The organism is Paenibacillus rubinfantis (genome assembly GCF_001486505.1).
In the GTDB taxonomy this organism is placed as follows: domain Bacteria; phylum Bacillota; class Bacilli; order Paenibacillales; family Paenibacillaceae; genus Fontibacillus; species Fontibacillus rubinfantis.
In genome coordinates, this window is the sequence record NZ_LN909066.1 from 1,342,040 (window position 1) to 1,572,725 (window position 230,686).

Sequence of the window (230,686 nt, forward strand, 5' to 3'; positions counted from 1 at the left end):
CGCTCAGTGCCCGGCCAACCGCTTCCGCTTCATAAGCATATCCTTTAAAGGTTCGGTCATCGGTGACCGTCTCCGGTTCCTCCCCATCGACGTACAATGTAGCCGTGGTCGCGTTCAGGAACCCGGGAACGTAAATCTTGCCGTTTGTCCCATGGATATAGGCGTCGTTGCCGATCGCCAGCCGAACGGCCCCATTCAGCGAGGCAACAGCACCATTATTGTAGGTTAACAGCACGGAAAAATGTTCGTCAACCCCAGTCTCTCCAAGATGGGCTGTGCTTTGAACGTGCTGCGGATGCGGACCCAACACCATCGATGCGAACGAAATCGGATAAATCCCGGCATCCAGCAGCGCCCCGCCGCCGAGCTCGGGGTTCAACAGCCGCCCGGCCGGATCCCAGCCGACGCGGAAACCGAAGTCGGCTTTCACCAGCCGCACCTCGCCAATCCGTCCCGCCGCCAACCATTCCCGTACGCGGCGAATGACCGGCAGGAACCGCGTCCACATCGCTTCCATCAGAAACAGCTTGCGTTCGCGCGCGTAAGCGACCAATTCCTCCAACTCGGTGCTGTTGACCGTAAACGGCTTTTCACATAGAACCGCTTTTCCCGCCCGCAGCGCGGTCAGGACGTTCTCCTTATGGTAAGGATGCGGCGTCGCCACATAAACGGCGTCCACCTCCGGGTCGGCGACCAGCTCCTCATAGCTTCCATACGCCTTCGAAATTCCAAACTTCTCGGCGAACGCCTTAGCCTTCTCCAGGTTCCTCGAGCCGATCGCATAAGCTTCCCCGTTCTTTGCGTAAGCCAGGTCCCCCGCAAACGATTCAGCAATGCCGCCGGCCGCCAGTATTCCCCACTTGATTGTCGCCTCTCCCATCGATCCTTCCTCCTTCGTCGCGATGATTACATAGATTAATTATACCTATTTACGGGGAATGAGGAAACGGAGCGGATGGGAGCGGGCAGGAATGCTGCACTCCGTACAACCTTTTCGATCCAAACGGCTGCATCAATGGCCCGCGTTCCGCGCTCTGTTCCTGCCTCCCGATATGTTATAATCAGGAAGCGCGGGACGAAGCCTTGCATTGGCCCGCAAATTCGCGAGTTGAGAGGTTGGGCAGCATGCTGACGTTTGAGCAGAAATTGGAAGTTTTTCAGTCCTTTCCCGAGCTGGAGCAACGCAACGTATCGCTGGGTCGGGTTAATTTTCACTATGAAGGCAGCGCTTATGATAAAAAAACGGTCGTCTACCACCTGCACCCGAACGGGAACGGTTATGTTTACGCCGGGCTGCTGGACGGTTACGAGACCGATGATAAAGGGTTTGTCAACATCCGGGACCTGACGGAGCCGGAGCTGCGCCGTCTGGTAAGAGAATCGATCAACGTTATGTCCATCCGTCAGGACGGAGAGACCGGTTCGCGTCCGGTAACCGCGGAGACGCCTGCCCGCAGCGCATCGCCAGGAGGCGTGTGGACCAATGCCAAAGGCGAGCAGCTGACGCTTAAATACGAAGATGACCTTTGGTATATCTACTCCGGCCTGAGCTTGGAGATGGCCTTCGAAACCCGTGAGGAAGCCGGCGAATATTTGGCGGAGGAAGGTTTTTCCCCGGTAAAAGGGTAACCAAAGCGCCCCACTTTAACAGTTTTAACAAATTAAATAGCCCAAAACCTAAACGACCATGCCCTTCTGGGGGATGGTTTTTTTAATTATGCCAAAAAAAGTTTGAATTTGTTCAATAAATTGTTTGATTTTTGACACAAAATGTTCAATAATTAAGTTAGACACAAATTGTTCACAATTTGATTGGCCAGTGAAATGTAAAGGAGCGAATCCTCATGTGGCAACCGGAGAAATTGAAAGGTAACGCGTTTCTGTGGATTATCGGACTAGGCACGTTTTATGCGGTGTTCTACACGGTATTTACTCTTCTCTCGATTCACGGTCAATAAGTCCGCTTTTGTAACCGCTGCCATGGGCGGTAGGACTTCGAACTCGTCCGATCCCGCGCCATGACGATAACGATAGCTCTGCCCTATACCATCCCCCCATGCCGCCTAGTCGTCGGGATTCTTCCCGCGCGAAGCGGTGTTTTTGTTTTTGCTGGGGTGGGAAAGCAAGGTATAATACGTTACGTGGCCTCTGTCAGCCATCACCAACCGAACCAAAGGAGTTTTACCCTTGAAAAATTTGCTCGTCACCGGTTACCGCGCCCATGAGCTCGGCATCTACAACCAGAAGCACCAAGGCATCCCTTATATCCGCCAAGCCATCGCCAATCGCCTGATTCCCTTACTGGAAGAAGGGCTGGAATGGGTGATCACTCCCGGCCAATATGGCGTTGACCTATGGGCATGCGAAGCCGTGTTCGACTTGAAGCAGCGCTACCCGCAGCTGAAATGCTCGATTATCACCGCCTATAGCCATCAAGAGGAGAAATGGAGCGACGAGAAAAAAGACTACTATACACAAATCCTTCGCCAAGTCGACCATTATGCAGCAGCCAGCAAGGAATCCTACATCGGCCCCTGGCAGTTCACCGGACGGGACGAGCTGTTGTTCCGCAAGACCGACGGCATCCTGCTCGTCTATGACGAGGATGCGGGCGAGGCAAGCCCAAAATTTTTCAAAGAACGGGCCCTAAAAAAGCAAGCCAAAGACGGCTACGTCTACATCAACATCGGCTCCGAAGAAATTCAAGCGATCGCAAACGACGAACAGGAGCGGGCTTATCTGGACAGCGACATCCGTCCGGAGGAATCGGATCCGGCCTGACCCTCCATCGGTACATGTCCACATCATACATCTCCACGTACTCGCATCATCTTAACGCCACATCCTACTTGTCTACTTTCCTACTTCTCTGCAACGCGACTTCTACACGGCTCCCCTTCCCTGCAACGCGACTTCCGCACAGCTCCCCTTCCCTGCAACGCGACTTCCGCACAGCTGCGCTTCCCCACACCCTACAACGCAATCCCCCCCCTTCCTACCCTACAACCTCTCTTTACACTTTTACACTTTTACACTTTTACGACCTCCACCGTTCCTTCCCCCGTACTTCGACACCTAATGCTCCCTTTGTCACCTTCCACCCGCCTTCGGACTACACTAGTAGCATGAAAATCGCTTTCAGCACAGCAAGAGGCTTGCATAGCAAAGGAGGTATTCCCATGAGCGAACAGCAGCTCCCTACCGTTGCTTATTTCAGCATGGAGTACGGTCTTCATTCCGATTTTAAAATGTACGCCGGAGGACTTGGCATCCTGGCCGGTGATTTCATCAAAGGAGCCAAAGATATCGGCGCTCCGCTTGTCGGCATCGGCATCAAGTGGAAGCAAGGTTATACGGACCAGCGGATCGGCGAGGATGGACGGCCTTACGATACGTTTAGCGATCACCACTACGATTTTCTCGAGGATACCGGCGTAACCGTTACAGTAACGATCAAAAACACCGAAATCCCCTGCAAGGTTTGGAAAACTGAGCAATTTGGCAACAATCCACTCTATTTGCTAGATACCGACCTTCCGGAGAGTGGCAACGGCTGGATTACCGCGCGCTTATATGGCGGCGGCTTTGGCGAGGAGCGCATTGCCCAGGAAATTGTGCTTGGCATCGGGGGCGTGAAGGCACTTCGCGCGTTAGGGATTCCCGTCGAGGTCTATCATTTCAATGAAGGGCACGCCGCCTTGGCTGCCACGGAACTAATCCGCGAAAAGATGCAAACCGGCCTCACCTTCGAATCGGCCTGGCGGGATACCCGTGAGTCGGTCGTCTTCACGACCCATACGCCGGTCAAGGAAGGCAACGAAGCCCATGGGCTGGATCTCCTGGAGGCGATGTCCGCTTATAACGGGTTAAGCCGTGACCAGATGGAGCGGATCGGCGGCAACCCGTTTAACATGACCGTCGCCGGGCTGCGGCTCGCGCGCCGCGCTAACGCCGTGGCCGCGCTGCATGCGGAAACCGCAAACCACATGTGGAAGGACGTGGCCGGACGCGCGGAGATCATCGGGATCACCAACGCGATCCACCTGCCGACCTGGGCCGATCCGCGGATGCTCCGCGCGTATGAGGAGGACGGCGATGTATGGGCCGTGCATATGGAGTTAAAGCGCGAGCTAATCGGTTTGATCCGCGAGCGCTCGGGAGCTGAGTTGGACCCGGGTCGGCTGCTGATCGGGTTCTCACGCCGGGCCGCGCCGTATAAGCGGAGCGACCTGATCTTTTCCCGGCCGGACCTGATTGGCCCGTATCTCGAATCCGGCCGAATTCAGCTCGTATTCTCGGGTAAAGCCCATCCGAACGACGAAACCGGCAAACAGATCGTCAGCAACTTGGTGGCGATGATGCGACGGTACCCCCGCAGCGTCGTGTTCTTGGAGAACTACGACATGACGATCGGCGCCAAGCTGACCCGCGGCGCGGACGTCTGGCTAAACAACCCGCGCCGGCCGCTGGAAGCAAGCGGCACCTCGGGGATGAAAGCCGCCGTCAACGGCGTGCTGAATTGCTCGGTGCTCGACGGCTGGTGGCCGGAGGCCTGCCTGGACGGCGAGAACGGCTGGCAGATCGGCAGCGGCTTCGAGTCGGCCGACCCGGGCGAACTGGACCGCCACGACGGTGAAGCGCTCTACGACACGCTGCTGCACCGCGTCGTGCCGACCTACTACGAGGATCGCCCCCGCTGGGTACAGATGATGCGGCGCAGCATCGAAACCACCCGCGAGGCGTTTTCGACCAAGCGCATGCTGGAGGAGTATTACCGGAAGTTGTATATGCGGTGAATGTGAATGTGGCGATTGGATTGCAGCGGCTGCCGTGAAAGTGAATGTGGCGGCGATTGCTGTAAATAGGATGAGTATGAGCGTTGCGAAAGTGTAGTTACGGTAAATTTGTGAGTGCGTCGAGAACTGTAGGTGCGGTGAATGTTAGTGTAGCGATTGGATTGCTGCGGATGCCGTGAAAATAATGTGGCGGTGATTGCTGTAGATACGATGAATATGAGCGTTGCGAAAGTGTAGTTGCGGTAAATTTGTGAGTGCGTCGAGAGCTTGTAGGTGCGGTGAATGTTAGTGTGGCGGGGGCAGTGGATGTGGCGGATGAAGCAGCAACGCGGTGCGATGGGCTCTTCCTTGCACCGTTCCTTTTTAAGGGTGGATGCGGACCCCCTCCTCTCTCCGCGCCGAATGTATTCGAAAATTCGAATACATTTATGCGATTTTGGGCGGTTTTGTCGCAATGTATATGAAATTTCATATAGATCGGCACACTTTCGAGAGTTTTGGCCCAAATCTATATGAAAAACCGAATACATTCCGGATTTTTCGTCGCTCGCGCCAATTTATATATGAAATTTCGAATACAATTTCGTTAAACGTGATACGGCGATTGCTGTAGACGCGGCGAATGAATGTGAGCGTTGCAAAAGTGTGATGCGGTGAATAGGAGTGTGGCGGAACTATTGTGGCGGAGGTTGTAGATACGTTAAATGTTATTTTGGTGGAAGCTGTGAATATGGTGGATGAAGCAAACAGCGCGGTGCGAGGGGTTCTTCCTTGCACCGTTCCTTTTTCAGGATGGATGCGGTCCTCCCTCCTCTCTCCGCACCAAATGTATGCGAAAAACCGAATACATTTATGCGTTTTCGGCGGTTTTATCGCAATGTATATGAAATTTCATATATATCGGCACACTTTTGGGAGTTTTGGCTCAAATCTATATGAAAAACCGAATACATTCCGGATTTTTCGTCGCTCGCGCCAATTTATATATGAAATTTCGAATACAATTCCGATATTACATAAAGAAACCACGATTACTACCATACATAAAAGGAGAAACCATCTTGATGAACCGAAGTAGAATCACTCGCACTAGCACAGGCACCAAAACTAGTATGAGCACCAGCACCAGCGCCAGCACCAGCGCCAGCACCAGCGCCAGCACCAGCATGAGCACCAGCAGTATGAGCACCAGCGCCAGCATGAACACCAGCATGAGCACCAGCAGTATGAGCACCAGCACCACCAGTAACATCAGCACTACCACTAGCACTACTACCCGAACGCCCCTGCGCAGCCTGGCAAAACGCCTGCTGCCTCTGGGGCTCGCCCTAGTCTGCCTGCTCTCCGGCGGCAGCAGCTGGGCCGGCGCCCCCGCGACGGCCTAGATGACGGCGGGGGCTTGGAACTGTCTTTAAAACACACCTAGAGGTGTATAAGGGACAGGCCGCAAGCACCGCGGCGCCGGCCAAAAACGTCGTCCTGCTGGATGCCTCCAGCGGACATGCCTTCGTGCCCAGCCGGGCATTAAATGGACTGGATGGCATCCAGATCCAGTGGGACGCGGCCCGGCAGCAGCTAACGATCGCGCAGGGCGAAGCCACGTCCGCGATCCTCAAGATCGGCTCCGCCAACGCCGTGGTCAACGGCGAGGCGGTCACCCTCAACGAGGCGCCGTTCTCCGAAGCCGGCGCGACCTACGTGCCGCTGCAGTTCGTCAGCGCCACGTTCCAGTTGCCGGCGGAATGGGACAAGACCGCCGGCTCCATTACCCTGGGTCAAGGCGATGCTCCCTTGACCCTGCCGTACGCGAACCGCGGCGCAACCAGCAGCGCCGGCGCCTCAAAAGCGATCGTCAGCGCGCGCAAGACGTTTAAGGTTGGCGGACGCTCCTTCTCCGTGCAGATGGTCACCATCTCGCTGATGGATCCCAAGGTCCACCTGAAGGTAGCGCTCGCCGGGGACAAGGTTGGCAAAGTCGAGGAGCTAAGCAGCCTCGCCAAGCGCCATAAAGCCATCGTCGCCGTCAACGGCACGTTTTTCAACGCTTATACGAATGACGCGTATAAAGCCCCGTATGGCTACATCGTCAACGGCGGCGAGCTGAAGCTGAAAGACTCCGGCGACAAGCGCACCATCTTCACCTATGACGCCAATCTGCTGGCACGATTGATCCCCGGTGCGGACTTCAACGAAGTCTTTGCTGCAGGCACGATGGAGGGAGCGCTCCAAGCCGGGCCGCGCCTCGTGGTTAATGGCAAAGTCGCCGTTGACGTCAAGGCGGAGGGCTTCAAGGATCCAAAAATCCTCACCGGAGGTGGTGCCCGCAGCGCCTTAGGCCTTACGCGTGATCATAAGCTGATCCTGCTGACCTCCGGCGGCGCAACGATTCCCCAACTGGCGGAAATCATGAAGCAAGCCGGTGCCTACCAAGCGATGAACCTCGACGGCGGCGCTTCCAGCGGCCTTTATTACAACGGCAAGTACCTGACCCAGCCAGGCCGCAAAATCAGCAACGCGCTGATCGTTACCTACCAATAACAAAGCAAAACGGCACTTCCAAGGAGCTCCCCATCCCCCAACAGGGAGGGACCCAGCTCCAAAGGAAGTGCCGTTTTTTCCATAAAACCTCTTATCTCAACCCTTTACGCCGATTCGAAATGTCCAGCCAAACGGCAAAGACAAGAATCGAGCCCTTCACCACGTATTGCCAGAACGACTCCAGCCCCATCAGCGACATCCCGTTATCAAGCGAAGTCATCACCAACGCGCCGATCAAAGCGCCAAGCACCGTTCCTGCACCGCCCATCAGCGACGTCCCGCCGATGACGCAGGCCGCGATGGCGTCCATTTCCGCCATGTTCCCGGCGGTGATCGTCGCCGAGGCCAGGCGCGACGTCAGGACGATCGAAGCGATCGAAGCGAGCAAGCCGCTTAGCAGGAAGACGATCATCGTCTTGCGGCGGATGTTGATGCCGGACAGGCGGGCCGCTTCCCGGGTGCCGCCGATCGCGTAAATATGCCGGCCAAAGGGCGTCTTCGTGGGCAAGAAGAAGAAAAAGGCGGCCAACGCGATCACGAAAATGATCGGGAACGGAATGCCCTTGTAGGCATTCATAACGAACACAAAAGCGACGACCAGCAGGGACAGCGCAGCCATCTTGATTACGTCCACGGCAAACGGCGCCACTTCGAAGCCGTATTTCTGCCGGGAACGGCGCTTGCGCAGCGTACTCCACACAATCAGGCCGATGGCCACTACGCCGAGGATGATGCCGAACCCTTGGGCAAAGTATGCGTTACCCAGCAGCGCCAGCACCTTATCGGAGACCGGAATCGTCATCGATTCGGTCACACCCATCAGCGTGCCGCGGAAGACGAGCATGCCCCCCAGCGTCACGATAAAGGCGGGGATCATTTTATAAGCCACCAGCCAGCCCTGCAGCAAGCCCAGTACCGCACCGGCTACCAGTGTACCGATAATGACGACGATTGCCGGCAGCTCCAGCCAGTTACTGAAAATCGCGGCCAGTCCCCCGGTCAAACCCACGATCGAACCCACCGACAGGTCGATGTGCCCCGCAACGATAACCAGCACCATTCCGATCGCCAGGATCGAAGTCACGGACATTTGGGTAAAGAGGTTGGACAGGTTCCGCGCCGTCAAAAAGGTCGGGTCCAGCAGGCCAAACAGCACCCAGATCAACACCAGCGCCCCCACCATCGTATAAGCCCGTACATCCATTTTGCCGAACAAGCTGCCCCACAGCGTGGACTTCACGGCCGAGCCGTCCGTTTGTTTTCCGATTTCCTTTTGAAGCTCCATGTTTATTTCCCTCCCGTAGCGGCTTGCATGATATTTTCTTGGGTCGCATCGCGCCAGTCGAACTCCCGGACGAACCGGCCTTCGCTCATCACCAAAATCCGGTCGCTCATGCCGAGCACCTCCGGAAGCTCCGAGGAGATCATGATGATAGCCACGCCCTGGTCAACCAGCTGATTCATGAGATGATAAATCTCGTATTTCGCCCCGACGTCAATGCCGCGGGTTGGTTCGTCCATAATGAGGATTTTCGGGTCGGACATCAGCCATTTGCCAACGACCACCTTCTGCTGGTTCCCGCCGGACAACGTGCCTACCGGGGTTTCCAAAGAAGCGGTTTTTGTCTTCAAATCCTGGACATATTTCAAGCCCCAGCGAATTTCCTCGTTGTCGTTGATCACGCCCAGCTTCGAAACTTTGGCCAGGGTAGCCATCGTCGTATTCGTCTTGACGTCCATTCCCATGACCAACCCTTGGCGCTTGCGATCCTCGCTGACAAGGGCAAACCCGGCACGGATGGCGTCGGAAACCGAACGGATGCGCACCGGTTTGCCTTCGACCAGCACCTCGCCTGTCGCTTTCCCGCCGTATGCGCCAAACAGACTGCTGACCAGCTCGGTTCGCCCGGCGCCCATCAACCCGGCGATGCCGAGGATTTCGCCTTTGCGCAGCTGGAAGTTAACGTCTTTGATGACCTTCTGGTTTCGCTTTTCCGGATGCCATACGTTATAGTTCCGAACCTCCAGCACGGTATCCGATGGGCGATGTTCTACCCGCGGGTACCGTTCGGTCAGCTCGCGGCCCACCATCAGCGACACGACCTGATCGTCATCCGTCTCCTTGCGGTCCAGCGTCGCCACCGTATGCCCGTCACGAAGCACCGTAATCGAATCGGCCAGAGCAAACACCTCCGGCATTTTGTGCGAGATATAAACGCAGGACACGCCCTCGCTGCGCAGTTGATTCAGGATGCCCATGAGGATTGCCACTTCACTTTCCGTCAAAGCGGCCGTTGGTTCATCCAGGATCAGAATCTGCGTATGCTTGGACAACGCCTTGGCGATCTCCACCAGTTGCTGCTGGCCGATACCAAGGCTGCCGATTTTCGTGTCCGGGGATATATGCAGGCCAACTCGCTTCAGCCACTGGGCCGCGTTGTGGTACAGCTCATCCCATTGGATCACGCCGCGTTTCGTTGGTTCCGCCCCGAGGAAAATGTTCTCCCCCACCGTCATCTCCTTCACCAGCGCCAGCTCCTGATGAATGATGGCGATGCCGGCCTTTTCCGCATCGGTAATGTTATGGAACTGCTTCTTCTCGCCGCCGATGACGATGTCTCCGCTGTAGGTGCCGGCCGGGTACAAGCCGCTCAGCACTTTCATCAACGTCGATTTACCCGCCCCGTTCTCGCCGCAGAGCGCGTGGATTTCCCCTTTGCGCACCTTGAAGTTCACGCGGTCGAGGGCCTTTACGCCCGGAAACTCTTTGCTGATATTCACCATTTCCAATACATGCATAGGCTTAGCTCTCCTTCTTTAGCCTAAGGATCGGCGAAAAGCGCGAAACCAAGGAGACGCCGAACGCTCCCTGGTTTTCGCCGCTTCTGTCCGTTTCATTGTCCAGTTCTTCTCTATCCGTTCAAAAGCTTCACCGCTTGCTATTTATTGCTTAGGCCATTGATCCTTCGGCACGTTTTTGTACACGTCCTCCAGCTTGTGGAACCCGTCTTCAATCACGACGTTCAGGCTGTCCTTATCAACCGGAATCGGATCCAGCAGCACGGAAGGCACATCGATTTTGCCGTTGTTGACGGTTTTATCCGCGTTCACTTCCTCGCCTTTGGCGGCGGCAACAGCCATTTCCGCAGCGGTAGTGGCGATCGATTTGATCGGTTTGTAGACGGTCATCAGCTGAGTGCCTTCGGCGATCCGTTGAACGGCCGCCAAGTCAGCGTCCTGCCCGGATACCGGGATTTTGCCGGCCATGCCTTGAGCCGTTAACGCCTGAACGACCCCGCCGGCCGTGCCGTCGTTTGCGGCAACTACGCCCTGCACATCGTTGTTGTTGGCAGTCAGCGCATTTTCCATGTTCTTCAATGCTTCTTCCGGCTTCCAGTCCTTGGAGAACTGGTCATACACGATCTTGATGTCGCCTTTTTCCTCAAGCGGCTTCAACACGCTCATCGCGCCTTCTTTGAACATGTGCGCATTGTTGTCGGTGTCTGCGCCGCCGATGTATACGATATTGCCCTTCGGCGCAGCGTCGATGACGGCGCGGGCTTGGAACTCGCCGACCCGGACGTTATCGAAGGAAATGTAGTAGTCGACGTCCGAGTTTTTGATCAACCGGTCATAGGCGATTACCTTGATGCCTTCTTTATGCGCTTTTTCCACGATCGGCGCGGTCGCTTCGGCGTTGTGCGCGATGACCACCAAGACGTCCACGCCTTGCGAAATCAGCTGCTCCGCTTGGCTCAGCTGGGTCGCGTCGTCCCCGTTGGCCGCCAGCACCTTCACTTCGCCGCCGAGCTCTTCCACTTTAGCGGTGAAAAGATCCCGGTCCTTTTGCCACCGTTCCTCCTTCAGCGTGTCCATCGACATCCCGATGACGATTTTGCCGTCGTCCTTGCCTCCCGCCGCGCTGCTTGCATTGTTTTTCGTACTGCCGCTATTAGCGCTGCCGTCCGAGACAACCCCGCAACCTGCCAGGGAGGATGCCAACAAAATGGCCGCCAAGCTTAACCGTAAAAAATGACTGTGTTTTTTCACTACGCCTACGCCCCTTCTTTAAATAATCGTTTAATGATTGCGCTTACAAAATAATCTTAGCACCGCGCTCCCTCCGGCGGCCCTGCCATTGCCAGCACTTCTTTGCGCTCTCCCTGCACTCCCTTGCCTCCTGATGTAAAGGCTTTCAAAACTGCTGCTTTCACTGGATTTTTTTGTGCAAAAAAAACAAAAAAGTCCTTGTCTGGGACAAGGACTGGACTTTACAACAAGAAACGACGAACCTATTCGTTTTGCTGGCGAAATTCGCTGGGGGTGATGCCAACAGATTTCTTAAACACCCGGCTGAAGTAATTCGGGTCTTTGTAACCAACCTCATAACAGATTTCCTTCAGGCTTAAGGAGCGATCGGCGATTAAGCGCTTCGCTTCCTCGATCCGCAGCCGGGTTAAATAATCGCTGAAATTCTCCCCCGTCTGCAGCTTAAACAATTTGCTGAAATAATACGGACTTAGATTCACGTATTCCGCGGTTTGCTCCATCGAGATCTCTTCCTTGAAATGCTGACTGACGAACAGAATGGCCCGCTGCAACACGTGCGAGCGGTTCCGCTCCTTCCGCTCGCGCAGTCCATCGATCCAGCCGCCAAGCCGGCGCAACGCGCCCTCGCGCAGCGACGCCGAATCCTCGCAGGCGCTTAGATCCTCGATCAACTCCGGACCATCCCCCGCTTCTACACCGCGGCTCAAATACAGGAGAAGCCCGATCACGTCGCCGCGCAGGCGCGGGAAATGCCGAGGTTCGGCCGCCTCCAAGCGTTCGAACAGCAGAGCGAGGCGTTCGGTGGCTTCCGGCTTATCATGCCGCAGCAGCGCATCAAGCAGCTTCTTCTCCTCGTCCAGCGGAATCGCCGGACGGCCCGAGCTTTCGGTGATATCGTCATAATGCCGGACGCAGACGATATCCTGCTCCTCTGCGCAGACGCGCACCGCCTCCCGGTACGAGCGGCTTAGCCCGTCCCAACCCTCGCGGACTCCGCCGATGCCGACGGACAGCGGCAGCCCGAACCGCTCCTCTACCTGACTGCGCAACCGCTCGCCCCATTCCAGCGCGATGACCCGCTGCGTATAACCCGGCCGTCCCGGCGGAAACGGGATAAATAACGCCATTTGATGGCCGACTACAGGGCTGACGATGCAGAATAATCCCGGCTTCACCCACTGCTTAACGGCGTCGTAGATCTCCTTCTTGGCCACCTGGAAGCTGGCCCACTCCTTTGGCGTGTGTTTCGCGAACGACAGCACCATCGCATACCCTTTACGCCACTGGAGGTTTAGCAATTCCGCCAACTGATCGGCTTCGACCTCCTGCGCATATTCCAGCATCAGCATGAGCGAGAGCTCGTTCTCCGCCAGCGGCAACAGTTGGGATAACTTCTCCTGCAGCGCCAGCTGTTCATCCCGGGCTCGCTTGGCCTCTTCAGTTTCAGCGATCAGACTCTTCAGCAGGTCCAGCACTTCTTCCCGCCGCGCCGGCTTCAGCAAGTAATCCCTCACGCCAAGTGCCAGCCCTTCCTTCGCATAAGCGAAATAATCGTGGGCGGTGATCATCACGACCTTGGCCCCCGGCTGACGGGCCATAATCTCCCGCACCGCTTCCAGGCCCTGAATCCCCGGCATTTTGATATCCATAAAAATAAAATCAGGCCGCCCCTCCTCCGCCAACTGAATCGCCCGCCGCCCGTTCTCCGCTTGAAGAAAACGGAACGTATCCGGCATCGCATGCCCGATCATCATCTCCAGACCTTCCCGCTCTAAAGCTTCATCATCCGCAATCAGCAACGTATACACTTTGGTCCCCCCGTTCCCTTTCTATTCCAAGCCCGTGCGTAGCGGCAGCGTAAACCGGACGGCCGTTCCGGCGCCCTCTTCGCTATCAATGGCGATCTGCTCCTGCCCATCGAAAAATAAATGCAGCCGCTTAAACACATTATGCGTGCCCAAGCCCGTCGATTGCCCCTTGCCGCCGAACCGCGGCGCTTCCCCGCGCACCGATTGCAGCAGCTTATTCACCGTCTCGCGGCTCATGCCAACACCGTTATCGCGGATTTCGATTTCAACCAGTTCCTCCTCGCCAAGGCGAATCGCCAGCTCCAGTACGGCCCCTTCCTCCATTTGCTCAATCCCGTGCACAAAAGCATTCTCCAAAATCGGCTGCAGGGTCAAGCAAGGGATTCTCCCCTCCAGCGCGCGCTCGTCAATGTTCATCCGGAAGGCAATCCGATCGCGGAAGCGCGCCTTCTGGATGTTCATGTATTCGGTGACATGGGCCACCTCCTCGCGCAGCGGTACCGCTTGGTCGAGCTTCTGCAGATTGTAACGCAGCAGCCGCGATACGGAAACGGCCAGATCGCTTGTCTTCGAGGCCCCTTCCAGGTAAGCCAGCTTAGAAATCGAATTTAACGTGTTAAAAAGAAAATGCGGGTTGATCTGGCTTTGCAGCGTCTTCAACTCCAGCTCCTTGACCAGCCGATCCTTCTCCAAGTTGTTGATGTTCTCGGCCATCAGCTGCTGGATGTTGTCAATCATCCCGTTAAACGCCCGGCACAAAATGCTGATCTCGTCGTTGCTGTCGCTCTCCGGCGCTTTCGTGTCCATTCGCCCTTTAGAGATCTGCTTGGCAGTCGCAACCAACCGGCGGATCGGATTTGTGATGCTGCGTGACAGCCAAATCGCCAGCAGAATGCTGAAAGCCGCTGCCGTCACCACCAGCAGGATCCCCAGCTTGTTCAGATTTCCGGTCGTATCCATCATCTCTTCGTAAATCGGCTTATATTGCTCCAGCTCCAAGTCGACCAGCTCCTGCGCCTCCTCGCGGATAAAGCGCTGGGTCTGCTCCGCTTCGATGTAAGCTCCGGCCATCGTATCGGAATCCTCGTAACTGATCCGCTCGATCATCGCCTCGGACTGCTCCAGGAACGTGTCGATCAGGTTGCGGTAATTCGCGAGGGCCAGGTCGCTTCCGCCAATTGTCCGGAGCCCGTCGAGATCCGATCTCAAGGACTTGACGGCGTTCAAATGCTTAACGACTTCAGGCAGGCTTTCCTTATCCAACTGCATAATGAATCGGTTCATCGACCGCATGTTCTCTCCCACTTCGTAGGAGATTTCTTTATACAGCAGAATGCGCTTCATCATCAGGTGATAGCTCTCCTGAACACTCTTTCCGCTCTGGAACAGGAAAAAGGACACCGAACTCATCACCAGCACCAACAACGGAATAAACAGAAACAATTTGCGGCGGATGCTCATAAACTCTCGCCCTCCTCCACATTGTGCGCATTCAGCACTTTCACTTCCGTGAAGTAGGCCTTCTTCAGCGGTTGTCCCCCGAAGTGCTCATAGAGCAGCCGAACCGCCGTTTCTCCCATCAAAAAAGGCTGCTGCGCAACCGTCGCCTCAATCTCACCCTTGCGGATCGCCTCCAGCGTTTCCTTCTGATTGTCGAAGCCGATGATCGTCAGGTCGTCGCGGTTCTTGGCGGCCTGCAGCACGCCAAGGGCATCGGTCGCACTGGTGCCGACCATAATGTTGATCTCCGGATGCTTACGGAGCATATTGGCCGCCTGTTGGATCGCCTCCATATGGGAGATGTTCGAGCTGCGGACGTCCACGATCTCCAGCCCCTCGTGCTCGGCGACGATTTTCTTGAGCCCGTCCAGCCGCTGCAGTTGGTTGGCGGCCTGGTCACTGCCGATGATCACGCCGATCTTCCCGGTGCCGCCGGTCGTCTCCACGACAAGACGCCCTAGGCGCTCGCCGGCGGCCAGGTTGTCGGTGCCGACATACGCCAGCCGTTTGCTGTTTGGAGCGTCGGTGTCGATCGTCACGACGGGGATGCCGCGCCGAACCGCCTTGTCGATCACCGGCGTGAATCGCTCCTCGTTCAGCCCCTGCACGATAATCGCGTCGACGCGGGCGGCGATTGCTTTTTCCAGCAGGTTCAGCTGCTCATCCATGTTGTTGCGCACCGGCCCTGTAAACTCGATGTTGATGCCGTATTTCTCTGCCGCCTCCGCCGCGCCCTTCTCCACCATTTCCCAGTAAGGATGGTACCTCTCCTGCTCGATCAATACGATATGATAACGCGACTCCCCGCTTGCGGGCTGCCCCTGCAGCTCCTTCACGATGCTGCCGATCTTCCCGGAATAACGGGCAAAGCCGATAAATAAATAGACCAAAATCACGATGCAGATCATCAGGCCGGCCAGCCACTTTTTGTCCTTGATCATCCTGTTCACCTCATCGATTATCCTATCTTAGGGTGTAAACGGTTGCAATGAGAATTTTGAGAATCCTTGGTTCCTTTAGAACCTCGATGATTTTGGGGACCTCCTAGGTTACTCTTCAGGCCGCCTTTGCACGATGATCCCTTTCATTCAGGAGCCTCCACGGGGAGTCTGGGATGGAATAGGTGAGCCAAGGGGATAATGGTGCAAAGCCCCCGAACGACAAGGGTTCACCCCCGGCCGGCCGCCCCGCGCCCCCTCTCCCTCTCAAGCAGAACAATGCCCAAACGCCAAAAGCCCAACCCGGACTAACCGGCTTAGGCTTCGCAAATCTTACAATAATTGCATTCCAAACCAAGCAACGCACACTTTCGCCGCTTTACTCCTCGTCCGTCGCGAACCGCAGGCCGAATTGGCGTCGCGCATCCTCCATCAGCTCGGCAACGGCCAGCGAACGGGCAAACGTATTGATCTGGCTCTCCCGCTGTCCGCTCTGGATCAGCTCGATGAACTCCATCGCCTCGTAATACATCGACTCCTGCGGCTGAGAGCGCGTCAGTTCCTCGGTTGTTCCGTCGCGGTACAGGATTTTGGCTTCATAAGGCTGGTTGATCCGGTCGATCACGATCGTCCCGTTCTCCCCCTGGATTTCCGTAGGAAGATAGGAATCGGTAATTTTTGAATACATGATCACGCCGTCCATATCCGGATACCGCACGATCATGCTGCCCTCCCCATCTACGCCTGAGGATAGCATTACGGCAGAGGCCTGTACGGATTCCGGTTTACCGAAGAGCGTCACCATCGGGTAGATGCAGTAAATGCCCAGGTCCATCAAGGCGCCGTTGGAAAACGCAGGGTTAAAAGCGTTCAGCACCTTGCCTTGCTTAAACGCGTCAAACCGCGAAGAATACTGGCAATAGCTTGAAAAATAACGCCGCACCCGGCCGATTTTGTACAAATTGTCATGGACTGCCCGGAAGTTCGGCATCAGCGTTGATTTAAGCGCCTCCATCAACAGCACGTCATTGCGGCGCGCGGCCTCGATCATCCGCCTTACCTCGGCCGAGTTGGAGGCCATCGGCTTCTCACATAACACATGCTTGCCGTGATCCATCATCAGGATCGCCTGCTCTGCATGAAGCGAATTCGGGCTGGCGATGTATACGGCATCGAAGTCGGAGCTGGACGCCAGGGCCGTCAAATCGGTATAAACCTTGGGATTGCCGAACTTGGCAGCAAACTCCCTGCCCTTCTCCTCTGTCCGGGAGTAAACCGCCGTTAAGGTAAATTGCTCCGTTTCCAAAGCCGCCTGAATAAAACGCTCCGTAATCCAGTTCGTTCCAATCGTGGCGAAACGTATCAAAGTGATTTCCTCCCTTTGTTCATGGTCGCTTTACCCGTATTCTCTCATTCCCTGTCACCCTTGTCCACTTTCGAGCGCTAAAACAATCGCCTCCGCCAGGAACAACTTACTTGCGTTAGGCGCGAGAACTCATCTACAATAGATGTAATGAAATGAAACGTCATGTGAATCAAAATATTTTACCTGGAACCTAAGGTTTCGAGGCTTGAGAGAGGTGAGACTGTGATCTACGACAGCAAGTTTTTTTCCAAAAATGAAATCAAGTACATGGTCAGCGGCGACTCTATCTCCAAAGGCGTCATTTATGATGAGCAACGTCATAAATACGTCGTACTGGAGAATAATTACGTTTCGCTCTTGCAGCAAAAGCTGAAAGGCGCGGTTCACAATACCGCCCGGTTTGGCAACACGTTGATGAAGGGGCTCACGAACCTCAAGAGGGACGTGGAAAAGGATAAACCCCATATCGTGCTCATCGAATACGGCGGCAACGACTGCGATTTCAACTGGAACGAGATTGCTGAACGTCCTGACGCAGAACACAGCCCGAAAACCGACTTTAATATGTTCGAAAAGATGCTGACCGAAGCGATTCAATTCGTCAAAAGCCAACAGATCATCCCGGTTCTGATGAGCTTACCGCCGCTGAACGCCGACAAATATTTTCAATGGGTCAGCCGGAACGACCCGGAAGCGGAGAAGAACATCCTGAAATGGCTGGGAAGCGTTACGAAGATTTATTGGTGGCAGGAACGGTATAATTCGACCATCCTGAAGGTGTCGGAGATGACCAAGACCAAATTTATCGACGTGCGCGGGGCGTTTTTGGAGCATCCCGATTACACAAAATTCCTTTGCTCGGACGGGATTCACCCGAATGAAGACGGCCACCGGATCATCTGCGACAAGGTGCTGGAGTTCATTCGCAATAACTACCGCTTCTTGCTGCGTGACGGCAATGGCGGATTGGCGTTGGAGTAGACGATACGCGATGAAAAGAAAGAGACCTGAGGAATTCAGGTCTCTTTTGTGCTGCGCTGCAAATCACTCCATACTTTCTTGTTACTGTATCGTTTATCGGTGCTGATGTCCGGGCCAAACCACTCCGGGGGTACAAAGGATCGCGCTTCCTCCTCCGAGTCGAACTCGACTTCCAGCACGATAAAATCGATCTGATCATAGACATCGATCTCGACCGTTCGCTTGTCCCATACGGCAGTCACCCGTCGCTTGGTCAGAGGGATCGCCTGATGAATTCCGGTGATCTGCGCGTACAGCCCCTCCGAAATGGACACCTCCACCTCTTCTCGGGACAGGCCAAATCCTCTTTTGAAGGTATGCGTATATTGAATCTCTCCGGTACGCAAATCCTCGATCCTGCGAACCCGGAGCTCCTGATCCTCATGCAAGGCTAAATACGTTTGGTCGATCGCATGCTCCGACCGAACCTCTAGCACTCCCTCCCGAATCAGTTGCTCCGGATATGTCGGCAACAGAAACTTGCGTTCAATCTCCAGCGGCAACGAAAAAACCTCCTTCTGTTCTTTTCAGTAAAAATTCAGCATTCATTCATGGTGAATTCAGCGGTTTCTCATGCCCCATTCAGTTGTCATTCAAGCTGGATTCAGTCCCCCCAGTTACACTGGTCATATCCATTATACGAATACATACCTAGGGGGACAATCACGTGAAGCTCATCCGAGACATGAAGATTGCTTTGAAAATTCGCTTATTGGCTTATTGCCTGTTTGCTTTTCTGCTTATCATCGGCGTCGTGGGACTTCGGGAAATATCCAACGTCAACGCCAAGTTAGAAGAACTGAACAATGAGCGGCTTGTGCCGATCGTAAAGCTGGAGGACCTGAAGTCGAGCATGGCTGCGACAAGCACCTCGGCCACCAGCTATATGAATGCCTCTGATGACGAGGAACGCGCTTCGATGAAGGAGGAGATCACCGCAACCCTAACCCGGATCGAGGAAAGCTTGTCCGAATACAACGATGCTACCGACCAAGCAGCCGTGGGCAACGTATTGACCAAATACGCGGCTTATACCGAGGCGTTGGACAACTTTTTGACGGCATACCAGAACGGCATGACCGGTCCAAACGAACCGCAAACAGCAGGGGATCGCGGAGCGGCCGAGCCAGCCGCATCGGATAAGGCCGGAGATGCCCAGCCGCAAGGGGGACCGCCGGAGGAAGTAAGCGCCCTAGACGAAGCCAAAACGGAGTTGATCGACGCGATGGACGGCTGGATCAATGAACACATCAGCGAGGCGCGACAAACCTATGAGGACAGTAAAACGGTCTACCGTTCCACCTGGATCACGATGTTCATCCTGCTCGCCATTTCCGCCGCCATCACCATGGTTCTAGCGCTGTATATTGTTCGGGCCGTGGTACACCCCATTGAAAAAGTGACCTCCAAGCTGAAGGAGATTGCCGAAAGCAACGGCGATTTAACCGGGCGGATCGGCTATCGCAGCAAGGACGAGCTTGGCGTGCTTAGCCAAAGCTTTGACGCATTTATCGCCAAGCTGCAAACGATCATCGGGGAAATCATCTCCTCGACCGGCACGATGTCGTCCGCCAGTCAAATACTTAGCCGGGCTACGGGAGAAACAACCTCCTCGCTGGAAACCATCTCCGCCACGGTGCAACAGATCGCCTCTGGCACCTCGGAGAATGCCGCCGTCGCAGAGGAAACCTCCGCCAGCCTGACCGATATGGCCCGCTTCTCCGAATCGACGGCCATCTCCAGCAAACAAACGGCCGAGAAGAGTAAAGCCGTTGGCGAAGCCGCGGCCAGCGGGGCGGTTAAAATCACGGAGATCAAGGGAGCCATTACCGATATCGAATCGTCGACCCGGCTCGTGTCATCGACGATCCGCCAGCTGAGCGATTCGTCAGAGCGCATCGCCAACATGACCGAGCTTATCGCCGGTATCTCCGCCCAAACCAATCTGTTGGCGCTGAATGCGGCGATTGAAGCCGCTCGGGCCGGGGAAGCCGGCAGGGGCTTCTCCGTAGTGGCGGATGAAATCCGCAAGCTGGCCGATGAGAGCCGGATCGCCGCTCAAGAGATCGCCGATGTCGTCGCCGACAACCAGTTGAAATCCGCGGAAGCCGTCGCATCCGCCGATGAAGTGGCCGGCAAGGTGCGGGAAGGCGTGGAGAAGGCTGCGGAAGCGGGACGCAGCATCGAGCATATTCTTGGCAGTGTGCAAGAAATCATCGGCCAGATCGCCCGCATCGACGAGGATAACGACCGGCAGGCGCAAAGCACCCTGGAGATGGAGAAGGCGATCAGCAGCATTGCAATCGCGACCGAAGAAATCGCCGGGGGCACGGAGCAGATCAGTGCCGGCATCCAGCAGCAGCTTGCCACGATGAACGAAATCGACGGTACGGCCGATCAGTTGGCCGCCTCGGCGAAGAAGCTGCAGGACATGACCTCCGGCTTCACGGTGTAAGGTAGTACAGGCCGGGCACCACAAAGAAAGCCGTCTCGAGGAGTTTAAGCTCCCTGGGACGGCTTCTTTAGGTCATAATAGGAAATCTATTCGAAATTTCATATATAAAGTGGCGGGCTAGCGAAGGAAAAAGGGAATCTATTCGGTTTTTCATATAGATTTAGGATGTTTCACTCGGAAATGAGCAAATCTATATGAAATTTCATATAGATTCCCTTAGATCCACCCAAATCGTTAAAATGTATTCGATTTTTCATATACATTGGGCGCGAGAGGAGGGGTTGGGCGGCTAGTCCGCCCTGATCCAGCGTTTTGATTCTCCCGCTGATAAATAACGTGCCCGTCATGCCCGTCATGCCGTCGTGCCCGCCATGAACCTTCGCTCCCTCCTGCCCGTCGACCGATCTGCCGCTTGTCTGGATGCCTGCCTTTTTTGGTCGGCCTTACAGCCCAAGCATAAACTGAACGATCTTGTCTTGCATTCCCGGCAGCCCTTCATGGCCGAAATCCGGGAAGATCTCCAGCTTCTTCGGCGAGGAAATCGCATTGTACGCAGCAAATTGGGTCGACGGCGGACAGATCTCGTCCATCAATCCGATCCCCATCAGCACTTCCGCCTGAATGCGGCTGGCCAGATGGTGCACGTCGATGTAACCCAGCTTGGCGAACAGCTCTTCCTCCCGTTCATGCTGTGGATCAAAGCGGCGGAAGTACAGCCGCAGCTCCTCATAAGCGTTCCGGGCCAAGTCCATCTCCCAAACCCGACGATAGTCGGACAGGAACGGATAGACCGGGGCCGCCCGGCGCACGCGCGGCTCCAATGCCGCACAGGCCAAAGTGATCCCGCCGCCTTGCGACCAGCCGGTCACGCCAACGCGGTTCTCGTCCACCTCCGGTAGATCCATAACGATCCCCGTCAATTGCACGGCGTCCAGGAAAATATGGCGGAACAGCAGGTTTTGCGGATCCCCGTCTACCCCGCGGATGATGTGGCCTTGCAGCGTATTTCCGATCGTTCCGCCGACGTCCTCCGATTTACCGCCTTGTCCGCGGCAATCCATCGCAAATACGTGGAAGCCCAGCGAAGCGTACCCCAGCTTCTCAGTCCAGTCGCCGGCGTTCGCGGAATACCCGTGAAACAGGACCACGGCTGGAGCCGGTCCATCGGATTTCGCCGGGCGCACGTATTGCGCATGGATGCGCGCTCCCTTAACTCCCGTAAAATAAAGATGATAACATTCCACGCCCGGTAGCTGGTAATCGGCTTTTTCCATCCGCACCTGCGGGTCAACGGCGCGCATTTCACGCAGCGCGACCTCCCAGTAAGCGTCGAAATCCGGCAGCTTCGGGTTAATTCCTTTGTACTTGCGTAATTCGTCCAAGGGTTTGTCGATAACCGGCATTGATCTCTTCCTCTCTCCACAATAGGATCTAAATATACCGTCCGGTTGAATCACCGGGCCATCGCTCACAGTATAGCTTGACAACGCTTTCTATACAAGAGCAAGGCTCACTCGATGCGACTTTTTGTCTTGTCTTTTCGAAGCGCCTTAATCGCTTGCGATTCGGCCAGATTTAAGCTTTGCCACTCGCCCTTCGGTTGTCCTTTCGCTAAGTGATCCCAGCGTTCATGCAGACGGCGATTCAGCTCCGTGCGCGGCTGAGGATCCAACTCGGAACCCGTTTGGCGGCTGAACTTCAACAGCCCGGGCACGGCATCGGGAGACAGGCTGGCCAGGTACTCCACGTCGATCTGTCCGGTTTCCCGGTATCTTTCGATATTTTTGGACGCGATCACCCGATCCATGTTGGCGTAATTCAACGCGACGTAAGCGGCTAAGCTCACAACGATAAAGCATTTCGCCAGCGGCAAAGCCGCGAAACGGATACGCAAACCTGCACAGACCAGGAGCACGGCCAAATACAGCATAAACGCATGGGACAAAAAGCGAATGTACGTGTATCCATAGGCTTCTTCGTACAGCAGCAGTCGCGTAAACGCCGATACCAGCATCACGGCGGAGCAAGCGACCAGAATATAGAGTAAAGTGTCGTTTAACCTCCGCATTCCTTTCCCGGCCTTGCTTCCAAACGTCAGCATCACAGCCAAGATAGCGAAATTAATCGCCGACACCGCGATCAGCTCGAAGAATCCGCTGCGGGCATATTCCGCATAAGACTGATCCGCCGGCAATGCGCCTTGCCAGGCGCCAAACAAATAAGAGAACTGCAAGGACGCGAAGAGCACATACACGATATTGATCAAAATCAGGACGGTCGCGGCCACCAGCGGATCAAGCCTCGGCATCTCCACCGGGGCCTCCACCTTGTTTTCGGCGGGAACCGCCCCGCCCGTCGCCGAATCCGGCCGCGGACTTACGAAGCCCCATAAGTAACCAAACAGAAGCAAACCCAGCACCAGCACATAAATCACGCGGATAAAGCCGTCCCCAAAAGAGAAGCTGGCGTTCAGCCAATCGGGGATTCGCGATAACAGGCGATCAAAGCTGCTGTCCGCCGAGGTCAGCAGCCCTACGACGATGACCAGCAACGGAAATGCGATCAAGACGCCGAGAAGGACTTTTCCGATCGCTTGTTTCCGCCGGTCTGCGATCTTTCGGTTGGTGTAGGATCGGGCCAAATGGAATACCGTTGCCAAATGACGCAGGTTCTGCGGGAACATATGATCCAGGATATCCCCGATCAACCGCAGGTCGCTCCATGAACGTTCCCTCGGGTTTAATATGTAAGTGGTTTGCGCAAAGACGAGACAAGGGAGCACCAATACATTTAATACCTTAAAAAGAGGATTGGCATACACCGCGAAGGTAAGCGACAGCAGCAGAACCACCGCCAGCGAGAACCAGCCGAATCCCGAGATTGGCCGGCGTATTCGTTCGGGGGCCCCCCATCCGATATACAAATAAAACAAGCAGACAAACAGGGGGATGGAAATACCCAAATCATGTTCAAAAAACAGAACCTGGTGGATGGCAGCCAATCCGAAAGCCGCCGCCAGCCCCCATAGCGTTCGGATTGGGGGGATCCCGTTTCCATCGATACTCCGTTTCATTGATCCTCGATTCCTCCGTTCCTCAATCGTTTGGAGACATTTGTTTCCTTACAGCCCATTTTAAATGATAAAATAGGAAGATAAAGAGAAGAAATCGTGAGTAAAACTTCGTATTTTAGGGAGGTCGGCGAGATGAAGTTGCATCATCAGTATTTGCAACTGCATTCCCGGTTTGGCGCAAGGAACATGGATGAACATACCGGCGTTACGCTGGATGAGTTGGCGTCCGTATTGGGCTGTACCCATCGGAACGCCTTGACGGTGATTCGCCGCATGGAGCAGCTCGAATGGATCGAATGGCGGTCACAGCGGGGGCGCGGCGCACGGTCGGTTTTGCGGTTCAGAATCCCGGCGGAGGAAATTGCCGCCCAGTCGATGACCCAGGCCATTCGCCGCAAGGACGTGCGCTTGGCTATCGAGGATCTTCGCAGGCATGCCGGAGCTTCTTCGCTGCAAGGTCGGCTCCAAGGCTGGCTGCTATCCTATTTCGGGCATCATGCGGAAGTGCGGAGTGACCGGCAGATCGACTCGCTGCGTTTACCGATCCGCCAGCCCATGCAAACCATCGATCCGCTGAAGATGAATCTATTGGCCGAGTCGTTTATCGCCAGCCATGTATTCGACGGACTGATCCGCCGGGCAGGCGATACCGGAACGGTCGTCCCCGGCCTGGCTCACGCCTGGGAGAGCAATGAAGACCGGACGGTATGGACCTTCTTCCTCCGCAAAGGGGTGTTATTCCACAACGGCAGTCTGATGACCGCCGATGACGTAGCCTACACATTCGAACGACTTGCGGGCCGTTCGCGTCGGTCGCTGTATAGCTCGATTTTTCAGAGAATCAGCGATGTGGCCGTCTTAAATCTCCATACCCTCCGCATGACGCTTAAGGAACCGTGCGAGCTGTTCTTACCCAGCCTCTGTACCACCCGGGCCTCCATCGTTCCCCGCTACCTGGACCAACGGGGTGAGAGCGAATTTGGACAGCGTCCCATCGGGACTGGACCGTTTAAGGTAACGGTGTTTCAGGACAGCCTTTGCGTCCTGGAGTCCTTTCCTCATTATCACCAGGGCCAAGCCCATCTGGATCGGATCGAAATCGTCCATGTCCCTTGGGAACTGAACGAAAATCAGACGGAGGTGATCGAAGGCTTGTCCCCTTTCCACGTCATTCCCGGGCAACCCGTGTCCCCCGAAGGAACCTGGATTGAAATGCATTCGCACGTATCCGTGCGGAAATTCATCACTTGTAATACCCGAAAATCCGGCCCTTTGCAGGATCCGCAGGTCCGCGCCCAAATCATGGGAATCCTTAGCCAAGTTGTTGCCGTTGAATCAACATCGGCAGATGACCGTCTTCGTTCCCCTCGGCTTCCCCTATGCATTGCAACGATCACGCCTTATCAACCGGATGCCGACCGTGTCGCCCGGCAGCTGGAGGCCGCCGGATATGCCTGCCGGGTTCAATCCTCCTCCGTGGAGGAATTTAAAGGTGATATCCGTCTGCAAGCGGATCTGATCGTGTTCTCCCTGCTGCGTGACCAGGATGAGCAGCTGCGCCGCTACGATCTGTATCAGACCATCGCGGAGCATGTCGAGCTGCGCCGGCAATCCGACATTCAGCGGCAGCTTCGTGCGGTTGCCCGAGAACAGGACTCACGGAGGCGAGACGCCTTGCTCAGCAGAGCGGAAACGGAGATGATCACAGCGAACGAGCTGGCCATTTTATCGGAAAAACCGCTGCAAACCGCCTTCCTCCCCTCCGTTCGCGGCGTCAGCTTCAACAGTCAGGGATGGGTTGACCTGCGCAACCTCTGGTTCCCACCCAAACTATGAGCGGTTTGCGCGCCCATGGTACACTATTTCTATAGATACAGATCCTAAAAAGAACGGATAGGAGCCATACAGATGAACAACAACTACAAAATCGTCTTCTTTGATATCGACGGCACGCTGGTCAACGAGGATAAGCAGGTCCCACAGGACACGATCCAAGCCATCGCCGAATTAAAAGCGAACGGCATCGAGCCGGTCATCGCGACCGGGCGGGCACCGTATTTTTTTGAACCCATCGCCAAGCTGCTGCATATTGAATCCTTTGTCAGCCTCAACGGCGCTTACGTCGTCTACCGAGGGGAGCCGCTATTCAAGCAGACCTTGCCCCTGGAAAGCCTTCAGAAGTTGGTCGAGCTCGCCGGACGCCATCGGCATCCGCTGGTGTTTCAGGGGAATGAACGTTACTGCGCCAATGCCGACGCCCATCCGTTTATCAGAGAATCCATCGATTCCTTGAAGGTGGAGCATCCGGGATTTGATCCCGAATTTTGGAGCAAGTCGCCGGTGTATCAAGCTTTTCTGCATTGCGAGGAGCAGGATGAAGCGCTCTATGAAGGGCAATTCGAGGACTTGCGTCTGATCCGTTGGCACCCGAAAGCGATGGATGTGACGATCCGCGGCGGCTCCAAGGCGGTAGGTATCGCAGCCATGCTGGAACGCCTGGGCATCCCTCTGTCCGACGCCGTTGCCTTCGGGGATGGATTAAATGATAAAGAAATGCTGCAAGAGGTAGGCTTAGGCATCGCCATGGGGAACTCCCATCCAGACCTGCTGCCCTATGCTGATTATGTCACCGCCAGCGTGGATGAGGGCGGCATCCGCCAAGGACTGCGTCATGCGGGACTGATCTCCTGAAGCCCCTCGCAAAAAAAATTGGATAAAAAGTGAAACATCCGTCATGCTCCCTGCGTCAAAGGGTTAAACCAAACCGTATCCGGGAGGAGGGAATTGACACCTTAAGCCTCGCCGGGCGCCGCGGAACAGCGGAGAACGCCGGCGGATATGATGCGTTTAACTCACGATTGTTCCAGGAGGGACTTGCGAATGAAAACGAAAAAACGTTTATCCAAATTTCCAAAGCTGACGCTGCTGATGGTCATCGTGTTCACCCTGATGTTTGGCGGCACAGCCTCCGCCTTCAACGACATTAAGGGCGACAGAGAGCAGAAAGCGATCGAACGGCTGGAGAAGCTGGGAATTATCAAAGGCGACTATCACGGTCGCTACTACCCGGCCCAGAAGCTGACGGGCGCTGCTGCCGTCACCCTGATCGTCAAATCGCTGGACCTGAACTTCAATACGATCCGGTTCATCCAAATGCCTAAAGCCAGCGACTATTACACCAAGGTGAGCGATAAAGCCTGGTATGCCGAAGCCTTCATCATCGCGAATTACTACGGGCTCGACATTCCGAAGGACATCAACCCGGCCGCCAAGGTGACGAAGGAGCAGTTCAGCCACTGGCTCTACAAAGCGCTGAGCACAAAAGGCGACTACGCATTCACCATGCAATATTTGTCCATCAACGACGAGAAGCAAATCAGCAAAGACTATATGAGCAGCATTCAAGCTCTAATTAAAGCCAAAATCGTTACCTTGGATAAAAAGGGCAACTTTGGCCCCAAGCAGCCGGTCTCCCGCAGTGAAGCGGCAGGCATGCTCGACCGGACGCTGCAATTTATCAAAGACAACCAGCCGATCGTCGTGGATCCGGTCCCCGGCAACCTGTACGATTTCGGGCTGAGCACGGACAAAATCTCCAGCGACGTGACCAAAGTAACGATCACGGCGATGGCGCCGCACCCGGGCTACGGGCTGGAAGTGTCAAGCATCACGTTTAAGGACGACAAGGCCCTGATCGACTATCGCATTGTGGAGCCAAAGCCGGGGCAATTTTACCCGCAGGTTATTTCCGAGGTCAAGGCCGTCACGTACATTCCGACAGGATACCAGCCGGTGCTTGGCGCCCAATCGAAATAACCGCTTGATCCGAAAAAAAGAATGGACCCGTTGTCCGGCAAGCCGCCGGATGATCGAGGTCCATTCTTTTTATATAATTTTATCCTTGGGTCTCCGGAGCGCCAAACGTCCGAATCCAGCGGTAGCGATTCACCTTCACGACCGCCACGAAGCATTTCAGGATCTGGTCGGATTTGAGGCAGATAAACGTCAGCAGCGGCGATAAGCCGAACACTGCGGCACACAGGAAGGAGGAAGGAAGTACGATCAACCACATAAAAATGAAGTCGTTATATAACACGAATCTCGTATCTCCCCCGCTTCGTACGATCCCCGTTAATGCCGGCATTTGGTAAGCCGTGCCTACCGCCGTTATGGAGAGGACCGTCATAAACTGCAGCGCGAGCGCCTTGGATTCCGGGGATATGGCGTAGAAGCCCAACACCACGTCCTTAATCAAAAAGAGAACCGCCCCCGTCCCCAATCCGATGATTAAATAAAGCACCTGCAGCGTTTGGGCGTACGGTTTGATTTTCTCCGGATGCCCGGCACCGATCGTCTTTCCGATGATGACGGCCGTCGCGCTAGCCGACGCGTACGTCACAACGGACACGATTTGGAAGACCGTCGTTGCGATGCTGTTGGCGGCAATCGCCGCTCCTCCCATATGCCCCAAAATCCCGGATTGCACCGCCATGGCCATCCCCCAAAGGGCATTGGACATCAGGATCGGCGAACCCACGCTGAGGTATTGCTTAAACGTACCCCGATCAAATCGGAAGAAGTCCCGCAGCGTGAACCCGATTTTTCGGTCCACTCGCTTCAGGTACCCCACCACGATCACCAGCTCGATGATCCGGGCCGTTAACGTCGCCGCAGCCGAGCCGCGTACGCCCCAGGCCGGGAACCCCAAATGCCCGTAAATCAGCAAATAGTTCAGGCAAACGTTGATGAGCAACGTCGATACCGAAAGGATAAATCCCACTTTGACCGTTTCCACACTGCGCAGGGAAGCCAGCAGCAGATGGGTCGCCGCAAAAAAGAGATAGGAAAAGCCGATGATCCGCAAATATTCCGCCCCTTCGGCGATGACGTTCTCTTCGTTCGTAAACAAAGACAAGCACCCGTGAGGGAACAGGAACACCGCAAACCACAGCAGCAACGCAAGCGCCAGCGCAAGGCGCATCCCGATGCTGGCCACCTTCTTGATTGTGGTGATGTCTCGCGCCCCCCATGCCCGTGACGACAGAATCACCACGCCTTCCCCTACGCCCATGACGAGCATTTGCAGCAGGAACTGGAGTTGATTGGCCAGAGCAACGCCGGATAAGGCCGATTCGCTGTAACCGCCGAGCATGATGTTATCCGATAAATTGACGCCAAAGGAAATGATGTTTTGCAGCGCAATGACCCAGGTTAGTCTGAAAAAACTACGATAGAATGCCTTATCCTGCACCATAAATTTCATTTAGGTTACCAACCCAGCGTTTTAAAGCGGATTTCCCTTTCCCAGAGCTCCTGCAGCCTCCGCAGCGATTCGCCCGGCAGCGCCGCGTCACTTGCGGCCACATTCTCACCAAGCTGGGCGCTGTTTCGGACGCCGGGGATCACCGTCGTCACCTCTGGGTAAGCCAAAATAAAGCGCAGTGCCGCCATCGTCATCGTCGTTTGCTCATCTTCCAGGAAGCGGATTTGCTCCAGTAGCTCCGCACGGGTCCGAATCACCTCCGGAGACCAGCGGCTGCGAATGCCCGAGAACGAGCTGGTGCCATCGTATTTACCCGACAACCAGCCGGAATCCAGCGGCACCTTGATAATCAACGCGACATCCTTCTCCTTGGCCGCCTGGAACGCTTGCGCCGTTTCCTGATAAAAGATGTTGAACATCACTTCCATCACGCCAAGCTCGGTATGCTCCAGCGCTTCCAGCATTTCGCGGCTGGAATCGACAGACACGCCGTACGCCAGGATTTTGCCTTCCGCCTTCAAATCCTCCAGCACCTGATAGTGACCGTATTTGCCGTCCAGATGATCAAACGGCGGATTATGGATCAAGACGGAGTCCAAATAATCCGTTTGCAGCCGCATCAGGCTGCGTTCGATCGAATTGCGGATCTGAGAAGCGGAGTAATCGGTCCCCTCCGGGGAATGACCGAATTTCGTATTGATGACCGCTTTGTCGCGTTTTCTGTCCAACGCTTTGCCGAGCAAGACCTCGCTTTTGCCTTGGCCGTAATTGGGAGCGGTATCAAAAAAGTTGACGCCAAGGTCCAGCGCCTCATGCACCAGACGGATGGCCTCCTCGTCCTCCATCGCCGCCCAATCCTGCTTGTTGCCGAGCTGCCAAGCGCCAAAGCCGATTTCTGACACCTGCTTGCCTGTCGTACCGTACCTTCTGTACTTCATCCTCTCACGCTCCTGCGATGTTTGGATTTAATTAAAGGGATCTCATGCCCAATTCTAGACGGATCATGCGCACCGCGCAAGGAGAAATCCGACCTGCGCCTTGGGACTTGAAATAGCCCGCTTGAATATGATGTGAATATATATAACATCAAAGAGGTTTTTCATGGGAAACCCCGCAAAAAACCTCTTTACGAAACGAAAAACTTGATTTATGATGCCAGAAGCATGACACCTAATCTTACATTGAACTAAAACCTTCGGGATAAACGCGCGGGACTCTTGCGCCAAGCAGACAGACGACTTCATAGTTAATCGTTCCCATCCAACCGGCCACCTCGTCGATGGATATCGAAGCTTCTGCACCCGATCCGCCGAAGAGGATGACCTCCTCTCCCGCGGCGACCCCTTCCACCTCCGTGACATCCAGCATCGTCTGGTCCATGCAGATCCGGCCGATGATCGGAGCCCGCTGCTCGCGCACCAGCGCAAGGCCGCGGTTGGATAACGTCCGCGACAGACCGTCGGCGTAACCGATCGGGAGGGTGGCGATGATCCGCTCCTCCGGCGCTTGGTAAGTTCGCCCATAGCCGACGGTCTGGCCCGGCTGGATCCGCCGGAGAGAGGCGATTTTCGTCTTGAGCTGCATCGCCTGACGTAAGGGATACTCCGGCAATCGCAGTTGCGGGGAAGGCGCAGGGGATAAGCCGTAGAGCGCAATCCCGATCCGGATCATGTCCAGGTGCATTTGCGGGAACCGCATCGCCGCCGCACTGTTGCAGCAGTGCTTGATTGGCACGTACAGGCCATGGGACTCCAGGGAATCGAGGCAGTCTTTAAACCGGGCAAATTGCTCCATCGTATATGCCGGGTCGAGACCATCCGCATCGGCAAAATGCGTAAACACTCCCTCCAGGATGACGAAGGGTGCAGCGGCTGCCGCGAGTTCAGCCAGCGCGATCACCGCCTCGGCAGTAGGCAAGCCGATCCGGGACATCCCGGTATCCACCTTTAAATGGATGCGCGCCTCGCGCCCTTGTCTTTTGGCGCAAGCGATGACCTCCCGCAGGACCTCCTCGGTATAAACCGTCAAGGTGATGCCCTGCCGAACCGCCGCTTCGACGCCAAACGGTGGCGTGTAGCCGAGCACGAGAATAGGCTGTGATAGGCCGGCCGCACGCAGCTGCAGCGCCTCGTCGACGAGGGCGACGCCGAGGTATTCGGCTCCGCCACGGATCGCCGCTTGCGCCGCCGGCACGGCTCCATGCCCGTAGCCGTTCGCTTTGACCACGGCCATCACCCGGCAGCTCTCGGCGGCTTGCCTGCGAAAGAGCCCTGTATTGTGGGCGATGGCGTCCAGCGACACCTCCGCCCAGGTTTCCCGGTAGCCGGTGGGGTTCAAGACCCTCGATTGCATCGTTGTCATCGTGGAAGACCTCTTTTCTATACTTCATGGAATTTAGTATAAATCAGCCGCCCCTGCCGGGGTTTGTCTCCCTTCCCCAAAAATAAGGCACGGTCCTTGTGCGGCTTCACAAAAGACCAATCGGAGGTGACGCTCGCCTATGAGCCAAGAACAAGACGATATTTTCGAGCCCTACTCCGACAATCTGGAATTGCTCGCGGAGAAGATCAGCGACGTGCTGGGGCGTCCAGTCACGATCGAAGACGCCAACCACCGACTGGTTGCCTACAGCTCGCACGTGCCGGAGACCGACGCGGCGCGGCTGGCGACCATCGTTGGCCGCCGGGTCCCTGATCAAATCATCGGCAGCCTCTGGCGGGACGGGATCATCCCTCGCCTTCTAGAGAGCGAAGCGCCGATTCGCATCGCGCCGATTCAAGAGGTAGGACTCAGCGGCCGCGTAGCAACCGCCATCCGCTCGGGCTCCCGGGTTGTCGGATATATATGGGTACTGGAGACAGAGAACCCTTTTTCCGACCGGGAAATGGCGTTGTTCGCCAAGGCGGCCCAAGCTGCCCGCACCAAAATGGCCCAATGGCAACTGCAGCGCCATAAGGAGGACGAGGCGCATCGCGATTTTTTCTGGCAGCTGTTGACCGGACATCTGACCAACGAGACCCTCATCCGGGATAAAGCCCACCGGATCGGGATCGCCCTCCCTCCGCAGTTCCATGTGGTCGTCCTGCAGTTTGCCGCCGAAGTGAAGGAGTCGTGGCAGCGGCAGGCGTTGGAGAAATGCGTTCCTCTCTCCGCCTACAGCCGGATCGTGCTGCGCGCCATCAATAAGAATCAGCTGATATTGCTATTTGCACCGCTGGCACCGGATACGATGGATGGAGTCGCCAGCCAATTGGGGCTTCTTCAACGGAATTTGCGCTCCTTCTTTTCAGAGCAGTTCCTCGGAGTGGCCAGCGGAGGGACGTTTAGCGAATACGGACGGCTGGAGGACAGCTATCGCGAAGCGCTGCTCCTGCTTCAGGTGAAGCAGCGGTTTCCCGAGGAGACCGGGGACCTGGTAATGTACGGCGACCTCGGATATTACCGATATTTGCCCCGAATTTGGGAGGAGCTCCAAAAGCATGGCCGAGCAGGCGGTCAACTCGCCCGGCTGCAGGTCTACGACCAGGAGCATCACAGCGAACTGGTGCATACGCTGGAGGTGTTTTTGGCGCATGACAGCAATGCGAAAATCGCCGCCGACGCCCTGCATATCCACGCTAACACGCTGAATTACCGGCTGAAGCGAATCGCCGAAATCGGCCGGATCGACTTGGCCAGCATGGAGCAGAAGGTGACCTTATACCTGGAACTTAAAGCCGAGCGCTTCGGCGGCAGCCGCGATTTGTGAAATTACACAATTCGGGCTGTTTTTTTTCTCGTATCTCCACATATAAAAAGCGCCGTTCCTGTCCTATACTGATGTCAGATCGTTTGACGGAGGAGGTAACAAGATGATTGTAGGAGTCCCAAGAGAAATCAAAAACAATGAAAACCGGGTGGCCCTGACCCCTTCGGGCACCTACTCGCTGGTTAATGCAGGGCACCAAGTGTGGATCGAGACCCAAGCGGGAGCCGGCAGCGGCTTTGAGGATATGGAATATGCCTCCGCCGGAGCTAAAGTCGTCAGCAGCGCCGCAGACGCATGGTCGGCGGATCTAGTGATGAAGGTGAAGGAGCCGCAGCCTTCGGAATATGGCTATTTCCGCCAAGGTCTGATCCTCTTTACGTATTTGCATCTCGCGCCGGAACCGGAGCTGACGCAAGCGTTAAGAGACCAAGGCGTGACCGCCATCGCTTACGAGACGGTCGAAGTAAACAAAACGCTGCCGCTGTTGACGCCGATGAGCGAAGTAGCCGGGCGGATGTCGGTGCAAATCGGAGCGCAGTTCCTGGAGAAGCCGCACGGCGGTAAAGGTATCCTGCTCGGCGGCGTGCCCGGCGTCAAGCGCGGCAAGGTGACGATCATCGGCGGAGGCGTCGTTGGCACAAATGCCGCTCGGGTAGCCATCGGCCTAGGTGCTGACGTGACGATTATCGACCTGAACGCCGATCGCCTGCGGCAGCTGGAGGACATCTTCGGCGCCAGCGTGCAGACGCTGATGTCGAATCCGCAGCACATCGCCGAGGCGGTCGCGGAATCCGACCTGGTGATCGGCGCTGTGCTGATTCCCGGCGCCAAAGCGCCGAAGCTCGTCACCCAAAACATGGTGAAGGCGATGCGCCCCGGCTCGGTCGTAGTGGACGTAGCCATCGACCAGGGCGGCATCTTTGAAACGGTGGATCGGATCACGACCCACTCCGATCCGACGTACGTGAAGCATGGCGTCGTCCATTACGCCGTTGCGAACATGCCGGGCGCGGTGCCGCGCACCTCCACGCTGGCGCTGGCCAATGCCACGCTGCCCTACGCGCTGGAGATCGCCTCGAAGGGCCTTTACACGGCGCTCAGCGAACGGGCAGCCCTTCGCAAGGGGGTTAACGTCGCCGGCGGTGCGATCACATACGCCTCCGTCGCCCGAGACCTGCACTTCGAGTACGTGCCTGTCGAGCAGGTACTGGAGCTAGCCGGGAGCCCCGCCAACTAGGCGACATTCACAGCAATTTGACTTGATCCAAGAGATCCGTCCCTTCGGGGCGGTTCTTTTTTAGGTTGGCTGCGGGAAATGTTGCATTGAATACAACATTTTCGCCCCCAAAAGCGCAGCTCAACCGAAAATGTTGTATAGAATACAACATTTTCGCCTACCTGTGGCCTAACCACACCAAAATGTTGTACTTCTTGCAACATTTCATGGCTAAAGGCCACAACTCCAGCAGAAATGTTGTAGGAAATGCAACACTTCTACCGCTGAGCCGCCGCCGCGGCCGGGACACCGCTCCCTCGCTCAGCGAGCGACAGCGCGATGATCCGGTCGAGCAGCTCGGCGTAGCTCATCCCGGCGGCAGCGGCGCTGCGCGGCAACAGGCTGTTTGCCGTCATCCCCGGCAGCGTATTTACCTCCAGGACGTAAGGGACCCCGTCCCTTAGGATCATATCAACCCGGGCGTACACGCGGCATTGCAGCAGCCGGTAACAGGCCAGCGCCGCTTCCCGCACCCGCGCCTCGACGTCCGAAGGCAGCGTGATCGGCTGCTCCTCCGCCCCGCCATCGCTATATTTGGCTTCGTAGTCGAACCACTCCGCCCCATTGGCCGCCCGAATGCCCAGCACCGGGAGCAGCTCCCCGTCCAGGATCGGGCAGGTGATCTCCTGGCCGGACACCATGGACTCGACGACCACGGTCGTGTCCCAGCGGAACGCCTCCTCCAGCGCTCCGCGCAACAATTCCGGCCGGTCGACACGCTGGACGCCGATGCTGGAGCCTCCCGCGTTGGGCTTGACGAACAGCGGATACGCGAGCCCCGCAAGCCGGGATTCCCACGTGCCGTCCGCGAACATCGCCCGGTCCAGATAAGCCCCGTCCGGCGTAACGATCCCTTCGGCCTGCAGCACCCGTTTCGTCAGATGTTTATCCATACACAAGCTGCTGGACAACACGCCGCTGCCCGAATACGGGATCCCCATCGTCTCCAGCACGCCTTGCACCGTACCATCCTCGCCAAACGCACCGTGCAGCGCGAGCAAGGCGAAGTCGATGCCCCGTACCCGGTCGATCAGCTCCTCCCGCTTCGTTACCTCGATCGGCACCACTTCATACTTGTTTGAGTCCAGCCGCCCCACGATTTCTTTCCCCGTCATCAGCGACACCTCGCGCTCCGAGGAGACCCCGCCCATAATTACGCCTACTTTCATCCGATTCCTCTCCTTCACCCGTTGTTCAAGTCCAAGTCGCTCTCCAGCTCTCCAGCGCTCCGCACCTAACTCTTATTCACTCTTCTTCCTTACTTCACAGCTTCTAACAGCTTTGCCGCCAGTTCGCCGATCCGGCGAATCCCCTGTTCGATGTCTTCCTCCGACACCCTCGAGAAACCGATTCGCATCGTGTTCCGTCCCCCGCCGTCCACGTAGAACATATCTCCGGGCGTAAAGAGCACGCCCTGATCCGCGCAAAGCTCAAGCAGCTTCCACGTATCAAAGCCCTCCGGAAACTCCAGAAACAGGTGCAACCCGCCGCTGCCCGATAATCGGGAATACGGCACGTACCGCTCGCAACAGGCTTTCGTCCATTCGTACTTCCGCCGATATTCCGTACGGGCCCGTTTCAGGTACTTCTCCAGGTTGCCGTTCAGCAAGTATTGATACAACAGCGATTGGTCCAATGTTGACGTATGGATGCTGCGCGCCCGTTTGACACTCTCCAGCACGTCGATTAGCTCCCGGTCCGCCAGCACCCAGCCGACGCGAATGCCCGGGAACAATACCTTCGAGAAGCTGCCCAGGTACACGACCCCGTTCCCCTGCCCCGCCATTGCGATCAACGGGGCGACATGGGAGCCGGAGTACCTCAGCTCTTCATTAAACCCATCCTCGATGACCGGCACCCGATAGCGGCCAAGCAGCTCCAGCAAAGCCAGCCGTTTCTCGGCGGACGTCACAATTCCGGTTGGATTATGATAGGAGGGTACCAGGAACGCGCCGTCAAACGGCTGCGTCTTCAGCTCCCTCTCCAGCGCGGCCAGATCAAGGCCGTCCGGTTCCATCGGAATGCCGGTGATCTCGAACCCGTGCCGGCGTAAATTTTTGATCGCGGTTTGGTGCGTTGGATTTTCGCATAATATACGCCCGCCCGCACCGCCGTCCCGCCCCATCGACGACAGCACGATATCCAGTCCTTCCGTAAATCCGCTGGTGATCAGCAGATCCTTGCCTTCCAAATCCACGCCTTTGCGTTCCATATATTTCAGCAAAAAATCAATCAGCGGTTTATATCCTTTAGCGTATCCATAGTTCAACAAGACGCGGCCTTCCACCGCCATCCGATCCAAAAACGCGCGTTTCACGTTCTCCAGATCAAACAGCTGCTCGTCAGGGGCGATGCTCGTAAACAAAATGGCGTCTTTCGCCGCCCGCAGGCCGGGCCTGCCGCGTTTCATATGGTCGAGCTCCACGGATAGCCGGGCTTGCCGGTTCATCCGCTCGCGCCAATCCATTCGCCAGATGGGGACCGCATGCTCTCCCGGTGCAGTGACCTCAGCTACGAAGTTACCCTTCCCCGTTACGGCGTAGACGAGCCCCTCTTCATTTAAGGCCTCATAGGCAGCGATGATGCTGCCCCGGCTGACGCCGAGAAGCTCGGACAGCTCCCGTGTCGAGGGAAGCCGTTGTCCGGCCTGCAAAGCCCCTTGCATCATCAGCCATCTGATATAATTTTTCACCTGTACGTACACCGGCGTCTCCGCCACAAGCTTAAAGTCATGAAACACCCTGTATCGCCCCCACCCTCATGATGGCATATTCCAAGCCAAAAACAAAAGAACCACCCTCTCGCCATTTTCGCAAGAAGGTGGTTCCCATCCTCTCGGGCCCCTGCCCGCTTACACCATCACTTTACAAATGTCATTCGTAAATTCAACCGGATCGCTGACCGACAGCCCTTCAATCAAGAGCGCCTGATTGTACAACAGGTTCGTGTACAAAGCCAATTTCTCTTTGTCACTGTCGTAAGCTTTCTTCAACGACTGGAACACGTCATGGTTCACGTTGAGCTCCAGCACCTTGTCCGCTTTAACCGACTGCCCGTCCGCGCCAGGCATCGCATTCAGCACTTTTTCCATCTCGATCGTCAGCTCGCCTTCGGTCGACAAGCACACCGGATGGGATTTCAGGCGTTTGGACGCTTTGACTTCCTTCACCTTGCCCGCCAACAGATCCTTCATCGCGGCGAACAGGTCTTTGTTCTCGTCCGTATCGGCCTTGTCTTCGGACGCCTCGGCTTCGATGCCCAAATCACCGCTCGACACCGATTTGAATTCTTTATCCTTGTATTTCATGATCATCTTAATCGCAAATTCATCGATGTCGTCGGTGAAATACAGAATCTCGTACCCTTTATCAAGCACCAGCTCGGTTTGCGGCAGCTTCTCCAGCCGTTCCACCGATTCGCCGGCAGCGTAGTATATATACTTCTGATCTTCCGGCATACGGGAGACGTATTCGTCCAGCGTGACGAGCTTCTTCTCCTTGGACGAGGTGAACAGCAGCAGATCCTGCAGCACGTCCTTGTTCATGCCGTAGTCGTTGTACACGCCAAACTTCAGCTGACGGCCAAACGAGGCATAAAACTTCTCGTATTTCTCGCGGTCGTCCTTAAGCAGCGTTTGCAGTTGGCTCTTGATCTTGCTTTGGATGTTCTTCGCGATCGCCTTCAACTGGCGGTCATGCTGCAGCATTTCCCGAGAAATGTTCAGCGACAGATCCTCGGAATCGACCATCCCTTTCACGAAGCTGAAATAGTCCGGCAACAGGTCGGCGCATTTGTTCATGATCAGCACGCCGTTCGAGTACAGCTCCAGCCCTTTTTCGTATTCTTTGGTGTAATAGTCAAATGGCGTCGTCTCCGGAATGTACAAAATCGCATTATACACGACCGCGCCGTCCGCCTTGATATGGATATGCGACACCGGCTTGTCGAACCCGTAGCGTTTTTCCATGTAAAAGTTCTCGTAATCCTCGTCCGTCAGCTCGGATTTGTTCTTGCGCCAGATCGGCACCATGCTGTTGACGGTTTGCTCTTCCGTATACGACTCGTATTCGCCTTCGCTGCCTTCCTTTGGCCGGCTGCTCGTGACGTCCATTTTGATCGGGTAACGGATGAAATCGGAGTATTTCTTAATGATCGACTTCAGCCGGTATTCCTCGAGGTATTCGTCGTATTGGTCGTCTTCGGTGTTCTCTTTGATATGCAAAATAATGTCCGTGCCGATCTCCGCCTTCTCGCACGGCTCAACCGTATACCCGTCAGCCCCCTTGGACTCCCACTTGTAGGCTTCATCCGAGCCCAGCGCCCGGCTGATCACGGTAACCACATCCGCGACCATAAACGCGGAATAGAACCCGACCCCAAACTGACCGATGATGTTGTGGCCGTCCTTCAGCTCGTTTTCATTCTTGAACGCAAACGAGCCGCTGTTCGCGATAATGCCCAGATTATTCTCCAACTCGTCCTTCGTCATCCCGATACCGGTATCGGAAATCGTTAAAGTACGGGCTTCTTTGTCCATCTTGATCTTGATGAAGTAATCGTCCTTATTAAACACCAGCTGATCGTCGGTTAATGCCCGGTAATAAATTTTATCGATGGCATCGCTGGCGTTCGAGATCAACTCACGCAGAAAAATTTCCCGCTGCGTATAAATCGAGTTGATCATCATTTCCAGCAATCTTTTGGATTCGGCTTTAAACTGCTTTTTCGCCATGAAACTGATCTCCTTTCCTTTCGCCCCATGGGGGAACTTGGCTAACCATATATTAGCACTCTATAGGACAGAGTGCTAATTCCTAGTTTTTAGTTTATCGATCCGCCATTCGAGTGTCAATACGTTCTAGGGGGCGAGCGGCGTATAGCCCGTTTGCTCCACTAAATACTGGCCCTGCGGGGAACGAATCCACTCGATCAGCTTCTCCACGTTCGGATTGTCGCTGCCCGCCGTTACCGCGTAAAACTCCGCCGCAAACGGATATTCACCGTTGGCAATCGTCGCTCGTTCCGGCTTCACGCCGTCGATGTCCAACAGGCGAATGTTCCCGTTTTTCACCATTTCGGTGGCATAAAACAGGAACGAATAACCCAGCGCGTTTTTGTAATTGCGGTAATCCGCGGTCCGCGAAATGATGCCGCCCATCCCGGAGGCCACATTCTCCTCGGGCGGTTTGGCCAGCTCCCGTCCGTCCATCACCCGTTCCAGCATCGTTTGGCTGCCGCTGTCCTCCGGCCGCTGGAACGCGCGGATTCGCGCATCGTTCCCCCCAAAGTCGCTCCAACGAGTGAGTTCCCCCGAGTAGATCCCGCGGATCTGCTCGGTTGTTAACCCGGTCACCGGATTCGACGCATTTACGAAAAAGACAAACGCCTCACGGCCGATCGGGGTGAACTTTAATTCCTTGCCTTGCTTGCGGGCGGCGGCCTTTTGCCCCTCCGACGGCGCGGCGGCGAAGATGAGATCCGCCCGGCCTTCGATCAGATTCTTATAGGCCACCGGCGTCGTATTCACCATAACTTCGCTCTCGTAAAGATCATAATCCTGGCGCGGATATACCGCCTGCGCAAACGCGGCATACAACGGATAAAGAGCCGTTGCCCCATCAAGCCGCGGCAAATCCTTCGTTATCGTCAATTTGGACGGTTCTGGCAGCACGGCCAACTTCCCCGTATCCGCGAACGGCCGGTACGGCTCCATATTCACCTCCTGGTCGCTGACGACCGGAATGCGGTTATGGTACGCCTCGCGTAGCTCGTACACCGCTGTCGTCAAGCCTCCCAAGACCACGATGCTCAGCAGCGAGATGAACAACTTGCGTCGGTGCCGCTCCGGCAAGAACATAAAGAAGGCCAGGAACACGACCAACACAGCCGCTGCGACCAGCACAAGAGGCGCATAAAACAAAGCTCCCCCGGAAAAAGAAACGATCAAACCGGCGAATAGTCCGAGAAATAATATCACGCCGGACAACAGGACGCAGAGCACAATTTTTACCGCAATCTCTCCGCCGGATTTGCTCATTATTCATCCCTCTCCTTTGCTTCTTCATTTCGGGCATAAATCGGCAAGCTAATCGTAAATCTCGTCCCGCCGCCGGGTTCGCTTTGCACGTTAATGGTGCCGCCAAACGAAAGGATCGCCTGGTAAGAGAAGGTCATGCCCAGCCCCGTTCCCGTCGATTTAGTGGAAAAATAAATCGAACCCAGCCGCTTGGCCTGCTCCTCCGTCATGCCGACGCCGTTATCCTGAATCGTTAACGTGACCTTACGCGCTTCTACCTGCAGGCGCAAGGTGACCTTGCCCCGGGAATGCGGCACTTCGGCGCATGCTTCAACCGCGTTTTTGATAAAATTCACCAGCACTTGCTTCATTTTATCGGGATTGGCCAAAATCCATACCGGTTCCGGCGGATGTCCGATTTCGAGCAGCACGTTATGCATATTGGCATACGGGCTCATCACATCCTTCGTGATCCGCAGCAGCTCCTCTAGGTCGGTAGGCTCCTGTTTATCGCCGATCGGCTTGGAAATAGCCAAATACTCGGATAGGATGTATTCCGTGCGGGCGATTTCGCTCATACAAATTTCAATATAACGTTCAATCCGTCCCCGATCCGCCGCACCATCGCGAATCAGCGTAAGGAATCCTTTTACCGCAGTCAACGGATTCCGCACCTCATGAACCAACGAAGCCGCCACGTGGCTGATGGCCCGAACTCGCTCATTTTGCCCATAGCTGATGAATAGTTCCTTATCGGTGGCCGCTTTTCGAAATAAGGTAATCAGCAGCCAGCAGCCAACCAAATTCTGCATCGGGATGACAAACAAATGAAAGCTCAAATGACGAATGACGGATTCCGGATTCTCCAAGTAAACGAACAGAAGCGGCGTTACGGAAAAGAACACGCCCGCGATCAATAAAATCAGCGATTTTTGCTCGCACTTCCGATACAGACGGTATAACAGATAAGATCCCGGGAACGTCACCAGCATGATCAGCATCGCGGCCAACGTGCCGTCGCCTCCAATATATAAACGGTACAAGAGAAACTCCGCCAATAATGCGAATCCCGTCTGTATCCCCCCGAAGATCAAGCCGAAAAACATAATGGTGTACCGTATATCGTAAAAGTACCCGCTAACTACGCTGGCCCCAAAAGTCATCGATAAAAACAAACAAATCATACTGGAAAACGCAATGAACTTCTGGGTGTAGTTCCGGGATTGATCACGATAATACACACTAAACATGACGAACGGCATATGGGCAAAGAACAGCTGAAGAATAATATCTTTTAGAATTGTCATGCGTGCTCACCCTTCATCGGCTGATTGGGTTTCACCCTATTATGTATACCTTTTTATTCCATGCCTCTCCCCGTAAACCCTTTTTCTCCAGCAACAAAACATGGGTGGATCCAGGGTCCCTTGGCATGCCCGTCTCTTCAGGCGCATAAGCTGTAGAAGCAGGACTAGCCTGCCACTCCATCTTCCTGAAGGATGATTTTTGTGTCGATGAAGCATTCCCCCGTCCGGGCTTATTTTCTGCGCCGTTTATGGCAAAAGAACTCTCATATCTTCGCCGGCTCCCTAATCCAGGGCTTCGCTATGGGCGTATTCCTGTTCCCCCATTCGATTCCCTCCGGCGGCGGCGCAGGCATCGCCGTGCTGCTGAATTACTGGTTTGGGTTGCCGATGAGCCTTGGTTTATGGCTAACCAACATCTCTTTTCTCCTGTTTGCCGTCCATTACTTGGGACGAATCAGCGCGATCGGGACCATCATGGTCATCACGATAACCGCCGTATCCGTTAATTATTTCGAAGTGTACTTCCATTCCCCCTTTACCAACGTTTGGGTCAACCTGCTTGCCGGGTCCCTGTTTCTAGGCCTCGGTATTTCCATTCTGTTCCGGGAACGGGTCACCAACGGAGGGATTGGCTTCGTCGCGCTAGCCATTGCTAAACGAAAGCGGATCAACCCCGGCTCGTCGCTATTCTGGATGAACGGCGGAATTTTCCTGCTAACGGCGCTCGTCATCGATTGGAAAATCATCATCCAGGCCCTTCTCTGCCAATGGCTGTCCACCCGAATCGTCAAATGGCTGCATACTCCTTCTGTTATCGGGAAACGCCCTTTATATTTTTTGGCTTGGCGAAAAAAATAACGAAAAACGCCCGGCCCAACCGTTTGGTTGAGCCGGGCGACAAAGGAGGGCGCCCTACAGCCCCTCTTGCCCCCCTTTGCATGATTATCCCCTTCGGTCAGGGGACTCGACTGCTTAACCTGATCCAATGGGATAATCATGCAAAGCAGCCGGAACAAAAAAACAGCCTCCCGGCTGTTTTTTTTAACAAAGCTAATTATGAGTAACAACAGCGCCGGAGCCGCCGTACATTTCAATCGGCTCGGCAAACTCCAACTTCAAAACGGTAACGTGCTCGTGGCAATCTTCCGGTGTCATATCAATCCAGGTCGTACCCGGGATGTTAAACCAGGGCACTCCGCCGTGAATGTCATACTTCAATTCTTTTCCCGAATGGAGGATGGTTATTTTTTGAATCGGATTACATAACCCCTTAAGGCAGACGCATTCCTTGGGATCATCGTAGACGAACAAGTACAACGTTTTCCGATCTTTGCTGAGCGTGCTTCCGCCTAACCAATAACGGGTCATGAGCCCTTCGACAGTTCCATACACCGCTTCTTCGTGCTTACGAATCCAATTGCCCAACCCCAGCAGGATATCAGCTTGTCTCGGATCAATCGTCCCGTCCTCCCGGGGACCGATATTAAGCAGCATGTTGCCGCCCATGGAAATACAATCGCAGAACATTCGGATGATTTGTTTTAACGATTTATATTTTTGATCCTTCGGTTGGTAGCCCCAAGACGTATTGATCGTTGTGCAAAACTCCCAAGGCCCTTCGGGTCTCGTGATTGGCAGCCCTTGCTCCGGCGTTTTGTAATCCCCGTGGCCGGCTAGACGCGAATTGATGATGATCTCCGGATGAAAGGACCGCAGATACGCCTTAAACTCCGGCAATCCCCATTGCTCGGCACTGCGTTCCCAATCCCCGTCGAACCAAAGCAAATCAACGGTACCATACCTCGTTAGAATTTCGCTCAGTTGATGGCGGTTAAATTGCAGGAAGCGCTGCCATCTCTCCTCGTCTTGTACGCCGTCCGACGGTTCCGAGAAGCGGTTAACCCGGCTTAAGTCGTCCGGCACGATCCCGCCAGGAAACACGCTAGGATAGTCCGGATGCGACCAGTCGATCAGCGAATAGTACAAGCCAAGCCGAATTCCCTGCTTCGAGATCGCTTCGGCATATGCCTTAACGATGTCGCGTTGGGCCGGCGTTCGCTTCACCACGCTCAAATCGCTGTACTTTGTATCAAAAAGAGCTACACCGTCATGGTGTTTTGTCGTCAACACCGCATACTTGGCCCCTGACCTCTCGATCAATTCAGCCCAGTGGTCAGCATTCAACCGGGAAGCCGTAAACCCGTCCAACTGTTTCATGTAGTCTTCATACGAAATCACACCGTTATGAAAAGACCAAGATTCAGAAACGCCGTCAACCGCGTAAATCCCGTAATGGATAAAAATCCCCAGCTTGGCGTCTTCAAACCATGACAGCATCGCCATCCCCCTCCTTTTACTTGTTCCTCCTAACGATAGGCGATCGCAGCTTGAGGGGTAAATATGTTGTTTTTATGACGGATATGTCGTTTTGGAAATGGCTCACTGATTTAACGCTGTAAAAAATGCCTTCAACCCGCTTTTAACCTCGACGTCCAAATAATGCCAGCGGATGCCCTGTACGGCTCCCTCGATCGCATAAAGCATGTTCAGGCAGGCCGTAGGGTCCAGCAGCTTAATTCTCTGGAACGCTTCTTTGCTGCCCATCGCAAACAGTTGTTCTGGCGTATTCACCCCAGCTTGCCGCAATTTGCGAGCAATGACCGTGCTGATATTCGGGAGGTCCTGAAGTTGAAGTTGCCGTTCCAAGGCGCTCATTCCCATCCCTACCCTTCCCGCAGTTGCCCTTGCCAAGCCGGCAGCCGCGCCATCTGGCTTCGGGCGGCGGACTCGGCTGCCTGTCCGTCCAGGCCTTGGGTACGAACGATAAACGCCGTCATGGATTTCAGCTTCTCCTCCAGCGACTGCATGGTCCCGTCCGGCCGTGCACAATGCACGCAGTAATCTTTACTCGTGTCGCCTAAAGCGAACTCAGACGGCTCCCGCATCGGCATGCCGCAGGCAATACATTTTTTCATAACTTGAACACTCCTTTTAAGTTGGTGTGGATTTCCCCCTTACCCCTAAGGCGCAAGCAAACTTAGATAATGCTCCAGCAATTCCTCCCCGTAACGCTCCAACACGGAGCCCTCCGGTGCAAACAGATCATCGTTTGCCAAATAATAATGGAGTAAACCGATCCACGTGTTGAACAGTAAATGAAGCGGTTGAGGTCGGATCATCCCCTCCTTCATCTCCCGTTCGGCGGCCGCGCAAAGGTGATGGGAGACCACCGATTGGATTGCCACTAACATTTGCCGCGATTCATTTGGCAGCATCCGGCTTTCCCGAACAAGCCTAGAATAGAAAGACTCCCCTTCCCGCAGCCCCGCCAAATGGGCTTGCAGGACCTCGCGCAAGCTGCTGCCCTGGGAGGCCAGCTCATGCAGTCGGCCGGCCGTTGTTGTGCCAAAGGTTTCGATCACCGCATTCAAAAGCGCCTCCTGCGTAGCGAAGTGGGCAAAAATCGTACCATGTGATACCCCCGCCTCTCGGGCGACATCCGCGGTTCGGGTGGCTAACAGACCTTCCCGAGCATACAGCGACAACGCCGTATCGATTAACCGCTGACGGGTCCGTTCCTTTTGCTGCTGGCGCTGCGATTTAACCTTCTCTCCGCTGCCCTTGATTTTCAAGGCTATTCCCCTCTCCGTTCGCATTTTATTGAGTTTAAACTCATTGAGTATGTACTCAATATAAACCAAAGGAATGGAATTGTCAAGTTTTGGATTTTAATTCCCATAACGAAAAAGAGTGTTCCCCCAAAGGAACACCCCATTTATCTTCTGCAATTTAGATATCAAACACGCTGCGCACCGTAAACTGCTCTTGCAGCTCCGCTAATGCCGTCGGTCGGCTCAGGGCGGATTTGGCGATGGTGACCGTTTTCCTCGCCCCGCCGGACAAATCGAAATAGTTGTCGCTAAAGATGGCGTCCAGCCCCGTAAAATCCAGTTCCACAAACCGAGCATACGCTTCCGAGGTCAGCGTGATCGTAAAGCGGTCTTCCGCCTCTGTGATCACAGCTTGGATGTTGGGATTGGCGAATCCGAAATGCTTCGCTTTGACGAACAGGACCGTGCCGCCGCTGACGATCTCCCCGTCTTCCACCCACGCATATTCGAGATAGGTCTTCCGCAGCTTTGCCTTGGTGCCCAGCTCTTCGGCAAAATCCAGCTGCTCCAATTCCACGCTGGTAAACGGAGCAACTTCCCCCGCCTGTTCTCCCTGACGAAGCACTTCGGAGCGAGCGTTCCGCAGCGACCAGACCAGCTTGCCCTTCACGGTCCGCTTGCTCTCGTTGGATACGTGCAAGGCGACCTGTGTGCCTTCCTCGCAGGCCGAGGCCAATACGGGCGCAAAAAAACGTTTGGCCTCATATTGCAGCGCCTTCCATCTGCCGTAATAATCGATGCTCGACCAGGAGGCTACCGGCCAGATGTCGTTGAGCTGCCAGTACAAGGCCCCCATGCAGCGACCGCGGTTGCGACGCCAATGCTCCACTCCGCATCGCATCCCCTCGGCTTGAATCAACTGAGAGGCATACAGCAGGGACGAGAAGTCCTTGGGATAACGGTACGTTTCCCCGATGTAGTAGAGGATTTTTTCGTTCCCTGTCCCGTTTTTCTGGTGAGATTCCATCACATACGAGAAAATGTTCCGGTCCTCCGGCAGCGTAAACGTCTCCACCGTCTTCAGCGACGGGAACGACTGCAATCCAAACTCCGACATATAACGCGGGTAGAGGGTGCGGTAGGCGGTGAAAGGCTTTTTACCGTGCCACACATCCCAGTAATGCATATCCCCGTAATTCTCGTCATTTGGCTTGTCGAAGCTCCCCTTCGAGGACGGCGAAGCCCGCCAGTAGAACGTATTCGGATCGATTTCCTTCGCGATCTCCGGCAATAGCACCTCATACATCTTGATGTAGTCTGCTTGCAGCTGCAGCGAGGTTTGCTCCGCCCAATTCCACTCATCCCAAGCCAGCTCCTGCTCGTTGTTCCCGCACCACAGCCCCAACGAAGCGTGATGGCGCAGCCGCTTCATGTTGTCGATCGTTTCCTGCGTGATGTTCGTTTTGAAATCCTCGGTCAACTCATAGACGCCACACGCGTACATGTGGTCTTGCCACACCACGATCCCGTATTCATCACATAAATCATAAAAATAATCCTCCGGATAATGCCCCCCGCCCCAAACACGAATCGTATTAAAGTTGGCTTCGGCACAGCTGCGGATCAGATGTTCCGTGCGCTCTCGGCTGCGTCGCGGAAAGAGGTTGTCCTCGGGGATATAATCCGCCCCCATGGAAAAGAACGGAATCCCGTTCACAACAAGCTGGAACGATTCGCCCCACTCGTCTTCTTCCTGTAGCACTGTCAGGGTGCGCAGGCCGATGCGCAGGTCATGCCGGTCCAGCTCCCGGCCTTGCTCGCTAAGCACAATCTCTACTTCGTATAGCGGCTGCTCGCCGAGCCCATTGGGCCACCACAGCTCTGGCCTCGGAATCTCCACCGGAATATGCAGCTCCTGAAGAGCGCCAACTGACCCAGTGGTTGTAGGCTCGATTTGCTCAGAAACTTGGGTTACCAGTCCTTCGCCCGATGGACGAGTCACACGGACCGCGATCTCCCGGTTCCCTTCCGCCCAGCTGTCTGTCCGCACGCGGACGTCCAAGTTAACCTTGTCAGGCTCGTGAGTTTGCGTGATGTACACATCCTCGATCCGGGAACGATCATACCCACGGATCGTCATGTCCCTCCAGATCCCAAGGTCCGGCAGCTGCGGCCCCCAGTCCCAGCCAAACATCGAATGCGCCTTACGCAGATGCGATATCCCCGGCACGGCGTCGGCACAGCCGATCAGCGGCCGTTCTGCCTGCTTGCGAAGCACATATTCCACCGGCGAACGCAAAATCACATGAATGTGATTCTCCCCGAGTTTCAGCAGCGATTTGATATCTACTTCGTACGTCCGGTGCATATTGTCTGCGTTCAGAATAAGCGTCCCATTCAAGTACACCTCAGCCAGGGTATCCAGCCCCTCGCAAAGCAGCACCACTTGGTCATGGGCCAGTGTGGACTCGTCCACCTGGAAAATCCGTTCATATTCATAATCGTATTTGGACAGCTCCAGTACTTCGTACTCCTGATCGCGATAATAAGGGTCCGGCATCTGTCCCGCATTCAGCAAATCGTAATATACCGAACCCGGCACGGTTCCCGGGAGCCATTCGGTCTGGTCCAACCGTTTCATCCGCCAAGCTCCACCCAAGTCGACAAGCCGCATCGTTTTGCCTCCTCATGTACTTTTTTATCCTAACTATGGTTTGATTGTACTAAAGAGGCGGGATAGTTTCTTGTATTGTCTTCACCTAAATCATGTGCTATTTTAACATCATCTTGTTGGGGAGAGGGGTCATCTATGCTGAAATATACCGAGGAAAACTACATTGATCCGGAGGTCCCGGTCAACCCGTTTCGGGTGGAGTCCTTGTCCCAGGTTTCGCCGGAGCATACGCATGACTTCTACGAGTTTTTCGTGATTGAGGCCGGGAGCTGCCGACACGTTGTGAATGGAGAAGCCCAATTGCTCCAGACGGGTTGCCTGGTCTTCATCAGGCCGGAGGATATCCATCGATACGAGCGGAACGGGGAGGAGGACTGCCGGTTTTACAATGTCCCCTTCCGGCATAGATTGATGGACGAAGCGCTGGCTTTTTTGGGGGAGGAGGAGATCGCCGAGCAGCTGCTGCAATCGCATCTGCCCCTGGTGGTCCTGCTGTCTCCAACCGAAGTGGGTGAATTCGTCGCCTTATTCGAACGTATCAAATTGTTGTCCTCCATCGACAAACCCAAGGCCCGTCTCGTCCTCAAAAGCGGGCTGATCGACCTGCTCACCCGTTACTTTTTCAACCCAAATCCGGTCAAGCAGGAGGAGATTCCGTTATGGCTGGAGCATGCCCTCGGCAAAATGCAGCTGAAGGAAAATCTCCACCGCGGGCTTCCCGCCCTGTACGAATTGTCCGGAAGAAGCGTCGGCCACGTGAACCGGGCTTTCCGCCGATATCTGCAGCAGACGCCAACGGAATATTTAAACCAGCTGAAGCTGAGCGCAGCCCGCAACCTGCTGCTGACGACAGAGCTGCGTGTGGTGGAAATCGCCCTGGAGTGCGGGTTCGAGAACGTCAGCCATTTTTACCATCAATTCAAAAAATGGTACCACCAGGCGCCGCTGGATTTGCGGCGAAACCGCCAGGCTAATCCCGTGGCGGCAGCGGGTCCTGAGGCAACGCAACGGCCGGAATAATTCCAGCTATGCATCGCTACTTCTTATCCACCTGCACCAATGTGACTGGTTTAATGGAGAACGTTCCTGCCAGCTTTTCCTCGGGGATCACGTTCAGCTTGATAAGCCCGGCGATTTTCTGAGCGTCCGCTTTGGAAACCAGCCGCCACACGCCAGGATCGGGGAGCGCTTCGTAAAGCTTGCGATCATCGTATTCCTTCCGCTCCTGGTGGATGGTTCTCACCCGAAAGTCCCCCACATCCAGCTCTGAAATGCCCTGTTCCTGAAAATGTTCCAAAATATCTCCACGCAAAGCGGCAAGCTCCTGTTCCGTTTCTTTCTGCAGCTGTTTGAGTTCATGATAACGACGCACTTTCTGCTCCATTTGTCCACACTCCTTCGGTGAGATCGTACCTTCCCTCATATATATGAAAACCGCCGCCGGCCTCATGCGCGCCGACGGCGGAAAGATCCAATCTTATTTGGTAAAGTCTTTGAAGATGCGGTAAACCACGGCAGCTGCCTCAGCCCGAGTCGTTGGCGATTCGGCCTCGAAGCGGTTCCCCGCTTTGCCGTTCATGACTCCAAGGCTCGTGACTTTGGCCACCGCCTCAGCGGCCCAAGCCGGAATGCGAGCTTGGTCGGCAAAGCTGTGATTGGCTCCGCCTCCACCTGCGGATTGGCCCAGGACCTCCAGCGCCTTCGCCAAGACCACTGCGATTTCACCGCGCGTAATCGGTTGGTCCGGCGCAAAGGTACCGTTGGCATAACCGCTGATCAGCCCTTTGGATGTCGCAATCTTCACGGCCTCTTCGTACCAGCTTCCTGCAGGAACGTCAAGGAAAGAAGTCTGGCTTGCTGCTTTTGGATCAGCCTTCAGTTCCAGCGCCCGTACTAGCATGGATACGAACTCGGCGCGGGTCACCTGCGTTTCGGGATGGAAGCTGCCGTCGACAGAGCCGGCAAGAATGTCCTTCGACGCCAGAATTTCAATGGCATCCACCGCCCACGCGAACTTCACTGGGGTGACATCGGTAAAGGTGACGTTCTTGGCCAGGTAGATATAACGGCTAAAGCCGTATAAGTTGGCAATTACCTTCCCGTCCTTCAATCTTCCGAAGAATTGGCTTAATTCGCCTTTGTCTCCCAGTTTGAAGAAGCTGATTTTTTCCCCGTTCATGGTCCCGGGGTTCAATGCTGTGAGCGGGATCGCTGCTTCGGCTGGCTTGCTGAGCGTGATAGGGTCCAGCGGTTTCCCGTCCTTCGTCAAAATGTTGATGTCATAATAGATCCCAAACGCTTGAATCCCCGCCGCCAGCTTCAATCCCTCCAGCAGCTTCTTCGTATCTTCCTCCGATGCCGGCGTGACTTGGACGTAAGCGGCATCCGGAGACGTGATCGCACCTTCTGGAATCGTCAACGTAAACCCATTTGGCAGCTTCACCACTGTCGGTTCGCCGGCCTTGATGGCTACGGCATCCTTAGGGATAACCGGTGAAGCTGGTGGAGTTGGCGTCGTTGTTGGCATAGAAGTGGAACCGCCGCTGCTTGATCCGCCGCCGCCTCCGCCGCTGCCGCCACCATTGCCTCCTCCGCCGCCATTGCTAGGCGGGTCTGCCGGGGTGACCGTGACGTAAACGGACTTCGATAAGCCTTGGGCCGTCACATCGATCGTGGTTGATCCGGCTTTCACGGCCGTAACCAACCCCGTACTAGATACGGTAGCAACCTGCGGATCCTTCGATTCGTAAACCGCATCCGTCACGGTTGCTTCGTTGCCTTCCTCATCCTTATACGTAACCGCCAACTGAGCGCTGGTTCCGGCTTTCAGGGACAAGGAAGCTGGCGTGACGGTCAACAAAGGTTCCCCTGGTTCCGGTTCTTCGCCGCCTTCAGCGGTAACAGTCACGGTTACGGTTTTGGAGAGTTCTCCATACTCAACCTCAACCGTCGTCGTACCTTCTGCGACCCCGGTTACAAGGCCTTGGTCAACCGTCGCGATGGCGGAGTCTGCCACGGTATACCCCGCTTCACTTGTGACGTCGCTCTCCTCACCGTTTGTCGCTTTATACGTTACGCTGAGCGCTTGGCTATCGCCTGCTTGAAGATCCAAGCTGTCCGGATTTACCCGCAGTTCTGGTTCTTCTTCACCGCCCTCAGCTGTTACGGTCACGGTTACGGTTTTGGAGAGTTCTCCATACTTAACCTCAACCGTAGTCGTACCTTCTGCGACCCCGGTTATGAGGCCTTGGTCAACTGTCGCGATGGCGGAGTCTGCCACAGTATAACCCGCTTCGCTTGTGACGTCGCTTTCCTCTCCGTTCTCCGCTTTATACGTAACAGTGAGCGCTTGGCTATCGCCTGCTTGAAGCGTCAGCGTCTCCGGGCTCACCCGAAGCTCCGCCTGCTCTTCGTGGCCTTCAGCGGTCACCATGACGGCAACGGTTTTCTTCAAGCCTCCCTGCTCGACCTCAATCGTCGTCGTTCCGACCACAAGGCCCTTCACGGTCCCGGCATTCACTTCAACGATCGCCGGATCGGTTACACGATAAATTGCTGCTGTGGTTACATCGGTTTTTGTTCCATCCGCCTCTATATACGTAACGGAAAGGGCTTGGCTTTCACCTACTTGAAGCGTCAAGCTTTCCGGTTCCACGAGAAGCTCCGGTTTGTACTCTACAACATGAGCCGGATCCCAATACCCATTGCCGGCTAAGTCATAGACGTAAACCTCGTAATAGTTTTCTCCTTCAGGAACAACCGGGACGTCGATTATGAAATTACCTTCGTTGTCGATCGTCCCTATGCTCGTTTCGACTTCGCCTTCTGCATTTTCATACAATGCCTCGACACCAATCACGAGATCCATATCCAGACCGGCGAACTTCACGAGATAATTGATCAACAAATCCTCTGTGACCTCGCCGGAGATAACTCCCGTCTGACCGGAGCTCTTCACTTTCAATGCCGGATCGTTAAGCTTGGATATCGGTGCTGAGGTGTCAACAAAGAACACGTAGGCTGAATCTTCGGATGGAACGGAATCGAACATGGACGTGCCGGTATAAGGGACCAGCAGGTATCCGCCATCCGGTAGCGCCATTTCCTGTAGATCATCATAGATCGTTCCGTCCCATCCGCGCACAGTATAACTGCCCGGATCAACGCCTGTATCTTCTTCAAGGATCACGCCCAGCCAATTTCCGTTTAGATCATGGACTTCCAACGAGAAATACTCGGCATATTCGTTCACCGTAAACGCGATATCCGTGGTATCAAACAGATCATCGTCGTTCGGCGAAATTGGGTTGTTCGAAAGCTCAACGTCCGTCACCACATCCACCTGTGGCGTATCGCCAACATAGACTGACAGCGGCAGGTTAATTACATGCCCGGTCGCCGTTTCAGTCAGGGTCACTTCGCCTTCGTACCGCGCATTGGCTGCTTCTTCCGGCACGACTACTTCGACATCGAAGCTCGTTTCCCCGCCAGCTGCGACCGCAGCCTCATCCGCAGACAAATTCAGGTCGATCGGTGTATCTCCATACCACTGCGAGCGAATGGTGTAGTTGGAGGACGCACCTGCGATGTCCTTCACGATCACCTGTTGTTCCGCGGAAAAGCCGTTACCTACATATCCAAACGACAGGCTGCCCGTATAATGGGTTTCCGGGACCTCCCCATCCACATATGGCGTCGAGTCCTCCACCATCGCTACCGCGTTGGCCTCTAGTACCTGATCCAATGCAATCCGTCCAGCTCCCTGATCCATATGCGTATAGCGGTCACCGTTTCGATCGCTCAGTTTCACCGTATTATTCATCAATAAGGACTTAATTTCATAAGGCGTGAGGCTTGGATATTTCTGCACCACCAATGCCGCTGCACCTGCAACGTGTGGCGCGGCCATGCTGGTACCGTTTTGGGCCGCATACCAGCCCTCGTACTCCGGCACGCTGGAGCGAATGCTCATCCCCGGTGCGGAAATGTCCGGTTTGATGTCATACCCCGGTTTGGCCGGACCCCGCGAGCTGAAGCCCGCCATAATATCTTCTTCCAATGTCGAGCTAAATTCAGCGGACAACTCCTGCTCCTGGAGCGCTTCCCAAATTCGATTCCCATAAGCTCCAGAGAGCGCGTAAATCGGGATGTTCACCTCCGCATCCCCCAACGTCCCGCTTTCCAATGCTTCTGGCGCATTGTTGAACACAATGGCCGCTGTCGCCCCTGAAGCTTGAGCGTTCTGGGCTTTCTCCGCGAAGGAAATTTCGCCGCGTTTGATAAAAGCAATTTTGCCGGTCAAATCCTTCCCTGCATAATCCCCCAGCTTCCCTAGTCCCACATCCACCAATGGGTAAGACTCGGTCAAATTCTCAATCCCGGCGGACTTATCAAACGTCTCCATAAAAAAGCCTTCGTCGCCCATCGCCGCAATCTGCATGATCGGCGTGATAAGCGGCGGCTTGGAGGCACCGACGGTGATCGCCAGCTCCGAGCTGCCCGGATCGGTGACGGTTGCTCCTCCAGGTCCGGAGTTGCCGCTGGACACGACAGCCACAACCCCCGCCTTCATCGCATTGTTGACCGCAATCGAATCGGCAGAACGCTGGTTATTGGTGTTCGAGCCCAGCGAGAGGTTAATGACGTCCATACCGTCCGCCACAGCTCGCTCGATCCCGGCGATCACATCCTCCGTCGAACCGCTGCCGTAAGGCCCTAATACCTTATAAGCGTAAACTTCTGCTTCAGGTGCAACCCCTTTGACGCCGGCGAGTTCGTCTTTGCCTATGCCGCGTCCGGCTACAATACCCGATACATGGCTGCCATGCGAGGTGTAGTAAGCTCGACCGTCTTCATCCACCTCAGGCAGCGACGGATCCTCGGCTAGTGCATCCAAATAATCCTGCTTCGTCGTTTCATAAGGCTCAGAATCCTCGTTGACGAAATCATAACCCCAGTATCCCTCAGGAATCGCTCCCGCCAAATCAGGGTGGTCCTTCGCCGCGCCGGTATCGATGACCCCGACTTTGATCCCTTGGCCTTCGGTTCCCTCTTCCCAGAACTCGCCGCTGCCGATAAACGATACGCTGTCCAGCGGTGCGGCAGGAGCCTCTTCCTCCTCCGTGGCATAGACGGTTTCATTTGGATAAACCGCCTTGACGCCCGGAAGCTCTAACAGGCTTTCCACCTCGTTTGCCGGAATCGTTAGCGAATACCCGTTAAAAATATTTTCGTACTCGCGTTTAATGTTCGCCTTCAGTTTCCCCACGGCTTGCGCCTTAAACGTTTGCTGCTGCAGATCAATCGCTTTTCTATGGGAGCTCAGCGATTGGCTTGTACGCATTTTGCTCTGCGAAACCTCAAACACCTTTAAAGGCGCTTCCTGCAGCTCGACGATCACCGTTGTAGGTTCACTGCCGTCCGTAAGCGGTACGAAGTTCTGTGGTTGAACCGCTGACGCTTCAGCATCCCCGCGCTCCAGCTTCAAACCGCTGTCTTTGGGCAACGCTTGCCCGGAAACCTCCCGCTTCTCTCTCCCTTTCAGTTGAACCTTCGAGGCTTGCTCACGCAGCACCTCCTGCGTCAAAGCGTTCTGATTCAGCAGGGGAACGCCATCCCTCTTTCCGTCGGCTCCCGTCAAAGCGCCGCCTTCCGCTCCCGCCATCGGCAGTAGCAGCGTAAACGCCAAGATGAAGCTTAAAAATCCTGCGACGACTCTCTTGCTCAAACTCTCATCTCCCTCACCGTTCATAGTTTTCAAGGAGCCTATACAAGTTGCTAACTTTATATCTATTGGGTGAGGTTTCGATATATTCCCATTTTCATGGTGAGAAAGCATTAAAAGGATAAAAAAATACGCCCACCCAATTCAGGTAAGCGCATCCATATGTAGTAGATTCGGTTATTCCGCCATTGCCGCGAACAGCTGCTTCTTCAGCTCCCGATTTTTTTCGATGAATAGATCATTATGCGAAGAGACCATGCCGTAGGCCTCCGCCTCCGGGTTAATATATTGCTTGGCTCGGTTGACAGCATTGGCCGCATCTTGAAAAGCCCCCGCGATCAGATGAAGCTTGCCTTCATAAGACAAGATATCCCCCGCAGCGAAAATCCCCTCCACCGAGGTCTCGCTCATGGCCGTACCCTTGATGCCGTACTCGTTGGCCATTTCGATCCGGACTTCGCTGTTTTCCAGCAGCGCTTTATCCCGTTCATACCCGTGACTGACCACAACCTCATCCACTTCCAGCTCGACGATCGAGCCATCCTCATGGTTTTGAATCCATACGCTGCGGATCGAATCCCCGCTTTTGGCGCCGGTCAACTTCACGATCGATGTGTTCAACAGGCAGGCCACATTGCTCTTCATCAGCTTGGTCACCTCAGCCTCGTGGCCTTTCAGCGTTTCTTTCCGATACGTTAAATAGACCTTCTTCGCAATCGGAGCCAGCTCGTTTGCCCAATCGATCGCAGTATTCCCACCGCCGGAAATCAGCACGGTTTTGCCCTTGTACCGCCCCAGCGATTTCACCGTATAGTGAAGATTGGTCACCTCGAACCGTTCCGCCCCCTCGATATCCAGCTTCGTGGGCTTCAGGATCCCGCCTCCGATGGCAAGAATGATCGTTTTGGAATAGTGCTCAGCTCCCGATGAGGTATGCAGTGTAAAAATGCGATCCTCGCCCCGGGATATCGAAGTCACCTTTTCCCCTAGGACAACTTCGGGTCGGAACGTCAGTCCCTGCTCGATCATTTGCTGGATTAGCTGCTCCCCGGTGACCGGCGTCTGGCCGCCGATGTCCCAAATCATTTTCTCCGGATACACATTCACTTTGCCGCCAAGAAAAGGCTGAAACTCGATCAGCTTCGTCTTCATCTCGCGCAAGCCGCTGTAGAAGGCGGAGTACAACCCAGCTGGGCCTCCTCCAATGATCGTGACATCATATACGGTTTGTTCCATCGTTGTTACCTCTCCTTTTTGATCGCATGAAGAAAGTAAATATTTACTAGGATGGAACTATCGTATCATATCTAATTGAGAATGAAAATCATTATTATTTAAAATCGTACCTTTTTACCTAAAAAGCGAATCCTTCCCCGACTGCGACTGGCTGCCGCGGATGAAGTATTCGTAACGACCGAAATTCCGCATCGCTTTGTCATCCCGTTGCCAAACCCATTCCATCAGCTCGGATTGGCAGCGATGGGCGCGAAAAGCGGCCAACTTGGCCTTCAGATGGTCTTGCACCTCTACCCGAACGATGTCGCCTGGAGTGTAGCCGTACTTGTCCGGCTGAAGCATCATGTCGCCAAAGGAGACAAAATACAGCGAACCTTGCCCATACCGGCGGAAAGCTGCTGTTGTCACTTTACCAATCGCACAATGGTCCGGGTGCCCGCCTAATGTCTCGTGGAAGGTGATGACCACCTCGGGCTGGAGTTCTTGCATCAATGCTTCGATTCGACCGATCAGCTGCTCCTCGTTGATGAACTCGACTGTTTTGTCGCGGATATCGAGAAACTTCAGTTCGTGTACGCCCAAATGAGCACACGCCTGACGCAGCTCGATTTCCCGGGCCGCCGCAAGCGTCTCCCGGTTTAAGTATGGCGGATTGCCCATGCGCCGCCCCATTTCGCCGCGGGTTGCGCTCACCACCGTAATTTCCACGCCTTCCGCCGCATATTTGGCCAACGAGCCGCCGCAGATAAACGACTCATCGTCCGGATGAGCAAATACCGCCAGCATTTTACGTCCCTTTGTGCTTGTCGAATGGTTGGTATTCATTCCGGAAACGGCCCCCTTCCTAAATGCAGCGCAACGTCCATCCGTCCCCGGTCGTCAAAGCCCTCCAGGAGGAGACGTCCTTGCTCATCCAGCTCGAGATGTGTCAACCCTTCGATTCGCAGCCACCCATGGCCGTCAAACCGCAGAGCAACGCGATAAGGTCCTTCACCGGCGATAAACGCATCGGTCAGGTTCACCTTGAAATTGCGAACAAACAAATAGGAAGTAGCTTCGCTATGCAGATACACGTCGGATCCAACAAAAGCGTTCAGCATTTCTTCCGCACGCTTCTTCTCAATCAGATTCATGTTGGTTTGCAGTCCTTTTCGTTGGAATTTGGAGCTATCGAAATCACAGTAACTATTATACGCTCAGAGTCTTGTTGCACAAGTGACTTTTCCCCGCTTGACAGGATGCCTTAAATTGATTATAAATAAATTGTAGACAATTTAATTTTATAAAATACAAAACTTTCTAAAGGATGTGTGTTGGGATGAGAATAGAAATGACGGACCTCACGAAAGCAAAGCTGCAACAAAGCCTGGGAGGTCGGCCGGGGTACTTCAAGCTGGTCGGCGAATCCGAAGGGTGCAGCGCAGCCGGCGTCTATTCGCTGCATTTGATCAGCGAGCCGCTCCCCACTGACATCACCTTTGAATCGGGCGGCCTCACCTTTTTAGTGGATCGCCAACAAGAAATTCTGTTTGATGACGTCATGCGATTGCTTGCTCATGATCAGTTCCCCACTTACCGTTTGAGCAGCGATTCGATGTTATACAGCAACAACGTCGTACTGAAGGAGAAACGCGTCGCCGCTCTTAGCGAAGCCCTTCGCTAACGCCAGGTATTCCTATTCCTTTCCGCTTTCGGCTGCCGGGATTCATGACCCGGCGGCCTTTTTGGCTGTTCTCCCCCCACGCATCACCGTACTCTTGAAACCGTCGTCCTTCTATGTCACAATGATGGGGGCATCCGCGCCCTTTGCGCAACCGTAGGGGCTCGTCCTATACATAACGGCCCGGGTGAACCCATCATCTATTCCTATACCCTTAAGGAGGATCCGACGAATGAAGACGATTAAGCTTGGAACAAGCACGCTGGAAGTCCCCGTCATCGCTGTCGGCTGCATGCGTATCAATTCGCTGGACAAAGCCGAAGCGGAACGTTTCGTGCAAACCGCGCTGGAAGAAGGGGCTAATTTCTTCGACCACGCGGATATATATGGAGGCGGCTCCTGCGAGGAGATCTTCGCCGATGCGATCCACATGAACCCGGAGATTCGGGAGAAAATCATCCTGCAATCAAAATGCGGCATCCGCCAAGGCTCCTTCGATTTCTCGAAAGAGCATATTTTGTCGTCCGTGGACGGCATTCTGAAACGGCTGAAAACCGAGTATCTTGATGTGTTGTTGCTGCATCGTCCAGATGCTCTGGTCGAACCCGAAGAGGTTGCTGAAGCGTTTGACCAACTGCATACGGCAGGGAAAGTGCGCCACTTCGGCGTCTCCAACCAGAACCCGATGCAAATTCAACTGTTGCAAAAATACGTTAAACAACCGATCGTTGCCAATCAGCTGCAACTCAGCATCACGAACACAACGATGATTTCGGCCGGCATTAACGTGAATATGGAAAATGAAGCCGCCGTTAACCGCGACGGTAGCGTGTTAGACTTCTGCCGGTTAAACGACATCACGATCCAACCGTGGTCGCCGTTCCAATACGGGTTCTTCGAAGGTGTTTTCCTCGGCAACGAGAAGTTCCCTGAGCTGAACCAAAAAATCGACGAAATCGCTGCGAAATACGGCGTCACGAACACAACCATCGCCATCGCGTGGCTGCTGCGCCACCCGGCGCAAATGCAGCCGGTGATCGGGACGATGAACATCGACCGTTTGAAGGATTGTATCAAAGCTGGCGAGATTCGCTTGACCCGCGAGGAATGGTACGAAATTTACCGCGCGGCGGGGAACATTTTGCCGTAAAGCGAGTTGTCCTTTAACGAAACAACCTAAGCCCTGTTTCTTACGGACTTAGGTTGTTTTTTTGCCAAATTACCTTGAAAGGAGGCGTTGGTATTTCTACCAATAGTACGCCGATTCAGCTCAGCCGTTTCCTGGTGTTGACCATGGCCGTAACCGCCGGGATCGCCGTAGCGAACCTTTATTACATCCAGCCGCTGCTGGCGGAAATCGCCGCGGCGTTTCACGTCACACAAGCCCAGGTCGGGATTGCCGCCACCTTGACCCAAGTCGGCTATGCCCTGGGGATGCTGATGATCCTGCCTCTGGCCGACATTCGCGAGAAAAAATCGCTTATCCTGATCATGCTCGGCTGCTCTGCCGGCGCCTTGCTGTTTCTGGCGTTCGCTTGGAACAGCATCATGCTGAGCATCGCCTCCTTCGCCGTGGGCTTCACTTCGGTTGTGCCTCAGCTGATCGTGCCCCTCGCCGCGCAGTTGGCCGATCCAAAGGAGCGCGGTCGAATCATCGGCACCGTCATGAGCGGACTGTTGATCGGGATCCTTGTCTCCCGAACGTTCAGCGGACTCGTTGGCGAATATTTCGGTTGGCCGGCCGTTTATTTTATCGCCTCTGGACTGATGATCCTTCTGGCCTTGTTCTTAGCGTTCCGCCTGCCTAAATCCCCGTCCACGACAACGGCCGGGTATGGGGAGCTGTTCCGCTCGATGGCTTCGCTCATCAAGGAGTTGCCGCTGCTTCGCGAAGCGTCGCTGAACGGCGGCATGATGTTCGCCGCCTTCAGCGTATTCTGGACGACGCTGTCGTTCCTGCTGGCCGAACCACGCTACGGCCTTGGGCCTGACGCGGCCGGTCTGTTCGGCTTGATCGGCGTCGTCGGGGCCCTGGCCGCTCCGGTTGCCGGGCGGATGGCCGACCAGCGCAGCCCGCGCTTCACCATCGGCATCGGCATGGTCGCGGTGATCCTCGCCTACGTCTGCCTGCTTGGCTTCGGCTACGTCCTGGCGGGCCTGGTTGTCGGCGTGATCCTGCTTGATCTCGGCGTCCAATCGACACAGATCTCCAACCAGGCCCGCATTCACGCCATCAGTGACGAGGCCCGCAACCGGATCAATACGATCTACATGGTTTCGTATTTTGTCGGCGGGGCGCTTGGCTCCGGGATCGGCTCGTTCAGCTACGCGCATTTCGGCTGGACCGGCGTGTGCGTTGCCGGCTTACTGACGCAGCTCGTCGCCGTGTACGCCCAAGTGCACGGACGGCGGCGCGAGCAGCGGTTGTCGCTGGCCGAACGGAACGGAACGTAAAGACCTTATTCCGCTTTTCTCTCGCTCCATCCGGCGAACTGGAGGGAATAAGGTCCCTCCAGTTCGCCGCCAACGATGCTTGCTTCGTAAATTACCGATACCCAGTGCTCCGCTTGTTCCGGTCGGATCGTCTCCGCCGTACCGCGTTATCCAGATCCATTTGGGCGACCTGTCCGGGACAAAAGGGATCTTCGAGAACTACAACGGCCGTCCAACCTTTACGGTCAAAGACCTGCCGCTGTTCTGGGTGAACAAGGAAGGTACGCGGTTCGTCGACGAAGGGGTCGTATACGACAACGTGCTGTGGGGAAATGCCGCTTACTCCGTTGGCGGGGAATATTTTGCCGTCCTTGACCAAGCTACCGTGGATAAGCTGACCAAAGAGGGCAGCGATCTGTGCGGTACTCCGGACGTATCGCCGGGGAGCATGCCGCTGCCCATAAATAACCCGGGCCTAAAAAGAAACAACCCGTTCCTCCGCAGCAGACTGCGGGGAAACGGGTTGTTTGCTTTGGCTTATCGCACACGGATCGCGTTCATCATAAATTCGAAGTAGTTCATGCCTTCCTGCATCAAGTCGTAGCTTTCGCTGTCGGCGATCCAATAGCGGACCAGACCCAGATTGCCGTCCGACCAGTAATGGCCGATTTTTTCCGGATTCAGATCTTGGCGGAAAGCCCCCTGTGTTTGCCCCAGCCGGATATAACACTCAATAAAGCTGTTATGCAGGTCGGAGACGTCCCCGCTGGAGAACTTTACCGTATGGATGATTTTGAAGATTTCCCGCGACATCGCCGGCCCGCATTCCATAACCGTACGAAAATACAGTCGGGTATACTCCCGCAGCTGCGGCTCCGCCGGTTGCTTCTCGTCAATCTCCAGGCCGTGGAACAAGCGGACGTTGATGTCCTTCAGGATCTCGATCGCGATGTCGCTTTTGGAGCTAAAGTGGGTGTAAAACGAGCCTTTGGCCACCTCGCTTTTCTGGCAAATCTGCGAGACCGTGACCTCGTCATATCCATAAGTTGTAATCAGTTCAATGGAATTGCGTAAAATTTTCTCCTTGGTTTGCAGCGATTGCTGTTCCCTTTTTTTTAATGCCATGGTTTGCCCCTCATTACCCGGTTATCTCCTAACCGCAGCTCATCGTTTGATTCTGGTATCAGTGTAACGGATGTTTTGTGGGAGAGGCAAGTTCAGTTCGCTGCGGCGGCGGTTTTCAAGTTAGAATTTGAACTGCCCCACCATGTGATTCAAATCGTCAGCAATCTCCTTCATTTCGGCGGCCGAAGCGGACACCTGCTCCATACTGGCCAATTGCTCCTCGGTAGAGGCCGAAATCTCCTCGGTCGACGCGGTGGATTCCTGTGCGATCGAAGAAATGCTTTCGATGGTGCCGATCACTTCGTCCTTGTCGCGGTTGACTTGGGTGATGCCGTCGATCAGCTCCTGCATCCCTTCGATCATATAATGAATCGTCTGGTCGATCTGCCGGAACGCTTGGCCGGTCTCCCGTGACATCTCGCTCGTCTGGGTAATGACCTGGGTACCCTGTTGCATGTACTCCCGGGTCTTCGCTACCGCGGCGGCCACTTCCCTTGCCATCTCCTCGATCCCCTGCACCGAACCCGTCGTTTGTTCAGCCAGCTTACGGATTTGCTCGGCCACTACCGCGAACCCACGGCCTTGTTCGCCGGCTCTTGCGCTTTCGATCATCGCGTTCAGCGCCAGCAGATGAGTCTGCTCGGCAACTGCTTTGATCACCGTCGTCACCTGAGTGATCGATTCCGACTTAGCGCTGAGGTCGTTTACCTGCTCCTCGATGTTGATGGTTACTTCCGCGTTTTCGCGAATCGCCTTCTGCAGCTGTTTCATACTGGTCATCGTCGTTTGGTTAACTTCCTGCGTCTGTTCAATGCTGAACTTCATCTGATCTGCCCGCGCGGTGAGCAACACGATTTCCTCCGCCAAGCTGTTAAGCCGGTCCAGTCCTTCCTGCGCATTCACCGCAAGGTCCCCCGAGCCCGACGCCAGCGCATCCGTCGCTGTGGAAATTTCCTTCGCCGCCTGTGAAGTCTCCCCGATCATAACCGAAAGCTGCTGCGAACCGGACGTGACCTGGCCGGCGCGGAGCTGGATGTTCTCCATCATCCCCCCCAACTTGCGGCGCATATGGGCTAGGTCTTCCGCCATTTTGCCGATTTCATCCTGGCTGTGGTGGTTAAAGGCTTCCGAGAAATCCCCCGCCCCATAACTCTTGATGCGCTTGGACATCATTGTAATCGGGCGGATCATCTTGCGTCCCATGAGCAATCCCAGACCAACCGCGAACAGCAGGATGACAAGTGAAATGATAATGGTCTCGATCAGCGCTTCGCGGATCTGCTCATACATGCTTTCCAGCGAAATCCCCACATTTAACGCGCCGGAGAGCTCGTTACTGTATGAAAAGTCCGTAGAGATGTTATACACCTTCTCTCCGCCGGCGGTCTCCAAAATATGACCCGTCGTTTCCTGATTGGCCACCACAGCGGTTAAATCCGTGTCCGTTGATGTTGCCGAAGCCGAAGCAATTGCGTCGGTTGCCCCTGCTTCGTCCCCTTGAATCTGGCTATTGTCCGATACGATCAAATTTCCTTGGACATCAGAAAGGGAGATATAAATGATGTTGCCTTGCCCTTCCTCCTTGATCGTCTGGAACATTTGCTGCAGCTGCCCCCTATCCAGTAGCTCGTTGCTGATGATTTCCCGTTTGATATTGGTCACCAAGGTTGTCCCATCGCTTTTCATCTGGCTGGTCATCGATCTTTGCACCTCGTAGTAAGACACCAACGTGAAAGAGATGGCGCATACCATCATAAGCAGAACGATCATTCCCACCAGTTTGCCGATCAGCGAACGAAACCTCAATCTCTTGAACCCTCGAAATGGATTACCTTGCCAAGACATTATTATTCCACCTTTTAATTGAATTTTCATAGTTTAGAGCTTGTCAATATGCTTGTAGAAATGTAATTAATACAAACCAAGAGCCATCTTTCTAATTTTAACAAAATTCGACATGATCACAGTGACTATTTTAATAGTTCACATGTCATGGTAATGAGGCCTCGGTCACATATGTAATATTGTACAAACCCCGAATCCCGGTACTTTCCGATCACCGTCACAATTTATTCACCATCCTGCACCTTTTTCAAAGGGAAAACATGCCGATCGCATGAATTGCCCCGATTTCGCAAACAATAACCAGCGAATACCAAAGGAAAGGAGCAGATGACATGTCCCAAATCAACCAACAGGAGCTGCAAAGCCTGCGGCACCTGATCGGCGCTCATGAAACGGCACATCAAAAAATGCTCACCTACGCGCAGCAGTCCGTCGATCCGCAGGTCAAGGCCTACTTTCAAAAGTCGGCCCAGGACGCGCAGAATACCAAACAACAGCTCATGTCATTTCTGAATTAGGGAGGTACACCACACAATGATGCAGGATAAAGAAATGGTGAACGACGCGTTGTCCATGGTTAAAAGCAGCCTGAACACTTACAGCAGCGTCATTTCGGAATGCGCCAATCTCCAGCTGAGATCCACCGTGCAGCAAATCCGCGATAACTGCGAGAAATCCCAGTACGAGCTGTTCCAGCTGGCCCAATCCAAAGGCTTCTACCAACCTGCGATGATGGCGGACAACCAGGAAGTGCAGCAAGTGAAATCACAGCTGGGCGGCTGAGTGATTCACTTGCCAGAAGTGAACGGCGGCAAAAAGAGCTTCTCTCCACCCGGAATTTGGGTGTAAGGAAGCTCTTTTTTACGTTGAAGAAGGGCGCCAAGCCCGCCAAACCGCAAATGTGTTCGAAAAATCGAATACATTTCAGCGATTTCGGCGATTTTAGCGGATTATATATGAAATTTCATATATATTCGCGCCTTTGGGGAGCCAAAACCCGATATGTATATGAAAAACCGAATAGAATCCGGCCTTTTGGGTTTCGGTGGCATAATATATGCGAAAAATCGAATAGAATGGTTCCTCCGGTTACGTGGTTACGTGGTTCCTCTGGTTACCCTAACCCTACTGCTTGCTCTTGCTCCGCTCCCCTGTAGCGGGCTAGTTCTCGGTTCAATTCACCAACCGCCTCATCCAGACGTTCGCGGAGCTGCTCTTCAAGCGCATATCCCCCGTTCTCCAAACGGCTGACCCATTGATCCACGGCGAACACCCCGCTGAGAATATGGGTACCGCCCAGCGCGGCAACCACCGGCTTCAGGGCATAATCCACCGCCAGCAAATGGGCGATCGTCCCGCCGATGAAGAGCGGCAGTATCACCTTGCCCTGCAGCCCTTTTTGCGGGATCAAGTCCAGGATCGTTTTGAGCGCGCCGGAGTAGGCCGCTTTGTATACCGGGCTCGCGATGACGACGGCGTCGGCTGCTGCGATCGCAGCGAGCGCCTCCTGGATGGCGGGACTGCCGAAATCAGCTCGCAGCAACTCCTCCGCCGGGAGTTCTGCCGCCGAAATCCAAGCGAGTTCGTGCCCCGCTTGCTGCAGTTGTTCTTCCACCCGCTGGGTTAATCCGAATAACCGTGATTTGGAGCTGGGGCTTCCAATGATCAATGCGATTTTTGCCATGGTCTCTTCCTCCTCCTCTATGTCAAACTCTTATACTTTAGCCACCGCTTGGCGCTCCAACGTATACCGGTTCTCCTGAACCGGCAGGCCCAGGTTGCCGCGCAGCGTATCGCTTTCGTATTCGGTCCGGAACAAGCCGCGCTCCTGCAAAATCGGAACAACGAGCTCCACAAACTCCTCCAATCCGTTCGGAACGGCGGTGGCAATCATGAACCCGTCGGCAGCGCCTCCCTCGAACCAGGCCTGAATCCGGTCCGCCACTTGCACCGGCGTGCCGATGAAGCTGCCGCGAGGCGTTGCGGCCTGCAGCGCCACTTGTCGCAGCGTCAGCCCTTTATCCTTGGCGTCTTTTTTGATTTTGTCCGTGCCGCTTTGGAAGCTGTTTCTGCCTAGGTCCCCAAGTTCCGGGAATGGCTCGTCAAGCGGGTATTGGGAGAAGTCGTGGTGCTCGAAGAAGCGTCCCAAATAATCCAAGGCATTCTCGATCGTCACCAGGCTGGCAACCTCTTGGTACTTGCGTTCCGCTTCCTCCGGGGTACGGCCAACGATCGGACTGATCCCCGGAAAGATCAGAACTTCCTCCGGATTTCGCCCAAACGAAGTGGCACGGGACTTCACGTCTTGATAAAAAGCCTGCGCATCCTCTATCGTCTCATGCCCCGTAAACACGGAATCCGCATGCTTTGCCGCGTAATTTTTGCCGACCTCGGACGAGCCTGCTTGGAAGATCACCGGCTGTCCCTGCTTAGAACGGGCGATATTCAGGGGCCCTTTCACCGAGAAGAACTCCCCGACGTGATTCAGCGTGTGCATTTTGTCCGGATCAAAAAATACCCCCGTCTCCTTATCCCGCACGAAGGCGTCGTCCTCCCAAGAATCCCACAGGCCGCGGGTTACCTCCAGAAATTCGGTGGCAATCCGGTAACGTTTGTCATGGTCCGGATGCTCCTTCTTCCCATAGTTTAGCGCGGAGCCTTCCAGGGGGGATGTCACGATGTTCCAGCCTGCACGCCCGCCGCTGATCATGTCTAAGGAGGCGAACTGCCGGGCAACGGTAAACGGCTCGCTGTACGATGTGGACAACGTCCCAACCAGACCGACATGCTTGCTGACCGCTGCCAAGGCGCTGAGGAGTGTTATGGGCTCAAAGCGATTCAGGAAATGGGGGATCGATTTCTCCGTGATATATAAGCCGTCCGCAATAAACACCAGATCGAATTTACCGGCCTCCGCCTTTTGCACCCAGCGTTTGTATACGTCGATATTGATGCTGGCGTCAGGCTGCACATCCGGATGGCGCCACAAGGAGGTTCCTCCTCCGACCCCGTGCAGTAACGCACCCAATTTGAGTTGTTTTGGCTTCGCCATAATTTCGTTCCTCCTTATCGATTAGGTATCCATTCCTTATTCTCATCCATCCCTTGCTCAGGCGATCTCGGCCGCTTGTTTGATTCGATCGATTTGCTCCAAGTGACGTTGCACGTGGCGGGTAAAGGACTCCACGATATCTGTGAGGGTGACAGTCTCCCCCTTGGCATTCACCCCGGTTTTCTCCAGGTCGGCTGCATCCAGACGGCTTAACAGCAAACTGTTATACAGCAGCAAAGCGTGGAAGACCTGCAATACGTCGGCTACGTTGCCCAAGTTCGCATATTGTCCACTGACCCAGGCATCTTGGTTAAAAGCCGGCAGCCGGACCGTCGTCCCCGCCAGAATATCCCGGATCCGAAAGGAAGTGACGATGCTGTGATCCACCAAGTGGGACAGCACCTCCAGCACGCTCCAGCTCTCCGGCTTCGACTTCCATGTCGTCTGCTCTTCGCTGAGGCCATCAATGGCCGTAACGAGCTGACCATGCGTATTTAAAAAAGCTTCAAAATTCACTTTAGTCATGCGATCCAATCCTCTCCTATCCCTTAGTCCGACTGTCATTTGAATCCCCAATTGGCTCGTCTGAACGACAATGCTCATCGAAGTGCGCCGCCTTCCTTCCGGACGTGCTCCCGCTCAAACCTTCCAATGCCCGCTCGGCCAGCTTCGTAAAGAAGCCGATGCTTACCGGAATGGCCCGCTCGTCAAGATCGAAGGCCGGATGATGCCATTCCTTCGGTCCCCCCGTCCCCATAAAGACGAAGAGGCCGGGAATTTCCCGTTGATACCAGGAAAAATCCTCTCCTGCGGGCGAAGGAACCGGCGTTACGGCCCGGTACCCCGCCGCCTCCGCTGCGGCTTCCCCGAGCTCTGCCAGCGCCGGATCGTTCAGCACGGGCGGCGGACCTTCAATCCAACGGACGGAAGCCGTTGTGCCAAATGCAGCCGCCACGCCTTGAACGACCTCATCGAAGCGCCGCAGCACCCGCTGCCGCACCTCCTCGTCGAAGGTCCGGATCGTGCCCTCCAGCAGCGCCGTTTCGGGAACGACGTTCCAGGCCGTGCCGCTGTGCAGCTTCGTAACGCTGATGACGGCGCTCTCCAGGGAGCCCACGTTCCGGCTCACGATCGATTGCAGCGCCGTCACGAGATGTGCCGCGGTAACGATCGGGTCGTTGCCGGCTTCCGGCACGGCCGCATGGGTTCCCCGCCCGGCGATCTCGACGACAAAGCCGTCGGCGGCGGCCATCAGCGGCCCGCTTTTGATCCCGATCGTCCCGACGGGAAGATCGGGCTTATTGTGCATGCCGAAGATGGCATGCACCCCATCAAGCGCCCCGCTCGCGATGACTTGCCGCGCGCCTTTGGCCTTCTCTTCGGCTGGCTGGAAGATCAGCCGAACCGTGCCCTTGAGCTGCGCCTCCCGGGCTTTCAACGCATACGCCGTACCGATCAAGGCGGCGGTATGGAAATCATGCCCGCACGCGTGCATCTTGCCGGGATTCGCCGAGGCGAACGGGAGTCCCGTCTCCTCCTGAATCGGCAAGGCGTCGATATCCGCCCGAAGCGCGATAACCGGCCCTTCCCGGACTCCGCCAACCTCGGCGATCAGCCCCGTCGCCAGCGGAACGTCCAGGATCCGGATGCCCGCTTCCTCCAGCCAGCCGCGGATTCGGCGGGTCGTCTCGAACTCCTCGTTCGACAGCTCCGGATACCGGTGCAGCTCCCGGCGAATCTCCACGACCCGCTCTGCCGTAAGCCCGGACGATGGCCATTGCATCGTATGGGTATCGTTATTGGACATGTTCCGCCTCCGCCGTCACTTCAACCAAAGCGTCGCAAAGCAGTTCAAAAGAGCGCACTCGCTTCTCAAATGGGCTGATATTGCTGGTGACGATCACTTCCTCGATGCCGGTGTCTCGCTGCAGCGCCAGCAACTGCTCGCGGACGGCTTCCTTGGTGCCTTTAATAATCCAGGGCTCCTGCTCCTCAATCGTATATGGCTCTCCCGCCTGCCGGCCGAACTCCTCCGCTTGCTCCCGCGTCCCAAGCGTCACCGTTTTACCGCTGTCCAGCCGCACCTTCACGACCTTCTGCTTGCCGGCAAGCTCGGCAGCTTCCGCCTCCGAATCGGCGACCACCACAGACAACGCCAGGATGACTTGGGGCTCCAAGCCCTGCGACGAATCGAAGCTCTCCCGGTAGGTCTGTATCGCCTTAAGTGCAATCGCCGGATCCCCGTTAATGAACAGGGAGTACACGTACGGTAAACCTAGCTCGGCGGCGATTTTGGCACTGTCCACACTCGCGCCAAGCACATAGAGCTCGGGGGCTTGCGCCGGACGCGGGGCCGCGCGCAGACCGGCCAGCGGATGGTTTGCCTCCAGGCGGTCCTGCACGTACTTGCGCAGCTCCACGATTTTGTCCGTCAGGGAAGCCGATTCGCGTGAGCCTTGTTGCAAAGCCTGCGTGCTCTTCGGCAATCCTCCGGGAGCCCGGCCGACGCCAAGGTCCACCCGCCCCGGCTCCAGGGAAGCCAGCACGTTAAAGTTCTCCGCCACCTTATAAGGGCTGTAATGCTGGAGCATCACACCGCCGGAGCCGATGCGGATCGTGCTCGTTCGGGCCAGGAGGTAGGAGATCAGCACCTCCGGCGAGGAACCGGCCACCTGCTCCGAATCATGATGCTCCGATACCCAAAACCGTCGGAACCCCAGCTCCTCCGATCTTTGAGCCAGCAAAACGGTATGCGCAAACGCCTGCTCCGCCGTTTCTCCCGGGTATATCGGGCTTTGATCCAACACGCTAATCGTGAGTCCCATCTCTTTCGCCTCCTCAATCCGAAATGCTAAATACTGTAGCTGAGCTCGGGGGTAATCCGTTTCAGAAACTGCTTCGTCCGTTCTTCGCGCGGGTGGTACAGCAGCTCTGCCGGGCTCCCTTCTTCCACGATGACGCCGCCGTCCATAAACACGACGTGATTGGCTACGTCGCGGGCAAAGCCGATCTCATGGGTTACGACGATCATCGTGATCCCTTCCTTGGCGATCTTGCGAATGACCTCCAGCACTTCGCCAACCAGCTCCGGGTCCAGCGCCGACGTAGGTTCGTCGAACAGAATCACCTCCGGCTCCAAGGCCAGCGCCCGGGCGATGCCTACCCGTTGCTGCTGCCCGCCCGACAGCTGGCTCGGATAAGCGTCCAGCTTGCCGGCCAAACCTACCTTCTCCAGCAGCGCAATGCTGCGGGCTTTGGCTTCCTCTTTGGGGATTTTTTTGACGATAACCAGACCTTCCATCACGTTCTCCAGGGCCGTCTTATGCTTAAACAAGTTATATTGCTGGAACACCATCGCCGACTTTTGCCGGAGGGCATGGATGTCTTTCTTCGTCGCCCGGCTGCACTCCAGGCGGAAGTCGCCGATGACCATCTCGCCGCCGCTAGGCTTCTCCAAATAGTTGATGCATCGCAGCAACGTCGTTTTGCCGGAACCGCTGGGCCCCAGAATAACCACGACATCGCCTTGGTTTACCGTGAGATCGATCGATTTTAACACCTGCTGGCGCCCAAAGGACTTGGAAATATGACGAAGCTGCATCATGCCACTCCCCCCCGATTGTAGAGTTGTATTCGTTTCTCGAGCCGGGCCGTTAACCGTTCAATCAGGACCGTCAGCCCCCAGAAAATGACCGCCGCCGCCAAATAGGCCTCAAAAAACTTCCAGTTGGTCGAAGCGACGATTTGCGCTTTGGCGTTAATATCCACGACGGAGACGGTAAAAGCCAACGTCGAACCGTGCAGCATCCCGATTACCGAGTTGGATAAATTGGGAAGGCTGACCGCCAGCGCCTGGGGGAACACGATCCGCCGCAGCGCTTGGAACGTTGTCATCCCAACGGAATAAGCAGCCTCCAACTGCCCCCGGTTCACCGCCAGCAAACCCGAACGGACCACCTCGGACATATAAGCCCCGGCCGTGATGGAAAATGAAATGAAGGCAAAAGCAATCATCGGGATGGAGGTGGATTTGAACCCCCAGCCAAACCAACCGGATAAGCCGTCAAGGATTACCGGCAAACCGAAGTAAATCAGGAGTAGGTGCGTAAGCATCGGCGTGCCGCGAATAAAGGTGACGTAAGCGATGGAGATCGGACCTAGCACAGGAACCCGATACAACCTGAATAGTGCGGTGAGCACGCCAATAACAAAGCCAACCGAGACGGACACGGCGGTGATGAATAACGTGGTGGGAATTGCAGACAGCAGTTGAAGGAACGCCGTCCAGATAAATGAGGGGTCGATTTTCATAGCTTCGCGCCTCCTTTTTCCGCGCCGATCCCGGCGAACATGCCTCGGAGCGACGGCTTCCGCTCGATGCGAAATCTCCTTCTCTGCTCCCCATCCGGCTGCTCATGCCTCAGCAAACGCTGTTCGGCAGCGCGCAGCAGCTTCTCTAACGTGAAGCTTACGATCAGATAAATGAACGCCAAAGCCAGATAAGCTTCGATAAAATGCTGGGTGAGCGCGCCTAACGTCTGGGCTTTTCCGGTTAATTCCATCACGCCCAGGGTAAACGCCAGCGAAGTATCCTTCAGCAAAGCGATCACCATATTCGAAAATACCGGCACCGCAACCGCCAGCGCCTGCGGCAATACGATTCTTGCAAACGCCTGATGCCCCTTCATCCCCACGGCGTAAGCCGCTTCGACCTGCCCCCGATCCACGGCCGTCACCGATGCGCGGATGGTCTCCGACATAAAAGCTCCCGTATGCAGACCGTAGGTCAAAATGACGAAGAACAATACGGGCGCGCGGGAGAGATCCAGGTGGCCCAGCTTCAACAGCTCCGGCAAGCCATAATAGAACAGGAACAATTGGATTAAAATCGGCGTCCCTCTGAAAAACGAGACGTATACCTTGGAAAACTGCTCCAATACCGGAATCCGGTACAGCCGAGGCAATGCGATCAAAAAACCAACCACGATCCCCGTCAACAACGACCCGCCCACGATCAGCAGCGTAACGCCCAGCGTCGACCACAGCTTCGAAAAGGCGCCGATCACGAAGGAAAAATCAAACGGTGCCCCCACGGAATCTCCCTCCTTTCCCGTCTTGTGGATTAGTTTTCCGATGTAAAGTCGTCCCCAAGCCATTCCTTGCTTAACTTGCCTAATGTCCCGTCCGCTTTCAATTCCTTAATCACCTCATCGATCGCGTCCGACAGCTTCTGTCCCTCCGGATCGTCCTTGCGGAAGACGAAGAGAATATCGGCTTGCGAGAGCTCCTCCCCGGTCGCCTTTAGCTTCCCTTGAGGATCGATCAGCGAAAGCGAGAAATCCGCTGCCAATGTGGCATCCACGCGCCCGGAGGTGATTTGGCTAACCGTATCATTGGCTGCGCCGTTCTGGTACACGATCTCGATGGCGTTGTTATTTTCCTTATTGTAGTTCTCCAAAATTTGCGCCTGTGCGCTGGTTGCCGAGGTCAGCACCTTTTTCCCCTTCAAATCGTCCAGCGACTGAATCGTATCGTTGTCTTTCGCGACGATGATTTTGTTTCTCCAATGCGCGTAAGGTTCTTTATTAAACAGGTACTTCTCAGACCGCTCCGGGTTCTTCTCCATCTCGTGGGCAACAAAATCAATCTTCTTCGTCTCCAAGCTCAGCAGCAGGTTGGAAAATTCCTGGGTCTGGAACTCGAATTCATATTCCGTCAGACGGTTATCAATTTCGCGGACAAGCTCAACGTCAAACCCGGTCAGCTTCCCGTTCTCGTCAATAAAGCATACCTTCGGGAATCCGGTGCCCGTACCTACGATAATTTTCTTGACCTCCCCCGAAGCTGCGCTCGCCGCAGCATCCTTCGATTCCGTCCCGCTGGACGCCCCCGCCCCGCACCCTGCCAGGACTCCCGTTAATACCAGCACGGCCGCCGCACTTAACCATCTCTTCATATCTCTAACCCCTTCCCCATTTCCGATTTCTTTGTTTTACAATCCCTATAAGTTTAGTCAGGATTATGTTGACACTACTTTACTGTGATTTTTATTACACGTCTAATCGAGTTTTTCTATGGGTACATGCAATTCGTTGATAGGAGGAAGGGAGCCTAATTCCAATAAGGCGCCCATAAAGACGTTGTTCTCGCCGCTGAGGGAAATGAGGTGGGTTTGCAAGGAGACGCCCGCCGTCTCAAGGATGTCGACCGGTACGAGGCTTCCCTCCTGCACTTCGTGTCTAGCAGACAAACCGGGGAGAAAGCAAATACCGGCCCGGTTTAACACGAGCTTCTTGGCGGTCTCGGCATTGTCGACCTGAAATACGATGTTCGGCGGCTGCTCCAGGTTTTCGAAGGCGCGGTGAATTCGCATCCAGTCGAGGGAGCCGCACTCGAAGAACACCAGGGGTTCCCGCCGGATGTCGCGGATGGATGCACTTCCTGCCGTGGCAAGTGGATGATCCTTATATACGTAAAGCCGGATGGGGTCATCGTAGAAGGGATAGGATTGAAAGGCCGGGCTCATCTGCTTGCGCGCAAAAGCCAGGTTGATTTCCTTGGCCGCCAGCTTCGCCGCAAGGACGTCGGTTGGACCGGTGGTTACCTTGAAATTGATCAACGGGAATCGTTGATGCAGAAGCATAAGCAAGTGAGGCATCAAATAGTTAGACACAGAGACGGTACTGCCGATCCGGAGCTCCTCAGGGGTTCCCGGCCGGGTATGGAGATGATGTTTTCCCTTCTGATAGGTCTGAAGGATTTGCTGGGCATACGGAAGGAATTGCTTGCCTTTCTCCGTTAATTGAATGTGTTTCCCCAAGCGATCGAACAACCGGCAATCCAGCTCCCGTTCCAACGATTGGATCCGCGCGGTCACCGTCGGCTGCGAAAGGAAGAGGACCTCCGCGGCTTTGTTGAAGCTGCCGTAGTGATTGATGTATACAAATGCCTCGATATGATCGATGTTCACATGGGTCCCTCCCCTAACGTATTTATATCTCACTATACCAATCTATATAGATGGTTTTATAAAATTATCCTTTATCTTAGGGAGCCCGCCACTTTTTGTCAATCCTCCGATATAGAATTTTTTAATGGATGTGTTAATAATTTTATATTCCGATGCGTTTAGTTGGTATTTAGTCTATACTAGGTTCACTTTACCTGATTTGATGAATGAACTACCTCGATAAGGAGTGTTGGAGAGATGAGCCGTTTAGAGCAGGAAGTATGGATCCGGGATGCCCGGGACGAAGAACGCGAACAAATTGCCAAGGTCATGCTGGAGGCTTATCAGCAATATGCGTTTGATATGCCGCGGGAACGGTGGGAGGAATATCGCGAGAACATCCGGAGCTCCGTGTACGGCAACGGCCCCTATGCCCGCCTCGTCGCCGAGCTTGGCGGGGATCTCGTCGGCAGCGTGCAGCTGTTCCTGTCCTCGGAGGCGGCTTATGGGAGATCCGACCTCGGCATCGATTCACCGATTATCCGGCTGCTCGCTGTATCGCCTTATGCCCGCCGACGCGGAATTGCCAAGCTGCTCATTCGTGAGGCCGCCCGCAGGTCTCTTCAACTTGGGGCCCGCACGCTGTACTTACATACCTCGGACATGATGGCCGCCGCGGTGAAGCTGTACGAAGACCTGGGGTTCGAACGGGCTTACGAAGCCGATACGTCCAACGGGGAGACCCTCGTGAAGTCCTATAAAATCCAATTAACGGACGCACTGCCTCTTCTGCAACCAACATAAAAGGACGTGAGACAGGGTCCGTTCTCCGGATATCCCTTCCCCTTTTCTGGCATCTGGCCTGTTCCCTAAGCTATAATGGAGAAGGAATCATTCATTTCGAGATCTACAGATAAAGGACGGAGCACCCCCTATGATAAATCACCCTTTTGTGAACCCCTTGGAGCAAATGAAGGCCTTGCAGAAGACGTTAACCCGATTCATGATGATGTACAAATTTGCCCTCCACGAGGTGGAGACCAAAATCGAAATCTTACAGGAGGAGTTTCAGCTTCTCCACGATTACAATCCGATCGAGCACACGAAGTCGCGTGTCAAGTCACCGGAAAGCATCATGAAGAAGCTGTATCGCAAAGGCGGTGCCAGCTCCCTTGAGGATATTAAGCGAAACATCCAGGATATCGCCGGGATTCGCATCACCTGTTCGTTTATCTCGGACATTTACCGGATCAGTGAAATGCTGCAAGCCCAGAAGGATCTGAAGATCCTCACGATCAAAGATTACATCAAGAACCCCAAGCCCAACGGATACAAAAGCCTGCACATGCTAGTCGAAGTGCCCGTGTTTATGTCGGACGGCGAGGAAATGGTTTGCGTCGAAATTCAAATCCGCACGATTGCCATGGATTTTTGGGCTAGTCTGGAGCATAAGATTTTCTATAAATATAACGAATCCGTGCCGGACCGGCTGTTGGAGGATCTTAAGAACGCCGCAGACACCGCCTACGAGCTGGATTTGAAAATGGAGCAGCTGCAGCAGGAAATGGAGGAAATCAAGCACGCGCATCAAGCCGAAGCCTCCGAAGAATTCCAGTTGCTGATCGATAACCAGAAGTTCAACATCCCGCAAAATCTGTTGAAGCTGTTGTCGGGTGGGGAATAGAGTCCCCTTTTTCGTCTCCAAAAAAAGAGCTTCCTTAAACCGAAATGTCGGCTTAGGGAAGCTCTTTGTGCTTCTTGTTTGTATCTACTTCGCTCCATCTGATTCCTTCTTATCGGCTTTGCTCTTATAAGGTTTCGGAGCGCTTTTTGCTCTGCGTTCGCCAGCTTGCCAGCGATTCCAACCTTTCTTGTCCGTTCCTCTACCCGTGCCGCCTTTCCCTTTGGCCATGTCGATGTCATCACTCCACTATCGTTGGTATGCTTCTATCCTTTGACTTTTACCTTCGGTTTAACCCTTTCCATTTCCTTGGCCTTGTTTCTAGGTGCCCGCACAGGCTTCGCCTCTTTGGGGGTTGGTGCAGTCTGCTGCATCGGGTAAGGATGGTCCTTGATCACAGGGATCCGTTTTCCGATCAGTTTCTCAATATCCGCCAAGTAAGGTTTCTCGTCAAAATCGCATAACGAAATGGCGACGCCGCTTTGTCCGGCCCGGCCGGTCCGCCCGATCCGGTGCACGTACGTTTCGGGTATATTCGGCAGCTCATAGTTGATCACGTGGGACAACTCGTCGATATCGATACCCCGCGCCGCAATATCAGTTGCGACGAGAACGCGCAAGGTACGGTTCTTGAAATGCTGCAAAGCCGTCTGCCGGGCGCCTTGCGATTTGTCGCCATGGATGGCTTTTGCGCTGATCTGCGCTTTCGTTAGATGGCGCACTAACCGATCCGCCCCATGCTTGGTTCGAGTAAATACGATAACGGATTCGATCGATTTGTCCTTCAAGAGGTGGAGCAGCAGGTCCTTCTTGTTGCTCTTGTCCACGAAATAAAGGGATTGCCCGATGGCATCCACCGTTGAGGATACCGGCGTAATCGCTACCTTTACCGGATTTCTCAAAATCGAGTCCGCCATCTGCGCGATCGCGCCGGGCATGGTGGCGGAGAAGAGCAGGGTCTGCCGCTGGGACGGCGTCTTGGCGATGATCTTCTTGACGTCGTGGATAAAGCCCATGTCCAGCATGCGGTCCGCTTCATCCAGGATCAGGAGCTCCACGTTCTTCAGATCGATCAGCTTCTGCTGCATCAAATCATTTAATCGGCCGGGGGTGGCCACCAGAATGTCTACGCCTTTTTGCAGCGCGACCTCCTGCGGTTTCTGCGAAACGCCCCCGAAAATGACCGCGCATTTCAGAGGCAGATGCTTGCCATAGGCGCAAAAATTCTCGTAAATCTGCAGCGCCAGCTCCCGCGTTGGCGTGATGACTAGCGCGCGGATGTTCCGCCGTCCCGCCCGCGGGTTCTTATGCAGCAATTGCAACGTAGGGATGGCAAATGCGGCCGTCTTCCCCGTGCCGGTCTGCGCACAGCCGAGCAGGTCTTTGCCGCTCAAAATGGGCGGGATCGCTTGTTGTTGAATTGGTGTAGGCGAAGTATAGTTCTCTTGCTCCAATGCTTTTAAGATCGGAGGGATCAAGTTCAGTTCGTTAAATTGCATAATAACTCCTTGTTGGACTCCTTGCAGGAATCGCTCATTTTAGCGGTGTGTAACGCGTTCCACCAATCCTACTAATATAACACTTCACCGGGAACCCGGCAAATGGGGAGGTAGACAAGCCAAATGTGTAAATGTATATGAAAAACCGAATAGAATTCTTCATTTCCGGCGATTTCGAAGGAATGTATATGAAATTTCATATAGATTTGTGCATCTGGAAGGCGTTCCCTAGAATCTATATGAAAAACCGAATAGAACTCGGATTTTTTGTCTTCTGCACCACTTTATATATGAAAAACCGAATACAATTCGACCGTTACGTTACAGTTCCCCGTTACTGCCCCGAAACGTAGTCTCCCACCTGACACAACCAAACCATGTGGTCTTGCCCCGGTCCCCAGTAATCCTTGGCTACGGCATAAGGCTTGCCGAACTTGCGTAACCACTTCTGCTGTGCCGTTTTGTAGCCGCTGTCGAGACAAAACTGCCGGATGCCCCGCTCCCGTAACGCCTCAGCCATCGCCTGGATCAAAGCCGCGCCGATGCCTTGCCCTTGATAGGCGGGCAGCACGTACAAGCTTGCCAGTTCGCCAACGTCGTCCAAAACATGCCGGGTACATTCCCTGATTTCTTTCCCGCAAGGACCATAGGAAATTGTACCAACCACCTTCCGAGCCGTCTTCGCAACCAGCATAAAGACCCCCGTCCCTTCGCCCGCTTGAGACTTAGGCTGGAGCGTCCCCAAGCCTGATGCAATCCCCAGCGCTGCGTCCACCAATCGTACCTTCCCTGCGATCTCCTCGCGGATTTCTACCATTAAATGCCCGAGTCCTTCGCCGGCAAACGCCTCCGGGATCGTCCGCTCGAACACCCGGTAAGCCTCCTCCCGAACCTCGGGAGTTAACGGAGCAATGACGATGTCTTCGATCATGGCAGACCCTCCTTCTCTTTTTTACGAATCCGACTGCAAAAACCGCGATATCCACTTCATATTCTAAAGATTTTACCGAAATAAAAGCAAAGGGGTGATCCCTTCGAGAAAACGCAAACATACGTGACAACAAGCTGGAATACGCGGGTTTTCCCTGTGGATGGTTGTGGTATAATCACGATGATTTGCGAAAACGGAGTCCATCCGACAGTTATGCATGCAAGAACAAACAGAAACGGGTGATCAGATGTTCGAACTCAAATGGCTATGGCAGAATTTGGAGGGCAACCGGGCCAGGTATATTACAGCGCTGGTTCTTTCCGTCGTGGGCTCTTCGCTCATGATTATCAATCCGTACATAGGCCAACGCATTGTCGACACGTTTATCACGGGTGAGAATGCGGCACAAAACTTATCGCAGGAACGGGGGCTGCTCATCATGCTCTGTATGGGTATGATCGGGTTTTCCCTGCTGCGCACGGGGCTTGCTTATCTGACAACGATGCAGTACGAGCAGGCCTCGCAAAATATGTTGTACAAAGTCCGCATCTATCTGTACAACAAAATTCAAGGTCAGGATATGGAATACTACGACCATAACCGGACCGGGGACTTAATGACCAAGATGACCGGGGACTTGGACATGGTTCGCCATTCCATGGCGTGGATCATCAAGACGATCATCGAATCGGTGACGATCTTCCTCGCGGCGGTCATTTATTTTTTCACCATCGATGCCGTATTGACGTTGTGGCTGCTGGTGCTGGCGCCACCGATCTTCATCGTGGCGTTTATCTTCGCAAAAAAGGTCCGCCCGATGTACATCGACCTGCGCGAACGGTTGTCCCAGCTGAACACGACAACCCAGGAGAATATCTCAGGGAACCGCGTCGTCAAAGCCTTTGCCCGCGAGGAATTCGAAATCGAGAAGTTTACGGATAAGAACATCCACTTCTCTCAAGCGAACAAAAAAGCCGCGCTCGTGTGGCTTGATTACTTCCCGTATCTGGAGACGTTTGCCCAAGCGTTTAACGTGATCTTGATGCTGGCTGGCGGTTATTTTGTCATGCAGGGGCGGATTACTTTCGGGGAATTCTCCGCTTTCTCCGCGCTGATCTGGGCCGTATCTAACCCGATGCGCAACATTGGTATTATCATTAATGATATTCAACGTTTCTTCGCCAGCTTAAGCAAAATCGTGGAAATCTACTACGCGAAACCAAACATTGTGAATGAGCATAAAGCCATCGAAAAACGTCGTTACGAAGGACGAATCGATTTCGACCACGTTACCTTCAAATATGACGGCGGCGAAGTGCTTCATGATATCAGCTTCTCGGTGAAACCGGGAGAAACCGTCGCCATCATGGGCTCCACCGGATCCGGCAAAACATCGCTCGTCAACCTGATCCCGCGTTTTTACGACGTATCCGGCGGACGAGTGCTGGTTGACGGCGTGGATGTCCGCAAGCTGGAGCTCGATGAGCTCCGCAGTAACATCGGTATCGCAACCCAGGACGTGCTGCTCTTCTCCGACACGATCGACGGGAATATCGCTTACGGCGATCCCGAGCTGCCGGAGGAACAAACGGTCGAATATGCCCAGTTGGCTGCGGCGCATGATTTTATTACGAAAATGCCTGAAGGGTATGACACCATCGTTGGGGAACGCGGCGTTGGCTTGTCCGGCGGGCAGAAGCAGCGGATCGCGCTGGCTCGGGCTCTGGCGGTGCGCCGGCCGATCTTGATTCTCGACGATACTACGTCCGCGGTTGACCTTGAAACCGAGGAGCATATCCAGAAGAGCCTGCGTGAGCTGGACTTCCCGTGCACGAAGCTGATCATCGCTCAGCGCGTGTCCACAACGGCCGAAGCCGATCGCATTCTGATTCTGGACGGCGGCCGTCTGATCGAGGAAGGCACCCATGCCGAATTGCTTGCGAAACGCGGCTATTATTACGAGGTCTTTATGCTTCAGAACGAAGGTATCGGAAGGACGGTGAGCGCCCATGGCCAGGAATAAATTCGATGTCGACGAGAACCTGGAATCGCCCTTTGACATTAAGCATTTCAGGCGGGCGATGATCTACATCAAGAAGCAGAAGAAGCCGATGATCTTCGCGTTCGTATTGAGCGCTTTGTCTGCGGCGATTGCGTTATCGGCACCGCTCATTATTCAACACGTCGTCGACGTGACGATCCCGGAGAAAGCTTTTGGCGCATTGATCGGATGGTCCGTGCTCATGCTGCTCACGATCGTAGTCAGCGTCGAGCTGGCAACGATCCGCTCCCGGATTATGACCCGAGTCGGCCAGGACATCATCTTTGATATCCGCACGGATTTGTTCAAGCATCTGCAGGAGCTGCCGTTTAAATATTACGACGACCGACCGCAAGGGAAAATCCTGATCCGCGTGGTCAACTACGTCAACGCCGTATCCGACGTTTTGTCCAACGGGATCATCAACTTTATTCTGGAGATCGTCAACCTGATCTTTATCGCGGCCTTTATGTTTGCCGTGGATGTCCGGTTGTCGCTGGTTACCTTGGCCGGTTTGCCGGTGTTCCTCGGCGTGATGCTGCTGATCAAAACTCGGCAGCGTCGGGCATGGCAAGCCGTTTCGAACAAAAGCTCCAACATGAACGCCTATTTGCAGGAGAGCATTAGCGGGATCGGTGTGACGCAGATTTTCTCCCGTGAGAAACATAACGAAGGTATCTTTACCCGCCTGGCGGGCAACTACCGCAAGGAGTGGATGCGGGCGCTGCGCTACAACGCCTTGATCCCGTTCACCGTCGACAATTTGGCGACGATCGTGACGACGCTCATCTATCTGGTCGGCTTGCTTGCGATGGGGCCGGCAGGCGTCACCTTCGGGGTTATCCTGGCGATGAGCAGCTACGCGGCCCGCTTCTGGCAGCCGATTCTGAACTTGTCGCAGTTGTATAACAACTTCATTAACGCCGTCGCCTATCTGGAGCGGATCTTCGAGACGCTGGATGAACCGGTGACGGTCAGCGATGTGCCGGGAGCGAAGCAACTGCCGTCGGTGAAAGGCAACGTCAAGTTTGATGACGTCACGTTTGCCTACGATCCAGGTCTCAACATCCTGGAGCACCTGAACTTCGATGTCAAAGCTGGGGAAAGCATCGCCCTTGTCGGGCCAACAGGCGCCGGCAAGACCACGGTCGTCAACCTGATCTCACGCTTCTACAATGTGAGCGATGGCGCGATTCTGATCGATGGGCACGACATCTCGCAGGTGACCTTGAAGTCGCTGCGCAGCCAGATGGGGATTATGCTGCAGGACAGCTTTATTTTCTCGGGCACGATTATGGATAATATTCGCTACGGCAAGCTGGACGCGACCGAAGAGGAGATCATCGCCGCCGCCAAAACGGTCTGCGCCGACGAGTTCATCCGCGAGTTCGAGCAAGGGTACCAAACTGAGGTAAATGAACGCGGCTCGAAGCTGTCCCAAGGTCAGCGGCAGTTGATCTCGTTCGCCCGCACCCTGCTGGCCGATCCGCGTATTCTGATTCTGGACGAAGCGACCTCTTCGATCGACGCCAAGACGGAGCGTCTGCTCCAGCAAGGCTTAAACGAGCTGCTGAAAGGCCGCACCTCGTTTATCATTGCGCACCGGCTGTCGACGGTGAAGAACTGCGACCGCATTATGTATGTCTCCGATAAGGGGATTGCCGAATCTGGCTCTCATGACGAACTGATGGCCAAGCGCGGTCTGTACTACCGCTTGTATACTGCGCAGAAGATGGAAGCCGTGTAGATCACACAAATAAAGGCAATTCCGCAAAGCCATTTTAACCTGGCTGGCGGAGTTGCCTTTTTGTTAATTCAGGGCGCAGGAATCACTTGCAGCGACCTCTTGTTCGAACAAGCCGATCCGACTTTCGATATAGGTTTCAACCTCTTCGATTGGGATATTTAGAGCCACGGCCAGTTCACCGTGTAAATGCTCGGAAGCGGAGCTCAATAAGCGTTCATCCGATTGCCGGAGTTTTTTGCCTAGGCCGTGCTGTTCTTTTTTACGCTGCAGCATCGCTTTGATTACCTTGATCCACTCCATGGAATCGCAAGTGCTGATCGCTTGCTTGCAGCTGGCTTCCCGTGCCTTATCATTGCTGATCCAGGCTGTATGGATGCTCGGTATCCGGGAAATCAGACGCTCGGACTCTTCCCGCGAAAGGATGCTGCGCATGATCACCTTAATGTTGTCGACCGGCGTATAGATCGTTGTGCCTTTCAGATAAACCGGGTTCAGCAGATAATACTTGCGATCCCCCTCCACTCCCGGTGGTGTGCAGATGTCCTTCACTTGGCAGACCCCATTGTTTCCGTAGATCACATACTCATTTACTGCAAACATGTGCCTTCCTCCTTTGATATCTAATCAGAACCCTCCAACCTGTTACGTAAAAATAAAAACACCGCCCACTCGATCTGAGTGAAACGGTGTTTGTAAACTCCGCCGCTTGGTTATTTATCACCCTAGGGATGTACCTATAATTCCATTATAGACGAAAACACGGAGTTCATGTCATTTGTTTTGAAAATGTTAATCTACTTCAATGAATTCAGTTTGTTTGTGAAATGTTTCACTTACCGAAGCAAGAGCCTATGGTATCCTCTCGAAGGGGGGCGAAAGAGAAACAACTCCCCTATACAGACAAAAGTGGAGGGTTTATCATGCACAAGAAAGTTACAGCAGTACTCATTCTCGTCTTATCCCTGATGCTCGTTATTGCGGGATGCGGCAAGAGCGGGAATGAACCTCAGAACCAGGTCCAAGGTCAGAACCAGACACAGGCAGGCGGGCAGTCAGACAAGTCGTCCGAGAACGAAGCGGTAGCCGGTGCATCCGAAAAAAGCTATACGCCATACGATCAATTGCAGGACAGCTATGATATCATCATTATCGGCGCAGGTGGTGCCGGCATGACCGCAGCACTCGAAGCGAAGGCCCATGGCATGAATCCGGTGATTTTCGAGAAAATGCCGGCGGCCGGCGGCAACACGACCAAGTCGTCCTCGGGCATGAACGCCTCGGAGACAAAATTCCAAAAAGAACAAGGCATTGAAGACAGCAATGACAAGTTCTATGAAGAGACGTTAAAAGGCGGCCACAATACAAATGACACTGAACTGCTGCGGTTCTTCGTTGACCATTCCGCCGGGGCGATCGATTGGCTGGATTCCATCGGCATCCGATTGAATAACCTCACGATTACGGGCGGTATGAGCGAAAAACGCACACACCGGCCAGAAGACGGCTCCGCTGTGGGACAATACCTGGTGGACGGTTTGGTTCGAAACGTTGAAGAGCAAGGCATTCCGTTGTTCATCAACGCCAATGTCAAGGAGATTACTCAGCAGGACGGCAAAGTTAACGGCGTGAAGGTCATCCTGAACGAAACCGATGAAAAGACCATTACCGGCAAAGCCGTGATCGTGGCAACAGGTGGTTACGGAGCTAATCCGGACATGATCACTCAGTTTAGACCGGACCTAAAAGGATACGTCACGACCAACCAAGTGGGCAGCACTGGCGATGGCATTACGATGATTGAGAAATTGGGCGGCGTTACGGTGGATATGGATCAGATCCAAGTTCATCCCACCGTTCAGCAAGAGAAATCTTATCTGATCGGCGAAGCCGTACGCGGCGAAGGGGCGATCCTCGTTTCCAGCGAAGGCCAACGTTTCTATAATGAAATGGATACGCGCGATAAGGTGACCGCGGCGATCAATGCGCTGCCTGAGAAGTCCGCTTATCTTGTTTTTGATTCCGGTGTGAAATCCCGGGTGAAAGCGATCCAACAGTATGAAAAGATGGGCTTTGTGATCCAAGGTGACACGATTGAAGCTTTAGCCGAGGCGATGGGCGTACCGGCAGATGCTTTGACGAGGACGTTGGACACCTGGAACGGAGCTGTTCAGAATAAAAATGACGCCGAATTCGGCAGAACCACCGGGATGGATCACGATTTGTCCGGCGCGCCGTATTACGCCATCAAAATTGCCCCCGGCATCCACTACACCATGGGCGGCGTGAAAATCAACACCAACACGGAGGTGTTGAACCAAGAAGGCAACCCGATCCCAGGTTTGTTTGCCGCTGGCGAAGTTACCGGCGGGTTGCATGGGGATAATCGGATCGGCGGCAACTCCGTAGCCGATATCATCATTTTCGGACGTCAGGCCGGCGTAAAGGCGACCGAGTTTGTGAAGGCGCAATAAGCTCTGTGAACGATCAAATAGAAGGACCCGTCAAGGCTTGGACTCCAAGGAGTTTGGGCTTTGGCGGGTTTTCTTTTTGAGGTAAATGATCTTTGGGAATACTAATACAACCACCCACCCACAAAACACGAAAACCAAGGAGGTGTGCTTGATGAGTGCAAATGATGACTACACAAAGCAGCAGTTGGAACGCGCCAAAGCCAAGGACTCCACCGATGAAGGCCGAAAGGGCGCCTTCATGACGAAGGACGCCTGGAACCAGGACGGCAACCCCGCCGCAGCGGAGGACGATTTCGGTCCGGAGATGAAACCGGAGGACCCGCCGACGTTGAATGGGAAGCCGGTGTAGGTGTTATTAGTAGCTAGATGAAATCTGTATGATTTTTCGAATACATTTTACTGGCAGTGGCAGTTTAAGCGCATTGTATTCGATTTTTCATATACATTTCGCGATTTCAGCCGCACCAGGACCAATTGTATATGATTTTTCGAATACATTTGCCGAAATCGAGCGGTTTGGGCGCAATTGTATTCGGTTTTTCATATACATTTCGCGACTTCGGCCGTGTCAGGACCAATTGTATATGATTTTTCGAATACATTTGCCGAAATCGAGCGGTTTGGGCGCAATTGTATTCGGTTTTTCATATACATTCCGCGATTTCAGCCGCACCAGGACCAATTGTATATGATTTTTCGAATACATTTGCCGAAATCGAGCGGGTTGGGCGCAATTGTATTCGGTTTTTCATATACATTTCGCGACTTCGGCCGTGTCAGGACCAATTGTATATGATTTTTCGAATACATTTGCCGAAATCGAGCGGTCTGGGTGCAATTGTATTCGGTTTTTCATATACATTTCGCGATTCCGGCCGTGTCAGGACCAATTGTATATGATTTTTCGAATACATTTGCTGAAATCGGGCGGATTGGGTGCAATTGTATTCGGTTTTTCATATACATTTTGCGATTTCGGCCGTGTCAGGACCAATTGTATATGATTTTTCGAATACATTTGCCGAAATCGGGCGGATTGGGTGCAATTGTATTCGGTTTTTCATATAGAATGCATCGGACCCGAGGCCAAAGGGGCAAAAAGGGAGAGCGGCAAAGGGCCTCTGTACCTGTCGGTGCACCTCTACACCTCCGCACCTTCGCACCTCCGTACCTCTACACCTTCGCACCTCCGTACCTCTACACCTCCGCACCTCCGCACCTCCACACCATCTACACCTCTACACCTCTGCACCTCTACACCTCTGCACCTCTGGTCATCCCCACTCCCCTCAACACCGCACATACTTCCGCTTAAAGCCCAGCTGACCGCGATCCAGGGCTTTTTGAATGGTTTCCGAAGCGTTCAGGATGGCGCTTTTCTTGTTGTCCCGTTTCATCTCGATCGGGCCAATCGCTTGGGCGGTCTCCATCGCTTGAACGTGGAGCGGCTGATAGGAAATCCCAACGGTGTATACAAAGTTATTCATCGCGGACTTCGTTCGCGCGGGGGCATCGTGGATTGTGTTCTTCACCGTTTCCAGCATGCCAGCGAGCTTGCTTTCGTCGAATTCGCTGTCTGGTCGGCTCCCCAATAGCCAGCAATAACAACTCCAGCCCGCCGACATCCTCAGCTCGTCCCCGCTGGCGATCCACTTGTCGGCAACCTCCTGCGCGATATCCGCCTCCGCCAAGGTGACGGCCACCACATAATCCGACAGCATATAGAAATAGGCGCCTTCCATCCAACGCTCAAAATCCGCAGACGTCATCGCCTTCGGATCGGCAATGATCCCCGCAAAATACATCGCATCATAATTCCCCGTCGCATACATCTCTTCGGCCAAAGGCTGATTGATGCGAATTTGTCGGAACAGCGGCTTCATTTCTCCTGTCGCTACACCAAACAGCGGCTCCCGCGCGCCATTGGACATGTACATTTTCTTCAGTCGCTCCTTGCCGAGCGCCTCCAGCTCCTGCATCACCGTTTCTAGATTCATCTTAGGGCCAGCTCCCTTCATCCCGTATGGATTCTTGGGTCTAGCTTACTACGTATAGAGGGCGAGATTCAAATCCAACGGGACCGAGCCCCCACGTACGTCGGCTTCCTCGCCAAACTACTTGCTACGCGCCAAGCGGAACCCTTGATCCGGACCAAAGCCGTTCGCCTCAAACTTCCCGCGAAAGGATACCTCGCTGCTGCGGATATCGCCAATCCAACCGCCGCCTTTGACCACCCGAAAAGAACCGCTCTCCAGAACCCGGTTCACCTCGTCCCCATACCAATCCCAGCACCATTCCCTTACATTGCCGGACATATCGTAAAGCCCCAGCTCATTGGGCTCCTTGCCTCCAACGGGCCGCGGTTGACCGTGATTGCTCTCGATGATCGGCCAATTCCAGTCTCCGGTCAGGTATTGATCCCCGACATTACGCCAATACCAAGCCACCTCATCCGCACGGGAGCTCCCGCTGTATTTGTAACTTTTGCTCTGCTGACCGCCACCGGCCGCATACTCCCACTCCGCCTCCGTCGGCAGCCGGTACCCGTTTGCTTCCGCATGGATCGTTACGACCCACTTAACTTGATCGTTCTCACTTTGATTGTTCGGGTCCACCGCACTCTTGTCTATATTGTAAAAAGGTTTCAATCCCTCTTTTATGCTCCGCTCATTGCAATACTCGATAACGTCGTACCAACTCACCATTTCCACCGGCAAATCGTCGCCTTGAAACTGAGATGGGTTGCTGCCCATCACTTCCTGCCATTCTCTCTGGGTAACCTCATATTTTCCGATATAAAAATCATCCAACGTGATCCCCGTACCGTAATAATTGGACAGGGTGTTCATCACACTTCCGCCTTGAACCAACACAAAGTCCTCGTCCCGCCATTCCGACGATGCCCCTGCCCCCGCCTGCGAGCAGGCCGTGACCAACCCCATCATAGCTATCAACAAGAATATGATTTGCTTTCTCATGGGTAGCTCCCCTTTGATTACAAGATCGAGAAGGCCGCCGGCACGTAACACCGAACGGCCTTTTCACCAAGCTCAGACGATTAATCGTTTACCACACCGTTACGTTAGAGCTTCCGCTGCTCTGATAGCCTTCCGTCGCCAAAACCTGGTAGGACCAGCTGCTCCCCAAATTCATGCCTTTACTCTTCCAGGCGTTTACGTGATTGCTGAAGGTGATGGCAACGTTGCTGCCGGTTGGTCGTTTCGATTGCCGAACGCTCCAGAACTGTTGGAACGTTTGCGTCCCATCGATCGACGGCGCATTGTAGCGCATCGTCGTATAAATATCGTAGGTGCCTCCGTCACTGGTTACCGTGCCTTTATAGGTTCCAGTCGGCCGGTACGTCCCCCAGCTGTCGACGACATAATACTCGATCAGCGAGTTTCTTGTCCATCCGTAAAGCGTCAAATACCCGTTCCCCGAAGGGGCCCAGACGCCGGCGTTGTAGTTGACCGTCCGATTGGGCGAGCCTACGCTCCAGCCTTTGCCAACTACGAAGTTCCCGGTATTATACCAGTTGACGCTATAATTGCCCCCGGAGCCATTGACCGCATTCACGGTTCCGCCGCCGTCCGTCCAATTTTGCCAATAATCCGTCGCTGCACTAGAGGTTGCCCCAAACAAACCGAAACTCATCGAAGCTGCCAGGAGTAATGTCATCATTTTCTTTTTCAACTTCATTACCAATTCCTCCTCAGAACTTTTATTTTTGGAAAACAAACCGTCCCTGCTCCCTGCTTCTTACCGAGATACCGTTTCGCTTCTTGGGGCATCACCTACCTCGTATCATAATCTAGCAACACTTGGCTATCACCTCCTTTACTAGAAAATTATAGTAGGTAAGCGCATACATTTCACTTTACAAATTAAAGGATTTATCTTGTTTTTTACATAAAATGATAGAAATAAAAACGACTCCCATATAGGAGTCGCTGAGTTCATCATCCATTTATCTTACGAGCCACTTATATTCCTGTCTGCAATCGATAATGTGATCCACATACACGGTCTCATCTTGAATCTGATATAACACGAGATACCACTTTTCTACGAACATTTTATGGTACTTATTTGGAGGGATATACTCGGCATCCAGAAAAGGATAACGTTCCGGCATCCTCGTTAATGAACGCATCGCCTGGATCAAAGTTCCTTTCGTCTCGCGGGCTGCCTCCGGGCTCTTCTCCGCCAGAAACCGCAGATGACTCTCCAGCATTTGACGGGCTCGATCGGATACGATCACCTTATACTCATTTGTTCTTCCCATGCTGGGCCTCATCCATCACACGATCCAAATATTCGTCCAGTTCGTCCAAGGTAACCCCCGTACGCCCTGCCATACGATCTTCCTGCACAGCCAACAGTTCTTCTCGTAGTTTCAGCATTTTTTCGCGACGGGTGAACGCTTCGATGTCCATCACGACGAGATCCCCTTCACCGTTTTTGGTTAAGTATACAGGTTCACCAGAACTTTTACACAAATCCGCAATTTCATTATAATTCTGCCGGATGCTGGCCGACGGTTTGATTAACATCTTCGCCCCTCCGATATAGCAATATTATGCACTTATTATACCTATTTTGTGCTATGTAATCAAATGAACTTAATAAAAACGACTCCCATATAGGAGTCGCTTGTTGTTTGATATTTAGCTTTCGCTTATCCTCCCGTATTCGCCTTAACGAGTACCTCCGCGTATTTCGCCTCATCTTTCTCGCGGGAGAGAAGGGTGCCTACAAACGCGGCGAGGAAGCCGAGCGGGATGGAGATAACCCCTGGATTTGTCATTGGAAAAAGAGCCGTTCCGGTCAGGATCGCCTTGCCCGGTTCCGGATCCCAGACGTTTGGACTCAACGCCACGAGAAGGACCGTGCTGATCAAGCCGACCAGCATGCCGGAGATCGCCCCTGTTCGGTTGAATCTTCGCCAGAACACGGTGAACAGGATGATCGGCAGGTTGGCGCTTGCCGCGACGGCAAAAGCCAGTGAAACGAGGAAAGCGACGTTCATTTTCTGCGCGAATAAAGCCAGCACGATCGAAATGATGGATACGCCAATCGAGGCCCAGCGAGCCATACGCAGTTGCTCTCCTTCGGTCGCGTTGCCGCGGCGGACGATCTGTCCGTAGAAGTCGTGCGCGAACGCCGACGCCGCCGACAGGACGAGGCCGGTCACGACGGCCAAGATCGTCGCAAAAGCCACCGCCGAGATAAACGCGAACAGGAAGTCGCCGCCAAGCGCTTTAGCCAGCAGCGGAGCGGCCATATTCCCGGCCTTATCGACGGCCGTAATCTCCTCGGTGCCCACAAACGCAGCGGCCCCGAAGCCAAGGAAGATCGTCATGACGTAAAAGATGCCGATGATCCAGGTGGCATAAACGACGGAGCTGCGGGCCGTGCGAGCGTCCTTTACCGTAAAGAACCGGGTCAATATATGCGGCAGCCCGGCAGTTCCCAGCACCAGCGCTAGATTCAGCGAGATCGTCTCCAGCGGCACGTTGTATTTGTTACTGGGATTTAAGTACTTTTCCATCAAGGGGGTTGCCGTCTTCATCTGTTCAAACATGCCGGTCAGGCTGAAATCAAACTTTGCAAAGACCATCAGCGAGATGACGAAGGTGCCGCCCATCAGCAAAATCGCTTTGGTGATCTGCACCCAGCTGGTCGCATGCATCCCGCCAAACACGACGTAGATGGTCATAAGCACGCCAACGATCAGCACCGAAGTGACGTAATCGAGCCCCAGCAGCAGCTTGATCAGCGCTCCCGCCCCAACGAGCTGGGCGATCATGTAGAAGATCGAGATCGCAATCGTATTCAGCGCCGCAAAGCCGCGTACTTCCTTATTCGCAAAGCGGGCGGCAATCATATCGGCTACGGTATACTTGCCCAGATTGCGAAGCGGTTCGGCGACCAGGTACAGCACGACGAGATACGCGACGAGGAACCCGATGCTGTAAAAGAACCCGTCGAACCCCACCAATGCGATCGACCCGGCAATGCCGAGAAACGACGCGGCCGACATATAGTCGCCAGCGATGGCCGTCCCGTTCTGCCAGCCCTTCAGCCCGCCTCCCGCCGTGTAGAATTCGCTGGTGTTGTTCGTTTTTTTCGCGGCAAAATAGGTAATAACCAACGTCAGCAGCACAATCGCGCAAAATAAGGTAAATGCCATGATCGCTACGCCCCCATCTCCTGCCGGATTTCATCCACTAACCGGTCAAACCTTCTCGCCACGCGCGAGTAAAGGATGCACAGCGCCCACGTCATCACAAACTGTGCGAATGCGAACAGCCACGCCCAGGAAATCGGGCCGATTGCCGGCTGGTTCAGCACCTCCGAATACGAGGTCATGATCGGGAGCGCAAAGTAAAACAGCAGAAAAAAGACGGTCGACGGAATGATAAACCTTTTCTTGCGGGAGATCAGCGTCTTGAACTTGGCGGAATGCCATACCTCGGTATAGCTCTTCCCTTTTGCCCCTTTTGCACCTTTTGCGGCTTTTGCCACTTTCGCACCCATCCTCAACCCTCCAAATCATGAACTTTGAAGATCACCCAATATATGTAAGCGATTCAAATTCATTTTATGCAGGGTTTGGTATGTGAAATGTTCAATTTTTAACCTTTTGATAGGTTCATATAGTGTTCATAGAGCTGTTCAAACGTATCGTATCGATTCACGGGTTTTCCCACCTTATGGTATTCCTCCAGATACTCCTCCATCACCTGCAGGAATCGCTCTTTCACCCTATCCAGATGATCCGCATCAAAATAGGCCATAAGATCAAACGCGGGAGTTCCGAGCATCTGGTTCATTTCATGGAGGAAGCCCTGCGCCCCCATCGCCGCATGAAAAGCGTAGGATTTGTCCTTCATTTCCGTGCTTGAAATCATCTTGTTGCGGTAGTTGCACCACAATTCCTCATAGGTTCCCGACAGGTTATCCCAGGTAGGGACAGGCCGTTCGCCGCATTCCCGATCCAACCTTTCATAGAGGTGTTGCATGCTTTTTAGCAATTGACAGGTTGTGCTTCGGATGTCATCCACGGTTTTGGCGTTGATCACGGCCATGTAGTTGTTTTCATAGTTGTCGGGTAGATGGCGGTAGGCGCGGGTTTCCTCCAGGTATCGCTTCATCCCGCGTTTGATATACGTATGGTTTAGCTGGGTCAGGGCATTAATCAAGTGATCAACCACTTTGCACGAGGCGTAACGAACCGCTCCGAGGTCATCCGCAAGCCAAGTCTGGGCGTATTCCTGTTTGGCTTGATCGAGGTACTTCTTCGCCCGGCGGATCCAGACGCTTCCGAACGGCTGAGCCAAGGCATCTAAAGCCCGCTGCCTATAGGATTGGAACTTCTCCAGATCTTCAGGCTTCGCGTAATAGACGATCTGCAAATCTACCAAGCACGAGACCATCGGACTTTCCAAATGGGCTTGGTCCTCAATTCGGGTGTTCCAAGGCGTGCAATAGAGGTCATATCCGACATCCTCCAGAATAAAACAATGCGAAATGCCCCAACCGCGATCCGTGTTATTGATGATGATGAGATCCAGATCGCTTTTCTCATGAAAATCGCCCGTGCGAAACGAACCCGTCACCCCGATGATGGCAATATCCTCTGGAAAGTCCCGCTTGGCGCGTTCAATCACCATACGGATAAGCTTCTCATTCTTATCGAACAGCTGTTGCCGCTTCAGATCCTCCATAACTCTACCTCCTCGACCGTTCGGCCCTTGTCCTGCAAGCCATTGTCTGATTTCATTATAGAGGTGTGCCACGCGAAGTTATATTCTGAATTTCACTATAGAAAAGAAATACCGAACTTGTCATAAAAATAAAAAAGACACCTGATTCCGCTCAGGTGTCTTCTTGCCGTTCAGAGTTTGGATCCTGCTTCTAATTATACCGTCTCTTCTTTCACTTTACCGCCTTGTAGCGATTTCCTTCTTAAAGGGATCAGGATCAGCGCCCCCCCCCCGATGATGCCCATCCCCAAGATGGCCGCGGTCCAGTAGAGTCCGCCAAAACCAGTCTGAGCGGCCATTTTCGTTACTTCCGCTACACTGTCACCGAGCACCTGCTTCAGCGTGGGGTCCTGGATGGCTCCAAGCTTCCCGGAGAGCTCGCTCTCCGATACGCCAGAGGTGCCGGAGGACATCCGCTGCCCGATCTGGGCCAGCTCCGCTTGCGCGTCGGCCGATAAGGTGACGCCGGCTAGGTTTTGCTGCAAAATGCCCGGGAACTTCTCGGCAAACAACGTGCCCAGATTATTAAACGCACGGGCGATAAATCCCGCATAGATCGCCGGAGCGAGCGTCATCCCGATTTGGCGCAGCAGCGACAAGGAGGCCAGGGCCGAACCTTTATCCTTCTTCAAGCCTTCCGTAGCCAAAATGTTGAGCGGGGCCCCCAGAATAACCCCAATGCCGACGCCTGCAACGGCGCTGGCTATGATAAATTGCCATCTCGTTTCAAGCCAGAGCGGGAAGAGCATAAACCCGATCGCGGCGATCAAGCCGGACATGATCACGGTAAATACCGGCCCCCGCTTGGAGACAAGCATCCCGCCTAACCCTGCACCTAATCCGGCAGCCAGCGCCAACGGCGTCATCCAATACCCCGAGTTTTCCGCCGAGATGCCCAGCACCTGCTCCGTAAAGGACGGAATATAAATCATCGCGGCCAGCAGCCCCCCCGACAAGGTGCCGATCAGCAGAACCATCAGGTACCGCGGCTGCTTGATCAGACGAATCGGCAAGATCGGATCGCCGGATTGGTTCCGTTCCATTTTCCCTTCAAGGAACAGCAAGAGGCTTAACAACCCAACCCCGCCAAGCAGATATCCCCATGCATTCGGGCGCGTCAGACTTTTAACAAAATCCACGTCGATGTTGGTGAGCCCCAGCATTAAGGACAAGATCCCCAGCGACAGGATGATCGTGCCGATGAGATCCAGCCGTCCGGGTGACGGATCCGACGATTCCTCCAGCTTCCGCAGCCCCAGGATAAACAACACGATGGCGATCGGGACGTTGATTAAGAACAGTACATGCCATTTCCCTGTCAAATCCAGCAGCAAGCTCCCGATATTCGGGCCAAGGACAGCGGCAATCCCGTTCATCGCGCCCAGCAAGCCTAGATATTTGGCTTGTTTGTCCGGCTCAACCGTGCTTAGGATATGCGAGCTGCCGATAATGAAAATCCCGCCGCCGCCTAAAGCTTGCACGACGCGGGCAAATAAATAAAAGCCAAACGACGGGCTCAGCGCCACCAATAAAGAGCCGATCCCAAATAGGGCGATCTCCACGATAAACAGCTTTTTGCGGCCGTAACGGTTCCGACAATTTCCCCACGATCGGCAAGCTGATTGCAAGGCCCAACGTGTAAATCGTGATCCCCCATGCCCCCCAGTTGGCCGATACGTCAAAAGAACGGTTGATCGTCGTAAGCGCTGCGCTGATAATCCCGTTATCGAGCTGCGCCATAAAGACGCCTACCGAAAACAGTAAAATCGCCCAAAACTGTGATGATCGTTTTGCCATAACAATTCCTCCAGGTTAAGTTTCATCTTACGAATCACGAGCTAGAAATTCTTGATCGCATTCTCCGCAATCCGTCGCAGCAGGCTTGAGACTTGGCCCAGCTCTTCCTCAGTAAACCCCTCAAGCAGCTTGCTCTCCGTTTGATGTATATGCTCAAAGATTTGATCTACCAGCAATTCCGCTTTTTCCGTCAGCAAAATGAACCGTGCTCGGGAATCCTCCGGATCGGCAGAGCGCACGACAAATTGTTTCTGTTCAAGCCGTTTGATCAATCCGCTTACCGTCGGGTTCGTTAAATTCAGCGCCACCTCAATATCTCGCTGACGGATTTTCTGATCCGCCCGACGGGCCAAAAACAGGATCAAATTGGCTTGGCTATCCGTTAGCCCAATTTCCTTCAAGTGAAGATCTCCCGCTTTGCTTGCCAGATTCTCGATGATCTTCAAAGAGGAGATAAGGATCGGTTTTCTGCTCTCATGCGGCATCCCATCACCCCCATTTACAAAGCATGCTATCTAAATATATAGCATGCTTTGTAATAAAGTCAAATTAAAAAGGGACGCGATCCTCGCGTCCCTTGCTGAACTGAAACTAAAACTTAATAACCCCGGTGGTATGCAGCAAGACCAGTACAACGAGTACTGGAGCAATGTAACGAACCATAAACAACCATAACCGGAACCAGCCGGACTTAAGCCCGGCGGCATCCGCCGCATTTTTCCAAAAGTACCCTACAAAGACGGTGGTGATCAGGCCGCCTAGCGGCAGCAAAATATTCGAGGCGATAAAATCAAGCCAGTCGAAGAAATTCTTTCCCCCCATGTCCGTGAAGGCCGGTACGACACCAAAGGACAAAACCGAAGGCAAGCCGACTAATAGCACCAGGATACTGATGATCGTCACGGATTTCCCGCGGCCCCAGCCCCAACGATCCATCACATAGCTGACCGGGACTTCCAGCAGCGATACCGATGAAGTCAAGGCCGCAATCGCCAGCAGGATGAAGAACAACCCTCCGAAGAACGCGCCAAACGGCATGGCCGAAAATGCGGCAGGAAGCGCGATGAAGACCAAGGACGGTCCTGCGTTGGATTCCAATCCAAAGGAGGCGGTCGTCGGGAAGATGATCAATCCGGCAATAAACGCATAGATCAAGTCCCCTGCCCCGATCGCCAGGGTGGCCGTGCCCAGCGATTGACGCTTGTCCACATAAGCCCCGTAGGTCAGCAAAATCCCCATGCCAAGCGACAACGAGAAGAAGGCATGTCCCAGCGCAACCAAGGCCGCTTCCGGACTAAGCTTCGAGAAATCGGGTTGCAGGAAGAAGGAGACGCCTGCTCCAGCACCCGGTAAGGTTAACGCTCGAATCATCAAAATGATCAGAAGTACGACCAGGCCCGGAATCAGCACCTTGTTGAACTTCTCGATGCCGCCGGATATCCCTTTCCCCACCACGATGCCGGTAATCAGCACGGACGCCGCCTGCCATACGAGCGGCATGAGGCCTTGGGTGAAGGTGCCGAATTGCCCGGCATAGTCGGAATTCACATACAGATTTCCGCTGAAAGATTGAACCGCATAATGAAGCGTCCATCCGGCCACGATGACGTAGAAGCTCAAGATGAGAAACGGAGCGATAACTTGCAGCAGCCCGAGGCGGCCAAACACTTTGGGACCGCCGGCTTTAACAAAGGACGTCGACGCGCTGCCGCGGCCCGCCCGCCCGATGGTCAGTTCGGCCAGCAGCAAAGGCAAGCCGATCAAGATCAAGCAGATAATAAAGAGAAGGAAAAAGGCAGCCCCTCCGTGTTCCCCCGTAATATAAGGGAATTTCCACATATTCCCGAGACCTACGGAGCTGCCGATGGCGGCCAAGATAAAACCGACAGAAGAGAAGCGCTCATTCCGGCCTTGGCTTAAGTTAGTTTGTGTTGTTTTCATGGTGACCCCCAGTTTTTTTATATCCTTTTATTATAAATAAAATAACCGCGGTGAGGGATATGAAATTTTTCCTTTACTTCATCACTTTTTCGCGGTATTGTCCCGGCGTGATCTGCTCAAACCTTTTGAATAACCGAATAAAATAGGAAGGTTGTAACCCCACCTGCTCCGCGATCTCATTTACCTTCATATCCGAGTGGCTGAGCAACTCCTTCGCTTTATCGATACGGAGCTCCGTTACATAATCGATGAAATTCATGCCGGTCACCTGTTTGAACAGTCGGCTAAGCGTGTACGGCGTCGTGTTCAATTGATGAGCGCACGCTTCCAGCGAAATCCCCTCGGGAAAATGATCCTTCAGCATCGCCGTCACCTGCTCTACGAGCGGCTTCGCCCGAGCGGCCTGATCCTCACTTAGCTTCTGCACATACGGGAGGATGATCTTCTGTTGAAGGTAGCGTACGATCTGCTCGGGCTCCCGAATTTGACTTAATTGCTCAAAGGGATTCTCCCCTTCGTACAATTGGTGAGGCGGGTAGCCGGTCTCCAATAACGTATGCATTACACTTCCCAGCACCTGCATCACGCCTTCCTTCAGCAGCTTCTCTTTGCCGGAATGCACGACCAGCTCGGAAACGAACGCCTCGATCAACTGCATCGCCTGCTCGTTTTGTCCCATCCGCAACGCTTGGAGCAGCTCCTTCTCCAATGCAAACGGATAATGAACCGCTTGTCTCGTATAGGGCAGGATCTCCTCCAAATCCAGCACTTGACATTGTTCCTTTAGATCCCGATAAAGGATCGCTTTCTGAAGAAACGGTAGCATCTCCGGAATCTCCCGGATTTCGGTAGTTAATCGGCCAATACTTATGGTCGTTTGCATCTTAAGCAGCGAGCTAATCGTGTGAACCAAGTCCTTCGCCAAACTAAACAGCTCTTCCTTAACTTGAGATTTCTTTCTTTCGGAGGGAAAAGAGAGCAGGATCCCCACCGTTAAGTCTTGAAAATTGATGATTTCTGCCTGATGGCTCCGGCTTCGCACCATTTCCTGCGCGATGTTGGCCGCGGCGAAGGAGACCAGGTATTCATCGTTCTCCATAAATCGATTGCCCGCTTTGGCTACGCCCGTGACTTGCGCCAGCATGAGCACAAACCCTTGCGATTCACATGGCCAGCCGAAGGTTTCCAGCCTTGCACGGATCTCCGGCTCCTTCATGGAATAGATATGCCCTTGCACCAGCTGCATCATAAAAGCGGCCCGAAGCGAGGGATACGCCTGCTTCAGCTTGGTCTCCAAGGCTTTGCGTTCCTCGCTCAAATGGTTCCACTGGTTGGCGATATAATCCAGCTCATCCCCCACCTCCGTACCGGGGTATGGCTTCTGATTTTTGACCAGTCGAACCAATCGCCGGATCGGACGATAGAGCCGATGCGAAGCCATCCACGAGAGCAGGCAAGCCACGATCAGCCCGATTGCCCCCATCCCCAATATAATTCGGGAGATAATCACGATCGGAGCGGTGAGTTGCGACAACTGCATCGTGGTGACGTATCTCCACGGTTCGCCTAAGCGGGAATATTCCCCATAGGAGATTAAATAAGATTTATCCTTCCATTCAAACGAATAGGAACCGGTCTCCTCCGTTCGCTGCATGACGCTCTCTTGCACGGCTTGCTCCAACGCCGCATTATTCCGGTTCAGGGACGACGGAGAGACGAGCAGGGAGCCGTCCTTTCCCATCAAAAAGGAAGCGCCTTCATGATCAACCGACATACCTTCCACCATTTGCACCAGCTTCGATTGATCCAAATAAAAGATCAGCGCTCCGTAAGGCTTCCCGATACTTGGCAGCTTGTGGACGAGAGCCACGTAAGGCCCCGCCCCTTTCCCGTTGACCTTCTTTAACTCGAATTGCCAAAACTCCGCTCGGCCTTGCTCGAGCAAAGCGTGGAATTGCTTCTGTTCCCGTGCATCGGTAACCGGAACAACGCCATCAATATCCGATACGATTAACGGCTGCTGCCGGTCTAGATACAAATAAACTTGATCAATTAACGGATACGCTCCTTTCATGACCCCCAGGAAACGATAGAGATGATGCGTCACATTATATTCGTCGATCAGGTCAATATCCCCAAGCCTCGCATCCAGCCGGCTGTCCAAGGACCATTGTGTGGCCGCCAGCTCCAGTTGGGCTAAATTCTCGTTCATGCGGTCGATCGTCTTAATTAATAGAGCGTCATGATGGCGCGTGATTTCATTTTCCATATACGCCCGGCCTGCGATGTAGAACGTGATCCCGATAATTACGGTTGGCAGGCTGGTGATACATAACACCATAAATAAGCTTTTGCGAAAAAAATGGCTTTTCCTCATCAGGCCCCGCCCTCTCCGTAGTTTCCATTGGGTATCTCCTATCTTACTATAGATGGAAACGAGGAAAATCCCCCGAAAACCATATTTTTGCTCTCGGGGGCTGGGTCATTATTCACCTTTTGCATGCTTGTTCTGATACGATTGATTCATCTCTTCGGTAATTTTGAGCAGATCCGGATCGACCTTCAGCTTCTCAACGTATTCGTCCCAAGCGCTGATCGGTTCTTTCCCCATAATGACCTTCGTTTTCATATCTTGAATTTTCTTGCGCAGCTCTGTCCCCACTAAAGTGCTCGTTTCCGAATAAAGCCCAATCGCCGGATCCCCAATGCTGATTTTCGCTTTCTCGTCGATGATCTTTTTGTTCCGTTCCAGGACATCAAGGGGCATGCCCGTGCGGTAAGCCCGGAGGTAAGGATCATATTTCAGGAAAATCTGGCCCAGCGCCTGTTGAGCGACAATATCCTTTTGGGCTTGCGGCGTCGCCAATTTGATGCCGTTCTCTTCCGTGTAGTGTACATCCTTGAATCCAAAGCTGGCCAAGTCACTTCCTTCCGGACTCGCCCCATAATCCATCAACTTCAGCAGTTGCTTCATTTTGTCTTCGGATACGGTTTTGGGAATCGCAAACATTCCGAAAAATCCGCTGTCTTTATTGGAATACCCATTCAGCGAAACTAAAGGCAGGAAGTCGGCTTCGGGAATCGTTTTACGCAGCTCTTCCGTAGGCTCCCAAGCAGCCTCCACCGTATCCTGGAACCCGCCGCCGCGATTCGATTTCAGCAAGTCCTTGGACTGCGTATTTTTTAATACGGCAAAATCCTCCGGAATCAGCTTCTCCGCATAAGCCTCATTCAGCCAAACCAGACAATCCCGGACTTCAGGCAACAGATTCACGTTCACCAGTTGACCGTCGATCAGCTTCCACTCGCCGTTCACTTGGGTAAAGCTGTTCTGAAGCTGACCAAAGTTGGACATGCCGTTTTGATCCACAAATCCGATATACCCGATCGTATCCTTCTTCCCGTTACCGTCCGGATCCCGCTCCACGAAGGCTTTCAGCACTTCATAGAACTCGTCGGTGGTCTTCGGAATGTCCAGCTTCAGCTTATCCAGCCAATCCTTGCGTAGGTAGGTGAACCCTCCACCATCAGTAGGACGCGGACGAGGGATGCCGTAATTCTTGCCGTCCGCCTGCTTGGTGTTCTCCCAGGATTCCTTGGGGTATTGCATCAGGTTCGGATAGTCCTGAAGATACGGGGTCAGATCCCAGAAGGCACCTTGTGCCACCATCCCTCGCACTTGGGCGTTAAACGGGTCATCCAGCAGGATGAGGTCTGGAATATCGCCGGAAGCCAACGTGACGTTTACTTTATCGCCGTAATTATTCGGAGAGACCCAGGTGATATTCAGCTTGGTATTCGACCGCTTCTCAAATTCTTTGACGACTACATTATCCGGTCCCGGAGGCTCCGGTGTGTAATACATCGTCATAATGCTTACCTCGAGCGGCTTAGCTGCCCCCTCCGAACCTTCAGATCCTGACTTCGAGCCGGCCGAACAAGCGGATAGCAGTAAACTGACGAGCAGGGTGACAGCCAGCAATAAGGAACTCGTTTTTTTCATAACCCCATAGACCTCCCTTTTCAAATATAGAATGCAAATGGAATGGAACTCCCTTTATTCCTTGACCGACCCCACCATGGCCCCTTTAGCAAAATGCTTCTGCAAGAAAGGATACACGAGGAGAATCGGGACGGTCGCAATCACCACCGCCGCCATTTTCAGCGTCTCCGGCGGAATTCGCTGCTCGGACATCATTTCCGCCGCAACGGAACCCCCGGCAGCGGTTGAAGCATCGATAAGCATATTTTGCAGCAACACTTGGAGCGGCTGCTTGGAGAACTCGTTGATATAAAGAAGCGCTGTAAAAAAGGTATTCCAATAAGCTACGGCGTAAAACAAGCCAAATGCGGCCAGCGAAGGCAGCGACAAAGGGAGAATCACGCGATACCACACGCTGACGTCATTGCAGCCGTCGATTCTGGCCGCCTCCTCCAGACTGGTTGGGATACTGTCAAAAAAACCTTTCATCAGGAGCACATACCATCCATTCGTCAGCACCGGAAGTATCAGCGACCAAATGCTGTTGATCAGGTGCAGATCGCGGACCAGCAAATAAGGCGGGATGATGCCGGGATTAAACAACGTAGTGAGTAAGATCAGCAGCATGATGATTCTTCGCCCCATCAATCGCTTGCGGGAGATCGCATAGGCCAGGCAAGAGGTAATCAGCAGGCTTAGCGCCGTACCGACCACCGCGAGGAAGACGCTGTTGCCGATCGCGTTTAAGAAGGCGTTGGTGGACATTAAATATTTGTAGGAATCCAGGCTCCACTGTTTAGGGAACAGTTGAAGCTCGCTGGATAAATAAGTGGACGGTTCCGTAAACGAAACGATAAACACGTAGTATAACGGAAAAAACGTGATGAGGCTGATGATGCCGAGCAGGATAGCATTTACGGCCTGGAACACCCGATCGCGACTGCGATAACTCATCCGGTTAGTACACCCCTTCCTCACCAAACTTCTTGGCCAGCTTATTCGTCCCAATGACGAGGATCAACCCTACCATCGATTTGAATAACCCCACGGCCGTGCTGTAGCTAAATTGTCCCTGCTTCACGCCAAGACGGTATACATACGTATCAAAGACGTCCGCTACTTCCGAGACGGCCCCGTTCATCATAAGGAACACTTGCTCGAAGCCAACATCCATGATGTGACCCATGCGCAGAATCAGCAAAATAACAATAACCGAGCGGATCCCCGGCAGCGTAACGTTCCACATTTGGCGGAACCGCCCCGCCCCGTCGATTTTGGCGGCTTCGTAAAGCTGCGGATCGATGCCGGCCATTGCCGCCAGGAAGATAATCGTTCCCCACCCGGCGTCCTTCCAGATGGATTGGGCCGTCAGCATCGCCCAGAAATAATGCTTATTGGTGAGAAAATCGATTTTCTCGAAGCCTAGGCTCACCAACATCTGATTAACCGCTCCATCTCCCGTGGAGAACAAAATGAAGGTGATCCCCACAATAATGACCCAGGATAAGAAATGCGGCAGATAAACGATGGATTGAACGATTTTCCTATAAGCTTGCTGTCTCACTTCGTTTAGCATCAAGGATAACAGGATGGGCAGCGGGAAGAAGAAGATAAGCGACAAGGTGTTAATCGCCAGCGTATTCCGAAACAACATGAAGAAATCCGGATTGGAGAAGAAGCGTTGGAAATGCTCCAGACCGACCCAGGGACTGGCCATCACCCCCTGATAAGGAGAATAGTTTTGAAATGAGATGATGATTCCCCACATCGGAACGTATTTGAAGATTAGGAAGTACAGTAGTCCCGGTAGTGCCAATACATAAAGGAATTTATCCCGAATCAGGAGCTTCCCAATGTGTCGCAGCCGGGGATTGCGGGCCTTCGTTGCAGGCGTCGTCCGTTTTGTAATCGGTTCCAATGAGGAAGCCATGGATTCCCTCCCCTTTCCCATTGATGTTCGATGTAATCACTCTAAGGGGGCAGCCGATTTCCAGCAATCGCTTATTTTTGCAGCCGGGAAAAGGGACGGGATTCCAGCGTTGGCGGGGAATTTCCCGGAATTGATTTTTCTTGCAGGGAGATCAAAAAAGACGCTGAATCATCAGCGTCTACACCGCAGTTAACGAAAGTTCTCCGCGAGGCCTCTTAAGGTTTCATTAGGGGCCGTGCCCAGCTCTTCTCTGAAGATTTTGATCACTTTTTCATAGTGAGCCAAGAAGGAGGGCCTGTCCTGAAGCTCTTGATAAATTCGCAAGAGCATTTCATGCGCCTCTTCGTCAAGCGGATCGTAAGAAACGAGGGAAAGCAGCACTTCGGCAGCCAGCGGATATTGCTTCGTCTCCAGATATCCTTTGGCCAATCGCTTGGAGGCCCCGGCAAACAGCCGGGCCATCCGCTCCCGCTCCTCCTCGCACCAAGGATAATCCCGGTTGGCAAAGAGAGGGCCTTTATACAAGCCCAGCGCCTTCATTAAAGCGTCGGAATCTCCGCGAGCGGCTTTCAACTCGCTGGCCACCGCTTGTTCGAACTGGAAATAATCGCAGGTTTCCTCGCATTCCAGCCGGTAATATCCTTTCAAGGAAGTAATACGGACTTTGATCCCCCCCTCTTGCAAGGTTTTCTTCATCCGATGCATGGTCACATGCAATTTATGCTTCACGTTATCCGGAGAGAGGATGTCCGGCCAAAGGCGATCGCAAATCGTCCATTTGGAAATCGTTGTATTCCGGTGTACCAGCATATAGGCAAAGAGTTCCTCGGCCTTGGCGGTAGGAAACCGAATGGGACTTTGCTGATTCTTCGAGATTTCAAAACCCCCAAAGCATACAATCCCGGGTGTGGAGCCGACCTCCGGCCCAGGGGTTGACCGCCCCCTTCGTTTCAGGATCCTATCGATGGTTTGATGCAGCATTTCCGGCTCAACCGGCTTCAGTAAATAATCCACCGCACTGACCCGGAAAGCCTCCAACGCGTACTGGCGATAGGCAGTAACAAATATGACTTCGATATTATCATGTTGCTCCCGCAGGCGGGCTGCCATCTCCAACCCATTCGTTTCAGGCATTTCGATATCTAAAAAAACAAGATCCGGCACAAGCCCTTTCACATTCCTCAGCATATCCGAAGGGTCGGTGTAAGCGCCCACCACCTGCACATCGTTCCGGTTCTCGAGTAATTTCCCGAGCACGGTCAGGGCCGGTTTTTCGTCATCCAGTAACACCGCTTTTAACATCGTGCATCCCCCCCATTAAGAAACTGAATCACTTGTCTTTGCGGCCTTATAACGAAAATGTACATTTGTCCCTTCTCCCTCGACGCTTTCCAAGCGCAGGCCTTCCCCATAAAACAGCAGCAGCCGTCGATGGATGTTAATCAGTCCAACTCCTCGCTTCGCCCGATATCGATGAAGATCGAGCAGCTCCTTGATTTTCTCCTCACTCATCCCGATCCCGTCGTCTCGGATCTCTACGCTTATGATCTTCTCTTCCGGATTGGAGTCTGTTAAGGTGCCCTCCGCTCCGTTGCGGATGATCAGTTGGAGTTTGCCTCCCTGCCTTCTGGTCATCATGCCGTGCCGAATCGCATTCTCCACTAAGGGTTGAATCGTTAAGGGTAAGATCCGGCTCTCCAGGAGCGTCTCGTCAATGTCATACTCTACCTCCAGCCGCTCATCAAACCGGGCCTTTTCGATCTCCACGTAGGACTTCACCAGTTTCACTTCATCCCGAATGCTAACAAACTGGTCATGGTTGGAAAAGTCGAAGCTGCTTCTTAAATAATGACTCAAATGATTAATCAACTCCGCCGCTCGATGGCTGTCGGTATACCCTACGGAAAGAATGGCATTTAACGCATTAAACAAGAAATGGGGCTTGATCTGGGATCGCAGGAAAACCATCTCCGCATCCAGCGCATCCCGAACGGATCTTTTCAGCTCAAGCAGCGTCCTCACCCTTGCCTTCACCTCCAGCGTATTAAAAGGTTTCACAATAAAGTCGTTGGCTCCGGCTGCGAAGCCGGCCGCAATATCCTGGGGCGTGTTACGAACCGTTAACATGACGACGGGCATATCAAATAACGTATAGTGACTGCGAATCTCCCGGCAGATCTCATAACCTGATAACTGGGGCATCATCACATCCAGTAAAACCAGGTCGATATCGGGATTTTCCTTTAACAGGTGAAGGGCCTGACGGCCATGAGTCGCAGTAAGAAGATGGTAATCTCCCTTTGCAAACAGATTCTGCAGCACTTGCAGATTAGCCGGCTCATCATCCACGGCGAGCAGGGTGAACACACCCGTCTTAGCGTATTTTGAATCATCTGCCTCCACGCTCGTGTCGTCCTGGATAAATGCCCCCTGCCTGCGAGACAACCGCTCATGGACAGACTTCTCCGTCAATTCGTGAGAAACGGGTAAAGTAAATGCCATTCTTGTTCCCCAGCCCGGCATGGAATCTTCAATAAATATCCGGCCATTCATCATTTGTACGAGCTGGCTGGAGATGCTCAAGCCCAAACCAACCCCGCCGTAGCCTTGTGCTCTTTCTCCATCCGCTTGTGTAAAGGGCTCAAAAATTCGCTGCCAGTCATAAGGATCCATACCAATACCGGTATCCGCAATCACCACCTTGATCTCATCAGCCGATTGTTCGGCCCTGATTTCTACCCTTCCTCGTTCCGTATATTTGATTGCATTTTCGATTAAATTCATAAGTACCTGGGTCAGACGATTCTCATCCGCATAAATAGGGGGAAGCCCGTTCGGAATTCGGTTAACTACCTCTATCTCTTTACCTGAAGCAAGATACTCCAACACCTCCAGGACGATCGATACCGTTACCTTGAGGTCAACCGCGGTTAAATGCAAAGGCAAGTCATTTCGCTTAATCCTCTCCATATCCAGAATATCGCCCACAAGAGACGATAACCTTCTCGCCATCTCCTGAATCACCGTCAGATTCATCCGGTGCTTGTCACTGACATGAACCGGCGCTCCCTCCAGCATGGACTGGGAGATATTCAGAATCCCATTCAGCGGCGTCTGAAGCTCATGCGATGTTCTTACGAGAAACTCGTCTTTTAGCCGATCCGCCTCCAATAATCTTGCGGACATCAGCTCAATCGTCTTATAGGCATCGGAAAAACGGAAAGACAGCATCAGAGAAATCAAGATCGCAAACAGCATCATACTAATAATCCCCAAGTAGTTGTTGGGCAGCAGTCCCAACACATACAAGGTGTTGTCGATAAGACAAATCAATAGGGAGTAGAAGGCTAAAATCAAGATCATAATGCTCTGTCGGCTGAAATTCCCGTAGCTTTCCTCCTTGGAGGCCGACAGTTTCCCAATAACCACAAGATACACAAAGACCTGAAGCGTACTGAAGATGAAAGTAAGATGAGAATAGGTATAGAAAGGGAAGATTAGGCCGAACACGATGAAGGAACCGAACACCAGAAATACGGACCGGAAAAACCAGACCGAAAAAACGCCGGAGCAGATCGTTTTGATAAATAAAGTAATCACAATGATCGAGCCAAAGATCGCCGCAAGCTGAAGCTTATGTGACAGCTCGAAAGGAAGCATATAAAACAACTGGGTAAACAGTCGTTCGCTTAAACACATAAAGGAAAACCCCGCCACGATGCAATATACACCGAAATAGAGCAGGCTTTTATCATGTCTCCGCTTTAAAAACACCCCCAAGTGATACAAGCCAACCATCCATAGCGCCACAACAACCACAATGTCCACGCCTGTGATCGTTCTGTCCAGGTTGCCGATCGTCTTCATGCTCCCGAACTGGATCTGGTTTGTAATTCCCCCATTGATAAAGTCAAAATTGGCCGCTTGGAGGGTGATCTCCGCGGTATCTCCATGGATCGGAAAAAAGAAGGTATAAGGCGAGTTCTCCGGAACGTAGTTCTCCCTCGTCATCGCGGGCTGGCCGCTGCGCCCCAGCTCCACACCATCCACATAAACCGCACTAGCCATTTGCACATTCGAGATGCGTATGCCGTACATCAGCGAAGAAGGCTTAACCTTTATGATTAAACGATACGTTGCGGTACCAAAAACAGGATAGTGCTGCTTGTTCCACTGTCCGGGGACATCCATATAACCCGACAGTTCCCCTTCCTCTTCGGAGGGAAGAAGCTGATTCCAATAAAACTCCCACGATCCTTGCAACTTGATGGGTCTGTCTTTCGTGAAATCCCAACCGGTCAAATCCATAACCCCTTGCTGGGCCTTGGGGTTATGCGAGCGGGAGATATTAACTTGTCCTGTATAATAGAGAGCGAGAAAAGCAATAACTCCGATTCCCAGCAATATCATTAAGAGATTATGTTTCTTGATCAACGGCAGATCCTCTGCTTTCTTCATACAAATCGTGTGTTTAATGTAAGAATGACGACAAAATACGACAGTTTATTATAGCATGGTCCTTCTCTCCAAAGGTGCAAAAGGGAGAAATTATATTAAATTTTAATGAACGCAAAAAACCCGCTCCAGGAGCGGGTTTTCGGCGAGAGTCTATCTATCCTATTATTTCCAGTCTTCAATTCCGGTCTTATATTGTTCAAATGGATGCGGAGTCGAAGCTTCCATAATGTCGGAATAATGGATATGCGATTCCGGAACATCGGTCCACTTCGGTGCAACCTTGATCTCCCAAGGCTTGCGGTCTAGCAGTTCGTTAAAGATCCGCACGACCTCCAATCGGGTAATCGGCTGATTCGGTTGAAAGGCCTTTTCCGTGAAGTCGGCAAGAACGCCTTGCTTCTCGGCCGCCGTAATCGCCTTTTCAGCCCAATGGCCGGCTACGTCCGAGTAGGTGCTGCCTGTCTCGGCATCCCACTTATACAAATTCATAAGAATCTGTGCAAACTCTGCGCGCGTAATTTGGTTTTGCGGCTTAAACTTCTTATTGCCGGAACCAACCATCCATTTGTTGTTGGTTGCAATCGTGATCGCATTGGCGGCCCAGGATTTGGCGCTCACATCGGAATACGTCACCTTGTTTGTGCTCGCTGTTGGTTTATACAAGCGGGACAAAATCGCAGCAACCTCGGCTCTTGTAATTCCTTGGTCCGCTTTAAAGGTTCCATCCGGATATCCAACCATATAGGCCCCATGGTCGCCTGCATCTTTCAGTTCTGGCTGAGAGGAGAAGCTGAATTTAACAATCGTATCTCCTACATGAATCAATCCGTTCTTAATGTAGCTATCGTCCCCGAATTGTTCTTCCCGTTGGTCTTTCCGGCTGTCAAATACGACGTAACCATCCTTCTCACCCAGGAAGTAATAATCTGCGTTCGGGTAAACCATCCAGCCGTATTCGCCGTCATCCGTACTGGTTTGCGGGTTATGGTTTTGGTTTGGTGCAAAATCCGGCAATTCAGGCAGATTAACGACGGTTCCCGGTTTTCTGCCTTGGGAACGGTTCAGCTCTGTATCCGCCCAATACAATTGCATCTTAACTCCCGATACAGGTTGACCTGTCACGGTGTCCAGGATCGTTCCGTAGGGATCGACCAATTCGACCGACATGTTCGCTTTGCCTGCGCTGTCGACGACAATCTTCCCAGCAGGGCCGGCCAACTTCTCTCCGTTTGGTGCGGTTACGTTTAATGCCAGCTTATATTCGCCTGCTGGCAGCTTCGGTAAGTTAAAGCTCCCATCCGCGTTCATGGTGATATTCGGGAGATTTAGTTCTTTTCCTTCTGCCGATTTGATTTTGCCGGATACCTTCAAGTTGTCCCCAACGAGCTTTGTAATTTTGTCTTGCACGATTTTACCGCCGTGCGCTTGGTCGGAAACAATTGCATCCGTCTTTGTGGTTGGCTGTGCCACTGGCGGTGTCGATGGGGCCGATGGTGTAGAAGGTGTCGGTGTTGATGGTGTTGGTGGTGTTGGCACAACAAGTTCAGTTGGTGTCGCCGAAACCACGTTGGATAGGCCCGGATATTTACCCGATGCGATATTCAAACGGAAATCGTATTGTGTGCCATTTGTTAAGCCGGCAATGGTCGCGCTCGTAGAAGTCGCATCCAATGTTTCTACCGGGCTGACCACATCAAAAGTGACTCCGTCCGTAGACATCTCTACTACGATGTCCCCAATCGTTGCGCCTTTCAATGGCGGGAAGCTCAAGGTCACTTGACCGTCCCCAGGCGTAGCCGACAAAGTTGCTAATGGAGCGGGATCGGCCGCAAGCACATACACGGTAAAGGTCTTCTCGCTGGTCAGGCTGCCTTTCGTGATCGTTGCTGTCAAGTTCACATACGTGCCTTGTTGATCAAGAACCGGTCTCGTTACGGTTCCATCGGCTGCGATGATCGATGGCTGATCGGAGGACCACACTACATCGGAGTCATCCGTTGGATTCAGCGTAAGTGCCGTTCTCACCGCGCTTTTGGATTCACCGGGAACATAACCGATTTCGGTATTGCCCTCTGCTGTCTCAATTGCATCAATATCGTTCTTGTAAAGTTTCACGTTATCTACGATACTAGTCGCAATTTGCTCCACGATATCGTCAATCGACCCGCCGGAATCGATATGAAGTCCGCCGTTTCCAAGATCATCAATAAAGCTCTCGTCGATGGTCTTGTATGTTACGTCCGTTACGCCGACATATTGAACATCTCTGTCTTTGAACGTTTGCGTAACTTCAGGTTTCACCAAAATATCGCTAGGATCTTCATCGTTTACGTTCACGAGATAGCGAAGCGGAGCATGCGGCTCCCAAACAATCTCATTTACAGCTTGATCCAATTCTTTCTCCGAAGTCGAGAACAGCTTCATATTATCATAAGCAAAAATGGAGATAATCTGGCAGCTGTGGCCGACATGGCTGACTAGTGGACCAAACTCGTTCCCATAAACATTCGCAAGAGGGAAGTCGGTAATCAATTGGTCACCGTTATCCCACATATTTAATTGAGTGTCGGTGGCTACAATTTTGATGCTGTGCTGCTGGGCTGATCCCTTTGAATAAGTTTGAAGCAGGGAAACGCCTGGGGTATTATCCAAGTTGAAATTGCTATTCTCATGTAGCGTTGTTAAATCAACTTGATCAAGCTGATATACATTTACGGTGCCCGAAACGTACAGAATCGCGTACCCGCTTAGCAATTGATTGTCCGTATCGATACTGGTATTAAATAGAAAGCCTCCGCCTTCCATACTGTGATAATTCACCTTGGATTCATCCATGTCAAAGGTGATGACCTTCTTGCCGGATGGGCTTCCTTCCGTAAGCATGAAATCCTTATAGCCTGGCATGGTGTAACCATAAAAAGTCATTGCCTTCCCGTTGTTGGAAATTTGAACGTGGTTATAATCCTCCGTTTCCACTTCCGGCGGGAATCCCATATACCAGCTGTCATAGCCGGAATGAACGTACTGATACGTCGAATCCGTGACCGATGCGGGGTTTGTGCTCGCATCCATAATCGATACATATTTCGGATTGATTCCTTCGGCTTCCAGTTTGGTTTTGATCGCCAAATTTAACTTACTTTCAAAATCGCCGGAATCATAAGGACTTGTCCCGTTATTGTAATAAACCTCTGCAACCGATGATAAAGCGTTCGCCATCGGCATGCTCGTGACCGATAACATGAGCGCTACGGCCATAGAAATGATTTTTTTCTTCATATGCCTCTCCCGTCTTGTGATTTGTGACCCAATTTTGATAGATTCTTAACAGAATAACTCCCTTTCTCGAATAGCACCCTCCAATGAAGTAGATTAATTAAATTTCGATTATCAAAATATCACACATTTCTCTCAAAAAACTCTCAAACCATATGAAAAAAACACCTGATCTCAATCAGATGTTTTCTCCAACAACCCCATATCCAGACAAGTTCTCGTCGATAACGCCTTCTCCTCCGCCTCGAATCGAATATGAATCCGTTCCGGGGTCACCTTCTCAATAACTCCCAATCCAAAAGCCCGATGAAGAACGGCTCCCCCTTCGATTAGCTCGCTCTCACTGCGGATGGCGTTGGGATTCACCTCCGGCGGGGCGGGAATTCGGGGGGAGGGAATGGGCTCTTGAGGCGGATGTTGAATGCTCCTCACCGCCGTTACGAACCGCGACTCTGTCGCTTCGGCCCCATCCCGTTTCTTATAAGAGATCAGTTCCAAATGCCGCTTCGCCCGAGTCATCCCCACATAAAATAACCGAGTGGCCTCCTCCATCATTTCCGGATTGCCCTTATCGTCCTTGGACGGAAGGATCCCCTCCACAAGGTCGATCATATACACTCTTTCGAATTCCAGGCCCTTTGAGCTATGCATCGTAGAGAAGGTGACGACATTCTGACCTCGCTTTGATCTGGCCGTTCGCAGAGCAGCTTCCAGGTATTTTAACCGGCCGGCAAACTCCTCCATCGTCGATAATCCCGCCGCAATTTCCTCCAGCGTGTTCAGGATGCCGATCAGGTATTCCTTGCGGAACCCGAGGCGTTCACACATTTTCTCCAGCGCTTTCTCATAACCCAGTCGATCTCGAATGACCTGAATCGCAGGTTGGGGCGGCATCCCCTTCATTTCCTGAAACGTCTCCTTGCACATCGTCAGTTGCTTCACTTGATATTCCTGGACCGGTACCCGATTCAGCAGATTATCAAAAACCGATTCATCATTGTGAATTTCCAGCAGTGCCGCCATCTGCTGCTTACTAATGTATCCATTAAACTTCAGATGGATCTTCTCCAGAATATCGGGACGTTTATCCGTAAACGTCATGCGCATGAAATTGAGGATATCCTCAACCACCCAATGGGAGAAAAAGCGGTTATCCGCATCCTTCATATAAAAGGGGATGCCTGCTCGATCAAATGCATTCATTAAAGCGATGGAGGAGGAATTGTTCCGATAAAGGACCGCGACCTCGGCAAGGTTCTCGATCTGTTGAATCTCTTGCACCAGCCATTTGGCCTGATCGCCGTAATCGTCCAAGCTTCGAATCTCAATCGGCTTGCAGGGAGGATTCTGGGTAAACATATTTTTCGGGTAGCGATCTTGGTTTCGCTGAATAAACGTGTTGGCGATCTCCACGATCTCTTTGGAGGAACGGTAATTCTGCTGCATAAATAAGATCCTGGCATCCGGGTAGACCTGCTTGAAGTTCAGTAAATAGGCAGGGTCCGCCCCGCGCCAGCTATAAAGACTTTGATCATCGTCAGCAACGACGCATAAGTTATGATGCCGCTGCACCAGCTTCTCAATAATCGCATGCTGAACCCTGGACGTGTCCTGGCTCTCATCCGTTAGGACGTAATCATAACGCTCCTGATACCTGCGGAGCACTCCATCATTCTCCGCCAGAATCCGTTCGCAAACGACCAGCATGTCGTCATAATCCAACAGCAGCGACCGGGTTCCAGATTGCTTGAAGAGCTCATAATCCCGCAAAATCCGTTCAGCCTGGGGCACCTCCACCTTTACCGCGGACCACTGCTCGGAGGGGATCATTTTATTTTTGATATAGCTAATATAAGTCGTCAGCTCGTCTAGCTGGTCATCCGTAATATTCTCTCCGGCATTGGCTTTATAGAGATTCCGCAAGATGATTTTCTTATGCAATGGGGGTTGCTGTTCCGAACTGAGAGGTTCTTGCTCGGCGGAGTTGCCCTCTCCCTCAATAATTTGAAATGGAGTCTGAATCCTGCGAAAATGCTCCCTTACCACCTCAAAAGCTAAGCTGTGAATCGTAGAGAAGTCGACGGGGGTTAGCTGCGGATAGAGAGTTTTAAAACGTTCCTTCATATCCTGGGCTGAAGCACGGCTAAAGGTCACAGCCTTGATTCTTCTCGGGGGAATCCCCTTCTCCTCGATCAAATAGCCGATGCGCTTAATGATCGTTGTCGTCTTCCCCGATCCGGGCGAAGCTAACAAAAGCAAGGGTCCTTCGGTTTGAAGGACCGCTTCCTTCTGGGTTTCATTTAATTCCATGCTCATGATGACTGACCCTTTCGAACGTACATAGATAAATAGCTTTCAAGTTCCTTCGGTCATTATACCTTTCGATCAGGGATGGAACAACCGTTCTGCGCCTTCCTTTGCATGAATATGGAAATTGCTGTTCATATTAAGATCGTCTGTGAAAAATCCCGATACAGCAGAGGAGCAGGATAAATGTGAAAAAGTGGTTCCCGGCGTTCATCATCATCTTGGGGCTCGTATGCAGCATGTTGCAGCCCGGATCCGCCACAGCCATGGCGGGTGCAAAAAACGATACGGACGAGGTTTGCCTCAGTCCCAAAATGGTGCAGCTAAAGAGTGACATGCAGAAGCTTTGGATTAATCATACGATTTGGACGCGAAGTTATATTGTCAGCGCCATGTCGAATCGGGCAGACCAGCAGGACGTGTTGAATCGGCTCTTGCAGAACCAGCAAGACATCGGCAATGCGTTTAAGCCGTACTATGGAGAAGCCGCCGGTAACAAACTGGCCGAACTGTTGAAGCAGCATATTCTGATCGCGGGCCAAATTGTAGCGGCAGCCAAAGCAGGCAATCAGGCCGATGTGAAGAAATGGGATACCGAATGGCACCAGAACGCGGACCAAATTTCCAAATTCCTAAGCGAGCTCAATCCAAACTGGCCATTCCAAACGATCCAAGAGATGTTTTATACCCACTTGCAGTTGATTACTGAAATCGTCATCAACTGTCTCAAGGGCAACTGGCAAGCGGATATCGCCGCAACCGATAAGAACGAGACCCACATGATCCATTTAGCAGACCTGCTGACGGAAGGGATCGTCAAGCAGTTCCCGGAGAAGTTCTAAGACGAAGGACTTAACGAAAGACACCCGGAATTCTTCCGGGTGTCTTTCGGCGTTTAAGCTCTTTTCTTATGAGGCAAGAAGATGATAAACCCTAGCGATAGAACCGTGAAGACCACGGACCACATAAAGGTATGGTTATAGGCCGTATTCAGTGCCGCTTGGGTATGGATTTGATTCTGTAAGATGACGGCAAACACAGAAGCTCCAAATGCGCCGCCAATTTGCTGAAGGATTCGGGTTGCGCTGCTGGCATGAGGAATCAATTCCTTAGATAATCCCTCATAAGCGGTTGCCATGATGGGGAGCATCAGGCCCCCAAGTCCTCCGCCGCGGACAATCAGGGAAATCGCCAGTAGAATCTCGCTGGTATCGGCTGCCCCTAAGGCAAAAGGAAGGGTTCCGAGCAACGTCAGAATCGTACCGCCAAGAACCACCCATCGGGAGCCGATGGTATCCGTCAGCTTCCCGGCCAAGGAGCGGGTTAATAACATCCCGACGCCTTGCGGAATCAATAACAACCCTGAAGCAAGTACGCTCATTCCGCGAACCTGTTGATAATAGAGCGGTAATAATAACATCCCTGCATAAGAAGAGAGTCCTGAAATAAACAACAGACAGGAAGACGCGGAAAAAGATTTACTCTTAAAGATCCGCAGATCGATGAGGGGATGATCCGACTTCTTGAACCCATACCAGCAGAAGACGATCATAAACAGAAGTCCAATCGCCATCGGGACGAGAACGGGGCTTTTGAAGAAGCCCTGCTCCGAGCTTACTTTGGTGAGTCCATAAATCATCAGCACAAGACTTGGAGATAACAAGGTTAATCCTAAGAGGTCCAGCTTCTGCGGACGATTTGCAGCATCCTCCTTGGGCAGTCCCTTCACGGATAAGAACAATGCGATCAAGCACACCGGAAGATTCACATAAAAAATCCAACGCCAATCGAGATTATGGATAATTACCCCGCCTAATACGGGTCCGAGAATCGGGCCGATCAGAACCGGCAAACCTACAATCGCCATGATCCGACCTAAGTTCGCACCGCCTGCCGCGCGTACAATCACCGTCTGCATGATGGGCATCATCAAACCGCCGCCTAAGCCTTGAATCACTCGGAAAGCGATGAGGCTTCCCACATTCCAGGACAAGCCGCAACATGCAGAACCCACTAGAAATAAACTTAAAGCCAATATCCACATCTTTTTACCGCCATAACGATCGACCAACCAGCCGGAAATCGGAATCACCAGGCCAATGGCAAGCAAATAACTTGTCATCACCCACTGGATCGATGTAACCGGAGCATGCAGCACGTTGCCAAGGGTATCGATGGCCACGTTCATTATGGTAGTATCGAATAAAGGAGCAAGCATCCCAACCAGCAAAATCCAGGCCACTTTCATCACGGCGGGATCGATTTTCGATTGAGCTGCAAGTTCGCTTGATTGATCCATGTGTACCACTCCTTATCCATTTTAGAAACTTAACGTTTCTTATTTGAGTCTATGATAGAATAAATAAATAAGAAACGCAACGTATTTTATTGGAGGTTCGTTTATGAATAAGGTTCATGAAGGAGAAGGAACGACGAGAAGACGAGGTGCTGAATTAGAGGCAGCCATTGTTCAAGCCGCATGGGACGAGCTGATGGAGGTAGGGTTTCATCACCTTACGATCGAAGGGGTTGCCACTCGGGCCCAAACCAGCAAGCCCGTGATTTATCGGCGTTGGCCCAATCGGGAAGAGTTGGTCTTGGCGGCCATCCTGAACCATTTACCGTCCGTTACGGAGAAGCTCCCGGACACAGGGAATCTGCGCAGCGATATCCTTCTCTTGCTCAATCAATTAAATGAGATGCTGCATCAAATTGGGCCCAAAACGATTCATGGCCTCATGTCCGTCATGTCCGGCATCCCCTTCTCCGAAATATTAAATTTCCGAAGAACCAACGCCATGACCCTCCTTTTGAACCGAGCTGCCGAGCGAGGGGAAATCCGTCCTGAGAAAATTACGCCGCGCCTGACAAGACTGCCGGTAGATCTCGTGAGACATGAGTGGTTGATTACCTTAGAACCCGTCTCCATGGCAACCATGGAGGAGATTGTGGATGAGATCTTTTTGCCGCTTTTGAAGTAGAAATGAACATCACAAAGAGGGGCTGATGAGCCCTTCTTTGTGATGTTCAGAATCATTTCGGGTTTGGTGCTCTTTGGCCGCCTTTACTCCCTTTTATTGGCCGATACAATCAGCATCCTAGGGCGTCGCATTTCATCCTTCCCCTTTACATCCCTCCGATATCAAGTACAATAGTAAATGAAACCCTGTTTTATCTAATGAAACTATATAACGAGAGGGGGGGTGAAGCATGCCTATCGACTTTCATGATCCCCGCAACCGACAGACCTATACAACTCGAGAGGCTGACCCAACTTGGAGCGCCTTTATCAGGGCTAATGTAAATGTAACCCACAAACGGGTTGCCGATGTGGGCTGCGGTGGCGGGATTTATACGAAGGCGCTTAGTCAGCTAGGAGCTTCTCACGTGGTGGGGGTAGACTTCTCGGAAGAAATGCTCACAGCCGCGGCAAACCACTGTAACGACATTCCCCGTGTTACCTTTCATAAGGGAGAGGCTTATCAAACAGGCCTTCCCGCCAATGAGGTGGACATCGTCCTAGAAAGAGCCTTAATCCACCATTTGAACAACCTAAGCGCTTGTTTCCAAGAAGCTTATCGTATCTTGAAAAGGGGTGGGGTTCTGATCGTCCAGGATCGGACGCTTGAAGATAGCTTGCTGCCTGGGGATGAGCATCACATCCGGGGTTATTTTTTCGAGCGATTCCCTGAGTTGAAAGAAATGGAGGTCTCCCGCCGGCAAGGTTCCGGCCAAGTTCAGCACGCGTTGGAAGCGGCTGGATTTCGACTCGTTCACACCGCTAGACTTTGGGAAACCCGACGCGTATATAGGAACCTATTGGAATTGAAAGAGGACTTGCTGCAAAGGACCGGACGCTCGATTTTGCATGAATTGAGGAATACGGAGTTGCAGGAGCTGGTTTCTTTTATCACGAGTAAGCTGGAAACTGCTCGATTTCCAATCATAGAGAAGGACGCTTGGACGATCTGGTTTGCAACCAAATAAGAAAAAACAAGACCCACCAGCACCTGATGTTGGTGGATCTTGTTTCTCATTCCCTCTTTAGGATCTGCCGCCGTAGCTCTTATACTGAGCGTAAACTTGATTCGCGTATTGATCGGCCAGGATCGGACGGCCATAGGAATCCGTGGCTCCCGGATACCAGTAATCGCCACCGTTATAGTGCAACAAGCCGTTATAGATGCTGCCGAATCGATTAATCTTCTCGTTCAAAATCAATGCGCCCATGTATACTTGATCCTGTTCGCTGCCATGGTTATAAGCATGACCAAACTTGGCGCTAAATTGAGACAAATACGCATTCCGCGTGTTGGGTTCGACCTGCATCAATCCATCGCCAGCCGAAGGGCTGCCAGGCAAACCTGCGCCAAAGCTGCTTTCTTTCTTGATCACGGCACTCAGCAATAAAGCAAAATCTCCGCCTTTACCATAAGCATTGTCCGCGTTCATGACATAGGTCCAGATATGACTTGGAACTTCCCCAGGCTTCGTTACTGGGGATGGATTTGGATTGGGGTTCGGATTAGGATTTGGATTCGTTCCGCCACCGCCGCTGCTCGACCATAAAGCAGGAACAATAGGAGGTTCCCAACCTACGAGTGAAGTATGTGCCTGAATGCAAGTATAGGTGCTTCCGTTGTAAGTTACGGTATCGTTTACTGCGTAGGCAGTATTTGGAGCCCATGCTCCTCTTGCGGCTGCACTTGCTGGAATAACTGCTAGAAACGTAGACAGGATTACGGCTAAAACGACCAAAAGTGATGTGGCTTTCATAGAGACTTTTCTGCTAGTCATTTTTATACCTCCTCATATTTATAATCTGCGGCTCATCCAGGAGACAAACCGCAAAATTGTAATCGCTCTATATTCCATCAATCTCATATGTTGATGCATTTAAACATTATCTTACATTTTTGATCATACAAAAATATGAAAATTATTCCAATAGATCTTAAGACTCACTTTTATAAACACAAAAAAACGAGCCGGCCCAATACCGAAACTCGTTTTTATGAAGCTGCGAATCAGCTACATGATTGAACTGATTGGCGTCTCCTCCATCTGCCCAGCAAATTCATCCAGAAGCGTGCGGACCTCATCGGTAGACGTGGTGCTCATCAACTGATTTCTTAACTCACTTGCCCCGCGGAACCCTTTGACATAGACCTTGAAAAAACGTTGAAGCGCCTTAAACGGACGTGCCTCCAATTGTCCGGAATACCGATCATGGAGATCCAGGTGCAATCTTAACAGGTCCAGATATTCGGCAGTGCTGTGTTCTCTCGGCTCTTTTTCAAAAGCAAACGGGTTCTTAAAAATCCCCCGCCCAATCATAATTCCATCCACCCCATACTGCTCAGCCAGCTTCAAACCCGTCTGCCGGTCCGGAATGTCGCCGTTGATCGTCAGTAGGGTCTGCGGGGCCACCCGGTCGCGCAGCGCTTTGATCTCAGGAATCAGTTCCCAATGCGCAGCGACTTGGCTCATTTCGTCTCGCGTCCGCAAATGGATCGACAGATTCGCAATATCTTGCTGCAAAATATGGGTCAACCAATCCCGCCATTCCTCCACCTCTGAAAACCCAAGTCTTGTCTTGACGCTGACGGGCAATCCCCCCGTCTTGGCAGCTTGGATAATCTCGGCGGCAACCTCTGGGCGGAGTATCAAGCCGCTCCCCTTCCCATTGGTCGCTACATTCGGAACGGGACACCCCATATTGATATCGATCCCCTTAAATCCTTGCTCCGCCATCCCGATACTCATCTTTGCAAAAAACTCCGGCTTATCGCCCCATATATGCGCCACCATCGGTTGTTCATCCTCGGTAAAGAGCAACCGCCCTCGTACGCTATGATTCCCCTCCGGATGACAATAGCTCTCCGTGTTGGCAAACTCCGTAAAGAAGACATCCGGTCTTCCGGCTTTACTTACGACATGGCGAAACACCACATGCGTTACATCTTCCATTGGGGCAAGTATACAAAAAGGCCGCGGTAAATCACGCCAAAAATTATTCGTCATATGCAAACTCCAATCTTCTCGTTGTACCTAATACTCTATTATAATAGCTCCCCCTCACGATAGCATCCCCACTTTCCTCCAATTCAAAAAACAGGAGCACTCCACAAAAAAATAACGGAATCCAAGCTTTGTCGGCTCGGATCCCGCTACTTGTGTCCATCGCTTATCAGATTTTCTTGTTATAGACTCTTACGGTAATGGGCGCGATGATCAAAACAAGAAGGACGCCTATAACAAGGGTCATGTATGCGCTGGAGGTGAACTGCCCCTGGTTTGCCAAATCTTTAAAAGCCGTGACCAAATAAGTCACCGGATTGTACTCAGCTATTTTTTGCAAGAAAGTAGGTAACGTATTCGTGGGCACAAAGGCATTGGATAAAAACGACATCATCATCGTAACCATGGTCGAAACGCTGGAGATCGTTGCCGCGGATTTGGATACCAAACCGATCAAGGCAAACAGCCAACTGATTGCGCACGCCCCAAAGATGGCCAGTAATAAGCCAACAGCCAGCCACCCCATCCCGGCTTCCGGACGCCACCCGAGAAGATACCCTGTCCCAATCGAGAAGACAGCCGCTACGAGATATCGCAAAATATCCGAAACTACTAAACCCGCTAATGGGGCAATCCGCACAATGGGAAGTGATTTGAAGCGATCAAAAACGCCGGTATCTAAATCTTCCCGTAATTGTGTCCCTGTTGCAGCGGATGACATAATCAGCGTTTGAATTAATATTCCCGGCACGATGATCGGCAAGTATTCCTGGATCCCCCCAGCAATAGCGCCCCCGAACAAATACGAGAAGACGATCATGAAGAAAACCGGGATCACCGTAACGTCAATCAATTTATCCGGTGTATGCTTCACTTTGAGGATATTTCGTTTGGCCATAGCTAAAATATCCATCAGTGTGCTTTTTAGATTATTGGGTTTTATCATCAATGATTCCATGTTCCATTCCCCTTATGATTATTTAGTTAATTCCAAAAACACTTCATCCAGCGTTGGTTTTCTAACCGAAAACTCTTTTACGCCAATCTCATGTTGCGTCAGGCTGGAAAGTAATTTCATCATCGCTTTGGTATCCGCCAGCTTGACGGTTAATTTGGCTCCTTCAGGGGAAACCATCGCTTCTTGAGCGGTCTCGTCCTGGACGAGTTGCTTGGCTCTTTCAATCTCCTTCATATCCTCCAACGTAATTTCAAATTGGGTCTCACTCAAAAGGGTCTTGAGTTCATCCGGCGTCCCTTGAGAAATGATTCTGCCATGATTAATAATCGCTAAGCGATCCGCCAGCTGATCCGCTTCCTCCAAGTACTGCGTTGTCAGCAAGATCGTGGCCCCGTCGTTGGCCAAGCTGCGAATCACATCCCACATTTCTCCTCTGGTACGCGGATCTAGGCCGGTTGTGGGTTCATCGAGAAAAATTAAGGGCGGCTTCACAATAAGGCTTACCTCTAAATCCAATCGTCTGCGCATCCCGCCCGAGAATTCATGAATGGGCCGATCTTTGGCTTCCGTCAGGGAAAACTGACTTAGTTTTCAGCCTGTATTCCTGAATGTTTTAACGATGGAAGAAAAACAGCAATTTCATCGTATCCTTGAAAAACTTGTATCTGAAATCGAACCCGAAATCGTGAAATTACGAAACCGCTCTTAAGACGGGAGGAATCATACTCTCGCATCCCCCTCTCCTAGCCTCTTAAAAAATCCTCTCCCCTACGTTTTACAATCTTGCATGCGATTTTAAAGTTTTCTTTAAGTTTCACAGATAGACTAAAGGAAAATGATAAAATAACCGAAATAAGGACAATGACATTTATCACACGACAGGAGGGGCAAACGATGAAGAAAAAAGTTGTCGGCTTATTAATGACCATGCTGCTTTGCTTTATTTCAGCCGATTACTTGGCCAATCACGCAGCAGCTGCTACGAAGACTTCAGCCGATTTTACGGATTTGAAGGATCTGGACGAGGCAAAGAAAGCCAAGTTCGACGTGATGATATCCGCGGGTATATTTGAAGGTGTGGCTGAAGATACATTCGGCCTCACGGATAAAATGAACCGGGCGCAATTCGCTAAGGTTGCGGCGTTGGTTTTCAAATTGGAGGTGGATACGGAATTAAAGATATCTTCATTCAGTGACGTTAAAGCCGATGATCCTGCGAATGGCTATGCGGTGCCATACATCGAAGCGGTAAAAGCCGCAGGGATCACGGATGGCTATGGGGATGGTATCTATAATCCTGCAGGTGAGGTAACCAAGGAGCAACTGGCTGCGTTTCTGATTCGCGGGCTGGGAAAGGAAAAGGACGCCACGGCAACGCCAGGAGTGGATGATCCCACGGTTTCTGATTGGGCTAAGAAGTATGTTGCTTATGCGATCGAAAATAAATTGATGCCTACCGAAGATGACGGGACGTTCGGCGGGAAGGACACTGCAACACGCGCTCAACTCGTTGAGGGCGCTTACGAAGCCAAGGAACAGTATGAAGAACAGGTTGAAGCAAAGAAGCAAGAGGAAGAGCAAAAGAAGATCGAAGAAGAGAAGAAAAAGGAAGAAGAACTGAAGAAAGCGGAAGAAGAAAAGAAACAACAGGCAGGGTCATCTTCCTCTCCAGTTTCACAGCCTGATTCGTCTCCATCCTCTCCAGCCCCGCAACAGCCGATACAGCCTACTGTTGCGACTCCAACGGCACTCCCTGCAGGTGGCGCTGTGACATCGGGGACGCCAGTGACTTTGACTTCGGGAACCGTGTCTGCGGCGGTGTATTATACGACGGATGGAAATGAACCGACCACATCCAGCACACTGTATACGGGTCCGATCACCATTACGAGCGATGTAACGATCAAGGCCATCGCCGTGAAGGACGGATTAAAGAATAGCTCAGTAGCGGTTTTTGAATATACCATTATAACGCCTATCGTTTTACCCGTCTCCATTCCGCAATTAAAGGAAGGAGAACTCTATAGCGGCAGCGTAGCGAAGCTGTCTGGAGGATCTGGAGCCGTAACTTATACAGTAACAAGTGGCGCACTGCCTGTGGGACTGACATTGAATCCAAGTACGGGTGCAATTACCGGAATTCCAAGTGTGGCCGGTACATATGATTTTACGATTCGTGCAACAGATTCGGCAACGCCACCGGTAACCGAAACCATGCAATATACCGGGATTATCACGTCTGCCGCTCCCGTAATCGATGGGTTATATTTGATTTATGAATATTTGAGACATCCTGACACTGAAGAGGCTCCTACAGTTGAAGTGTTCACCCTCGCCGGTATCACCAATGTGACAGAAGATCACATCGAGGCGATCTTGCAAGAACTGGTTTGGGCCTATAATGACTCCGTAAACAACAGTTTCCCTTTTGGAACACCTATGAGTTCGAAAGAAGATATCCAAAACATTGTCGACCAATATTTAAGCGGACTATAGTATTATCAATTAAAAGCGGCGCAAGGGAGACCCTCCCTGCGCCGCTTCTTTTATTCCACGCCTCTGGCAACCAGCATATATCCGTTCCCTCGAACCGTAACAATTCGCTCCGGCTGGGCGGGATTAAACTCAATTTTTTTTCGCAAATTGCTGATGTGTACAGCAACCGTTCTCGTATCCTCCAGACTCTCCGTTCCCCAGATGAGCTGGAACAACGCCTCGACACTAACGACACGATTCACGTTTTGGGCCAGATAGGCCAGTAAACCGAACTCCTTTTTCGATAAAAAGACGGTCTCCCTCCCCATAATGACGGACTGTGCGTAGAAATCCAGCGTCAATCCCGGCAACTCCAGCAACCGATCCTTTTTGCCCGTCGACACTCGGCGAAGATGAGCCTTGATCTTGGCCATGAGGACGCCCGGACTAAACGGTTTCGTCACATAATCATCGCCTCCATATGATAACGCGCTGATTTTCACCTCGTCTTCCTCACGACTGCTTAGAAACACAATCGGTGCATCCGTATAGCTGCGTGCATTTCTGCACCAATCAATTCCATTTTCATTAGCCAACAGGACATCCAGTAGAATTAAGTCCGGATTGAACGACGTAAGCAGCATCATGGCATCGGACCCATTATGGCTGTGGGAGCATAGGAAGCCCTCCCGCTCGCAATACGCCTGAACAATTTCGCAGATGTGGGGATCGTCATCGACGATCATAATTTTGTGTGTTGTTGGGTTCACGCCGTCACCTTCCCTCTCACTGAATACAAGGAATCGAGATATAAAAGTTCGCCCCCGTCTTCCCATCGCTCTCTGCTCGAACCGTCCCGCCATGCGCTTGTACAATTTCTCTGCAAATGGCCAGTCCAAGGCCGCTGCCCTCAACCCCTTTCTCCTCACCCGGCCGCTCATACCTGTAATGGCGATGGAAGATGTGCTCGAGTTGATCCGGGGGAATCCCCGTCCCCGTGTCTTGTACACAAATGATCGCATAGCGGTGATCGTTCACCTCGTTCTCAACCAACCCAATACGTACAACCCCGCCACTAGGGGTAAATTTCATAGCGTTCGACACGATATTAAATAAGGCCTGATCCAATCTTTGCACATCCATTCTGGCCATAAGTGAAGGGGTTCCTTGATCTTCCGCTTCTCCAATATCCAGCACGAAGTCCAGCTCCGCATCCCGCACAACCAGCTCATACTGATCATAGAACTGGCGCAAGAAGTGAGCTACCTGAACCGGCTCCATGTGGTACGTAACCTGTCCCGTCTCCAAATGCGACAAGTAGGACAACTCCTCAATCATGCGGTTGATTCGAATGGTGTTCTCCCGGATGTACTTCAGGTACTGTTCATTGCGTTCCGGCTTAACGTTGTCCTGCACCGCCTCGACATAACCAAGCATGCTGGATAGGGGCAACCGCAGATCATGCGTCAGATAGGAAAGGAGCTTTTTCCTCCCTTGTTCGGAGTGTAGCAGCTGATCGTATGACATGCGAAGCTGATCATGCGCTACAGATAAGGCATGGGTACGTTCCTGCACGGTCTGCTCCAAATTCATATTCATTTCGGTCAGCTTTTGGTTGACAACCTGTAATTCACGTGCAATCCTCTCTTCGTTCGATACCGATCTCGTAAATCTGGAGGAAAGCAATATCATCTGTGCGATCGTAAACACCAACAAACCAAGCGGCGAAGTATTCCCGATGGGGGACCATTCGTTAAAATATAGAAAATCATTGATGACCGTAACCAAAGCAACCATCGACACCAGCAGGAAAATCAGCGCTCCCTCCACACGCCGAAACGCCGATTGGACCAGCCCAACCATCAAATACAGCATGTGCAGAACAACGACTACACCGATCACCGTTAATAATTGGGTATAAAAAAGCGCCGGGGTTACCACAACAACTAGACAGAGTGCGCCGGTGACGCCCCGTGAACCAAGTCGAAACCATCGTGACACCGAATTCGGAAAAATACAACTCGAGTACAGGGCGATGATATACCCGCCACTGCAAAGACTCAGGTATTCGATCTTGAATTGGATTTCCCACGGAAAATTCGGCCACAATTGGGTTAGTAAGTGCTCGCCGACGAGCAAGGATCGGATGCCAAACAACAACGTGAACATCCCAAAATACAAGGGAGCCCTGTCTTTGCGCCGCAGGACAAACAACAGTAGGTGATAGATGCCAATCACGAGCAGGCTTGCGGTGACAAACATTTCCCCCGCGATTTTCAAATGAGTTCTGACGGTAAGTACGTCACTGCCGCCCAACTCGATATACTTGGTGATGCCGCCTCGCTTATGATGGAAGTTGGCGACTTGCATCACCAGTTCCACCGTATCTCTCTCGGGCTGGAAGAACACCAGCTTCGTGGCCAGACGTGGTGTCACACTGCTCTTGTCCGCCCCCACGACACCCACCTCTGCCAATTGCTCTCCATTCACCCATAATTTATACGCATGAAAAATCGTCGGCAGCCGCAACGCCAGCCGCTCGTTTCGATCCTGCTCACTTAGCTGAATGACTACTCGATAGGTTGCAAAGCCTGTACCGTTCAACTGCTGATCATCTAAACGATAGCCTAGCCAAGAGTTGGGGATCTGGATCCAGTGGTTATGATCTACATCCTTGGTTAGGTGATTCTGGATGTCCTTCGGCGACAACAGCTCATGCCAGTAAAACTCCCACTCCCCTTTTAACTTGATCGGCTTCTCACTGACATGAACCTTCGTTAAGTCCAATATCCCTTTTTCACTTTGGAACTCTGGGGAGTTCGAGGCGGAAATGACGGCATAACAGGCAACCAAACCCACTACAATGGCAGCAACTATATTAAGTAATACCTTACGTGAACCGAATCGGAGAATTCCCCCCATAGATGAAACCGACCCCAATCTACAAATTGCGACAAATGTAAGTTAAATAAATCATAACATCATTCAGCAAAAATGTGCCTGTAAAATATCTACGGAGGACGCAGGACTTTCTACACCCCGAATTAAAGCTATAGTGACTGGCCTCACTAACTCGACAGTCATCTCGGATTATACTGACAAATAATTTATTGAAACGAAGAGGGATAATCAATGAAAAAAAGTGATCTGCCTCTGGTCTATTCATGCTCAGGATGTTCCTCGGCTGCACAGACCGCGAATCGGATTGCGATTCGGATGGATCGTGAAAAGATCGCCGAGATGTCCTGCATCGCCGGTGTCGGTGGAGATGTAAAACCGCTTGTCAGAACAGCAACGTCCGGACGTGACATCATCGCCATCGACGGTTGCCCTTTGGCATGCTGCAAGAGCTGTCTAGCTCGGCATAACGTTCAACCTAAGCATCATTATGATCTATCGAAGTTCGACGTCCCCAAACGCCTAGGAGAAGATCCAGATCCCCAGCATGTCCAGAACGCCTATCAACGGATTCTGGAAGACATCCAATAAGCTCGAATCCCCCTCCCCGAAAGGAGCATGGCGATCCCAAAAAACGCCCGAGGACTCCTGTTCATGACAGGATCTCTCGAGCGGCTCACCATCAAACGTCGTATGAACCTTTACCCTCCCCCTCCCAAACTCCGACTTGAGATCATAAGGGAATTCCACTTAAGCCCCGTCCACGTCGGAAACCTTCTGAATCCATGCTTCATATTCGTAGATTTTGGAGTTCATTTGTTGCCTCCCTATGGATTCCACGCGAAATATTATGATTCATTTTAAAGGGATGGTATAAAACACTCGACTTCCATAGCCATTCGTGTACCAGACAACACTCTCTCCAACGACAACCGGATTACATTCAGACAACATAAAATATTGAAGCGTCTGAACATCACCTTTTACCTTGCCCCTTCCATCGATAAATACATATTTTACATCACCGGGACGGTTATCCGTATCGAACTCTTGCCACAGTACCATCATTTGATCATCGGTGATACGGACAAGCTTGGGAATCGACGCGATTAGGTCGGTACCGACATATCGGGCTAGTGTAATGGTATGAACGGAGAAACTCTCCATACTTGTCTTCGGCAACACGCTCAGAATGATATTCCGTTGGTCACTTTCCAACCCTACCATCTCATACGAAGTGTAATCCCTTACCAAGGAATGGTCTACCGTATTCATCGCGGCAATATAACTGCTGGAGGACATCTCGACTCCGCCAATAGATACTCCTGTCATATTTGCTCCGATTCTGCCTGGAATTTCAAGCAAGTCCACCTCGTAATAATTCGTTCCATTTCCCTTATGAAGAACGACTGAACGAGGATAGGCATCCCCATGATCCACTAGCACATGCGATTCACCATCAAATAATACATATTGATCAAAAGAGTGGCTGACATGATTTTTCTGGAAGCGCCCCAGATCGTTGGTTACCCTCATATTTGTGGTATTGACGATTATAGTGAGCTGGGACTGATGATTCAGCTTGTCCTCTGTGGTGTATCTTGTACGCGAGGTATGGAACACCAGAGTATCACCTGACTCAGCCATTCTCCCTGCTCCGGCATCAAACGGTACAACGGTAAAGCTTTGTCCCCCCGTAATAGAGACGCTGTCAATTCTTTTGAAGTTTTTATCGTAACGAACAATCCGGATCACTTCCTTACTGTTGTTCTCTTCACGATTCTCTTGTCCAAAAGCGATATAATTATATTGCTTCCCGCTATAAAACCCGCCAAACAACGGCAGTTCATAGTCGATCGTTTGAGTTGCTATCAGCTTATACTTGGTATTGTACGTATCTATCGTAATTCGTTTTCCCGCCTCCACGACGCTTACTGTGCCATCGGAGTTATTTACAAGATGGGATGACACCGTACTTTTCCATCTTGGAAAATAAGAAGATTCGGCATTCCATTCCACTTCACCGGATACTTCGGCCCGGTAAGCATTATTTGGTGTTCTTGAGAACATATTTAGCCGATTTTGCTGACTGTCAAATGATAGATCGAAAGGGATTATGTCGGCCAAATCTCTTAACTGAAAGTAATTGTTCCCCTCAATATTGTAAGACTTAATAGACTGAATCACCCCGTTGAGCATGACTTTTGAGGTAGACAACTTGGCCGTATAAGAATTATTTCGGTTAAAATAGATGCTGTCTTCCGGCTCTTGAGGTGAGTAAGCTTTACCTGTTTCGATTTCAATGGCTTGAAACTGCGGATTCCAAGTAATATTGAATTGGCTTGGGGTTCCCAAGAAGTTCCGGGCCAAATCGCGCAGATTGTAGTAATTGTTGCCTGCGATATTAAAACCGTTAGTGATCTTTTCAACCCCATCAAAATAGGTGCTGCTTCTAGCCACCTTAGCCTCCACGGTATTGCTCGCAAAGGTTATGGCATCAAACTTCGGTGTTACCATCAGTAGAACTAGGAATATGCCCAGGATCCTTTTCATTCTCTGTTTCCCCCTTAGAGTAAGATTTGTAAAGCGGATTTACTTACATCTGTTATTACATATCGGCAAAGATGTTTCACAGATTAAGTTACCAAAAGGTTATCCCCCTCATCAGCGTGAGCCGCAAATAATCCACTGGGAGGTTACTATGATGCAAGGAGATACTGTGAAAAACGAACTCTTCCACGTATACTACAAACGCTGGATTTCTGTTTACAAAGAAGGGGCTATAAGGTCAGTTACAATGGCCAAATATTTAATGACGCATCAATGGTTGGTCAAATTAGTTCCCAACTTGAAAGTGTGCGAGATGACACGTATTTCTTATCAACAACTTCTGAATGACTACGCCACTAGACACGAACGCCAGACCACCATGGATTTTCACCATCAACTTAAAGGTGCTGTCCTTGATGCAGTTGATGAAGGCCTAATTGAACGCGATCCGACACGTAAGGCCATCATCAAAGGCAAAACACCTCGTGAGAAGAAACCCCAATACTTGAACCAGTTTGAGCTTCATACCCTGCTGACAAACTTGAGTTTAAAGCAAGAAATCAATTGGGACTGGTTTATTCTTCTACTAGCTAAAACGGGAATGCGATTTTCAGAAGCATTGGCGTTAACACCTAAAGATTTTGATTTTACACATCAAACCTTGTCCATCAGTAAAACTTGGAATTATAAAGGGGATGGTGGATTCTTGCCAACCAAGAACCCATCCTCTGTACGTAAAATTCAACTTGACTGGCAAACCGTCATTCAATTTTCTCAATTGCTTAAAGGACTGCCAGAAGACAAGCCAATCTTTGCTTGTACCAAAGGAAAGATTTATAATTCAACTGTTAATTCTATATTGACGCGCTCATGCCAAAAAGCAAACGTACCCATCCTTTCAATTCACGGGTTGCGACATACCCATGCATCACTATTATTGTATGCAGGTGTTTCCATTGCTAGTGTGGCACGGCGACTGGGACATGCGAGTATGACCACAACTCAGAAAACGTACCTTCATATTATTCAGGAACTTGAGAATAAGGACGTTGATCTAGTAATGCGTTCATTATCCAACTTAAGCTAATCATCACCATCAACTTGCGGCTCACGCTGATGAAGGGCGATGAGGTGGTCGAGGTTTTTGAAGAGGTCACCTACTTGTTTTTGTTCTTTAATTTGGTTAGGGAACAGTATATCAAGATTACTTAGTTCGCTTGCTTTGATCAGTGGTTGACCTGTTCCAAAAGCAAGGTTTTTCAAATTGAATTTTGTCAGTGAGTAGAAAACAAAATCCAAATTCTTTCCTTGCAAAAATACTGTATTATCGCTTATTTTCACGTTTCCAGAGTATCTATACAAATCCCCTGCATTTGCACCTACACGAGCAGTCAATACAAAATCTCCTGAATAATCATACTCATCGTCATAACTAATTACGGATGTAGATCCTAGGACTGCATACTTTTTTTCTTCCGTATTTTGAATATTTGAAGTGAACTTACTCTTTCCAGTTCCAATAGTATGAACTATATCTTTCAACTTACGCTGTTCCCAAGCGAAACAAAAAAGAGCCGAGAATTAAGTTCTCGACCCTTCTATGTCAAATCTTACACATGAACCCCCAAAATTCTCAATTGTTCATTGATCTTAGCCTCAAGGTCAGCAATTTCTTGTTTGTCCTGCTCTAATTGCTTAATCACTTCATCCAGGTCAATGGCTTCTTCTTCCTGAGACGTATTCACATAGCGAGGGATATTTAAGTTAAACTCGTTTTCCTTGATTTCTTCGAGTGAAGCTACATGAGCATATTTATCAACATCCACACGATTTCTGTACGTTTCAATAATTTTATTGATATTGTTTTCGGTAAGTTTGTTTTGATTCTTACCTTTTTCAAATTCGTTGCTTGCATCGATAAACAAAATATCCTTTGATTTACGATTTTTCTTGAATACCAGGATTGTTGTGGGAATACTTACGCCGTAAAACAAGTTAGCAGGCAACCCTATAACGGTATCCAGGTAGTTTTTCTCAATGATGGTTTGGCGAATCACTCCTTCTGCTGCACCACGGAACAAAACACCATGCGGCAATACAATCGCCATAGTCCCCGTATCCTTCAAATGATACAAGCTGTGTAAAATGAATGCGTAATCCGCCTTGGTTTTAGGCGCAAGTTTCCCATATTCGCTAAATCGTGGATCTTTCAGTTTCGTTTCGTTGTTGTCCCAATGAGCGGAATAAGGAGGATTTGCTACTACGGCATCAAACGAACGCGGGTGATCAATCCCTTTTTCATCCGGGCCATCAGGCCAATCTCTTTCCAGCGTATCCGCATTAGAGAGTGTCATATTGTTAAAAGAAACGCCATGCATCATTAGGTTCATGCGAGCCAAGTTGTAGGTTGTCGTATTCTTTTCTTGACCAAAGAATTTAATTGCCCCTGGCTTATATCCACCAGGCAATTCTCCTTGAACAGTTAATAGTAATGAGCCAGATCCACAAGTCGGGTCATACACCGAAAACGTATTATCCGATTCTTCTACGCCATCCGTTACGATCTTAGCCAAAATTTTAGAAACTTCGTGAGGGGTGTAGAACTCCCCCCCTTTCTTACCTGCACTTGCAGCAAACTGACCGATTAGATATTCATAGATCGCACCAAGGATATCTTGGCCATCTTCCCCTTTATACTCAATCCCATCCACAAGCTTTACAATCCGGTTAAGCGACTTCGCCCGTTCATTTGTCGATGAACCAAGACGAGAGTCTCCAAGATTGATATCGTTAAATACGCCGCGGAAATCCTTTACCGCTTCTTTGTTTAATTCAGCGTTCTTATTGAAGTTATCAAAAATGGTTTGATAATCGCTTGGAATCACCATGCTGTTATCAATTTTCTCAACTAAAGATTCCCAAGTATCAAGCGGAGCAATGGCATAACCTAGGCTTGAAGAAATATCTTCTAAGTAGTCATTCAGATCATCACCCTTCGCTTGCTCTAGATAGGCTTGATTGATCGACTGGCCTTCAGCAACATCAAGAACATTACTTTCAACCAAATACTGTTCTTGATGCTCAGACAGATAACGATAGAACATAAAGGCTAAAATGTAGTTCTTGTACTCTGCAGCGTCCATGTTTCCACGAAGCTCGTTCGCCATCGCCCACAGTTTGGTTGTTATGGTTTGAAGATTATTACTCATGTTGTTTGTCCTCCCTGATATAGATCTCAAATTCACTGCACATTGTTGAGATCTTCCGTCTTATAAACGTTGTAACCCTCATAATGATAACTTGCGTCAATACCCTTCATATAAACTTCACGGTCATTGATCATCTCGGTTAATGCTGCTTTAAGAAGAACCTTGATTTCAACGTCCTTCACAGGACTTCTTTCCATGGCAAGCAGATAATCATCTTTACCTACTTTGCTCCAATCGACAACCTGCTTCAATTCCTTTTTTAAAATGAGGTCAAGCCATATTCTCATGCTCCTGCCATTACCTTCTCTGAAGGGATGAGCCACATTCATCTCAACATATTTATCGATAATTTCATCAAAGGATGCTTGCGGCATCTTTGTGATTTTATCAAGTGCAGCTTCAAGGTATATAACGGGCGCGAAACGAAAACCACCCTTTGCAATATTTACATCGCGCACTTTTCCGGCAAAGTCATAAATTTCTCCGAACAGACCCTTGTGAATTTCGGATAACGCCTTAAACGTTCCCACTTCAAATGTATCTAATAAACCCGATTCAAACATTTCAAGGGCCTTTTTCTTGGTGACTTTCTCCTCAACACGAGCCAGCTCTAAAGAATCGGTTATCCCTAACTTGTTTTCTAAAACCATACTTAGCCTCCTGTCAAACAAACATTTGTTGTAACAGTGCTTTCTTCTGTTCTTGCAAGTGTTTCAACTTACGCTGATGAAGGGTGATGAGGTGGTCGAACTGGGCGAAAAATTCCCCGATTGCTTTTTGCTCTTTATAATCCGGCACAATCACTTGAACACTATTTATAGCGACTTTTGATAAACTCGGCACACCAGTAGACTCATCTTTTTGCTTCCAGTTTACTTTTTGGAAAATGTTGAAAATGAAGTCCAAGTCATTTTTATTTTTCGGAACGGCATAAAATAACGTATCTACCGTCCAAAACGGTGCGTTTAAGATATATGGCTTGTCTATGGTTCCTTTTCTCCCAATACCAATTGCATCTTCGTTATACGATAATGCTTCACTTACACTCAGCATATATCCACCTGTTCCATAAACAGGAATATCACCATCAGCAAGGTGCTTATAATCTCGACCGCTTCTTACATCAACAAGTTGCGATAATTCACGCTGTTCCCAAGCGTCAGTGAATCCAGGGAAGCGGACTTCAGGAAAATCCTCCCCCGCTTTCGGAAACATTTTTTGTAGTAACCCCGCCTTCAAGTTTTTCACGTTATTTAACTTACGCTGATGAAGGGTGATGAGGCTGTCGAGGTCGGCAAATGCATTTCCAATTTTCGATTGTTCATGGGCCGAAGTCGGATAGCAAATTGTTGTTTTGGCAAGATTCGACCAGCTTATCGAGAGAACTTTGATTCCCTGCATGAGCGGTAATAATTGTTGATGATATGATGGTGAGTTCATATAGTATCCAAGATAATTGGGCTGCATTTTCACCTTCGGCCTGCAAGCTATAGTATGTAATCCTGATACCACAGGAATGCCAGTAATTCCTGCTATTTCAGTAGCTTTGCCAACAGTTTCATCCTCAGCGGCATCAGCAATCAGCACATCGCCATTATGAAGAAGTTGGCTCTGATGATTGGAAACCTCGGCTCCTGTTATGAACGGAATTTCATCTTTGCCGCAATCCGTAACTGCTCCGTATTTGACGAGAATATCGCCGTAATGGATACTTTTTATTTTTCCACCGTCATAGTTCAAATCGGCCCTTGAAAGAGTGTTGTTCGGTATCCGGTCGAACATCGATTCAAACTTACGCTTTTCCCAACCATCCGTAAACCCCGGAAACCTTAATTTCGGTACATTTTCTTTATTTTCGTTCATTTCTGCTCTCCTTGTATGTCCCTATTTCTACTACAATGTTATTATTGCATTCTTGGCTCAAGCATTATGAAACGTTCTAACTTTCCACCAATTTATCTGCTAATTCATAAATCGCGTCACGTAAACCATTTCGATATTTCATTTTAGGTAAGGACTGCACTAGTTCATCATGAGCAAGTGTCATATAATTCGTGCTTGCTTGTGCAATAATGTCACGGATTTGGCCGGTATCATCCAAATCTTGCAAACCGTATCGATGGCGGCTGAACAACTCACGCATCCCCGCACTGGAAATAATCTCGGTGATCCCCCACTTCACACGGAAATCAAGGAACATTCGATCCAAGCTAATATTGTTCGCCTGCTGGATGATCTGTTCACTATCATCCAGCTTCGCAGGATATTTAAAATCCGAACCCGCAGGAGGGAAGTGACCTTTGATAATCGCGTCAGCCGCATTGATAATCTTCGTTGCATAGTTGCGATCATCCAATCCATTGGCAAATTGGGTAATTTTCTCCTGCGTCGCTTTGGCTTCTTCTTTCTTACCTTCGTGAACTTGATTCAATAATTGTTCTACAAGTTCAGTAAGATAATCATAGTCTACTTTTACATCTTTGACATGGGTCATCCGCAGTTCGATTTGATAAAGAGGGATTTTCTTCTCTTTAGCAATATGCGACTTGAGCTCATTCGTTAAGACGGTGGTCAACATCACTTCTTGTTCAGAAGTCATCCCTAATCTCTCAATTAACGCATCAGGATTATCATAGTTAAATCCAACCTTCTCACCATCAACTTCTTCAGGATCATATTGCTTTAATTTGGCCATACCCCTGTTGTACTCACGAAGCAAATCGAGCATTTCGTCCTTCTTCTTCTCAGATGGAGGCAACTGTTGAAATTCCGACGTCAAGCTGCTCAATTTGTTAACTACTTCCTTCACTTCGTTAAACACATCTTCAAATGGTTTCGCTATGATTCCGTCTTTCTCATTAGACTCGCGTTGTTCATCTTCAGATAAAATCGCTGAGTCTTTATTCGCATAAATGGCAAGCGCTTTATTCATCAGCTTTTCATTTTGCGCAGGCCAACGATAATTTACCACACGCCCCCAAGGTTTCTCTTGCATATCTGCGATTCGGTTCGTTCTCGAATAGGCCTGGATTAGTCCGGCACCTTTCAAGGTTCTATCTACATAAAGCGTGTTCAGTTCGGGTGCATCAAATCCCGTTAATAATTGGTCTACCACGATCACCAAGTCAAGGAACTTACCATCTGCAGCAGATTTGTTTAAACGTGATGTTACTTCCTGCGTGTAGCCGGAAACATCATCCATGCCAAACGATGTGCCAAATTCAGCATTATATGCCTGAATGGCATCGTACAAACCTCGATTTGTGGCGAGCATACTATCATTATTTGATGTATTTTGGCTGAACGTTACAGCAACTTTTAAAGTCTGTCCGCCGTTCTTCTTGTTCTCTTCATTGACACGTTGAAACTCATAAAAGTACATCATCGCCATAGGTGTGCTTGCCTTTCCGCCGCCCACGTGAGTTGTTAATAAAGCATTGTACTTGCCTCCATTAGAGCGATTGCGCCAATGTTTAAAAATATCTTCCACGACTAGTTTGACATGATCCAGATTCTCATCATAAAAACTAGGCTCCACCGCATCATCCATATCTTCCTGAGAGAGATTGTTGATCTTCTGTTGAATTTGTTCTTCCGTCCATTTCGGATAACGTTCACGGTAAAACGCGGGAAGATATTTTTCTTTCATTTGTTTTTCATCGATGGTCGTCTCAAAATCAACTTTAAAGCCTAAAACATTACGATCAGCAATAGCTTCACGAATGGTATACGCGTGTAGGAGGGGACCAAAAATATCTTCTGTTCGAAGCCCCGTAGTGGTTTCGTCAAACATCGGTGTTCCGGTATATCCAACCCAGGCCGATTTCTTAAAGGCTTTCTGGATATTCTTAAAGGAGTCCCCTCCGGTTGAACGATGGGCTTCATCTACAATAAATACGATATTTTTGTCTGGAGCTTTAAAAGATTTCCGTTTCACCAACGTATCCAGTTTTTGAACGGAAGTCACAATGATGCTGTTATCTTTACTTTTCAGCTTACGGCTCAAATCCGTTGTGTTATCTGTATTTTGAACACTGCCAAATGTATCTTCTGTAGCATCCGGATCATAGGCTCTATAATTTTCATTGGTTTGCTTGGTTAAGGCAATTCGGTCCACCACAAAGACAACCTTATCTACTTTAGGCATACGACTTGCGAGCCAAGCTGTCTTGAAACTGGTAATCGTTTTACCTGATCCCGTCGTATGCCAGATATACCCAATTTTGTTCATTCCCAATTCAAAATCAGCGCGTTTCAAGCCCTCGATCACATTTTGTGTTGCATACACTTGATACGGGCGCATCACTTTTAACGTCTGTTTATTCTTGGTTCCATCCAGAATCATGTAGTTGGTGGCCATTTGGTGCGCCATGGGAATAGAAAGCATGGAATCCGCAAATTCCTTCCAGTTACGCACGATTGTATTGTCACTCTTGCGCTGCCAATTAAAAGCGAAATCCAGATTAAACTTATCCGCTGTCGTGTTTGCCATATACTTCACGTTGTTTGGTGTAATGGCCACCAGTATTTGCAACGTCGAGAAAATATCGCGGTATTGATTTTCGTCAGCATATTGCCGCATTTGCTTGAGGGCCTCATCGACATTGCGGGTATCACGTTTTTCTTCAATTTGAATAATCGGCAGCCCGTTTATCAGAAGAGTTGTGTCAAAATATCTAGTTTGTTTCCCTGTGATCACGGCTGGACGTTCAATTTGATTGACCACTTGATACACAGTATCCCCAGCCCCGATTTGTTTTTGATCAAAAACAGTAAGAAACACATGACGTCCATCGTCTAAGTCAATCTCAATTTGTGACACGCCATTTAAACCATACAAGAACTGCCCCGCTTCGTAAGGCGTTTTTAGATCAGAGATGATCTTCTTAACCTGGTTGAATTCCACAACACTTAAAGGACGCTCAAGTGTGTTTTGGTTGTGTTGTTCCAGAATCGCTTTAAAATTATCCCAGAGTTGTTCTGTTTTTTTTATATGTGGTTCATACTTCCACAGCTTGGTTTTCACGACATAATCAACGTTTGATTCCTTAGCAACAACATCGCCTATTCCTTCAAAATGCTCTTGTTTTGTAATGGCACCACTCGTAAGGTATTGAATTAATTCCTTTTCAAATTGATTCTCTGTCATGAATAACTCGCCTCCCTTAGCTTTTGCAGCATTATCGCGGTCTCTGAATTTGCCACTCCTTTTCTTAATCTAGCGAGCCGTAATTGATTGAAATAAAGTTCTCCAATCAACCGTTGTTTGTCTATGGTTGGCAAATTCGGCAACTCTAGTTCTTTTACTTGCTTCAGCGTGTATTTTAAAACTTGAGTACCCTGCAGTCCCATCTGAAACTGTTTCTTAATGGACTGATCTTCATTAAGCAAGAAAACAAGATATTTGGGATCTACCTTATTACCTGCCACTAGCTTGACGTAATTTTGTGTGTATAAATACCCCTGATGCTTCACACCAACGATCGTAGATTTTCCCGATATTAAACTGAAAACAACATCACCTTGGCATAGCGTATTGACCTTATCAAAAGTTCGCACTTGTTTGCCGTCACTCTCATTGGTATCCATGCCAACCAAATCCGCTTCAAGATCGGGTTGGCCATAAAATGTGTAAAGCGGCGCTGCATCCTCAGATGATTCTTTAATCCTGAATTGTGGTGAACCACTCACAAACTTAACCATATCCCCTAATCTTCGCATAAAAATTTGTGCCTTTCTAAAATTAATAAATCCTTAATGTTTCCATTTTATCCTATTCATATGGAGACATCAACGTTTTTTTAATTTTTTAAAACTACATTTTTTTGAGAAGCTCATTTCTCCTTGGAATGCATGTCATCATGTCCTCATGCCTCATCGATATATTCAACAGTTAATGAAGCCACTATGAAAATAAACGAATTTACTGTTTACCGCCAAGAGCCACCTGCCTGTTAGTCGCATTAATAGTATAAACATGCTGTGGTTACCTCCCTTCTGCGACGGTATGATAAACATGATTTACGACAGAGAAGAGCTGTTATAAGGGAGGTTGGCTTCTTGAACAAATATGATTATAAAAACAAAGTAGCAATCGTCACCGGGGCATCGTCCGGAATTGGGGAAGTTTATGCTAGAAAGCTGGCGGCAAAAGGGTCTCATGTCGTGTTGGTCGCCCGCTCCAAAAATAAACTGGATGCCCTGGCCAAGGAAATCCACCGACAGTACGGCATCCAGGCTTACGCGCTCGCTTGCGATTTGTCCCAAGCGGATGCCCCACGTCAACTGGAAGAACAAATTGCCGAGCTGGGGTTATCGGTTGACGTCCTGATTAACAACGCCGGTTTTGCCACTTACGGCCGTTTCGAGGAAGCCGACCCCCAGCGTGAGCAGGAAGAAATTATGCTGAATACGGCTGCGTTAGTAGATCTTACGCATCGTTTTCTGCCCGAGATGTTAAAGCGTGGGGATGGAGTTATCGTTAACGTCGCCTCGATGGCTGCGTTTATGCCTACCCCTTATTCGGCCGTTTATGGGGCGACCAAAGCCTTCGTATTATCTTTCACCGAAGCGCTTTGGGCAGAAACGTATAAGCGCGGCGTGCGTGTACTGGCCCTGTGTCCGGGGGCAACGGATACGGGATTCTTCGACGTCCTCGGAAGCAAGCAGATGTCCGGTGGCCGAAAGCTCTCGACTCCGGAAAAGGTGGTCCAAGCGGGTTTTCAAGGAATCGATAACGGACGTAACTATACGATCGAAGGACGCACCAATTACATTTCGGCGCAGTTGCTTCGAGTATTCAGCAGACGCAGGGTAGCGTTGATGATGGAACGGATGTCCAACCCGAATCGACATGGGGCGTAAGATGGGATGAACGTAAAGGCATGAAAAAACAAGATCCCCCTTGCATTAGGCATGGCGGATCTTGTTTATTTTTTACTCCAACTTGCTCATAATTACCCGTCTCAATTCGTCTCTAACATGAGCGATTCTTATCTCTTCTGCAGTGTCCTTCTTTTTTCTTATCGTCGCCGGCAAAATCATATCATATCTCTTATTCGGCTTCTGTTCTACTTTCTATCACCTAAGGACTCTTTCATCCACTTTTCTACAATCGAGAAATCCCTTTCCTCCATAAACGGATGCTTACTACCTTCAGAGATGGTCAGGTTTGCTCCAAATTTTTCAGCAAACTCTGTAATGCAGCTCTTATCCTGAAGGTCATCCAAGTCACCATACAAAATGGCAGTATTCTTATGCCATTTACGAATCGGATGCTCCTTGATATAGCAGTAATAATCCCACCTCAACACGTCAATTGAAGTCTCAATTTCCTTTTGAACCTTTAGCATTTCCTCGTTCACCTCAGACCATAACATCATATGCTCTACCAGCCATCTCATATCCACGATTGGCGACTGAAACATTGTCTTTTCAAATGGTCTGTCAGTATAAGTTTGAAGAGAAAAATATGCCCCCAAGCTACATGCAAATAAAGAGACGCTCTTCCAATGCCCATATGCATAATCTGCAATTAAATTTAAATCACGTTTTCCATTCCAAACATCACAGCGATACTCGCTATCAGTCCTTTCTCCATGCTGTGGCAAATCAAAGCTGAGAGTCTGATACCCTGCCTCTTCGGCAAGTCTAGCAAAGTTCTCAGCATATTCCTTCCTGCTCATTTTCCCATGCACATGGATAAAAACCTTCTCAGACTTTTTGCCCCAGATCATAGCTGGGATTTCATTTATTTTAAATACTTCCTTTTCCATTTTTTAATTCTCTCCTTAAACAAACCACAAATGCTCGCCTATATCAATGATAGAAAAGAGAATAAAGATTTGATAGATCTGGTTTTTTCCAGTTATCCACTCATTTCTTCCCTATTCTATCACGGCTTTATTCGATTTTCAGCACAGGATCGCATGCAAAAAACCTCCACCGCAACGGTAGAGGTTTACGAGTGCACTTCTATTATTTTTCCGAATACTCTTTGGTCGCAGTGTCCAGCATGGAGCTCCAACTTGCAAAGTCGGTCTCCCTAACAACATGTCGATTGAGGAGTTCCTCATTAATCTTGCTGATGTCTTCATGGGTCTCCGCTTGGAAATTGCCCTTTTCTAAAAACGCTTCAAAGCTATTATGACTCGAATGTTTTCTCATAAACGACTCATGAAACAAACGGCTTAATGAAATATGACTTGGATCTTCCTCCATCGTTCTTTGACCTTGTAAATCCTTCAGTAGTTCGTCCATTGACATTGGTTTTTGCTTTCTCAGAATACCCACCCCTAATTTGAATTTATGCTGACTCTATGAATCTATTCTTGCCGGTATAACCTTGACACTGAATCGACATGTGCGGAATAAGTAATAATGACAAAATCAGATGTGCAGTATTCGCAACGATTTCTAATATATCAATTGACCGTAGTCAACTCTCTTTGCTTTAATTGTTTGAAGTCTAGCTTCACTACGCCCCATTTGAATCCCAAACTTCTTCAAAGGGCATTCCATACTTCTCTTCACTGCTTTTCATTTTCTATAATCGCTGGTTTTCCTTTGGGCATACTATCCCACCAATCTCCATCATCTTCGTTCCCCGCAACAACAACTCCATCATACCATATAACGGAGCTGTAATAATAATCGTATCGTTTCTAATTAACTGATTGTTGCTGGCTAGAAGTGTATCACCTTATTTTACATCTCCTATCAACTCGTTTGATGTAAGCCACCCCCGCTTGGTATCGCAGCACGAATAAAAAAGCCCTCTCGATTAAGAGAGGGCAATACCACATTAACATCTCATTCGTTATTTCCGTTCCAAACTAATACATGCCGCCCATGAGACAAAGGCGCTTCAAGGAAAATAGCTGATGTAATAGGTTAGATTAACTCCGACCGCTGTAGAAGTCTCTGGATGATCACTGCTACTTCTGCTCGTGTGATGAATGCTTGCGGAGCAAGCTGTGAATTTCCTCTTCCTGTGAGAATTCCTGCCTGCAACACAGCGGCAACACTGTTCCTCGCCCACTCTGACACTTGATCTGCGTCGTCATAAGCCTGCAAGATCTTGTACGATTCCTGAGCAGGAAGTAGGGCCTTAAGCCCTGTCACTTCCATCGCTCTTGCAATCATAACCATCGCTTGCTCGCGTGTAATTTGCTGCTGTGGACGGAAGGAGTCATCTTCATATCCACTGATCAGTTTGTAATCAAAAGCGGTTACCACTGCACCACTATACCAATCCGATGAACGAACGTCTGAGAATGGCGTTGTCCCTCTATTTGCATGAAATCCCAGCGCCCGCACCATAATCGCCGCAAACTCTGCACGGGTAATCGCATGATCCGGATTGTAAAGACCATCACCGATTCCGCTAATCACCAAACGTGATCCCATATCGTTCACAGCTTTCTCTGCCCAATGGCCAGCTACATCCTTGAATGCCACTGGATTGGAGATGACCGCGTACGTGCTGTTTGTCAAACTATTAATCGTTGCATAATACTTGCCGTCTATTAGCTCGATTGCGGTTGGTACATGTCGAACCGTTCCATCCGGATCGATCACAACGCCTGTTGTGATCTTATTTGGGTCAACACCGTCTGGAATAGCAATCGTTCTCTTTACATAAGTATTAAATTTGGAAACATCAACGGTCACATCACCGTAACGGCCCCTGACTGAGAAATTGAGTGGAGGTACAACGAGTGTATACTCTCCCTCATTAACCGCATTCTCCACGACCTTCCATTGTTCCTCTGTAGGTTCGGATATATCAATTTCAATTTCAATTTGTTCCAATTCTAGGTCTCGACCGATCTGTTCAGAGACCGTATCAATATGAATTTGCAATGCAGGGAGCGTATAGGTCGCCTTATCTGTTCGAATCTCAATCGTATCCTGCTTCGCTTCCATATCCTTAACCATCTGGCCATTCAGTACGATCTTCACATTAGACGGCGCATGAATCGGAATCGTAATGAAAGAATGACTGCCTTCCGCTTGAAGGCGAGCTCCAAGCTTCTTCGGATCAAGCGTGACCGTCATGATCGTACGACCATTCTCCACAGAGGTTGTTGCTATTCCAGCGTTCTCTGACCTGCCGTTAATGAGTACATCCACTTCCGGTGTTGAGCGAGCAGGAATACTCGGCACTTGTGGTGCCACATCATGATTATCACTTGGCGGGGACTGCGGTCTTACTTCATTGGATTCCACAGAATCACTACCACTTCCCACGCTATTAATAGCCCGAACTACGAATGTGTAAGTTCTGCCATTGGTTAATTCAGTTATCGTAATCGGACTTGAGCCTCCTGTTACTGTTCGGTGATCCGGCAATACCGTCACTTCGTATCCCATAATGGTACTCCCGCCCTGATCGTCAGGCGCATTGAAGGTTATTGTGGCTAGTCCATCGCCGCCCACAGCCCGCACCTGTGTCGGGGCAGAAGGAACCGTCATCGGCGTTGTGCTCACCTCATTGGAGAGGTCGCTTTCGCCTCCCGGATTTACTGACTGAACGGCAAAATAATACATTGTACCGTTTGTTAAGCCCGTTACCTGATAGCTATATACAGAACCGGTCACTGTTGCTACTTCTGTTTTATAGGAGTCGGAACTCAACCGTTGATAGATATTATAGCCTGTTGAACCATTCACTGGGGTCCAGGTAAGCGTAACATTGCTATTGCCAGCCACAGCAGTCAACAGGTTCGGAACTCCCGGTGCTGGTACTTGCGGCGTTGCGTTGACTTCATTTGATGGATCGCTGACTCCTGATGGATTAATCGCCTTGACCATGAAATAGTAGGTTGTACCATTGGTCAATCCGAGTGCATCATACTCAAGTACGGATGCATCTACGGTTGCGATTGCTGCCCCGTAACTGCCATGAGCCTCACGCTGGTACACTGCGTAAGTGACGGTTCCATAAACGCCATTCCAGCCAATAGCCACATGTCCATCACCAGCTACTACAGATGTAATGCTTGGTGCAGCTAGTGAAGACCAGGGTAATGTTACCGCACTACTCGTGATTTCCGTCAATGTATTAGCCTGGAATGCCAATTGTGCGCCCGTTACCTGCGCTACATTCGTTGCACCCAGATTACTGAATGTCGCTACACCTGCACTTGCGGTGACAGTAGTCGTGCCCGTCAGCGTCCAAGCACCTGTATCCTTCTTCGATACGGTAATTTCCGTGCTGTTATCCCCTATTCGTTGATTCCCATAAACATCAAGCAGGATGACTTTCGGCTGTTGTGCAAACATGCCACCATTCACCGTAGGTGCCGTAATATCTTGCGTCAACTCCATCGCCGACAAAGCCCCTGCACTTGGTGTAATTGTGATCGTGTTCGTCGATGTATCCGCTATCCCTGCAATTTTAAAGTTAATTTCCTGCTCGTCAGCCTTGTTCAGCACTAAAATCGGCTCAGCCAGACCCGCGATGAAGCTTACGTTAATCTCCTGTGATGGGCTCGTGATCGTCGTGCCAGCAAAGCTACCGTATGAACCATTTGGTGCTGCCTCCACGCCAGTAATCCTAACAGTTCTAATCCCATCGAAATTCGTAATTACATTCCCAACCCCGTCCACTACCGCCAGCGTAATCTCATTATCCTCTCCAACTGTTGGTGTATCTGTGGCCGGAGATGTACGCAGCATATAAATCACTGGAATGGCTGTTACGCCAGTAGAGGCTGCCCCCTTGCCTATGGCGTTAACCGCCCGCACCTTGACCGTGTAGCTGGTTCCGTTGGTCAACCCGGTATAGATATAGTTGGTATTCGTGCTGTCGGTGGATTCCCAGTTACCACCGCCATCGATAGAGATCTCATAGGTGGTGATGGGGCTTCCGCCGGTCCCGGTCGGTGCTGTCCATGTCACGGTCAGCTGTCCGTCGCCAGGGGCAGCTGTGATGTCGGTGGGCGCGTCAGGTGCGGTTGCCGGACTAAACTCTAGGTATTTGTAAGCCTGAATCTTTATACCCGTTTCTATGTCGTCGCTGGTAATTTCATTTGCCCCTGTACCGTCCTCACTAGTCTTGCTCCCCATTATTTTTACGTGGTCATATTCCGTCAAATCCGGTACTGCGTTCATCGCCATATTGCCACCCTTGATAATAGGCGAACCGCTAGAGATTACGATCTTTCCGGAGGCACCGTTATAAATTGCATTGCCTCCAGCGGTATTTTCCATCGTCCCACCTTGGATTTCAAGGACTGTATTAGCATCTATGCCGCCAAGATAAATCGTACCACTGGTGGAGTCTGTAGTTGCACTGGTTACCTTGCCGAGGCCGCTACTGTTGTCGGTGATCATCAGCGTACCGCTGCCGTTGTGCCTGATGGCGGTGTTATTGCTATTCAGCGTTTTGCCGTTTAACTCAAGGGTGAAGCTTTTACTATTCATGCTTGAGATGGTGACAGGATTTGTGAGGGTGATGTCATTCAACAGTTCAATCGTGTCGTTGTCGGCAACCGCATTAAACGCATCTTGCAAGGTATAATAGCCTTGGCTGCCGATATTGGCGACATATTCTTCTTGTTCCAGTACTACATTATCAATTTGGATATGTGTACCCATAGTATTTCTTAACCCAAAAATCAATTCTACAGCTTCTTTATCCAGTCCTAATGTAAAGGTATATACGATCTTTTTCCAGTCACCAGAGTTCACGGTAGTATAGGAAGAGTAGACAGAGTAATCGTCTGCATAATACCCATTTCTAATCTCTCCGCTACCTTTAACCCAATAGGTTAAAGTGTACCTTGCTCCACCTACTAGAGTTATTGGTTTGCTGCTGAATCTTTTAGGAGTAGTTAATGAATTCGTTAGTCTAACAGAAGCATTTCCACTTTGAGCATTTCCCTCAACCTTTGATATATCGTTCGTATTTAAATTGCTTGTATTCCCATTCCATCCTGTTGGCAGGTTTCCATCCCATTGCTCAAAATCTCCGTATTGCAGCAGATTTTCGCTACTCGCACTGACCGTACTTGACATTCCAGAGACAAGACTATTGATTAACAACATACCTATCAAAAACAAACTTAATCTTTTTATAAATTGCTTTTTCAATCCATTGTCCCCTTTACATAACTATTATTCCCCATGCTGACGGTCTGTGCATCGTAATCCAGCGTCAAAGCCGGTAACTCTAGCAGTTGTTCCTTTCTACGCGTCGACACTTTAACCATTTTATCAGGAAAATCGGACGAGATATGAAATGTAAAGGAAACTTTAAAATTCAACTTTTGCCACGTCGTCATGGATGTTATCTATCACTAAAAACTCAAAACGGAAAGTATCACTTCCAAACTCCATGTTGGAAGAGCTAAGAGAGTACTATCTTCATAGAATGAAAGAACGTGATAAAATGGGAGAACGATGGCAAGGTGGAGACTACCTTTTCATGTTCTGTCATCCTGAACGTTTACGGTCATGCATTAAGATCAGCCGATCAGTCAGCAGTTGACAAATTAATTTGAAACAATCCTATTACGAAAACAGGGACGGAAGTAGCTTCCGTCCCCGTTTCGTCCGCGAATCCCATAACCACCTACTCAAAACCCTTATAAATCAAGGAACAAACGACTTCCACGTGAACCGAATGCGGGAACATATCCACCGGCGTGACTTCGATCGTCCGGTACCCGCCGTCCTCAAGGATGCGTAGATCTCGGGCCAGGGTTGCGGGGTTACAGGACACATATACGACGCGCTCAGGTTTCATCTCGAGGATGGTGTCTAACAAGCGCGGGTCACAGCCTTTACGCGGGGGGTCGACGACGATGACGTCGGCTTCGATGCCTTGCTCTTTCCAGGCCGGGATGACCTCTTCGGAGGCACCAACCTCAAAGGTGACATGGCTCATGCCATTCAGTTCGGCGTTAACACGAGCATCCTCAATCGCTTCCTTCACGATCTCCACGCCGTACACCCGTTTGGCATGCTGCGCCAGGAACAGGGAGATGGTGCCGATGCCACAGTAGGCGTCGATAACCGTCTCTTGGCCGGTCAGACCGGCGTATTCTACGGTTTTTCCGTAGAGGATTTCTGTCTGGAGCGGGTTCACTTGGTAAAAAGAACGCGCCGAGATCGCAAACTTCACGTCTCCGATATAATCATAAATCACTTCACGCCCCCATAGGACACGAGTCACGTCGCCGAAGATGACATTCGTCTGCCGCGTATTGACGTTCTGGCAGATGCTGACGACGGACGGGATCTCGTCGCGGATCGCAGCGATCCACTCGTCTTCATGGGGGATTTGGTCGCCGTTCGTAACCAGCACCAGCATCACTTCGCCGGTGCGGAAGCCGATCTTCACGACGACGTGACGCAGCAGGCCTCGGCCTGTCTCCTCATCGTAAGCGGTGATGCCAAGGCGGCGGCCGATCGCTTTGACGCGGCTAATCACATCATCGTTGCTCTCGTGCTGGATAAGGCACGTCTCCATGTCGATGATGCGATGGCTGCCGCGGGCGTAGAAGCCGCCGACCAGTGCGCCGTCGGTGACGCCGACGGGCACCTGCGCCTTGTTGCGGTAACGCCAAGGCTCGGCCATGCCCCGCGTCGGCCGCACGACGACGGCGTGGTCTTTACCCGCACAACAGAAAGAACTGTCTCTTAAACCCATCGAGAGGGGTATAAGAGACAGCCCAACAGGCCGCGCGCTGACAGGCCGTTCCGCAGTCACGGCCGCACGTCCCCGCGGTGGAAGATTCGCCGAGGAAGCTTCCCCTCGTCCGCCGCGGTTGCCTTTCCCGCCGCCAGCTGCTTTTTGTCCTTGTCCCCGAGGGCTGCCTACCCGCCCCGCTTCCGGACGACGATGGTTATTCCGTTGCTTCTTCATCATGGACTCCTTCTATGTTCAACTGAACCGGTTACTCCAACTTGGCATCATCTCATCCAGTTCACGTGATCTACTGTAATTCAAAACTCTCGATATACTTTAATCCTGTACTCTAAATCCTTGCATAAGGTAAGACCATCCGTTCGACGTTAACACACCTGTTTCAGCCCACCCATCAAACAACTAACGGTAAACCCTCCATCTAATTTACCCCGTTTGGGTCATTTTCGCAAAAATAACGGGAAATCGTACAGCTAATTTGGCCCATTTCCCCTGTTTTCAGCAAAGCCTGCGGAATTAACGGTACTTTTTCCAGCTAATCCACACCAAACCCACAGTTACTCCAAAAATAACGGTAGAATTTCCAATTATTTCGCATTGCCACCACTTCGAACGCTGACCGCTATACGCCATCCAAACACCATCCATACCATTATGGCAGCATTAAGCGTTCATCAAGACACGCCAAAAAGAAGCGTAGCAGTAACGTTGAGATCCTGCGAGGCATAAAGGTATGTGCCAAGGCAAGGAGTCCCTTAAGCACAGATAGCTGCCTGCGGCCAGGGGACGGAGAGCAGCCTTAAGGCACTAACGGCTCTCGCCCCAACCAAATCAAATCCCCCGCCAACCCGGCGGGGGACCTCACAACCTCAGCTTCCTGATGATGTGCCTCAGGCAACCCTGTAAATTACTATCTAAGCCTATGAATCACGGACGGATATCGAGAATTCAAGCAAAAATCCGCAAATGCTGCGGCAAAATCTCGAACACGCCGGGCAACTCGCCGCCCAGCTCGCCGTCGAGATTCAGCAACACGCGGCCGGGCGAGGTCACTTCCATGCGCCGCGTCTTGAAGTGGACGACGTGCGAGTCGCCCAGATGGTCGCCGCGCAACGCCATCGTCACCAGGCGGATGAATTCCGCCAGGTTGCATTTCTTGACAGCGATCACGTCAAGCTGGCCGTCGTCGATCCGCGCGTCCGGCGCCAGCTTCTCGAAGCCGCCTACCGAGTTGCTGTTGGCGATCAGGAACAGCATGAACTCGCCCTCCATCACCTCGTGGCCTTCCGCGTCGATGATCAGCGTAGTGGGCGACAAGCTGGCCATTTTCTCGATCCCCTTCATGTAGTAGGCCAACTGCCCGATCATCGTCTTGAGCCGACTGGGGACCTCGTACGTCAGCTCGGTTAACGAGCCGCCGCCGGCGATATTGATGAAATGCCGGCCGTTCACCTTGCCGATATCGATTGGCCTCGTTTTGTCCTCGATGACCAGGTCGCAATAATCCTCCCAACGCCGGGAAATCCCCATGGCGCGGGCGAAATCGTTTGTTGTACCCAGCGGGAACACGCCAAGCGGCGGCAAATTGCTCTTCCCGGCCATCCCATTAACGACCTCATTTAGCGTCCCGTCACCACCGGCCGCGATGATGATGTCATACCCGCGCTCTACCGCCAAGGCGGCTTCGCGCGTCGCATCGCCTTCCCCGGTCGTCGCATGGCACGACGTTTCGATACCGCCCTGATCCAGACGCTCCAGCACGTCCGGCAGCAGGCGCCGCATCTCTTCTCTTCCCGAGGTTGGATTATAGATCAACCTAGCTCTTTTCATTCTACAAACGCCACCTGATCTCAAATTGTCAACATGTCAATGATCCCATTATATTCAATATTTGCTGCGACATCCAGCGAGCCATCAAAGGATGGGGCAGCAACGCATCTCCGGAGTAGCGATGAGCCAGCCCTTCGAGCCGCGACGGGATCGTCACCTTCGTGAAATACCCTGCGCTCAAAAAAAGCGGCGCCACGATCACATCCATCCCCTGCTCCTCCGACCAATACTGCACCTTCGTATGTACGCTGTCCGGGTTCAGCAACGCGTAATCGGCCCCGCCCGCCAGCCCGGCGAGCTCCGCGCATTGCGCCGCCAGCGAAGCGATCCCAAGCTCCCATCGCTGCAAGAAGCCTGGGTGCCTGCTGCCATGCCCAATGAGAAGCAGCACTTCGCGCTCCGGCTGGACCGACAACGCCCTCACCTTGTCCCACACCATCTGGGCGACCAGCGGACCGTCATCGATCGGATCGCCAAAAAACACCCGAGCGGAAACCCGTAAACGTTCCAGGTCGGTTTCCATCTCCGGCGTATCCTTTACGCCGAGCGCATACGCGATCTCGTCAATATGTGTACTGCCCGAGGACACGAACAAGGGAATGACGATCATGTCCGTCACTCCCTGAGATTCCAGTCGATCGATGCCGTCCTGAATGAGGCGGCCCTCCACGGTTTCGAGAAAAGCACAAGCCAGCGGAAGCCCGGCAGGCAAATCGCCTGCCGCTTCCGCCACCGCCGCCTCCACAAGGGCTACCCAGTGCTCGTCCGGGGAACCGTGGCTAATCACCAACACGCCGGGATTCCGCGGGCCCCCCGCTTCGGCAGCTCCCCGTCCCTCGTTCGGCATCTTCGACTGAGCTTGGTTTTTCTCTGTCATCAGCTTAGCGCCCTAAACGATCCAACGCCATTTTGTAGCCGTCGTTGCCGTAATTCAGGCAGCGCTTCACCCGTGAAATGGTCGCCGTGCTGGCGCCGGTTTCCGCTTCAATCTGGTTGTATGTATTGCCTTTGCCCAACATGCGGGCAACTTCCAACCGTTGCGACAAAGACTGAATTTCGTTTACGGTACACAAGTCGTCAAAAAATACGTAACATTCCTCGATGTCTTTTAACGTTAAAATGGCCTCGAATAATTGATCAATCGTCTTGTCGTTTAATTTCTTCAGCTGCACTGAATTATCATCCCCTACCGTTACTATAACCACAACCCCATTGTACCCGAGGGGCGTACTCCTTTTCAAGCATTAACGGTTTCACGCATCACAGAAAGAACGCCCAAATTCCGCGAACGCCCACCACACCCGGGACATTCGTCCATACGCCAGACAGGGCGGGCACATACAGTATAGTAATACAAACGCCTAGCCAGGGAAAATCATGCCGACTCCTCGCTTCGTTTCCCGGCGGCGTAAGATCCAAATCGAGGTCTTGTCTCGGAAGGGCGGACAAGAAGGAAACGGGACTTCCCGTCTGCCTGCCCGACAAAATATCCGAAAAGGAAAGTGATACCCATGCCCCAAAACTATGATTCACGCCAAGGTCCGGTGCCCCCGTTTCATCCGTACGCCCATTACTATCCGGGGGTGAATCCGTACGAAATCAAAGCGGAGGCTTCCTCGCTGGTTCCTTATTCTCCCCCGTCCCCGACTCCAACCCAGGCGCCGGCGACAACTACGCCAAAAGCCGGCGGCGGATTATCGCTGCCCAGCTTAGGCGACCTGAAAGGTATCGTCGACCGCATGGGCGGGATCGACGGCATCTTGTCCACGATGGGCCAAGTGCAGAAGGTGATGCAGACCGTGCAGCAATTCGCCCCAATGGCAAAGCTGTTCACCGCGTTCCTGCCCGGCGGCAAAGGCAAATCCGGCGGTGGTCGTACCGGCCGAAAGGAGGATTACCGGCCTCGCCGCCGTAAATCGACATCCCGTAAGAAAAACGGCAGCCGTACCGGTACCAACCGCAGCGGCAAACGCTCCTCAACCAGTAAATCAGGCAAATCCAGCAAACGCCGCCGTTAATCCGGCGGCGGCTTCTTTGCTTGCTGCCGAGGCACGGCCGCCGCTCGGCTTACTTGAACCAGCCCCGTTTGCTGAACCAGAGAATCATCCAACCGCCCAACGCCGCCATCAGGCCGATGACGGCAAAATACCCGTAATCCCACTTTAGCTCCGGCATATTAACGAAGTTCATTCCGTAAATTCCGGCGATCAGAGTCAGCGGCATAAAGACGGTGGTAATCACCGTCAGCGTCTTCATGATCCCGTTCATCCGATTGGAATTCAGCGAAATATAGGAGTCGCGTAAATCCGCGGTCATTTCCCGGTCGGCATCGATCATTTCCGACAGTTTGAGCAAATGGTCATAGATGTCCGAGTAATACGCACGCGGCTCCTTGTCCCCTTGGACATGCTGTGAATTCAGGATGCGGTACATCAGGTCCCGCATCGGTACGATCGTCCGCCGCAGCTTGAGCAGCCGGCTGCGCAGATCGAATACCTGGTTCATCAGCTGCTCAACCGATTCACTGCTGCCCTTCCCCTCCAGCGCATCAAGCTCATCTTCAATTGAATAGACGCAAGGAAAATAATGATCTACCAGGCTGTCGATCACCATGTAAGCTGCCGAATACGGCCCATGCACCCAGACCTTGCGGTCATGGGCTCTCTTTAGCATATTGCTCCACGCTTCATCCATTTCGTTCAGCTGCCGCTGGTGGAACGAGACCAGGCAGTTATCCCCGATAAACAAATCCACTTCCACGGTATCCAACGTTCGCTCGTCGATGGCATGCAACACCAGAAATTGAAAATCGTCATAATAGTCCATTTTCGGCCGTTGCAGGATATGCAAGCAATCTTCGATCGCCAGCGGGTGGAAATGAAAAAAATTCGCCAGCACCTCGGTCTCCTCCGGCGTAGGTTCATCCAGGTCGACCCAAGTCCATACGAACCGCTCCTCGTGAATCTGCTCCAGCGGGAGATCGGTGAGAACCTGATGATCCCGCGTCATCCCCATGATCCTAATCATAGGACGCCACCTCCCAAAAAAAGCCAATCCTCAGCAGATTGGCTTTCAATCGATATTCCGTCAAATGCAGCTTGTTGGACTCCCTCTCTAAACCTCTCTAAAACAGGAGTTTGTAAATCGCTCCGGCCATGACGAACACAATTGGAATCGTAATGACCCAGGCGATAACGATGCGCCCGGCCATCGACCAGCGGACAGCGGAGAACCGTTTGGCGGAACCTACACCGAGGATCGCTGAAGTAATCGCATGCGTTGTGCTGACCGGCAGATGGAACAACGTCGCCCCGAAAATAACCGAAGCGGCGGAGATATCCGCGGCAAAGCCGTTGATCGGCTCGATTTTGAAAATTTTCGTTCCCATCGTCTTGATGATCTTCCAGCCGCCGATGGACGTTCCGAGCGCCATCGCCGTTGCTGCGGCCAGCTTCACCCATAGCGGCACTTCCATATGATCCTGAAAGTCGGCGGTTACCAGGGCAAACGTGATAATCCCCATGGCTTTCTGCGCATCATTGGTACCGTGCGTGAAGCTTTGCAGCGCGGCAGTAATGATCTGCATGGAACGGAAGCCTTTATTGACGGTATGCGGACTACGTCTGGCGAAGATCCATTTCAAAATTAACATGACAATATAACCGATGACAAAAGCGATCACCGGGGAGAAAACCAGCCCTTCAACGATCGTCGTAAACCCGCTCCAGTTCAGCTTGTCCGGTCCTGCGCCAACATAGACGGCCCCGGCCAAAGAGCCGATCAGGGCATGGGACGAAGACGACGGGATCCCAAACCACCACGTAATTAAGTTCCAAATGATTGCCGACAGCAGGGTAGCGATCAAGACCTCCAGACCATTATCCAGCTTCGCCGGATCGGCCACGCTGCCCCCGATCGTCTTGGCGACGCCGGTAAACAGGATAGCGCCGAGGAAGTTCATCACAGCCGCCATCATAATTGCCGTCCGCGGCTTCAGCGCGCGCGTCGATACCGAGGTCGCGATCGCATTGGCCGTATCATGGAACCCGTTAATGAAGTCAAACGCCAGCGCCAGTACGATAACGATAAGTATAATCAGTAAACTCGTATCCATAGCTTTTTTTGCACAGATGGTGTTCTCTATATGTAAATCCGCGCAATTCCAACCTCCTGAATATCAAATATATAGTGAAGTTCTTAAGAATTACGCATGATGATGGATTCCAGCATGTTGGCTACCTTCTCGCAGGCATCGGTCGTCGTTTCTAACCGTTCGTAGATCTCTTTCTTCTTAATCAACTCGATTGGATCCGTGACCTTCATGAACAGCTCCTTGATGCAAATGCGCAGCAGCTCGTCGCCTTGATTCTCCAGGTCGTTCAGACGAATGGTGTACTCGCGAATCGGGAGCAGCTTCTTCTGGGACAGCAAATGAATCGCTTTCTGAATTTCGTAAGCCGAGTTGCGCAGGATTTCCGCAAAGCGGGCGATGTATTCGTCCGGCTCGCTCAAATGGTACATGAAGAACCGAGAAGTCGTGGCTTCCAATCCGTCAATCACATCGTCCAACGCCGTGATCAGATGCATGATGTCGTCACGTTCAATGGGGGTAATGAACGTCTTGTTTAATTCCACGATAATCGTATGGGTGTACTCGTCGCACTTGGACTCGAATTCCTTCATTTTCTTGGCGAAAGCCTCAACGTCCTTGAAATCCGCAACCTGTTGAGCGAAATAATCCGCCGAATGGACGATCGTATCCGCCATATCCTCTAACGTCTGGAAAAAGATATCTTTCTTCTTCACTCGCATCAGTATCCCTATCCCCTTTTCTCTCCATAAGGTAGTTCTTACGGTTGGTTTTACACAACCTTGAATATCTTATCACAACTGTTTAACAGATAGGAAATAATGTCGCAAACATTTCACGATCATGGGCTTATATTTCCCCTTAATCTGTCAGACTTATCCTTCTATCGCCCTAAAAATACAAGATCTGCCTATCTTCGCTTTACTCCGCCTTTACATGACTGCTGAAATCCGGGGTATTCGGAACGACGTGAATAAAGGTCTGCCCCGGCACCATCGGCAGCTCCACGTTATCTTTGATAAAACGGATGATATCGCCTTCCTTGCGGATCCAATCGGCCCGGATCACCTTGCCCTGCTGGAACAACACCGCTTCCCCGCCGAGCGACAGCCCAACCTCCAGGCGGCCTACATCATCCAGCACCCGATGGTCCGCCCCCATCACAATCACATTCGCGGCGGTTAATTGTTCTCCGGTCTCCAGGTCGGTATGCGGCTCGCCATTGATGGACCGCTTGTAGAGCCCAGACGCCGGATCGTATTCATAACCCACCCGGTAGCTGTCCAATTGGAATTTAATCTCCACCCGGTTCGCGGTTTCCAGCGAATCGGGATGTTCGTTATTCTTGTAAAAAACATACGAAGGCACCGTTTTATCCTCCGTTGCAAACCCGCGTTTTGCCGCGCCCTCCAACAGCTTCTCCACATTGGAATACAAATTGTGCGGCGCCTTCCGGGACTTGTCTCGCCAGAAGTAGGAGCCGGCGTTTGTGATCTCGTCCAGATCCTCTTTATGTTGTCTTTGCAGAATCGCAAAGGCGTCATTGCTCGCACCGGCATGCACCAGCACGCCATGGTAGCTCTCGCCCAAATCGATCATATACGGGCGAATGCTGCGGATCGGGCCAATCTTGGCGTTATCCGCCTGGCTATGGAAGATTGATACCAGCCGCGTGACCCCACCTTCGGCCAGTACCTCGTAAACGACGTCCGCGTCGATCAAGCCCGATTGCGGGCGGGCCGCCGGCGCATTGTTGATCATGATGGCGAGCGGCCTGCGAGTCACCGGCTCCTCCAGCGGCAGTCCGGTCAACGGAGCCGTATAAGCGGGAACCTCCGGTTCGGGCGGAACGGTCTCCTCCGGGACCACCGATTCCGGCGGGGCAATTCCTTCCGCGGGCGGAACCGCTTGTCCTTCCTTCCCGCAGGCGGAGAGCATAACGACGAGTAATGATACGAGCAGCAGCCAACCTAATTTAGATGATTTCAAAGGCATGTTCCTCCGTCAAAAATCCTGAGTTTTCTACATTATACGTTGAATCGCCAATCCGGGGGAAGCCGAAACCTCACGAAGGCCATTTAATGAATAAAATTTTAAATAATAATTGATTGTTTTAAATTGTCCCTCTAATATGAATACTAAGGAACAGGAGAAAAATTCCACGAAAAAGATGGAACATTGTCACCGCCTTAGCGGAAAGGAGATGAAGAGATGATCGTAAAATGGTTAAGGGAGAGCGCGATTGCTTCCTGGCTTCTCTTATTGGTAAGACTTTACGTAGGTTACGAGTGGTTGACCTCCGGATGGGAGAAGGTGACCGGCGGGTTTGATGCCGCTGGATTTCTGTCGGGGGCCTTGGCGAAGAGCGGCGGCGAGCATCCGGCCGTCCAAAGCTGGTGGGCTTCGTTTCTCGAGCATTTTGCTGTACCAAACGTCAGCTTGTTTAATATTCTGGTTCCTTATGGTGAAGTTCTCGTCGGCCTTGGGCTCATCCTTGGCGCCTTCACTTGGCTGGCTGCCTTCTTTGGTATGGTCATGAATTTCGCCTTCTTATTCTCAGGTACCGTAAGCACGAACCCGCTCTTGCTTCTGCTCCAAATCTTTATCGTCGTGGCCGGCACCAATGCCGGACGGATCGGTTTGGATTACCTCATCCAACCCTACTTCCGCAGGAACTTTGGGCGTCGACGTTAATAGAACTTAACGAGCAAAAAGCGCAGGCCCTATTGGTGGGTTCTGCGCTTTATTTATTAGGTTGACCGGCACAGCTTCGTTAGCCGCCAAATCTCCAGCAATTCAAGCTCAGGCTTCCGTACTGATAATCCTGAAACAGCTTTACGGCCCGCCGCTCGTCGTCTGCCGCCCCCATCGCGTAGAGCAGCGGAACGAAATGCTCCCTTCCATAGGACGGGATCGCCATACGGACATGCGGAGCTTTGCGGTCGTAGTCAAACAACTGCCGCAAGTCCCAGCTCTGCAGCTGCTCGCCGATCCAATCGTCAAATTCAACAGCCCATGGAGCCGGTTCCCTAGCATCCCCATCCAACAGTCGGAGATTGTGCACCAGTCCGCCGCTGCCGATCACCAGGATGTTCTGATGCCGCAGCTCCGCCAGCATTTTGCCGATAGCGTATTGTTCTTCGGGTTCGCGTTTGGCATCCACGGATAAAGCAACTACCGGGATATCTGCAGAGGGAAATAACCGCTTCAAGACGACCCAAGCCCCGTGATCTAGTCCTCTGCCCGCCGATGGCCTGTAAGGCAGATTATGAGCCCGAAAGATCGCCTCAATTTCTCCGCTGAGCTCGGGACTGCCCGGAGCTGGATATTCGATCGCGTACATTTCTTCCGGAAAACCATAGAAATCATGCATCGTTGGATGTGTCGTATCAGTCGAGACCCATTGTACCGGATCCTCCCAGTGGGCAGAAAAAATCACAACGGCATTGGGCGGTTTCAGCGTTTCTTGGCCGAGTTGGCGAAGAAAGTCCGTATATGCGTTTTGCTCGATAGCCAATGTAGGCGATCCGTGTGCAATAAACAATGCAGGCTGAGACATCAGCTCCCAAACCCCCCTACGCCAAAAAATGGTTACACCTTCATTGTATCCATCCCCGAAGGATTTTACCAGTTTTTGTGTATCCGCTGGATTGGCGGCTAACCTTCCCCTGCACTAGATCATCCAATGCTGCCACTCGATTTGCTTCGCCTCCAGGCCGCCGAGCCATTCCTTCGTTTTCCGAATGACCTGATGCTGATGCTCGCCGGATGAAAACGTGTGATTCCCCTGGAAAATAATCTCCTTATCGCAACGCCCTTCCGGACGCATCCAGAAAACCTTCTGATACAGGAAGGCATAATCCGCCGGAATCGTATCATCAGAGGTGCCATGCACCACAAAGACGTCTCCGGTAAATTTGATCGCTTCCTGGAAAGGTTGAAATTCGCCCAGCGAATCAAAGAACTTGGGTGTTAGTCCATAGCCCAGATAATCCGCGTTCCCCTGCTTCACCGCCCGGTCGTATAACTCGCGACCGGTAATTTTCACGATGTCGTTGAACGGATACCCTACGGCCGACCATAAGACAAGGTTCTTGACACGCCGGTCGCGGATGGCGGTTAAGAGCGCGATCATCCCGCCGAGGCTATGCCCGATCAGGGACACCCGCGTCGGATCGATATCGAACGCCCCAAGCCCGTAATCCAGCACCGCCCGGGTTTGGGCGATCATCGACTCTACGCCGTGTTCGCCGTAACTTCCACTGCTCTCGCCGCAGCCGAGGTAATCGAACCGGAGCACGAGGAAGCCGTCCGCCGCGAGCTCCCTCGCCGTCTTGACGAACAGACGGTCCACCCCGATCCGGCTGCCAACGAAGCCGTGGCAGATGACGACTAGGGGAGCGCGATTGCAGCTCCCCCCTTGTTTATTCTCGGCCGGGTAATGTATGCTGGCCGCAAGCTGTTCTTCTCCATGATTGATGACGATCTGTCTTTCCATCTCCCCGTCTCCTCCCCGTACTCCGGTAATGATTTATCCATCTAAATCCGATAAGTTTAATATGAATTAAACTTATCTTATCACTACCGGCACCGGGGTGTCAATCAGATCGCTACAGGGAAGCCTTTAAGCCTTACTCGTAAGATTGCCGGAAATATTCATGGGTCGTGACCCGGCCTTCCCACTGCTTCATAAACTGGTGATTGCCCATATGACCTTCGTCGCAGGCCTCGTCATCTCCGCACAAGCTGCCGCCATCTGCGGCGGTATCATTCGTCACGACTTCTTCCAGGCTGCCCCGAGAGTTGCTGTTCAGCAAATACCTCCGGGTCAGCTCCGATTCATATTTTCCCACTGGCTCTGCCTCCCGCAACGTTAGTGTACAGGCCGCTCCCGACATTGAATGCAGCCTTGTCGCCGGCGCCTGCCGATTTGCTTATGCTGTAGTTTTTGGAGGGAGAGACGCTTTTTATTCCTAGTTCAAGGAATGTTCATAATCCATTAGTTCCGTTCCTCTGCGTAACCAGCCCTGCCATGGTCCCTTGCGAATCGGACAATCTATGCAGTATACTACGGAAGAAACTGGGAGGAGAGATACTACCATGTACATCCACGAAATGATCGGCGAAACCAAACGGCTGCGGCAGCAAATGACGCCGGAGAATGAAGCGTATTTCGGGGAGATGGTCTTGTACTTCCGTTCCGGCGCAAGCTCGCTTAGTGAAGCCAAAGGGGAAGAAATCCTGCTGGATCTGGCTCGGCAAATCGTTAAGAACCAAGCCAAGGGGGTCACGGCGGAGGACAGGTTCGGAGCCGATCCGAAGGCCTATTGCGCGGAGCTGGCGGAGGACGTACAGACGCGGAAGCCCCGCACGCTGAAGGATAAAATCAAATACTATACGATGATCCCCTGGGTAGCCCTAACCTGGGTCTTCTTTATTTATATGATCACCGGCTTCCTCAGCAAATGGTTTGGCGGGGAGCTGGAATATACGCAAATCAGCAGCTCCTCATTGTTGATGATCGCCGGCCTGTCGATCGTACTCATCGAGCTGGTCACCCGTTTCTTGGACAACAGCAATAAATCCACGGAGAGCAAGGTCGATTCCGGGCCCCCCCGTGCAGGAGCTCCCACCGGTGCCGGTCCCCGCGGCTTCAACCTGCGTGCTTTCGGCACCTATATCGCAGTTGCGGCTGCACTGATCATCGTTGGCACCCTGCTGAACCGGATCATGCCGGCCTTCACCGTATCTCCCTGGGACAGCCTGATTCTATTTGCTGTGGGGCTAGCCGGACAAATCTTCTTTTTTGGACGCCGATCGAAGAATTAAAACAAACAAAAAACCGCAGAAGCCGTCTTCCAGTAAGGAAGGTTCGGCCTCTGCGGTTTTTTCGCGGGAGCTAAATTTGCACCCGTTTGCTAAGCAAATAAGAGATCGCATAAACCATCAGAACCGCGAAGACCACCTCAAACAGGACCGGCCCCAGGGGGAAAATATTCGACGCCTCCGCCGTCCCCGTGCGGATTTCCTCCGACGTTCCAAATTGAATCGTTCCGAAATTCAACAGCGAGCTCTCTTTGCCTCCAAAGATCAAGCCTTCCAGCCAGGAAATTCCGGTTTGGATCACAAAGAAAGAGATAATGCCCACCCACGTTCCGGCTTTCCCCTGAATGCTCACGCTCGCTCCAATCGTTATGGACATAAAAATCGTTAGGATCATCAGCGTATACACCCAGATGATAGCCAAAATCATAAACAAGATATCCTTCAGGCCCTCCAACTTGATACTCACAAAATCAATGGGAATCCTCGCCAGTGAAAAGTATGCCGCCGTATGAATCACGACAATCACCGTGATCATCAGCGCCACCAGCCAGCTGAACAGCAGCGAGGACAGGATCGTCCACACCGGATGTAACGGAAGCAACCGGCGATGGTAAGCCTTGATATTGTAGGCATACGTTTTACACGCCTGAACGATCAGGATGATGGCGGCCGCCAGATAAAGAATGAGGGTTAAGGCGAAAATTGCCTCTCCGTCCCATTGGCGAAGGTTTCCCGTAATCGACAGCAGCCCTTGCACGATCACCAAGACGGCAGCAAGCCCCAGCACGGTATTAGCGTTTTGTTTGATATCGTACTTCAACAGTTTCATCATTCCGCGAACACCTCTCTGAACATGTCATCGACGCTTTTGCCATAGCGAATCCGCAAGTTCTCCACTTCCTCCTGCATGACGACCTCGCCGCCGCGAATGAAGATGACCTCATCAAAAATCCGCTCGATATCCCGAACCAGGTGGGTGGAGATCACCAGGCTGCTCTCCTCATTGTAAAACTCTACGATGGCGTCCAAAATTTTAGCCCGGGCCACGGGGTCCACCCCGCCGATCGGCTCGTCGAGCAGATACAGCTTGGCGTTTCGCGATAACGTTAACGTGAGTTGCAGCCGCTCGTTCATGCCCTTCGACAAGGCGTTGATTTTATCCTTTTCATGCAGATTCATAAAGTCCAGCATCATGCCGGCCTTCTGCTCGTCGAAATCCGGGTAGAAATCCCGATAAAATCCAATCGCGTCCCGCACCTTCATCCATGATTCCGTTAACGGACGATCCGGCATGAAGGAAACCAACGACCTTGTTGCCAGGCCCACCGGGATTCCGTCCACCGCTACCTTGCCGCCGGAAGGATGGATGAGGCCGGCTGCGATTTTCATCAGCGTGCTTTTGCCGCTGCCGTTTGTGCCGAGCAGGCCCACGATCTTCCCTTTGCCGATGCCGAGGGACACGCCGTGCAGCGCTTTTTTGCTGCCATAGGATTTCGATACCCCCTGCACTTCCAATAACTGTTCCATTGATGTGCCCTCCTCTCTAAGGTCGATTCTCCGTATTGATGGCGTCCGAAACAAGCGCCGCAATATCCTGATTGCTAAAGCCCAGCTCCTGCATGCCCCCGATAAAACGGTCTAGCAGCTCGCCGGCCATTTCTTTTTTGATGGTCATAATTTTCGATTCCTCACTTGTCACATATCTTCCGAGTCCGCGTTTCGTTTCCACGACGGCTTCACGCTCCAATTCCTGAAAAGTCCGCTGTACGGTATTCGGGTTGATTTGCAGCTCGGCCGCGAGTTCGCGGACCGATGGAATTTTATCGCCAGCCTTCAATCTGCCGGTGACGATTTCCCGTTTTAAGTAGTTCATGATTTGCAGATAAATCGGCAGATTATTATCGAATTCGATGCTCACAATCCTTGGCTCCTTTCCGCCGTATGTCGCTGTTTGGCGATGGCAACAGGTTAAGCGACATCCCGTTTTTTAAACGTAACAAAGCTGACTGCGAGAAACAAGACTAAATAGGCGGCGATGACCACGGCGGAGAAGGACATCGACATGCCCGGCATCGGCGGCTGGCCATTCACATATACCGACAGATCGGCGTTAGCGAAGATGAGGTATTTCGTGAATTCATAGCGCGAGAGCAAGGCGACCACCAATTCCTCCAGCACCACGAGGAACATGCCAATGCCGATCGTTGCTCCCGACGAACGCGTTAGGATGCTCGCAAGGAAAGCAATCGTAACGTAGACCACCGTATAAATGAGTTGGTACAAGGTGTGGCTGAAGACATCGCTCCAGCTGGTTTCCGATAAGCCGCCGAAGCCAAAGACCAACCCTCCGCCCAGCAAAGCAACCGCAAGCGTAAAGACGAAGCTCGACAGAGTGAACAGCAGCACGGCTACGTATTTGGAAGCCAAAATTTGGCTGCGGCTTTTCGACCGAATCAGCAGCAGTTTGATCGTCCCGAGACTATGCTCCTTCGCCACAATTCCCGCCGTACAGATAATGATAAGCAAGGTGATCATTTGGCCCAAGCCGTTCCGGGAGATCGCCATCATGGCGAACTCCAGGTACGCCGGCGACTGCTCCGAATAGTTGAACATCATATAAAGCATCCCGGCGATAAACGCGGTAATCAACGCAAAGGGGACGATAAAGCTGCGTTTCTTGGACATCTTCAGCCATTCGTTGACGACAAGCTTGGTAAAACTACGCAATTTGGTTTCCTCCCGTCCATTTCAAGAATTCGTCTTCCAGCGACGCTTTGACTTCCTCGATCCGGTAAATGGCGATGCCCTCGCCGCCCAGCGCGCCAACCACGCGTGGGATGTAGCTGTCGCGCACTGAGATCGTCACTTCTCCCCGTTCTGCGGACAACCCCAGCAGGCGAATCTCCTCCATCCGAACGAGTCTGGCTTTCGCCGCTTCCGCATCGCCGACCCGGAACGTCACGTTTACCCGCTCCTCCGCCTTCTCTGCCCCTTCACCCAAGGTGCGTTCGGTCACGAACTTCCCTTCCTGAATGACAACTACGCGGCTGCACATCAACTCCATCTCGGCCAGCAGGTGGCTGGACACGAGGACAGCGATTCCCTCTTCGGAGGCGATGCGTTTCAGGTAATCGCGCATTTCCCGGATCCCTGCAGGATCCAGCCCGTTTGTCGGCTCATCGAGAATGAGGATCGACGGCCGATGCAATAAAGCCTGCGCGATCCCCAGGCGCTGACGCATGCCCAGCGAATAAGCTTTAACACGTTTGTTCATCGCCTTTTCCAAGCCAACCAGCCGAGTGACCTCCTGAATCCGCTCTTCTGTGATCCCCTCGCTCATTCGCGCATATTGCTTCAAGTTATCGTAGCCCGTCATATACGGATAAAACTCCGGGTTCTCGATAATCGCACCCACATGAGCAATCGCTTGGGTGAAATGCTTTCGGATGCTGATCCCTTTTACCTGGACATCGCCCTCCGTCATGCCGATCAGACCTACGATCATCCGGATCGTTGTCGTTTTCCCGGCCCCGTTGGGTCCCAGCAGACCCACGATTTCCCCCCGTCGAATATCAAAAGTCAACTTATCGACAAGCCGCTTGTTTCCTATGCTCTTCGTCACCTGCTGTACCGACAATACGATCGGTTCCCGTCCCGGCAGGTTCGCCTTAGCCGCTCCCTGTTGCACAGATTGATGTTGCACATCCACTTGATGCTTCTCAGCCAGTTGGTGTTTCACGTTCGCTTGATGCTTCTCATCCACTTGATTCCGCACGTTCACTTCATTCACTCCCTCAATGTATCAGTGTCATAGTTAAATAGTACACTAGTGAGTTGGTATTGTAAAGCCTGATTTTCATCCCGCCCCATTCCTTCGGTCCCGTCCCGCCCATCGGGGAACGGATGCTAGCATCCGCTTCCCTAACGGACCGTAGAACCGTTATTTGCGATTTCCCGCGTTATTTCCCAAGCTAACGGACCTAAATGACCTTATTGGGGCAAAACGGACACTCCGACCGCTATTTGCAGCCAAATAACGTCTCTCAGGTCCGTTAGAAAGCGAAGCGGACTCGCTTCCCGCAAATAACGTCTCTCAGGTCCGTTACACACGTGTGAGCGGGAGGCCAGCACAAAAAAAGCCCTCCCCGACCGCAGTCGAAGAGAGCTTCCCTCATCCTGTTTTTCGCTATAAACCTCAAATCAGCAAATTAAACAAATTCAGATCCCGATTGAGCTCGGTAAACGCGATGCCTTTAGCGGTCATCCGTCCAACCAGCGCTTCATAATCGGCTTTATCGCTTAGCTCGATGCCAACCAAAGCCGGGCCATTCTCCTTATTGTGCTTTTTCGTGTACTCGAACCGCGCGATGTCGTCGTTGGGCCCCAGGACTTCTTCCAGGAACTCGCGGAGCGCGCCGGCGCGTTGTGGGAAGTTGATCAGGAAGTAGTGCTTCAACCCTTCGTAGATCAGCGACCGCTCCTTCATTTCCTGCATCCGGTCGATATCGTTGTTCCCCCCGCTGATGACACAAACCACCGTTTTCCCGCGGATTTGGTCCCGGTACATATCGAGCGCCGAGACAGGCAGCGCCCCTGCCGGTTCTACGACAATGGCGCTGTCGTTATAGAGCTCCAAAATGGTCGTGCACGCTTTGCCTTCCGGAACCTTGACGATGTCGTCCAGGAGGCTTGCGCATATCTCGTAATTTAAGTCGCCTACCCGCTTTACCGCGGCCCCGTCAACGAATTTATCGATCGACTCCAATGTGACGACCTGCTTCCGCTTTAAGGCTTCTGTCATGGATGCCGCCCCGGACGGCTCCACACCGATGATCTTCGTCTCCGGGCTCACCGTTTTCAGGTACGTCCCAATGCCCGAAACCAACCCGCCGCCGCCGATGGTCACAAAGACGTAATCCGCCGGTGCGGTTAGGCTTTCCATAATCTCCATGCCTATCGTCCCGTTACCGGCCACAATTTTCGGATCGTCAAACGGATGAATGAACGTACTGCCGCCTTCCCGGCAAGCCTTCATCGCTTCCGCGTAGGCATCATCGTAAGTGTCGCCGATCAGAACGACCTCTACGTGCGCGCCGCCAAATCTTTTGACCTGCTTCACCTTCTGGTTCGGCGTTGTGCTAGGCATATAGATCTTCCCTTGAATCCCTAAGGCATTACAGGAAAAAGCCACACCCTGCGCATGGTTCCCGGCGCTTGCGCACACAATCCCCCGCTCCAGATCCTCCGGCTGCAGACTGCGGATCATGTTATACGCCCCGCGGAGCTTGAAGGAGCGTACGACCTGTAGATCCTCTCTTTTAAGATAGACGTTGCATTCGTATTTGGCCGATAACGTCGCATCGAGCTGCAACGGCGTTCGAATGACCACTTCCTTCAGTACATGATGCGCCTTTACGATGTCTTCCATGCCTACCGTTTGTCGTTCCGCCTGATTCATCTATTTCTCCTCGCTTTACTAGTTCTCTCATTCTAATAAAGTTACACCTGAAACCGCCTCCGGTTCAAGTTTTTTCGTATGTCAGCAGGCAAACGCCCCTCCATGCAGGCAATTGCTCCCGGCTCGGAAGGGCGTTCTAACACCTTAAGCTACTTTTTCTTCGGGATTAAACGGTCGTCGGTATGACCTTTAGAGTTGGTCTCTTGGGACAGCTCGCTCAGTTCCCATTCCATCGTGCCGTATACCGGATCGGAAGGGAACTCCTCGCCTTTTTGCAAATATTCCTCACGTCCCAGCTCATCCCGATAAACGCCGTCGACTTCCACTTCTTCCCGTGAGACCGGTAGCATTTCCTTCATTTTGTCGCTCATGATGATGCCGCCTCCCGATAGAGAATTGCGGGGAACTTGAAAATAAATCCCCATTCTCCCTTAACATGCGCGAATCGGTAGCGGATTATCCTTGGCAGGCGACACGCCCACTCTTAAATCAGCGCTTTCGCCGCGATATCCGTCCGTTGATGCTTGCCTTCAAACGCGATGCATTCCGCCGCCTCATAAGCTTTGTCCCGAGCTTCGGCAATCGATTGGCCGAGGCCAACAACGCCAAGCACTCGGCCGCCATTCGTCACGAGCTCTCCTGCTTCGTTTTTGGCCGTGCCGGCGTGAAACACCAACGCACCCGCAGCCCGGGCCTCCTTTAGACCACCGATCGGCAAGCCTTTTGGATAGGAAGCTGGATAGCCGCCGGAAGCCAATACGACGCAAACCGCCGCCTCCTCGCTCCACTCGATCTCCGCTTGATCCAACGTGCCGTTTACCGCAGCGAGGAAAATGTCGAGCAGATCGCTTTTTAGCCGAGGCAGGACGACCTGGGTTTCCGGATCGCCAAAACGCGCGTTAAATTCGATCGTCTTCGGCTTCCCGTCCGGTGTGATCATCAACCCGGCGAACAACACGCCGCGGAACGGCCGACCTTCGGCGACCATCGCCTTGGCGGTAGGTTTGATGATCGTTTCGATCGCCTCTTCGATCATCGAATCTGCGATATGCGGCAACGGGGAGTACGTGCCCATCCCCCCGGTGTTTGGACCTTGGTCGCCGTCATACACCTGCTTGTGGTCTTGCGCCGCGGCCATCGGGCGGACCGTCTCCCCGTCGACAAACGACAGAATCGACATCTCCTGCCCCTCAAGGAACTCCTCGATTACAACCTGGCTGCCGGACTCGCCGAACACCTTGTCCACCATAATGCTCTTCAATGCCGCTTCCGCCTCTTCACGGGTGAAGGCAACCGTTACGCCTTTGCCCGCTGCAAGGCCGTCCGCCTTAATAACAATTGGCACTGGACGGCTCCGTAAATATTGCAGCGCCTGTTCGTAGTTGTCGAATTTCTCGTAGGCGGCGGTGGGGATATTATATTTTTTCAACAGATCCTTCATAAAAGTTTTGCTGCCTTCGATATGTGCGGCATTTTTGCGCGGACCAAAGACCGGAATGTGCTTGGCCTCAAATACATCCACAATGCCGTCCGCTAGCGGATCATCCGGACCCACAACCACCAAGCCCACTTGCTTCTCCTCCGCAAAAGCCGCCAGCTTATCGAATTCATTCACCTGAATCGGCACCAGCTCGGCTACTTCTCCGATGCCCGCGTTCCCCGGCGCGCAATAAATCGTCCCGGCCTTCGGGCTTTTCGCCAGACTCCAGCAAATCGCATGCTCGCGCCCTCCGGCGCCAATCACCAAAATATCCATCGTCTCCTCCTTCGTTTTAGGGACCTCAAATGTAGGGATGCCATCCAAAGGTGCTGTTCTATCCTCGGAATATCCAAAAAACGGCAGGCCGCCGCAGCGGTCCTGCCGTTTGGCTCTAACCTAGTGCTTGAAATGACGCACGCCGGTGAAGACCATCGCGATCCCGTATTCGTTCGCGACTTTGATCGACTCCTCGTCTTTCACGGAGCCGCCCGGCTGGATGATCGCGGTGACCCCGGCCTTCGCAGCCGCTTCTACCGTATCGCCCATCGGAAAGAAGGCGTCCGAAGCCAGCACGCTGCCCTTCACTTTGTCGCCCGCCTGCTCGATGGCGATCTTGGCTGCGCCAACGCGATTCATTTGCCCCGCGCCAACGCCAATCGTCATGTCGTCCTTCGCCAGTACGATCGCATTAGACTTCACATGCTTAACGACTTTCCAGCCGAACAGCAGCTGCTTCAACTCCGCTTCGGTTGGCTTGCGGTCCGTCACAACCGTCAGGTCGGACTCTTTCAGCGAGTGCACGTCACTCTCCTGCACGACCATCCCGCCGTCAATCGAGGTAACGACAAACTGGCTGCTGCGTTTTGCGCCCAGTTCCAGGCCGCCAAGCTTCAACAGGCGGATATTTTTCTTCTTCGTGAGGATCTCCAGCGCTTCGTCCGTAAAGCCCGGCGCCAAAATAATCTCCAAGAATATCTCCTTTAGCAGCATCGCCGTATCGGCATCAACGATGCGGTTGGCCGCAACGATCCCGCCGAAGATCGACACTGGATCGGCTTCATACGCCTTCTGATAGGCTTCGAGCACGCTTGTGCCCACGCCGACGCCGCACGGATTCATATGCTTGACCGCCACGACCGCCGGCTCGTCAAATTCCTTGACGATTTGCAGCGCCGCGTTGGCATCGTTGATGTTATTGTAAGAGAGCTCTTTCCCGTGCAGCTGCTCTGCGCCAGTCAGCGTGTCGGCAGCCGCCAGCGGTTTGCGGTAAAATGCCGCTTTTTGATGCGGGTTTTCTCCGTAACGCAGGTTTTGGATTTTCTCGTAGGTGACCGTGTAACGTTCCGGCAGCGGATCGCCGGTCACCTTCGACAAATAGTCGGAAATCAGGGCATCATAAGCTGCCGTATGGCGGAAAACTTTGGCCGCAAGCCGTTTGCGGGTTTCCAATGTCGTATCCCCGCCCGCGCGCACCTCGTCCAGCACCGTCCCGTAGTCGGCGGCGTCGACAACAACGCTGACGAACGCATGGTTTTTCGCGGCAGAACGAAGCATGGTTGGCCCGCCGATATCGATATTTTCAATCGCATCCTCATAAGTGACGTCCGGCTTGGCGATGGTTTCCTGGAACGGGTACAGGTTTACGACCACCAGGTCGATATAATCCAGCCCCAGCTCCTTCATCTGCGCTTGGTGCTCCTCGCTGTCCCGTACCGCCAACAACCCGCTATGAACCGCAGGATGCAGCGTTTTGACGCGACCGTCGAGGATCTCCGGAAATCCGGTGACATCAGAAATCCCGATCACCGGTACGCCTTCCTTCGCCAGCAGGTTCTTTGTGCCCCCTGTCGAGATGATCTCCACACCCAGTTGCGACAGCTCGCGGCAAAAATCCACGATCCCCGTTTTATCCGACACGCTTACGAGCGCTCTTTTCATACTCACAATCGGCTCCTCCTTTATTTTGGCGAATCATGCCCCCGATATTTCTCGGGAAATATCGAAACCCCTGCACGTGCTTTCATTCAACCTAAAATCCCCGAAAACTCCTATAACCAAGCGGAAATTGGCGACTCCTATTCCGACAGAATCGTGACTTTTCTGCCCTCCACGCGCACCCGGTTTTTCGCGAACCACGACACGACCTGCGGATATAAGCGCTGTTCCGCCGAATGGATTTTTGCTTCAAGCGAATCCAGCGTATCGTCTGGCGTAATTTCCACCGCCGTTTGGGCAATAACTGACCCGGTGTCCATTCCGCCATCGACCAAATGCACCGTCACTCCCGTCACCTTCACGCCGTAGTCCCAGGCCTGACCAATCGCGTTTTTGCCCGGAAAAGCCGGCAGCAAGGAAGGATGAATATTGATCATTCTGCCCGCATAAGGCTCCACCAGCACGGAGGTCAGCAGCCGCATGTAACCGGCCAGGACCACCAAATCGACGCCGCGCTTCTCCAGCTCGACGGCGATTTCAGCCTCATAATCCTCTCGAGACGCATAGGCCTTCGGGTCAAAAAGATAGCATTCGACGCCTCCCCGACGGGCCCGTTCGACGACGAAAGCCTGCGGCTTGTCGCAAACGAGCAGCACGATCTCGGCATCCAGCTCCCCCGCCTGTGTAGCATCGAGCAAATTCTGAAAATTGCTGCCGTTGCCCGAGGCAAACACGGCAATCCGATATTTCGCGCCCATTAGACGTCCGCTCCCGCAAAAGTCACTGCCCGTTGTCCCTCGGTCACTTTACCGATGACATATGGCGTTTCGCCTGCTTGCTTTAAAGCGGCAATTGCGGCTTCTGCCTGATCCTCCGCCACAACAATCACTAACCCGATCCCCATATTAAACGTCGTGAACATATCCCGTTGGCTCACGTTCCCCCGCTGTTGCAGCAGCTCGAAAATCGGCAAAATCGGCCAGGAGCCGTAGGCGATTTCCACGTTTACGCCTTCCGGCAGCACGCGTGGGATATTTTCGATAAAACCGCCGCCCGTAATATGAGCCATCCCTTTTACATCCACCTGCTCCAGGAGAGATAACACCGGCTTCACATACAGCTTGGTTGGAGTCAGCAGGACGTCGCCCAGAACCGCCCCGTCTAACTCGGGCAGCTTGTCGGTTAACTTGTAACCCGCTTCTTCCAAGAGCAGCTTGCGTACAAGCGAAAAACCGTTGCTGTGCACGCCGCTGGACGCCAATCCAATTACCGTGTCGCCGGGAGCGATGCGGCTGCCGTTGACAATTTTGCTCTTATCAACGACGCCCACCGTAAATCCGGCGATGTCGTATTCACCTTCGCTGTACATCCCCGGCATCTCCGCGGTCTCCCCGCCGATCAGCGCGCAGCCCGATTGGCTGCAGCCTTCCGCGATACCGGCGACGATCGCTTCGATTTTCTCCGGCACAACCTTATCGCACGCCAGATAATCGAGGAAAAAGAGCGGCTCCGCCCCCTGGACGACGATATCGTTCACGCACATCGCCACCGCGTCGATCCCGATCGTATCATGCTTATCCATAGCAAAGGCGATTTTCAGCTTCGTACCCACGCCATCCGTTCCCGACACGAGCACCGGCTCCGCATATTTGTCCTTGTTCAACCCGAACAAAGCGCCAAAGCCGCCCAAATCGGTCATCACTTCCGGGCGGAACGTCCGTTTGACGTGTTTTTTCATGCGTTCAACCGCTTCGTTTCCGGCCGCGATATCGACGCCGGCTTTCTTATATGCTTCAGACACGGGACACACTCCTTCAGGAATACTAGAAAATAATTAACAGGATGAAACATAACAGGCCACAGGCACGATTTAGCACGTGCAGCCAAACTTCTCTTCCCCGTCAAAATCCGTCCGGGTCGGATAATCGTTGTCAAAGCAAGCCATGCACAGGCCGCCTTTGTAGTCCGTGGCGTTCTCCCCGCCAACCGCCTGAATCAACCCCTGCGGGCTCAAAAACTCCAGCGAATCCGCATTGATTTCCCGACGAATCTCTTCGACCGATTTGTATGAGGCAATCAACTCGCCGCGATCCGGTGTATCAATGCCGTAGAAGCAAGGGTTCTTGAACGGCGGCGAGGTAATGCGAACATGGACCTCCGTCGCGCCGGCCTCGCGCAGCAGATTAACGATCCGCCGCGAAGTCGTGCCGCGAACGATCGAGTCGTCGATCATCACCACGCGTTTGCCTTCCACCACGCGGCGCACGGCGCTCAGCTTCATCTTTACGCCCTGCTCGCGCAGCTCCTGGCTCGGCTGAATAAACGTGCGGCCAGTGTATTTATTTTTGATCAAGCCCAGCTCGTAAGGGATGCCAGTCTGCTCCGCATAGCCGATGGCCGCGGAAATACTTGAATCCGGTACACCGGTAACGACGTCGGCATCAACAAAAGACTCCTGCGCCATCACCTGCCCCATCCGCTTACGGCTGGCATGCAGGTTCGAGCCGTTCATGTCGCTGTCGGGACGCGCGAAGTAGATGTACTCCATCGCGCACAACGCCTTGCGCTCCGGCTCAGCGTAACGCTCCTCGCGGAGGCCGTCGCGGTCCAGCACCAGCATTTCGCCGGGCTGGATTTCGCGGAGTGTCTCCGCGCCAACAACCTCGAACGCACACGTCTCGGACGAGAACAGGTACGCATCGCCGAGCCGGCCCATCACAAGCGGCCGCAAGCCATTGGGATCGCTGGCGGCTATCAGCTTGTCGTTCGTCAGCAGCAGGAAGGCGAAGCCTCCCACCAATTGACGGAGCGCATCTTTCGCCGCCTCGACGAAATCCTTCGACGAACGGGCGATCAGGTGGGCGATAACCTCCGTATCGCTGGTCGTCTGAAAAATCGAGCCGCTTTGCTCCAACTGACGGCGGATTTTGGGCGCATTTACGATGTTGCCGTTGGTGGCCACCGCCAAATCGCCGTCGCGATATTTAAAAATGAGCGGTTGCGCGTTCGTCAGCTTACTGTCACCGCTCGTTGAGTAACGAACATGGCCGATCGAACGATCCCCCCGCAGCGAGGACAGCTTGTCGCGGTCGAACACTTCCTTGACCAGTCCCATCCCGCGGTGATAATTGAAGTCCTCGCCATCGGTCGTACAGATCCCCGCGCTTTCTTCCCCCCGGTGCTGCAAGGCGTGCAGCCCGTAGTAGGACAAGGAAGCGGCTTCGGCATGGCCAAATACGCCAAACACGCCGCATTCCTCGCGCAAGGTATCAAACGGGTCTGCGTGTCCCGCTCCCTCATTGTAGTAGTCTCCGGTCCAAAGTCTCTGTGCAGGCATCATTGCATCAGACATGGAATGACATCCTCCCAGACGCGTTTCAACTGCTCCACCGGCTTGCTCAAAACCCCCGTTCCATTCACGGCAACGTTCAGTTCAGAACCTTCCACGACCCCGATCCGTGCCGCAGTCACGCCGCGTTCCGCAAGCAGCTTCTCCAGCGCCGCCGCCTTCTCTGGCGAAGCCGACAGCAGGATCCGCGACTGCGATTCGCTGAACAACGTATAGTCAGAACGCAGTTCGCTTGCAACGTTCACCTTCGCGCCAATCCCGCCGCTGATACACGATTCAGCCAGAGCAACGGCCAAGCCGCCTTCGGACAAGTCATGCGCCGACTGCACCAGCCCGCCTTGGATCGCTTCCAGTACAGCGCTAAGCAGTTTTTTCTCCACATCCAAATCAAGTTGCGGCGGACGGCCTTCGACAATGCCATGTACGATCGCCTGGAACTCGCTACCGCCCAGTTCTGCTTTCGTCTCGCCCAGCAGCAACACGACATCCCCTGCCGATTTAAAACCTTGGGTCGTAATATGATCCGTATCGTGCACCAGGCCAACCATCCCCACGACCGGCGTCGGATAAATCGCGCCTTTGGCGTTCTCGTTGTACAAGCTGACGTTTCCGCCGATAACCGGTGTATCCAGCACGCGGCAAGCTTCTGCCATCCCGTCAACCGCACGCTCCATCTGCCAGAAAATATCCGGCTTTTCCGGGCTGCCGAAATTCAGGTTGTCGGTAATCGCCAGCGGCTCTGCACCGGAGCAAACGATGTTGCGCGCCGCTTCGCTGACCGCAATGCGCCCGCCAACCTCCGGATCCAAGTACACGAACCGTCCGTTGCAGTCCGTAGTCATCGCCAGCGCTTTACGCGTACCGTTCACCGTCACCACTGCAGCGTCCGAACCCGGACGAACCGCCGTACTCGTACGAACCATGTAGTCGTATTGGTTGTACACCCATGCTTTGCTTGCGACGGTAGGCGAAGCCAGCACTTGCTCCAGGGCTGCGTTCAAATCGCGCACCTCTTCGTAGCTCGTCGTATCTACCGTTGCGTTTTGCTCATAATATGCCGGAACTGCCGAAGGCTTTTCATAGATCGGACATTCGTCCACCAACGCCTTAACCGGCATATCGCCAACCACTTCCCCGTGATGGAACAGCTTCAGACGGCCATCGTCCGTAACTTTGCCGACCTTTGCACAAATGACGCCCCAACGCTCAAAAATCTCCCGCGCCTGCGCCTCATCCTTCGGCTCAACCACAAACAACATCCGTTCCTGCGATTCCGACAACATCATCTCGTAAGCGGTCATGCCTTCCTCGCGCTGCGGCACCTGGTCGAGATACAGCTCAAGGCCGTTCCCCGCCTTGCTGGCCATTTCCGCACTGGAGCAGGTCAAGCCCGCCGCACCCATGTCCTGGATCCCCAGCACGATGCCGCTGTCGATCAATTCCAGACAAGCTTCCATCACCAGCTTCTCCATGAACGGGTCCCCGACTTGCACCGCCGTCCGCTTCGCTTCGGATTCCTCCGTCAGCTCCTCCGAGGCGAACGTCGCGCCATGGATGCCGTCCCGGCCCGTTGGCGGCCCCACGTAAAACACCGGGTTGCCGACGCCTTTGGCGACGCCGCGCTGGATTTTGTCATGGTCGATCAGACCTACGCACATCGCATTGACCAGCGGATTCCCTTCATAACACTCGTCGAACACGACTTCCCCGCCAACCGTCGGAATCCCGATGCAGTTGCCGTAGCCCGCAATCCCGGACACCACGTGTTCGAACAAATACTTCACGCGCTCGCTGTCCAGCTTGCCAAATCGCAAGGAGTTCAGCAGCGCCACCGGTCTAGCTCCCATGGAAAATATATCGCGAATAATCCCGCCCACACCTGTCGCCGCGCCTTGGTACGGCTCCACGGCCGAGGGATGATTATGACTTTCGATTTTAAAGACAACCGCTTGGTTGTCACCGATATCTACGATCCCGGCGCCTTCGCCCGGGCCCATCAGCACGCGCGGGCCGCTGGTCGGAAAGCGACGCAGCAGCGGCTTCGAATTCTTGTAGGCGCAATGCTCGGACCACATGACGCTAAACACGCCGATTTCCGTGTAATTCGGCTTCCGCCCAAGGAATCCGCAAATCAGTTCGTATTCGCTGTCGGAAACGCCCATCTGTTTGTAAATTTTCTGCTCCGCAATTTGTTCTGCATTTGGTTCCTTAGCGGACACTTGCTGACTCATGCCGATCCCTCCAAGCCTTCAAAATGGATGTAAACATCTTTTTGCCGTCTTCCGAGCCCAGCAGGGAGCTGACCGCCCGCTCCGGGTGCGGCATCATGCCGACCACGTTCCCGCGTTCGTTGGAGATACCGGCGATATCGTCGACCGAGCCGTTCGGATTTTGAACGTATCGGAAAATAATCTGATGGTTCTGTTTCAGCTGCTCCAGCGTAGCTTCGTCGCAGTAATAGTTGCCTTCGCCGTGCGCGATCGGAATTGTGATCACTTCACCCGGCGCATACAGCGACGTAAACGGATTATCGTTGTTCTCTACCCGCAGTTCCGTGTCATGGCAACGGAATTTCAACGACGCGTTGCGGCGCAGCGTGCCCGGCAGCAGTCCAGCTTCCGTCAGGATCTGGAAACCGTTGCAAATGCCCAGCACGTATTTGCCTGCCTCCGCGGCTTTGGCCACTTCCGCCATCACCGGCGCAAAGCGGGATATCGCCCCGCACCGCAGGTAGTCACCGTAGGAGAACCCGCCGGGCACCAGAATGCAGTCGTAAGCGGACAAATCGGTGGCCGTGTGCCATACATAGTCAACCGGCTCGCCCAGCGACTCTTCCACCGCTTTGTAACAGTCGATATCACAGTTGGAACCGGGGAATACGAGTACCGCGAATTTCATGGTTTAGGCCTCCAATTCAAAGCGGTAGTCTTCTACCACCGTATTGGCCAACAGCTTCTCGCACATCGCTTTGACTCGGGCTTCCGCCTCGAAGCGATCGTTTGTGTCGAGCGTCAGCTCCATATATTTACCGATGCGGACACTGTCCACCTCTCTGAACCCCATGGAATGCAGCGCTCCCTGAACGGCTACCCCCTGCGGGTCAAGTACGCTTTGCTTGATCGTGACATAAACGCTCGCTTTAATCATGTTCCTCGTATTCCTCCTAAGTTTGGACTTGTGCGGCCCGGCCGCTTGGTATTAGCTTAATGCTTGAATCTGCTTTGATGTACTGGATCGATTCAAATGCGATGATCGCATTTGAATTGACTATGATGGCCCCCTCTTCCTCCCTGCCTGAACGAAAGGGATAATCCCCAAAAGCCTGCCAAGAGACTAGGTTCTGGTCTGAGTCGCACCGGCGGACCGGCGAACTCACAACTCGGACGCCACGCTTCGTTCGGCGCAACTCTCGAATCCCTAACGGACCGTAGCGACGTTATTTGCTCATTTCCCGGGGATTTCCCCGGCTAACGGACCCCACAGACGTTATTTGGCCCCATATGGCACCTAACTGAGCTACCCCGGCCAAATAAGGTCTCCTCGGTCCGTTACGTCGCTCTATCTCGACTATCCGGACTAATAAGGTCCCTGGGGTCCGTTAGAGCGAAGGGGCATCGTTAGGTACAGTCCTTATGGAGCATAGTCCCTACTGAGCATAGTCCCTACTAAGCGCAGCCCATACTAAGCGCAGCCCATACTAAGCACGGTCCCTGCTACAACTACACCTGCACCTACGCCTACTCCAGCTCCGTGCCGGTCAACCGACGATAGATGTCGCGGTAGCGCCGCGTCGTTTCCTCAACGACATGTGCTGGGAGCGGATCGGGTTGGCTGTTTTTGTCCCAGTCCGATCCGGCTAAGTAGGTACGCACCGGCTCCTTATCCATACTGTCGATCTCGATGTCCAGTGCGTAGTTCTCCTTGGCCCAAAACCGCGAAGCGTCCGGCGTAAACATCTCGTCGATCAAAATCAGCTTGCCGTCCACCAGCCCGAATTCCAGCTTGCAGTCGGCGAGGAGAATGCCGCGTGCCTCGCAATAGTCCCGGGCGAAGGCGTACATCTCCAGGCTGCGGTCCCGCAGCTGTTCGGCCAAATCGCGGCCGACTTGGTCCGCCATTTCCGCAAACGAGATGTCCTCATCGTGGCCAACGTCGTTTTTCGCCGCCGGCGTAAAAATCGGCTCCGCCAGCTTCGCGTTCTTGCGCAGCCCTTCCGGTAACGCAATACCGTTGATTGCGCCGGTCTGCTCATACTGCCGCCAGCCGCCGCCGGTCACGTAACCGCGCACCACGCATTCGATGTCGATGCGCTCGGCCTTGCGGGTCACCATGATCCGGTTCCGCAGCGCCTCCCGATGCTCCGCCGGAATCACGTCTCCAAGCCGCTCTACATCCGTGTGGATCACGTGGTTCTCCAGCAGATGCTGCGTTTTGTCGAACCAAAACGCGCTCAGCCGGTTTAACACGTTACCTTTATCCGGCACCGCCGGTTCCAGCACATAATCAAATGCGGAGATGCGGTCGGTGACAACGATTAGGAAAAACTCGCCAAGATCGTATAACTCCCGAACCTTCCCTTTGTATAACAGCGGGGCGTTCACCATTTCCGCTGCCGTGGATATTGCCGGTACCGCCATGCTAGCCTCTCCTCCCTCAATAAACGACCGACTACTCGACCAACCCCAGCTTCCGGAAAATCGTATCTACATGCTTCAGATGCCAGGACGGATCAAACGCATCGTCGATTTCCTCTTTGCTTAAGACCGCCGTAATTTCCGGCGTCTCTTCAATAATGTCGCGGAACTGACGCTGCGTCTCCCACGCCTGCATCGCCCGCGGCTGCACGGTGTCATACGCTTGCTCGCGGCTGAAGCCTTTATCGATCAGCTTCGTTAACACGCGGCCGGAGAACGGTACCCCATAGGTGCGGGCCATGTTACGCTTCATGTTTTCCGGGAATACCGTCAGGTTTTTCACGATATTGCCGAAACGGTTCAGCATGTAATTCAACAGCATCGTGGCATCCGGCAAAATCACCCGTTCCACAGAGGAGTGGGAGATGTCGCGTTCATGCCAGAGCGTTACATTTTCGTAAGCCGAAATCATATGGCCACGGATCACGCGAGACAAGCCGGAGATGTTCTCGCAACCGATCGGGTTGCGTTTGTGCGGCATCGCCGACGAGCCTTTTTGCCCTTTGGCGAAAGCTTCCTCCACCTCGCGGAATTCGCTTTTTTGCAAAGCGCGGATTTCCGTAGCGAATTTGTCGAGCGATGTCGCGATCAGCGCCAGCGTCGCCATATACTCCGCATGACGGTCGCGTTGCAGCGTTTGCGTCGAAATCGGCGCCGGGCTCGTTCCAAGCTTGCGGCAGACGAAATCCTCCACAAACGGATCGATATTCGCGTAAGTGCCTACCGCACCGGAGATTTTGCCGAACTGAACATTGTCCGCTGCGCGGCGGAAACGCTCCAGGTTCCGCTTCATTTCCTCGTGCCAGAGCGCCATTTTTAAACCAAATGTGGTTGGTTCGGCATGCACGCCATGCGTACGGCCCATCATCGGCGTATCTTTATAGGCCAAAGCCTTGTCCTTCAAAATCTCAATGAAATTTACGATATCCCGTTCCAAAATCTCGTTGGCCTGCTTCAGCAAGTAACCCAGCGCCGTATCAACCACGTCCGTCGAGGTTAAGCCATAATGCACCCATTTCCGCTCCGCGCCTAGGCTTTCCGAGACTGCGCGGGTAAAGGCGATCACGTCGTGGCGTGTCTCCTGCTCGATTTCGTAGATCCGGTCGATATCAAAAGAAGCCTTCTCGCGCAGCAGGGCTGCGTCTTCCTTCGGAATCACGCCAAGCTCGGCCCAGGCTTCGCAAGCGCACAACTCCACTTCCAGCCAGGCTTTGAATTTGTTTTCCTCCGTCCAGATCGCTCTCATTTCCGGTCTGCTGTAGCGTTCGATCATTTCCGTTCATTCCTCCAAATGTTGGTTTGCTCTATCCAGCGAAGCCCGTCCTCCACGTTGCGGCAGAGCAGGTTGATGTGCCCCATTTTCCGCTTTGGAGCGGCTCCGTGCTTTCCATATAAGTGTACTTTGGGGATCGCGGCGAATCCAGCGCCCCCCTCGTTCTCGTCGAACCAGCGACCCGCGGCCACCGCTTTGCGGACCGCCTCCAGATGCTCGCCTAGCACGTTCACCATCACGACCGGGGTCAACAGCTCCACCGGACCCAGCGGCAAATTGCAGATGGCCCGCACATGCTGCTCAAATTGCGAAGTCGTGCAGGCCTCCATCGTGTAATGGCCGGAATTGTGCGGCCGCGGGGCCAGTTCGTTTACGAACAGCTCGCCCTCTGCGGTCAGGAACATCTCTACCGCCAGCAGGCCCACCGCCTCCAAGCCTTCGGCGATTTGGGCTGCGAGCCGTTCAGCCTCCCGCTGCACCTGCTCCTCGACCCGGGCCGGTACGATCGACACGTGCAAAATATTGTCCACATGGATATTCTCCGCCACCGGGAACGTCTTTATTTCTCCGCGCGGGCTGCGCGCCGCAATCACCGACAACTCCTTCACGAACGGGACGAATTGCTCCAACACGAGCTCCGTCCCAGCCTGGCTTAACTCGGCGAACGCCGGCGTGATTTCGTCCTCGCCGCGGATCACCCATTGGCCTTTGCCGTCATAGCCGCCGGTGGCCGTCTTCAGCACGGCCGGAAGGCCAAGCCGAGCCACGGCTGCACGCAACTCCTCCTCGCTGCCGATCTCCGCGTACGGCGCGACCTTCACGCCCGCCGCTTCGATGGCGCGCTTCTCGCGTAACCGATGCTGGGTTGTATACAGCAATCGGCTGCCTTGGGGCACGTACGACGCTTCTTCCAACAACGCGGCTACGCCGGCGTCGACGTTCTCGAACTCGTACGTGATCACATCGGCCCGCGCCGCGAGTTCACGCGCCGCGTCCTGGTCGTCGTAGCGGGCCACGATCTGCCCCGCTACCTGGCCGCAAGGCGCATCCGGCGTCGGATCCATGGCTACGAACCGGTAGCCAAGGTTGCTCCCGGCCAGCGCCATCATCCGGCCGAGCTGCCCGCCGCCCAGCACGCCGATCGTTGCGCCCGGCTCAATCACCGGGGCGCCGCTCACGCCGCCAGCTTTGCCCAGCACGCTGCCGCTCATTCCGCCGCTCCCAACTCCGAGGCGCTCTCCAGCACCTCGGCTTTGATCCGATCGCGGCGCTCCTGTACCCGGCGCATCACCTCGGGGTCAAACGCGCCTAGCATCTGCGCCGCCAGCAGCCCGGCGTTGATCGCCCCGGCTTTGCCGATCGCCACCGTCGCCACCGGGATGCCGCCCGGCATCTGCACGATCGACAGCAGCGAATCAAGCCCGTTCAGCGCCGCCGACTTCACCGGCACGCCGATGACCGGCAGCGTTGTTTTGGCTGCCACCATGCCCGGCAGGTGGGCGGCCCCGCCCGCACCGGCGATAATCACCTTCAATCCGCGGCCAGCGGCCTGCTCCGCGAATTCGAACATCAAATCCGGGGTGCGATGCGCGGATACGACATTTTTTTCATAAGGAATCTGCAGTTCTTCCAAAACGGCACACGCATGGGACATCGTTTCCCAATCCGATTTGCTGCCCATGATCACGGCGACTTGTGCTGTCATGCCTCAACCTCCAAACTTTTTTGGACATTCAGTCTAAACGGTATACCTTGCGATTTATAAATAGCCGAATACGGAAAAAGGCCCCGAACTTCCTGGAAACGAATGAAGATTTCCCGAAATTCGCGGACCCTGAGGAATACGAAACCTGCGGACGGGCAGCCACAGCCGCGCCGACGGCAACGCAAAGCCCGGTGCTTGCAAGCCCAGGCTCATAAAAAGAAGGCTTTCCGTGCGGAGTAGCCTTACCTTCATCACGTATTCGCTCGTAGTCCGAAAATTTACGGTTCTCGGGTAGAAACTTCCGGGCCCTATTCCCGGCATTATACGAGATTATGATGTTCGGCGGCGAGCCGCCTTTCCTCTCCTAGTGTACCAACGGGTGACCCGACATGTCAACTCAAATCCGAACATTAAAAGAATGTAAAATCCGAATGTTCGCTTTTGAACAATGTCATGTTTCCTTCGCCCAACGCAAAAAAACCTAGCCTGAGGTACAGACTAGGATAATGATGAACCCATTCGTTGTAAAAGTTACCATTCATCCGCCCAATTGCTCCTGCAATTCGATATACAGCACCTGGAGGAACTTCTTAATGTTCACTTTCCCTTTTCCGTTAACCGGCTCTCGACCTTCTTCGATTTCCTTCATCTTTAACCGCACGTCTTCAAAGTCAAAATACAGCGGAGCGTAATACTCGAACCGGGGGTTGCCGTAATCCGTCAGACCCAGCGAAGCCAGGTTCGTTAGCCCCGCCGTTAACGCCCGGCGCAGCCGTTGCTCGATCGCCTTAACCTCCTTGGCGATATCCTCGGGCCGGGTCTTGTAGGTGGCCGCCGTCTGGCGATACAACTCCTTCAAAGGCGGCAGATTGCCCCCGGCTTCGCCTCCCAGCTCCAGCAAAATCTCCATCATCGCAAGGATATCTCGGCTCCCGCTCTCGCCGATCAGACCTAGATTCATCAGAATCGGCTGAATCGCTTCACGGACCGTCCGCTTGCCCGGCGCGGCCAACGGCGCGCTGCGGAGGCCCTCCAGCTTCTTCAGGCTCGATTTGATCTCATCCAAGTAATTGCTCATCGCATACCGCTCGTTGATCTTCCGGAGCACCGTCTCCACTTCGATCCGGTTGATCGGCTTGCGGATGAAGAACTCGATTCCGCTCCGGTACGCCCGTCCGACCATATCTTGATTTTCGATCTGGGAGATCATTACAAATCTCGAACCGCAGCCCTGGGCACGCAAGGAATCGATCGTCTCGATTCCATCCTGGTCAGGCATCAACAGATCCATCAGCACGATGTCCGGCGACTCGCTCAGAATTTGCCGCACCCCCTCCGTTCCGCCGCCGGCCGTTCCCGTCACCTCGCCTAGGCCGCTGTCCTCAATAATGTGCTGCAGCATTTTTCGCGCACTGGCATCATCGTCTACGATACAAAAAGAGAGCGGCATCGGTAACACCCTCCTCAACGTTTGGTTAGTAGCGTTTGCCCGGATCCGTGGGTTCGGTAACTTCGGAAACTTCGGAAACTTCGGAAACTTTTAGGTTGGGGACTCCGACTTCCTCAGCCTCAGCGTTGGAATACGGATTTGCACCATGGCCCCGCCCAGCCCCGGGGCTGTTCCCAGCGTGAGTTCCCCGCCAAACCGGGTCACGATGTCGCGCACATGGGATAAGCCGATCCCCGTCGCCGCAACCCCTTCTTCATCAAATTTGGTCGTAAAGCCCGGCTCAAGCACCAGCTCCCGCTCGTCCCGCGGGAAGCCGCTTCCGCTGTCGCTCACCGTAAGCAAGGTCCATCCCGCTTGTTCGCGGACCTCCAGAAGAATTTGCCCCCGGCCCTGGATGGCTTCCACCGCATTGGCGGTCAGGTTCCCCAACAGCGTGAGCAAGGGAACATAGTTGGAGGTGGCGTAATCCAGGGTCATTTTCTGCGTAAAAACAATTCGCTTGCCCAGCATCTCGGCATACTGCTGCGTGCTATCGATGGTATATTGGACCAAGCCCGACAACGGCAGATCCCCCGGAACCTCGCGGTCCGTCAGCTTGATCAACCCAGCCAAAATCCGCTGCGAGTCCTTCTTCACCTCATGGATTTGCTGTGTAATCCCCAGGACGTGGCGCTTGTGCTCCTCCTGACCTTCGTCCGACAGCCGGCGGTACAACTCATAGCTGCGCAGGGTAAGTTTCTCCAGCGTACCGATCGATTTTTTCAGGTAAAACACTTCCCCATATAGACCGGAGCTAAAGCTGAGCATCTGCTCGATCCGGCGGTTCTGCTCCTTCTGGACGATTCGCATCCGACTGACGGAAATGCTGCTGTAAATGCCGGTGACAAAATACGTGCGCAGCATCGCGATCGCCATCAGAAACGTCCATTCATTCAGCTTAAACGTAGCCGTGCCGGTCACCAGCAAACGGGTCAGCAGCTCCGCCTCGTTGGACAGCAGGTCAATCACCGCGGTTACCGCTCCCAACGCCAATGGGTAGAAGCGGTCTAACCGACGTTTGATCACGCTCATCCCTAATGCAAACACGATATAGTACACCGCTGCCGAACAATGCCTTGTCACGCTTTCGACCAAGGTCAAACCGTTGCCAAGCGCTTGATCCAGTCCTGTGCGGAACAGGAGTACCACCACACCGGTGATGACGCCTGTAAAGAGATACGGCAATCGCCGCAGCAACAGCAAGAACAGCAGGAACGCACTGCTCCCCAAACCGATTCGAAAAATATCGCCATCAAACGGATTGATCTTCAGTTCTCCGGCCAACGCCGTCCCGATCGCCACGACACCGATCTGAACAGATGCGGATCGATAGAAGGACTTGAAAAGGACGTTCTCCATGCCGATCACCCGGCTCCCGTGAGTTATATTGCCCCTTATCGTACCACATCTCGGGAAGGGTGCCTATACCTTACATTCCATTATATGTCAGTTTGGTGTTAGCTGATGCCTAAGCATGCCGGGTCTCCAATCTTCTGGAAATCACCGACAGCACAAAGTTGACGGAAAAATAAATAACGGCCACCAGCAGCAGAATCGGAATCGTATAAGTGTATCCGTGGCCGATGACAATGCCGGCATGATGCATCAGCTCCGGGAGGGAGATGACCACCGCCAACGACGTGTCCTTCAGCAGTGAGATGAACTGGCTAACCAGCGGCGGCACCATCCGCCGCAGCCCTTGGGGCAGAACGATATGCCACAGCGTCTGCATCGCGCTTAGCCCGGACGACCGGGCCGCTTCGATTTGCCCCTTGTCGATGGAGGCGAGTCCGCCGCGTACGATTTCCGCGATCATCGCCGCCTCAAAGATGGTCAGCCCGGTGATCGTCGCGGCCACGAGCCCCAGCTTGATGCCAACCTCCGGCAAGGCAAAACGCATAAAGAAGATAATCAAGAGCAGCGGCAAGTTGCGGATCAGCTCGACGCCTACCAACATGATCGGCGACAAGACGGGCAGCCGCGTATATCGAATCACCCCCACGATACAGCCGATCAGGAAGCTTAGCACGATGGATGCCCCGGCAACGATCAACGTCACGTAAAGCCCATCCGCCAAAAAGCGCAAATTCTCCGCACTATACGCCCCCGCAAAATCCATCGAACCCCTCCTTCCTCAATACTTCCTTTCAAGCCGCCGCTCCCACACCCTCACTCCATAACTCAAAGGCAGGGTCAGCGCCAAATAAAACAACGCCACGAAAATATAAGTATCAAACGTCCGATACGTATCCGCGTTTACGATGTCGGCAAAATACATCAGGTCGAGCCCGGCAACGATCGTCAACACGGACGAGTTCTTGATTAAATTGATGAACTGGTTTCCGAGCGGCGGAATGACCAGCTTGATCGCCTGCGGCAGGATAATATGGATCATCGTCTGCGCGTAGCTTAACCCTGATGAGCGCGCTGCTTCCGTTTGCCCTTTGGGGATCGCCAGGATCCCGGCGCGAATGGCCTCGGCGATAAACGAAGACGTGTAGACGGCCAGCCCGATCGTCCCCGCCGTAAACCCGTCCAGCGGCAACCCCAAAGCAGACGGCCCATAGTAAAACATATATACGACAAGCAGCAGCGGAATATTGCGGATAAATTCTACGTATCCCGTTCCGAACCAACGCAGGGGCCGGACGGGAGCGATGCGGAACACGGCGATCAAAGCGCCCAGTACGAAGCTGCCGATCAGCGCCAGCAAGCTGGATAGCACTGTGCCCCGAAACCCTTCGAGATACACGTCAAAATAATCAGTCAGAATCGTAAAGTCCATAACGAATTATTCGCCCGGCTTCTTGCCGATCCATTTTTCGTAGATCTGATCGTACTCCCCGCTGTCGTGAAGCTCCTTTAACGTATCGTTGATAGCCTGCACGATATCCGAGTTGCCCTTTTGAACCGCAATGCCGTAAGGCTCGTCGGTAAACGGCTTGCCAACCACCTCGTAATTCGTATCCTGCGCAGCCATGCCGTAAAGTATCGAATCGTCCGTCGTCAGCGCGTCGCCTTGCCCCGCCTTCAGGGCGTTAAACGCATCCTGATAGTTATCGAACTCCAGCACCTTGATGCCGTCCACTTTTTCGCGGATATTTTTCACCGAGGTCGAGCCTTTGCTGCCCAGCACCGTTGAATCGGCGGTGAGGCTCTCGATGCCCGTGATCGGGCTGCCCTTTTTCACCAACAGCGATTGCCCCGCCTGGAAGTAGACGTCGGAGAAATCGACTTCCTTCTTGCGCTCCTCTGTAATCGTCATCGTGGCCACGATCATGTCGATCTCACCGTTATTGAGCATCGGAATCCGCGTCTTGGAGGTAACCTCTTTTAATTCCAAGGCGTTTTCGTCGCCGAGAATATGCTTAGCGATTGCCTTGGAGATGTCGATATCGAATCCTTCAACATTGCCGCTGGCCGGGTCTTTCAGGCCAAACAGCTTCGTGTCGTATTTCACGCCAACAACCAACTTGCCGCGATCCTTGATTTTGCCCAATGCACCGGACCCGCTCTCCCCGGCCGCCGGAGTGGCATTACCGCCGTTCCCGGCTGCATTACCGCCTGCTCCGTTGCTGGCGCAACCGGCCAACACCGCCAAGGCGCACACCGCCGCAATACTGATTAACCTCCAACGTTTCTTCATGTTCTCTTCCTCCCCTTGGTTATCGAATTTTTCAATCAGTGGCTTAACAAACGGCTGAGGAACGTGCGCGTCCGCTCTTCCCGCGGATGGGCGAAGAATTCCTCCGGCCCGGCCTCCTCCACGATTTGCCCTTGGTCCATGAAAATAATCCGGTCCGCCACCTCCCGGGCAAACCCCATCTCGTGCGTGACGACCACCATCGTCATCCCTTCCCGGGCAAGCGTCCGCATCACGTCCAGCACTTCCCCGACCATCTCCGGATCCAGCGCCGAGGTCGGTTCGTCGAACAGCATGATCTTCGGCTTCATCGCAAGCCCCCGGGCGATCGCCACCCGCTGCTGCTGTCCGCCGGACAATTGGGACGGATACGCCGAGGCTTTGTCGGCAATGCCTACCTTCTCCAGATAAAACATCGCCGTCTGCTCGGCCTCCGCCCTGGTGATGCCCAGCACCTTCATCGGTGCCAGCGTAATATTGTCGATCACCTTTTTGTGCGGATACAAATTAAAATGCTGGAAGACCATCCCGATATCCCGGCGCAGCTTATTGATATCCGTCTTGCGGTCATGGACCGGGAGGCCGCCTACCGTCAGCTCGCCGTTCGTGATCGTCTCCAGCCGGTTAATGCAGCGCAGCATCGTGCTTTTCCCCGAACCCGACGGACCCACGACCACCACGACTTCCCCTTCCTCAACCTGCAACTCGATGTTCTTCAGCACGTGAAAATGGCCAAAATGCTTATCAACCTGGTGAAAGCGGATCAACGGCAGCCCTCCTTTCAGCGTTCGGATGTCTCATTTGGTCTCTTCAAGTTTCTCAGGTCTCTTCAGGTATTTTGGTGCCTTAGATCCCTTTGGGACGTCCCTATCGACCGTTTCAGCCTCAGAGCGATGTGAGTAATCGTAACATTTGAACATAACCTTACTTTGACGACTATATAAAACTACATGATCCTACGCGATCACCCGAAAAAAGCCCAAAAAATGTTTCGTGTTTCCGTCCACCTTATCGGACAAGCGTTAGTTTTCCTCACAGCAATCTTCCCTGACGTAAGTTGAAGAAGCCCTAACATAGCTCCGAAGTTGCTCCGAAGTTGCTCCGAAGTTGCTCCGAAGTTGCTCCGAAGTTGCTCTGAAGTTGCTGTGAGGTTGCTCTGAAGTAGCTTTGAAGTAGCTTCGAAGTAGCTCTGTACAAACTCTGAAGAAACTTCAAAAACGCTAACGCTTGTACAAAACGCTATTTGCCCCTAAACCGGGGCCTCCGAATTGTAACGCTTGTGGGAGAGCTTATTAGCTGATTTCCACCCCCAAAAGGGCCGGTTCCGCCCATATAAGCGCGCTGGTCAGCGTTAGAATTCAAACTCCCTTCTTTTCGGCCAAATAAGCTTTGTGGCAAGCGTTACACTTAAATCCGAACCAGATGGCGCCAGCACCACCGAACCAGTCTGGACTGGACCGGACTGGTCTTGACAGGACTGGACCGAACCGGAATGAACCGGGCTTGTCTTGACAGGACCGAACCCGCCCTCCCACTCCAGACCAATCTCGCGCACGCAAAAAAGCCCAACCGAATCGCTTCGGTCAGGCCTTCTAACAACGAACTCTATTCTTATTTCACGACGAGTACCGGGATGTGGGCGTGCTGGACGACGTTATGGCTGACGCTGCCAAGCACAAATTCACGGATGCCGCCGAGTCCGCGGCTGCCGATGACGATCAGATCCGCCCCGTTTTTCTGCGCGAACTCGAGAATGGTCTCCGCCGGCGAACCTTGATCCATAGTTACATTAGGCTCCAAACCTGCAGCCGCCAGTCGGCTTTTGGCTTCCTCTGCCGTTCTTTCCGCCAGCTCATAAAAATCCTTGTTCATTGAAGTGGGTACCGGCGCAAAGCCCTCCGCCACGTAAAAACGCGGGAAGTCGTACACATGCAAGACCTCCAGCTTGGCCCCGGGCGTCGCTTTGCATAACTCGATGGCTTTGTCCAGCGCTTTGTTCGCCGCCTTCGATCCGTCGTAAGCGGCAATAATTTTGTTAAAAAGCATGGAAAGCACCTCACTTGTCCCAAGAGTTTATATTATAAAATACCCATAAAGCACGGCGTTGAAAAGAAGCAGCAGCGGAATGCCTACCCGGAAGCTAAAATGCTTCGTTTTATGGCGTTTCGCATTCATGGCCACCAGAACGCCCAACGCGCCCCCCAACGCAGCCAGCAAAAACAGCGTGCGCTCCGGAATCCGTTCACGCCTCTGCCTGGCCCGCTTCTTGTCGTCGGACATGACCAGATAGGCAACCGCATTAATAAACAAAAACCATACCAATATTCCCGTTCTCGTGATCGCCGCCCCCCTTCGATCTCTAACTCTATTATACCTCAACGGCGCAGCGATCGGCAGCTTTTCAACTCATTCGCATCTATGTAGAAAGCTCCCCTGACGGGGAGCTTCAAATGTGACCATCCTCAGGTTTCGTTCTTCGGAATTTCGTTTAAATTAGGCGGGTAATCGGCCTGCTTCTTTGGCTTGGCCGCCACGGTTGGTTCCATCAACCTCGACTTGTTCTGCTGGTTCTCGGTCTTCCGCGCTTTATGATGCGGCACCCTCATCACCTCCGGTACTTAGCGTCCCGTATCGGCTGCCAAATTATGCAGGTTTTAGGGATGCCGGCCGCGGCCGTGGCGGATGCGTTAGCTAATCGCCTTTCTTCTCCAGCGCCGCTTTCAGCAGCTCGCCGAGGTTGGTTCCACCCGATTCCTGCTGCTGGGAATATTGCTTTACGAGCCGCTGCTGCTCGCGTTTGTTCATATGCTTATCCTTGTCTTTTCCGAGTACCTCGGTAATGCCGCAAGATATGCATTGCACATACATTCCAGCCTTACCTTCTTTCATCTCCATCTTCTTATGGCATTGCGGACAACGTCGGTTGGACAGGCGCTTCTCGCCGGAACGCCGATAGCCGCAGTCCTCGCTTGGGCAGATCAGCATCAGGCCGCGCCCGGTTTTCTTCTCGAGCAGCCGCGTCCCGCACTCTGGGCAATGGCTGCTTGAAACGTTATGCGGCTTATACGTCGCCTCGCTGCGTTTCACACCTTGCACGAGGTTACCCGCCATTTCGCGGATTCCGCTCAAGAACGGCCCCGGTTGGCCTTGGCCGCGCGCGATCCGCTCCAGCTCCGCCTCCCAGCGCGCCGTCAGCTCCGGCGTACGCAAATCAGACGGCGCCAGCTCGATCAACTGCTTGCCTTTGCCGGTCGGATGCAGGTAGTTCCCCTGCCGCTCGATCGTATCGGAGTTGACCAGCTTCTCGATAATGTCCGCCCGCGTTGCCGGCGTGCCCAGCCCATGCTTCTCCATTTGCGTCAGCAGGGCAGCTTCCGTGTAGCGCTTCGGCGGCTGAGTCCGCCCCGGCGTTACGCGGCTGCGCTGCACCTTCACCGCCTCGCCTTGGCTCAGCTCCGGCAGCGCCGCCCCGCCCTCGGTCTCCTCCTCGTCGGCTTCCTCGTCCTCCATCGCCTGCCCGTCATAAACGCCGCGCCAACCGGCGTCCTTGACCGTTGTGCCCTTGGCGTGCAGCGTCTCACCGGCAATTTCGACCGTCACGCTGACTTGATCATAACGGGCCGGCGGGTAGAACAAGCTGATAAATCGCCGCACGATCAAGTCGTACAGCTTGCGTTCGTCGGCGCTCAGTGCGTTTAGCAGCACCGTCTGCTCCGTCGGGATAATCGCATGGTGGTCGGTCACCTTGCTGTCGTCGACGATCCGCTTGCTCAGCTTCAGGGAGCCTCGCAACAACGGCCGGGCCAGCGGCGCATAAGGGCCGATGGCTACGCTGGTCAGCCGCTCTTTGAGCGTATCCGTCATGTCGGACGTCAGGTAACGCGAGTCCGTCCGCGGATAGGTCACCAGCTTATGCTGCTCATAAAGCCGTTGCAGCACATTCGAGGTCTGCTTAGCCGAGAACCCGAGCAGTCGGTTGGCGTCCCGCTGCAGCTCGGTTAAATCGTAGGCCAGCGGGTGGGGCACCGTTTTTTCGTGTTTGACCAGCTTGACGATTTTCCCCGAAGCCCCTTCCAGCTTCTGCTTCAGCGCATCTAACCGCTCCGCATCAAAAATACGGGCATCGCCGTTCGCCCCACGCCATACCGCCTCGAACTTGCCGAAATCCGCGCGGAGTACGTGATATTCCTCCGAACGGAAGCGGAGGATTTCGTTCTCACGCTGCATGATCATACCCAGCGTAGGCGTCTGCACTCGCCCGGCCGAGAGCGGCGCACCAAATTTCGTGGTCAGCGCCCGGGTCACATTAAGCCCAACCATCCAGTCGGCCTCCGCCCGGCAACGCGCCGATTGATACAAGCGCTCATACTGGCTGCCCGGCTTTAACGCCGCGAATCCTTCCTTGATCGCTTTGTCCGTTTGCGAGGAGATCCACAGCCGTTTAAACGGTTTGTTCCATTTGACCATATCCATAATCCAACGGGCGAGCAGCTCGCCCTCGCGGGCGGCGTCCGTCGCCACGATCAGCTCGCCGATATCCTGGCGCCGCATCAGCTGCTGCACCGCCTTGAACTGGTGGCTGCTTTCGCGCAGCACCTTCAGCTTCATGCGATCCGGCAGGATCGGCAAATCCTCCAACGCCCACGTCGCGAACTTCCCGTCATAATCCTCCGGCTCAGCTAGGCCTACCAAATGCCCCAGCGCCCAGGTCACCACGTATTTCGGCCCTTCAATATGACTTTTATGCTTATCTCGGCTGCCGATCACCCGCGCGATTTCCCTCGCGACCGACGGCTTCTCCGCTAATACCAACGTTTTCATAAGTTCGTTCGAACACTCCTTTCCACGGAACTATTATAGCATTCACCATCTATAACACGCGAAGCCCAAGGCGGGTGATACGTCCTGCTTAAATTCTCCCCGCTTGCTATTCGACTTGCCAACTGGCGATCATCCCTCGCGCCATATTCATATCGTCCTCTTTCCCCGTCATCAGTGCGAATTTGGCGACTAACGCTGGATACGCGGCCCATTGTTCGGCGATATGCTCCTTCATCCGAGGCCATGTTCTGCCTCCCGTCCGTTCATAGCGCTGCAACAAATCCTGCAGGCCCCTCTCGCCAAAGAGGGCATACAAGATCACAAAATCCTTCCCCGGATCGGCGATCTCCGCTTCGGTCCAATCGATGAGGCCCGTCACGCGCTGATTGTCATCCACGAGAATGTGCGGAGGATGCAAATCGCCATGATGAAGCACCGAGAAATCCGGCCAATAGCTGTCCGTGGACAACCAGGCCATCCACCGGTCATACAGCTTGGCAGGAATCTCGAAGCTTCGGCGAACTTCCTCGATATTGTCAGAGAACTTCCTCCGCGCTTCCTCCGGTGTTTTTAGGCGAACGCCTGCGTGGACCACCTCAGCATGTTCAATCGAATGCAACCCAACTAAGGCGGTGGCCAAAGAATCAAAGAAGACGTCCTTGAGCGTATCCTGAGGAAATTTCCACAAATATCCGCCCCCGGCCGGATCAACCGTAGCAACCGGGTTTCCTCCAAGGAGCGGGTAAGCGATCAGATCCGGCGTGCAGATGCGCCAATCGGGGACGGAGACCGGGAGACGGGGAGCCACCGCTTTCAGCACATTCTGTTCATTCATAGCCCGTTCCCAAACGTCCGGACGTCTGGGAACGCGAAGAACCCATGGCTGACCAGCGTCATCCTGCACAAACGCAACGAAGAAATCCATCCCGGATTCGTTAACATCAAACGTATCGGAATTAAATCGTAACCCGTGTTGGGCGGCGCGATCATAGAGCTCGCTTTTCAATTCTTGATAACCGTTCGAATTTTCCATTTTCATAAAGGCACTCTCCTTATGGGCAAAATAAAAACACAGACCAGGGTCTGTGCAGCCGCAATCGAAATAGGAAATGCCCGTTGTCCGCTCGGCAATCGCAAGCGAATAAGACTCGTTCCGAATAGAGCGATTCTTGTAGGCGGACCTGCGCAAAAAGGCAAACTTATCCCGATAACTCTGCACAAACTAAAGAGCAGAAAGAGCATTGGCTACTGATGCAATGCTGTTTAATCGGGACTAATTTAGCACACGCAAGCCTCCATTCATTAATATGACACAAAGAATACCATTCCTACAGCCAAAAGTCCATATGCAAAACCTTAATTTCCCAACTCTCTTCACAACCATTGATCATAACTTAAAAAATGATATACTAAAATTATCACCTGGTACTAAAACCTGATACTAATTTTAGAATATCATAAAGGAGCTGATCCAGTTGGCCACACCGAAATCTCTTTCCAAAGCCCGTATAACCGCTCTCGGGACGTACGTTCCCGATAAAATTCTAACCAATGAAGATTTAGAGCGACTCGTGGATACAAGCGACGAATGGATTGTGCAGCGCACCGGCATTAAAGAACGGCATATCGCTGCCGAGGACGAATTCACTTCGCACCTGTGCATTCGGGCGGCGGAGCGGCTGCGCGAGACCTACGGGGCTGCGTTGGACGATGTCGACTTGATCATCGCTTCGACCACAACGCCGGATTTTTCTTTTCCAACCGTATCCTGTCGAGTTCAGCAGTATTTCGGCATGGAACGGGCCGGGGCGATCGATCTGAACGCAACCTGCGCCGGCTTCGCTTATGCCCTGCATCTGGCGAACGGGATGATCAGTTCCGGACTTCATCGCAAAATCCTTGTGGTTGCCGGTGAAACGATGTCGAAAATCACCGACTACACCGACCGCAGCACCTGCATCCTGTTCGGCGACGGAGCCGGGGCCGTGCTGGTCGAAGCGGATCCCGAGTTATCCGGCGGGTTCGAATCGGTTATTCTCGGGACGAACGGGGCCGGCGGCATTCACGTATACCGCACTGGGCTCGCGGAGCAGATGGACGGTCAGCCGCTCGAAGGGAAGGGCAAAATCGTCCAAAACGGGCGCGAGGTCTTCAAATGGGCCGTTCGCACCGTCTCGGCTGGAATCGAGCAACTGCTGGAGCAAGCCGAGCTTACCCGCGAGGACATCGATTGGTTCGTGCCGCATAGCGCCAATTTGCGCATGATCGAATCGATTTGCGAAAAAGCGGATCTGCCGCTCGCCAAAACGCTGCAAAGTGTACAGGACATGGGCAATACCTCCTCCGCTTCGATCCCGCTGGCCTTACAAGCCGGCGTCAACTCGGGCCGACTCAAATTCGGCGACCGCGTACTACTCTACGGCTTTGGCAGCGGCTTAACCCATGCCGGTCTCCTCCTCCGCTGGGACGTACCGGACCTGTCCTAAGTCATAAAAAAAGTCGATCAGGAGCATAGATTCCTGATCGACTTTTAATTTCACCTCACCGCTTGCTGCCTGTGGGCCGGGGCTTGGGCTGTCCGCCCCGCTCTTTGCAGGATTATCCCTTTTAGTAAGGGAACAAGGGGTCTGGTCAAGGGGGGCGCAGGTCATGAGCCGGAATCATTCAGTGTACCCCCACACGGAATCCCTTCCCGCAATCAAACTTATCTCTTTCTCCGCAATCTGATCAAACGGGATAATCGTGCAAAGTGGCCGGAAAGGATAGAGGGGTTCCTAAATCTAGCATGCCTAATCCTAACCTGCCTCCATATCACCATACGCCACCATACGCCCCCCTGCGCCACCAAGTGCTCATCCAATCAGATCAACCCTGCCCTGGCTCTTATCCCCTGCCGTTCTCTTTTCAACCCGCTAGGTTCCGGGTACAATAGCAAGAGTTCAATTTTGAGCGTTGTCCCATCTTGAGCACACAAGGAGATAAGTGATATGCCTACCCTAAGAGAACTGTTTACCGATTTGGATTTTCAGGAGGCGTTGGACCGTAAGCTTCGCGTCCGTGTATTCCGCAACGATCACATGATCGACAACGGCAGCATCGTGATCCGCTTCACGGACGAGACCATCATTACCCAGGCTGGCGTGAGCGAGCTCGCCTACCATCCGCGCCGGGAATGCCAATTTTTTGAGCTGAGAAAATAAATAACAACTCCATCCTTCTCCTGCCCCTTAACTCGCCTTCCCCTCTTGCCCCGCCGCCAAGATCTTCGCGCTATCCGGCGTCACGACGGGCGCCTCTTTGCCGTAACGGATGAAGATCCACACGCCGCATAAGATGAGCGCTCCCGCCGACAGTTGCAGCGGGGTCAAGCTTTCCTTCAGCAGCATCCAAGCCAACAGTGAAGCAAACACCGGCTCGCCAAGAACGGCCATCGACACAGCTGAGGCGCTGAGATATTTCATCAGCCAGTTGAACAAATAGTGCCCGAACAACGTCGGCACGATTGCGAGCAGCAGAAAAATCCCCCACTCGCGCGGTTCGTAGCCGGTAAAGCGGATGCCGGCAGCAACGTTATATACGGCCATCGACGTTCCTGCTACCGCGAATACGAGAAAATTGTAGACAAAAGCGCTGATCGTTTGCAGCAGTTGCTTGCCGACCAGGATATGAACCGCGACCGCAACCGTGCCAAGCAAAGAAAGCAGATCACCGGTAACGGCTTGACCGGACAATGCGAAATCTCCGGAGCCGATAGCAATCGAGCCGATTAATGCCAGCGAAACGCCGAATATCATTGCTTTATTGATTTTGGCGCCGAACAGGAAGAACGACCCGAACATAACGATAATCGGCTCCAGTGTCAGGATCACCGTGGAGCTTGCGACTGTCGTTAAACGAAGCGATCCCATCCATAGCAGGAAATGCAGCCCTAGCATAAGTCCAGAAAACAAAAGGCGTCCCCATTGTTTGCGTGTCAGGCGCGCAATCTCCCCCCGATAGCTCCACAGCAACGGCAGCATCAATAGATTCGTCAGATACATCCGATACATGGCAATCACCGAAACATCGGCATTGGACCAGCGGATGAAAATAGAAGAAAACGAGATGGCGATAATGCCGATCACGTACAGAATTTCATATTTGCCCATGGACTTGGTCGTGGTATGCATAAACGTCAGGGTCCCAGCTTTCCGTTGATTTTTGTTGTTTCCATCTTGTTGCAAACCACTTCATTATAGCGGAGTTAGGGCGGTTCCTCAATCGAAAAAAACGCCTGTTTTTCCCGCACCAATCTCGCATCTACTCTCTCCTCTTATCGCCTGATTTTTTAGAATCGGACCGTTCTAGGTCTCTTTATCCACACCTCTCAGAAAATAAAAGAATAGATTAATATGCAGTATTCATCATAAAAAAGAGGAGGAACTAGTAATGAAAAAGTTGGTTCACATCTCTCAAACCTCCCCCCGTCTCACGGTGTACTCCGAGGAGAATTTGACGGGTAGGAGCCGTGTGTTCACAGGGAACCTCGGCATCCGCAACACCGACGCGATTCTGGACGGGATCGAAAGCCTGCGCTTCGCTTCTTCCAACAGCAACGCGACGCTTGTATTGTTTACGCGCACCCGTTTTAGGGGGAACTTTCGCATCCTGCGCGGCAGCCGTCGCCTGAACGATTTAGACGATCTCATCGGCGGCAACGACGTTGAATCGATCATTGCGACCAATCAACGGTTAACGGTGGAGCAGGTTCGCCAAATCCGCGCCAGCGGCACGTTACCTAGCGGATATCGCTTGATTTAAGCTTTAGGCTTATAATGGTTCCATATCTGAGTGCAGAGGATGTGTACGCCATATGGAACCTATCGTATCCAAGCGCTGGCTGCTGGCTCGCCTTTATGAGCCGGATCTCGTCATCGTCGATTGCCGCTTCGAGTTAGGCCGGCCGGAGGCCGGACGGGCGGCCTACGACGCCGCGCACATTCCCGGTGCCGTCTTTCTCGATCTGGAACAAGATCTGTCGGCACCGGTCACCACGCACGGCGGGCGTCACCCGCTGCCCGCCCCGGACGTGTTGGCCGTCCGGCCGCAGCTACTGGCCGGAGTGGAGGACGTCCGCCGGGCGCTACGCGATCCCGGCGTCCTGCTGGTGGACTCGCGCGCCGCGGATCGCTACGCCGGACTGCAGGAGCCGCTCGACATCAAGGCCGGCCATATCCCGGGGGCCATCAACCGATTCTGGAAGCAGGTCCTGGATGACAGCGGCTCCTGGAAGAGCAACGGCGAGCTGCGCGAGCAGCTGGCGCCGGTCATCGCCGCATTGGACGAAGGCCGTGAGGCCATCGTCTACTGCGGCTCCGGCGTGAGCGCTTGCCCGAACGTGCTCGCCCTCCATCAGCTCGGCTACCCGCAGGTCAAGCTGTACGCCGGCAGTTGGAGCGACTGGATCTCTTACCCCGAGAATCCCATCGCGACGGGGGAAGAATAGTTAAATTTTTAATTACCTTTACAAGAATATTCCTGCTGTATTATATTGCCCTTGTGGAAAAATTTTACGGCGGGAGATGATGATGAACAATGAATGAAGAAGTTACGGCCTTTATCAACCAATTGGGATCTGCATGGCAAGTTGAACTCTCCCAACAACTGAGAGAGATGGTTCACCAGACCATTCCAACAGTAGAAGAGCGGATTCAGTACAAGAAGCCGCATTTTCTGAAGAACGGCCATTACGCAGCGGTGATTTCACCTTCGAAGGACGCGATCGCCTTCATGATCATGAACGCCGAGGGGTTAGAGGTTCCAAAAGGCTTTGAAGGACCGCCGGAACGCAAGTGGATCAAATTCAAAGAAGGCGCTACCCCAGACTACGCCTTGCTCTCCTCCTTGTTGGATCAAGCTTCCCAAGGGCTATAGAATGCCAAAGCGTCATCCCTTAAACGGGATGACGCTTTATTGTTCCGTCCTAGTCGACTTACAGATCAACCTCCACCATCGACTGCGCCGTCTCCGGATAATCTGTGATCATGCCGTCGATCGGATATTTGAGGACCTCCTTCATATCCCGTCGGGTATTCACGGTCCACACCCACACCTCACGGCCGTCGGCGTGGGCCTGATCCACCAAGAAATCGGTCAACATCACCTGCTCGATCGTATAGAAATCGACATCGAGCTTCGACAGATCCCCAAGTGCAAAAAACAGGATCCTCCCAATCTTGATCTCGGGAGCCAGCTCCCGGATTCGCCCAAGCGCCTCCCCGTCAAAGGATTGCACTCGCACCTCTTCCTCGGCCCCGGCTTCCTTGATGAGCCGGACAACCTCCTCCGCGAGCGCATCGCTGGAGGAGCCGTTGGGCTTCAGATCCAACAGCAGCTTGATTCGTCCATGCGCCTCGGCGAGCACACTGGATAACGAGGGGATATGGATCGGATAGCCGTTCTGGTCAAAGCCAAGAGACAATTGCTGCACTTCCCTAAAGGACATATCGGCAACCCGCTTCCGTAAGCCCGTCATTCGTCGCAGATCGGAATCGTGGTTTAACACGGCTACGCCATCCTTCGTCATCTGCACATCCACTTCGACGACCTGCACGCCTTTTTCGATCGCGGAGATCAAGGCAGGCAGCGAATTTTCCGGGGCGTTTGACGTATCCCCGCGGTGAACCGCAATTTGTACGTTCCATTTGGCATAAACCAAGCTGTCATTCGCCCGCAAGCCGATAAAAACCGCCAATGTAATATAGACGGCAGCGGCTAAGACATAGGCCGTCCTCTTCCACTTCAGCCTTTTCCACCAAACAACGATTCGTTTCTCGATACGCCCGAACCGGCTTCGGCTAACCTGAAGCTGATCCCTTGCCCGAATCCATTTTAATCGGCTAAACGCATAATACAGCCTCGTCAGTACGAATAGATTAATCGGCAGCAACAACAGCTCCAGCAGGTAAGCCAGCACGGTTGAAACCGTCAGCGAGTAGTGCTGGGACACCAGTGCAAGTACATCGAGATCCAGCCAGGAAGGGATATGTCCCAGCGCGGACACCAGGGCGGAGAATATCCCCAAGACCGTCCCATTAAACAGAAGCAGCGAACCAAACAGCCGCCAACGTCTGCCTTTTGTCAGCGCATGACTCTGACGAACCGCCTGCCGCAGATTCATATCCTCCAGCACGATACAATGCAGAACGAAGATCCACCGAAGCAGCATATACAACAGCCCCGCAAGCAGCACGAGGTAAGCCGCGGTCATCGTGTAAGAGGCATCCAGCACTTGATTGTTCAAGAAGATCGGTACGTTAAACAACGCGTAAAAAGAAGCCGTCAGCGGCGAATCAATAAACGGGATTAGAAGCAGCAATAGCAGCAGCAGCTGAAACACGCCGAACCCCAGCAGCTTTGGCGTTTTGCGCAGCACAGTCAGCAACGCATCGGAAATGGCAATTTCTTTGCCGAAAAACCGCTGCTGTATAAGGACGATCAACACCAGCAATTCAATCAGCAGCGTAAAGGAAGCGACCAGCCCGATAAGGATGAGCCCGATCACCCCTTTATAGTCTAGTCCAAGCTGGTAGACTTCCCCATTAAGCAGGGAACCGGAGCCGACCACCCGGAGAACGCGGTTGAACAAGAGCGTCGTCACCGGAAGGATGAAGATGCTCGTGGCAAGCATATATAGCAGTTGAAACAGCAACAGCTTGGCGGAATATTTGCGGAAGTCGCGAATGCTTCTGCCGATCAGTTTAAGCATGGCCCCCCGCCCCCAAAACGTTAGGTCCACCTAGCTGCCCAAACCTTCATCTCATGGCAGATGACGTGAAGGTCCATGCCCTTCGGCGTGAGCGAATATTCGACCGTCACGGGAACGGTCGGGTAAACCGTCCGCTCCAGCACGCCTTTCTCCTCCAGGTGGCGTAGCGTACTGGTTAACGCGCGTGGACTCACCTGGGGGATTCGGCGCTGCAGCTCCCCGAAGCGCAGCGTTCCGCCAAACAGCTCCCGGATGACGAGGAACGCCCACTTCCCTCCGAGGACATCCAACGTTTTTTCAATATTGCATTCGATATGCTCCGGCGTTTTCGGAACGTAATTGCTAGCCTTGCGAATGGTGTTCATCCGTCAGCCCTCCCCAATCGTATAAACTATAAAATGTATAGTAAGTATCATGGATATAATTAAGTGAAGGAGTTTTCACTTCTTTAAATTGTATATGAACTTTTATAGAATGAAAATGGTTCCATTACAAATGCTCAAGGAGGATGATGTTACATGGAATATAGAAGACTAGGTGGAAGCGGCCTCAAAGTAAGTGAAATCAGCTTGGGAAGCTGGTTGACTTACGGCGGGTACGTCGAACGCGAGAATGCGGAGAAATCGATTAAGACGGCTTACGATCTGGGCATCAACTTCTTTGACACCGCCAATGTATACGAAAAAGGGGCTGCGGAGGAGCTGGTGGGCAAAGCGCTCAAGGCTTACCCACGGGAATCCTATGTACTGGCTACGAAAGCGTTCTGGCCGATGGGCGAAGGGCCTAACGACCGCGGTTTGTCGCGCAAACATGTCATGGAGCAGGTGCACGCGAGCTTGAAGCGTCTGGGCCATGACTATATCGATATCTTTTACTGCCACCGTCATGATCCGGAGACGCCGCTGTACGAAACGCTGCGCACGATCGATGACCTGATCCGCCAAGGCAAAATCCTGTACGCCGGCGTCAGCGAATGGCAAGCCTCGCAAATCGCGGAAGCGGTTGGCTTGGCCGATCGTTACCTGCTGGATCGCATCGTGGTGAATCAGCCGGTATATAACATGTTTAACCGTTACATTGAGAAGGAAGTGATCCCGGTCAGCGAACGGAACGGCATTGGCCAAGTTGTCTTCTCGCCGCTGGCTCAAGGCCTGTTAACCGGGAAATACACGTCGGCTAACGATATTCCGCAGGACAGCCGCGCAGCGAAGTTGGAATGGGTACGCAAGGGAATTACAGAAGAGAACATTGCGAAGGTTAAACAGCTGGAGGGCGTAGCCGCCGAGTTGGGCATTAGCGTAGGCAACCTGGCCCTGGCCTGGATCCTGCGTCAAAACAACGTCGCCAGCGCCCTGGTAGGCGCCAGCCGTCCAGAGCAAGTGACCGAGAACGCCAAAGCTTCCGGCATCAAGCTGAGCGAGGACGTACTGACACGGATCGAAGAGATTCTGAACTAAGCTCGGGGGCAATGATATGGGCATGATCGCGAGTTGATCCTATAAGGGGACAATCGTTGATCATGCTTATTCTATACAACTACATTTTAGTATTTCTATTCATACATTAACTTGTTTGTCTGACTTGGAAGGACTCGCGTTCATCGTCAACAGCTTTCGTGCTACAATGTGGGCGGAGGGATTGTGTATGAAGAGAAAATGGTTCGTATCTGCTCTAATCCTCGGGATCATAGCAGTATACGGACTCTATCAGTTTGCCCCTTGGACACGAACCAGTGAACAGTCTGAAAGCCCTAGCCAAAAGGAAGTCCTCACAACCGTATTTAGTTTACGGCCGTCCCTAAGCTTCAAAAATGGCGAAAGTGTAGAGGATAATGTACATATCCAATCGGTGCGGGACAAATTAGGCATCGATATCCAATATTTATGGACAGCATCAGATAACACATTCTCGACAAAACTGAAGCTCCAACTCTTGAATAAACGCGAAATGCCCGACATTATCCCGGTTAGGACCGATGTCATCCATCAATTAATCGACTCCGGACAATTTATGGCCGTCGACGACTTGTTTGAACAATATGCCTCACCGGTGTGGAAAAAGGCGATGAGCGAGAAACCTTCCGTCTGGTATCCTTATGAGCGAAACGGGCAACATTTTGCCATTCCCATTCTCGACTACGATTACAATTCCGACCCCGTGATGTGGATCCGGGAAGATTGGTTAGAGAAAGTGGGGTTAAGTCCTCCAACTACCCTGATGGAGCTTGAAGAGGTGCTGGATGCCTTCACCAACGAAGATCCCGACGGCAACGGCATCAATGATACCTATGGCCTGGCCGTCAGCCTGGGCAACGCAGTCAGCACGTGGATGGCTGATATCAGTTGGGTATTCGGCATGTACGGTTCTCTGCCGGAGCAGTGGAATCTTTACGGATCCCCGAAACGGTTGGAGTTCGGGTCCGTCCAGGACTCCGCCAAGCAAGGTCTGGGCAAGCTGAGAGATTGGAAGGAAGCCGGGTATTTTCCGAACGAAGCGTTATGGCAGGATGAAGAAACGGCGGCCCGTTTGTTCTCCCAGGAGAAGGCGGGGATTGTCGTTGGTCCTCATTGGATGCGCTTCTGGCCGCTGAATATGTTGACGGACAACAACCCGAAAGCCAAATTCATCTCCATTCCGTTACCCAAAGGACCTGACGGTAAATCGTTCCATCGTGCCTCCCTGCTCGGAAACGGGGCGGTATTAATCAACAAAAACATTAAGAATCCGCAGACCTTTTTTCGGTATATGAACTACCTGTACGAAACGCAAGGATTAGGAGAAGGCGAATTCCATTATGGCATGGCCAGAGACTATGACTATACGATCGTTGACGGCAAACCCACCGACGACCGTCATCTCATTCCTGGTGGTTATGTCGATGTAACGGCCTATACCCTCACCTACGACGGAGCAAGGATTCCGTCTCATTGGACTAGAATGGTGGCTGACACTGATAAACCTGCACTCACCCAGTCATTTCCGAGTCGGTTACCCAATGAGTTTCAAGGTCCTCCGACACCAACAATGCTGGAAAAAGGGGAGCCGCTTCGGCAAACGGAACACGAAGTATTTATTCAAATTATCTATGGTAAGAAGGATTTGGACTATTTTGATGACTTTGTTGCGAACTGGAAGTCTAACGGCGGCGACAAGATCACGGAGGAAGTCAATGATTGGTATCAGTCCGTCAACGTGAATAAGTAGATAATAGCATACCTTTATTGAAAGATTGCTCTTTATCCCCGTTCTGCTCTCCCCCTACAATGAACGTAAGACTACAAATGGGGTGACATTGAGATGAAACGGAACAACGTCGCTGTTTTGGCCGTTCTAATCGCCATATTGGCTTCCGGTTGTGCATCGAAGGTGGAAATCGACCAGGGAGAAACCTGGAAGCATGCCTTTACGAAACACGACGCGGCAGAGTGGGAGATCTCCACTGGCTATTCCAACGGAGTCCCTTTCGACTGCGTATGGTCCTCGGAGAACGTTCAGTTTAACGGCAAGACGATGGAATTCGCGCTCACCAAAAATGAAAACGGTAAAGTACAAGGGGCCGAATACAAAACCTTAGATACTTACCATTATGGAAAATATGAGGTCCGGATGAAGGCAGCCAAAAACACAGGGATCGTATCCTCGTTTTTCATTTATACCGGCCCTTCCTTCGGGACTCCGTGGGACGAAATCGACATCGAATTTCTAGGCAAGGATCCGACGATGATCCAGTTGAATTATTACACCGACGGCAAAGGGGGACATGAAAAACTCATTGATCTCGGATATGATGCCTCTCAGGAGTTCCATAATTACGCCTTTGAATGGAAGAAGGATGCCATCCACTGGTACATTGACGGGAAGCTGGTACATACAGCAACGGACAACCTTCCCGTAACCCCAGCCAAGATTATGATGAACTTGTGGAACGGCACCGGTGTCGATGAATGGCTTGGTCCTTACGATGGAACTTCTCCTATCACCGCCGAATATGAATGGGTCAAATTCACCCCCTACCCCGAAGAACAACACTAGCTTCAAAACGATCAAAAAAACAGCTTATCTCCTTTGGGAAATAAGCTGTTTTTTTCTTATCCTTATTGCAACTGCAGCTTCACCACATGGTTGGCTTTGGCTCTGTTCAATGGCAATACATTCCCCTCGATCTCTTTACCATCAAACAACAAAGTCACTTTGCTGTCCGAAACTCGATAGAACCCAACGGGTTTCGAGATTTCGATGTGGTAAGCGGCTTCTCCGACCCGTAGATCATAAACCAACTTCTGATCCTTCTCTCGAAGAATCGGATCAAGAACCAGTCCCTCCCCTGTAAACTCAATGCCCAGCGTAGACATCAGGGTGAGGGTGAGCCAAGTTGATGTACCGCTCAGAATTGGACCGATATTCTCCCCTGTCTCACTGTTATTATACTGGGAGCAGAATCGTGGATTCCCACAAATCACATAAGGGTTCGCTAGGGTTTTATAGGGTAAGGTTAGGTCGATCATCCAGTAGGCAAGGTTGGATAGCCTTTGGGCCAACGTCGGGTTCTTAACCGATTTCGCCGCTTTAAGCATGGCAGATACCGCCATCATGCTCGCATGCTTGAAGACTGCCCCGTTCTCCCGATCTCCGGGGAAATACTCTCCTGTAGCGGTAAACTTAGCAATCTTATTCATATTGGCCGGACTCATCAACTTGATGCCATAAGGCGTGACCATGACCTTCTCCAAAACCTCAAGCATCTTCTCGACTTGTTCCTCCGATGCCGACTTAGACAAGATCGACCAACTGAAGGAGTTGATGAAGTAAGTTCCGTCGATGGTTGGGGCTGCCGACAGGCCATCCCCCTTCGCCCCCAAGTAGCTGTAGTTTTCATACCGGTTAAAGAGCACTCTGGCGAAGAAATCTTCCTTCCAGGCATGTTGTTGGATATTTCCCTGAAGTTGTTCGCTCAAGTCCGACAAGTAGGATGAATAAGAGTGGTCTTCTCTCTTTTCGGCGATCGCCTTCATTTCGTCAATCGCTACCTTCAGCAGAAAGGCATTCATGACACTTTCGGAATAATGGCTTTCAAAGGGTTCGTCACCAACAGCAAGGCGCTTGGAAGCGATTTGCTCTTTGTACAAACGCTCTTTGGTGATGCCATCAATGCAATCCTGATCCAGCTTGAGGCAATCGTTCCAGTCCGCCAAATCCAACAAAGGAAGCCCGTGTTTACCGATAGAGATTTGGCCGGAATAACGGATAATGGCTTGGATGGTCTGGTAAAGTGGACGTACTTGCACCGGATCCGTTCCTGCAACCTCACAGGCTTCATCAAGAAAAGCATAGTCTCCTGTATAGTGAACATACCTCGCAACTGCTTGGATCAACCATAAGGAATCATCAGACCATTTCCCAGGCTCTTTGCCCTCCCAATAGAAGTTGTGATAGGCATATCCGAACTCAAACACTTTTGAAGCCCATTCCTTCAACATTTCTTTGACGAAGCGATCCATTCCCATCGCCAGGAAGTAGTACATGCTGGCATACAGGTCTTGTATCTCCCTGAAGCCGATTTCCCGATAACCTTTTTGAGTTTGGCAGAACGATCGCGAAACAAAGGTCTGGTAGAACACCTGAAAGGGCAAATTGCGGTTTACGTACGTATTCAGCATCTCGTCTTCTGAATGGAGTTGGAGTAGTTCGCTATAGCGTTGAATAAAGGATATGTTATCCTCAAGTGCATTCTGAACCATACCCGGTTTCTGAAAATGGTGGATCAGTCGAGAGATTTCATCCCGTACCGTTTCCTCACTAAACGCATCGTTGACCTTGGAAGATACAACTCCCGTAAACTGATGAACATCGCAGTCTTCGCCAGCATCCAGTTCAATATCAGCAGCCAAGGCGAAGAAACCCGGCCCCTTGCGCGAAAGACGGTTACTTAACTGATAAACGCCTTCCGGGCGAAGTAAGGAGCCGTTACCAACAAATTCGTTATAGTTGGTACAGAATTGCTTCGGAAACTTAACGTTCCCCTCCTTACCCACCAGCATAGCGTGGAATCGCACATCTTCTCTATGAAAATCACTGTAGTAATGGGGAACCATTGCAACAATGGATTGCTCATCATCTAGCAGAAGGCCGCCCTGCATGATGATGTTGCTATACAGAACATCCTCAAATAAAGCATGCGGACTTGCGCTTCCGAACATACCGGTGTAGACGAGCTTTAAGTCTCTTCTCTTGTTACCCAGATTCGTTACTGTAATTCGCTGCACTTCTGTGGCTAAAGGCATTCCCTCCATCTGGGGCAGGATAAAAATAAGCCGGGTGATCTTTAAACCACACTGGGTCGTGTACTCAATCCGGGTATAGTTCTGCGAATGCGTGCAAACCGCACTCTCTATATTGGCGTCTTTCGGGTCCGCGGAATAGAAAATTTGCTGGTCTCTCTCAACCAAATAAAACTGCCGGTTTGCCGGGAAACCATTTTCCTCCTGCCGCATATCCCATCGTGTGGCCAATACCTGTGTGGCGGCATGGGAACGGAAGCTTCCTCCCCCCAGCCTGTCGATAACGCTTTTCGGCGTCGTCTGCAACGGGCGGGAAAAGCCGATACGGTTTCCGATGAGCAAATTGGTGTGAAAGTGCGGCCCCGGGGAAGGTGTACGTAAATCGATCACATGCTCCCCTGTTTCGTTCAAGTAACCGGCCCAGCAATCAACTCCAGCCAACACTTGCGACACGCGATCTAATATTTCTTCCGGCATAGCAATTTCGGTGGATTTCCCTGACGAATCCAATGCCGTGACCTGCAGATGCCCCTCCCGATTCATGATCAGCAGGTAAGAATAATGCATCATGCTACGCTTTAGGAAATCCGCAACGACTCCGTCTTTCATCAGTTCCTGAACGACAGGCGCCTTATAAGGCAGCCCTGCAACCCCAATTATGTTTTGAAAAGAACTGTCCATAAACAAAGCATCTACAACGCTCTCTTTCGGGAGCCATTCCTTATACTTGTCCCGAATGATATCCTCCGGCGTTACGTCCATTTCTCTTGCAACCAATTTACGATACATAAATACCTCCATTTTATCAGCTAAGTACGGATAAGGAATCCATTAGCCTTTTACTGCTCCGGCTGTCATCCCAGAAATAAAGTACTTCTGAGTCAAAAAGAACGTGATGATAACTGGCAATGTTACAACGGTCGCGGCAGACATCAACAAATCGTAACGGTTGGTATATTGTCCAACAAATAGTCGGATCCCTACCGGAATCGTCTGAACTTCTGGCGTCGTCGTCAGGACCCAGGCAAATAACAATTCATCCCAAGCCGTCAAGAAAATATAAACACACATGGCAATAATTCCAGGCAACGATAGAGGCAGAATCACTCGCACAAAAGCCTGAACCCGATTACATCCGTCGATTCGCGCCGATTCCTCGAGATCCTTAGGAATGGCTACAAAGAAACTGCGGATAATCCAGATACTCATCGGCGTATAGAAGGCCGAATAAACCAGAATCATTCCCCAATACGTATCAATCATGGGAAGACCGATGGTATCCTTGATTTTTAAGAACAACAAGTAGATGGGCAGCAAAAACATGATGCCGGGAATCATTTGCGTCCCGATAATCCCCATTCCAAACAAACCCGAGCCTGGAAACTTGTATCTGGCCAGCGCATACCCGGCCAAAATAGCCAGAAGGCAGGAAACCAACATCGTCACGAAACAAATAACCAGGCTGTTTTTAAAGAATTGGCCAAAATTGACCGTTTCCCAAAGATTCTTGTAGTTCATCCATTGCGGGTCAGGAATGGCTATACTGGTAATTCCCTGCAGGATTTCACCATTCGTATGAAGGGAAACCTTAACCATCCAAAAGATAGGGAACACGACAAACGCTACGATCAGCCACGTGAGTACGTTCAGCGAATGATACTCTAGCTTTTTCTTGATTCGACTGCTCATTCCGCTCTCAACTCCGATCTAAAGATTCGATACCAGACTCCAACTACGATCAGCATGGCTCCCATCAAGAGGAAGGATGCTGCCGCCCCAACCCCGAAGGACCAGTAGCCAAAGGTTTGTCTTTGCAAGGCTGTCATGAGCAGATCGCCCCACTTTCCGGGGTATCCGGAACCGTTGCCGAACATCATGGCGACGATGTTATAGGAATATACGTTGTTGATAATTTGGAACAGAAGTTGTACGGCAATGACTGGCTTCAACATCGGAAGCGTAATTGAAAAAAACTGGCGTAGTCTACCGGCACCGTCAATTTTTGATGCCTCGTAGAGATCTTCTGGAATGGTTTGAAGTCCGGCCAGAAAGATGACCATGAGGAAAGGCCAGCTTCTCCATACCGTAGGGATAATGATCGCCCAGATCGTATTTTGACCGATTAGCCAGAAGGGCTTCTCCGCCATGAGATGCAGGATATCCACTAGAATATAGTTAATGATGCCTTCCTTCTGCCACATAAACCCCCAAAGAACCCCTACAACATAGGAAGGAACAACCCATGGAAGAAGCATCGCCGTTCTGGCGATCCCCCTTCCTGGGAAATCCCGGTTCAGTAGGATTGCGACCATCAATCCGATGACCATAACTGCAATGGTTACGACCACACTATAAATCGCCGTATTACGGAGCGCGTATCCCAGACCTTGCCGGACTGGATTGGATTCATTAAATAACAAATCTTTGTAGTTACTGATCCCGGCAAACGGAGCGGCCAAGAATTTGCTTAGGGTAAACTGGTTCAACTTCAAGAAAGACATCCAGATTCCCTGGATCATAGGGAAGATATGAACGAGTACCATGAACAAGAAGGTGGGAAGAATAAAAAAATAGGCGACACGATATTCCCTGAAGCCTTTCTTAAAACGAGTTGCAACCGTATTTCTGGTTTGCGGTTGTTCGGGGATCCTTGATATTTCCACGAAGTCTCACTTCCTTCTCAATGAAGTGTGCTATCAAGTTAGCACTTGATAGCACACCATTTTTACATATTTATGAAGCTTGTTTATAGGATCTTATTGGTTCAGGATTGCACTGACTTCATTCGCTGCATCATCAAGCTGCTTTTGAATCGATTCTTCGCTGTATGTTCCAGAAACGCCAGCTACAATATCCCAAATATTACCAAAGTATTTCACAAGAGCCGTTTCGCATGGTCCCCATTGAGGAATGGCTGGGTAAGATTTGCCGTAATTTGTGGCTTCTACCAATGCCTTATATCCTGGGTCGGACGTCAACGAATCCATCACTGTTTTCTTGGCAGGCAATTGGCCGGAAGCTTTAGCATAAGCGAGTTGCGCTTCGTCACCGGACAAATATTTAATCACGTCCCATGCCGCTTCTTGGTGCTTGGTTCCTTTGAAGATCGTCAAATGGCTACCGCCGATAAAGGTGGATGGCCCGGCGGGACCTGCCGGAAGTGCCGCAACACCATAATTTTTGGAGGCTGTTTTATCTCCTACACCTCCGTCTTCCGGCGGAGTTGCAAAGTTTTTGATCATCCAGGCGCCGCTCACCATGACTGCGGTTCTACCTTCCGAGAAATCGCTCTCTATTTGGGAAGAGTTCTTCTCCAGGGAGGCCTTGTCGACCAGCCCTTCATGAGCCAGTCCAGTGTAATACATAACGCCCTCCAAAGCGGTTTTATCGTTAAATGTAACCTTAGTATTATCTTCATTAAGCACGTTACCGCCAGCAGCCCAAATCCATGGGAAAATGTTGTGCGGTACGTTCCAGTCGTTTTTACCTGGAACGCCGAAAGCGGTCATTTTCTGGCCTTCCAGCTCAATGCCGTTCAATTTGACTAACGTTTGCTTGAAGGTGTCCCAATCTTTAAACGCAGTGGCTGAATCTAGCCCCGCTTTCTCCAGAGCATCCGTACGATAGAAGAGCGCGCGGGCATCCACAAACCAAGGAATGCCGTACACTTCGGATTGTCCTTTGATTTTCGTCGTTTCCCAGCTAGCAGGAAGATAATTGCCCTCGCCGCCAATATCATTGATGCGATCGGTCAAATCCACGATACCATTCATCGCTGCTATGGCAGGTACCCAAGTCGTACCCAATTGAAGAATGTCCGGACCTTCGCCGCTAGTGGCAGCAGTGGTGATTTTGGTCCAAGCAGAACCCCAGTCAAGAACCGTTACATTCAATTTGACGTTCGGGTTTTGATCCAAATAAGGCTTCATGACTTCCATAAAGTCTTTATCCGGCTTTGGACTGTTCGGCATGATCCATGCGGTCAGCGTCACGTCTTTCTTCGACGTCCCTTCTGCCGTATTGCCCGTTCCCGTGTCCGTGTCCGAGAGATTACTGTTACTATTACTGCTTCCGCCGCAAGCCGACAAGAACATGCTCATCACAACCACAAGCGACAACAAGACAAAACTACCCCGTCTTTTACTCATAGTTTTCCCCCTGTTTTTTATTAATTGCTAGCACACAGGTTGGCTCATCCCAAGTACCGATGCGCTACATTTTTATTGTAAAGAGCATCCCGGAGAGCGAATATAACTCGTTTTCAACATTCCTGCAGATTTATTGACCATCCTATCATTCATTTATTACGGGTTCGCCTCGAGAACATTTGGCCCACTAACAAATAAACAATGATGATGCTAAAAAATAAATAAGCTTCTCAACCTGCATCTGCCAGGCGGAGAAGCTCCACAAACCTTTATAATTGTTCACGAAATTCGTTTGGCGTCTTCCCATATTCCTCTCGAAAGACTTTGCTGAAGTATGCTGCATTTTTAAAGCCCAACTGCTCCGAAATTTCGTAAATTTTCAATGATTCGTCCTTCAGCATTTCCGCCGCTTTCAGCATGCGTTGCTTCTGGATATACTCGCTTATTCCTTCCCCTGTTTCCGCTTTGTAAAGCCGGGACAAATAAACGGGGTGGAGATACACCGCATCTGCGATCGTTTGTAGCGAAGCCGTACTCAAATTCCGGTCGATATATTCCCTTATTTTCATCGTCAATTTATCTCTCGTGGTTCTCTGTTCGATTTGGTCGCAATATCGGATCTTTTCCAGCAGAAAATGTGCCCACTCCGACAGTTGCTGAACGGAATGAACAACTCGGTCCAGAACGGCCGTCCCTTCAACAAGATCGCTTAATAGGCGATTATGCTTGTGGGCGTAATAATAAAATGAACCCGCCACAACCGTGTAAGCCTCCCGTACATGCTCCTCCGACAAGTTCCTTGTTTGTTTCATATCCTCGATCACCGCCGCCAACTTCTCTTGATATTCCTCCCATCGACGGTTCTCTAGCAAGTGATGCAGCGTAGGTGTTTCATATAAACGATGCAAGGGTTGCTGTACATGCCCATTCTCCGTCAGCTCACCCGATAAGAAGCATCCCGACTCATTCGCTAGTTTGCTGCGAATTAGCTCTGTCGTATGGCTGTACAACCTACCGATATCTTCAGGGAAAATCCCCCATTTGCTCACAATAATGGAGACCACCCGTTTCAAGTACAGTCCAATGTTCCGCTGCAGGTGCATCGCCAAGGAGTCGAACCTTCTATACTCTTCAACGTTTTCATGGTGATTTCCCTCGACGATCTTCTTCCGGACAAGCAGGACCAGATATCCGTTCGAGTCCTTGCAGGACCACAGGTGATGGGATTTTCCAAACATCTCGACAGCGATATTTATGATGGCATATTCCAATAAGTAAATATCCTGTTCTTTAAATTCTGGAAAGCTCTCTTCCATACGAATGACCATAATGCAGATTTCATCGCCCAAACGGAATGGAAGCTCGTATAACTCTAGAAGATAGCGAAGCGATTCTTCCTTCAACCTCCCCACTAACAACTCATTAAGAAGTTTATCGGTCAGCACCGGCAAGCTTTCTTTTAATGTACGGACAACCCGTCTTTGGGAAACGACCTCCTGCCATTCCTCCTTGATTTTTTGTACAAGTCTACCGATTACCGCGATCAAGTCCTCGTCGGAAATCGGCTTGAGCAGATAGTCCGAAACCCCGTAATTGATCGCTTGTTTCGCGTATGCGAACTCAGCGTATCCCGACAGCAGTACGCTTTTTACATGACGGTACTTCTGATTAATATGCGCCACCAGCTCAATGCCCGTCATTCGGGGCATGTTAATGTCAGCAATGACGATATCAATCGCTTGCTCTTCCAAGACCAACATCGCTTCCTTTGCCGAATAGGCTTTGTACACCGTCATGATTTCGAGTTTCTCCCAATCGATAGTGAAAGCCAGTGTATCCACAATTGTCGGTTCGTCATCAACAATCAGCAAACTTAACATGGGGTTCCTCCTGATGATGGGTTATACAGTAGATGGATACCTTCAATCCACCTAAGATGGAACGTTCAAATTGCATGCCCGACCCCTGATCATACTGATGAATGACTCTTTGGTACGTGTTCCACAAACCGCATCCCGTCTCAGGAGATAGCGGACGGTTCATTTTTTCGCGAAGCGCCTTAAGCTTCTCCCAATCCATGCCGTCACCGGAATCCTCGACACTGATCATGAAGCCGTCCGGCATGAGACATCCTTGAATGAGGACTTTCCCCTTCTGGTCACTGCTTCCTATGCCATGAATGATTGCATTTTCCACCAAAGGCTGAATAAACAGCCGCGGAATCGAGGCTTCCATAAGGTCTTCGCTAATGTTAATTTCGTAGATCATAGGTTTTCGGAAGTTATGTATATTCAAGTAGTTTCTCAGGAATTTAACCTCCTCCCGTACGGTGGTCAGAGGATTTTCCAAGCGAGTCGTATATCTGTAATATTCCCCTAGGTTCAGAGCCATCGCTTCCACTTGCTCATTCGCACCCATTTTCGCCATGTTCTTGATGTAGAAGAGACAGTTGTACAAAAAATGAGGATTGATTTGCGATTGGAGTTGCTTGAGTTCAGCTTCCTTCAATCGAAGCTTCTCTTCATACACCTTCTCAATCAATTCCTGAATACGCTCGGCCATATCATTAAAACCTGCAAAAACTTCTTGAAACTCATCCCGACGTTTCGTTTTCAAGCGAGAATTAAAACGGCCTGTACGGATATCCCGTAACTTGAGCACCAGTTCGTTGATTGGATGCTGGATTTGTCTGTATATAAGTATAGTAAAGACCACGCCAATGGCTAACATCGCTAGGATGCCAAGGACGAAGAACCGGTTGCTTTCTTTTACTGGCAGCACGACCTTCTCAAGGGGGACCCAATCTAAGATGACCCAGCCAAGGCTTTCCACTGGAATGTAATTCAGGAGCACACGACGCCCGTCCAGATTCAGAATCCGTTTGCCTGGCTGTTGCACGGATTCCCAGTCGATCTGCCGCTCCCACTCCCCGATCTCCGGAGGATTATTACCAATAAGGCCATATCTCGGATGATAAATCAAGGTATACCGATTGGAGTTTTGTTGGAATTTATTCAGCATATCGCGTATGTAGGTATCAGGGAAACGGGCCAGGATGCTATATCCCGGGGCTGATCGAACCATCGTAAAATAGTTCGGATTATTTCTCAGACCGGGCTCGTAGCTCCATACCCCCTTGGTGTGATCCACCGGCGGGATAGAGGCCATATCCGCGTAGACCATGTCCGGCCGGGTGGAGATCACTTCCTTTTTGGATTTAAGAAACACACTGATCTCCATTTGCCAGTTCGACGCGGCACTTTGCAGCTTAATTCTTTCATACATATTGAACCTTAGCATATTGCTATCAAACAGATCTTCGGGCGCTGTCGTGTTAATGTATTGTTTCATGATCGAATCCTCTTCCAACTCCAACATACTTGCAGCCAAATTATCCACCTGGTTGTCTAATTGAAATAGCAAAAAACGCAGCTGCTCGTAATAGGAGTCTTGGATATCGTTTTCAATAGTTTGGATGCTCACCCTATAGGAGCGACCGTTAAGCGCAACTGCAATACTTAATAACACAAACAGGACGATCGTGAACTTTATGGACAGCGTAAACTTAAATTTCATCTTATATTTTCACCACCATCATCACCCAAAGTCCATATAGTTTCATACTAATAAAAAAAGAAAAAATTGCCTATGTATTTCCGACATCCCGTTTATTTTATTCAACAAGAGGTTGAGATTAGTTAAAAGAAGTTGAATTTCAGGTAGAGTTGATCCAAAAGATCAAGAGCAGGGCAGCCTTCATAAATCGCTTTGACCAGGACTGGGGAATCCCAGTCCTGGTTATTTACTAATTACTGGTGTATCTAACCCAATCGTAGTAAGCGTACAGCGGATTCGCTCCATTATAGCTGCCCAGCCAGCCGTCTACACCAGTGCCGTTCCAAAGATTCATCATGATTTTTCCTGGGGTTTTCGGGATATTGGAAGTTGCCGTATGTTTGGCAACACCATCCACATACCATGTGATGGAATTGGGTTGCCAGTTAAAGGCATAGGTATGGTAGCCTTGGGAGGCATCGAAGCCCAAATTAATCACTTTTTCGTGACCACCAACCCCATTTGTATAGTAATTAAATTGCACTTTGGTCGTATCCTTGCCCAAAAATTCGATATCGATTTCATCCCATTGCGTACCGTCTGATGGTCCCGTGTAAGTGAAGAAGGACGATACAACTCCCACATTTTTCGCAGGCTTCATACTCACCTCATAAAGTCCGTATCCACTCTTGAACTTCGTGCGATACTCCGCACAATCAAACTTATTGTAGGAGGGGCTTGTAAGCGCAAGCTGAAGCTTCCCATCGCTTGTAAAGGATGCATTGTTTGCCTGCCAGGTGCAATTGAACATACCGCCATTGGAATACCCGTTCGCCTTCTCCCACGTTTGCGAATTATGATACGTCAACGGTTCCCAGAACACGGTAGCCCCCATTGTAGTAACCGTGAATAAAACCCAGAGAACTAGCGAAGAACAAAGGATAACCAGCCATCTTTTCTTCACATTAACACCTCTTCCTTCTTTTTTTATTAGCCGCTACCGGAACATTGATCCTTGCTGAACCCAGCGATCTCCAATTCCCTCCTTTCCTGGAAAAGAATATTGTTCGTAGCGTAACCTCATTTTAGGGTCTTTTAGGTAAGCGCTTCCATAATGATTAATTAACTTTGCCACTCCTTTTCAAACTTCTTTGTTAAGACAAGAAGGAGCCCTGAGAACGCCTCAAGACTCCCTAAACCTCAACTAAGCAAAACAGTCGAATTGAGCCGCGTTATACCCCAAACCCAACTTTTCTGATATGGTAGAATAAGTCACGAATTTCAATTCACTTCAATCAGGAGATTCCCGTTTATGCGTAAACACATTGTAGCTATCGATATGGATGATACCCTGTGTCATCTCGTGCCCAAGGCGATTCACTACCACAATTTACAGTTCCCGGACCGTCAGCTGACGATGGACCAAATGATTAGCTTTGATATGACGAAGATCTGGCATCCCGAATGCAATGAGGACCTGTTCTTCGGACGCCCTGGCTTGTATGAGGAGCTGGAGATCTTTGATGAACATACGGTCGAAGAAGTACGCAAGCTGGCACAAGAACACGATGTGATCATCGTAACCGCAGCCAGGCCGTCATCGGTCCCGGAGAAATGGAACTGGCTGCAGCGCTGGATGCCGTTTATCCCGTTTGAGAACTTTTTTGTCGCCAAACGAAAAACGCTGCTGGACTTCGACCTGCTGATCGATGACGGTCCGCATAACCTGGTGCCTGCCATGGAGGCCGGAAAGCTCACCATCGGGATCCCCCGCCCGTGGAACGCCCCGATTCAGGAACGGTTCCTCATGAAGGATTCATGGGAAGGCATGAGCGATTTGGTGAACCAGCTGCTAGCCGAGCGTTTCCCAAGGGAATAGACCCGTCGGCTACTGAAGATGGCCCCGGATGGGGGCCGAAGCCGGCTCCCCGAAGGAAACGTTCACGGCATGGCGGATCTCGATGCCTTCCTCCAGCGGTTCGATTTCGATGCTGATCCGGAACGGCGTCTCGATCCGCTGAATGCTTAGCAGCAGCGTATCCGGCGACTTCCATGTGAAGGAGGCCGCAATCTGCTCCTCCTCCCCGAATAACGACGTCCGTCCCATTCGCCACGCCTGCCGCCCCAGTTCAACCCGGTGTTCGCCGCGCTTGTCCCGGATGTCCAGCACCGCCGTATCCCCATGGATGATGATCCCCGTGCTTTCCATCTCCAGCTCATTGGGTTCCAGCACACACCTCTTGTCACTGCCAAACTCCACTTCCCGCTGCGAATTCGCCAGAATTCGAGGCGGCTCTAAATACAGCCCCTCCAGTACCTGTCGCAGCTCGCTCTCCGCCGCCGCATCCGCATCGGCCAAGCCTTCGTTCGCTTCAGAGAAGGCGCCCAGCAGATGCTCCCATACCCCGTTCAGCACCCCTTGCAGATCGTTGGTGCCGGACGTCATCGCCAGCACGGCCTCCTGCTCCGGCAGAACGATGCAAAATTGCCCAAACGCCCCGTCGCCCCGGTAAATCCCGTGACGGCAGCGCCAGAACTGATATCCATAGCCCTGCGCCCAGTCGCTGTCCCCGCCGTCTCCATTGGAGATCTGCTTGGAGGTTGCGGCATCAACCCAGCTTTCATCCAGCAATCGCTCGCCTTGCCATAAGCCTTTTTGCAAGTAGAGCTGACCGAATTTAGCGATGTCCTCCGTCGTCACCTTAAGCCCAAATCCCCCGGTATTGATGCCGCGCGGGCAGCTCTCCCAAGTGGGATTCGCAATGCCCAGCGGCTCAAACAGGCGGGGCTGTAAATACTGCAGCAGTGTTTCTCCAGTGACTTGCTGCAGGATGGCGGACAGTATATAGGTGGCTCCTGTGTTATACACAAATACCGTCCCCGGCTCATGCTCTACGGGCAACGCCAAAAACGCCTTGACCCAATTTCCGTCTTTTGCTTCAGCAAGCGGTCCCATCGTATCCACGGCATGGCCCGTCCCCATCATCAGCAGATGCTTGATCCGCATAGCGGCCAAATTCGGCGATATGTCCTTCGGCGCGTCCTCCGGGAAGAAAGAAACCACCGGATCGTCCACGCTCAATTTGCCCTCCTGAACGGCCATCCCGATGGCGGTCGAGGTAAAGCTTTTGCTCAGGGAAAACAACATATGCGGCAGATCCGGCCCGTAAGGGGCCCACCAGCCCTCCACCGCCACATGCCCGTGCCGCACCAACATCAGGCTATGCAATTCAATCGAATGCGCTTTCAAATATTCCAAAAAACCGATCACGTTCCGAGCCGAAATTCCCAGCTCCTTCAGGCTTGTTCTAGGCAGTGATTTTTCCGTATGGACGGACATTTCCACCTCTCCCTTCATTGGGCATTTTACCCAATTCCATTATACACCTCGGCAATGGGATCATATGGAATTTCACAAAATTTCTGATCGACTCACGCGGGAGGATGATCGATTGCTTTGAGCCAACGACGGAGCGGAAGCGACCGAAGCGGAATTGAAGTTTTATATTAATTAGTGAATTGTAAAGGAAATTAATAAGTCGTAGAAATTTATTGTTATATCTGAAAACACCGACAAAAGTTCTATTTTCTGTGCGAACAAATCAACAGCCACAATTTTACCTGTTAATATATTGGGGTAAAAAATTGCTTGACTAATGTTGATACTCACAACATCACTCCCTTTTTTTCACTTGATGGTAATAGTTCCGAAAAATCTATGATCTCATCAAATAAATGGAGTATTTTTTCATCCTGCTGGTGGGTAATAACAATACATGTGCCCTCGTAAAGGGTGACGAGGTTTCTATAGATTTCGAATGTTGTCTGGGGATCAACTGAGGAAGTAACTTCATCCAGAATGAGGATTTCTGGTGTTCGTATCAATGCACGGGCTAACGATACGCGTTGTTTTTGGCCGCCTGACAATCCTATCGTATTACTAACATGTTGACTCACTTGCTCGTCCGTTGTTGCAAAAGAGCTTGCGCCCGCCAATTTAATAGCCTGCTTCAATTGTCTGTCGTCAAAGCAATTATCATAGAATAGGATATTATTCCGAATCGAATCCGTAAAAATAAAGCAATCCTGCCGGACATATCGAATTAATGATCGATAATCATGTTCATTAATAACCTTGAGTTCTTGGCCATCGATCTCGATTCGCCCAAAATAATTACGAATGTCCCCAGCCAGAATTTTAGCGAATGTACTTTTTCCACACCCGCTAGGACCGATGACAGCGTATTTTTTTCCTTTTTCAAAGCAGAGATTAAGATCATCAAAAACAAATTTGTTTTCCTCATAGGCAAAGCTCAAATTAGTGACCACGATATGTTTGTGAAAATTGGTAATCAGTTTGTCTCCAAGAGTAGCACTAGATACTGCTTCAGTATAATCATTAGCGATGTTTTTGGAAGAATTGATTTGGTTCAAAGAAGAGATAATGTAATTGAGAGGTTGAAGCAAATTATTCATTAGTTGTACGAGAGCCATCATATAGCCGAAGGTCATTTCTCCACGTATTACATAATAGGAACCTATACCAAGTGCAGTAATAAATGTTAAGAAACCGAAGTTTTGTGCCATAACCGCAACTGCAGAATCAATGAATCTAGACTTGAATCGAGCCTCCTCTACTTGATGGTTTACCAAATCGTGCTTCTGAACAAATACACTTTTTTTGTTATAGTCCCGAATCTCGAGTTTACCCTGCAAGCTTTCATTTACAAACTTTAAATAATTTCCGGATTGTTCTGAATAGTGTTCCTTACGATGCCTGACTTGATTTTTTAATAGTTTAGGAAGAAAAATTGGTATCAACGTAACCACAGAAATACCTAAAGTCACCATATAACTGATTGATAGCATCGCAACAAGACCAAAAATAAACTGGGCCGTATAAAAAACAATGTTTAACCTCGAACGAAGAAAATCGTTCTCGATGATGTCCATATTGGTGCTAAAATCGGCTACATTGACCCTATCGTCAGATCCGACCTTGATTGTATTAAAAGAAGAAAGAGATAAATAGAATTTCTTGGTTTTCATCACTTCTAATACATCACGTATATAATGACCTGCTGCATATTTTGAAACAATGGTAACTGACATGTCAAACAGCATAAACAAAACGGCAAAACCAATGGATTGAAGCAAAACGGACACGTCATGAGTCAATGTTGAATCTATAATTTGTTGTAGTACAAAAGCAAAGTACACATTGATAGCAGCGGAAATGACCAAGAGAATACACACTAGAACAAAATTCCTTTTTTTTATCAGATGTAACATTTGTATCATCTCCAGTTTCTACACATTTGTTGTATCACCTCTAATCTATGGGGAAGATTCCCTGATCCTTGCCGCTAATTAGAGAACACATTGGGTCAGGTCCCTGCGAATCATTTTTAATATACGAATTTAGTATACAACCACCAAGACAGGAGTCAGCATCCTTACACAAACGACATCTCGGATCATCATTTTTTAATTCACGAAATTCCTTTAAACGTTGTCCCTTCCAAATTTCTTTTAAACTCTGTTTGTTAATATTTCCAAATCCTATTTGATCTTTAATAAAGTAGCTTTTATCGCATGGTCCCGTATCTCCATCAGCAAAAACTATTATTTCCCCGATACCGCCTGCGCACTTTTTGGGTTTACCATAGCTCAAATATGCTAAGGAATAATCAACGTTGGGAAATTGTCCAGTAATTTTATCTAGATGCATCTGAAGACAGTCGAGTTCTTCTTTGGAAGGAACAAGAGTAAAACTAGCCCGTCCGACCGGAACAACCGCCTCAATATTAAATTTCTCTATACCTAAATCTCTGAAATAAAGCACCATAGAAGGAATATCTGCTATATTTTTCTTAGTTGCAATAATCTTCATGATTATTTCAATACCGACACTATGTAAGTAATAAATCGCTTTAAACATTCTATTAAAAGAACCGGGCACTCCAACTATCCTGTCATAATGTTCAGGAATATGTGAGTCGGCTGTTAATTGTAAAGATTGAATCCCGACAGAATGCAGTCTTTTTGCGGCCAGTTCATCAATTAAAGTTCCTCTCGTGAATAATAGAACTTTCTTGTAACCTTTAAGATGAGCATACTGGATGATCTCATATACATCTGGATGCATCATTGGCTCTCCACCGAAGACCCCTAGATACTGTGCCCCTAAGTCATATGCATCGTCTAATATTTCTATCACTTTATCAAAAGGGATCAGATGTGATTTTCCAATAGGTGCATTTTGCGAACAGTATTCGCACTTCAAGCAACAAGAGTCAAGAATTGAAATGGTAATAGCAATCATTGAAGTTGGAGTTAACTCAGAAGTGAATTTGGGGATATTGCTCATATAGGAGAGTGAAGTTTTTAATCCTTTAACTTTTTGAGGACTCCAGGTTAAAAATCCCCAATTTATCAAATTTTGAATGTATTGATCGATCTGATGAGCGGGTATCCCTGGATTACTCGTTGTTATTGTAGATTTAATTTCTTCAATTGACTTGGATCCATCACACGTTTTTATTATTGCTTTTTGATACTTGTTGAGTTTTTTTGTTTTGTAGTTTCTATAGTTGGTCAACAAACATAAATCATCATTTAAATCATTCAAATGAATATGAGGATGTAAAATAGGGTATCTACTCACTTGAAATCTCCCTTCTTTAATTATATTTGAATTAACGAAGGCTCTTTTTGTATTTCATTTTATAACTTTTTTTCAATATTTTACCTCGAGTCGATAAAGGAAACAATTGATTTCACAAATAATACAAATATTGCATATAATTCTCCACTTAGGTGACTTCTAGTGATTTTTATTTAGGCCCAGATGCTTAAAAAGCATAACAGTTTCGTTTCTTGACTAATACCATAGATTGCTCTATTTTGTATGTACAACAAAAGAACAAGGAGTGGTGAATTTATGCCGAACACAATTTCGGAACAATCCACAAATAAAAGCGACGCTTTCCTCCACACCTGCCTGTACTTTACCACCAACCGGCTGAGCCGGGCGATCACGCGGATCGCCGACGATGCGTTTGCGACGACCGGGCTAGCGCCCGCTTACGGTTATCTGATACGCCTGGTCATCATCAAGCCCGGTATTACGCAAAAAGAGCTGTCCGAGAAGCTGTACATCACGCCGTCCACCTTGACGCGCTTTATCGACAAGCTGCAGGCGAAGGGGCTGGTTGAACGCCAGGTCCAAGGGAAAACCGTGTTGGTTTACCCTACCGAAAAAGCCCGCACGCTCGAACCCTCCTTGCGCGAGGCTTCGGAGAAACTAAAGGCCTCGTACGTGGCCGTACTTGGCGAGGAATTGGCTGACCTGCTGACATCGCAGCAGGAGCTTGCTAGCGAGCAATTGGAACGATAATTCAAACCAAAATAGAGATAAGGGAGAAACCTACAAATGAATGAGCTGCATCTTTCGCCTGAAACCAGGCCCAAATCACGTTTCTTTTACGGCTGGATTATCGTCCTGCTCACGTTTGTCACCTTGCTCGTCTCCGCAGGTATCCGCTCTTTGCCAAGCGTGCTGCTCCTTCCGTTCCAAGACGAATTCGGCTGGAGCCGCGGCAGCATTTCTAGCGTCATCTCCATCGGGATTTTTCTGTACGGCCTGGTCGGGCCGTTCTCGGCCTCCCTGCTGCTGCGCTTTGGCTTCCGCAAGGTGTTGATCTGCTCGTTATCCGTGCTGGGGCTAAGCTTGGCGCTCACCCCGTTTATCCATGCCTTGTGGCAATTTGAACTGCTGTGGGGGCTGGTGTCGGGCCTGGCGACCGGGATGATGGCGAACGTCTTGGGCGTCACGGTCAGCAATCAGTGGTTCGTCAAGCGCAAGGGCTTGATCATAGGCTTGCTCACCGCCAGCGCGGCAACCGGACAGCTGCTGTTCCTGCCTTTGTTCGCTAAGCTGACGTCGGACTTCGGCTGGCGGTACGCCATATACTTCGCCGTCGCCAGCATAGTTGTCATTCTGATCGCCGTCGCAATCTGGATGCGCAATCACCCGTACGAGGTCGGCTCCGCCCCCTATGGCGCAACCGAACTGGTTAAACCGGAGCCCTTCCGGGGCAATATCTTCATCGAACCGTTGCAAAATTTGCGGCTGGCGATGAAACACCCGACGTTTTGGCTGCTGGCCGGTACCTTCTTCTTCTGCGGATTTTCGACGAACGGTCTCATCGGGACACATCTGATCGCCGCTTGCGGCGACCATGGCATGTTGGAGGTTGCCGCCGCCGGACTTCTCGCTATGATGGGCGTGTTCGATCTGTTCGGCACGACCATCTCCGGCTGGTTGTCGGACCGTTTCGACAGCCGCAAGCTGCTGTTCTGGTACTACGGCCTGCGCGGACTCTCCCTGCTGTTCCTGCCGTTCGCGCTAAACTCGGCCTCCCCGATGATGCTCGTGGTGTTTTCCGTCTTCTACGGCCTCGACTGGATCGCAACCGTTCCGCCAACCGCCAAGCTGGCAAGCGAAACGTTTGGTAAAGAGAAATCCGGCATGATCTTCGGCTGGGTGGTTGTGGCCCACCAAATCGGTGCCTCCACGGCTGCCTACGGCGCGGGCGTCCTGCGCGATTGGCTGGGGAGCTACTCCCAAGCATTTGTGATCGCCGGATTCGTTTGCTTCGTGGCCGCGGTGATGGCGATGCAAATCCGCAAAGCTCAAAGCCAGGCGATAGACGCAGCGATGTAAGCTCTCTACGCTTGGGATTGACGGAATCCCACCGAGCATGGTATGTTCTTCTCAAAATGAAGGCCATGTAACCTCAGGGTTCAACCTCGCGAAAGCGTTAGGTTGGACCCTTTTTGCATGCCGATAAGGAGGTTGTTCTTTTATGTTAATGAAAGATAAACTGCTGCTTCGTTTGGATGAGATGGGTGCCGCTTTGGAGCAACACGAAGATGCCCTACTCCTGCTTGGCCTGGGTTCCATTGGGGCGGAGACGGACCGAATGGATGAATTTTCGGACTTGGATTTCTTCCTTCTGGTCGCCCCCGGAAGCAAAGAACGGTTCATCCGCAGGCTCGATTGGCTGGAGGAAGCCCACCCGCTGAGCTATTCCTTTCTGAATTCGCTTCACGGATATAAAGTCCTGTTTCAAGACGGTATTTACGGCGAATTTGCCGTGTTCGAAGCGCATGAGCTAAAGGATATTCCTTATACCGGGGGGCGAGTTGTCTGGAGAAGTGCCTCGGCTGCAGACCTGAAGGTTCCCCTCGATAACTCCAGCCGGATTCCGCCGGCCCGAAACGAATCGATTGATTTTGCGCTGAACGAAGCGCTAACCAATCTGTATGTCGGCTTGGGGCGTTATTTACGAGGCGAGAAGCTGTCCGCATTTCGATTCGTTCAGGGGCACGCCATCAACTCCCTCCTTAGCGTGCAGCATTTGCTGGAGACGGAGGTGGATCATTTCCCCGACCCGTTTGGCAATGAACGGCGAGCGGAAGTTCGCTTCCCCGGGTTCGCCAAACAACTCCCGGAGATGATGCAGGGGTATGTCCAACTCCCGGAGTCGGCACTGCAAATCTTGGGCTATTTGGAAAGCGTGTACCCCGTGAACCAGCCTCTTAGCGATGCCATCCGCCAGTTGGCTCATCGTGCCGTCGCCAGCCGATGAATTTCTGCAATTTTCGCGTTTGCCTATCCAACAACCGGACGGAATTATGCTAGAATAAAGAGCATCATGGTTGAGATAGAACTCACAGAAAGGGACGTCATCGTTGGCACAATTATTTTACAAATACGGAGCAATGAACAGCGGCAAGTCTATCGAAATTTTGAAGGTTGCCCACAATTATGAAGAACAAAACAAACCGGTGCTGCTATTTACTTCGGCGATCGATAATCGCGACGAAGTAGGCTTTGTCTCCTCGCGGATCGGATTGCGCCGGCAGGCCATCCCGATTTTTCCGGATACGAACCTCTACGATATCGTCAAAAATCATACCCCGCGCCTGTACTGCGTTTTGGTGGACGAATGCCAATTTCTCGGCGAGGACAGCATTAAGCAACTGGTCCGGATCGTCGACGAGCTGGACATTCCCGTCATGGCGTTTGGGCTGAAGAATGATTTCCAGAACCAACTGTTCGAGGGCAGCCGCCTGCTGTTGATTTATGCCGATAAAATCGAGGAAATGAAGACGATCTGCTGGTTCTGCGCGCGCAAAGCGACGATGAACCTGCGGGTGGAGAACGGCAAACCCGTCTACACCGGTGAGCAGATCCAAATCGGCGGCAACGAGTCGTATTATCCGGTGTGCCGCAAATGTCACACTAACCCGCCGCTATAAACCTTTCCGCACCTAAAAAACGGACCGGCCTTCGCCGGTCCGTTCGTCTTTTTTAATCCATATCGTAAATCGTGCCAACCTTTAGTCCATACAGCTCATTGTAGATCTTCTCCGCGTAGGCGTCCGTCATCCCGGCAATATAATCGATGATCATATGCTCCCAGGTCCAAATTGGCTTGGGTTTCGCCTGATCCCGGTCGAACCTGCGCAGCCAATCGCCAGGGATGATCGACTTGCTTGTCTCCGGATCAACGAAGGCGTCCCACAGCCGCTTGATGACCCAAGCGCTGCGCTTCTGTAGCCGCTGGACCCGCAAATCGCGAATCATCGTGACCCAAGCGAAGCTCTTTAGCACGCTCACCGTCCGCAGCATATCCTGATCCTCCTGCCCGTCCTTCACGAACGTGACCTTCTGCCAATCGCCGTCATCGATAACCCCCAAGCTGCCAACGAACAGGCTAACCCAATAGGCCTTCACCTCCCGGCGCGTACGGGAGTAGTCCTGATCACAAATCGGCATTTTGGCGTTCCAAATGCGCAGGAAATCATCCAGCACTTCGGCCACCTTGACCTGTACTTGATCCGGCTGCCATCCAGCCCAGAACGAATCCTCCAACGTCATGATCTTCTCGACGATCAATCGCTGAATGTGCGAGTCCTTGAGGAAATGCTCGTGGACCTCGATTTTTCCCGCCTTGATGCCGTCTTCGAGATCATGGGCCGAATAGGCGATGTCGTCACAAAGGTCCATCAGTTGGGCCTCGAACGTTTTCTTGCCCTGTGGAATCCCCCAGCGGTCGCGAATGGAGGAGATATACTCCCATTCATGCCAATATAACCCCTTTTTGTTGACCGTACCGGGATAGGGATATTTATTGGTTCCGAGCAGCACGGCATCGGATAAGTTTAAACCGTCGATGTTTTCCCGCTTTTCCAGGAACATCATCAGCCGGAAATTATGAGCGTTGCCTTCAAAATGCTCGTATTTTTGCCGAAACGCAGCCCTAACTTGCTGCTCTTCCTCCAGAGCGGGCTGTTTGCCTTTAAGGGCGGTCCGCACCTTCTCCTCGATAAGCCTCTCCAAAATCTGATCCAGCACCTCTTCGCCTTTATGCCCAAACGGGGGATGCCCAAAATCATGGCAAATCGCAGCGCATTCCACCACCTCCGGATCGATGACCAGGCCTGGATGTCCCGCGCGGTCGGCCGCCAGCTCCGGATAGGCGCGCAGCAGGCTTCGCGCCGCTTCCCGGGCGATCTGCGCCACCTCCAGCGAATGCGTCAGCCGGGTCCGGTAATAATCGCCCGTGCCGGCCCCAAATACCTGTGATTTCCCTTGTAGCCGACGGAAGGTCGGGGAATGGATCAACCGCGAATAGTCGCGTTCGAAGGTAGCTCGGTTATTTTCGTGTCCGATATTGTCTGGGTATTGACGGTGCTCCCTTAGTTCCTGGATGTTCATTGCTCTTGCACTCCTTGTCGCGTTCTCTCTTTTCTGTTATTGTAGCCGTCCGCGGCCGGAACATAAAGCGCCACACCCCAAAATTGTTTGCCCGCACAAAAACAACCCCGCATCGCGGGGTTTCACTCCAACATTGTTATATTTTTATGATACGCCCAACCTCCACGGTTCGCAGCCTCCGGAACGCTTCGTTGCAGCTCCAGGTTCCTCGGTCTGGCGATGTCGACATTCGCCTTCCCAAGCTTCCTGCAATAACCGCACATAATCCAGAGACTCCTGCAGGTCTAGGGTTTCCCCCGGCACAACCTGCCTCCGGCCCTCCAACTCCCTTCAAGCAACGTGACTTGATAACCGAAGTATAATTGATAATGATTATCATCGTCAATGAATGAGAGGGTAGTATCTTCTCACACCCCCTTTGCACGATTATCCCTTTCGATCAGAATTGGTACACCTCTATGTGCGATTATCCCTTTCGTTCAGAACGGGAGGGATCAAGAAGGCGTTGCCTGCCTGGGCGATCCTTACAATGGGAAACGGATCAATGACTTCCCCACGACCTGCCTGATGCAACGGGATAATCCTCAAAAGAAGGGAGCGGATAGCTCAAATCAATATAAAAGCCGGACCCCCTGAATGGAGTATCCGGCTTCCTTTAACTATACGATCTATCAGCTCAGTCCCACCCATGCATCGTTGGAGTAACCGCGCTGCTCCCAGTAACCGACATGCTCGCCTTCGATCAACTCGATTCGTGTCAGCCATTTCACCGACTTGTAGGCGTACATTTTCGGCACGATCAGTCTTACCGGTCCGCCCAAATCGCTCGGAATCGGCTTACCGTCGTGCATCACCGCGACCAACACATCCTCCATGTCCGCTTGCTCCAGGGTGAGGGTATCCGTGTAAACGCCGTCCCCCGAATAGAACTTCACCGTTTTGGCGTTTGCCTTGACGCTGGCTTTTTGAAGCAGCTCCCGCAGCGGGATGCCTTCCCAAGTATTATTGTACACCGACCAGCCCGTCACGCAGTGAAAATCGCTGACCTGCACCTTCCGCTTTAACTTGAGGAAGTCCTCCCAGCTCCACTTGAATTTGTTATTCACCAGACCGTCGATCGTAAACGACCAGTTCTCGTTGGAGAAGGACGGAATGTCCGTGACCGTATATACCCGAAAATGTCCCTGCGCCCCACCCCCGACAACCTCTGCGGAAGCCGGCAACGGCACCGGATTCGGAACGAGCCGGTTGGCATTCTCCTCCAGCAGCCGGTCAACCGTCTTCGTGCCTCCGATGCTGCCGAAGGAGCTGCCCAGCCATTTGAGAAAGGTTGGTCCAACCGTCACCGCCAGCCCTATGCCAATCGCCCCGCGGATAAACGCCCGGCGGGTATAGACCGGCTGGGGAGAGGTGGGGCCTTGGTGTGGTTTAGCCTCTGCCGCAGGCGTAGCCCCTGCTCCTGCTTCCGCCACCTTGCCTGCGGCGACAGGGCGAACCTCGGCTTTAATCGACCGTCGGGCCGGTTCTTTCAACCATTTGGTCCGGGTTAAAGAGTGGTAAATGATGTATGGCAGACCGATCCAGGTTAATAAATCATGGACGGTCAACGCCGCATTGGACACCCTCGGCCCCACCGCCTTGAATTGCCACAGCAGCACGCCCGAACCAAACCAGCCCAACAGCAAAGCAAGGACCACAAGGACATTAAACCGCTGCCAGGGCTTCTGTCGCAGCTGCTTCCAGTGCTTCCCGGCTAGCAGCAAGTAATAAATGACCGGGAGGATCGAAGCGATACCCACCGCGATATGCAGCCATTTCAGCCAAACTCGGCCCTCGCCCAGCAGCCCGCGCCAAAACCCGCCAACCAACAGCAGCCCTGTCAGGGCCAGGATCACGACAATCCAGCCGTTCCAGGTATGCAGGGTGACGAGTTTTTTTCCATACCCCTTACGCAGGCGCTCCAGCATTCCCTTCATCCCTCTACCACCTCCTTATTTCATGGAGTACTCCTCAGCATGTCTGCCATCAGCCACCTCGAGTACCGTGAACCAAAACGTACTACCTCCCGCCTGGGCTTCCTCCACGCCGATCTCACCGCCGTATTGCTCCACCAGCCGCTTCGCGATGGACAGACCTAAACCGGCGCCTCCGCTATCCCGGCTGCGAGACCGATCAGAACGGTAAAAGCGCTCGAAGATGCGCACTCTCTCTTCAGGGGGGACGCCCGGTCCTTGATCAACGATCGAGAACCGGGTTCTCCTGCCCTCCGGACCGCCGGTGATTTCCATCGCCGAGCACGTAATCGTGCCCCCTTGCGGGGAATACCTTACGGCATTTTCCAGTAAGTTTTGCAGCACTCGTTCCAAATGTCGGGGCGCCATTCGAAGCTTAAGCGGACGATCAGGAAGCTCTACCTTCAACTGCAGCGACTTCGCTTCACACGGCTTGGCGAAACGCGGCAGGAGTTCGATGAGGACGTCTTCCGCAACCGACATTCGCAGCTCCTCCGTTTCCTGCCTTGCCGACTCCAGCGTCGACAGCTCAAATAAATCCTGTATGAGCTCCCCGAGCCGCACCGTTTCGGTCCGGATGGTGGCTAAATATCGCCGGAACGCGGCCTCATCCTGTATAACATCGTCCTCCAGCGCCTCAACGTAGGATTGAACCGAGGCCAGCGGCGTCCTCAGGTCATGGGCCATATTCGCAACCAACTCGCGTTGGGCGGCTTCCGCCGCCGATACCTGCTTGAAGCTGGTCTCAAGGCTGTCTCCCATATGGTTAAACTGATCGGCCAACTGACGGAACTCTTTTAACCCCGTATACTCGACCCGTGCCTTTAAATCGCCCTCAGCAATACGTCTTGCCCCATCGCCGATTCGCTTAACCGAAGCTTCCAGCGGACGCACCAGCACGAAATGCAGCAGCGCCGATACCAGCCCCGCACCAATCGAGGCGAGTGTCAGCCAAACAAACTGCTCTTTGCTCAACAGCATATATCGATAAAACGCCACCAACAGCAGGATGATCATCGCGATGCTCACCAAGTTGGCCAGCAGGAGGTACGTCCGCAGCTTCATCGCTCCTGCCCCCTAGCTTCGAGCTTGTAGCCGATCCCCCAGACCGTTTTGATCCATTCCGGGGTCGACGGGTTGGTTTCGATTTTCTCCCGTAGCCGGCGGATATGAACAGTGACCGTTGTCGTATCACCGTCATAAGCCACATCCCACACCTGGTTCAACAGCTGGCTGCGGGAAAACACCTTCCCCGGATACTTCGCGAGTAGGTGCAGAAGATCGAATTCCTTCATCGTCAAATCCGCCTCTACTCCACGAATCAACACTCGCCGCTCCTGCGGAAAAATCTCCAGGCCGTCAAACGCAATCGTCGGCCCTTCACCACCTTCAGCCGCTGATTTCGGGGGGGCCGCCGCTGTGGCAGCACCCGTTTGAACACCGGTTCGCCGCAGGATGTTCTTGATACGCAGCACCAGCTCGCGTGGACTAAACGGTTTGGTCAGGTAATCGTCCGCTCCCATCGTGAGCCCCAGCAACCGGTCGGCTTCCTCACCGCGGGCCGTCAGCATAATGATCGGCGTATCCTCCTGCTGACGGATCCGATCGCATACCTCCAGACCGCCAAGCTTCGGCATCATAAGATCCAGCACCAGCAAATCGGGTTGATGCTCTTTCCAATGGCGCAGCGCTTCCTCCCCATCCGAAGCAACCCAAACCATCCAGCCCTCGCGTTCCAGATAACGGCGGCAGACATCCGTAATATTTTGTTCATCGTCGGCAACTACAATTTTGGCGCTCACAAGTATGGCCCCCCTGGCTAGTGGAAAGTATTCCCTGTATCATTAATCACATTATATCGTGATGCTAGAGAGGTTACGACTTTTGGATTATTTACCCATTTCGCCGTCCATATTTCCATCCTTCATTTCGCCGTCCTTCATCTCATCGCCCATCATGTCCTGGCCCATCTCGCCATCCTTCATTTCATCGCCCATCATGTCCTGGCCCATCTCGCTGTTCATCATCTCGTCATTTCCGGAGGTACCGCTCATTTCCGTTGAAGTGTTGGCCCCGTCGTTCATGTTCCCTTGGTTCATCATGTCGTTGTTTTTGGCACCGCATGCGGCTAACGTCAGCATGGCCCCCAGCATCAAGATCATTCCGATTTTTTTCATGTTCATCTTCTTCCTTTCGTGATTTGGACTTCGTTCGACCCTTATCTTAACGAACAATGCTAACCATCCAAGAACAATCCGCTTGCGAAACCATTAGAAAAGCCTTACGAAAGTATTACAAAACCGCGGCTCAACAAGAAACCCGCCCCAGGCTAAGCCTGAAACGGGTTAGATGATGCCGATTTACTGAGGGCGGCCGGCGATGCCGTACATGAGTAGGTCCAAGGTGCGTTCGATTTCTTCCTCTTCATCAAAAGGGAAATCCGGCACGATCAGCACATGCACCAAAATCATCCCAATCATCACGCTGGCACCGGTTCTGGCGATCCGCCATGGCGGCGCTTCAACAAGCAGTCCTTTTTCCTGAAAATGCAGAATCACTCGCTTGATCCGCTGAAAAACGATCTCAGACGCCAGCCCTTTCACCTGCTCCAGCAGCTCCGGCTGAAACGGGACCTCCTGGATTAAGATTTTGATAATCCGCATATTCTCACGGACAAACTTGAAGCGGTCCTTGGCCAGCGCGCGAAAAAAATCCTCCGCCCGCTCATACGGCAGATCGAGCATTTTGGCAAAATCCCGCAGCAGAAACGGCGCAACCAGTTTGATCACGATTGGCCCGGCAATGGAAAGCAACAGGTCCTTTTTCGTCTTATAATGGCGAAAAATCGTTCCCTCCGCGACCCCAGCTTTCTGTGCGATTTCACTGGTGGAAGTGGCGGCATACCCTTTCTCGGCAAAAATCTCCGTTGCCGCCTCCAGAATTTTGATCTGTTTCTCCGTTTTCTTCTCCGTGTCCTCTTCTTCCGTCAACCGGATCAAGTCCTCCAGCCACTGCTCTTTTTCGTTTGACATAGAGGCCTCTCCCCTTTCCCTTCGTATCGTAAGCTTCTTTGTCCAGCGTACTATATTTTGCGGTGCTTGCGCAACGCGAGGACATTCGCGAGCATAAATACAAGGGATAACCCTGCTAACACGTAAACGTCCAGCGCGATTCCGCTCCATCCCTCGCCGCGGATCATGATGCCGCGCAGCGCATCCGCTCCGTATTTCAGCGGTGTGATATGGGTAATCCAGCGAAGCCAAGGCGAAATGCTCTCCAAGTCAAACAATCCGGAGAAAAACACCTGCGGCACGATAACGATCGGAATGAACTGGATCATCTGGAATTCCGTGTTGGCAAATGCCGACAGCAACGTACCGAAACTCAGCGCCGCAAGAGACAGCAGCAGCATGATGAGCAGAACGTACCCGAAGGAGCCAACCATCAGGCTGCCGAGCCCATACACCGTAAATCCGGCGATCAATACCGCTTGCAGGCTGGTGAAGATGCCGAATCCAGCCATATAGCCGGTCACGATTTCCCAGCGGCGCAGCGGGGTGGCAAGCAGCCGCTCCAGCGTACCGCTGGTTCGCTCGCGCAGAAAGGACACGCCTGCGATCAGGAATACGAAGAAGAAGGCGAACAACCCGATGAGCACGGGACTTAAGCTGTCAAAGGTCGATAAATCTGCGGATCCGTGCAGGTATTCAAATACCGGTGTCTGAACCATCCCCTGAGGGGGCTTAGTGCCACTTTGGCTGACCGCCGCCTCATTCGTAGGATCAGCGGCGGCGTTCTCATGATTCCGATCTTGGGCCATCCCCGTTGGGGTCCCTTGCCCCTGTAGTGTTTTTTGCATCAGCAACAGGACGGCCCGGTTTTTGGACGGATCGCTGCCTTCCAGCTTAACATGCGCCGCCCCCTGGTCTAAGCGAATAAACGCATCGATCTCTTGACTCTCCAAGGCCGCCTCAGCCGCTTCAACGGTATCGTAGGCAGTTAGTTTCGGATCGGCCGCGGTTAATTTCTCCGTAATCGCAGCGGGCAGCTGCACGGTACCGATTTTGGGTTGGTAGATGTCTCCATTAAACACTAGATACATTAAGGATAAGACCAGAAGCGGGGCGACGACCAACAGCGCCATCGTTCTTTTGTCATGGATAAACTGACGAACGATACGAACAATCACAGCCCGGATTCTCATGCGCGAACACCTCCGTAATACAAAAATGCTTCCTCAATCGTCGCGCTGCCGGTCTCCTGTTTCAGTGCCTCCGGCGTCCCTACAGCGATCAGATTTCCGTCCCTCACCATCCCGAGTCGATGGCATTTGTCCGCTTCGTCCATGACATGGGTGGTGACGAGAATCGTCGTGCCCTTTTGGCTGAGGTTCTCGAACTCGTTCCAAATCGACTGGCGCAGCACCGGGTCGATCCCGACGGTAGGTTCGTCGAGAATCAGCACCTCGGGCTCATGTATGAGCGCAATCGCCAGCGACAATCGGCGCTTCATCCCGCCGGAGTACGCGCCGACCGGGCGTTTCAGGTGCTCCGTCAGATTCACCAGCGCCATGACCTCATCGATGCGCCGCTTCATTTTCCCGCCGCGCAGTCCAAACAACGCTCCGAAAAACTCCAGGTTCTCCTTCGCCGTAAGCTCGTTGTACATCGCGTCAGATTGAGCCATATAACCGATGCGGTTCATCATGCTGAGCTTTGGCATCCGCGTACCTAACACTTCAACCTCGCCGCGGGTCGCTTCGTCGATCCCGGCAATCATCTTCACGAATGTTGTCTTGCCCGAGCCCGATGGCCCCAACAGTCCAAAGATCTCGCGGTGCCGGACCTCCAAACTGATGCCGTGCAGCACCTCATTCCCGCTAAAAGCCTTTGTTACCTCTCGTGTACGAATGCAAACTTCCGGGGTGTTGTTCATTTCGGATTCACTCCTCTATGGGGAGATTTAATAAAATGTGAGTAATTACTCACTCTCGTTCGATGAGATAAAGATACTCCTTTTGCGGATGGCGTGTCAAGTGAGTAATCACTCATTTTTTTGGGGTGATGAGTCCTTTTCCCTCTCTAGCGGTGCGTCGATCCAGCCGGCTGGAGGAGGGGCTGGGCGTCTCTGCTCGTCGGTCCACCCCAGCCGGGAGACCAAAATGTTGCAAAACCTACAACATTTCAGCGACGGAAGCGCGCTTGGCCAGTAATATGTTGCAAAAAGTGCAACATTTAGGCTCTCCTGGCGCGATATCGCACGCAAATGTTGTAGTTACTACAACATTTCGCCCGAGTCGCCGCCATGGGCCCAAAAATGTTGTACATAATACAACATTTCGCGTCTCCCATGGCAGCTGGGGGCGACAGGAGGAGGGCAGGCCTCCTCCACTCGTCGGTCCACCCCAGCCGGGAGACCAAAATGTTGCAAAACCTACAACATTTCAGCGACGGAAGCGCGCTGGGCGAGTAATATGTTGCAAAAAGTGCAACATTTAGGCCCTCCTCGCGCGATATCGCACGCAAATGTTGTAGTTACTACAACATTTCGTCCGAGTCGCCGCCATGGGGCCCAAAAATGTTGTACCTAATGCAACATTTTGCTTCTCCCATGGCAGCTGGGGGCGACAGGAGGAGGAGCAGGCTTCCTCCACACGCCCCTCCACCAGGACCCGTCACTCCCCGCTTGCTCGGCTCTACCTCCTACGCCAATCCCTCCGCCGAGCGGTCTGTCAGCTCATAGCGGCAAATATAGGTGCCGGAGGCTACGGGGCGCAGCCATCCCTTATCCACCAGGCGGTTCAGCCGGTTGCGGGCAGTGCGGAAATTCACCGAGCCCTGCTCCATCACGTCCCGCGGGCGAACCGTCCCTCCGAGGTGCCAGGCCAGACGCAGCACCTCACTTTCGGCCGGAGAAGCCAGACTGGAGCCTTTCAAGCCGGATTGACTTTTCAACAAATAAGGGCCTACTGCCAAATTCAGAAGCATCCGGCAAACCTCCGGACGGTACTGGATATCGTCGAAGGAGAAATGGAGCATTTTCCATCCCATACTGGTCAGGAAGGTGTCGCGATTTAGCGCATAGCTGAACTTTTCCCGGTCCATGTCCTTCACATGGCTTTGAAACCCGTCGCATTCGATACCAAAGCGGCCGTACGGCGGAAGAAAAGCAAAGTCGAGAAACTGCGACTTGCGGTTCCAGTCGTAAATCTCATACTCCGGATGCAGATGTTCCAATGTTCCGAACAACGGCCACCATACGTTTTGCAACAGCAGCTTTTCCGCGTATTGATGGCCCCGCTGCAGCCTCCCTTTACGCTCTCCCGTTCTACCTGCCAAATGCTTCTCCAAAAATGCCTGATGCGCCTGATCAAAGTCCATACCTCCAACCCGCCTCCCTCTAAAAATAAAAAAGAACGCCCCTAAAACCGCAGCTCGTACGGTCATAAGGACGTTCTTCGTCTATATCCGATTATATCACCATTCCACCGTCAACGACACCGGACAATGGTCGCTGCCCAGGATGTGGCAGTCGATCCCCGCATCCTTTAGCTGCGGCTCCAACCGAGAGGAGGCGAGGAAGTAGTCGATCCGCCAGCCGATGTTGCGCTCGCGAATCTTCGGCATGTACGACCACCAGCTGTACACGCCCTCGCGGTCCGGATAGAAATACCGGAACGTATCGGTGAACCCGGACGCCAGCAGATCGGTCATTTTGCCCCGTTCTTCCTGGGTGTAGCCGGAGTTACCTTCGTTCGACTTTGCGTTCTTAATATCGATGGGCATGTGCGCGACGTTCAGGTCGCCGCAAACCAACACCGGCTTGACCGCATCCAGCCCAGTCAGATAAGCGCGGAACCGGTCCTCCCACTCCATCCGATAGTCCAGGCGGGAGAGGTCGCGTTTCGCGTTGGGCGTATACACCGTCACGAGGTAGAACTCCTCGAATTCCAGCGTGATGATCCGGCCCTCCGGCTCGGAATCCTCCTCCATGCCGTAGCGCACGGACAGCGGCTTGATCCGCGTGAAGACGGCGGTGCCGGAGTAGCCTTTTTTCTCCGCATAGTTCCAATATTGTTCGTAATCGCCTCCGAGATCCAGCTCGATCTGCCCTTCCTGCAGCTTCGTCTCCTGGAGGCAAAAAATATCCGCGTCCGCCTCCTTGAAATAGTCCAAAAACCCTTTGCCTACACAGGCCCGTAGTCCGTTCACATTCCATGAAACCAGCTTCATTTCAGATCTCCTTGCTTGAAGTAATCCCGAGTCGCCGAAATCTAGCAACCTAATCTACCATCTAGCGATTCGATTCAACTTAAGTGTATCACGTCACGCGCCGTTCAAAAAAGCCTTCCCCTTCTTCACCACCTGCGCATCGTACAGGTTCACCGTCGTGCTCAAAATGAACGAAGGCGGCTGCTGTCCCCGGCTATTTTTGTGGCCCTGGATGTGCGCATCGCTTTTCTCCCAGTTCTTCCACGCTTCCTGCGACTCCCAGCGGATCACGACCACTACTTCCTCATGCTCTTGGCTCTTCCGATTGACCATCACGCTGATATCTACCAAGCCATCCATCTGGTCCAACGGACTCTCCGCGCTAAACCGCGCGAGCACCTTGTCGCTGTTGCCTTTCTCAATCACCATTGTCCTTGTCATGACAAACATTCCGATAGGTTCCTCCCCATGAAAAATAGTGCCTTGCCCCTCTTCCGTTATGTTACGCTTTCGCCAATACCGGGGCCTCATAAACCCCCGGCAGCCCGCGGCGCTTCCGGATCACCGCTTCCGGCGGCTGAACCGCCGGAGCCTGCGGATGCAGCAGCCACGACTTCACCGCATGCGTATCCGAAACCTGATACAGTGGCGGCTCCTGCTCGAAGTCGATCTTCATCGCATACGAGCTCCGCAACGCGAAGGCGTCTCCCTTCGGCGGACGGATCAAATCCGGCGGCGTGCCCGGGATCGCCGTCAGCTTCCCGCCACCGTTTCCTTCCAGGCTTGGCATCGAAGCCAGCAGTCCCCAGGTGTACGGATGCCGAGGATCATAGAAGATTTCCTCCACCGTTCCGGTCTCGACGATTTGCCCGGCATACATGACCGCCACGCGGTCTGCCATTTTCGCCACCACACCCAGATCATGTGTGATGAAAATAATCGCGGTGCCGATCTTCCGCTGCAGCTCCTTCATCAATTCCAGGATCTGCGCCTGGATCGTCACGTCCAATGCCGTCGTAGGCTCATCCGCAATCAGCAGCTTCGGATTTGCCGCCAGGGCGATGGCGATAACCACGCGCTGCCGCATCCCGCCGCTAAACTCGTGCGGGTACTGGTGGAACCGCCGCTCCGGCGACGGAATCCCAACCAGTCCCAGAAGCTCTACAGCTCGCTGGTAAGCGGCGTCCTTGGACATATGCTCATGGGTATGAAGCACCTCAGTGATCTGCTTGCCTACCTTCATCGTCGGGTTCAACGAGGTCATCGGATCTTGAAAGATCATCCCGATCTCCTTGCCGCGAATCCGCTGCATTTGCTTCTCGGTCTTGCCGATCAGCTCCTGCCCATCAAACCAGATCTCCCCGCGCTTATATACGCCTTGCGGCCGGGGGACCAGCTGCATGACGGCCTGGGAGGTGACGCTTTTACCCGAACCGGATTCCCCCACAATCGCCAGCGTCTCCCCTTTGTCGACGTGAAAGTTGACGCCGCGAATCGCCTGCACCTCGCCCTCCCGGGTATGGAACGAGATGGCTAAATCTTTAACCTCTAATAGATGCTCCATTGTAACTCAACTCCTCTTCTCCAAACGTCCTATCCATCCAAGGACGGCTTCTCTATCTAAAACGACACCCCCGTTTAGTGCATTGAAGGTTTCGCCAACCATTCGCCAATATCAATAAATTAGTTGTTGATAATGATTATCATTATTAAGTATAGCATGTTTCCTTGCCAAAGCTCAATTGGAAAAACTCCTCCGGCTTGCCAATCTTCCTGTGACCTTTTTCCCTATACACCTAATCAAGCGATGTGCTATGATATCGAATATGCAAAGATTTAGAGATATGAAACTTTAGATTTTAAGGAGTTTAGTCGATGGACGCGAACCTGCAACAGTTTAAGGCGGAATTTTTCAAAGCTCTCGCCCATCCGATGCGAATCCGTATTTTGGAGGTGCTGAGCGAAGGCGAGCGGAATGTCAACGAGCTGCAAGCGATCCTCGGATCGGAAGGGTCGGCCGTGTCCCAGCAACTAGCTGTTCTTCGCGCCAAAAATCTGGTCAACACGGTCAAGGAAGGTACTACGGTCGTATACTCACTGCGAGATCCGCTCCTTAAGGATTTACTCGCGGTGGCCCGGCAAATTTTCGATAATCATTTGGTCGAATCGATTTCCTTACTGCAAGGGATCCGCAAACAAAAATAAGGAACCCGAGGTTTCCCCGCCGGGCTGCGGGGGATCTTTTTTGTTTACCGGGATAGGTCATGCTGCATGAACTGCAGATTTCTAGGAAAAGAAGGGTTTAACGGATGAAGTGGATAGGAAGGTTCAGAAATTATAACGCGGCCTCGTTTCGTAAAGATTTGATTTCTGGATGTATCGTGGGCATCGTCGCGATCCCGCTGGGGATGGCTTTTGCGATCGCGTCCGGCGTCAAGCCGGAGTATGGGCTGTACACGACAATTGTCGCCGGGATCCTCATCTCGCTGCTGGGGGGCTCGCGATTTCAGATCGGCGGGCCTACAGGGGCATTTATCCCGATTCTGCTCGCCATCGTGCTGCAATACGGATATGAAAACCTGCTGATCGCCGGCTTCCTGGCCGGGATCTTTTTAGTGCTGATGGGGCTGCTCCGGCTTGGAACGCTGATCAAGTTCATTCCGCGGCCGGTCACAATCGGGTTTACCGCCGGGATTGCGGTGACGATTTTCAGCGGGCAAATCGGCAACTTTCTCGGATTGACCGGGATGAAGCGGCATGAGTATTTTCATGAAAATATGCAGGAAATCGCCCTTCATTTCAACACTTTGAACGTCTACAGCCTCCTGACGGCGGCTATTTGCTTGGCAGCGCTGCTGTTGACGCCGAAGGTGCTGCCGAAAATCCCCGGTTCGCTGGTTGGCATCCTCGTCTCCACGCTTGCTGCAGCCTGGCTGTTCCCGGGGAAGGTGACGACGATCGGCTCCGCTTACGGGGCGATCCCCGGCGGCTTGCCTAGCCTCCGCCCGCTGTCGTTGTCCTGGGACAGCGTTATGCCGATGCTGCAGCCGGCGCTGATCATCGCCTTGCTCGGCAGCATCGAATCGCTGCTCTCGGCGGTGGTGGCGGACGGGATGACCGGCACCCGCCACAACAGCAACCGCGAGTTGATTGGGCAAGGTCTCGCCAACCTCGCCGCCCCGCTGTTCGGCGGCATCCCGGCGACCGGCGCGATCGCCCGCACGGCGACGAATATCAAGAACGGGGCGGTCTCCCCGATGTCCGGGATCATCCATGGGATCGTCGTGCTGC

The 230,686-nt window shown here is 52.3% G+C and carries 196 protein-coding genes, 3 pseudogenes and 1 riboswitch (2 of these 200 cut by a window edge); of the genes and pseudogenes, 50 read left to right on the forward strand and 149 right to left on the reverse strand.

Annotation, left to right across the window (positions count from 1 at the left end; genetic code table 11):
* A protein-coding gene (locus BN3277_RS23640) for a Gfo/Idh/MocA family protein (RefSeq protein WP_059046891.1) crosses the window boundary here: on the reverse strand, nt 1-880 show its 5' portion. 107 nt of this gene lie to the left of the window's left edge; the window shows 880 of its 987 coding nt (coding positions 1-880); its start codon is at nt 878-880; the stop codon falls past the left edge of the window.
* Nucleotides 881-1,125: 245 nt separating this feature from the next.
* Between BN3277_RS23640 and BN3277_RS23645 the strand changes: the two genes are divergently transcribed.
* From BN3277_RS23645 to glgP, 3 genes are all read left to right on the forward strand, one after another.
* Nucleotides 1,126-1,629: a hypothetical protein gene (locus BN3277_RS23645; protein ID WP_059046893.1), complete on the forward strand. Its 504-nt coding sequence runs from the start codon at nt 1,126-1,128 to the stop codon at nt 1,627-1,629.
* Nucleotides 1,630-2,187: 558 nt separating this feature from the next.
* Complete coding sequence (locus BN3277_RS23650; protein WP_059046895.1) at nt 2,188-2,781, forward strand: SLOG family protein; 594 nt, start codon at nt 2,188-2,190, stop codon at nt 2,779-2,781.
* A gap of 398 nt (nt 2,782-3,179) precedes the next feature.
* Entirely contained in the window at nt 3,180-4,796 is a 1,617-nt protein-coding gene (glgP, locus tag BN3277_RS23655; RefSeq protein ID WP_059046897.1) for an alpha-glucan family phosphorylase, read from the forward strand.
* A gap of 1,012 nt (nt 4,797-5,808) precedes the next feature.
* On the opposite strand, the gene BN3277_RS23660 is transcribed toward glgP, so the two are convergent.
* A complete protein-coding gene (locus BN3277_RS23660; RefSeq protein WP_059046899.1) occupies nt 5,809-6,048 on the reverse strand; it encodes a hypothetical protein in 240 nt (79 codons plus the stop codon).
* A gap of 176 nt (nt 6,049-6,224) precedes the next feature.
* On the opposite strand from BN3277_RS23660, the gene BN3277_RS23665 reads away from it, so the two are divergent.
* The gene (locus BN3277_RS23665; RefSeq protein WP_059046901.1) at nt 6,225-7,334 is read left to right on the forward strand and encodes a phosphodiester glycosidase family protein; all 1,110 of its coding nucleotides are present in this window, start codon (nt 6,225-6,227) and stop codon (nt 7,332-7,334) included.
* A 91-nt stretch (nt 7,335-7,425) separates the two neighbouring features.
* Here the strand turns inward: BN3277_RS23665 and BN3277_RS23670 are convergent, their stop codons facing one another.
* The 7 genes from BN3277_RS23670 to BN3277_RS23700 all read right to left on the reverse strand — a co-directional run bounded on the left by BN3277_RS23670 (nt 7,426) and on the right by BN3277_RS23700 (nt 16,993).
* Complete coding sequence (locus BN3277_RS23670; RefSeq protein ID WP_187380116.1) at nt 7,426-8,619, reverse strand: sugar ABC transporter permease; 1,194 nt, start codon at nt 8,617-8,619, stop codon at nt 7,426-7,428.
* Nucleotides 8,620-8,621: 2 nt separating this feature from the next.
* The gene (locus BN3277_RS23675; protein WP_059046903.1) at nt 8,622-10,133 is read right to left on the reverse strand and encodes a xylose ABC transporter ATP-binding protein; all 1,512 of its coding nucleotides are present in this window, start codon (nt 10,131-10,133) and stop codon (nt 8,622-8,624) included.
* A 144-nt stretch (nt 10,134-10,277) separates the two neighbouring features.
* On the reverse strand, nt 10,278-11,384 hold the full coding sequence (gene xylF / locus BN3277_RS23680) for a D-xylose ABC transporter substrate-binding protein (RefSeq protein WP_059046905.1): 1,107 nt from the start codon (nt 11,382-11,384) through the stop codon (nt 10,278-10,280).
* A gap of 242 nt (nt 11,385-11,626) precedes the next feature.
* The gene (locus BN3277_RS23685) at nt 11,627-13,192 is read right to left on the reverse strand and encodes a helix-turn-helix domain-containing protein (RefSeq protein WP_059046907.1); all 1,566 of its coding nucleotides are present in this window, start codon (nt 13,190-13,192) and stop codon (nt 11,627-11,629) included.
* Nucleotides 13,193-13,213: 21 nt separating this feature from the next.
* Nucleotides 13,214-14,653, reverse strand: coding sequence for a sensor histidine kinase (locus BN3277_RS23690; protein ID WP_059046909.1), 1,440 nt, complete (start codon nt 14,651-14,653; stop codon nt 13,214-13,216).
* Entirely contained in the window at nt 14,650-15,633 is a 984-nt protein-coding gene (locus BN3277_RS23695; RefSeq protein WP_232436499.1) for a sugar-binding protein, read from the reverse strand. Before BN3277_RS23695 ends, BN3277_RS23690 begins: the two co-directional genes overlap by 4 nt.
* Before the next feature lie 376 nt (nt 15,634-16,009).
* Entirely contained in the window at nt 16,010-16,993 is a 984-nt protein-coding gene (locus tag BN3277_RS23700) for a Gfo/Idh/MocA family protein (protein ID WP_059047482.1), read from the reverse strand.
* A 225-nt stretch (nt 16,994-17,218) separates the two neighbouring features.
* Between BN3277_RS23700 and BN3277_RS23705 the strand changes: the two genes are divergently transcribed.
* On the forward strand, nt 17,219-17,977 hold the full coding sequence (locus tag BN3277_RS23705; protein WP_232436500.1) for an SGNH/GDSL hydrolase family protein: 759 nt from the start codon (nt 17,219-17,221) through the stop codon (nt 17,975-17,977).
* Nucleotides 17,978-18,012: 35 nt separating this feature from the next.
* On the opposite strand, the gene BN3277_RS23710 is transcribed toward BN3277_RS23705, so the two are convergent.
* Nucleotides 18,013-18,519 carry a CYTH domain-containing protein gene (locus tag BN3277_RS23710; protein WP_059046913.1) on the reverse strand — a complete coding sequence of 169 codons (507 nt, stop codon included), beginning with the start codon at nt 18,517-18,519 and terminating at the stop codon, nt 18,013-18,015.
* 164 nt (nt 18,520-18,683) lie between these two features.
* On the opposite strand from BN3277_RS23710, the gene BN3277_RS23715 reads away from it, so the two are divergent.
* Nucleotides 18,684-20,471 (forward strand): methyl-accepting chemotaxis protein, encoded by a 1,788-nt coding sequence (locus BN3277_RS23715; protein ID WP_059046915.1) that lies wholly within the window; start codon nt 18,684-18,686, stop codon nt 20,469-20,471.
* A 443-nt stretch (nt 20,472-20,914) separates the two neighbouring features.
* Here the strand turns inward: BN3277_RS23715 and BN3277_RS23725 are convergent, their stop codons facing one another.
* Complete coding sequence (locus BN3277_RS23725) at nt 20,915-21,874, reverse strand: alpha/beta fold hydrolase (protein ID WP_059046919.1); 960 nt, start codon at nt 21,872-21,874, stop codon at nt 20,915-20,917.
* Nucleotides 21,875-21,981: 107 nt separating this feature from the next.
* Nucleotides 21,982-23,544, reverse strand: coding sequence for a DUF4153 domain-containing protein (locus BN3277_RS23730; protein ID WP_059046921.1), 1,563 nt, complete (start codon nt 23,542-23,544; stop codon nt 21,982-21,984).
* Between the two features lie 132 nt (nt 23,545-23,676).
* On the opposite strand from BN3277_RS23730, the gene BN3277_RS23735 reads away from it, so the two are divergent.
* The 3 genes from BN3277_RS23735 to BN3277_RS23745 all read left to right on the forward strand — a co-directional run bounded on the left by BN3277_RS23735 (nt 23,677) and on the right by BN3277_RS23745 (nt 27,360).
* Nucleotides 23,677-25,380: an ABC transporter substrate-binding protein gene (locus tag BN3277_RS23735; protein WP_059046923.1), complete on the forward strand. Its 1,704-nt coding sequence runs from the start codon at nt 23,677-23,679 to the stop codon at nt 25,378-25,380.
* A gap of 72 nt (nt 25,381-25,452) precedes the next feature.
* Complete coding sequence (locus BN3277_RS23740) at nt 25,453-26,235, forward strand: Cof-type HAD-IIB family hydrolase (protein ID WP_059046924.1); 783 nt, start codon at nt 25,453-25,455, stop codon at nt 26,233-26,235.
* A gap of 189 nt (nt 26,236-26,424) precedes the next feature.
* Nucleotides 26,425-27,360, forward strand: a complete 936-nt coding sequence (locus tag BN3277_RS23745; RefSeq protein WP_059046926.1) for an S-layer homology domain-containing protein — start codon at nt 26,425-26,427, stop codon at nt 27,358-27,360.
* A 79-nt stretch (nt 27,361-27,439) separates the two neighbouring features.
* Here BN3277_RS23745 and BN3277_RS23750 read toward each other — a convergent pair whose 3' ends face one another.
* From BN3277_RS23750 to alr, 3 genes are all read right to left on the reverse strand, one after another.
* Nucleotides 27,440-28,807, reverse strand: coding sequence for an MATE family efflux transporter (locus BN3277_RS23750; RefSeq protein WP_059046928.1), 1,368 nt, complete (start codon nt 28,805-28,807; stop codon nt 27,440-27,442).
* Nucleotides 28,808-28,812: 5 nt separating this feature from the next.
* Entirely contained in the window at nt 28,813-29,745 is a 933-nt protein-coding gene (locus BN3277_RS23755; RefSeq protein WP_059046929.1) for an aldo/keto reductase, read from the reverse strand.
* A 238-nt stretch (nt 29,746-29,983) separates the two neighbouring features.
* Nucleotides 29,984-31,168, reverse strand: a complete 1,185-nt coding sequence (alr, locus tag BN3277_RS23760; RefSeq protein ID WP_059046931.1) for an alanine racemase — start codon at nt 31,166-31,168, stop codon at nt 29,984-29,986.
* 139 nt (nt 31,169-31,307) lie between these two features.
* On the opposite strand from alr, the gene BN3277_RS23765 reads away from it, so the two are divergent.
* On the forward strand, nt 31,308-32,555 hold the full coding sequence (locus tag BN3277_RS23765; protein ID WP_059046933.1) for a PucR family transcriptional regulator: 1,248 nt from the start codon (nt 31,308-31,310) through the stop codon (nt 32,553-32,555).
* Between the two features lie 103 nt (nt 32,556-32,658).
* Nucleotides 32,659-33,792, forward strand: coding sequence for an alanine dehydrogenase (gene ald, locus BN3277_RS23770; protein WP_059046935.1), 1,134 nt, complete (start codon nt 32,659-32,661; stop codon nt 33,790-33,792).
* A gap of 257 nt (nt 33,793-34,049) precedes the next feature.
* Here ald and BN3277_RS23775 read toward each other — a convergent pair whose 3' ends face one another.
* From BN3277_RS23775 to BN3277_RS23795, 5 genes are all read right to left on the reverse strand, one after another.
* Nucleotides 34,050-35,000 carry a D-alanine--D-alanine ligase gene (locus tag BN3277_RS23775; RefSeq protein WP_059046936.1) on the reverse strand — a complete coding sequence of 317 codons (951 nt, stop codon included), beginning with the start codon at nt 34,998-35,000 and terminating at the stop codon, nt 34,050-34,052.
* A gap of 89 nt (nt 35,001-35,089) precedes the next feature.
* Nucleotides 35,090-36,571, reverse strand: a complete 1,482-nt coding sequence (locus BN3277_RS23780; RefSeq protein WP_059046939.1) for an aminotransferase-like domain-containing protein — start codon at nt 36,569-36,571, stop codon at nt 35,090-35,092.
* A gap of 111 nt (nt 36,572-36,682) precedes the next feature.
* Nucleotides 36,683-38,563: a molecular chaperone HtpG gene (gene htpG / locus BN3277_RS23785; protein ID WP_059046941.1), complete on the reverse strand. Its 1,881-nt coding sequence runs from the start codon at nt 38,561-38,563 to the stop codon at nt 36,683-36,685.
* Nucleotides 38,564-38,689: 126 nt separating this feature from the next.
* The gene (locus tag BN3277_RS23790; RefSeq protein ID WP_059046943.1) at nt 38,690-39,868 is read right to left on the reverse strand and encodes a PstS family phosphate ABC transporter substrate-binding protein; all 1,179 of its coding nucleotides are present in this window, start codon (nt 39,866-39,868) and stop codon (nt 38,690-38,692) included.
* The gene (locus BN3277_RS23795) at nt 39,868-41,154 is read right to left on the reverse strand and encodes a sensor histidine kinase (protein WP_059046945.1); all 1,287 of its coding nucleotides are present in this window, start codon (nt 41,152-41,154) and stop codon (nt 39,868-39,870) included. The genes BN3277_RS23790 and BN3277_RS23795 overlap by 1 nt, the downstream gene beginning before the upstream one ends.
* Nucleotides 41,155-41,361: 207 nt before the next feature.
* On the opposite strand from BN3277_RS23795, the gene BN3277_RS23800 reads away from it, so the two are divergent.
* On the forward strand, nt 41,362-42,012 hold the full coding sequence (locus BN3277_RS23800) for a YitT family protein (RefSeq protein ID WP_059046946.1): 651 nt from the start codon (nt 41,362-41,364) through the stop codon (nt 42,010-42,012).
* A gap of 192 nt (nt 42,013-42,204) precedes the next feature.
* Here BN3277_RS23800 and BN3277_RS23805 read toward each other — a convergent pair whose 3' ends face one another.
* The 5 genes from BN3277_RS23805 to BN3277_RS23825 all read right to left on the reverse strand — a co-directional run bounded on the left by BN3277_RS23805 (nt 42,205) and on the right by BN3277_RS23825 (nt 47,439).
* Nucleotides 42,205-43,491, reverse strand: a complete 1,287-nt coding sequence (locus BN3277_RS23805; protein WP_059046948.1) for an alpha-L-fucosidase — start codon at nt 43,489-43,491, stop codon at nt 42,205-42,207.
* Nucleotides 43,492-43,593: 102 nt separating this feature from the next.
* Nucleotides 43,594-43,875 carry a TfoX/Sxy family protein gene (locus tag BN3277_RS23810; RefSeq protein WP_232436501.1) on the reverse strand — a complete coding sequence of 94 codons (282 nt, stop codon included), beginning with the start codon at nt 43,873-43,875 and terminating at the stop codon, nt 43,594-43,596.
* Between the two features lie 2 nt (nt 43,876-43,877).
* Nucleotides 43,878-44,129, reverse strand: a complete 252-nt coding sequence (locus BN3277_RS23815; RefSeq protein WP_059046950.1) for a zinc ribbon domain-containing protein — start codon at nt 44,127-44,129, stop codon at nt 43,878-43,880.
* A gap of 45 nt (nt 44,130-44,174) precedes the next feature.
* Nucleotides 44,175-44,786 (reverse strand): TetR/AcrR family transcriptional regulator, encoded by a 612-nt coding sequence (locus BN3277_RS23820; RefSeq protein WP_198342966.1) that lies wholly within the window; start codon nt 44,784-44,786, stop codon nt 44,175-44,177.
* A gap of 157 nt (nt 44,787-44,943) precedes the next feature.
* A complete protein-coding gene (locus BN3277_RS23825) occupies nt 44,944-47,439 on the reverse strand; it encodes a beta-mannosidase (protein WP_059046953.1) in 2,496 nt (831 codons plus the stop codon).
* A 135-nt stretch (nt 47,440-47,574) separates the two neighbouring features.
* On the opposite strand from BN3277_RS23825, the gene BN3277_RS23830 reads away from it, so the two are divergent.
* Nucleotides 47,575-48,459 (forward strand): helix-turn-helix domain-containing protein, encoded by an 885-nt coding sequence (locus BN3277_RS23830; RefSeq protein ID WP_059046955.1) that lies wholly within the window; start codon nt 47,575-47,577, stop codon nt 48,457-48,459.
* Between the two features lie 16 nt (nt 48,460-48,475).
* On the opposite strand, the gene BN3277_RS23835 is transcribed toward BN3277_RS23830, so the two are convergent.
* The 5 genes from BN3277_RS23835 to BN3277_RS23855 all read right to left on the reverse strand — a co-directional run bounded on the left by BN3277_RS23835 (nt 48,476) and on the right by BN3277_RS23855 (nt 56,532).
* Nucleotides 48,476-48,823 carry a hypothetical protein gene (locus BN3277_RS23835; protein WP_059046956.1) on the reverse strand — a complete coding sequence of 116 codons (348 nt, stop codon included), beginning with the start codon at nt 48,821-48,823 and terminating at the stop codon, nt 48,476-48,478.
* A 93-nt stretch (nt 48,824-48,916) separates the two neighbouring features.
* Entirely contained in the window at nt 48,917-54,166 is a 5,250-nt protein-coding gene (locus BN3277_RS23840; RefSeq protein WP_059046958.1) for a S8 family serine peptidase, read from the reverse strand.
* Between the two features lie 174 nt (nt 54,167-54,340).
* Nucleotides 54,341-55,399, reverse strand: a complete 1,059-nt coding sequence (locus BN3277_RS23845; RefSeq protein WP_059046960.1) for an NAD(P)/FAD-dependent oxidoreductase — start codon at nt 55,397-55,399, stop codon at nt 54,341-54,343.
* Nucleotides 55,400-55,513: 114 nt separating this feature from the next.
* Nucleotides 55,514-56,224 (reverse strand): PIG-L family deacetylase, encoded by a 711-nt coding sequence (locus BN3277_RS23850; RefSeq protein ID WP_059046961.1) that lies wholly within the window; start codon nt 56,222-56,224, stop codon nt 55,514-55,516.
* Complete coding sequence (locus tag BN3277_RS23855) at nt 56,221-56,532, reverse strand: DUF1806 family protein (protein WP_059046963.1); 312 nt, start codon at nt 56,530-56,532, stop codon at nt 56,221-56,223. Before BN3277_RS23855 ends, BN3277_RS23850 begins: the two co-directional genes overlap by 4 nt.
* A gap of 185 nt (nt 56,533-56,717) precedes the next feature.
* On the opposite strand from BN3277_RS23855, the gene BN3277_RS23860 reads away from it, so the two are divergent.
* From BN3277_RS23860 to BN3277_RS23875, 4 genes are all read left to right on the forward strand, one after another.
* The gene (locus BN3277_RS23860) at nt 56,718-57,062 is read left to right on the forward strand and encodes an iron-sulfur cluster biosynthesis family protein (RefSeq protein ID WP_157688756.1); all 345 of its coding nucleotides are present in this window, start codon (nt 56,718-56,720) and stop codon (nt 57,060-57,062) included.
* A gap of 229 nt (nt 57,063-57,291) precedes the next feature.
* Nucleotides 57,292-58,209, forward strand: a complete 918-nt coding sequence (locus BN3277_RS23865; RefSeq protein WP_059046966.1) for an aldo/keto reductase — start codon at nt 57,292-57,294, stop codon at nt 58,207-58,209.
* 143 nt (nt 58,210-58,352) lie between these two features.
* Nucleotides 58,353-59,513, forward strand: coding sequence for an MFS transporter (locus BN3277_RS23870; RefSeq protein ID WP_059047488.1), 1,161 nt, complete (start codon nt 58,353-58,355; stop codon nt 59,511-59,513).
* A gap of 79 nt (nt 59,514-59,592) precedes the next feature.
* Nucleotides 59,593-60,069, forward strand: coding sequence for a hypothetical protein (locus BN3277_RS23875; protein WP_059046968.1), 477 nt, complete (start codon nt 59,593-59,595; stop codon nt 60,067-60,069).
* Here the strand turns inward: BN3277_RS23875 and BN3277_RS23880 are convergent.
* Both BN3277_RS23880 and BN3277_RS23885 read right to left on the reverse strand, forming a co-directional pair.
* Nucleotides 60,030-60,617 (reverse strand): TetR/AcrR family transcriptional regulator, encoded by a 588-nt coding sequence (locus BN3277_RS23880; protein ID WP_059046970.1) that lies wholly within the window; start codon nt 60,615-60,617, stop codon nt 60,030-60,032. The two genes, BN3277_RS23875 and BN3277_RS23880, sit on opposite strands and share 40 nt — an antisense overlap.
* Nucleotides 60,618-60,737: 120 nt before the next feature.
* On the reverse strand, nt 60,738-62,462 hold the full coding sequence (locus BN3277_RS23885) for a methyl-accepting chemotaxis protein (RefSeq protein WP_059046971.1): 1,725 nt from the start codon (nt 62,460-62,462) through the stop codon (nt 60,738-60,740).
* 332 nt (nt 62,463-62,794) lie between these two features.
* On the opposite strand from BN3277_RS23885, the gene BN3277_RS23890 reads away from it, so the two are divergent.
* Nucleotides 62,795-62,980: a hypothetical protein gene (locus tag BN3277_RS23890; RefSeq protein ID WP_059046973.1), complete on the forward strand. Its 186-nt coding sequence runs from the start codon at nt 62,795-62,797 to the stop codon at nt 62,978-62,980.
* A 16-nt stretch (nt 62,981-62,996) separates the two neighbouring features.
* Entirely contained in the window at nt 62,997-63,245 is a 249-nt protein-coding gene (locus tag BN3277_RS23895) for a spore coat protein (RefSeq protein WP_059046975.1), read from the forward strand.
* A gap of 331 nt (nt 63,246-63,576) precedes the next feature.
* Here the strand turns inward: BN3277_RS23895 and ssuE are convergent, their stop codons facing one another.
* The 10 genes from ssuE to BN3277_RS23945 all read right to left on the reverse strand — a co-directional run bounded on the left by ssuE (nt 63,577) and on the right by BN3277_RS23945 (nt 72,484).
* On the reverse strand, nt 63,577-64,146 hold the full coding sequence (gene ssuE, locus BN3277_RS23900; protein ID WP_059046977.1) for an NADPH-dependent FMN reductase: 570 nt from the start codon (nt 64,144-64,146) through the stop codon (nt 63,577-63,579).
* A 30-nt stretch (nt 64,147-64,176) separates the two neighbouring features.
* On the reverse strand, nt 64,177-65,514 hold the full coding sequence (locus BN3277_RS23905) for an LLM class flavin-dependent oxidoreductase (protein WP_059046979.1): 1,338 nt from the start codon (nt 65,512-65,514) through the stop codon (nt 64,177-64,179).
* Nucleotides 65,515-65,571: 57 nt separating this feature from the next.
* Complete coding sequence (locus BN3277_RS23910; protein WP_059046980.1) at nt 65,572-66,039, reverse strand: DinB family protein; 468 nt, start codon at nt 66,037-66,039, stop codon at nt 65,572-65,574.
* Nucleotides 66,040-66,055: 16 nt separating this feature from the next.
* A complete protein-coding gene (locus tag BN3277_RS23915) occupies nt 66,056-67,321 on the reverse strand; it encodes a M20 peptidase aminoacylase family protein (protein ID WP_232436502.1) in 1,266 nt (421 codons plus the stop codon).
* On the reverse strand, nt 67,311-68,339 hold the full coding sequence (locus tag BN3277_RS23920; RefSeq protein WP_059046982.1) for an LLM class flavin-dependent oxidoreductase: 1,029 nt from the start codon (nt 68,337-68,339) through the stop codon (nt 67,311-67,313). The genes BN3277_RS23915 and BN3277_RS23920 overlap by 11 nt, the downstream gene beginning before the upstream one ends.
* A gap of 26 nt (nt 68,340-68,365) precedes the next feature.
* Nucleotides 68,366-69,118 (reverse strand): amino acid ABC transporter ATP-binding protein, encoded by a 753-nt coding sequence (locus BN3277_RS23925; RefSeq protein ID WP_059046984.1) that lies wholly within the window; start codon nt 69,116-69,118, stop codon nt 68,366-68,368.
* Nucleotides 69,115-69,825 (reverse strand): amino acid ABC transporter permease, encoded by a 711-nt coding sequence (locus tag BN3277_RS23930; RefSeq protein ID WP_059046986.1) that lies wholly within the window; start codon nt 69,823-69,825, stop codon nt 69,115-69,117. The genes BN3277_RS23925 and BN3277_RS23930 overlap by 4 nt, the downstream gene beginning before the upstream one ends.
* Nucleotides 69,822-70,607, reverse strand: coding sequence for an amino acid ABC transporter permease (locus BN3277_RS23935; RefSeq protein WP_059046988.1), 786 nt, complete (start codon nt 70,605-70,607; stop codon nt 69,822-69,824). The genes BN3277_RS23930 and BN3277_RS23935 overlap by 4 nt, the downstream gene beginning before the upstream one ends.
* 29 nt (nt 70,608-70,636) lie before the next feature.
* Nucleotides 70,637-71,470 (reverse strand): transporter substrate-binding domain-containing protein, encoded by an 834-nt coding sequence (locus tag BN3277_RS23940; protein WP_059046990.1) that lies wholly within the window; start codon nt 71,468-71,470, stop codon nt 70,637-70,639.
* 102 nt (nt 71,471-71,572) lie between these two features.
* Complete coding sequence (locus tag BN3277_RS23945) at nt 71,573-72,484, reverse strand: LysR family transcriptional regulator (RefSeq protein WP_059046992.1); 912 nt, start codon at nt 72,482-72,484, stop codon at nt 71,573-71,575.
* A gap of 237 nt (nt 72,485-72,721) precedes the next feature.
* Between BN3277_RS23945 and BN3277_RS23950 the strand changes: the two genes are divergently transcribed.
* Nucleotides 72,722-73,267 (forward strand): GNAT family N-acetyltransferase, encoded by a 546-nt coding sequence (locus BN3277_RS23950; RefSeq protein WP_059046993.1) that lies wholly within the window; start codon nt 72,722-72,724, stop codon nt 73,265-73,267.
* Between the two features lie 130 nt (nt 73,268-73,397).
* Nucleotides 73,398-74,147 carry a GTP pyrophosphokinase gene (locus tag BN3277_RS23955; RefSeq protein WP_059046995.1) on the forward strand — a complete coding sequence of 250 codons (750 nt, stop codon included), beginning with the start codon at nt 73,398-73,400 and terminating at the stop codon, nt 74,145-74,147.
* Nucleotides 74,148-74,231: 84 nt separating this feature from the next.
* Here the strand turns inward: BN3277_RS23955 and BN3277_RS25225 are convergent, their stop codons facing one another.
* The 3 genes from BN3277_RS25225 to BN3277_RS23970 all read right to left on the reverse strand — a co-directional run bounded on the left by BN3277_RS25225 (nt 74,232) and on the right by BN3277_RS23970 (nt 76,574).
* Nucleotides 74,232-74,375: a DUF3934 family protein gene (locus BN3277_RS25225; RefSeq protein WP_082691590.1), complete on the reverse strand. Its 144-nt coding sequence runs from the start codon at nt 74,373-74,375 to the stop codon at nt 74,232-74,234.
* Between the two features lie 35 nt (nt 74,376-74,410).
* Nucleotides 74,411-75,643, reverse strand: coding sequence for a DEAD/DEAH box helicase (locus BN3277_RS23960; RefSeq protein WP_059046997.1), 1,233 nt, complete (start codon nt 75,641-75,643; stop codon nt 74,411-74,413).
* Nucleotides 75,644-75,977: 334 nt separating this feature from the next.
* The gene (locus BN3277_RS23970) at nt 75,978-76,574 is read right to left on the reverse strand and encodes a GNAT family N-acetyltransferase (RefSeq protein ID WP_059047001.1); all 597 of its coding nucleotides are present in this window, start codon (nt 76,572-76,574) and stop codon (nt 75,978-75,980) included.
* A gap of 247 nt (nt 76,575-76,821) precedes the next feature.
* Here BN3277_RS23970 and BN3277_RS23975 point away from each other — a divergent pair, with 247 nt between their 5' ends.
* Together BN3277_RS23975 and BN3277_RS23980 are read left to right on the forward strand one after the other, a co-directional pair.
* On the forward strand, nt 76,822-78,597 hold the full coding sequence (locus tag BN3277_RS23975; protein WP_059047490.1) for an ABC transporter ATP-binding protein: 1,776 nt from the start codon (nt 76,822-76,824) through the stop codon (nt 78,595-78,597).
* Nucleotides 78,584-80,362 (forward strand): ABC transporter ATP-binding protein, encoded by a 1,779-nt coding sequence (locus tag BN3277_RS23980; RefSeq protein WP_059047004.1) that lies wholly within the window; start codon nt 78,584-78,586, stop codon nt 80,360-80,362. The genes BN3277_RS23975 and BN3277_RS23980 overlap by 14 nt, the downstream gene beginning before the upstream one ends.
* A 63-nt stretch (nt 80,363-80,425) precedes the next feature.
* On the opposite strand, the gene BN3277_RS23985 is transcribed toward BN3277_RS23980, so the two are convergent.
* On the reverse strand, nt 80,426-80,962 hold the full coding sequence (locus BN3277_RS23985) for a CarD family transcriptional regulator (RefSeq protein WP_059047006.1): 537 nt from the start codon (nt 80,960-80,962) through the stop codon (nt 80,426-80,428).
* Between the two features lie 320 nt (nt 80,963-81,282).
* On the opposite strand from BN3277_RS23985, the gene BN3277_RS23990 reads away from it, so the two are divergent.
* On the forward strand, nt 81,283-82,833 hold the full coding sequence (locus BN3277_RS23990; protein WP_059047008.1) for a flavocytochrome c: 1,551 nt from the start codon (nt 81,283-81,285) through the stop codon (nt 82,831-82,833).
* A 151-nt stretch (nt 82,834-82,984) separates the two neighbouring features.
* Nucleotides 82,985-83,182, forward strand: coding sequence for a hypothetical protein (locus BN3277_RS23995; protein ID WP_059047010.1), 198 nt, complete (start codon nt 82,985-82,987; stop codon nt 83,180-83,182).
* A 940-nt stretch (nt 83,183-84,122) separates the two neighbouring features.
* Here the strand turns inward: BN3277_RS23995 and BN3277_RS24000 are convergent.
* From BN3277_RS24000 to BN3277_RS24095, 19 genes and pseudogenes are all read right to left on the reverse strand, one after another.
* The gene (locus BN3277_RS24000) at nt 84,123-84,830 is read right to left on the reverse strand and encodes a DNA alkylation repair protein (protein WP_059047013.1); all 708 of its coding nucleotides are present in this window, start codon (nt 84,828-84,830) and stop codon (nt 84,123-84,125) included.
* Between the two features lie 117 nt (nt 84,831-84,947).
* Entirely contained in the window at nt 84,948-85,811 is an 864-nt protein-coding gene (locus tag BN3277_RS24005; protein ID WP_059047016.1) for a formylglycine-generating enzyme family protein, read from the reverse strand.
* A gap of 88 nt (nt 85,812-85,899) precedes the next feature.
* Nucleotides 85,900-86,532 carry a glycoside hydrolase family 11 protein gene (locus tag BN3277_RS24010; RefSeq protein WP_059047018.1) on the reverse strand — a complete coding sequence of 211 codons (633 nt, stop codon included), beginning with the start codon at nt 86,530-86,532 and terminating at the stop codon, nt 85,900-85,902.
* A 268-nt stretch (nt 86,533-86,800) separates the two neighbouring features.
* Nucleotides 86,801-87,118 (reverse strand): type II toxin-antitoxin system RelE/ParE family toxin, encoded by a 318-nt coding sequence (locus tag BN3277_RS24015; RefSeq protein WP_059047020.1) that lies wholly within the window; start codon nt 87,116-87,118, stop codon nt 86,801-86,803.
* Nucleotides 87,102-87,386 carry a type II toxin-antitoxin system prevent-host-death family antitoxin gene (locus tag BN3277_RS24020; RefSeq protein WP_059047022.1) on the reverse strand — a complete coding sequence of 95 codons (285 nt, stop codon included), beginning with the start codon at nt 87,384-87,386 and terminating at the stop codon, nt 87,102-87,104. Before BN3277_RS24020 ends, BN3277_RS24015 begins: the two co-directional genes overlap by 17 nt.
* Nucleotides 87,387-87,511: 125 nt before the next feature.
* A complete protein-coding gene (locus tag BN3277_RS24025) occupies nt 87,512-89,026 on the reverse strand; it encodes a solute symporter family protein (protein ID WP_059047024.1) in 1,515 nt (504 codons plus the stop codon).
* 5 nt (nt 89,027-89,031) lie between these two features.
* Nucleotides 89,032-89,373, reverse strand: coding sequence for a DUF485 domain-containing protein (locus tag BN3277_RS24030; protein ID WP_059047026.1), 342 nt, complete (start codon nt 89,371-89,373; stop codon nt 89,032-89,034).
* A gap of 98 nt (nt 89,374-89,471) precedes the next feature.
* The gene (locus tag BN3277_RS24035) at nt 89,472-90,563 is read right to left on the reverse strand and encodes a nucleotidyltransferase domain-containing protein (protein WP_059047027.1); all 1,092 of its coding nucleotides are present in this window, start codon (nt 90,561-90,563) and stop codon (nt 89,472-89,474) included.
* Nucleotides 90,564-90,757: 194 nt separating this feature from the next.
* Nucleotides 90,758-92,399: pseudogene (locus BN3277_RS24040) on the reverse strand (MFS transporter).
* 41 nt (nt 92,400-92,440) lie between these two features.
* The gene (locus tag BN3277_RS24045; RefSeq protein WP_059047029.1) at nt 92,441-92,884 is read right to left on the reverse strand and encodes a MarR family winged helix-turn-helix transcriptional regulator; all 444 of its coding nucleotides are present in this window, start codon (nt 92,882-92,884) and stop codon (nt 92,441-92,443) included.
* 106 nt (nt 92,885-92,990) lie between these two features.
* Nucleotides 92,991-94,340: a sodium-dependent transporter gene (locus BN3277_RS24050; RefSeq protein WP_059047031.1), complete on the reverse strand. Its 1,350-nt coding sequence runs from the start codon at nt 94,338-94,340 to the stop codon at nt 92,991-92,993.
* A gap of 73 nt (nt 94,341-94,413) precedes the next feature.
* Complete coding sequence (locus tag BN3277_RS24055; RefSeq protein WP_059047033.1) at nt 94,414-96,717, reverse strand: AraC family transcriptional regulator; 2,304 nt, start codon at nt 96,715-96,717, stop codon at nt 94,414-94,416.
* Nucleotides 96,718-96,825: 108 nt separating this feature from the next.
* A complete protein-coding gene (locus BN3277_RS24060; RefSeq protein ID WP_059047035.1) occupies nt 96,826-98,343 on the reverse strand; it encodes an extracellular solute-binding protein in 1,518 nt (505 codons plus the stop codon).
* Nucleotides 98,344-98,397: 54 nt separating this feature from the next.
* Nucleotides 98,398-99,276, reverse strand: coding sequence for a carbohydrate ABC transporter permease (locus BN3277_RS24065; protein ID WP_059047037.1), 879 nt, complete (start codon nt 99,274-99,276; stop codon nt 98,398-98,400).
* Between the two features lie 4 nt (nt 99,277-99,280).
* Nucleotides 99,281-100,252, reverse strand: coding sequence for an ABC transporter permease (locus BN3277_RS24070; RefSeq protein WP_059047040.1), 972 nt, complete (start codon nt 100,250-100,252; stop codon nt 99,281-99,283).
* A gap of 189 nt (nt 100,253-100,441) precedes the next feature.
* On the reverse strand, nt 100,442-101,554 hold the full coding sequence (locus BN3277_RS24080) for a response regulator (RefSeq protein WP_059047043.1): 1,113 nt from the start codon (nt 101,552-101,554) through the stop codon (nt 100,442-100,444).
* 15 nt (nt 101,555-101,569) lie between these two features.
* A complete protein-coding gene (locus tag BN3277_RS24085) occupies nt 101,570-104,686 on the reverse strand; it encodes an ATP-binding protein (protein ID WP_059047045.1) in 3,117 nt (1,038 codons plus the stop codon).
* A gap of 186 nt (nt 104,687-104,872) precedes the next feature.
* Nucleotides 104,873-107,989 (reverse strand): S-layer homology domain-containing protein, encoded by a 3,117-nt coding sequence (locus BN3277_RS24090; RefSeq protein WP_059047046.1) that lies wholly within the window; start codon nt 107,987-107,989, stop codon nt 104,873-104,875.
* A 171-nt stretch (nt 107,990-108,160) separates the two neighbouring features.
* Nucleotides 108,161-110,302, reverse strand: a complete 2,142-nt coding sequence (locus BN3277_RS24095) for an ATP-dependent helicase (protein WP_059047048.1) — start codon at nt 110,300-110,302, stop codon at nt 108,161-108,163.
* A 230-nt stretch (nt 110,303-110,532) separates the two neighbouring features.
* Between BN3277_RS24095 and BN3277_RS24100 the strand changes: the two genes are divergently transcribed.
* Entirely contained in the window at nt 110,533-111,135 is a 603-nt protein-coding gene (locus BN3277_RS24100; RefSeq protein ID WP_232436529.1) for a glycosyltransferase, read from the forward strand.
* Between the two features lie 53 nt (nt 111,136-111,188).
* Here the strand turns inward: BN3277_RS24100 and BN3277_RS24105 are convergent, their stop codons facing one another.
* A complete protein-coding gene (locus BN3277_RS24105) occupies nt 111,189-112,592 on the reverse strand; it encodes an MDR family MFS transporter (protein ID WP_059047052.1) in 1,404 nt (467 codons plus the stop codon).
* 103 nt (nt 112,593-112,695) lie between these two features.
* On the opposite strand from BN3277_RS24105, the gene BN3277_RS24110 reads away from it, so the two are divergent.
* Together BN3277_RS24110 and BN3277_RS24115 are read left to right on the forward strand one after the other, a co-directional pair.
* Nucleotides 112,696-113,274 carry a TetR/AcrR family transcriptional regulator gene (locus tag BN3277_RS24110; RefSeq protein WP_059047054.1) on the forward strand — a complete coding sequence of 193 codons (579 nt, stop codon included), beginning with the start codon at nt 112,696-112,698 and terminating at the stop codon, nt 113,272-113,274.
* 229 nt (nt 113,275-113,503) lie between these two features.
* Complete coding sequence (locus tag BN3277_RS24115; RefSeq protein WP_059047055.1) at nt 113,504-114,280, forward strand: class I SAM-dependent methyltransferase; 777 nt, start codon at nt 113,504-113,506, stop codon at nt 114,278-114,280.
* Between the two features lie 57 nt (nt 114,281-114,337).
* Here the strand turns inward: BN3277_RS24115 and BN3277_RS24120 are convergent, their stop codons facing one another.
* The 5 genes and pseudogenes from BN3277_RS24120 to BN3277_RS26350 all read right to left on the reverse strand — a co-directional run.
* Nucleotides 114,338-115,090 carry a carbohydrate-binding protein gene (locus BN3277_RS24120; RefSeq protein ID WP_059047057.1) on the reverse strand — a complete coding sequence of 251 codons (753 nt, stop codon included), beginning with the start codon at nt 115,088-115,090 and terminating at the stop codon, nt 114,338-114,340.
* Between the two features lie 234 nt (nt 115,091-115,324).
* Nucleotides 115,325-116,317, reverse strand: coding sequence for a tRNA dihydrouridine synthase (locus BN3277_RS24125; protein ID WP_059047059.1), 993 nt, complete (start codon nt 116,315-116,317; stop codon nt 115,325-115,327).
* 166 nt (nt 116,318-116,483) lie between these two features.
* Complete coding sequence (locus tag BN3277_RS24130; protein ID WP_059047061.1) at nt 116,484-117,272, reverse strand: ABC transporter permease; 789 nt, start codon at nt 117,270-117,272, stop codon at nt 116,484-116,486.
* 18 nt (nt 117,273-117,290) lie between these two features.
* A complete protein-coding gene (locus BN3277_RS24135) occupies nt 117,291-117,677 on the reverse strand; it encodes an ATP-binding protein DrrA1-3 family domain-containing protein (protein ID WP_316244824.1) in 387 nt (128 codons plus the stop codon).
* Nucleotides 117,651-117,848, reverse strand: a pseudogene (locus BN3277_RS26350) (ATP-binding cassette domain-containing protein); the annotation flags it as partial. The gene BN3277_RS24135 and the pseudogene BN3277_RS26350, both read right to left, overlap by 27 nt.
* 318 nt (nt 117,849-118,166) lie before the next feature.
* On the opposite strand from BN3277_RS26350, the gene BN3277_RS24140 reads away from it, so the two are divergent.
* The gene (locus tag BN3277_RS24140) at nt 118,167-119,768 is read left to right on the forward strand and encodes a chitobiase/beta-hexosaminidase C-terminal domain-containing protein (protein WP_059047063.1); all 1,602 of its coding nucleotides are present in this window, start codon (nt 118,167-118,169) and stop codon (nt 119,766-119,768) included.
* 50 nt (nt 119,769-119,818) lie between these two features.
* Here BN3277_RS24140 and BN3277_RS24145 read toward each other — a convergent pair whose 3' ends face one another.
* Nucleotides 119,819-120,517, reverse strand: coding sequence for a response regulator transcription factor (locus BN3277_RS24145; RefSeq protein WP_232436503.1), 699 nt, complete (start codon nt 120,515-120,517; stop codon nt 119,819-119,821).
* Between the two features lie 16 nt (nt 120,518-120,533).
* On the reverse strand, nt 120,534-122,534 hold the full coding sequence (locus BN3277_RS24150; protein ID WP_232436504.1) for a sensor histidine kinase: 2,001 nt from the start codon (nt 122,532-122,534) through the stop codon (nt 120,534-120,536).
* Between the two features lie 345 nt (nt 122,535-122,879).
* On the opposite strand from BN3277_RS24150, the gene BN3277_RS24155 reads away from it, so the two are divergent.
* Nucleotides 122,880-123,236 carry a putative zinc-binding protein gene (locus BN3277_RS24155; RefSeq protein ID WP_059047069.1) on the forward strand — a complete coding sequence of 119 codons (357 nt, stop codon included), beginning with the start codon at nt 122,880-122,882 and terminating at the stop codon, nt 123,234-123,236.
* Between the two features lie 264 nt (nt 123,237-123,500).
* On the opposite strand, the gene BN3277_RS24160 is transcribed toward BN3277_RS24155, so the two are convergent.
* Entirely contained in the window at nt 123,501-125,198 is a 1,698-nt protein-coding gene (locus BN3277_RS24160; protein ID WP_059047071.1) for a hypothetical protein, read from the reverse strand.
* Between the two features lie 148 nt (nt 125,199-125,346).
* Here BN3277_RS24160 and BN3277_RS24165 point away from each other — a divergent pair, with 148 nt between their 5' ends.
* The gene (locus BN3277_RS24165; RefSeq protein ID WP_232436505.1) at nt 125,347-126,282 is read left to right on the forward strand and encodes a site-specific integrase; all 936 of its coding nucleotides are present in this window, start codon (nt 125,347-125,349) and stop codon (nt 126,280-126,282) included.
* Here the strand turns inward: BN3277_RS24165 and BN3277_RS24170 are convergent.
* The 6 genes and pseudogenes from BN3277_RS24170 to BN3277_RS24195 form a co-directional block, all read right to left on the reverse strand.
* Nucleotides 126,279-126,740, reverse strand: a pseudogene (locus BN3277_RS24170) (restriction endonuclease subunit S); the annotation flags it as partial. The gene BN3277_RS24165 and the pseudogene BN3277_RS24170 overlap by 4 nt on opposite strands.
* A gap of 65 nt (nt 126,741-126,805) precedes the next feature.
* Nucleotides 126,806-128,404 (reverse strand): type I restriction-modification system subunit M, encoded by a 1,599-nt coding sequence (locus BN3277_RS24175; protein WP_059047077.1) that lies wholly within the window; start codon nt 128,402-128,404, stop codon nt 126,806-126,808.
* A gap of 32 nt (nt 128,405-128,436) precedes the next feature.
* On the reverse strand, nt 128,437-129,054 hold the full coding sequence (fic, locus tag BN3277_RS24180; RefSeq protein ID WP_059047079.1) for a protein adenylyltransferase Fic: 618 nt from the start codon (nt 129,052-129,054) through the stop codon (nt 128,437-128,439).
* A 13-nt stretch (nt 129,055-129,067) separates the two neighbouring features.
* Nucleotides 129,068-130,267, reverse strand: coding sequence for a restriction endonuclease subunit S (locus BN3277_RS24185; protein ID WP_059047082.1), 1,200 nt, complete (start codon nt 130,265-130,267; stop codon nt 129,068-129,070).
* 76 nt (nt 130,268-130,343) lie between these two features.
* The gene (locus tag BN3277_RS24190) at nt 130,344-133,553 is read right to left on the reverse strand and encodes a type I restriction endonuclease subunit R (protein WP_059047084.1); all 3,210 of its coding nucleotides are present in this window, start codon (nt 133,551-133,553) and stop codon (nt 130,344-130,346) included.
* Nucleotides 133,550-134,107: a restriction endonuclease subunit S domain-containing protein gene (locus BN3277_RS24195; RefSeq protein ID WP_232436506.1), complete on the reverse strand. Its 558-nt coding sequence runs from the start codon at nt 134,105-134,107 to the stop codon at nt 133,550-133,552. The genes BN3277_RS24190 and BN3277_RS24195 overlap by 4 nt, the downstream gene beginning before the upstream one ends.
* Nucleotides 134,108-134,464: 357 nt before the next feature.
* On the opposite strand from BN3277_RS24195, the gene BN3277_RS24200 reads away from it, so the two are divergent.
* The gene (locus tag BN3277_RS24200) at nt 134,465-135,268 is read left to right on the forward strand and encodes an SDR family NAD(P)-dependent oxidoreductase (protein ID WP_059047088.1); all 804 of its coding nucleotides are present in this window, start codon (nt 134,465-134,467) and stop codon (nt 135,266-135,268) included.
* Between the two features lie 206 nt (nt 135,269-135,474).
* Here the strand turns inward: BN3277_RS24200 and BN3277_RS24205 are convergent, their stop codons facing one another.
* From BN3277_RS24205 to BN3277_RS24240, 7 genes are all read right to left on the reverse strand, one after another.
* Complete coding sequence (locus BN3277_RS24205; protein WP_059047090.1) at nt 135,475-136,179, reverse strand: alpha/beta hydrolase; 705 nt, start codon at nt 136,177-136,179, stop codon at nt 135,475-135,477.
* Nucleotides 136,180-136,381: 202 nt separating this feature from the next.
* Complete coding sequence (locus tag BN3277_RS24210) at nt 136,382-136,669, reverse strand: hypothetical protein (protein WP_059047092.1); 288 nt, start codon at nt 136,667-136,669, stop codon at nt 136,382-136,384.
* Nucleotides 136,670-137,296: 627 nt separating this feature from the next.
* Entirely contained in the window at nt 137,297-141,502 is a 4,206-nt protein-coding gene (locus BN3277_RS24215) for a fibronectin type III domain-containing protein (protein ID WP_059047093.1), read from the reverse strand.
* Between the two features lie 481 nt (nt 141,503-141,983).
* Entirely contained in the window at nt 141,984-143,282 is a 1,299-nt protein-coding gene (gene rlmD, locus BN3277_RS24225) for a 23S rRNA (uracil(1939)-C(5))-methyltransferase RlmD (protein WP_232436507.1), read from the reverse strand.
* Nucleotides 143,283-144,008: 726 nt separating this feature from the next.
* The gene (locus BN3277_RS24230; protein WP_059047098.1) at nt 144,009-144,890 is read right to left on the reverse strand and encodes a diacylglycerol kinase; all 882 of its coding nucleotides are present in this window, start codon (nt 144,888-144,890) and stop codon (nt 144,009-144,011) included.
* A 28-nt stretch (nt 144,891-144,918) separates the two neighbouring features.
* Nucleotides 144,919-145,737: a sirohydrochlorin chelatase gene (locus BN3277_RS24235; RefSeq protein ID WP_059047493.1), complete on the reverse strand. Its 819-nt coding sequence runs from the start codon at nt 145,735-145,737 to the stop codon at nt 144,919-144,921.
* A gap of 34 nt (nt 145,738-145,771) precedes the next feature.
* The gene (locus BN3277_RS24240) at nt 145,772-146,062 is read right to left on the reverse strand and encodes a YerC/YecD family TrpR-related protein (RefSeq protein WP_059047100.1); all 291 of its coding nucleotides are present in this window, start codon (nt 146,060-146,062) and stop codon (nt 145,772-145,774) included.
* A gap of 339 nt (nt 146,063-146,401) precedes the next feature.
* On the opposite strand from BN3277_RS24240, the gene BN3277_RS24245 reads away from it, so the two are divergent.
* Nucleotides 146,402-146,908, forward strand: coding sequence for a hypothetical protein (locus tag BN3277_RS24245; protein ID WP_059047102.1), 507 nt, complete (start codon nt 146,402-146,404; stop codon nt 146,906-146,908).
* Between the two features lie 49 nt (nt 146,909-146,957).
* Here the strand turns inward: BN3277_RS24245 and corA are convergent, their stop codons facing one another.
* From corA to BN3277_RS24265, 4 genes are all read right to left on the reverse strand, one after another.
* Nucleotides 146,958-147,917: a magnesium/cobalt transporter CorA gene (gene corA, locus BN3277_RS24250; RefSeq protein WP_059047104.1), complete on the reverse strand. Its 960-nt coding sequence runs from the start codon at nt 147,915-147,917 to the stop codon at nt 146,958-146,960.
* Nucleotides 147,918-148,014: 97 nt separating this feature from the next.
* On the reverse strand, nt 148,015-149,004 hold the full coding sequence (locus BN3277_RS24255; protein WP_059047106.1) for an inorganic phosphate transporter: 990 nt from the start codon (nt 149,002-149,004) through the stop codon (nt 148,015-148,017).
* Nucleotides 149,005-149,087: 83 nt separating this feature from the next.
* Nucleotides 149,088-149,702, reverse strand: a complete 615-nt coding sequence (locus BN3277_RS24260; RefSeq protein WP_059047108.1) for a DUF47 domain-containing protein — start codon at nt 149,700-149,702, stop codon at nt 149,088-149,090.
* Nucleotides 149,703-149,901: 199 nt separating this feature from the next.
* Entirely contained in the window at nt 149,902-150,975 is a 1,074-nt protein-coding gene (locus BN3277_RS24265; protein ID WP_059047110.1) for a DUF3048 domain-containing protein, read from the reverse strand.
* Nucleotides 150,976-151,191: 216 nt separating this feature from the next.
* On the opposite strand from BN3277_RS24265, the gene BN3277_RS24270 reads away from it, so the two are divergent.
* Nucleotides 151,192-151,674, forward strand: a complete 483-nt coding sequence (locus tag BN3277_RS24270) for a DoxX family protein (RefSeq protein WP_059047112.1) — start codon at nt 151,192-151,194, stop codon at nt 151,672-151,674.
* 79 nt (nt 151,675-151,753) lie between these two features.
* Here the strand turns inward: BN3277_RS24270 and BN3277_RS24275 are convergent, their stop codons facing one another.
* The 3 genes from BN3277_RS24275 to BN3277_RS24285 all read right to left on the reverse strand — a co-directional run bounded on the left by BN3277_RS24275 (nt 151,754) and on the right by BN3277_RS24285 (nt 153,833).
* On the reverse strand, nt 151,754-152,539 hold the full coding sequence (locus tag BN3277_RS24275) for a DODA-type extradiol aromatic ring-opening family dioxygenase (protein ID WP_059047114.1): 786 nt from the start codon (nt 152,537-152,539) through the stop codon (nt 151,754-151,756).
* Nucleotides 152,540-152,653: 114 nt separating this feature from the next.
* Entirely contained in the window at nt 152,654-153,478 is an 825-nt protein-coding gene (locus BN3277_RS24280) for an alpha/beta hydrolase (RefSeq protein WP_059047116.1), read from the reverse strand.
* 133 nt (nt 153,479-153,611) lie between these two features.
* Nucleotides 153,612-153,833, reverse strand: a complete 222-nt coding sequence (locus BN3277_RS24285) for a hypothetical protein (RefSeq protein ID WP_059047118.1) — start codon at nt 153,831-153,833, stop codon at nt 153,612-153,614.
* Nucleotides 153,834-154,080: 247 nt separating this feature from the next.
* On the opposite strand from BN3277_RS24285, the gene BN3277_RS24290 reads away from it, so the two are divergent.
* Entirely contained in the window at nt 154,081-154,809 is a 729-nt protein-coding gene (locus tag BN3277_RS24290) for a DUF1129 family protein (RefSeq protein WP_059047120.1), read from the forward strand.
* A gap of 70 nt (nt 154,810-154,879) precedes the next feature.
* Here the strand turns inward: BN3277_RS24290 and BN3277_RS24295 are convergent, their stop codons facing one another.
* The 30 genes from BN3277_RS24295 to BN3277_RS24435 form a co-directional block, all read right to left on the reverse strand.
* Nucleotides 154,880-155,638, reverse strand: a complete 759-nt coding sequence (locus tag BN3277_RS24295) for a hypothetical protein (RefSeq protein ID WP_059047122.1) — start codon at nt 155,636-155,638, stop codon at nt 154,880-154,882.
* A complete protein-coding gene (locus BN3277_RS24300; protein ID WP_059047124.1) occupies nt 155,635-156,333 on the reverse strand; it encodes an ABC transporter ATP-binding protein in 699 nt (232 codons plus the stop codon). The genes BN3277_RS24295 and BN3277_RS24300 overlap by 4 nt, the downstream gene beginning before the upstream one ends.
* A 16-nt stretch (nt 156,334-156,349) precedes the next feature.
* A complete protein-coding gene (locus tag BN3277_RS24305; RefSeq protein ID WP_059047126.1) occupies nt 156,350-156,724 on the reverse strand; it encodes a GntR family transcriptional regulator in 375 nt (124 codons plus the stop codon).
* 50 nt (nt 156,725-156,774) lie between these two features.
* Nucleotides 156,775-157,533, reverse strand: a complete 759-nt coding sequence (locus BN3277_RS24310) for an ABC transporter permease (protein ID WP_059047128.1) — start codon at nt 157,531-157,533, stop codon at nt 156,775-156,777.
* The gene (locus BN3277_RS24315; protein WP_089153406.1) at nt 157,526-158,467 is read right to left on the reverse strand and encodes an ABC transporter ATP-binding protein; all 942 of its coding nucleotides are present in this window, start codon (nt 158,465-158,467) and stop codon (nt 157,526-157,528) included. The genes BN3277_RS24310 and BN3277_RS24315 overlap by 8 nt, the downstream gene beginning before the upstream one ends.
* Before the next feature lie 534 nt (nt 158,468-159,001).
* A complete protein-coding gene (gene ilvA / locus BN3277_RS24320) occupies nt 159,002-160,264 on the reverse strand; it encodes a threonine ammonia-lyase IlvA (RefSeq protein ID WP_059047130.1) in 1,263 nt (420 codons plus the stop codon).
* Nucleotides 160,265-160,413: 149 nt separating this feature from the next.
* Nucleotides 160,414-160,635, reverse strand: coding sequence for a hypothetical protein (locus BN3277_RS24325; protein ID WP_059047132.1), 222 nt, complete (start codon nt 160,633-160,635; stop codon nt 160,414-160,416).
* Nucleotides 160,636-160,748: 113 nt separating this feature from the next.
* On the reverse strand, nt 160,749-162,020 hold the full coding sequence (purD, locus tag BN3277_RS24330; protein ID WP_059047135.1) for a phosphoribosylamine--glycine ligase: 1,272 nt from the start codon (nt 162,018-162,020) through the stop codon (nt 160,749-160,751).
* A 120-nt stretch (nt 162,021-162,140) separates the two neighbouring features.
* Nucleotides 162,141-163,688 (reverse strand): bifunctional phosphoribosylaminoimidazolecarboxamide formyltransferase/IMP cyclohydrolase, encoded by a 1,548-nt coding sequence (gene purH, locus BN3277_RS24335; RefSeq protein ID WP_059047137.1) that lies wholly within the window; start codon nt 163,686-163,688, stop codon nt 162,141-162,143.
* A 131-nt stretch (nt 163,689-163,819) separates the two neighbouring features.
* A complete protein-coding gene (gene purN, locus BN3277_RS24340) occupies nt 163,820-164,437 on the reverse strand; it encodes a phosphoribosylglycinamide formyltransferase (protein WP_059047139.1) in 618 nt (205 codons plus the stop codon).
* The gene (purM, locus tag BN3277_RS24345; RefSeq protein WP_059047141.1) at nt 164,437-165,480 is read right to left on the reverse strand and encodes a phosphoribosylformylglycinamidine cyclo-ligase; all 1,044 of its coding nucleotides are present in this window, start codon (nt 165,478-165,480) and stop codon (nt 164,437-164,439) included. The genes purN and purM overlap by 1 nt, the downstream gene beginning before the upstream one ends.
* Before the next feature lie 69 nt (nt 165,481-165,549).
* Nucleotides 165,550-167,031: an amidophosphoribosyltransferase gene (gene purF / locus BN3277_RS24350; protein ID WP_059047143.1), complete on the reverse strand. Its 1,482-nt coding sequence runs from the start codon at nt 167,029-167,031 to the stop codon at nt 165,550-165,552.
* Nucleotides 167,016-169,259, reverse strand: a complete 2,244-nt coding sequence (purL, locus tag BN3277_RS24355) for a phosphoribosylformylglycinamidine synthase subunit PurL (RefSeq protein WP_059047145.1) — start codon at nt 169,257-169,259, stop codon at nt 167,016-167,018. Before purL ends, purF begins: the two co-directional genes overlap by 16 nt.
* On the reverse strand, nt 169,237-169,926 hold the full coding sequence (gene purQ, locus BN3277_RS24360; protein WP_059047147.1) for a phosphoribosylformylglycinamidine synthase subunit PurQ: 690 nt from the start codon (nt 169,924-169,926) through the stop codon (nt 169,237-169,239). Before purQ ends, purL begins: the two co-directional genes overlap by 23 nt.
* Before the next feature lie 3 nt (nt 169,927-169,929).
* Nucleotides 169,930-170,175 carry a phosphoribosylformylglycinamidine synthase subunit PurS gene (purS, locus tag BN3277_RS24365; protein ID WP_009224523.1) on the reverse strand — a complete coding sequence of 82 codons (246 nt, stop codon included), beginning with the start codon at nt 170,173-170,175 and terminating at the stop codon, nt 169,930-169,932.
* Nucleotides 170,176-170,765: 590 nt separating this feature from the next.
* On the reverse strand, nt 170,766-171,665 hold the full coding sequence (locus BN3277_RS24370) for a phosphoribosylaminoimidazolesuccinocarboxamide synthase (RefSeq protein ID WP_059047149.1): 900 nt from the start codon (nt 171,663-171,665) through the stop codon (nt 170,766-170,768).
* A 31-nt stretch (nt 171,666-171,696) separates the two neighbouring features.
* Nucleotides 171,697-172,995, reverse strand: coding sequence for an adenylosuccinate lyase (gene purB, locus BN3277_RS24375; protein ID WP_059047151.1), 1,299 nt, complete (start codon nt 172,993-172,995; stop codon nt 171,697-171,699).
* Nucleotides 172,992-174,206, reverse strand: a complete 1,215-nt coding sequence (purK, locus tag BN3277_RS24380) for a 5-(carboxyamino)imidazole ribonucleotide synthase (RefSeq protein WP_059047153.1) — start codon at nt 174,204-174,206, stop codon at nt 172,992-172,994. Before purK ends, purB begins: the two co-directional genes overlap by 4 nt.
* On the reverse strand, nt 174,203-174,700 hold the full coding sequence (gene purE / locus BN3277_RS24385) for a 5-(carboxyamino)imidazole ribonucleotide mutase (RefSeq protein WP_059047155.1): 498 nt from the start codon (nt 174,698-174,700) through the stop codon (nt 174,203-174,205). Before purE ends, purK begins: the two co-directional genes overlap by 4 nt.
* A gap of 246 nt (nt 174,701-174,946) precedes the next feature.
* Nucleotides 174,947-175,048: riboswitch (purine riboswitch) on the reverse strand.
* Nucleotides 175,049-175,238: 190 nt separating this feature from the next.
* Nucleotides 175,239-176,150, reverse strand: coding sequence for a response regulator (locus BN3277_RS24390; RefSeq protein WP_059047156.1), 912 nt, complete (start codon nt 176,148-176,150; stop codon nt 175,239-175,241).
* A 90-nt stretch (nt 176,151-176,240) separates the two neighbouring features.
* Nucleotides 176,241-177,548: an ATP-binding protein gene (locus BN3277_RS24395; RefSeq protein WP_059047158.1), complete on the reverse strand. Its 1,308-nt coding sequence runs from the start codon at nt 177,546-177,548 to the stop codon at nt 176,241-176,243.
* A gap of 109 nt (nt 177,549-177,657) precedes the next feature.
* A complete protein-coding gene (locus tag BN3277_RS24400; RefSeq protein WP_059047160.1) occupies nt 177,658-178,308 on the reverse strand; it encodes an amino acid ABC transporter permease in 651 nt (216 codons plus the stop codon).
* Between the two features lie 15 nt (nt 178,309-178,323).
* Nucleotides 178,324-178,974 (reverse strand): amino acid ABC transporter permease, encoded by a 651-nt coding sequence (locus BN3277_RS24405; protein ID WP_059047162.1) that lies wholly within the window; start codon nt 178,972-178,974, stop codon nt 178,324-178,326.
* 6 nt (nt 178,975-178,980) lie between these two features.
* Entirely contained in the window at nt 178,981-179,835 is an 855-nt protein-coding gene (locus BN3277_RS24410) for a glutamate ABC transporter substrate-binding protein (RefSeq protein WP_059047163.1), read from the reverse strand.
* 35 nt (nt 179,836-179,870) lie between these two features.
* A complete protein-coding gene (locus tag BN3277_RS24415) occupies nt 179,871-180,599 on the reverse strand; it encodes an amino acid ABC transporter ATP-binding protein (protein WP_059047165.1) in 729 nt (242 codons plus the stop codon).
* Between the two features lie 844 nt (nt 180,600-181,443).
* The gene (locus tag BN3277_RS24420) at nt 181,444-181,878 is read right to left on the reverse strand and encodes a universal stress protein (protein ID WP_059047167.1); all 435 of its coding nucleotides are present in this window, start codon (nt 181,876-181,878) and stop codon (nt 181,444-181,446) included.
* Nucleotides 181,879-181,905: 27 nt separating this feature from the next.
* Nucleotides 181,906-182,157, reverse strand: coding sequence for a DUF1294 domain-containing protein (locus tag BN3277_RS24425; RefSeq protein ID WP_262362903.1), 252 nt, complete (start codon nt 182,155-182,157; stop codon nt 181,906-181,908).
* 137 nt (nt 182,158-182,294) lie between these two features.
* Nucleotides 182,295-182,432, reverse strand: a complete 138-nt coding sequence (locus tag BN3277_RS25880) for a hypothetical protein (protein WP_187380118.1) — start codon at nt 182,430-182,432, stop codon at nt 182,295-182,297.
* A 91-nt stretch (nt 182,433-182,523) separates the two neighbouring features.
* A complete protein-coding gene (locus BN3277_RS24430) occupies nt 182,524-184,653 on the reverse strand; it encodes a DNA topoisomerase III (RefSeq protein WP_059047169.1) in 2,130 nt (709 codons plus the stop codon).
* Nucleotides 184,654-184,759: 106 nt separating this feature from the next.
* Nucleotides 184,760-185,692, reverse strand: coding sequence for a macrolide 2'-phosphotransferase (locus BN3277_RS24435; protein WP_059047171.1), 933 nt, complete (start codon nt 185,690-185,692; stop codon nt 184,760-184,762).
* Nucleotides 185,693-186,128: 436 nt separating this feature from the next.
* Between BN3277_RS24435 and BN3277_RS24440 the strand changes: the two genes are divergently transcribed.
* Nucleotides 186,129-187,139: a ketoacyl-ACP synthase III gene (locus tag BN3277_RS24440; RefSeq protein WP_089153388.1), complete on the forward strand. Its 1,011-nt coding sequence runs from the start codon at nt 186,129-186,131 to the stop codon at nt 187,137-187,139.
* A gap of 501 nt (nt 187,140-187,640) precedes the next feature.
* On the forward strand, nt 187,641-187,853 hold the full coding sequence (locus BN3277_RS24445; RefSeq protein ID WP_059047175.1) for a hypothetical protein: 213 nt from the start codon (nt 187,641-187,643) through the stop codon (nt 187,851-187,853).
* Between the two features lie 27 nt (nt 187,854-187,880).
* Here the strand turns inward: BN3277_RS24445 and BN3277_RS24450 are convergent, their stop codons facing one another.
* Nucleotides 187,881-188,822 (reverse strand): DMT family transporter, encoded by a 942-nt coding sequence (locus BN3277_RS24450; protein WP_059047500.1) that lies wholly within the window; start codon nt 188,820-188,822, stop codon nt 187,881-187,883.
* Between the two features lie 259 nt (nt 188,823-189,081).
* Between BN3277_RS24450 and BN3277_RS24455 the strand changes: the two genes are divergently transcribed.
* The 3 genes from BN3277_RS24455 (at nt 189,082) to BN3277_RS24465 (ending at nt 190,566) form a co-directional block, all read left to right on the forward strand.
* Nucleotides 189,082-189,453 carry a hypothetical protein gene (locus BN3277_RS24455; protein ID WP_059047177.1) on the forward strand — a complete coding sequence of 124 codons (372 nt, stop codon included), beginning with the start codon at nt 189,082-189,084 and terminating at the stop codon, nt 189,451-189,453.
* A 52-nt stretch (nt 189,454-189,505) separates the two neighbouring features.
* Nucleotides 189,506-190,138, forward strand: a complete 633-nt coding sequence (locus tag BN3277_RS24460; protein WP_059047179.1) for a sulfurtransferase — start codon at nt 189,506-189,508, stop codon at nt 190,136-190,138.
* Nucleotides 190,139-190,227: 89 nt separating this feature from the next.
* The gene (locus BN3277_RS24465) at nt 190,228-190,566 is read left to right on the forward strand and encodes a DUF1801 domain-containing protein (RefSeq protein ID WP_059047181.1); all 339 of its coding nucleotides are present in this window, start codon (nt 190,228-190,230) and stop codon (nt 190,564-190,566) included.
* Between the two features lie 58 nt (nt 190,567-190,624).
* Here the strand turns inward: BN3277_RS24465 and BN3277_RS24470 are convergent, their stop codons facing one another.
* Together BN3277_RS24470 and BN3277_RS24475 are read right to left on the reverse strand one after the other, a co-directional pair.
* Entirely contained in the window at nt 190,625-192,400 is a 1,776-nt protein-coding gene (locus BN3277_RS24470; protein ID WP_059047183.1) for a glycerophosphodiester phosphodiesterase, read from the reverse strand.
* Between the two features lie 20 nt (nt 192,401-192,420).
* Nucleotides 192,421-192,765 carry a winged helix-turn-helix transcriptional regulator gene (locus tag BN3277_RS24475; protein ID WP_059047185.1) on the reverse strand — a complete coding sequence of 115 codons (345 nt, stop codon included), beginning with the start codon at nt 192,763-192,765 and terminating at the stop codon, nt 192,421-192,423.
* A gap of 153 nt (nt 192,766-192,918) precedes the next feature.
* Here BN3277_RS24475 and BN3277_RS24480 point away from each other — a divergent pair, with 153 nt between their 5' ends.
* The 3 genes from BN3277_RS24480 to bglS (BN3277_RS24490) all read left to right on the forward strand — a co-directional run bounded on the left by BN3277_RS24480 (nt 192,919) and on the right by bglS (BN3277_RS24490) (nt 196,432).
* Nucleotides 192,919-193,857: an aldo/keto reductase family protein gene (locus tag BN3277_RS24480; protein ID WP_059047187.1), complete on the forward strand. Its 939-nt coding sequence runs from the start codon at nt 192,919-192,921 to the stop codon at nt 193,855-193,857.
* 187 nt (nt 193,858-194,044) lie between these two features.
* Nucleotides 194,045-195,604 (forward strand): extracellular solute-binding protein, encoded by a 1,560-nt coding sequence (locus tag BN3277_RS24485; RefSeq protein WP_082691596.1) that lies wholly within the window; start codon nt 194,045-194,047, stop codon nt 195,602-195,604.
* 93 nt (nt 195,605-195,697) lie between these two features.
* Nucleotides 195,698-196,432, forward strand: coding sequence for a beta-glucanase (gene bglS / locus BN3277_RS24490; RefSeq protein WP_059047190.1), 735 nt, complete (start codon nt 195,698-195,700; stop codon nt 196,430-196,432).
* A 62-nt stretch (nt 196,433-196,494) separates the two neighbouring features.
* Here the strand turns inward: bglS (BN3277_RS24490) and BN3277_RS24495 are convergent, their stop codons facing one another.
* From BN3277_RS24495 to bglS (BN3277_RS24525), 7 genes are all read right to left on the reverse strand, one after another.
* Nucleotides 196,495-199,467, reverse strand: coding sequence for a GH36-type glycosyl hydrolase domain-containing protein (locus BN3277_RS24495; RefSeq protein ID WP_059047192.1), 2,973 nt, complete (start codon nt 199,465-199,467; stop codon nt 196,495-196,497).
* Nucleotides 199,468-199,509: 42 nt separating this feature from the next.
* Entirely contained in the window at nt 199,510-200,367 is an 858-nt protein-coding gene (locus BN3277_RS24500) for a carbohydrate ABC transporter permease (RefSeq protein ID WP_059047194.1), read from the reverse strand.
* Nucleotides 200,364-201,170 carry a carbohydrate ABC transporter permease gene (locus tag BN3277_RS24505; protein WP_232436508.1) on the reverse strand — a complete coding sequence of 269 codons (807 nt, stop codon included), beginning with the start codon at nt 201,168-201,170 and terminating at the stop codon, nt 200,364-200,366. The genes BN3277_RS24500 and BN3277_RS24505 overlap by 4 nt, the downstream gene beginning before the upstream one ends.
* Nucleotides 201,171-201,434: 264 nt before the next feature.
* The gene (locus BN3277_RS24510) at nt 201,435-202,826 is read right to left on the reverse strand and encodes a sugar ABC transporter substrate-binding protein (protein WP_059047196.1); all 1,392 of its coding nucleotides are present in this window, start codon (nt 202,824-202,826) and stop codon (nt 201,435-201,437) included.
* A 269-nt stretch (nt 202,827-203,095) separates the two neighbouring features.
* Nucleotides 203,096-204,706 carry a response regulator transcription factor gene (locus tag BN3277_RS24515; protein ID WP_059047198.1) on the reverse strand — a complete coding sequence of 537 codons (1,611 nt, stop codon included), beginning with the start codon at nt 204,704-204,706 and terminating at the stop codon, nt 203,096-203,098.
* Entirely contained in the window at nt 204,684-206,402 is a 1,719-nt protein-coding gene (locus BN3277_RS24520) for a sensor histidine kinase (protein ID WP_059047200.1), read from the reverse strand. The genes BN3277_RS24515 and BN3277_RS24520 overlap by 23 nt, the downstream gene beginning before the upstream one ends.
* A 229-nt stretch (nt 206,403-206,631) precedes the next feature.
* Nucleotides 206,632-207,324 carry a beta-glucanase gene (bglS, locus tag BN3277_RS24525; protein WP_392396659.1) on the reverse strand — a complete coding sequence of 231 codons (693 nt, stop codon included), beginning with the start codon at nt 207,322-207,324 and terminating at the stop codon, nt 206,632-206,634.
* Between the two features lie 369 nt (nt 207,325-207,693).
* On the opposite strand from bglS (BN3277_RS24525), the gene BN3277_RS24530 reads away from it, so the two are divergent.
* Entirely contained in the window at nt 207,694-208,260 is a 567-nt protein-coding gene (locus BN3277_RS24530; protein WP_059047204.1) for a 5' nucleotidase, NT5C type, read from the forward strand.
* A gap of 9 nt (nt 208,261-208,269) precedes the next feature.
* Here the strand turns inward: BN3277_RS24530 and BN3277_RS24535 are convergent, their stop codons facing one another.
* The 3 genes from BN3277_RS24535 to BN3277_RS24545 form a co-directional block, all read right to left on the reverse strand.
* Nucleotides 208,270-209,721, reverse strand: a complete 1,452-nt coding sequence (locus BN3277_RS24535) for a serine hydrolase domain-containing protein (RefSeq protein WP_059047206.1) — start codon at nt 209,719-209,721, stop codon at nt 208,270-208,272.
* A gap of 326 nt (nt 209,722-210,047) precedes the next feature.
* Entirely contained in the window at nt 210,048-211,673 is a 1,626-nt protein-coding gene (locus tag BN3277_RS24540) for an ABC transporter ATP-binding protein (protein WP_059047207.1), read from the reverse strand.
* A gap of 40 nt (nt 211,674-211,713) precedes the next feature.
* Entirely contained in the window at nt 211,714-213,048 is a 1,335-nt protein-coding gene (locus BN3277_RS24545; protein WP_059047209.1) for a radical SAM/SPASM domain-containing protein, read from the reverse strand.
* A gap of 276 nt (nt 213,049-213,324) precedes the next feature.
* Between BN3277_RS24545 and BN3277_RS24550 the strand changes: the two genes are divergently transcribed.
* The 4 genes from BN3277_RS24550 to BN3277_RS24565 all read left to right on the forward strand — a co-directional run bounded on the left by BN3277_RS24550 (nt 213,325) and on the right by BN3277_RS24565 (nt 216,710).
* Nucleotides 213,325-213,780, forward strand: coding sequence for a MarR family winged helix-turn-helix transcriptional regulator (locus BN3277_RS24550; protein WP_059047210.1), 456 nt, complete (start codon nt 213,325-213,327; stop codon nt 213,778-213,780).
* A gap of 36 nt (nt 213,781-213,816) precedes the next feature.
* On the forward strand, nt 213,817-215,109 hold the full coding sequence (locus tag BN3277_RS24555; RefSeq protein ID WP_059047212.1) for an MFS transporter: 1,293 nt from the start codon (nt 213,817-213,819) through the stop codon (nt 215,107-215,109).
* A gap of 142 nt (nt 215,110-215,251) precedes the next feature.
* Nucleotides 215,252-216,037 (forward strand): hypothetical protein, encoded by a 786-nt coding sequence (locus BN3277_RS24560; protein WP_059047214.1) that lies wholly within the window; start codon nt 215,252-215,254, stop codon nt 216,035-216,037.
* A gap of 103 nt (nt 216,038-216,140) precedes the next feature.
* On the forward strand, nt 216,141-216,710 hold the full coding sequence (locus BN3277_RS24565) for a thymidine kinase (RefSeq protein ID WP_059047217.1): 570 nt from the start codon (nt 216,141-216,143) through the stop codon (nt 216,708-216,710).
* A 52-nt stretch (nt 216,711-216,762) separates the two neighbouring features.
* Here BN3277_RS24565 and BN3277_RS24570 read toward each other — a convergent pair whose 3' ends face one another.
* The 12 genes from BN3277_RS24570 to BN3277_RS24625 all read right to left on the reverse strand — a co-directional run bounded on the left by BN3277_RS24570 (nt 216,763) and on the right by BN3277_RS24625 (nt 228,959).
* Nucleotides 216,763-218,172 (reverse strand): deoxyguanosinetriphosphate triphosphohydrolase family protein, encoded by a 1,410-nt coding sequence (locus BN3277_RS24570; RefSeq protein WP_059047219.1) that lies wholly within the window; start codon nt 218,170-218,172, stop codon nt 216,763-216,765.
* Nucleotides 218,173-218,843: 671 nt separating this feature from the next.
* The gene (locus BN3277_RS24575; RefSeq protein ID WP_059047221.1) at nt 218,844-220,148 is read right to left on the reverse strand and encodes a molybdopterin-dependent oxidoreductase; all 1,305 of its coding nucleotides are present in this window, start codon (nt 220,146-220,148) and stop codon (nt 218,844-218,846) included.
* A gap of 15 nt (nt 220,149-220,163) precedes the next feature.
* Nucleotides 220,164-221,249, reverse strand: coding sequence for a sensor histidine kinase (locus tag BN3277_RS24580; RefSeq protein WP_059047223.1), 1,086 nt, complete (start codon nt 221,247-221,249; stop codon nt 220,164-220,166).
* Nucleotides 221,246-221,986, reverse strand: a complete 741-nt coding sequence (locus tag BN3277_RS24585; RefSeq protein WP_059047225.1) for a response regulator transcription factor — start codon at nt 221,984-221,986, stop codon at nt 221,246-221,248. The genes BN3277_RS24580 and BN3277_RS24585 overlap by 4 nt, the downstream gene beginning before the upstream one ends.
* Before the next feature lie 87 nt (nt 221,987-222,073).
* Nucleotides 222,074-222,361, reverse strand: coding sequence for a hypothetical protein (locus BN3277_RS24590; protein WP_059047227.1), 288 nt, complete (start codon nt 222,359-222,361; stop codon nt 222,074-222,076).
* A 183-nt stretch (nt 222,362-222,544) separates the two neighbouring features.
* Complete coding sequence (locus BN3277_RS24595) at nt 222,545-223,216, reverse strand: TetR/AcrR family transcriptional regulator (RefSeq protein ID WP_059047229.1); 672 nt, start codon at nt 223,214-223,216, stop codon at nt 222,545-222,547.
* 50 nt (nt 223,217-223,266) lie between these two features.
* A complete protein-coding gene (locus tag BN3277_RS24600) occupies nt 223,267-224,388 on the reverse strand; it encodes an ABC transporter permease (protein WP_059047230.1) in 1,122 nt (373 codons plus the stop codon).
* The gene (locus BN3277_RS24605) at nt 224,385-225,119 is read right to left on the reverse strand and encodes an ABC transporter ATP-binding protein (RefSeq protein WP_059047233.1); all 735 of its coding nucleotides are present in this window, start codon (nt 225,117-225,119) and stop codon (nt 224,385-224,387) included. Before BN3277_RS24605 ends, BN3277_RS24600 begins: the two co-directional genes overlap by 4 nt.
* Before the next feature lie 767 nt (nt 225,120-225,886).
* Nucleotides 225,887-226,564, reverse strand: coding sequence for a hypothetical protein (locus tag BN3277_RS24610; protein ID WP_059047234.1), 678 nt, complete (start codon nt 226,562-226,564; stop codon nt 225,887-225,889).
* 96 nt (nt 226,565-226,660) lie between these two features.
* On the reverse strand, nt 226,661-227,416 hold the full coding sequence (locus tag BN3277_RS24615) for an exodeoxyribonuclease III (protein ID WP_059047236.1): 756 nt from the start codon (nt 227,414-227,416) through the stop codon (nt 226,661-226,663).
* 93 nt (nt 227,417-227,509) lie between these two features.
* On the reverse strand, nt 227,510-227,845 hold the full coding sequence (locus BN3277_RS24620; RefSeq protein WP_059047238.1) for an antibiotic biosynthesis monooxygenase: 336 nt from the start codon (nt 227,843-227,845) through the stop codon (nt 227,510-227,512).
* A 52-nt stretch (nt 227,846-227,897) separates the two neighbouring features.
* Complete coding sequence (locus BN3277_RS24625) at nt 227,898-228,959, reverse strand: ABC transporter ATP-binding protein (protein ID WP_059047240.1); 1,062 nt, start codon at nt 228,957-228,959, stop codon at nt 227,898-227,900.
* 311 nt (nt 228,960-229,270) lie between these two features.
* Between BN3277_RS24625 and BN3277_RS24630 the strand changes: the two genes are divergently transcribed.
* Nucleotides 229,271-229,600, forward strand: a complete 330-nt coding sequence (locus tag BN3277_RS24630) for an ArsR/SmtB family transcription factor (protein WP_059047243.1) — start codon at nt 229,271-229,273, stop codon at nt 229,598-229,600.
* Nucleotides 229,601-229,704: 104 nt separating this feature from the next.
* A protein-coding gene (locus BN3277_RS24635) for a SulP family inorganic anion transporter (protein ID WP_059047244.1) crosses the window boundary here: on the forward strand, nt 229,705-230,686 show its 5' portion. It continues 794 nt past the right edge of the window; the window shows 982 of its 1,776 coding nt (coding positions 1-982); it begins with the start codon at nt 229,705-229,707; the stop codon falls past the right edge of the window.

Excerpts from the sequence above, each read along its gene's own strand:
- BN3277_RS24400 (WP_059047160.1), bottom strand. The coding sequence starts at position 178,308 with ATGGATTTTGCGGGGGCGTATAGTGCGGAGAATTTGCGCTTTTTGGCG.
- BN3277_RS23880 (WP_059046970.1), bottom strand. The coding sequence starts at position 60,617 with ATGGCATTAAAAAAAAGGGAACAGCAATCGCTGCAAACCAAGGAGAAA.
- BN3277_RS24630 (WP_059047243.1), top strand. The coding sequence starts at position 229,271 with ATGGACGCGAACCTGCAACAGTTTAAGGCGGAATTTTTCAAAGCTCTC.
- BN3277_RS23830 (WP_059046955.1), top strand. The coding sequence starts at position 47,575 with ATGCTGAAATATACCGAGGAAAACTACATTGATCCGGAGGTCCCGGTC.
- BN3277_RS24410 (WP_059047163.1), bottom strand. The coding sequence starts at position 179,835 with ATGAAGAAACGTTGGAGGTTAATCAGTATTGCGGCGGTGTGCGCCTTG.
- BN3277_RS24520 (WP_059047200.1), bottom strand. The coding sequence starts at position 206,402 with ATGAAATTTAAGTTTACGCTGTCCATAAAGTTCACGATCGTCCTGTTT.
- BN3277_RS24290 (WP_059047120.1), top strand. The coding sequence starts at position 154,081 with ATGTACATCCACGAAATGATCGGCGAAACCAAACGGCTGCGGCAGCAA.
- bglS (WP_059047190.1), top strand. The coding sequence starts at position 195,698 with ATGAAACGGAACAACGTCGCTGTTTTGGCCGTTCTAATCGCCATATTG.
- BN3277_RS24560 (WP_059047214.1), top strand. The coding sequence starts at position 215,252 with ATGTTAATGAAAGATAAACTGCTGCTTCGTTTGGATGAGATGGGTGCC.
- BN3277_RS25225 (WP_082691590.1), bottom strand. The coding sequence starts at position 74,375 with ATGGCCAAAGGGAAAGGCGGCACGGGTAGAGGAACGGACAAGAAAGGT.
- alr (WP_059046931.1), bottom strand. The coding sequence starts at position 31,168 with ATGACAACGATGCAATCGAGGGTCTTGAACCCCACCGGCTACCGGGAA.
- purB (WP_059047151.1), bottom strand. The coding sequence starts at position 172,995 with ATGATCGAACGCTACAGCAGACCGGAAATGAGAGCGATCTGGACGGAG.
- corA (WP_059047104.1), bottom strand. The coding sequence starts at position 147,917 with ATGATTAGGATCATGGGGATGACGCGGGATCATCAGGTTCTCACCGAT.
- BN3277_RS24005 (WP_059047016.1), bottom strand. The coding sequence starts at position 85,811 with ATGAGAAAGCAAATCATATTCTTGTTGATAGCTATGATGGGGTTGGTC.
- BN3277_RS24260 (WP_059047108.1), bottom strand. The coding sequence starts at position 149,702 with ATGCGAGTGAAGAAGAAAGATATCTTTTTCCAGACGTTAGAGGATATG.
- BN3277_RS23885 (WP_059046971.1), bottom strand. The coding sequence starts at position 62,462 with ATGTCTTGGCAAGGTAATCCATTTCGAGGGTTCAAGAGATTGAGGTTT.
- BN3277_RS24020 (WP_059047022.1), bottom strand. The coding sequence starts at position 87,386 with ATGTTAATCAAACCGTCGGCCAGCATCCGGCAGAATTATAATGAAATT.
- BN3277_RS24575 (WP_059047221.1), bottom strand. The coding sequence starts at position 220,148 with ATGAAGGGAATGCTGGAGCGCCTGCGTAAGGGGTATGGAAAAAAACTC.
- fic (WP_059047079.1), bottom strand. The coding sequence starts at position 129,054 with ATGGTTTTAGAAAACAAGTTAGGGATAACCGATTCTTTAGAGCTGGCT.
- BN3277_RS24165 (WP_232436505.1), top strand. The coding sequence starts at position 125,347 with ATGATGCAAGGAGATACTGTGAAAAACGAACTCTTCCACGTATACTAC.
- BN3277_RS23845 (WP_059046960.1), bottom strand. The coding sequence starts at position 55,399 with ATGGAACAAACCGTATATGATGTCACGATCATTGGAGGAGGCCCAGCT.
- BN3277_RS23805 (WP_059046948.1), bottom strand. The coding sequence starts at position 43,491 with ATGCTGTCATGGTTTGAAGACGCCAAGCTGGGGATTTTTATCCATTAC.
- BN3277_RS24595 (WP_059047229.1), bottom strand. The coding sequence starts at position 223,216 with ATGTCAAACGAAAAAGAGCAGTGGCTGGAGGACTTGATCCGGTTGACG.
- BN3277_RS23730 (WP_059046921.1), bottom strand. The coding sequence starts at position 23,544 with ATGAAACGGAGTATCGATGGAAACGGGATCCCCCCAATCCGAACGCTA.
- BN3277_RS23870 (WP_059047488.1), top strand. The coding sequence starts at position 58,353 with ATGGCCGTAACCGCCGGGATCGCCGTAGCGAACCTTTATTACATCCAG.
- BN3277_RS24445 (WP_059047175.1), top strand. The coding sequence starts at position 187,641 with ATGCCTACCCTAAGAGAACTGTTTACCGATTTGGATTTTCAGGAGGCG.
- rlmD (WP_232436507.1), bottom strand. The coding sequence starts at position 143,282 with ATGATGAAGAAGCAACGGAATAACCATCGTCGTCCGGAAGCGGGGCGG.
- BN3277_RS23910 (WP_059046980.1), bottom strand. The coding sequence starts at position 66,039 with ATGACTAAAGTGAATTTTGAAGCTTTTTTAAATACGCATGGTCAGCTC.
- BN3277_RS24030 (WP_059047026.1), bottom strand. The coding sequence starts at position 89,373 with ATGGGTGCGAAAGTGGCAAAAGCCGCAAAAGGTGCAAAAGGGGCAAAA.
- BN3277_RS23815 (WP_059046950.1), bottom strand. The coding sequence starts at position 44,129 with ATGAAAAAATGTATTGCCTGCGGCATGCCGATGCGGGAGCCGTCTGAG.
- BN3277_RS23775 (WP_059046936.1), bottom strand. The coding sequence starts at position 35,000 with ATGAAAGTAGGCGTAATTATGGGCGGGGTCTCCTCGGAGCGCGAGGTG.
- BN3277_RS24095 (WP_059047048.1), bottom strand. The coding sequence starts at position 110,302 with ATGAGCATGGAATTAAATGAAACCCAGAAGGAAGCGGTCCTTCAAACC.
- purE (WP_059047155.1), bottom strand. The coding sequence starts at position 174,700 with ATGACAGCACAAGTCGCCGTGATCATGGGCAGCAAATCGGATTGGGAA.
- BN3277_RS24080 (WP_059047043.1), bottom strand. The coding sequence starts at position 101,554 with ATGTTAAAAGCGGTGTTACTGGATGACGAAAAACCGGCCCTGACCGTG.
- BN3277_RS24120 (WP_059047057.1), bottom strand. The coding sequence starts at position 115,090 with ATGACTAGCAGAAAAGTCTCTATGAAAGCCACATCACTTTTGGTCGTT.
- BN3277_RS24235 (WP_059047493.1), bottom strand. The coding sequence starts at position 145,737 with ATGCCGAACGAGGGACGGGGAGCTGCCGAAGCGGGGGGCCCGCGGAAT.
- ssuE (WP_059046977.1), bottom strand. The coding sequence starts at position 64,146 with ATGGCAAAAATCGCATTGATCATTGGAAGCCCCAGCTCCAAATCACGG.
- BN3277_RS24475 (WP_059047185.1), bottom strand. The coding sequence starts at position 192,765 with ATGAACACCATTCGCAAGGCTAGCAATTACGTTCCGAAAACGCCGGAG.
- purQ (WP_059047147.1), bottom strand. The coding sequence starts at position 169,926 with ATGAAATTCGCGGTACTCGTATTCCCCGGTTCCAACTGTGATATCGAC.
- BN3277_RS23950 (WP_059046993.1), top strand. The coding sequence starts at position 72,722 with ATGAGCCGTTTAGAGCAGGAAGTATGGATCCGGGATGCCCGGGACGAA.
- BN3277_RS24300 (WP_059047124.1), bottom strand. The coding sequence starts at position 156,333 with ATGGAACAGTTATTGGAAGTGCAGGGGGTATCGAAATCCTATGGCAGC.
- BN3277_RS24105 (WP_059047052.1), bottom strand. The coding sequence starts at position 112,592 with ATGGATCAATCAAGCGAACTTGCAGCTCAATCGAAAATCGATCCCGCC.
- BN3277_RS24060 (WP_059047035.1), bottom strand. The coding sequence starts at position 98,343 with ATGAAAAAAACGAGTTCCTTATTGCTGGCTGTCACCCTGCTCGTCAGT.
- BN3277_RS24455 (WP_059047177.1), top strand. The coding sequence starts at position 189,082 with ATGAAAAAGTTGGTTCACATCTCTCAAACCTCCCCCCGTCTCACGGTG.
- BN3277_RS23920 (WP_059046982.1), bottom strand. The coding sequence starts at position 68,339 with ATGGGACTCACGATTAGCGTGTTGGATCAAAGCCCGATATACCCGGGA.
- BN3277_RS24195 (WP_232436506.1), bottom strand. The coding sequence starts at position 134,107 with ATGGTTAAGTTTGTGAGTGGTTCACCACAATTCAGGATTAAAGAATCA.
- BN3277_RS24175 (WP_059047077.1), bottom strand. The coding sequence starts at position 128,404 with ATGAGTAATAATCTTCAAACCATAACAACCAAACTGTGGGCGATGGCG.
- BN3277_RS24185 (WP_059047082.1), bottom strand. The coding sequence starts at position 130,267 with ATGAACGAAAATAAAGAAAATGTACCGAAATTAAGGTTTCCGGGGTTT.
- BN3277_RS24480 (WP_059047187.1), top strand. The coding sequence starts at position 192,919 with ATGGAATATAGAAGACTAGGTGGAAGCGGCCTCAAAGTAAGTGAAATC.
- BN3277_RS23765 (WP_059046933.1), top strand. The coding sequence starts at position 31,308 with ATGAGCCAAGAACAAGACGATATTTTCGAGCCCTACTCCGACAATCTG.
- BN3277_RS24265 (WP_059047110.1), bottom strand. The coding sequence starts at position 150,975 with ATGCCTTTGAAATCATCTAAATTAGGTTGGCTGCTGCTCGTATCATTA.
- BN3277_RS23905 (WP_059046979.1), bottom strand. The coding sequence starts at position 65,514 with ATGGCGAAGCCAAAACAACTCAAATTGGGTGCGTTACTGCACGGGGTC.
- BN3277_RS24390 (WP_059047156.1), bottom strand. The coding sequence starts at position 176,150 with ATGCCGCTCTCTTTTTGTATCGTAGACGATGATGCCAGTGCGCGAAAA.
- BN3277_RS24500 (WP_059047194.1), bottom strand. The coding sequence starts at position 200,367 with ATGAGCAGTCGAATCAAGAAAAAGCTAGAGTATCATTCGCTGAACGTA.
- purN (WP_059047139.1), bottom strand. The coding sequence starts at position 164,437 with ATGGGCGCGAAATATCGGATTGCCGTGTTTGCCTCGGGCAACGGCAGC.
- BN3277_RS23975 (WP_059047490.1), top strand. The coding sequence starts at position 76,822 with ATGTTCGAACTCAAATGGCTATGGCAGAATTTGGAGGGCAACCGGGCC.
- BN3277_RS24460 (WP_059047179.1), top strand. The coding sequence starts at position 189,506 with ATGGAACCTATCGTATCCAAGCGCTGGCTGCTGGCTCGCCTTTATGAG.
- BN3277_RS24155 (WP_059047069.1), top strand. The coding sequence starts at position 122,880 with ATGAAAAAAAGTGATCTGCCTCTGGTCTATTCATGCTCAGGATGTTCC.
- BN3277_RS24590 (WP_059047227.1), bottom strand. The coding sequence starts at position 222,361 with ATGAAAAAAATCGGAATGATCTTGATGCTGGGGGCCATGCTGACGTTA.
- BN3277_RS24625 (WP_059047240.1), bottom strand. The coding sequence starts at position 228,959 with ATGGAGCATCTATTAGAGGTTAAAGATTTAGCCATCTCGTTCCATACC.
- BN3277_RS23980 (WP_059047004.1), top strand. The coding sequence starts at position 78,584 with ATGGCCAGGAATAAATTCGATGTCGACGAGAACCTGGAATCGCCCTTT.
- BN3277_RS24270 (WP_059047112.1), top strand. The coding sequence starts at position 151,192 with ATGATCGTAAAATGGTTAAGGGAGAGCGCGATTGCTTCCTGGCTTCTC.
- BN3277_RS24470 (WP_059047183.1), bottom strand. The coding sequence starts at position 192,400 with ATGCTTAAACTGATCGGCAGAAGCATTCGCGACTTCCGCAAATATTCC.
- BN3277_RS24395 (WP_059047158.1), bottom strand. The coding sequence starts at position 177,548 with ATGGAGAACGTCCTTTTCAAGTCCTTCTATCGATCCGCATCTGTTCAG.
- BN3277_RS24275 (WP_059047114.1), bottom strand. The coding sequence starts at position 152,539 with ATGTCTCAGCCTGCATTGTTTATTGCACACGGATCGCCTACATTGGCT.
- BN3277_RS24605 (WP_059047233.1), bottom strand. The coding sequence starts at position 225,119 with ATGAACAACACCCCGGAAGTTTGCATTCGTACACGAGAGGTAACAAAG.
- BN3277_RS23740 (WP_059046924.1), top strand. The coding sequence starts at position 25,453 with ATGAACAACAACTACAAAATCGTCTTCTTTGATATCGACGGCACGCTG.
- BN3277_RS24540 (WP_059047207.1), bottom strand. The coding sequence starts at position 211,673 with ATGTTACATCTGATAAAAAAAAGGAATTTTGTTCTAGTGTGTATTCTC.
- BN3277_RS23745 (WP_059046926.1), top strand. The coding sequence starts at position 26,425 with ATGAAAACGAAAAAACGTTTATCCAAATTTCCAAAGCTGACGCTGCTG.
- BN3277_RS24015 (WP_059047020.1), bottom strand. The coding sequence starts at position 87,118 with ATGGGAAGAACAAATGAGTATAAGGTGATCGTATCCGATCGAGCCCGT.
- BN3277_RS23890 (WP_059046973.1), top strand. The coding sequence starts at position 62,795 with ATGTCCCAAATCAACCAACAGGAGCTGCAAAGCCTGCGGCACCTGATC.
- BN3277_RS23755 (WP_059046929.1), bottom strand. The coding sequence starts at position 29,745 with ATGAAGTACAGAAGGTACGGTACGACAGGCAAGCAGGTGTCAGAAATC.
- BN3277_RS23930 (WP_059046986.1), bottom strand. The coding sequence starts at position 69,825 with ATGAAAATCGACCCCTCATTTATCTGGACGGCGTTCCTTCAACTGCTG.
- BN3277_RS23970 (WP_059047001.1), bottom strand. The coding sequence starts at position 76,574 with ATGATCGAAGACATCGTCATTGCTCCGTTAACTCCCGAGGTTCGGGAG.
- BN3277_RS23835 (WP_059046956.1), bottom strand. The coding sequence starts at position 48,823 with ATGGAGCAGAAAGTGCGTCGTTATCATGAACTCAAACAGCTGCAGAAA.
- BN3277_RS24530 (WP_059047204.1), top strand. The coding sequence starts at position 207,694 with ATGCGTAAACACATTGTAGCTATCGATATGGATGATACCCTGTGTCAT.
- BN3277_RS23675 (WP_059046903.1), bottom strand. The coding sequence starts at position 10,133 with ATGCATGTATTGGAAATGGTGAATATCAGCAAAGAGTTTCCGGGCGTA.
- BN3277_RS23985 (WP_059047006.1), bottom strand. The coding sequence starts at position 80,962 with ATGTTTGCAGTAAATGAGTATGTGATCTACGGAAACAATGGGGTCTGC.
- BN3277_RS23790 (WP_059046943.1), bottom strand. The coding sequence starts at position 39,868 with ATGAGCAAATCCGGCGGAGAGATTGCGGTAAAAATTGTGCTCTGCGTC.
- BN3277_RS24210 (WP_059047092.1), bottom strand. The coding sequence starts at position 136,669 with ATGTCAATGGACGAACTACTGAAGGATTTACAAGGTCAAAGAACGATG.
- purL (WP_059047145.1), bottom strand. The coding sequence starts at position 169,259 with ATGAGTCAGCAAGTGTCCGCTAAGGAACCAAATGCAGAACAAATTGCG.
- ilvA (WP_059047130.1), bottom strand. The coding sequence starts at position 160,264 with ATGAATCAGGCGGAACGACAAACGGTAGGCATGGAAGACATCGTAAAG.
- BN3277_RS24420 (WP_059047167.1), bottom strand. The coding sequence starts at position 181,878 with ATGCTTTTTAACAAAATTATTGCCGCTTACGACGGATCGAAGGCGGCG.
- BN3277_RS24570 (WP_059047219.1), bottom strand. The coding sequence starts at position 218,172 with ATGAACATCCAGGAACTAAGGGAGCACCGTCAATACCCAGACAATATC.
- BN3277_RS24110 (WP_059047054.1), top strand. The coding sequence starts at position 112,696 with ATGAATAAGGTTCATGAAGGAGAAGGAACGACGAGAAGACGAGGTGCT.
- BN3277_RS24190 (WP_059047084.1), bottom strand. The coding sequence starts at position 133,553 with ATGACAGAGAATCAATTTGAAAAGGAATTAATTCAATACCTTACGAGT.
- BN3277_RS24515 (WP_059047198.1), bottom strand. The coding sequence starts at position 204,706 with ATGTTAAGTTTGCTGATTGTTGATGACGAACCGACAATTGTGGATACA.
- BN3277_RS23645 (WP_059046893.1), top strand. The coding sequence starts at position 1,126 with ATGCTGACGTTTGAGCAGAAATTGGAAGTTTTTCAGTCCTTTCCCGAG.
- BN3277_RS24205 (WP_059047090.1), bottom strand. The coding sequence starts at position 136,179 with ATGGAAAAGGAAGTATTTAAAATAAATGAAATCCCAGCTATGATCTGG.
- BN3277_RS23800 (WP_059046946.1), top strand. The coding sequence starts at position 41,362 with ATGAAGCATTCCCCCGTCCGGGCTTATTTTCTGCGCCGTTTATGGCAA.
- BN3277_RS23940 (WP_059046990.1), bottom strand. The coding sequence starts at position 71,470 with ATGAAGAGATGGTTAAGTGCGGCGGCCGTGCTGGTATTAACGGGAGTC.
- BN3277_RS24550 (WP_059047210.1), top strand. The coding sequence starts at position 213,325 with ATGCCGAACACAATTTCGGAACAATCCACAAATAAAAGCGACGCTTTC.
- BN3277_RS23690 (WP_059046909.1), bottom strand. The coding sequence starts at position 14,653 with ATGAGCATCCGCCGCAAATTGTTTCTGTTTATTCCGTTGTTGGTGCTG.
- purD (WP_059047135.1), bottom strand. The coding sequence starts at position 162,020 with ATGGATATTTTGGTGATTGGCGCCGGAGGGCGCGAGCATGCGATTTGC.
- BN3277_RS24580 (WP_059047223.1), bottom strand. The coding sequence starts at position 221,249 with ATGAAGCTGCGGACGTACCTCCTGCTGGCCAACTTGGTGAGCATCGCG.
- BN3277_RS23925 (WP_059046984.1), bottom strand. The coding sequence starts at position 69,118 with ATGATGCAGCTTCGTCATATTTCCAAGTCCTTTGGGCGCCAGCAGGTG.
- ald (WP_059046935.1), top strand. The coding sequence starts at position 32,659 with ATGATTGTAGGAGTCCCAAGAGAAATCAAAAACAATGAAAACCGGGTG.
- BN3277_RS24255 (WP_059047106.1), bottom strand. The coding sequence starts at position 149,004 with ATGGATACGAGTTTACTGATTATACTTATCGTTATCGTACTGGCGCTG.
- BN3277_RS24070 (WP_059047040.1), bottom strand. The coding sequence starts at position 100,252 with ATGGCTTCCTCATTGGAACCGATTACAAAACGGACGACGCCTGCAACG.
- BN3277_RS24125 (WP_059047059.1), bottom strand. The coding sequence starts at position 116,317 with ATGACGAATAATTTTTGGCGTGATTTACCGCGGCCTTTTTGTATACTT.
- BN3277_RS24620 (WP_059047238.1), bottom strand. The coding sequence starts at position 227,845 with ATGTTTGTCATGACAAGGACAATGGTGATTGAGAAAGGCAACAGCGAC.
- glgP (WP_059046897.1), top strand. The coding sequence starts at position 3,180 with ATGAGCGAACAGCAGCTCCCTACCGTTGCTTATTTCAGCATGGAGTAC.
- BN3277_RS23860 (WP_157688756.1), top strand. The coding sequence starts at position 56,718 with ATGAGAATAGAAATGACGGACCTCACGAAAGCAAAGCTGCAACAAAGC.
- BN3277_RS24600 (WP_059047230.1), bottom strand. The coding sequence starts at position 224,388 with ATGAGAATCCGGGCTGTGATTGTTCGTATCGTTCGTCAGTTTATCCAT.
- BN3277_RS23695 (WP_232436499.1), bottom strand. The coding sequence starts at position 15,633 with ATGATCAAGGACAAAAAGTGGCTGGCCGGCCTGATGATCTGCATCGTG.
- BN3277_RS24450 (WP_059047500.1), bottom strand. The coding sequence starts at position 188,822 with ATGCATACCACGACCAAGTCCATGGGCAAATATGAAATTCTGTACGTG.
- BN3277_RS24405 (WP_059047162.1), bottom strand. The coding sequence starts at position 178,974 with ATGGACTTTACGATTCTGACTGATTATTTTGACGTGTATCTCGAAGGG.
- BN3277_RS24045 (WP_059047029.1), bottom strand. The coding sequence starts at position 92,884 with ATGCCGCATGAGAGCAGAAAACCGATCCTTATCTCCTCTTTGAAGATC.
- BN3277_RS24100 (WP_232436529.1), top strand. The coding sequence starts at position 110,533 with ATGTTGCAGCCCGGATCCGCCACAGCCATGGCGGGTGCAAAAAACGAT.
- BN3277_RS24115 (WP_059047055.1), top strand. The coding sequence starts at position 113,504 with ATGCCTATCGACTTTCATGATCCCCGCAACCGACAGACCTATACAACT.
- purS (WP_009224523.1), bottom strand. The coding sequence starts at position 170,175 with ATGATTAAAGCGAGCGTTTATGTCACGATCAAGCAAAGCGTACTTGAC.
- BN3277_RS24025 (WP_059047024.1), bottom strand. The coding sequence starts at position 89,026 with ATGGCATTTACCTTATTTTGCGCGATTGTGCTGCTGACGTTGGTTATT.
- BN3277_RS23725 (WP_059046919.1), bottom strand. The coding sequence starts at position 21,874 with ATGCCGGTTATCGACAAACCCTTGGACGAATTACGCAAGTACAAAGGA.
- BN3277_RS24615 (WP_059047236.1), bottom strand. The coding sequence starts at position 227,416 with ATGAAGCTGGTTTCATGGAATGTGAACGGACTACGGGCCTGTGTAGGC.
- purF (WP_059047143.1), bottom strand. The coding sequence starts at position 167,031 with ATGTCTGATGCAATGATGCCTGCACAGAGACTTTGGACCGGAGACTAC.
- BN3277_RS24130 (WP_059047061.1), bottom strand. The coding sequence starts at position 117,272 with ATGGAATCATTGATGATAAAACCCAATAATCTAAAAAGCACACTGATG.
- BN3277_RS24555 (WP_059047212.1), top strand. The coding sequence starts at position 213,817 with ATGAATGAGCTGCATCTTTCGCCTGAAACCAGGCCCAAATCACGTTTC.
- BN3277_RS24160 (WP_059047071.1), bottom strand. The coding sequence starts at position 125,198 with ATGAAAAGGATCCTGGGCATATTCCTAGTTCTACTGATGGTAACACCG.
- BN3277_RS24370 (WP_059047149.1), bottom strand. The coding sequence starts at position 171,665 with ATGGCGGTACCGGCAATATCCACGGCAGCGGAAATGGTGAACGCCCCG.
- BN3277_RS24010 (WP_059047018.1), bottom strand. The coding sequence starts at position 86,532 with ATGAAGTTGAAAAAGAAAATGATGACATTACTCCTGGCAGCTTCGATG.
- BN3277_RS24140 (WP_059047063.1), top strand. The coding sequence starts at position 118,167 with ATGAAGAAAAAAGTTGTCGGCTTATTAATGACCATGCTGCTTTGCTTT.
- BN3277_RS23960 (WP_059046997.1), bottom strand. The coding sequence starts at position 75,643 with ATGCAATTTAACGAACTGAACTTGATCCCTCCGATCTTAAAAGCATTG.
- BN3277_RS23795 (WP_059046945.1), bottom strand. The coding sequence starts at position 41,154 with ATGACAATTCTAAAAGATATTATTCTTCAGCTGTTCTTTGCCCATATG.
- BN3277_RS24230 (WP_059047098.1), bottom strand. The coding sequence starts at position 144,890 with ATGAAAAGAGCTAGGTTGATCTATAATCCAACCTCGGGAAGAGAAGAG.
- htpG (WP_059046941.1), bottom strand. The coding sequence starts at position 38,563 with ATGGCGAAAAAGCAGTTTAAAGCCGAATCCAAAAGATTGCTGGAAATG.
- BN3277_RS23735 (WP_059046923.1), top strand. The coding sequence starts at position 23,677 with ATGAAGTTGCATCATCAGTATTTGCAACTGCATTCCCGGTTTGGCGCA.
- BN3277_RS24050 (WP_059047031.1), bottom strand. The coding sequence starts at position 94,340 with ATGAAAACAACACAAACTAACTTAAGCCAAGGCCGGAATGAGCGCTTC.
- BN3277_RS23855 (WP_059046963.1), bottom strand. The coding sequence starts at position 56,532 with ATGAATCTGATTGAGAAGAAGCGTGCGGAAGAAATGCTGAACGCTTTT.
- BN3277_RS23825 (WP_059046953.1), bottom strand. The coding sequence starts at position 47,439 with ATGCGGCTTGTCGACTTGGGTGGAGCTTGGCGGATGAAACGGTTGGAC.
- BN3277_RS23865 (WP_059046966.1), top strand. The coding sequence starts at position 57,292 with ATGAAGACGATTAAGCTTGGAACAAGCACGCTGGAAGTCCCCGTCATC.
- BN3277_RS23955 (WP_059046995.1), top strand. The coding sequence starts at position 73,398 with ATGATAAATCACCCTTTTGTGAACCCCTTGGAGCAAATGAAGGCCTTG.
- BN3277_RS23990 (WP_059047008.1), top strand. The coding sequence starts at position 81,283 with ATGCACAAGAAAGTTACAGCAGTACTCATTCTCGTCTTATCCCTGATG.
- BN3277_RS24610 (WP_059047234.1), bottom strand. The coding sequence starts at position 226,564 with ATGGACTTTGATCAGGCGCATCAGGCATTTTTGGAGAAGCATTTGGCA.
- BN3277_RS24535 (WP_059047206.1), bottom strand. The coding sequence starts at position 209,721 with ATGTCCGTCCATACGGAAAAATCACTGCCTAGAACAAGCCTGAAGGAG.
- BN3277_RS24065 (WP_059047037.1), bottom strand. The coding sequence starts at position 99,276 with ATGAGTTATCGCAGTCGCGATCGGGTGTTCCAGGCCGTAAATGCTATC.
- BN3277_RS23750 (WP_059046928.1), bottom strand. The coding sequence starts at position 28,807 with ATGAAATTTATGGTGCAGGATAAGGCATTCTATCGTAGTTTTTTCAGA.
- BN3277_RS23850 (WP_059046961.1), bottom strand. The coding sequence starts at position 56,224 with ATGAATACCAACCATTCGACAAGCACAAAGGGACGTAAAATGCTGGCG.
- BN3277_RS23660 (WP_059046899.1), bottom strand. The coding sequence starts at position 6,048 with ATGTTACTGGTGGTGCTGGTGCTCATACTGCTGGTGCTCATGCTGGTG.
- BN3277_RS24510 (WP_059047196.1), bottom strand. The coding sequence starts at position 202,826 with ATGAGTAAAAGACGGGGTAGTTTTGTCTTGTTGTCGCTTGTGGTTGTG.
- BN3277_RS24435 (WP_059047171.1), bottom strand. The coding sequence starts at position 185,692 with ATGAAAATGGAAAATTCGAACGGTTATCAAGAATTGAAAAGCGAGCTC.
- BN3277_RS24485 (WP_082691596.1), top strand. The coding sequence starts at position 194,045 with ATGAAGAGAAAATGGTTCGTATCTGCTCTAATCCTCGGGATCATAGCA.
- purK (WP_059047153.1), bottom strand. The coding sequence starts at position 174,206 with ATGAGCGGCAGCGTGCTGGGCAAAGCTGGCGGCGTGAGCGGCGCCCCG.
- BN3277_RS24090 (WP_059047046.1), bottom strand. The coding sequence starts at position 107,989 with ATGAAGAAAAAAATCATTTCTATGGCCGTAGCGCTCATGTTATCGGTC.
- BN3277_RS24055 (WP_059047033.1), bottom strand. The coding sequence starts at position 96,717 with ATGAGGAAAAGCCATTTTTTTCGCAAAAGCTTATTTATGGTGTTATGT.
- BN3277_RS24325 (WP_059047132.1), bottom strand. The coding sequence starts at position 160,635 with ATGAGCGACAAAATGAAGGAAATGCTACCGGTCTCACGGGAAGAAGTG.
- BN3277_RS24035 (WP_059047027.1), bottom strand. The coding sequence starts at position 90,563 with ATGGAGGATCTGAAGCGGCAACAGCTGTTCGATAAGAATGAGAAGCTT.
- BN3277_RS23995 (WP_059047010.1), top strand. The coding sequence starts at position 82,985 with ATGAGTGCAAATGATGACTACACAAAGCAGCAGTTGGAACGCGCCAAA.
- BN3277_RS24495 (WP_059047192.1), bottom strand. The coding sequence starts at position 199,467 with ATGTATCGTAAATTGGTTGCAAGAGAAATGGACGTAACGCCGGAGGAT.
- BN3277_RS23915 (WP_232436502.1), bottom strand. The coding sequence starts at position 67,321 with ATGTCCAATAACGATACCCATACGATGCAATGGCCATCGTCCGGGCTT.
- BN3277_RS24245 (WP_059047102.1), top strand. The coding sequence starts at position 146,402 with ATGCCCCAAAACTATGATTCACGCCAAGGTCCGGTGCCCCCGTTTCAT.
- BN3277_RS24465 (WP_059047181.1), top strand. The coding sequence starts at position 190,228 with ATGAATGAAGAAGTTACGGCCTTTATCAACCAATTGGGATCTGCATGG.
- BN3277_RS24430 (WP_059047169.1), bottom strand. The coding sequence starts at position 184,653 with ATGAAAACGTTGGTATTAGCGGAGAAGCCGTCGGTCGCGAGGGAAATC.
- BN3277_RS23670 (WP_187380116.1), bottom strand. The coding sequence starts at position 8,619 with ATGGAGCTTCAAAAGGAAATCGGAAAACAAACGGACGGCTCGGCCGTG.
- BN3277_RS24295 (WP_059047122.1), bottom strand. The coding sequence starts at position 155,638 with ATGATGAAACTGTTGAAGTACGATATCAAACAAAACGCTAATACCGTG.
- BN3277_RS24000 (WP_059047013.1), bottom strand. The coding sequence starts at position 84,830 with ATGAATCTAGAAACGGTGATGCAGGAGCTGGAGGCGCTCGGCAAGGAG.
- BN3277_RS23810 (WP_232436501.1), bottom strand. The coding sequence starts at position 43,875 with ATGGGAATGAGCGCCTTGGAACGGCAACTTCAACTTCAGGACCTCCCG.
- BN3277_RS23895 (WP_059046975.1), top strand. The coding sequence starts at position 62,997 with ATGATGCAGGATAAAGAAATGGTGAACGACGCGTTGTCCATGGTTAAA.
- BN3277_RS24280 (WP_059047116.1), bottom strand. The coding sequence starts at position 153,478 with ATGGAAAGACAGATCGTCATCAATCATGGAGAAGAACAGCTTGCGGCC.